Annotated in this window: 195 protein-coding genes, 1 tRNA gene, 2 pseudogenes and 2 riboswitches (2 of these 200 only partly in view); of the genes and pseudogenes, 85 read left to right on the top strand and 113 right to left on the bottom strand. The window is 69.4% G+C overall.

Annotated features, from left to right (window positions below; all coding sequences use genetic code 11):
- The 5 genes in view from IEY36_RS09930 to IEY36_RS09910 are tightly spaced (at most 1 nt apart) and all read right to left on the bottom strand, a layout consistent with a single transcriptional unit that may run on beyond the window.
- Positions 1-58, bottom strand: partial view of a monovalent cation/H(+) antiporter subunit G gene (locus IEY36_RS09930; RefSeq protein ID WP_188966891.1) — the 5' end (the start) only. 236 nt of this gene lie to the left of the window's left edge; 58 of the gene's 294 nt are visible here — the first part of the coding sequence; its start codon is at positions 56-58; the stop codon falls past the left edge of the window.
- Positions 55-333 carry a monovalent cation/H+ antiporter complex subunit F gene (locus IEY36_RS09925; RefSeq protein WP_188966890.1) on the bottom strand — a complete coding sequence of 93 codons (279 nt, stop codon included), beginning with the start codon at positions 331-333 and terminating at the stop codon, positions 55-57. The genes IEY36_RS09930 and IEY36_RS09925 overlap by 4 nt, the downstream gene beginning before the upstream one ends.
- Positions 326-799 carry a Na+/H+ antiporter subunit E gene (locus IEY36_RS09920; protein ID WP_188966889.1) on the bottom strand — a complete coding sequence of 158 codons (474 nt, stop codon included), beginning with the start codon at positions 797-799 and terminating at the stop codon, positions 326-328. Before IEY36_RS09920 ends, IEY36_RS09925 begins: the two co-directional genes overlap by 8 nt.
- Position 800: 1 nt before the next feature.
- The gene (locus tag IEY36_RS09915) at positions 801-3860 is read right to left on the bottom strand and encodes an efflux RND transporter permease subunit (RefSeq protein ID WP_188966888.1); all 3060 of its coding nucleotides are present in this window, start codon (positions 3858-3860) and stop codon (positions 801-803) included.
- Positions 3857-4915, bottom strand: coding sequence for an efflux RND transporter periplasmic adaptor subunit (locus IEY36_RS09910; RefSeq protein WP_188966887.1), 1059 nt, complete (start codon positions 4913-4915; stop codon positions 3857-3859). The genes IEY36_RS09915 and IEY36_RS09910 overlap by 4 nt, the downstream gene beginning before the upstream one ends.
- A gap of 514 nt (positions 4916-5429) precedes the next feature.
- Here IEY36_RS09910 and IEY36_RS09905 point away from each other — a divergent pair.
- The 7 genes from IEY36_RS09905 (at position 5430) to IEY36_RS09875 (ending at position 14428) form a co-directional block, all read left to right on the top strand.
- Complete coding sequence (locus IEY36_RS09905) at positions 5430-7178, top strand: porin (protein ID WP_229681232.1); 1749 nt, start codon at positions 5430-5432, stop codon at positions 7176-7178.
- Between the two features lie 192 nt (positions 7179-7370).
- Positions 7371-8753, top strand: coding sequence for a M20/M25/M40 family metallo-hydrolase (locus tag IEY36_RS09900; RefSeq protein ID WP_188966885.1), 1383 nt, complete (start codon positions 7371-7373; stop codon positions 8751-8753).
- Between the two features lie 10 nt (positions 8754-8763).
- Complete coding sequence (locus IEY36_RS09895) at positions 8764-10299, top strand: AbgT family transporter (RefSeq protein WP_188966884.1); 1536 nt, start codon at positions 8764-8766, stop codon at positions 10297-10299.
- A 192-nt stretch (positions 10300-10491) separates the two neighbouring features.
- Positions 10492-10917, top strand: coding sequence for a hypothetical protein (locus IEY36_RS09890; RefSeq protein WP_188966883.1), 426 nt, complete (start codon positions 10492-10494; stop codon positions 10915-10917).
- A 13-nt stretch (positions 10918-10930) separates the two neighbouring features.
- Positions 10931-11608, top strand: coding sequence for a MarC family protein (locus IEY36_RS09885; protein ID WP_188966882.1), 678 nt, complete (start codon positions 10931-10933; stop codon positions 11606-11608).
- 25 nt (positions 11609-11633) lie between these two features.
- Positions 11634-13463 (top strand): SLC13 family permease, encoded by a 1830-nt coding sequence (locus IEY36_RS09880; RefSeq protein WP_188966881.1) that lies wholly within the window; start codon positions 11634-11636, stop codon positions 13461-13463.
- A 98-nt stretch (positions 13464-13561) separates the two neighbouring features.
- Positions 13562-14428: an intradiol ring-cleavage dioxygenase gene (locus IEY36_RS09875; protein WP_188966880.1), complete on the top strand. Its 867-nt coding sequence runs from the start codon at positions 13562-13564 to the stop codon at positions 14426-14428.
- On the opposite strand, the gene IEY36_RS09870 is transcribed toward IEY36_RS09875, so the two are convergent.
- Genes IEY36_RS09870 through IEY36_RS09845 form a run of 6 tightly spaced genes read right to left on the bottom strand, consistent with a single transcriptional unit; the run spans position 14429 to position 21174 of the window.
- Positions 14429-15748, bottom strand: coding sequence for a TRAP transporter large permease (locus IEY36_RS09870; RefSeq protein WP_188966879.1), 1320 nt, complete (start codon positions 15746-15748; stop codon positions 14429-14431).
- Between the two features lie 5 nt (positions 15749-15753).
- The gene (locus tag IEY36_RS09865) at positions 15754-16311 is read right to left on the bottom strand and encodes a TRAP transporter small permease subunit (protein ID WP_188966878.1); all 558 of its coding nucleotides are present in this window, start codon (positions 16309-16311) and stop codon (positions 15754-15756) included.
- Between the two features lie 21 nt (positions 16312-16332).
- Entirely contained in the window at positions 16333-17397 is a 1065-nt protein-coding gene (locus IEY36_RS09860) for a C4-dicarboxylate TRAP transporter substrate-binding protein (protein ID WP_188966877.1), read from the bottom strand.
- A gap of 26 nt (positions 17398-17423) precedes the next feature.
- Positions 17424-19820: a xanthine dehydrogenase family protein molybdopterin-binding subunit gene (locus tag IEY36_RS09855; protein ID WP_188966876.1), complete on the bottom strand. Its 2397-nt coding sequence runs from the start codon at positions 19818-19820 to the stop codon at positions 17424-17426.
- Complete coding sequence (locus tag IEY36_RS09850; protein WP_188966875.1) at positions 19817-20302, bottom strand: (2Fe-2S)-binding protein; 486 nt, start codon at positions 20300-20302, stop codon at positions 19817-19819. Before IEY36_RS09850 ends, IEY36_RS09855 begins: the two co-directional genes overlap by 4 nt.
- On the bottom strand, positions 20299-21174 hold the full coding sequence (locus IEY36_RS09845) for an FAD binding domain-containing protein (RefSeq protein WP_188966874.1): 876 nt from the start codon (positions 21172-21174) through the stop codon (positions 20299-20301). The genes IEY36_RS09850 and IEY36_RS09845 overlap by 4 nt, the downstream gene beginning before the upstream one ends.
- A 108-nt stretch (positions 21175-21282) precedes the next feature.
- Between IEY36_RS09845 and IEY36_RS09840 the strand changes: the two genes are divergently transcribed.
- The gene (locus tag IEY36_RS09840; RefSeq protein WP_229681231.1) at positions 21283-21891 is read left to right on the top strand and encodes a TetR/AcrR family transcriptional regulator; all 609 of its coding nucleotides are present in this window, start codon (positions 21283-21285) and stop codon (positions 21889-21891) included.
- A gap of 94 nt (positions 21892-21985) precedes the next feature.
- On the opposite strand, the gene IEY36_RS09835 is transcribed toward IEY36_RS09840, so the two are convergent.
- The 8 genes and pseudogenes from IEY36_RS09835 to iolG form a co-directional block, all read right to left on the bottom strand.
- A complete protein-coding gene (locus IEY36_RS09835) occupies positions 21986-23053 on the bottom strand; it encodes an SDR family oxidoreductase (RefSeq protein ID WP_268238116.1) in 1068 nt (355 codons plus the stop codon).
- Between the two features lie 31 nt (positions 23054-23084).
- A pseudogene (locus IEY36_RS31315) lies at positions 23085-23153 on the bottom strand (hypothetical protein); the annotation flags it as partial.
- 555 nt (positions 23154-23708) lie between these two features.
- Entirely contained in the window at positions 23709-24746 is a 1038-nt protein-coding gene (locus IEY36_RS09820; RefSeq protein WP_188966872.1) for an ABC transporter ATP-binding protein, read from the bottom strand.
- Between the two features lie 457 nt (positions 24747-25203).
- Positions 25204-27336, bottom strand: a complete 2133-nt coding sequence (locus tag IEY36_RS09815) for an ABC transporter permease (RefSeq protein ID WP_229681230.1) — start codon at positions 27334-27336, stop codon at positions 25204-25206.
- Between the two features lie 18 nt (positions 27337-27354).
- Positions 27355-28383 carry an ABC transporter substrate-binding protein gene (locus IEY36_RS09810; protein ID WP_188966870.1) on the bottom strand — a complete coding sequence of 343 codons (1029 nt, stop codon included), beginning with the start codon at positions 28381-28383 and terminating at the stop codon, positions 27355-27357.
- Between the two features lie 80 nt (positions 28384-28463).
- Positions 28464-29240, bottom strand: coding sequence for an inositol monophosphatase family protein (locus tag IEY36_RS09805; RefSeq protein WP_188966869.1), 777 nt, complete (start codon positions 29238-29240; stop codon positions 28464-28466).
- A complete protein-coding gene (locus IEY36_RS09800; protein WP_188966868.1) occupies positions 29237-30019 on the bottom strand; it encodes an SDR family oxidoreductase in 783 nt (260 codons plus the stop codon). The genes IEY36_RS09805 and IEY36_RS09800 overlap by 4 nt, the downstream gene beginning before the upstream one ends.
- Positions 30016-31014: an inositol 2-dehydrogenase gene (iolG, locus tag IEY36_RS09795; protein ID WP_188966867.1), complete on the bottom strand. Its 999-nt coding sequence runs from the start codon at positions 31012-31014 to the stop codon at positions 30016-30018. The genes IEY36_RS09800 and iolG overlap by 4 nt, the downstream gene beginning before the upstream one ends.
- Positions 31015-31096: 82 nt before the next feature.
- Between iolG and iolD the strand changes: the two genes are divergently transcribed.
- Both iolD and iolE read left to right on the top strand, forming a co-directional pair.
- Complete coding sequence (gene iolD / locus IEY36_RS09790) at positions 31097-32929, top strand: 3D-(3,5/4)-trihydroxycyclohexane-1,2-dione acylhydrolase (decyclizing) (RefSeq protein WP_188966866.1); 1833 nt, start codon at positions 31097-31099, stop codon at positions 32927-32929.
- 1 nt (position 32930) lies between these two features.
- Positions 32931-33821 (top strand): myo-inosose-2 dehydratase, encoded by an 891-nt coding sequence (iolE, locus tag IEY36_RS09785; RefSeq protein WP_188966865.1) that lies wholly within the window; start codon positions 32931-32933, stop codon positions 33819-33821.
- Positions 33822-33855: 34 nt separating this feature from the next.
- Here the strand turns inward: iolE and IEY36_RS09780 are convergent, their stop codons facing one another.
- Together IEY36_RS09780 and IEY36_RS09775 are read right to left on the bottom strand one after the other, a co-directional pair.
- A complete protein-coding gene (locus IEY36_RS09780) occupies positions 33856-35106 on the bottom strand; it encodes an MFS transporter (RefSeq protein WP_188966864.1) in 1251 nt (416 codons plus the stop codon).
- Between the two features lie 152 nt (positions 35107-35258).
- Positions 35259-36011: an SDR family NAD(P)-dependent oxidoreductase gene (locus tag IEY36_RS09775; RefSeq protein ID WP_188966863.1), complete on the bottom strand. Its 753-nt coding sequence runs from the start codon at positions 36009-36011 to the stop codon at positions 35259-35261.
- A 179-nt stretch (positions 36012-36190) separates the two neighbouring features.
- Here IEY36_RS09775 and pehA point away from each other — a divergent pair, with 179 nt between their 5' ends.
- From pehA to IEY36_RS09740, 7 genes are all read left to right on the top strand, one after another.
- Positions 36191-37732 (top strand): phosphoric/sulfuric ester hydrolase PehA, encoded by a 1542-nt coding sequence (gene pehA, locus IEY36_RS09770; protein WP_188966862.1) that lies wholly within the window; start codon positions 36191-36193, stop codon positions 37730-37732.
- Between the two features lie 22 nt (positions 37733-37754).
- Positions 37755-39377, top strand: coding sequence for an ABC transporter substrate-binding protein (locus IEY36_RS09765; RefSeq protein ID WP_188966861.1), 1623 nt, complete (start codon positions 37755-37757; stop codon positions 39375-39377).
- 4 nt (positions 39378-39381) lie between these two features.
- The gene (locus tag IEY36_RS09760; RefSeq protein WP_188966860.1) at positions 39382-40998 is read left to right on the top strand and encodes an ABC transporter substrate-binding protein; all 1617 of its coding nucleotides are present in this window, start codon (positions 39382-39384) and stop codon (positions 40996-40998) included.
- Positions 40999-41081: 83 nt separating this feature from the next.
- Entirely contained in the window at positions 41082-42044 is a 963-nt protein-coding gene (locus IEY36_RS09755) for an ABC transporter ATP-binding protein (RefSeq protein WP_188966859.1), read from the top strand.
- On the top strand, positions 42041-43027 hold the full coding sequence (locus tag IEY36_RS09750; protein ID WP_188966858.1) for an ABC transporter ATP-binding protein: 987 nt from the start codon (positions 42041-42043) through the stop codon (positions 43025-43027). The genes IEY36_RS09755 and IEY36_RS09750 overlap by 4 nt, the downstream gene beginning before the upstream one ends.
- 2 nt (positions 43028-43029) lie before the next feature.
- Positions 43030-43965 carry an ABC transporter permease gene (locus IEY36_RS09745; protein ID WP_188966857.1) on the top strand — a complete coding sequence of 312 codons (936 nt, stop codon included), beginning with the start codon at positions 43030-43032 and terminating at the stop codon, positions 43963-43965.
- Positions 43965-44837, top strand: a complete 873-nt coding sequence (locus IEY36_RS09740; RefSeq protein ID WP_188966856.1) for an ABC transporter permease — start codon at positions 43965-43967, stop codon at positions 44835-44837. The genes IEY36_RS09745 and IEY36_RS09740 overlap by 1 nt, the downstream gene beginning before the upstream one ends.
- Here IEY36_RS09740 and IEY36_RS09735 read toward each other — a convergent pair.
- Positions 44834-46117, bottom strand: coding sequence for an NAD(P)/FAD-dependent oxidoreductase (locus IEY36_RS09735; RefSeq protein ID WP_188966855.1), 1284 nt, complete (start codon positions 46115-46117; stop codon positions 44834-44836). The two genes, IEY36_RS09740 and IEY36_RS09735, sit on opposite strands and share 4 nt — an antisense overlap.
- Before the next feature lie 206 nt (positions 46118-46323).
- Here IEY36_RS09735 and IEY36_RS09730 point away from each other — a divergent pair, with 206 nt between their 5' ends.
- The 4 genes from IEY36_RS09730 to IEY36_RS09715 are packed head-to-tail and all read left to right on the top strand — an operon-like array spanning position 46324 to position 52837.
- Positions 46324-47538 (top strand): efflux RND transporter periplasmic adaptor subunit, encoded by a 1215-nt coding sequence (locus tag IEY36_RS09730; protein WP_229681229.1) that lies wholly within the window; start codon positions 46324-46326, stop codon positions 47536-47538.
- Between the two features lie 12 nt (positions 47539-47550).
- Positions 47551-50706, top strand: a complete 3156-nt coding sequence (locus tag IEY36_RS09725) for an efflux RND transporter permease subunit (protein ID WP_188966854.1) — start codon at positions 47551-47553, stop codon at positions 50704-50706.
- A gap of 2 nt (positions 50707-50708) precedes the next feature.
- Positions 50709-52190: an efflux transporter outer membrane subunit gene (locus IEY36_RS09720; protein WP_188966853.1), complete on the top strand. Its 1482-nt coding sequence runs from the start codon at positions 50709-50711 to the stop codon at positions 52188-52190.
- Entirely contained in the window at positions 52187-52837 is a 651-nt protein-coding gene (locus tag IEY36_RS09715) for a TetR/AcrR family transcriptional regulator (RefSeq protein ID WP_188966852.1), read from the top strand. Before IEY36_RS09720 ends, IEY36_RS09715 begins: the two co-directional genes overlap by 4 nt.
- A gap of 178 nt (positions 52838-53015) precedes the next feature.
- Here IEY36_RS09715 and IEY36_RS09710 read toward each other — a convergent pair whose 3' ends face one another.
- From IEY36_RS09710 to IEY36_RS09695, 4 genes are all read right to left on the bottom strand, one after another.
- Positions 53016-55280, bottom strand: coding sequence for a penicillin acylase family protein (locus IEY36_RS09710; protein ID WP_188966851.1), 2265 nt, complete (start codon positions 55278-55280; stop codon positions 53016-53018).
- A gap of 185 nt (positions 55281-55465) precedes the next feature.
- On the bottom strand, positions 55466-56500 hold the full coding sequence (locus IEY36_RS09705) for an MBL fold metallo-hydrolase (RefSeq protein WP_188966850.1): 1035 nt from the start codon (positions 56498-56500) through the stop codon (positions 55466-55468).
- Between the two features lie 310 nt (positions 56501-56810).
- Positions 56811-59993 carry an efflux RND transporter permease subunit gene (locus IEY36_RS09700; protein WP_188966849.1) on the bottom strand — a complete coding sequence of 1061 codons (3183 nt, stop codon included), beginning with the start codon at positions 59991-59993 and terminating at the stop codon, positions 56811-56813.
- Positions 59994-60138: 145 nt separating this feature from the next.
- The gene (locus IEY36_RS09695) at positions 60139-61266 is read right to left on the bottom strand and encodes an efflux RND transporter periplasmic adaptor subunit (RefSeq protein WP_188966848.1); all 1128 of its coding nucleotides are present in this window, start codon (positions 61264-61266) and stop codon (positions 60139-60141) included.
- Between the two features lie 162 nt (positions 61267-61428).
- Between IEY36_RS09695 and IEY36_RS09690 the strand changes: the two genes are divergently transcribed.
- Entirely contained in the window at positions 61429-62013 is a 585-nt protein-coding gene (locus IEY36_RS09690; RefSeq protein WP_188966847.1) for a TetR/AcrR family transcriptional regulator, read from the top strand.
- Positions 62014-62035: 22 nt separating this feature from the next.
- Here IEY36_RS09690 and IEY36_RS30585 read toward each other — a convergent pair.
- From IEY36_RS30585 to IEY36_RS09665, 5 genes and pseudogenes are all read right to left on the bottom strand, one after another.
- A pseudogene (locus tag IEY36_RS30585) lies at positions 62036-62143 on the bottom strand (IS481 family transposase); the annotation flags it as partial.
- A gap of 186 nt (positions 62144-62329) precedes the next feature.
- Entirely contained in the window at positions 62330-66484 is a 4155-nt protein-coding gene (locus tag IEY36_RS09680) for a Calx-beta domain-containing protein (RefSeq protein ID WP_188966845.1), read from the bottom strand.
- Between the two features lie 203 nt (positions 66485-66687).
- On the bottom strand, positions 66688-67677 hold the full coding sequence (gene mbfA / locus IEY36_RS09675; RefSeq protein WP_188967028.1) for an iron exporter MbfA: 990 nt from the start codon (positions 67675-67677) through the stop codon (positions 66688-66690).
- An 80-nt stretch (positions 67678-67757) separates the two neighbouring features.
- Positions 67758-68327, bottom strand: coding sequence for a cytochrome b (locus IEY36_RS09670; protein ID WP_188966844.1), 570 nt, complete (start codon positions 68325-68327; stop codon positions 67758-67760).
- A 16-nt stretch (positions 68328-68343) separates the two neighbouring features.
- Positions 68344-68640 (bottom strand): PepSY domain-containing protein, encoded by a 297-nt coding sequence (locus IEY36_RS09665; protein WP_188966843.1) that lies wholly within the window; start codon positions 68638-68640, stop codon positions 68344-68346.
- A gap of 127 nt (positions 68641-68767) precedes the next feature.
- Between IEY36_RS09665 and IEY36_RS09660 the strand changes: the two genes are divergently transcribed.
- From IEY36_RS09660 to IEY36_RS09650, 3 genes are read left to right on the top strand one after another with little or no spacing between them, the layout of a single operon-like run.
- A complete protein-coding gene (locus IEY36_RS09660; protein WP_188966842.1) occupies positions 68768-69085 on the top strand; it encodes a PepSY domain-containing protein in 318 nt (105 codons plus the stop codon).
- Positions 69085-69744: a response regulator transcription factor gene (locus tag IEY36_RS09655; protein ID WP_188966841.1), complete on the top strand. Its 660-nt coding sequence runs from the start codon at positions 69085-69087 to the stop codon at positions 69742-69744. The genes IEY36_RS09660 and IEY36_RS09655 overlap by 1 nt, the downstream gene beginning before the upstream one ends.
- Positions 69741-71093: a sensor histidine kinase gene (locus IEY36_RS09650; RefSeq protein ID WP_188966840.1), complete on the top strand. Its 1353-nt coding sequence runs from the start codon at positions 69741-69743 to the stop codon at positions 71091-71093. The genes IEY36_RS09655 and IEY36_RS09650 overlap by 4 nt, the downstream gene beginning before the upstream one ends.
- 79 nt (positions 71094-71172) lie before the next feature.
- Here the strand turns inward: IEY36_RS09650 and IEY36_RS09645 are convergent, their stop codons facing one another.
- On the bottom strand, positions 71173-71598 hold the full coding sequence (locus tag IEY36_RS09645) for a hypothetical protein (RefSeq protein ID WP_188966839.1): 426 nt from the start codon (positions 71596-71598) through the stop codon (positions 71173-71175).
- A gap of 168 nt (positions 71599-71766) precedes the next feature.
- On the opposite strand from IEY36_RS09645, the gene IEY36_RS09640 reads away from it, so the two are divergent.
- The 8 genes from IEY36_RS09640 to IEY36_RS09605 all read left to right on the top strand — a co-directional run bounded on the left by IEY36_RS09640 (position 71767) and on the right by IEY36_RS09605 (position 79875).
- The gene (locus tag IEY36_RS09640) at positions 71767-72681 is read left to right on the top strand and encodes an ABC transporter permease subunit (RefSeq protein WP_188966838.1); all 915 of its coding nucleotides are present in this window, start codon (positions 71767-71769) and stop codon (positions 72679-72681) included.
- Complete coding sequence (gene livM / locus IEY36_RS09635; protein WP_188966837.1) at positions 72678-73955, top strand: high-affinity branched-chain amino acid ABC transporter permease LivM; 1278 nt, start codon at positions 72678-72680, stop codon at positions 73953-73955. Before IEY36_RS09640 ends, livM begins: the two co-directional genes overlap by 4 nt.
- 3 nt (positions 73956-73958) lie before the next feature.
- The gene (locus IEY36_RS09630) at positions 73959-74765 is read left to right on the top strand and encodes an ABC transporter ATP-binding protein (RefSeq protein WP_188966836.1); all 807 of its coding nucleotides are present in this window, start codon (positions 73959-73961) and stop codon (positions 74763-74765) included.
- Positions 74762-75712, top strand: a complete 951-nt coding sequence (locus IEY36_RS09625; RefSeq protein WP_188966835.1) for a hypothetical protein — start codon at positions 74762-74764, stop codon at positions 75710-75712. The genes IEY36_RS09630 and IEY36_RS09625 overlap by 4 nt, the downstream gene beginning before the upstream one ends.
- Positions 75709-76428: an ABC transporter ATP-binding protein gene (locus tag IEY36_RS09620; protein ID WP_188966834.1), complete on the top strand. Its 720-nt coding sequence runs from the start codon at positions 75709-75711 to the stop codon at positions 76426-76428. Before IEY36_RS09625 ends, IEY36_RS09620 begins: the two co-directional genes overlap by 4 nt.
- Before the next feature lie 202 nt (positions 76429-76630).
- Positions 76631-78277: an NAD(P)/FAD-dependent oxidoreductase gene (locus IEY36_RS09615; protein WP_188966833.1), complete on the top strand. Its 1647-nt coding sequence runs from the start codon at positions 76631-76633 to the stop codon at positions 78275-78277.
- On the top strand, positions 78274-79449 hold the full coding sequence (locus IEY36_RS09610; protein ID WP_188966832.1) for a BaiN/RdsA family NAD(P)/FAD-dependent oxidoreductase: 1176 nt from the start codon (positions 78274-78276) through the stop codon (positions 79447-79449). Before IEY36_RS09615 ends, IEY36_RS09610 begins: the two co-directional genes overlap by 4 nt.
- 33 nt (positions 79450-79482) lie before the next feature.
- On the top strand, positions 79483-79875 hold the full coding sequence (locus IEY36_RS09605; RefSeq protein ID WP_188966831.1) for a hypothetical protein: 393 nt from the start codon (positions 79483-79485) through the stop codon (positions 79873-79875).
- Between the two features lie 111 nt (positions 79876-79986).
- Here the strand turns inward: IEY36_RS09605 and IEY36_RS09600 are convergent, their stop codons facing one another.
- Positions 79987-83085, bottom strand: coding sequence for a caspase family protein (locus IEY36_RS09600; protein WP_188966830.1), 3099 nt, complete (start codon positions 83083-83085; stop codon positions 79987-79989).
- Between the two features lie 3 nt (positions 83086-83088).
- On the bottom strand, positions 83089-84105 hold the full coding sequence (locus IEY36_RS09595) for an SH3 domain-containing protein (protein WP_188966829.1): 1017 nt from the start codon (positions 84103-84105) through the stop codon (positions 83089-83091).
- 224 nt (positions 84106-84329) lie between these two features.
- Between IEY36_RS09595 and IEY36_RS09590 the strand changes: the two genes are divergently transcribed.
- Positions 84330-85451 carry a branched-chain amino acid ABC transporter substrate-binding protein gene (locus tag IEY36_RS09590; RefSeq protein ID WP_188966828.1) on the top strand — a complete coding sequence of 374 codons (1122 nt, stop codon included), beginning with the start codon at positions 84330-84332 and terminating at the stop codon, positions 85449-85451.
- Between the two features lie 299 nt (positions 85452-85750).
- Here IEY36_RS09590 and IEY36_RS09585 read toward each other — a convergent pair whose 3' ends face one another.
- Both IEY36_RS09585 and IEY36_RS09580 read right to left on the bottom strand, forming a co-directional pair.
- Complete coding sequence (locus IEY36_RS09585) at positions 85751-86044, bottom strand: DUF2218 domain-containing protein (protein ID WP_188966827.1); 294 nt, start codon at positions 86042-86044, stop codon at positions 85751-85753.
- Positions 86044-86628, bottom strand: coding sequence for a PadR family transcriptional regulator (locus IEY36_RS09580; protein WP_188966826.1), 585 nt, complete (start codon positions 86626-86628; stop codon positions 86044-86046). Before IEY36_RS09580 ends, IEY36_RS09585 begins: the two co-directional genes overlap by 1 nt.
- A gap of 297 nt (positions 86629-86925) precedes the next feature.
- On the opposite strand from IEY36_RS09580, the gene IEY36_RS09575 reads away from it, so the two are divergent.
- The gene (locus IEY36_RS09575; RefSeq protein WP_188966825.1) at positions 86926-88488 is read left to right on the top strand and encodes a sulfatase-like hydrolase/transferase; all 1563 of its coding nucleotides are present in this window, start codon (positions 86926-86928) and stop codon (positions 88486-88488) included.
- Between the two features lie 199 nt (positions 88489-88687).
- Here IEY36_RS09575 and IEY36_RS09570 read toward each other — a convergent pair whose 3' ends face one another.
- The 4 genes from IEY36_RS09570 to IEY36_RS09555 form a co-directional block, all read right to left on the bottom strand.
- Positions 88688-88858: a hypothetical protein gene (locus IEY36_RS09570; RefSeq protein WP_188966824.1), complete on the bottom strand. Its 171-nt coding sequence runs from the start codon at positions 88856-88858 to the stop codon at positions 88688-88690.
- Between the two features lie 311 nt (positions 88859-89169).
- Positions 89170-89667 carry a flavin reductase gene (locus IEY36_RS09565; protein ID WP_188966823.1) on the bottom strand — a complete coding sequence of 166 codons (498 nt, stop codon included), beginning with the start codon at positions 89665-89667 and terminating at the stop codon, positions 89170-89172.
- A 173-nt stretch (positions 89668-89840) separates the two neighbouring features.
- The gene (locus IEY36_RS09560; RefSeq protein ID WP_188966822.1) at positions 89841-90254 is read right to left on the bottom strand and encodes a hypothetical protein; all 414 of its coding nucleotides are present in this window, start codon (positions 90252-90254) and stop codon (positions 89841-89843) included.
- 38 nt (positions 90255-90292) lie between these two features.
- Positions 90293-90886, bottom strand: a complete 594-nt coding sequence (locus IEY36_RS09555) for a GNAT family N-acetyltransferase (protein WP_229681228.1) — start codon at positions 90884-90886, stop codon at positions 90293-90295.
- A gap of 14 nt (positions 90887-90900) precedes the next feature.
- On the opposite strand from IEY36_RS09555, the gene IEY36_RS09550 reads away from it, so the two are divergent.
- From IEY36_RS09550 to IEY36_RS09540, 3 genes are all read left to right on the top strand, one after another.
- The gene (locus IEY36_RS09550) at positions 90901-91731 is read left to right on the top strand and encodes a CoA transferase subunit A (protein ID WP_188966821.1); all 831 of its coding nucleotides are present in this window, start codon (positions 90901-90903) and stop codon (positions 91729-91731) included.
- The gene (locus IEY36_RS09545) at positions 91728-92519 is read left to right on the top strand and encodes a CoA-transferase (RefSeq protein WP_229681227.1); all 792 of its coding nucleotides are present in this window, start codon (positions 91728-91730) and stop codon (positions 92517-92519) included. Before IEY36_RS09550 ends, IEY36_RS09545 begins: the two co-directional genes overlap by 4 nt.
- A 78-nt stretch (positions 92520-92597) precedes the next feature.
- Positions 92598-93830 (top strand): CaiB/BaiF CoA transferase family protein, encoded by a 1233-nt coding sequence (locus IEY36_RS09540; protein WP_229681226.1) that lies wholly within the window; start codon positions 92598-92600, stop codon positions 93828-93830.
- Between the two features lie 376 nt (positions 93831-94206).
- Here the strand turns inward: IEY36_RS09540 and IEY36_RS09535 are convergent, their stop codons facing one another.
- Positions 94207-95154 carry a LysR family transcriptional regulator gene (locus IEY36_RS09535; protein ID WP_188966820.1) on the bottom strand — a complete coding sequence of 316 codons (948 nt, stop codon included), beginning with the start codon at positions 95152-95154 and terminating at the stop codon, positions 94207-94209.
- Positions 95155-95284: 130 nt separating this feature from the next.
- On the opposite strand from IEY36_RS09535, the gene IEY36_RS09530 reads away from it, so the two are divergent.
- Together IEY36_RS09530 and IEY36_RS09525 are read left to right on the top strand one after the other, a co-directional pair.
- Positions 95285-96286 carry a Bug family tripartite tricarboxylate transporter substrate binding protein gene (locus tag IEY36_RS09530; RefSeq protein ID WP_188966819.1) on the top strand — a complete coding sequence of 334 codons (1002 nt, stop codon included), beginning with the start codon at positions 95285-95287 and terminating at the stop codon, positions 96284-96286.
- 11 nt (positions 96287-96297) lie between these two features.
- Positions 96298-97182: a TauD/TfdA dioxygenase family protein gene (locus tag IEY36_RS09525; RefSeq protein WP_188966818.1), complete on the top strand. Its 885-nt coding sequence runs from the start codon at positions 96298-96300 to the stop codon at positions 97180-97182.
- Positions 97183-97453: 271 nt separating this feature from the next.
- Here IEY36_RS09525 and IEY36_RS09520 read toward each other — a convergent pair whose 3' ends face one another.
- From IEY36_RS09520 to IEY36_RS09505, 4 genes are all read right to left on the bottom strand, one after another.
- Positions 97454-97912 (bottom strand): protein-tyrosine phosphatase family protein, encoded by a 459-nt coding sequence (locus tag IEY36_RS09520; protein WP_188966817.1) that lies wholly within the window; start codon positions 97910-97912, stop codon positions 97454-97456.
- Positions 97909-98760, bottom strand: coding sequence for a cytochrome c (locus tag IEY36_RS09515; protein ID WP_188966816.1), 852 nt, complete (start codon positions 98758-98760; stop codon positions 97909-97911). The genes IEY36_RS09520 and IEY36_RS09515 overlap by 4 nt, the downstream gene beginning before the upstream one ends.
- 114 nt (positions 98761-98874) lie before the next feature.
- Entirely contained in the window at positions 98875-99759 is an 885-nt protein-coding gene (locus IEY36_RS09510; RefSeq protein ID WP_229681225.1) for a CDP-alcohol phosphatidyltransferase family protein, read from the bottom strand.
- A complete protein-coding gene (locus tag IEY36_RS09505) occupies positions 99756-100430 on the bottom strand; it encodes a phosphatidylserine decarboxylase (RefSeq protein WP_188966815.1) in 675 nt (224 codons plus the stop codon). The genes IEY36_RS09510 and IEY36_RS09505 overlap by 4 nt, the downstream gene beginning before the upstream one ends.
- Before the next feature lie 50 nt (positions 100431-100480).
- Between IEY36_RS09505 and IEY36_RS09500 the strand changes: the two genes are divergently transcribed.
- The gene (locus tag IEY36_RS09500) at positions 100481-100885 is read left to right on the top strand and encodes a hypothetical protein (protein WP_188966814.1); all 405 of its coding nucleotides are present in this window, start codon (positions 100481-100483) and stop codon (positions 100883-100885) included.
- On the opposite strand, the gene IEY36_RS09495 is transcribed toward IEY36_RS09500, so the two are convergent.
- Both IEY36_RS09495 and IEY36_RS09490 read right to left on the bottom strand, forming a co-directional pair.
- The gene (locus tag IEY36_RS09495) at positions 100849-102090 is read right to left on the bottom strand and encodes a LysM peptidoglycan-binding domain-containing protein (protein WP_188966813.1); all 1242 of its coding nucleotides are present in this window, start codon (positions 102088-102090) and stop codon (positions 100849-100851) included. The two genes, IEY36_RS09500 and IEY36_RS09495, sit on opposite strands and share 37 nt — an antisense overlap.
- Positions 102091-102319: 229 nt before the next feature.
- Positions 102320-103099, bottom strand: a complete 780-nt coding sequence (locus tag IEY36_RS09490) for a hypothetical protein (RefSeq protein ID WP_188966812.1) — start codon at positions 103097-103099, stop codon at positions 102320-102322.
- Positions 103100-103184: 85 nt separating this feature from the next.
- Between IEY36_RS09490 and IEY36_RS09485 the strand changes: the two genes are divergently transcribed.
- Complete coding sequence (locus tag IEY36_RS09485) at positions 103185-103871, top strand: cytochrome b/b6 domain-containing protein (protein WP_188966811.1); 687 nt, start codon at positions 103185-103187, stop codon at positions 103869-103871.
- Between the two features lie 39 nt (positions 103872-103910).
- Here the strand turns inward: IEY36_RS09485 and IEY36_RS09480 are convergent, their stop codons facing one another.
- Entirely contained in the window at positions 103911-104348 is a 438-nt protein-coding gene (locus IEY36_RS09480; RefSeq protein WP_188966810.1) for a c-type cytochrome, read from the bottom strand.
- A gap of 161 nt (positions 104349-104509) precedes the next feature.
- On the opposite strand from IEY36_RS09480, the gene IEY36_RS09475 reads away from it, so the two are divergent.
- Positions 104510-104586 (top strand) — tRNA-Pro (locus tag IEY36_RS09475).
- 76 nt (positions 104587-104662) lie between these two features.
- Here IEY36_RS09475 and IEY36_RS09470 read toward each other — a convergent pair.
- Entirely contained in the window at positions 104663-104863 is a 201-nt protein-coding gene (locus IEY36_RS09470; RefSeq protein WP_188966809.1) for a DUF2842 domain-containing protein, read from the bottom strand.
- A 277-nt stretch (positions 104864-105140) separates the two neighbouring features.
- Here IEY36_RS09470 and IEY36_RS09465 point away from each other — a divergent pair, with 277 nt between their 5' ends.
- Positions 105141-105656 (top strand): adenine phosphoribosyltransferase, encoded by a 516-nt coding sequence (locus tag IEY36_RS09465; protein ID WP_188967023.1) that lies wholly within the window; start codon positions 105141-105143, stop codon positions 105654-105656.
- Between the two features lie 141 nt (positions 105657-105797).
- Here the strand turns inward: IEY36_RS09465 and IEY36_RS09460 are convergent, their stop codons facing one another.
- Complete coding sequence (locus tag IEY36_RS09460; protein WP_188966808.1) at positions 105798-106850, bottom strand: AbrB family transcriptional regulator; 1053 nt, start codon at positions 106848-106850, stop codon at positions 105798-105800.
- A 127-nt stretch (positions 106851-106977) separates the two neighbouring features.
- On the opposite strand from IEY36_RS09460, the gene IEY36_RS09455 reads away from it, so the two are divergent.
- The gene (locus IEY36_RS09455; RefSeq protein ID WP_188966807.1) at positions 106978-107343 is read left to right on the top strand and encodes a hypothetical protein; all 366 of its coding nucleotides are present in this window, start codon (positions 106978-106980) and stop codon (positions 107341-107343) included.
- Between the two features lie 10 nt (positions 107344-107353).
- Here IEY36_RS09455 and IEY36_RS09450 read toward each other — a convergent pair whose 3' ends face one another.
- The 6 genes from IEY36_RS09450 to flgE form a co-directional block, all read right to left on the bottom strand.
- Entirely contained in the window at positions 107354-107698 is a 345-nt protein-coding gene (locus tag IEY36_RS09450) for a flagellar biosynthesis regulator FlaF (RefSeq protein ID WP_188966806.1), read from the bottom strand.
- Between the two features lie 6 nt (positions 107699-107704).
- The gene (locus IEY36_RS09445) at positions 107705-108115 is read right to left on the bottom strand and encodes a flagellar biosynthesis repressor FlbT (protein ID WP_229681224.1); all 411 of its coding nucleotides are present in this window, start codon (positions 108113-108115) and stop codon (positions 107705-107707) included.
- Positions 108116-108190: 75 nt separating this feature from the next.
- Entirely contained in the window at positions 108191-109021 is an 831-nt protein-coding gene (locus IEY36_RS09440) for a flagellin (RefSeq protein ID WP_188966804.1), read from the bottom strand.
- Positions 109022-109165: 144 nt separating this feature from the next.
- On the bottom strand, positions 109166-110227 hold the full coding sequence (locus IEY36_RS09435; protein WP_188966803.1) for a flagellin: 1062 nt from the start codon (positions 110225-110227) through the stop codon (positions 109166-109168).
- Positions 110228-110230: 3 nt separating this feature from the next.
- Positions 110231-111760, bottom strand: coding sequence for a flagellar hook-associated protein FlgK (locus IEY36_RS09430; RefSeq protein ID WP_188966802.1), 1530 nt, complete (start codon positions 111758-111760; stop codon positions 110231-110233).
- A gap of 137 nt (positions 111761-111897) precedes the next feature.
- A complete protein-coding gene (gene flgE, locus IEY36_RS09425; protein WP_188966801.1) occupies positions 111898-113190 on the bottom strand; it encodes a flagellar hook protein FlgE in 1293 nt (430 codons plus the stop codon).
- Between the two features lie 190 nt (positions 113191-113380).
- On the opposite strand from flgE, the gene IEY36_RS09420 reads away from it, so the two are divergent.
- The 12 genes from IEY36_RS09420 (at position 113381) to IEY36_RS09365 (ending at position 127040) form a co-directional block, all read left to right on the top strand.
- On the top strand, positions 113381-114835 hold the full coding sequence (locus IEY36_RS09420) for a flagellar hook-length control protein FliK (protein ID WP_188966800.1): 1455 nt from the start codon (positions 113381-113383) through the stop codon (positions 114833-114835).
- A gap of 14 nt (positions 114836-114849) precedes the next feature.
- The gene (locus tag IEY36_RS09415; protein WP_188966799.1) at positions 114850-115509 is read left to right on the top strand and encodes a flagellar hook assembly protein FlgD; all 660 of its coding nucleotides are present in this window, start codon (positions 114850-114852) and stop codon (positions 115507-115509) included.
- 308 nt (positions 115510-115817) lie between these two features.
- Positions 115818-117494 (top strand): flagellar basal-body MS-ring/collar protein FliF, encoded by a 1677-nt coding sequence (fliF, locus tag IEY36_RS09410; protein ID WP_188966798.1) that lies wholly within the window; start codon positions 115818-115820, stop codon positions 117492-117494.
- Between the two features lie 10 nt (positions 117495-117504).
- Positions 117505-118497, top strand: coding sequence for a flagellar motor switch protein FliG (gene fliG, locus IEY36_RS09405; protein ID WP_188966797.1), 993 nt, complete (start codon positions 117505-117507; stop codon positions 118495-118497).
- A 1-nt stretch (position 118498) separates the two neighbouring features.
- Complete coding sequence (locus IEY36_RS09400) at positions 118499-119140, top strand: FliH/SctL family protein (RefSeq protein ID WP_188966796.1); 642 nt, start codon at positions 118499-118501, stop codon at positions 119138-119140.
- A gap of 3 nt (positions 119141-119143) precedes the next feature.
- Positions 119144-119467 (top strand): flagellar motor switch protein FliN, encoded by a 324-nt coding sequence (fliN, locus tag IEY36_RS09395; RefSeq protein WP_229681223.1) that lies wholly within the window; start codon positions 119144-119146, stop codon positions 119465-119467.
- 2 nt (positions 119468-119469) lie between these two features.
- Positions 119470-120855, top strand: coding sequence for a sigma-54-dependent transcriptional regulator (locus IEY36_RS09390; protein ID WP_188966795.1), 1386 nt, complete (start codon positions 119470-119472; stop codon positions 120853-120855).
- Between the two features lie 57 nt (positions 120856-120912).
- The gene (flhA, locus tag IEY36_RS09385) at positions 120913-122919 is read left to right on the top strand and encodes a flagellar biosynthesis protein FlhA (protein ID WP_188967022.1); all 2007 of its coding nucleotides are present in this window, start codon (positions 120913-120915) and stop codon (positions 122917-122919) included.
- A gap of 277 nt (positions 122920-123196) precedes the next feature.
- Positions 123197-124120, top strand: a complete 924-nt coding sequence (locus IEY36_RS09380; RefSeq protein WP_188966794.1) for a flagellar biosynthesis protein FlhF — start codon at positions 123197-123199, stop codon at positions 124118-124120.
- Entirely contained in the window at positions 124117-124890 is a 774-nt protein-coding gene (locus tag IEY36_RS09375) for a nucleotide-binding protein (protein WP_188966793.1), read from the top strand. The genes IEY36_RS09380 and IEY36_RS09375 overlap by 4 nt, the downstream gene beginning before the upstream one ends.
- 207 nt (positions 124891-125097) lie before the next feature.
- Entirely contained in the window at positions 125098-126303 is a 1206-nt protein-coding gene (locus IEY36_RS09370; protein WP_188966792.1) for an OpgC family protein, read from the top strand.
- A 5-nt stretch (positions 126304-126308) separates the two neighbouring features.
- The gene (locus tag IEY36_RS09365; protein ID WP_188966791.1) at positions 126309-127040 is read left to right on the top strand and encodes an SGNH/GDSL hydrolase family protein; all 732 of its coding nucleotides are present in this window, start codon (positions 126309-126311) and stop codon (positions 127038-127040) included.
- Between the two features lie 311 nt (positions 127041-127351).
- Here the strand turns inward: IEY36_RS09365 and murA are convergent, their stop codons facing one another.
- Both murA and IEY36_RS09355 read right to left on the bottom strand, forming a co-directional pair.
- Positions 127352-128653, bottom strand: a complete 1302-nt coding sequence (gene murA / locus IEY36_RS09360; RefSeq protein WP_188966790.1) for a UDP-N-acetylglucosamine 1-carboxyvinyltransferase — start codon at positions 128651-128653, stop codon at positions 127352-127354.
- 23 nt (positions 128654-128676) lie between these two features.
- Positions 128677-130347, bottom strand: a complete 1671-nt coding sequence (locus IEY36_RS09355; protein ID WP_188966789.1) for a formate--tetrahydrofolate ligase — start codon at positions 130345-130347, stop codon at positions 128677-128679.
- Between the two features lie 184 nt (positions 130348-130531).
- Between IEY36_RS09355 and IEY36_RS09350 the strand changes: the two genes are divergently transcribed.
- The 3 genes from IEY36_RS09350 (at position 130532) to IEY36_RS09340 (ending at position 132678) form a co-directional block, all read left to right on the top strand.
- On the top strand, positions 130532-131197 hold the full coding sequence (locus tag IEY36_RS09350; RefSeq protein WP_188966788.1) for an OmpW/AlkL family protein: 666 nt from the start codon (positions 130532-130534) through the stop codon (positions 131195-131197).
- Positions 131198-131443: 246 nt separating this feature from the next.
- Positions 131444-131620 (top strand): hypothetical protein, encoded by a 177-nt coding sequence (locus IEY36_RS09345; protein WP_188966787.1) that lies wholly within the window; start codon positions 131444-131446, stop codon positions 131618-131620.
- 98 nt (positions 131621-131718) lie between these two features.
- Positions 131719-132678: an extracellular catalytic domain type 1 short-chain-length polyhydroxyalkanoate depolymerase gene (locus IEY36_RS09340; RefSeq protein ID WP_188966786.1), complete on the top strand. Its 960-nt coding sequence runs from the start codon at positions 131719-131721 to the stop codon at positions 132676-132678.
- An 85-nt stretch (positions 132679-132763) separates the two neighbouring features.
- On the opposite strand, the gene IEY36_RS09335 is transcribed toward IEY36_RS09340, so the two are convergent.
- From IEY36_RS09335 to IEY36_RS09325, 3 genes are all read right to left on the bottom strand, one after another.
- Positions 132764-133870 (bottom strand): 2-aminoethylphosphonate--pyruvate transaminase, encoded by a 1107-nt coding sequence (locus tag IEY36_RS09335; protein ID WP_188966785.1) that lies wholly within the window; start codon positions 133868-133870, stop codon positions 132764-132766.
- A 327-nt stretch (positions 133871-134197) separates the two neighbouring features.
- Entirely contained in the window at positions 134198-134491 is a 294-nt protein-coding gene (locus IEY36_RS09330; RefSeq protein ID WP_188966784.1) for a hypothetical protein, read from the bottom strand.
- A 39-nt stretch (positions 134492-134530) separates the two neighbouring features.
- Positions 134531-134637: riboswitch (SAM-I-IV-variant riboswitch) on the bottom strand.
- A gap of 181 nt (positions 134638-134818) precedes the next feature.
- A complete protein-coding gene (locus IEY36_RS09325) occupies positions 134819-135442 on the bottom strand; it encodes a DUF1194 domain-containing protein (protein WP_188966783.1) in 624 nt (207 codons plus the stop codon).
- 82 nt (positions 135443-135524) lie between these two features.
- Between IEY36_RS09325 and IEY36_RS09320 the strand changes: the two genes are divergently transcribed.
- From IEY36_RS09320 to IEY36_RS09310, 3 genes are all read left to right on the top strand, one after another.
- Entirely contained in the window at positions 135525-136490 is a 966-nt protein-coding gene (locus tag IEY36_RS09320) for a Bug family tripartite tricarboxylate transporter substrate binding protein (RefSeq protein WP_188966782.1), read from the top strand.
- A gap of 158 nt (positions 136491-136648) precedes the next feature.
- Positions 136649-137347, top strand: coding sequence for a sulfurtransferase (locus IEY36_RS09315; RefSeq protein WP_373290318.1), 699 nt, complete (start codon positions 136649-136651; stop codon positions 137345-137347).
- Positions 137348-137416: 69 nt separating this feature from the next.
- Entirely contained in the window at positions 137417-137839 is a 423-nt protein-coding gene (locus tag IEY36_RS09310; RefSeq protein WP_188966780.1) for a CBS domain-containing protein, read from the top strand.
- Here the strand turns inward: IEY36_RS09310 and IEY36_RS09305 are convergent.
- From IEY36_RS09305 to osmF, 4 genes are read right to left on the bottom strand one after another with little or no spacing between them, the layout of a single operon-like run.
- Positions 137820-138542: an ABC transporter permease gene (locus tag IEY36_RS09305; protein ID WP_188966779.1), complete on the bottom strand. Its 723-nt coding sequence runs from the start codon at positions 138540-138542 to the stop codon at positions 137820-137822. The two genes, IEY36_RS09310 and IEY36_RS09305, sit on opposite strands and share 20 nt — an antisense overlap.
- Complete coding sequence (locus IEY36_RS09300; RefSeq protein WP_188966778.1) at positions 138539-139471, bottom strand: ABC transporter ATP-binding protein; 933 nt, start codon at positions 139469-139471, stop codon at positions 138539-138541. The genes IEY36_RS09305 and IEY36_RS09300 overlap by 4 nt, the downstream gene beginning before the upstream one ends.
- Positions 139468-140562 carry an ABC transporter permease gene (locus IEY36_RS09295; RefSeq protein WP_188966777.1) on the bottom strand — a complete coding sequence of 365 codons (1095 nt, stop codon included), beginning with the start codon at positions 140560-140562 and terminating at the stop codon, positions 139468-139470. The genes IEY36_RS09300 and IEY36_RS09295 overlap by 4 nt, the downstream gene beginning before the upstream one ends.
- A gap of 32 nt (positions 140563-140594) precedes the next feature.
- Positions 140595-141524, bottom strand: coding sequence for a glycine betaine ABC transporter substrate-binding protein OsmF (gene osmF, locus IEY36_RS09290; protein ID WP_272873135.1), 930 nt, complete (start codon positions 141522-141524; stop codon positions 140595-140597).
- A 189-nt stretch (positions 141525-141713) separates the two neighbouring features.
- Between osmF and IEY36_RS09285 the strand changes: the two genes are divergently transcribed.
- The 8 genes from IEY36_RS09285 to IEY36_RS09250 all read left to right on the top strand — a co-directional run bounded on the left by IEY36_RS09285 (position 141714) and on the right by IEY36_RS09250 (position 153011).
- A complete protein-coding gene (locus tag IEY36_RS09285) occupies positions 141714-142139 on the top strand; it encodes a CBS domain-containing protein (RefSeq protein WP_188966776.1) in 426 nt (141 codons plus the stop codon).
- A gap of 66 nt (positions 142140-142205) precedes the next feature.
- A complete protein-coding gene (locus tag IEY36_RS09280; protein WP_188966775.1) occupies positions 142206-143423 on the top strand; it encodes a CaiB/BaiF CoA transferase family protein in 1218 nt (405 codons plus the stop codon).
- Positions 143424-143435: 12 nt separating this feature from the next.
- On the top strand, positions 143436-144230 hold the full coding sequence (locus IEY36_RS09275) for an enoyl-CoA hydratase (RefSeq protein WP_188966774.1): 795 nt from the start codon (positions 143436-143438) through the stop codon (positions 144228-144230).
- Between the two features lie 157 nt (positions 144231-144387).
- Entirely contained in the window at positions 144388-145062 is a 675-nt protein-coding gene (locus IEY36_RS09270) for an exopolysaccharide biosynthesis protein (protein WP_229681222.1), read from the top strand.
- Between the two features lie 147 nt (positions 145063-145209).
- A riboswitch (cobalamin riboswitch) is annotated at positions 145210-145428 on the top strand.
- Positions 145429-145580: 152 nt separating this feature from the next.
- Positions 145581-147575 (top strand): TonB-dependent receptor plug domain-containing protein, encoded by a 1995-nt coding sequence (locus IEY36_RS09265; protein ID WP_188966773.1) that lies wholly within the window; start codon positions 145581-145583, stop codon positions 147573-147575.
- A gap of 547 nt (positions 147576-148122) precedes the next feature.
- Positions 148123-149178 (top strand): HlyD family secretion protein, encoded by a 1056-nt coding sequence (locus IEY36_RS09260; RefSeq protein WP_188966772.1) that lies wholly within the window; start codon positions 148123-148125, stop codon positions 149176-149178.
- The gene (rbbA, locus tag IEY36_RS09255) at positions 149178-151886 is read left to right on the top strand and encodes a ribosome-associated ATPase/putative transporter RbbA (RefSeq protein WP_188966771.1); all 2709 of its coding nucleotides are present in this window, start codon (positions 149178-149180) and stop codon (positions 151884-151886) included. The genes IEY36_RS09260 and rbbA overlap by 1 nt, the downstream gene beginning before the upstream one ends.
- A 3-nt stretch (positions 151887-151889) precedes the next feature.
- The gene (locus IEY36_RS09250; RefSeq protein ID WP_188966770.1) at positions 151890-153011 is read left to right on the top strand and encodes an ABC transporter permease; all 1122 of its coding nucleotides are present in this window, start codon (positions 151890-151892) and stop codon (positions 153009-153011) included.
- A 422-nt stretch (positions 153012-153433) separates the two neighbouring features.
- Here the strand turns inward: IEY36_RS09250 and fdhF are convergent, their stop codons facing one another.
- The 10 genes from fdhF to IEY36_RS09200 all read right to left on the bottom strand — a co-directional run bounded on the left by fdhF (position 153434) and on the right by IEY36_RS09200 (position 169152).
- Positions 153434-156169 (bottom strand): formate dehydrogenase subunit alpha, encoded by a 2736-nt coding sequence (gene fdhF / locus IEY36_RS09245; RefSeq protein ID WP_188966769.1) that lies wholly within the window; start codon positions 156167-156169, stop codon positions 153434-153436.
- Positions 156166-157857, bottom strand: a complete 1692-nt coding sequence (locus IEY36_RS09240) for an NADH-ubiquinone oxidoreductase-F iron-sulfur binding region domain-containing protein (protein ID WP_188966768.1) — start codon at positions 157855-157857, stop codon at positions 156166-156168. The genes fdhF and IEY36_RS09240 overlap by 4 nt, the downstream gene beginning before the upstream one ends.
- A gap of 66 nt (positions 157858-157923) precedes the next feature.
- Entirely contained in the window at positions 157924-158454 is a 531-nt protein-coding gene (locus IEY36_RS09235; protein ID WP_188966767.1) for a hemerythrin domain-containing protein, read from the bottom strand.
- Positions 158441-158782, bottom strand: a complete 342-nt coding sequence (locus IEY36_RS09230) for a hypothetical protein (RefSeq protein WP_188966766.1) — start codon at positions 158780-158782, stop codon at positions 158441-158443. Before IEY36_RS09230 ends, IEY36_RS09235 begins: the two co-directional genes overlap by 14 nt.
- Positions 158783-158792: 10 nt before the next feature.
- Positions 158793-159635: a peptidylprolyl isomerase gene (locus tag IEY36_RS09225; protein WP_188966765.1), complete on the bottom strand. Its 843-nt coding sequence runs from the start codon at positions 159633-159635 to the stop codon at positions 158793-158795.
- 5 nt (positions 159636-159640) lie between these two features.
- Complete coding sequence (gene narI / locus IEY36_RS09220; RefSeq protein WP_188966764.1) at positions 159641-160366, bottom strand: respiratory nitrate reductase subunit gamma; 726 nt, start codon at positions 160364-160366, stop codon at positions 159641-159643.
- Positions 160367-160378: 12 nt separating this feature from the next.
- Complete coding sequence (narJ, locus tag IEY36_RS09215) at positions 160379-161101, bottom strand: nitrate reductase molybdenum cofactor assembly chaperone (protein WP_188966763.1); 723 nt, start codon at positions 161099-161101, stop codon at positions 160379-160381.
- Complete coding sequence (gene narH / locus IEY36_RS09210; protein WP_188966762.1) at positions 161101-162621, bottom strand: nitrate reductase subunit beta; 1521 nt, start codon at positions 162619-162621, stop codon at positions 161101-161103. The genes narJ and narH overlap by 1 nt, the downstream gene beginning before the upstream one ends.
- Complete coding sequence (locus IEY36_RS09205) at positions 162618-166346, bottom strand: nitrate reductase subunit alpha (RefSeq protein WP_188966761.1); 3729 nt, start codon at positions 166344-166346, stop codon at positions 162618-162620. Before IEY36_RS09205 ends, narH begins: the two co-directional genes overlap by 4 nt.
- Before the next feature lie 28 nt (positions 166347-166374).
- Entirely contained in the window at positions 166375-169152 is a 2778-nt protein-coding gene (locus IEY36_RS09200) for a nitrate/nitrite transporter (RefSeq protein WP_188966760.1), read from the bottom strand.
- 244 nt (positions 169153-169396) lie between these two features.
- Between IEY36_RS09200 and IEY36_RS09195 the strand changes: the two genes are divergently transcribed.
- Positions 169397-170095: a cyclic nucleotide-binding domain-containing protein gene (locus IEY36_RS09195; protein WP_188966759.1), complete on the top strand. Its 699-nt coding sequence runs from the start codon at positions 169397-169399 to the stop codon at positions 170093-170095.
- A gap of 57 nt (positions 170096-170152) precedes the next feature.
- Here IEY36_RS09195 and IEY36_RS09190 read toward each other — a convergent pair whose 3' ends face one another.
- The 5 genes from IEY36_RS09190 to IEY36_RS09170 are packed head-to-tail and all read right to left on the bottom strand — an operon-like array spanning position 170153 to position 177375.
- A complete protein-coding gene (locus IEY36_RS09190) occupies positions 170153-170719 on the bottom strand; it encodes a cob(I)yrinic acid a,c-diamide adenosyltransferase (RefSeq protein ID WP_188966758.1) in 567 nt (188 codons plus the stop codon).
- Between the two features lie 58 nt (positions 170720-170777).
- Positions 170778-171947, bottom strand: coding sequence for an energy transducer TonB (locus tag IEY36_RS09185; RefSeq protein WP_188966757.1), 1170 nt, complete (start codon positions 171945-171947; stop codon positions 170778-170780).
- A 38-nt stretch (positions 171948-171985) separates the two neighbouring features.
- Positions 171986-172873, bottom strand: coding sequence for a cation diffusion facilitator family transporter (locus IEY36_RS09180; RefSeq protein ID WP_188966756.1), 888 nt, complete (start codon positions 172871-172873; stop codon positions 171986-171988).
- A 39-nt stretch (positions 172874-172912) separates the two neighbouring features.
- Positions 172913-176425, bottom strand: coding sequence for a methionine synthase (gene metH, locus IEY36_RS09175; RefSeq protein ID WP_188966755.1), 3513 nt, complete (start codon positions 176423-176425; stop codon positions 172913-172915).
- 11 nt (positions 176426-176436) lie between these two features.
- Entirely contained in the window at positions 176437-177375 is a 939-nt protein-coding gene (locus tag IEY36_RS09170) for an ArsR/SmtB family transcription factor (protein WP_188966754.1), read from the bottom strand.
- A 44-nt stretch (positions 177376-177419) separates the two neighbouring features.
- Between IEY36_RS09170 and IEY36_RS09165 the strand changes: the two genes are divergently transcribed.
- Complete coding sequence (locus IEY36_RS09165) at positions 177420-177782, top strand: hypothetical protein (protein ID WP_188966753.1); 363 nt, start codon at positions 177420-177422, stop codon at positions 177780-177782.
- Positions 177783-177826: 44 nt separating this feature from the next.
- Here the strand turns inward: IEY36_RS09165 and IEY36_RS09160 are convergent, their stop codons facing one another.
- The 6 genes from IEY36_RS09160 to IEY36_RS09135 all read right to left on the bottom strand — a co-directional run bounded on the left by IEY36_RS09160 (position 177827) and on the right by IEY36_RS09135 (position 182483).
- Positions 177827-179113, bottom strand: a complete 1287-nt coding sequence (locus IEY36_RS09160; RefSeq protein ID WP_188966752.1) for a DUF2254 domain-containing protein — start codon at positions 179111-179113, stop codon at positions 177827-177829.
- Between the two features lie 25 nt (positions 179114-179138).
- Positions 179139-179459 carry a hypothetical protein gene (locus IEY36_RS09155; RefSeq protein ID WP_188966751.1) on the bottom strand — a complete coding sequence of 107 codons (321 nt, stop codon included), beginning with the start codon at positions 179457-179459 and terminating at the stop codon, positions 179139-179141.
- Positions 179460-179555: 96 nt separating this feature from the next.
- Positions 179556-180074 carry a GNAT family N-acetyltransferase gene (locus IEY36_RS09150; protein WP_373290317.1) on the bottom strand — a complete coding sequence of 173 codons (519 nt, stop codon included), beginning with the start codon at positions 180072-180074 and terminating at the stop codon, positions 179556-179558.
- A gap of 2 nt (positions 180075-180076) precedes the next feature.
- The gene (locus IEY36_RS09145; protein WP_188966749.1) at positions 180077-181264 is read right to left on the bottom strand and encodes an amidase; all 1188 of its coding nucleotides are present in this window, start codon (positions 181262-181264) and stop codon (positions 180077-180079) included.
- Positions 181265-181529: 265 nt separating this feature from the next.
- Complete coding sequence (locus tag IEY36_RS09140) at positions 181530-181685, bottom strand: hypothetical protein (protein ID WP_188966748.1); 156 nt, start codon at positions 181683-181685, stop codon at positions 181530-181532.
- Between the two features lie 78 nt (positions 181686-181763).
- Positions 181764-182483, bottom strand: coding sequence for a GNAT family N-acetyltransferase (locus IEY36_RS09135; RefSeq protein ID WP_188966747.1), 720 nt, complete (start codon positions 182481-182483; stop codon positions 181764-181766).
- A gap of 93 nt (positions 182484-182576) precedes the next feature.
- Between IEY36_RS09135 and IEY36_RS09130 the strand changes: the two genes are divergently transcribed.
- Entirely contained in the window at positions 182577-183386 is an 810-nt protein-coding gene (locus tag IEY36_RS09130) for a ferredoxin--NADP reductase (RefSeq protein WP_188966746.1), read from the top strand.
- A gap of 13 nt (positions 183387-183399) precedes the next feature.
- Here IEY36_RS09130 and IEY36_RS09125 read toward each other — a convergent pair whose 3' ends face one another.
- The 5 genes from IEY36_RS09125 to IEY36_RS09105 form a co-directional block, all read right to left on the bottom strand.
- Positions 183400-183795 carry a hypothetical protein gene (locus tag IEY36_RS09125; RefSeq protein ID WP_188966745.1) on the bottom strand — a complete coding sequence of 132 codons (396 nt, stop codon included), beginning with the start codon at positions 183793-183795 and terminating at the stop codon, positions 183400-183402.
- A 32-nt stretch (positions 183796-183827) separates the two neighbouring features.
- Positions 183828-184103: a hypothetical protein gene (locus IEY36_RS09120; protein WP_188966744.1), complete on the bottom strand. Its 276-nt coding sequence runs from the start codon at positions 184101-184103 to the stop codon at positions 183828-183830.
- Between the two features lie 28 nt (positions 184104-184131).
- Positions 184132-184449, bottom strand: coding sequence for a hypothetical protein (locus tag IEY36_RS09115; RefSeq protein WP_188966743.1), 318 nt, complete (start codon positions 184447-184449; stop codon positions 184132-184134).
- Between the two features lie 74 nt (positions 184450-184523).
- The gene (locus IEY36_RS09110; RefSeq protein WP_188966742.1) at positions 184524-186308 is read right to left on the bottom strand and encodes a sodium:solute symporter family protein; all 1785 of its coding nucleotides are present in this window, start codon (positions 186306-186308) and stop codon (positions 184524-184526) included.
- A 3-nt stretch (positions 186309-186311) separates the two neighbouring features.
- Positions 186312-186617 (bottom strand): DUF4212 domain-containing protein, encoded by a 306-nt coding sequence (locus tag IEY36_RS09105; protein ID WP_188966741.1) that lies wholly within the window; start codon positions 186615-186617, stop codon positions 186312-186314.
- 175 nt (positions 186618-186792) lie between these two features.
- Here IEY36_RS09105 and IEY36_RS09100 point away from each other — a divergent pair, with 175 nt between their 5' ends.
- Both IEY36_RS09100 and IEY36_RS09095 read left to right on the top strand, forming a co-directional pair.
- Entirely contained in the window at positions 186793-187413 is a 621-nt protein-coding gene (locus IEY36_RS09100; RefSeq protein WP_188966740.1) for a hypothetical protein, read from the top strand.
- A 123-nt stretch (positions 187414-187536) separates the two neighbouring features.
- Positions 187537-188976 (top strand): DUF294 nucleotidyltransferase-like domain-containing protein, encoded by a 1440-nt coding sequence (locus IEY36_RS09095; protein WP_229681242.1) that lies wholly within the window; start codon positions 187537-187539, stop codon positions 188974-188976.
- A 9-nt stretch (positions 188977-188985) separates the two neighbouring features.
- Here the strand turns inward: IEY36_RS09095 and IEY36_RS09090 are convergent, their stop codons facing one another.
- The 5 genes from IEY36_RS09090 to IEY36_RS09070 are packed head-to-tail and all read right to left on the bottom strand — an operon-like array spanning position 188986 to position 194269.
- Positions 188986-189693 carry a 3'-5' exonuclease gene (locus tag IEY36_RS09090; protein ID WP_188966738.1) on the bottom strand — a complete coding sequence of 236 codons (708 nt, stop codon included), beginning with the start codon at positions 189691-189693 and terminating at the stop codon, positions 188986-188988.
- A 33-nt stretch (positions 189694-189726) separates the two neighbouring features.
- On the bottom strand, positions 189727-190401 hold the full coding sequence (locus tag IEY36_RS09085) for a 3'-5' exonuclease (RefSeq protein ID WP_188966737.1): 675 nt from the start codon (positions 190399-190401) through the stop codon (positions 189727-189729).
- Positions 190401-192221 carry a DUF294 nucleotidyltransferase-like domain-containing protein gene (locus IEY36_RS09080; protein WP_188966736.1) on the bottom strand — a complete coding sequence of 607 codons (1821 nt, stop codon included), beginning with the start codon at positions 192219-192221 and terminating at the stop codon, positions 190401-190403. The genes IEY36_RS09085 and IEY36_RS09080 overlap by 1 nt, the downstream gene beginning before the upstream one ends.
- Positions 192222-192266: 45 nt before the next feature.
- The gene (locus tag IEY36_RS09075; RefSeq protein WP_188966735.1) at positions 192267-193964 is read right to left on the bottom strand and encodes a cation acetate symporter; all 1698 of its coding nucleotides are present in this window, start codon (positions 193962-193964) and stop codon (positions 192267-192269) included.
- Entirely contained in the window at positions 193961-194269 is a 309-nt protein-coding gene (locus IEY36_RS09070; protein WP_188966734.1) for a DUF485 domain-containing protein, read from the bottom strand. Before IEY36_RS09070 ends, IEY36_RS09075 begins: the two co-directional genes overlap by 4 nt.
- Positions 194270-194575: 306 nt before the next feature.
- Between IEY36_RS09070 and IEY36_RS09065 the strand changes: the two genes are divergently transcribed.
- Positions 194576-196471, top strand: a complete 1896-nt coding sequence (locus IEY36_RS09065) for an AMP-binding protein (RefSeq protein ID WP_188966733.1) — start codon at positions 194576-194578, stop codon at positions 196469-196471.
- Positions 196472-196568: 97 nt separating this feature from the next.
- Here the strand turns inward: IEY36_RS09065 and IEY36_RS09060 are convergent, their stop codons facing one another.
- The 3 genes from IEY36_RS09060 to IEY36_RS09050 all read right to left on the bottom strand — a co-directional run bounded on the left by IEY36_RS09060 (position 196569) and on the right by IEY36_RS09050 (position 202574).
- Positions 196569-199067 (bottom strand): glycosyltransferase, encoded by a 2499-nt coding sequence (locus IEY36_RS09060; protein ID WP_188966732.1) that lies wholly within the window; start codon positions 199065-199067, stop codon positions 196569-196571.
- A 14-nt stretch (positions 199068-199081) separates the two neighbouring features.
- Positions 199082-199642, bottom strand: coding sequence for a hypothetical protein (locus tag IEY36_RS09055; protein WP_188966731.1), 561 nt, complete (start codon positions 199640-199642; stop codon positions 199082-199084).
- Between the two features lie 400 nt (positions 199643-200042).
- The gene (locus IEY36_RS09050) at positions 200043-202574 is read right to left on the bottom strand and encodes a glycosyltransferase (RefSeq protein WP_188966730.1); all 2532 of its coding nucleotides are present in this window, start codon (positions 202572-202574) and stop codon (positions 200043-200045) included.
- A 260-nt stretch (positions 202575-202834) separates the two neighbouring features.
- Here IEY36_RS09050 and IEY36_RS09045 point away from each other — a divergent pair, with 260 nt between their 5' ends.
- Both IEY36_RS09045 and IEY36_RS09040 read left to right on the top strand, forming a co-directional pair.
- A complete protein-coding gene (locus IEY36_RS09045; protein WP_188966729.1) occupies positions 202835-203671 on the top strand; it encodes a hypothetical protein in 837 nt (278 codons plus the stop codon).
- Between the two features lie 96 nt (positions 203672-203767).
- On the top strand, positions 203768-204655 hold the full coding sequence (locus tag IEY36_RS09040; protein WP_188966728.1) for a hypothetical protein: 888 nt from the start codon (positions 203768-203770) through the stop codon (positions 204653-204655).
- A gap of 53 nt (positions 204656-204708) precedes the next feature.
- Here the strand turns inward: IEY36_RS09040 and IEY36_RS09035 are convergent, their stop codons facing one another.
- The 6 genes from IEY36_RS09035 to IEY36_RS09010 all read right to left on the bottom strand — a co-directional run bounded on the left by IEY36_RS09035 (position 204709) and on the right by IEY36_RS09010 (position 212153).
- The gene (locus tag IEY36_RS09035; protein WP_188966727.1) at positions 204709-205428 is read right to left on the bottom strand and encodes a hypothetical protein; all 720 of its coding nucleotides are present in this window, start codon (positions 205426-205428) and stop codon (positions 204709-204711) included.
- 113 nt (positions 205429-205541) lie between these two features.
- Positions 205542-206171 carry a sulfotransferase family protein gene (locus tag IEY36_RS09030; RefSeq protein ID WP_188966726.1) on the bottom strand — a complete coding sequence of 210 codons (630 nt, stop codon included), beginning with the start codon at positions 206169-206171 and terminating at the stop codon, positions 205542-205544.
- Positions 206168-207166 carry a glycosyltransferase family 61 protein gene (locus IEY36_RS09025; protein ID WP_188966725.1) on the bottom strand — a complete coding sequence of 333 codons (999 nt, stop codon included), beginning with the start codon at positions 207164-207166 and terminating at the stop codon, positions 206168-206170. The genes IEY36_RS09030 and IEY36_RS09025 overlap by 4 nt, the downstream gene beginning before the upstream one ends.
- Positions 207163-208294, bottom strand: a protein-coding gene (gene prfB, locus IEY36_RS09020; RefSeq protein WP_188966724.1) for a peptide chain release factor 2 whose coding sequence is annotated in 2 segments (ribosomal slippage) — positions 207163-208224 and positions 208226-208294 — 1131 coding nt in all. Because the reading frame shifts where the segments join, the coding sequence is not laid out codon by codon here. The genes IEY36_RS09025 and prfB overlap by 4 nt, the downstream gene beginning before the upstream one ends.
- Positions 208295-208303: 9 nt before the next feature.
- Positions 208304-210937, bottom strand: coding sequence for a penicillin-binding protein 1A (locus tag IEY36_RS09015; protein ID WP_188966723.1), 2634 nt, complete (start codon positions 210935-210937; stop codon positions 208304-208306).
- A 91-nt stretch (positions 210938-211028) separates the two neighbouring features.
- Positions 211029-212153, bottom strand: coding sequence for an N-acetylmuramoyl-L-alanine amidase family protein (locus IEY36_RS09010; RefSeq protein WP_188966722.1), 1125 nt, complete (start codon positions 212151-212153; stop codon positions 211029-211031).
- Between the two features lie 672 nt (positions 212154-212825).
- Here IEY36_RS09010 and IEY36_RS09005 point away from each other — a divergent pair.
- The 3 genes from IEY36_RS09005 to IEY36_RS08995 all read left to right on the top strand — a co-directional run bounded on the left by IEY36_RS09005 (position 212826) and on the right by IEY36_RS08995 (position 219619).
- Positions 212826-215825, top strand: a complete 3000-nt coding sequence (locus tag IEY36_RS09005; RefSeq protein ID WP_188966721.1) for an Rne/Rng family ribonuclease — start codon at positions 212826-212828, stop codon at positions 215823-215825.
- A 429-nt stretch (positions 215826-216254) separates the two neighbouring features.
- Positions 216255-219041, top strand: coding sequence for an ATP-dependent DNA helicase (locus IEY36_RS09000; RefSeq protein WP_188966720.1), 2787 nt, complete (start codon positions 216255-216257; stop codon positions 219039-219041).
- Between the two features lie 65 nt (positions 219042-219106).
- Complete coding sequence (locus IEY36_RS08995; RefSeq protein WP_188966719.1) at positions 219107-219619, top strand: cupin domain-containing protein; 513 nt, start codon at positions 219107-219109, stop codon at positions 219617-219619.
- 278 nt (positions 219620-219897) lie between these two features.
- Here the strand turns inward: IEY36_RS08995 and IEY36_RS08990 are convergent, their stop codons facing one another.
- The 7 genes from IEY36_RS08990 to groES form a co-directional block, all read right to left on the bottom strand.
- Positions 219898-220920 carry an LLM class flavin-dependent oxidoreductase gene (locus IEY36_RS08990; protein WP_188966718.1) on the bottom strand — a complete coding sequence of 341 codons (1023 nt, stop codon included), beginning with the start codon at positions 220918-220920 and terminating at the stop codon, positions 219898-219900.
- A gap of 254 nt (positions 220921-221174) precedes the next feature.
- Positions 221175-222356, bottom strand: coding sequence for an amidohydrolase family protein (locus IEY36_RS08985; RefSeq protein ID WP_188966717.1), 1182 nt, complete (start codon positions 222354-222356; stop codon positions 221175-221177).
- On the bottom strand, positions 222353-223306 hold the full coding sequence (locus IEY36_RS08980; RefSeq protein ID WP_188967019.1) for a threonine dehydratase: 954 nt from the start codon (positions 223304-223306) through the stop codon (positions 222353-222355). Before IEY36_RS08980 ends, IEY36_RS08985 begins: the two co-directional genes overlap by 4 nt.
- 24 nt (positions 223307-223330) lie before the next feature.
- A complete protein-coding gene (locus IEY36_RS08975) occupies positions 223331-223534 on the bottom strand; it encodes a cold-shock protein (RefSeq protein WP_188966716.1) in 204 nt (67 codons plus the stop codon).
- A 233-nt stretch (positions 223535-223767) separates the two neighbouring features.
- Positions 223768-224748: a Bug family tripartite tricarboxylate transporter substrate binding protein gene (locus IEY36_RS08970; protein ID WP_188966715.1), complete on the bottom strand. Its 981-nt coding sequence runs from the start codon at positions 224746-224748 to the stop codon at positions 223768-223770.
- Positions 224749-225019: 271 nt separating this feature from the next.
- Complete coding sequence (gene groL, locus IEY36_RS08965; RefSeq protein ID WP_188966714.1) at positions 225020-226663, bottom strand: chaperonin GroEL; 1644 nt, start codon at positions 226661-226663, stop codon at positions 225020-225022.
- Positions 226664-226715: 52 nt separating this feature from the next.
- Entirely contained in the window at positions 226716-227030 is a 315-nt protein-coding gene (gene groES / locus IEY36_RS08960) for a co-chaperone GroES (RefSeq protein WP_188966713.1), read from the bottom strand.
- Positions 227031-227338: 308 nt separating this feature from the next.
- On the opposite strand from groES, the gene IEY36_RS08955 reads away from it, so the two are divergent.
- The 3 genes from IEY36_RS08955 (at position 227339) to IEY36_RS08945 (ending at position 230393) form a co-directional block, all read left to right on the top strand.
- Complete coding sequence (locus IEY36_RS08955) at positions 227339-227611, top strand: usg protein (RefSeq protein WP_456307044.1); 273 nt, start codon at positions 227339-227341, stop codon at positions 227609-227611.
- A 104-nt stretch (positions 227612-227715) separates the two neighbouring features.
- Entirely contained in the window at positions 227716-229254 is a 1539-nt protein-coding gene (locus IEY36_RS08950) for an aspartate:alanine exchanger family transporter (protein ID WP_188966712.1), read from the top strand.
- A gap of 116 nt (positions 229255-229370) precedes the next feature.
- Positions 229371-230393, top strand: a complete 1023-nt coding sequence (locus IEY36_RS08945; RefSeq protein WP_188966711.1) for a 2-hydroxyacid dehydrogenase — start codon at positions 229371-229373, stop codon at positions 230391-230393.
- A 221-nt stretch (positions 230394-230614) separates the two neighbouring features.
- Here the strand turns inward: IEY36_RS08945 and IEY36_RS08940 are convergent, their stop codons facing one another.
- Positions 230615-230686, bottom strand: partial view of a peptidoglycan-binding domain-containing protein gene (locus IEY36_RS08940; protein WP_188966710.1) — the end only. Its footprint extends 495 nt past the window's final position; 72 of the gene's 567 nt are visible here — the last part of the coding sequence; its start codon lies beyond the right edge, outside the window; the stop codon is at positions 230615-230617.

Here is a 230686-nt window from a genome sequence, read left to right as displayed (position 1 = left end):
AGAACACCAGCCCGGCGAGCACCGCCAGGATGGTGAAGGCATCGACGAGCAGGGTCACGCGGGCGGCTCCTGTTCGTCCTCGCGCGACGGGGCGGTCCGCGCCATGGCCACGGAGGCGAAGGCGGCGAGCAGCGCGAGGATCAGCGCCACGTCGGTCAGCGCCGGCATCGCCGTCGCCTGGCCGACCAGCAGCAGCGTGGCGATGCCCCCGGTGCCCAACAATTGCGCCGCCATGATGCGGTCGGCTTCCGACGGGCCGCGCAGCACCCGCACCAGGCCCACGGCCACGGTGAGGAAGACCAGCAATGCGGCGGCCAGCAGGAACTCAGGCATCGAGACCGAAGGCGTGGGTGAAGCGTGCCTCCTCCATCGTCATGGCGGCGGCGATGTCCGTGCTGGCATCCAGCGCATGGATGGCGATAGCTCCATCCGCTATCTCGCCCGCTGGCAAGGTGCCGGGCAGCAGGCTGGCATAGGCCAGGAAGGCGTCGAGCGCGCCACCCGGCGGCAGGCGGGGCATCCAGGCGATGGTCGCGGGGGATGGCCGGCGGCGCGGATCGAGGGCGATCAGCGCAACCTCGGTCCCCGCCCGCAGCGCCTGCCAGGGGAAGCGCAGCAACAGCCGCGCCAGGGCGGCGGGGCGGGGCCAGTCGCGGGTGGGCGGCATCAGGTGAAGGCTGGCCCAGCTGGCCAGCAGCGCCGCCGCCGCGCCCACCGCCGCGCCGTCCGCCGTGACACCGGCCACGACGAACCAGAGCAGCAGCAGCAGCGCGAAGCGGAAGACGGCTGGTCCCGCCATGTCAGCCCGCCGGGGCCGGCGCCTCTGGCGGCTTCCTGTCGAAGACGGCGACGTAGAGCGTCGGCAGGAAGACCAGCGTCAGCAAGGTGGCGACCATCAGCCCGCCCATGATGGCGAAGGCCATCGGGCCCCAGAACACCGTGGGCGCGATCGGGATCAGGCCGAGCACGGTCGAGACCGCGGTCAGCAGCATCGGGCGCAGGCGCGAGGAGGCGGCGGTGACCACGGCGTCCCGGACGTTCTTGCCTTCGGCGCGGTCGGTGTCGATCTGGATGATCAGGATGATGGCGTTCTTCGCGATCATGCCGAGCAGCGACAGGATGCCGAGGATGGCGACGAAGCCGAGCGGCCGGTTGAACACCAGCAGCGCCAGCACCACGCCGATGATGCCGAGCGGCAGCAAGGCCAGCACCAGCCCGAGCCGCCGGAAGGACTTGAGCTGGAACATCAGCAGCGTGAGCATGATGAGTAGCATCATCGGCACCACGGCGATGACCGAGGCCTGGCTGTCGGCGCTTTCCTCAGCGATGCCGCCGAGGTCGACGCGATAGGGACGCGCCAGCGTGGCGTTCAGCGCGTCGATGCGCGGTTGCAGTGCGGCGACCACGGTATCCGGCAGCACGCCCTGATTGACGTCGGCGCGCACGGTCAGCGTCGGCACGCGGTCACGCCGCCAGATCAGCGGGAATTCCTGTGCATAGCCGAAGGTGGCGAGCTGCGTCAGCGCCACGGTGCGCCCGCCCGGCAGCGAGATCTGCAGGGAGCGCAGTGTGTCGAGCGACAGGCGCTCATCGGCGGTGGCGCGGGCAACGACGTCGATCAGGTAGATGTCGTCGCGCAGCTGGGTGACGGTGGAGCCGGTGAGCGAGGCGTTGATCGCCGCCGATACCTGGGCGGAGGACAGGCCAAGGCGTCGCGCCTCATCCTGGTCCACCTGCACGCGAAGCTGGCGGGCGGGTTCCATCCAGTCGAAGTGGACGTGGCGGGTGCCGGGCGTGTCCGCGAGCAGCTTGGCGACGTCCTGGGCGATTTCGCGCACGCGTTCGACGTCCGGTCCGTTCACCCGGTATTGCAGCGGCCAGCCGACCGGCGGGCCGAGTTCGAGCGGATAGACGCGCGAGACGGCGGCGGGGAATTCCTCCGCCAGCAGGGTTTCGAGGCGCCGATGCAGGCGCTCGCGGCCCGGCAGGTCCTTGGCGACCACGACCGCCTGGGAGAAGAAGGGCAGCGCCAGCTGCACATTGAGCGGCAGGTAGAAGCGGATCGCGCCACGGCCGACATAGGTGGACCAACGCTCGACATCCGGGTCGGCGGCCAGCGCGGCATCGAGGCGCCTGGCTGCCTCCTCGCTGGCGAAGATGGAGGCGTTCTGCGGCAATGATACCTCGACCAGCAATTCGGTGCGGTCGGAGGAGGGGAAGAACTGCCGCGGCACGAACTGCATGGCGAAGATCGCGACGCCGAACATGACGATCGTGAAGCCGATGGTGATCCACTTCGCACGCATCGCCATGGTCAGGAAGCGCGTGTAGGCGCGCAGGATGGCGCCTGGCTTGTCTGGTTCCGCCTGCGGCTTCGGCGCCTTGAGGATCGCCATGCCGAGCAGCGGTGCGAAGATCACCGCGACGAACCAGGACACGATCAGCGCGATGCCGACGACGGCGAAGATCGAGAAGGTGTATTCGCCGGCCGAGGAACGAGCGAAGCCGATCGGCACGAAGCCGGCGATGGTGACCAGCGTGCCGGTCAGCATGGAGGAGGCCAGGGAGGAATAGGCGAAGGTCGCCGCCTTGGGCTTGCTGTCGCCGGCGGCGAGACGGCGGATCATGGCGTCGATCGTCGTCATCGCGTCATCGACCAGCAACGTCAGGGCGATGATCAGCGCGCCGAGCGAGATGCGCTGGAGGTCGATGCCGAAGACCGACATCAGCGGGAAGACGATGGCGAGCGTCAGCGGGATGGACAGTGCCACCACCGAGCCGGCGCGCATGCCCAGGGCGACGAAGGACGCCGCCATGATGATCAGGATCGCTTGCCACAGGCTTTCGGTGAAGTCGCCGATCGCCTCATCGACCGTCACCGCCTGGTCGGCGACCAGGATGGGTTCGATGCCGATGGGCAGGCCTGCGCGGATCTCGTCCATCGCCGCCTTGATGTTGCGGCCGAGGGCGAGGATGTCGCCCGAGTCACGCATCGCGACGGCGAGGCCGATCGCTGGCTGGCCATTGACGCGGAACATCGGCTGCGGCGGGTCGGCGGTACCGCGGCGCACCTCGGCGATGTCGCCGAGGCGGAAGATGCGGTCCCCCACGATGAAATTGACGTTGCGGATGTCCTGTTCGTTCTCGAAGGCGCCGGAGACGCGCACCGCCAGGCGTTCCTGCCCGGTCTCGACCAGACCGGCCGGTCGCACCAGGTTCTGGGCCTGCAGGGCGGCGATCAGCGCGCCGCGATTGATGCCGAGGCCCGCCAGACGTTCGGTCGAGAACTCGATGTAGATGCGCTCATCCTGCGCGCCGAGGATCTCGACCTTCGAGACATCGGGCACCAGCAGCAGGCGTGATCGCGCTGCCTCGACGTAGTCGCGCAATTCGCGCTGGGAGAAGCCGTCGGCGGTGAAGCCGTAGATGATGCCGAAGGTGTCGCCGAAATCATCGTTGAAGAAGGGACCGACGACGCCCTGCGGCAGGGTGTGGCGCATGTCGGCGACGCGCCGGCGCACCTGGTACCACATGTCCGGCACCACGGCGGGCGGCGTCGCACCCTTCAGGTCGACGAAGATCGTCGTCTGGCCGGGCACGGTGTAGGAGCGCAGCCGTTCGAGATTCGGCGTCTCCTGCAGCGTGCGCTCCAGCCGTTCGGTCACCTGCTGGAGGGTTTCCTCGATCGTCGCCCCCGGCCAGACGGCGGAGACGATCATGGTGCGGAAGGTGAAGGCGGGGTCCTCGTTGCGGCCGAGCTTGAAGAAGACGAAGCCGCCGGCGAGCAGCGCGACGATCATGAAATAGATAACGAGCGAGCGCCGTCCGATCGCCCATTCCGACAGATTGGGCCCGATCATCGCGCGCCGCCGAGCAGACGCACCTTCTGGCCGGGCCGCAAGGCTTGCACGCCCGCCGTCACGACGATCTCACCATTCTCGAGCCCCGAGCCGATGACGACATGGCCGGGGTCGTGGCGCACCAGTTCGACGGTGCGCAGGGCGACCGTCTCGCTGCGCGGGTCGACCACCCAGACCGCTGGTTGGTGGTCGGCTCGCGTCAGCGCCGAGGCGGGAATCGAGAAGCCCGCGCTGGAGCCCAGCGTCAGCCGGCCGGTTACCGTCGAGCCGAGGCGCATCGCCGGGGGCGGATCGGCCAGGCCGACGCGCACCTGGAAGGTGCCGGTCACCGCGTCGGCGCGCGGTGCCACTTCGCGCACGCGCCCCGTGGTATGGACCGAGGTGTCCGTGGTCAGCACGATGTCGATGACGGGATTGGCCGGGGCCTGATCCTTGAGCGTGGCCGGCACGTCGAAGACGGCGTCGCGGCCTTCGTCACGCGCCACCTGCACGATCATGCGGCCGGGCTGCACCACCTCGCCGGGTTCGGCGCCGCGGGCGGTGACGCGGCCATTCACGTCGCTGACCAGTTCGGTGTAGCCGAGCCGCGTTTCGGCAAGACCGACCTGCGCCTCGGCGGCATCCACGGCCGATTGCGCCGTCTGGCGCGCCTGCGCCGCCTGGTCGTAGCGGACCCGGGTGGTCCAGCCATCGCGCAGCAATTCGGATTGGCGCCAGTAGTTGTTGGCGGCCTCGGTGAACTGGGCGCGGGCGGCGGCGAGCTGGGCGCGGGCCGCACGCAGGCCGTTTTCCTCATTCTCGGGATTGAGCCGCGCGACGATCTGGCCGGCATGCACCACGTCGCCGACATTGACCATGCGTTCGACCATCCGGCCGTCGATGCGGAAGGCGAGGTTCACCTCGGTCTCCGCCTGGACCGTGCCGGTCAGGGAGACGACCGCGCCGCCCGCCTGGCGCTCGACGGAGACGACACGGACCGGGCGGATTTCCGCCTGCGGGGCGGGCGTGCCGCCGTCGCAGCCGGCGACCAGCAGGGGCAGCAGCGCGACAAGCATGCCCCGGGCCGGCAACCGGAGCGATGAGAGCCTGAGCGGGCGAGGCGGCATGGCGGTATCCGAAAACTGTTGGCGGGAGACATGCGTCGAGCCGAAACGTGGAGCAGGCCGGACAGGATTGGAACCTGGAGCGGCAGTGTGCCCCGGATTGCCGATCCATGCATCGCGAAGGTTGCCGCGCGCGTGGCCACCTGGCGGCGCCGGCGCTGTGGCGACATGCGGTCGCGCCGGCTCCCGCAAGGCGGTACGGGTCGTCGTCGTTGCGGCCATGGTCACCCGGTCGGCAGGTCGAGCCTGATTCGGACCTGATCTAGTTCGGTTGCCGCACCCCGTCATTGGCCGCCCATCCCTGCCCTGCACCATGCGTCCCAGGCCGACGGCCGGCCGCCGGTGGCGAACGGAAGCGGTCCGGAAGGGACGCTGAGCACAGCTTCGGCATCGGTACCATCTTGTTGTCGCGGGAAGGCCACTCGTACCGTCATTGTATCGGAAAATGGGAGGAGAACGGCGGCTGATGGTGATCGGGGCGACAACTTTGCGCGAACGACATTGCCCGCATGCCGTGATGCGCGGCGGCCGACGCCTGGCGTTGATCGGCGCCTTTGGTATCTCGGTCTGCTCAGCGCCCGCCGCGGCACAGGTGTCGGCCAGCGACGCCGCCACGATTGCCGAGCTTCGCCGTCAGCTGGATGAGATGCGCCATCGGCTGGAACAGCTCGAAGCGCGCGCCGCGACGGCCGCGCGGCCGGTGGCCAGCCCGGCGCCGGCTCGCAGCGCGTCGGCCAGGGCCGCGGCGTCCGCGCCGGCAGCGACGACAGCGCAAGCCGAAGCCCGCGCCGCCGCCGCCGAAGCCCGGGCCGCGGCGGCCGAGGCTCGGGCGGCGCAACAGGCGCTCGCCGCCACCCCGGCGGCCGCATCGGCGCTCACCGCCAGCGTGCCGGGACTTGATCCGCCCGATCCGATGGGCCGCGACTTCGCGACCGAGGAGGCCTTGCGATCCGACCTGCCGGGGGTCGCCTTCCGGGTGCCGGGGACGGAGACACAGGTCCGCCTGTATGGCTTCGCGAAGCTGACCGGCTACTACGATCTCGGCCCACGCAACCAGACCGATGCGCCGCCACCGCAGACCATCCCGCTGAGCGACAGCCCGGCGGACCAGCAGGGCGGCGATTTCGCGATGACCGCGCGGTTCAGCCGTTTCGGCATCGACACGCGCTCGCTGACCGGCTGGGGTACGCTGGAGACGCGGCTCGAGGGCGATTTCGGCGGTGGTGCGGCGGGCAGCAGCAATGCCGTGTTCCGGTTGCGCCAGGCTTGGGGCGAGCTCGGCGACGAGCGGTTCCGCGTCCTGGCCGGCCAGGCCAACAGCCTGTGGAACGAGGGCGTCTTCGAGACGCTGATCGATGCCACCAACCTCAACCAATCCTTCGTGCGCCAGGCGCAGATCCGGCTAACCGCGCGGCTGGCCGAGGGGCTGACCGGCATGGTCTCGCTGGAGGCGCCGGAGACGACCTACACCTCGGCGGCCGGCGTGTTCACGCCGACGACGAATCTGCAGGGCGGCGCGAGCCCGGCCTTCAGTTCGGTGCCCGATCTGCTGGCGCGGCTGGCCTGGCGGCAGGATGGGGTGGAGGTCGGGTTGCGCGGGTTGTTGCGGCAGATCGAGATCCGCACCGCCGGTACGGCGGCGACGCCGACTGTCTCGGATACCACGCCGGCCTGGGGGTTCGCCGGCATGGTGCGGCTGCCGATGCGGCTGGCATCCGAGGCGTTCGGGCAGGATGACCTCGCGATCATGGCTTTCTACGGCCAGGGCATCGGGCGGTATTTCGCCGGCCAGACCTCGGGGCAGGATGCGCTGACCAATCTGGGGCTGCCGGGGGTCGATTCCCCCAGCCTCGACGCCATCGAATCCTATGGGGCGACGGTCGCCTATCGGCGCTTCTGGACGACACAGGTGCGCAGCAACTTCGCCTATTCCTATGCGCGCAACGACTATCCGTCCTACGCGCTGGGCTTCGCGCCGGGGTCGGCCTCGGCCACTTCGCTGAACCGTGACTACCAGCAGGTCTTCGCCAATCTGATCTGGAGCCCATTTGCCGAGGTCCGCAACGGCACCTTCGGCAGTGGCTGGCTCGACCTGGGGGTCGAATACCTGTTCACCCGGCGCGACCTGTATGGCGGGGCGAGCGCGGCCGGGTCGGCCGGCGCCGGCCATGGCATTGCGAACCGCGTCCTGTTCGCTGCGATTGCGCGCTTCTGATGAGCGGGACCGGCAGTCAAGGCGCGACGTATACGAGGGATGTCAAGCCCTTGGGACCTTGGCCGGGCCCGGACGCCCACGGAGCGCCGCGGGCTCAGCCGCAACGCGTCGGCGGCGCGGGCACCACGCCTCGCCAGCCGGACGTGTTGCTTCGCGCGGTACGATCACTGACCTCATACCCCCGGACATGCCATGAATGACCTGGACGCCGTCCTTGCCCGCATCGATGCGAATGCCGATGCGGCGCTTGATCGCCTCTTCGCGGTGCTGCGCATCAAGTCGATCTCGACCGATCCTGCCTATGCCGCCGAGTGCAAGACTTGCGCGGATTGGCATGCGGCGGATCTCGCCTCGATCGGCTTCACCGCCGAGGCCCGCACCACACCGGGTCACCCGATCGTGGTCGCGCATGACCGCAGCGCGACCGGGCCCTCGGCGCTGTTCTACGGGCATTATGACGTGCAGCCGGTCGACCCGCTGGCATTGTGGGAGCACGACCCCTTCGAGCCGCGCATCGAGACGCGTGCGGATGGCAGCAAGGTGATCCGCGGGCGCGGCGCCTCGGATGACAAGGGCCAGGTGATGACCTTCATCGAGGCGTGTCGCGCCTGGAAGGACGTGACCGGCAGCCTGCCCATCCCGGTGACCGTTCTGCTGGAGGGCGAGGAGGAATCGGGCGGCGTGAACCTGCCGCCCTTCCTGAAGGACAACGCCGCCGAGCTGAAGGCCGATATCGGCCTGATCTGCGACACCAACATGTGGGACGCGGCCACGCCCGCCATCCAGACCATGTTGCGCGGATTGTGCGGGGAGGAGATCATCATCACCGCCGCGGATCGCGACCTGCACTCGGGCTTCTATGGCTCGGCGGCGGCGAACCCGAACCATGTGCTGGCGCGCATCATCGCCGATCTGCGCGACGCCAATGGGCGCGTCACCCTGCCCGGCTTCTATGACGGCGTGCCGGAACTGCCCGAGGCGCTGAAGCAGCAATGGGACAGCCTGAATTTCGACGCGGGCGCCTTCCTGGGTGCGATCGGCCTGTCGGTGCCGGCCGGCGAGAAGGGCCGCTCGGTGCTGGAGATGACCTGGTCGCGCCCGACCTGCGAAGTGAACGGCATGGGCGGCGGGTATCAGGGTGCCGGGTTCAAGACGGTGATCCCGTCGGTGGCCTCGGCCAAGATCTCCTTCCGGTTGGTGTTCGACCAGGACCCGCACAAGGTCCGCGCCGCCTTCCGCGATTTCGTCCGCGCCCGCATCCCGGCCGACTGCAAGGTTGAGTTCATCGAGCACGGGTCGGGCAGCGCCATCCGCTTCCCGATCGAGGACGCCGCCTTCACCAAGTCACGCGACGCGCTGACCGCCGAATGGGGCAAGCCGGCGGTCTTCATCGGTGGCGGCGGGTCGATCCCGGTGACCGCCGAATTGAAGAAGGCACTTGGGATGGATGTGATGCTGACAGGCTTCGCGCTGGAGGATGACCGCATCCACAGCCCGAACGAGAAATACAACCTGCATTCCTTCCGCAAGGGCATGCGGTCCTGGGCGCGCATCCTGCACGCCTTGGCGCAGTGAGGCATCAGCCATGACCGTCATCGCCGAACCGTCGAAGACCGCGATGCAGAAGGTACTGGACGCGGTGGAGCGCGTGGGCAACCGCGTGCCGCATCCGGTGATGATCTTCGTCTATCTGATCGGCATCGTCATCGTGCTCTCGGCGGTGCTGGGGGCACTGGGGGCACATGTCACCTACCAGGCCTACAACCCCGTCACGCACGAGATCGAGACGGCCAGCACCGCTGCGCGCAGCCTGCTGACGGTCGACGGCATCCGGTTCATGTTCACCGGCCTCGTGCAGAACTTCATGAACTTCAACGCGGTCGGCGTGATCATCGTCGCCATGGTCGGCGTCGGCGTCGCCGAGGAAGCCGGGTTGGTCAAGGCGCTGATCCGCAAGCTGGTCGTCATCGCGCCGCCCAAGGCGCTGACCTATATCCTGGTGTTCGTCGGCATCCTCTCCTCCATCGCGGCCGATGCGGGCTACCTGGTGTTGATCCCGCTGGCGGCGGCGGCCTTCATCAGTGTCGGGCGGCACCCGCTGGCGGGGCTGGCGGCGGCCTTCGCGGCGGTGGCCTCGGCCTTCCTGGTCAATGTGCTGATCGTGCCGGTCGATGGCATCCTGACCGAGATCACCAATGACGCGATCCGGTTGGTGAACCCGAACCGGTCGATCGACCTGGCTGCCAATGTCTGGTTCTCGATGGGTTCGGTGGTGCTGCTGACCATCCTGATCAGCGTCATCACCGAGCGGGTCATCGAACCGCGCCTCGGCCCCTATACCGGCGACTACCAGGTGCCGGGGGAGACCGGGCTGTCGGATGAGGAGCATCGCGGGCTGCGCTATGCGCTGTTCGGCATGCTCGCGGTCTTCGCCTTTCTCGCCCTGCTGACGCTGCCGCCGGGGGCGCCGCTGCGCAATCCGGAGACCGGGGCGATCATCGGCGCCTCGCCCTTCATGAACAGCCTGATCGTGTCGATCGCGCTGATCTTCCTGGTCTGCGGCGCGGCCTATGGCATCGGCGCAGGGACGATGAAGGGGTCGAATGACGTCATCGGCGCTATGCAGAAGGCCATTGCCGGGCTGGCGGGGCTGATCCTGCTGTTGCTGGTGATCAGCCAGTTCATTGCCTATTTCAACTACACGAACATGGCGACGCTCGCCGCCGTTTCGCTTGCGCGCATCCTGCAGCAGATGAACCTCGATGCGCTGTGGCTGCTGGTCGGCTTCGTGGTGGTGGTCTTCGTGCTCGACCTGATCATCACGGCCGCCATCGCCAAATGGGCGATCTTCGCGCCGATCTTCGTGCCGCTGCTGATGCAGCTCGGCATCGAGCCGGAGGCGGTGCTGGCGGCCTATCGCGTCGGGGACAGCCCGATGAATTCGATCACGCCGCTCAACGCCTATTTCGCGATGATCGTGACCTTCGCCATCAAGTACCAGAAGGATGCCGGCGTCGGCACGGTCATCGCGCTGATGCTGCCCTATGTGCTGGTGATTTCGGTGGTCTGGACGGCCTTCCTGGCGGGATGGCATCTGCTCGCCCTGCCTTGGGGCCTGTAATGGCGGGCGGCGGCGCGCCCGGCCCCGCCCACACCCCGCCGCCACGCGCCAGGGGCGACGCGGGCGCGGCGATCGTGCATAAGCGACGAGCCTCGCCGGGCGCCCGTGCCCCCGCACCGGCCCGACGGCGGGGAATGTTGGGGGTGGAGTGGCGGTTTGACGAGACGTCGCCTGATCGTTGCATGGACTGCGATGGCCGCGCTTGGCGTGGCCGCGCCTGCTCATGCACAACGCAACCGGCCGGACCCCAACCCCGACGCCTCGGTCGAGATCGAGCAGGTGCGCGTCGGTGTGCTGGCGGTTGGCGCCTCGATCGGCGGCGGCCGGTTGCATTTCCGCGGCGAGGAGCATCGTTTCACCGTGCGCGGAATCGAATTCGGCAGCGTGGGCGTCGCCTCACTCTCGGCGCGCGGGGAGGTGTTCGGTCTACGCCGATTGCAGGATTTCGCCGGCCGCTACACCGAGGAAGTCACCTCGCGCCAGCGTGTCGAGGGGCAGACCGGCCCGGAGACGCGCTGGTTGCGCAATGCCGCCGGCGTGGAGTTGCGGCTGCGCACGGACCGCAGCGGCGGGCAGTTCCGCTTCAACGATGCCGGGGTGACCATCGAATTGCGCTGAGCGGCCGGCGTCGATGATCGACGGCTTCCTCATCGCCAAGCTGATCTCGCTGTGGTTGTTCGGCTTCTCGACGATGCTGAGCATCATCAACCCGTTCGGCATTGCCTTTGTCTTCCACGACATGACGCGCTGGCTGACGCAGCGCGAGCGTGCGCGGCTGGCACGGCAGATCGGCATCAATTCCTTCATCGTGCTGATCGTGGCGATGTTCCTCGGCTCGCGTGTGCTGTCCTTCTTCGGCATCTCGCTGGAGGCGCTGCGCATCGGGGGCGGGCTGGCCGTCGCCGCCGCGGGCTGGACCATGCTGCGCGCGGAGCCGACAAGCACGGCGGCGCCCACCGCGATGGACACGGCGCCGATCGAGCGCATGGCCTTCTTCCCGCTGACCCTGCCGCTGACCACCGGGCCGGGTTCCATCGCCGCGGCGATCGCCCTTGGCGCCGAACGATCCGGTGGGTCCCAGGACGTCCTGCTGGTCAGTGCCCTTTCCGCGCTGATGGTAGCCGCCTCGGTGGCCGCCTGCGTCTGGCTCGCCTATGCCTATGCCGAAGCCATCGCCCGGCGCATCGGCACACAGGGCACGCTGATCGCGACCAAGCTGACCGCCTTCCTGCTGCTGTGCATCGGCGTGCAGATCATCCTGACCGGGGCATCCGATGCGCTCCGCCCACTCCTCGCGGGGCGCAGCTGACGATGCCGCATCCGATGGTGCAGACATGACCACGCAACTCCTCCTCGTGCTCGGCCTGCTTGGCGCGGCGATCGCCATGTTCATCATGAACAGGCCGCGCATGGATGCCGTCGGGCTGCTGATGATGGTGCTGCTGCCTTTCACCGGCGTGCTGACCATCAATGAAGCGATCGCGGGCTTCGCCGACCCGTCCATCGTGCTGCTCGCCGCGCTGTTCGTCGTCGGCGAGGGCCTGGTGCGCACCGGCACGGCGCAGCGCCTCGGCGACATGCTGAACGCCAGGGCGGGCAACAGCGAGACCCGGATGCTGGTGCTGCTGATGATCACCGGCGCGGGGCTCGGCGCCTTCATGAGCTCGACGGCCGTCGTGGCAATCTTCATTCCCGTCGTGCTGCGCATCTGCCAGAACAATGGCGCGGCGCCGAGCCAGCTGATGATGCCGCTCTCCGTCTCGGCGCTGATCAGCGGCATGATGACCTTGGTGGCGACGGCGCCGAACCTGGTGGTCAGCGCGGAACTCGTTCGCCAGGGGCATGCCGGCTTCAACTTCTTTGCCTTCACGCCCTTCGGCGTGCCGATCCTGGTGCTGGCCATCGGCTATATGCTGTTCGCGCGCCGCCTTCTGCCGGACCGCCGTCCGCCCGGTACCGACAGCCACCGCGCGCCAAGCCTGCGCGACTGGGTGACGGCCTATGGCCTCAAGGACCGCGCCTTCCGCGTGCGCATCGGTGCTGACTCGCCACTGGTCGGTCAGCGCCTTGATCGGCTGTCGCTGCGCAAAGAAGGCGTGAACATCCTCGCCATCGAACGGCAGCGCCGCTTCGCCACCGATGTCATCCGCCCGAGCGCGACGACCGAACTGGGCTCCGGTGACGTGCTGCTGCTGGATGTGCGCGTCGCGCCCGAGCGCATGGAAGCGCTGCGGCAGGAATTCCGCGTCGCTGCCCTGCCACTGGTTGATGGCGACTATTTCCTCGATCGCTCGCAGGAGATCGGGATGATTGAGGCGATAGTCCCTCCCGACTCTCCCCTGGTGGGCACGACCGTGTTGGAGGCCCGCATCCGCGCAGAACACCGCCTGACGGTCATCGGCCTGCGTCATCGGCAGGAGGTCGTGGGCCTGGAGCTGCTGGAGGAGAAGCTCAAGGCTGGTGATACGCTGCTGCTGACGGGGTTCTGGTCGGATATCCGTAAATTGCAGGCAGATCATCGCCTGTTGGTTGTGCTGAACCTGCCGGCGGAACACGCCGATCTGCTGCCGGCAGCCGGACGCGTGCCGCAGGCCGTGGCGATCCTGGCGCTGACGGTCGGGCTGATGATCAGCGGCTGGGTCTCCAACGTCCATGCGGCGCTGATCGGCTGCCTGCTGATGGGCCTCGCGCGATGCGTCGATCTCGACAGCGCGTATCGCTCCATCTCCTGGAAGACGCTGGTGCTGATCGTGGGCATGTTGCCGTTCTCGATCGCGCTGCAGCGCACTGGCGGTGTGGACCTCGCCGCCGATGCCGTCCTGTCATTGGCCGGGGCGGCATCGCCGCGCGTGTTGCTGGGGGTGATCTTCGTCATTACGGCATTGCTGGGGCTTTTCATCTCGAACACGGCAACGGCGGTGTTGATGGCGCCGGTGGCGCTCGCCGTCGCCAAGGATGTCGGGTCGTCGCCCTACCCCTTCGCAATGATCGTGGCGCTGGCGGCGTCGGCGGCCTTCATGACGCCGGTATCGTCGCCGGTGAACACGCTGGTGGTTGGGCCAGGCAACTACAGCTTCAGCGACTTCATCAAGATCGGCGTTCCCTTCACCGTCGTCGCGATGCTCGTCTGCGTGCTGTTGGTTCCGATCATCCTGCCGCCATAGGCACAGCTGTGACCTGATGGTGGCACCCCGCGGACCCGCTTCCACTGCGGCGGGGACTGCGGCACATTTACCCCATAAACCCAGGTGGGGACGCCCGGATGCGCGAATTCGACGAGGCCAGCCTGACGGATGCCGTGGTGAAGCGATTCGGTGAAACGCCGGATCCGCGCCTGCGGCAAGTGATGCAGAGTTTGGTTCGCCACCTGCATGCCTTCATCCGCGACGTGGAGCCGAGCTTCGAGGAATGGCAGGCGGCGATCACCTTCCTGACGCGCACGGGCCACAAGTGCGACGATGTCAGGCAGGAGTTCATCCTGCTGTCCGACACGCTCGGCGTCTCGATGCTCGTCGACGCCATCAACCACCGCGTTGCCGGCGGCGCGACGCCGACGACGGTGCTCGGGCCGTTCTATGTCGACAATCCGCCAGAACTGCCGCTCGGGACCGAACTCGCCACGACTGCCAGCGGCGACCGCCTGCATGTATCGGGACGAGTGACCTCGGCCAACGGGGCGCCGCTGGCCAATGCCGTCGTGGATGTCTGGCAATCGGATGCGGAGGGTTTCTACGATGTGCAACGTCCGACCGGCGAAGCGCCGGAACTGCGCGCGCGCTTCCGTACCGATGCCGAAGGGCGCTACCATTTCTGGACGGTGACGCCCGCCGCCTATCCGGTGCCGACCGATGGCCCGGTCGGCGAGATGCTCAAGGCGACAGGCCGCCACCCGATGCGCCCGGCGCATGTGCATTTCATGATCGCGGCCCCGGGCTACGAAACGCTGGTGACGCATGTATTCGCCGATGGCGACCCGTACTTGGACAGCGACGCGGTGTTCGGGGTGAAGGAGGCGCTGGTACGGCCCTTCGTGCTCCGGCCGCCAGGCCCGGCGCCGGAAGGCCGCACCATGGCCGAACCCTGGCGGCAATTTACTTATGACTTCGCGTTGGCTCGCGCCGCCGGCTGATCAGCGCACCAGCGCCGTTGCCAATTCGGGCACCAGCGCGATCACCACAAGAGCGAGGCCCATCACAGCGACATAGGGCAGCGAGCCGGCGAAGACCGTCTCGATGCTGATGCGTGGGTCTGCCAGCGTCGCCTTCACGGTGAACACCGAGATGCCGAAGGGCGGCGTCAGCAGCCCCATCTCGACGGCGATGATGACAACAATGCCGAAATGGATCAGGTCGAAACCCATCGCCTGCGCGATGGGCGTGCCGATCGGCACCATGATCAGCAGGATCGAGGTGCTGTCGAGGATCATGCCCATCAGCAGCACGATCGCGACGAAGGACGCGAGAAATCCATAGGGGCCGAGGCCGAGATGCTCGACCATATCGCCTATCGCCTGCGGAATGCCGGCCATCGAGAGCATGCGCGAGTAGAGGCCGGCGGCGATCAGCAGGAAGAGGATGGAGGCCGAGACGAGGCCGGTTTCCTTCAGCACGCGCCAGAAGCGCGCCCAGCCGAGTTGCCGACGCATCAGCGCGATGACGAGCGCGCCTGCGGCACCGACGGCGCCCGCCTCCGTCGGCGTGAAGAAGCCACCGTAGAGTCCACCCAGGATCAACACGACCAGGGCCATGATCGGCACGGCCTTCGTGATCATTTCGCTGACCGGCATCACGCGTTCGCTGATCGCCTGTGCCGCGGCCGCGTCGTCATAGATCCAACGGGGGAAGAAGGTTGCCGCCACGAAGATCGTCACGGCGAAGCCGAGGGCGATGATGACGCCGGGGATGATGCCGGCGATGAACATCCGCCCGATCGAGACCTCCGCCAGCACGCCATAGACGATCATCAACAGCGAGGGCGGGATGAGCATGCCGAGGATGGACGAGCCCGCGACGGTGCCGGTTGCGAAGCGCGCTGTATAGCCGTGGCGCGTCATCTCGGGCACCGCGACCTTGGTGAAGACGGCGGCCGAGGCGATGGACACGCCCGTCACCGCGGCGAAGACCGCATTGGCACCGACGGTTGCCATGCCGAGGCCGCCGCGCACGCGCCGCGTCAGCACCTGCGCCACCTCGAAGGTGTCCTTGCCGACATTCGAGATGCTGACGAGCAGCCCCATCAGCACGAAGAGCGGAATGGTGGCGAACAGGTAGTCCTGGATGCCAGAATAGGTCGCCATCGCGGTAAAGCGGAAGGCGAGTGCCGGATTGTCGCGAATCAGCCAGACGCCGACGGCGGCCGAGGAGATCAGCGTGATGCCGATCGGCAGGCCGAGCAGGATCAGCCCCACCATGGCGCCGATCAGTGTGAAGCCGAGGGTGATATCATCCATGAAGGTCAGGCCACCCTTCCGGTAATCAACTGCCGCGCCTCGACCAACACGAGCATGGCATAGGCGAGCGCGCCCGTGGCACCGCCGAGCACGATCAACGCGCGGATCGGCCAGGTCGGGATGGTGAAGACGCCCTGCACGCCGAAGAACTCGTGCAGATCGATAGAGTTCCACAGGCCCGGCCAGCCCGCCTGCGCGACGAAGGCCATGGTCACGGCGCCGGTCAGCATGAAGAGCGCCTCCAGCAACCGACCAAGACCGGGCAGGCGGCGGGTGATGTGGTTGATCAGGAAATCGGCCCGCGTCATGCGACGATGGTAGATGGTCGCGCCGAGTTGCAGGAAGATGATGCCGACGACGGAATGCGCGGCAATCTCCGACACGCCGGTGATCGGCGCATTGAGGAAGGACCGCCCGATCACGTCGGCGCAGATCAGCAGCATCAGCGCGAAGGTCCAGATGGTGCCGATGGCGGCGAGGCCATCGAGCAGCATCCGAACCGGGTCAAATCCTTGCGGTGGCGCGTCGGCGTCGAGCGCCACCATGTCCACGTCATCGGTCATAGCGGCGCCCTCCCGCGGTCTTCAGACTTCCTGGTCCCAGTTGCGGCCCGGGGTCTGACCCGCGGCGCGGATCGCGGCGAAATAAGCACGCAGCACATCGGGCGCTGCCGGGCCGGAACTGTCGACCCAGGTCTTGGCGATGTTGGGCAGGCCGCTGATCCAGCGCGCACGGTCGGCCGCCGGCAGCGTGGAGATCACCGCGCCCTTCGATACCATCTCGCGTTCCGCGGCGGCGATGCGCTGGGAGACGTCCTCGATGTGGCGCTGCGTCGTGGTCTTGCCCGCCGTCACCATTGCCTGGCGCACCGGTTCCGGCCAACGGCTGTAGCGCTGGCGGTTGGCCGCGATGCCGCCGACATACATCGCACCGATATCCACCTTGGTGATGTACTTCGCGACTTCATAGACGCGCGTTGGCAGGATGCCTACGAAGAAGGACAGGGCGCCTTCCGACACGCCGGTCTGGATGTCGGTGTAGTAGGTGGTCAGTGCGCCATCGACCGGCGTCGCGCCGGTGCCCTGCAGCCAGTTGGCCGAGGTGCCCGGCGCGGAGATCTTCCGGTTGCGCAGGTCGGCCACCGAATTCACCGGAAAATTCGTCCACAGGTGGTAGCTGTCGGTGATGTAGGAGGTGAAGGGGATCATATTGAGCCCTTCCCAGTTCTGTCGGATGGCGGGGACAGTCTCGTTCATCCGTTCGAAGGTGTTCGCCACAAGGCCGTGGTCGCCGGTGGCGAAGGGCGTGAAATAGGTTACGTTCTGAAGCGGCATGGTGCTGCCTTCCCAGAGCGTGCCGACGTAGCCGATGTCGGTGATATTGTCGCGCACCGCCTCCATCGTGTCCTGGAAGCGGTAGAGTGTGCCGCCATAGGCTTCACGCCAATTGATCTTGTGCGTGTTGCCATTGTCGCGGAGCAGCTTGTCCACCTCCGGCTGGAACACGTTCTTCATCATGGCGACCCAAAACACCGCAACCGGGTGGCTGGAGGCGATGGTGATATTCAGCGTCGACTGCGCCTGCGCGCGGATCGAGAAAAGCGGCAGCGCGGAGGCACCAACCAGCAGGCTGCGGCGAGGTGTGATCATGTTGTTGTTCCTCCCAGGGATTCTATTCAGATCGCATCCAGCGCACGCAGAATGCGTGCCGGGGTGAAAGGCTGTTCCGTCACCACCGCGCCGAGCGGGCGCAGCGCGTCGTTGATCGCATTCATCAGCGCGCCCGGCGCGCCGGCCGTGCCAGCCTCGCCGGCCCCCTTGGCACCAAGCAGGCTTTCCTTGGTCGGCGTCTCGACGTGGCCGACATGGATCTCGGGCATCTCGGCCGCCATCGGCACCAGGTAGTCGGCCATGGTGGTGGTCAGCAGATTGCCCTGCTCGTCATAGACGCAGTGTTCGTAGAGCGCGCCGCCGAGCCCCTGCACGATGCCGCCACGGACCTGTTCATCCACCAGCATCGGGTTGATCACGCGACCGCAATCCTCGACGCACCAATGTTCGAGCACCTTCACCATGCCGGTCGCGGTATCCACCTCGACCCAGCAGGCCTGGATGCCGTTGGTGAAGGCGAAGGGGTATTCCTTGGTGATGTAGTGGCGCGTCTGGACGAATTCGCGCGGCAGGTCCTTGGGCAGCGTGTCGCCGCGGAAATAGACGACGCGGCCAATCTCGGCGAGGCTGATGCGGGGCGTGCCCGTCGTCTTGTCCACCACCTCGCCAAGCATGATGTCGAGCGTGGCTGGGCTCGCCTGCAGCATGGTGCCGGCGACGTGCAGGATCTGGTCCTTCAGCGCGATGGCCGATTGCAGCGCGGCCTCGCCGCCGATGCCGGCGCCGCGGCAGGCCCAGGTGCCGCCGCCATAAGGGGTGTTCTGCGTGTCGCCGGTGACGACGCGCACCTTGTTGACTGCGACGCCGACGCCGTGGGCGACGATCTGGGCGAGGATGGTCTCCGTCCCCTGCCCCTGCTCCGTCACGCCGGAGGCGACGACGACCGAGCCATCCGGGTCCATGCGCACCGTGGCGCCATCCTGCGCCGAGATGCGCGCGCCGCCGATGCCGTACATGAAGGGCGAGGGGTTGGTCAGCTCGATGAAGGCAGCGAAGCCCAGGCCGCGGTAGACGCCCTTGTGGCGCTTCGCGGTCTGGTCGGCGCGGATGCGGTCGACCGGCACCAACTCCAACAGCTTCGCGAGCGAGGCGTGATGCGACAGCCCCTCAAAACGCATGCCGGCCGGGGAGGTGTAGGGGTAGGCGTCGTCGCGCAACATATTGCGCCGGCGCATTTCGATCGGGTCCATGCCGATCGCATGCGCCGCCATGTCCACCAACCCTTCGGTCACCGCCGTGGCGATCGGGTGGCCGACCGCACGGTATTGGCAGGTCGGCACCTTGTTCTGCAGCACAACCGTGGTGCTGCAGCGGTAATTCGCGAAATCGTAGGGGCCGCCGCAAAGGTTGACGACCTGGTTGCCCTCGACCGCGCTGGTGCGCGGATAGACAGAATAGGGGCCGATCCCTGTCAGGTCGTCGATGTCGAATGCGAGGATCTTGCCCTGTGCATCCACGCCGATGCGTCCGGTGATGACGTGGTCGCGCGCATGGATGTCCGAGCCGAAGCTTTCGAAGCGGTCGGCGATGAACTTCACCGGTCGGCCGAGAATGCGCGAGATGGCAGCGACCGCGACTTCATCGGGATAGACATGCACCTTGATGCCGAAGGACCCGCCGACATCCTTGCAGATGACGCGCACCCTGCCCTCCTCCAGGTGCAGCTGCGTGGCGAGGACGCTCTGGATCATGTGCGGCGCCTGGGTGGCGAGATGCACGGTCAGCGTGTCATCGGCCCGGCTGAAATCGGCGATGATCGAGCGTGGTTCGAGTGTCACGCCGGTATGCCGCGCGCTGACGAAACGCGCCTCCACCACCTTATGCGCCGAGGCGAAGGCCGCCTCGACATCGCCCTGCACGGCGGTGCGCTGAAAGGCCAGGTTGTCGCCGAGTTCGGGATGGATCACCACCGCGCCTGGGGCCAGTGCGGTCGCCATATCCGTCTGCGCCGGCAAGGGGTCGAAGGTCACCTCCAGCGCGGCGACGCCGTCCTCGGCGGCCGCACGGCTGTCGGCGACGACGGCGACCAGCGCTTCGCCCTGCCAGGTCGCGCGATCGAGCGGCAGCGCGTATTGCGGCGCCGACTTCATGCCCTTCAGATGCGCCAGCACGGCGACCCACGGGTCGCAGACCTTGGCGATGTCTGCACCGGTGAAGACGCGCACAACGCCCGGCACCAGCATCGCCGCCGCGCTGTCGATGGAGAGGATGCGCGCATGCGCATGCGGGCTGCGATAGAAGGCCGCGTGCAGCATGCGCGGCAGCACCACGTCATCGGTGTAGGTCGCGCGGCCCTGCACCAGCTTGGGCAGGTTGGGCCGCGGCACCGAGCGGCCGATATAGGAATTCGGCAAATCCTCGCGCGAGAGGCCGAGACTGTCCGCGGTCCGGATCTCGTTCATCGCCTGTCCTCCCGTCGCGTCGCCAGCGTCTGCTCCACCGCGTCAACGATCGCCTGGTAGCCCGTGCAGCGACAGTAATTGCCGGAGAGATGCTCGCGGATCTCCTCCCGCGTCGCGGTGGGATGATGGCGCAGGATGTCGGCCGCCGCCATCACCATCCCGGGGGAACAGAAGCCGCATTGCGCAGCGTTGCAGGCGACGAAAGCATCCTGCAGATCGGCAACCTCGGCACTGTCGGTCAGGCCCTCGATCGTCGTCACCTCGGCACCATCGAGGCTTGCAGCCAGCACCAGGCAACCGCGGACGATCTCGCCATCCACCCGCACCGTGCAGGCGCCGCACACGCCATGCTCGCAGCCGGCATGCGAGCCGGTCAGGCCAAGGTCGAGCCGCAGGAAGTCGATCAGGTGCCGCCGCGCCTCGACGCTGCGCGACACGCGTTCCCCATTCACCATCAGGGTGATGTCGATGCGCGCACTCATTCCGCGACCTCCGAGGCCCGCAGGAGGGGTGACAAGGCGCGGAACGTAAGCACGCGCGCCAGATGGCGTTTCATCTCAGGCGGCCCGTGCATGTCGGCCGGTGGGTCGAGGTCCTCCGCCAGCGCGGCTTGTGCCGCGGCAATGGCGGCGGAATCCAGCACCCATCCATCCAATGCCGCGCCGGCACGCGCCGCCAGCACGGGGCCGCTGCCAACGCCAAAGAAGACGAGCCGAGGCGAGGTTACCCGCCCCTCGGCATTGAGAGACAAGCGCGCTGCCAGCCCCGCCATCGCATAATCGCCAGAGCGCCGCGCTACTTCGATGATCCTGCTGCGCGTCGTCGGTTGCGTGCCGGGGATTTCCACCGCGGCGATGATCTCGTCCGGCGCCAACGCGGTCTGCAGCAGGCCGGTGAAGAAGGCCTCGGCCGGGACCCGACGCTCCCCGCGCGGCGACACCGCGACGATGGTCGCACCAAGCGCCACGACACAGGCCGGCAGTTCCGCCGCCGGGTCGGCATAGGCCAGGCTACCGCCGATCGTGCCGCGATTGCGAATGGCGGGATGGGCGATCAGCGGCGCCGCCTCGGCCAGCAGCGGGGCGTGCTGCGCCACCAACGGATCGCGCCCCAGCTCGGCATGACGCGTCAGCGCGCCGATGCGCAGGACACCGTCCTGGACGGCGATTCCGCGCAGTGCCGCGATGCGCGTGATGTCCAGCAGGATCTTCGGGTCAGACAGCCGGAAGGCGAGTGTCGCGAGCAGCGTCTGGCCGCCGGCGAGCAGCTGCGCCGCGGCGCCGTGCTCGGCCTGGAGGCGCCACAGCTCGTCGAGGCTTGTCGCCCGCGCATAACCTATTGCCGGCCATTTCATCCGGAACGTCTCCCTGACGAAGCCTTCGAGCGGCGCCGTCGCTTGTTGATCGTTTGATCACCGAAGCCCATGATCGTGTCAAGCACGGTGATCGAAGGAAGGCTCGGCTTGGACGGAATCGCGCCACCAAAGCGGCGTCGCCTCGGCCCGGAGGCGCGGCGGGAGCAGATCCTGTGTGCCGCCGTCGCCTGGTTCGCTGAGGTCGGCTTCGCCGGCACGACCCGCGACCTGGCGCGCCGTGCCGGCGTGACGCAGGCGCTGCTCTACAAGTATTTCGCGAGCAAGGCGGAACTGACGGAAGCGGTGTTCGAGCGCATCTATCTCGGCCGCCTTGACCCGCGATGGCTCAAGGAACTGCGCGATCGTCGCGTGCCGCTGGCCGAGCGCATCTGCCGATTCTACCAGCAGTATACGGCGGCGATCTTCACCTATGAATGGATGCGCATCTTCATGTGGGCCGGGCTCGCGGGCGATGCGCTGAACCAGCGCTACCTCGGCCATGTGGGCGACAAGCTGCTCGCGCCCATGGCCGATGAGATCGCAGCGGCGCTGGGCGGGCATCGCCCGGCCATGGAGGATATGTGGAACCTCCATGGCGGCATCGTCTATATCGGCATCCGCCGCTTCATCTATCGCCTGCCCACGCCCGACGACCATCACCCGGTCATCGAGTCCGCGGTGGCGCGCTTTCTAGGCGGCTGTGCGGCCGCTTCGTGACGTTCGGCGGGCCACCGACAGCTGCGCACGGCACGCCGCCACCGGTGATGCCCGGGCACCCTGCGCGAGATGCCGTCGCGGCGGCGTATCGCCGTCAGGTCAGGAAGGCCCCGCCATTCACATGGATGGTCTGGCCGGTCACGTAGCCGCCCTCCGGGCCCGCCAGCAGGCGCACCACATCGGCAATCTCCTGCACGCTTGCCTTGCGGCGTTGCGGGATGCCCTGGTCGCGGCCGAGGGTCTGCGGCATCGCGCCGGCACTCGCCCCGCGCGTCGTGTCCACCGCGCCGGGTGCCACGCAATTGGCGCGGATGCCCTGTGGGCCGAGTTCCACCGCCAGCGCGCGCATCAGCCCCTCCAGCCCGGATTTGGACGCTGAGACATGCGCCCGGTTCGGCGTGCCGACATGCGTCGAGATGCCCGACAGCGCGACGATCGAGCCGCCGCCGCGCGCGATCATCTGCGGTGCGAAGGCGCGGGCAAGGATGAAGGCGCCGTCCAGCGCGACGGACAGGATTTCGCGCCACTCGGCCAACGACATGTCGAGGAATGAGGTCTGCCGCCGCAGTCCGGCATTGCAGACCAGGATGTCGATGCCGCTATGCCGGCGGACGATCTCGGCTGCCATGGCCACCACCGCGTCCTCCTGCGAGACATCGGCGAGCAGCGCGCTCGCCTGGCCGCCCGCCGCGCGGATCTCGTCGGCCACAGCCTCGATCGCCGCGGCGTCGGCGCGGCCGTTGACGACCACCGTCGCGCCGTCGCGCGCCAACGTCAGCGCGATGGCGCGCCCGATATTCTTGCCCGCGCCTGTCACCAGCGCGACCTTGCCTGCGAGTGTTCCGGCCATGCGTTCCTCCTGCGTCTGCCTGCGCGATACCACGCGGCGGGCTGAGGCGGCAGGCGGGGGCCGGCAATCGGCCAGGGTCGTCGCGTCGAGCCGCGCCAGGAACGCCTCGCGCGCCTGCCACAACATGCCCTTCAGCCGGCAATCGGGGGAGAGGCAGCAGGCGCCGCCATCGGGGCGAAAGCAGCCGACCAGGGCCTGGCCGGCCTCGAAGCGGCGCACCACCGCGCCGAGGCTGAGCGTCGCCGGCGCCATGGCCAGCGCGACACCGCCGCCGGCGCCGGCGCCGGGTCCGCACCAAGCCAGCCTCGGCAAGGTCCTGGATGATCTTCTGGACGTGGTTGCGCGGTACGCCGACCGCCTGGGCGAGGTTCTCGGTGCTGCGCCGTCGGTCGGGTTCGGCGCCGAGGCGCATCAGCATACGCAGGTCGATATCGGTGGCGGCGAGAAGGCGCAGGATCGTGGTTTCGCTGAATTGGTATTGACCACACCACAATTGCCGGGATACGGAACCGCCACCGGAGAATCCATGATGCAGCCGAGCGAGCCGATCCCCGAAGGCCCCGAACGACGCGCCGCCCTGACCGCCGAGGTGATGGCCCGCACTGGATTGAATCCGGCCCTCATCGAGGCCTTCCTGCGTGAATTCTACGGCGCGGCCCGCCATGACGCGCTGCTCGGCCCCGCCTTTGCCGCGGTGCCGGATTGGGAGGCGCATATCGCGACGATCCTGCGCTTCTGGTCCTCCGTCGCGCTGATGACCGGCAACTATCACGGCCAGCCGATGCAGGCGCATCGTCACCTGGCGCTGACGCCCGCGCATTTCACCCGTTGGCTGGCGCTGTTCACCGAGACGGCGCGCGCGCATTTCACCGCCGCGGGCGCGGCACACATGACCGAACGCGCGCAGCGCATTGCCCGCAGCCTGGAGATGGGGTTGATCCCGCTGACGCTGCCGGCGCGCGCCTGATCAGCCCCGCAGCGGGATCACCCGGTCCATCCGGCAGGCGACGGCGGCGCCTTCGCCCCAGGCCGAGGCCGCCGCGGGGGTGACGACAAACAGCATGCCGGCGGCGGTCTCCACCTCATATTCGCGCGTCTGGCCCAGGAAGGCGGCGCGCTGCACGCGACCGGGCAGGCCACCGGCCTCCTCCGGCGCGGTCAGGCGGATCGATTCCGGCCGCACGGCAAGGTTGGCGGCACCGGCAGGATGCGCGCGCATTGCCGTCTCCAGTACTGCGCCGCCGACCGCGATCCGGCCGGGAGCGAGGACCTCCCCGGCCAGCACATTCGCCTCCCCCATGAAGTCGGCGATGAAGGCGTCCGCCGGGTCTTCGTAGAGTTCGGTCGGCGTGCCCTTCTGCGCGATACGGCCATCGCGCATCACCACGACGAGGTCGGAGACGGCAAGCGCTTCCTGCTGGTCATGCGTGACGTAGACGACCGACAGGCCAAGGCGCTTCTGCAAGTCGCGGATATCTTCCCGCACGCGCCGGCGCAGACGTGCGTCCAGGTTGGACAGCGGTTCGTCGAACAGCAGCACCTGTGGACGCAGCACCAGCGCACGCGCGACGGCGACGCGCTGCTGCTGGCCGCCCGAGAGCTCCGCCGGCAGTCGCGCACCCAAGCCTTCCAGGCCAAGCGTCTTGAGCATCGCTGTCGCCTCCGTCTCCGCCGTCTGGCGCCGCGCGCCGCCGACGACGAGGCCGTAGGAGACGTTCTCCAGCACGTTCATATGCGGGAACAGCGCATAGGATTGGAACACCATGGCGATGCGCCGTTCCGCGGCGGCCAGGCGGGTGACGTCGCGACCCTCGATCTCGATCCGGCCGGCCGTTGGCAGTTCGAGGCCGGCGACAAGCCGCAGCGTCGTCGTCTTGCCGCAGCCGGAGGGACCGAGCAGCGTGACCAGGGCGCCCTGCGGCAGGTCGAAGGTGATGTCGTCGACCGCGCGGACCAGGCCGAAAGCCTTGGTGACGCCGGTGAAGCGGATGGCGGCGGCGGTCATGGGCGGGGCGTCCTGTGGCGGCGCGGGTGCGGAGAAGGCCGGAGGGGCGTCGCCCCATGCGCGCGAAGATCGTGCAGCGCGCTGGAACCGGAGAGGGCTTTGCCCCCTCCGGACCTCCCCCACCAAAGGCCTAAGGGCCTCTGGACACCAATACTTGGTGACGGGCGCGGCAGATTGTCGCCGAGAACAAAAGCCGCGTTGGGCTCCGATCCCGCCTGCAATGGCCCATAACAAGTACCGGCTTCCAAGGGCCTTGGGTCTTCCGCATGCCATTGATTGGCGCTGCGCCGCATTGTCAGCATCGACGCCGAAACCCGCTCCCGTGCCCGACACGCCAGATACGGGCCGGGATGCCTCACCTGCCCAACGCCAGGTCGAGGTGTCCAGAGGCCCTTAGGCCTTTGGCGGGGTGAGGTCCGGAGAGGGGCGGCGCCCCTCTCCGCGCGCTCGCCGCGGCTCATGCCCCCACCACCCGCCGCCCGATCTGCGCGCGCCCGACCAGTTTCTCGATGCCCAGCACCACCACCAGCATCACCACGATCAGCACGGTTGAATAGGCGATGGCGAGCGCCATCTCCCCTGCCTCCACCCGCCCGACGATGTAGACCGTGGCGAGGTTGTGCCGTGCCGAGACCAGGAAGATCACCGCCGAGACCGCTGTCATCGCATGCACGAAGCTGAAGGCCAGCGCGGCGACGATGGCCGGGCGCAGCAGCGGCAGCACGACGCGGCGCAGCGTCTGCAGGGCGCTGCCGCCCATGGTGGCCGAGGCCTCGTCGAGCGATTTGTCGATCTGCGCCAGCGCCGCGATGCCGCCGCGTACGCCGACCGGCAGGTTGCGGAACACGAAGCAGATGACGAGGATCAGCATGGTGCCGGTCAGTTCCACCGGCGGCAGGTTGAAGGCCATGATGTAGGAGACGCCGACCACCGTGCCGGGAATGGCGAAGGACAGCATGGTCATGAATTCCAGCGTCCGCCGCCCCGGGAAGGCCTGCCGCGCCAGCAGCCAGGCGAGCAGGATGCCGAGGCCCGCCGTCAGCGGCGCCGAGATCGCCGCGACCTCGATGGTGGTGAACAGGCTGTCCCAGGCCGACCCGCGGAAGGCCGGGCCGTCTAGCCATTCCACCTCGAAGCCGGTGAGGAAGTGGCGCCAGGTGAAGGACATGTCGCCGCGCCCGATGTCGCGCACGAAGCCACCGACCAGGATGATGCCGTAGACCGCTGCGGTGAAGATCATCCACGGCCAGGCGACGGCGCCACAGGCAAATTTCAGCCCGCGCGGCAACGGCGCCGCCACGCCGGAATCTCCCTTGCCGGTGACGGTCGTGTACTTCCGCCGCCCAAGCCACAAGGCCTGCAGCGCGAAGGCGCCGAAGGTCAGCGCCAGCAATAGCAAGGCGAGCGCCGCCGCCCGCCCCGGGTCGTTCCGCGCGCCGGCAATGGCGAAGAAGATGCGCGTCGACAACACGTCGAAGTCGCCGCCCAACACGAGCGGATTGCCGAAATCCGCGAGGCTCTCGACAAAGGCGAGCAGCAGGCAGGCAGCCAGCGCCGGGCGCAGCAGCGGCCAGGTCACGGTGCGGAACACGGTGAAGCGACGCGCGCCCATGGTCGAGGCGGCTTCCTCCAGCGACGGGCCGATGGCGCGGACGGCCCCTTCCAGCAGCACGAAGGCGATCGGCGCCTGCGCCAGCACCTGCGCCAGCAGCACGCCGGGCAGGCCATAGATCCAGCGGCTGCGCGGGATGTCGAACCAGTCCCACAAGGCCGTCGTCAACAGCCCGGTGCGGCCGAACAACACGATCAGCGCCAGCGAGACGACGAAGGGCGGCGTGATCAGCGGCAAAATCGTCATCGCCCGGAAGGCCGGCTGCGCCCGCACTTGGCCGCGCGTGGACAGCAGCGCGAAGGCGAGGCCGATCAGTGTGGACAGCGTCGCCGTCAAACTCGCCAGCAGCGTCGTGTTCCACACCACGCCGCAGCCCTGGTGAGTGCTGAGACAGGCGAGGCTCCAGGCTTCCGGCGCGCTCAGCCGACGGATCAGCGCGCCGGGGGCGAAGTGGCCTTCGTCCAACACGGCCGCCGCCAGGATGGTGGCGAGCGGGACGAAGACAAACAGCAGCAGCAGCCCCGCGCTGCCCGTCACCAGCAAGGCGATGAAGGCATCGCCGCCGAAGCGCCCCTGCGCCGCGAAGCCGGCGGCGAGCAGCCCGATGCCGCCACCCACGACCAAGGAGCCGCCCCAGCCCAGCGCCGCCTGCGGCGGCAGCGTGCCGAGCAGCGGCAACGCGGCGCCGTGAAGCCCAATGGCGTAGCCCTGCGCGAAGACCAGCGCCATGATCGCCAGGCCACACCAGGCGAGCAGTCGCCCCGGCGCTCGCCCGGCCAACAGTGCCGGTACAGGGAGCGCCACCAGCCCCACCACGGGCCAGAGCCACCAGCGATCGCCGCCGAGCAACAACGCCACCAGCGGCGCCGCCACGCCGGCGGGCCAAGACGCCAGGTCCTCGACGCCGTTCTCCAGCCCGTACCAGGGTGCCAGCAGCAGCCCGGCCAGCGCGGCGAGGAGCGCGCCGCGCCCGAGCATCAATGCCCCCATGGCCGGTCAGCGAGCGCCGGCGCGCACCTCACGGTCCCAACGTTGCAGCAGCTGGGTGCGGACCTCCGCAGAGCCCCAGCGGGCGAAGTCGTAGTCGATGAGGCGGACATCCTCGAAGCGCGGCGCCTGGGGCGGGATGGGCGAGGCGCGGTTCGACGGCAATTGGAAGGAATTGGCGGTGGCGGCGATCGCCTGCGCCTCGGGGCTCAGCGCCCAGTCGTAGAAGCGGCGGGCATTCTCCATGTTGCGCGCGCCGCGGATGATGGACATGGAGCCGATCTCGTAGCCGGTGCCTTCGCAAGGAGCGACGATCTCGACCGGCGCGCCGTTGACCTTCTGCGTCACCGCGTCATGCAGGAAGGTGATGCCGACCAGCGTTTCCCCTGTCGCCGCGGCCCGCGCGGGTGCCGCGCCCGAGCGCGTATACTGGTTGACGTTGCGGTGCAGCGCGGTGAGGTAGGTGAAGGCCGGCTCCTCACCCATGAGCTGCACCAATGTCGCGAGCATGGTGTAGGAGGTGCCTGAGGTGTTCGGGTCGGCGACCTGCACCTCGCCACGGAACTCCGGCTTCGTGAGATCCGCCCAGCAGCGCGGCGCGGCGATGCGGCGGCGCTGCAATTCGGTGGTGTTGTAGGAATAGCCGAGTGCACCGGCATAGATGCCGACGGTGCGGAACCGCGCCTGTTCGGCCTGCCGCACTGCCCAGGGCTGCAACTCGGCCAGGCGCGGGGAGCGGTATTCCTCGGTCAGGTTTTCCTGCCCGGCCTGCATGTGCGGGTCGCCGGTGCCACCCCACCAGACATCGCCGCGCGGGTTGGCGGCCTCGGCGCGGATCTGCGTCAGGGTTTCGCCGGAGGATTTGCGTGTCATGGCGACGCGGATGCCGGTGGCGCGTTCGAAGGCGGCCATCATGGGACGGCACCACTCCTCCTGCACCGAGCAATAGACGGTGAGGTTGCCCTGCGCGCGGGCCGCCCCGGGCAGCAGCGTGGAGAAGGCGACGGCAGCAAGCATGAAGGTACGACGGAGCGCCATGGCGGTAATCCTCCCACGGCCAGGGCTTGGTGCCCCGGTCCGATTATGATGTTCGATTACGCCCTGTCCGCGCCGTCGGTTCAAGCCTCCAGCAGGGCGGCGAGTTGCGCGGCGAGCGCCGGGGCGCCGACGCCGATCGGATTGCCGCGCGCCAGCCAGTCGCCGCTGTCGAAACCGTTGGTCCAACAGCCGGCCTCGCGGGCGATGACGATGGCCGCCGCCGCGTCCCAGGAATTGATGTGGCGTTCGAGATAGGCATCGAGGCGCCCGGCCGCGCTCTCCACCAGGCCGAGCGCGCCCGACCCGCCGGTGCGCACACCACCGCCGAGCGCGGTGACATCGGCCGCCATGCGATGAAACACCGCGATCGGCAGGCGCAGCGACCACCCGCATTCGATGATGGCGCGGCCGATATCGGTGGTCGGCGCGGCCTGGATCGGCGCGCCGTTCAACGTGGCGCCGAAGCCCTCGGCGGCGGCGAAGATCTCGGCCGGCGCGTGGCGGGCGATGGCACCGGCCACCGCGCGATTGCCGATGACCAGGCCGATCGAGACGCACCAGCGGTCGCCGCCGCGCGCAAAGTTCGAGGTGCCGTCGATCGGGTCGAGCACCCAGAGCGGGCCGGTGCCATCCACCGCACCGCCCATCTCCTCGCCGAGAATCGCTTCGCCCGGAAAATCCTGCTCCAGACGGGAACGGATGAAGCGCTCGGTGGCGCCATCGGCCTCGGTGATGAAGTCCTGCGCGCCCTTGAGGCTGGCGACGCCGCCGCCTTCGGACCGCAGGCGCGCGGCGAGGACGGCGGCCTCGATGGCGATGGCGGCGGCCGCGTCACGGCGGCGGGCGAGGTCATTCATCCATAGGCTCCCATCACGTTCTGGTCGAAGTCGATCAAGGCGCCGGTCATCATCGCCGCGGCGTCGGACAGCAGATAGACCGCCAGGCCCGCGACGTCGCGCGGTTCGATCAGCCGGCCGAAGGGTTGCGCGGGCGCGGCGCGCTCCAGCCAGTCGGACGGATTGCCGTCGCGCGCCTGGATCGCGTGCTCGCCCGGCGTATCCGCCCAGCCAAGATTGATGCCGTTCACCCGGATGCGGTCGGCGCGCAGGCCGTGGGCGGTGTTCTTCGTCAGCGTCGCCAACGCGCCCTTGGAGGCAGCATAGGCGGTCAGGAAGGGCTGGCCGCCATAGCTCGACATGGTGATGACATTGACGATGGCACCGGGCCGCCCGAGCGCCTTGAGCCGCCGCGCGACCGCCTGGGTCAGGATGAAGGGCGCGCGGGCATTCACCGCGAAGAGCCGGTCCCACAATTCGATAGGTGTGTCGGTGATGGTGCCGCGATCGGTCAGGCCCGCCGCGTTGACCAGCGCATCGACGGGGCCGAGGGCGGCTTCGGCCTGCTGGACGATGCGGGCGGTGGCCGTGGCATCGGCGAGGTCGGCGGCGATGAAGCACGCCTTTGCGCCAAGCGTGTTGGCGACACGCGCGCCACGCGCCGCGTCGCGCCCGGTGATGCAGATGCCCGCTGCTCCAGCCTCGGCGGCGGCACGGGCGATGCCCTCGCCGATACCCTGGGTGCCGCCGGTGACCAGCACCACGCGGCCTTCCAGCGACACCTTCGGCAGCGCGCTCATGCGACCTCGCTCACCTTGACGGGGCGGTTGTCGCGCAGGGAGCGCAGCGCGGCCTCGGCAAGCATCAGTGCCTGGCGGCCATCCTGCGCGCCGACCGGCACGGGCGTGCCGTGCGTCACCGCCTCGATGAAGGCGGCGAGCTCGAGGCGATAGGCATCGGCGTAGCGTTCGAGGAAGAAATGCAACGGCTTCTCGCGGCTGTCCGATTGCGCATCGGCCTGTTCGACGGTGGTGGGCACTCGGTTGCCGGCCATCAGGCGGCCGAGGCTGCCATGCACCTCGACCCGCTGGTCATAGCCGTAGGAGGCACGGCGGGAATTGTTGATATGCGCCATGCGGCCGGAGGCGGTGCGCAGCAGCACCATGCAGGAGTCGGTGTCGCCGACCGCGGCGACTGCGGGGTCCACGAGGGCCGCGCCATAGGCGAAGACCTCGACCGGCTCTTCCCCCAACATCCAGCGTGCCATGTCGAAGTCATGGATGGTCATGTCGCGGAACTGGCCGCCGGAGACCCGGAGGTATTCGACCGGCGGGAGGCCGGGGTCGCGGCTGGTGATGACCACCTGCTCCACCACGCCGATCGCGCCGGTGCGGATGCGGCGGTGCAATTCGGCGAAACTCGGGTCGAAGCGGCGGTTGAAGCCGACCAGCATCGGCACGCCGGCGGCCTGGACGGCGGCGATCGCCTGGTCCACCCGCGCCAGCGACAGGTCGATCGGCTTTTCGCAGAAGATCGCCTTGCCGGCCTTGGCGGCGGCGATGACGAGATCCGCATGGGTGTCGGTGGAGGAGGCGATGATCACCGCGCCCACCGCCGGGTCCCGCAGGGCAGTCAACGCATCCGAGGATTCGGCGCCGTGGCGGGCGGCGAGCGAGGCGGCCGCCGCTTCATGCACATCGACCACATGGGCGAGGCGCGCCCCGCCGCTGGCCGCCAGGTTGGCGGCGTGGATGGCCCCGATCCGGCCGGCACCGAATTGCGCGAAGACGAGCATGGCGTTCCCTCGAGGGGCCGCTTGTGGCCCTCTCCATCCATCCGTAACACTACGACGCCGTCAAATCCTCGGGGGAAACGTCATGGCGACCATCCGCCTCACCGCGGCCGAGGCGACGATCCGATTCCTGGCGGCCCAGGAGACCGAGATCGACGGAAACCGCCTGCCGCTGTTTGGCGGCGTCTTTGCCATTTTCGGGCATGGCAACGTCGCGGGGCTGGGACCGGCCTTGCAGGCCGCCGGCAAGCGGCTTCCGACCTTCCGCGCACATAACGAGCAGGCCATGGCACATGCCGCCATCGCCTATGCCAAGACCCATGCGCGGCGACGGATGATGGCCTGCACGTCCTCGGTTGGGCCGGGGGCGACGAATATGGTCACGGCGGCGGCGGTCGCGCATGTGAACCGACTGCCGGTGCTGTTTCTGCCAGGCGACGTGTTCGCCGACCGGCGGCCGGACCCGGTGTTGCAGCAGGTCGAATGCTTCGGCGATGCGACCGTGACGGCGAATGATTGCTTCCGCCCGGTCTCGCGCTTCTTCGACCGCATCATGCGGCCTGAGCAGCTGCTCGCCAGCCTGCCCGCCGCGCTGCGCGTGCTGACCGATCCGGCGGAATGCGGTCCCGCGACCATCGCCTTCCCGCAGGATGTGCAGACCGAGGCCTTCAATTGGCCGGCCGTATTCTTCCGCCCGCGCCTGCATCGCTTCCGCGCGCCGGAACCGGATGCGCGTGAATTGACCGAGGCCGCCGAGGCGATCCGCCGCGCGAAGCGCCCGCTGATCATCGCCGGGGGTGGCGTGAAATATGCCGGTGCCGAGGTGGCGCTCGCGCGTTTCGCCGATGCGCATGGCATTCCGGTCGCGGAAACCCAGGCCGGCAAGGGCAGTCTGGCCTGGGACCATGCGCACAATGCAGGCGCGATCGGCGTGACCGGATCGGCGGCGGCGAATGCGCTGGCGGCGAAGGCGGATCTCGTGCTCGCCATCGGCACGCGGTTGCAGGATTTCACCTCCGGGTCGCGGGCGCTGTTTGGACAGGCATGGCTGGTAGGGCTGAATGTCGCGGGCTTCGATGCGGCCAAGCATGGCGCATTGCCGCTGGTCGCCGATGCCGCGCGCGGGTTGGCGGCGCTCGGTGCCGCGCTGGAAGGCTGGACAGCGCCAGGTGGCTGGATGCAGCGCGCCGCGACGGCCACTGCGCGCTGGGCAAGTGTCGTCGACCGCATCACCGCCGCACCGAAGCCGGGCGTGGTGCCAAGCGATGCGCAGGTGTTGGGTGCGGTGAACCGCGCCATGCCGCGCGATGGCATCGTCGTCTGCGCTGCCGGCGGGCTGCCGGGGGAATTGCACAAGCTGTGGCGGGCCACCGATGCGGCGTCCTACCACCTCGAATATGGCTTCTCCTGCATGGGATACGAGATCGCCGGCGGGCTCGGCGCGAAGCTGGCCATGCCGAAGCGCGAGGTCGTCGTGATGGTCGGCGACGGATCGTATCTGATGATGAACAGCGAGATCGCGACCTCGGTGGCGATGGGGGCGAAGCTGACCATCGTGCTGCTCGACAATCGCGGCTTCGGCTGCATCAACCGGCTGCAACGCGGCACCGGCGGGGCGCCGTTCAACAACCTGCTGGCCGATGCCGCGCCGCCCATTGATTTCGCTGCCCATGCGGCAAGCCTCGGTGCGGACGCTGTCGCCGTGGACGGCATTGCCGGGCTCGAAGCCGCCCTGCCCCGCGCCTTGCGCGCGAGACGCACCACCGTGCTGGTGGTGGCAACCGACCCGCAATCCTCGACCCAGGAGGGCGGCGCCTGGTGGGACGTGCCGGTGACCGCCGCCCCGCGCGACGCCGCGCAGAAACGCGCCCGCGCCGAATACGAGACCAATCGCGCGCGCCAGCGCCTCGGAGCCTGAGATGAGCATCCGCCTCGCCATCAATCCGCTGACCTGGACCAATGACGACATGCCCGAACTGGGCGCGGAGACGCCGCTGGAGACGTGTCTCGCCGAGGCGAAGCAGGCCGGCTTCGCGGGGGTGGAACTGGGCAACAAATTCCCCCGCGACGCGGCGACGCTGGGGCCGATCCTCGCGCGGCACGGGCTGGCGCTGGCGTCGGGCTGGTATGGGTCGCGGCTGCTGGAACGCGATGTGGATGCCGAGATGTCGGCGGCCGAACCGCATCTCGCGCTGTTGCAGGCGATGGGCTGCGGCGCCTGCGTCTTTGCCGAGGTCTCGCGCGCCATCCATGGCGAGCGGACGACGCCGCTGTCGCACCGCCCGGTGCTGAGCGATGCCGATTGGGCGGTGCTGGCCCCGCGCATGACGGAGATGGCGCAGCGCATGTCCTCGCGCGGGCTGCGTCTCGCCTACCACCACCATATGGGCACCGTGGTTCAATCGGAGGCCGAGATCGACCGCTTGATGGCCGAGACCGGGCCGGAAGTCGGACTGCTGCTCGACACCGGGCACCTGGCCTATGCCGGCGGCGATCCGCTCCGGGCCGCGCGGCGCCATGTCGGGCGCGTCGCGCATGTGCATTGCAAGGATGTGCGGGCGGCAACGATGGCGGCGGCGCTGCGGCAGGACCTGCCCTTCCTGGCCGCCGTGCTGGAAGGCGTCTTCACCGTGCCCGGCGATGGCGCGGTGGATTTCGCCACGGTGTTCGGCGTGCTGGCGGAAGGTGGCTATGCCGGCTGGCTGGTAGTGGAGGCCGAACAGGACCCGGCGAAGGCGCACCCCCTCACCTATGCGCGGCTGGGCCATGACCACGCGGCGGCGCTGGCGGCGCGCGCCTTCACGCGGTAGCGGGTCGGAGCCCGCGCCTGCGAGGAGAGCCGGTTCAGGCCGTCGCGGCGGCCGGCCGCCTTTCCTGCACCCAGAGCCACCCGACCGCGCCCAACGCCACCACCAACAGCAGCACCGAGAACCAGTTCAGCGTGAACCAGCCCAGCCGCTCCTGCAGGAAGCCGGCCAGGAAGGACGCCGTCGCCGTGGTGCCGAATACGAGGAAGTCGTTCATCGCCTGGGACTTGCCGCGCTCATTCGGCCGGTAGCAGGTGGTCACCAGCGTCGTCGCGCCCACGAAGAGGAAGTTCCACCCCACCCCGTTCAGCATCAGCGCGATGCGGAAATTCCACGCATCCAGCCCGCCGAGGCCCGCCACCACGCCGAGGGCGAACAGCGCGATGCCCGCCAGCATCACCGGGGTGGTGCCGAAGCGCATGATCAGGCTGCCGGTGAAGAAGGCCGGCACGAACATGCCCATCACATGCAGGAAGATCACCCAATGCGCTTCCGCATGCGGCAGGCCGCAGGCGACGATGGCGAGCGGCGAGGCGCTCATCAGGAAGGACATCACGCCAAAGGCGACCATGGCGGCGATGACTGCGGCCATGAAGCGGGGCTGGGTGGCGATCTCGAACAGCGGGCGCGGCGGGGCGATATGGCCCGCGCCGGTGGTATTGCTGGCGGCCGGCGCGGTACCGACCGGCACGGCGGGGAAGCGGATGAAGGAGACGACGACGAAGACCGTTGCATGCACCGCGAACATCGCCGCATAGGTGGCGAGATAGATCGGCATCCATTGGTCATGGGTCACCCGCACCAGGGACGGACCGATCACGCCCGCGGCGACACCGCCCGCCGTCACCCAGGAGATCGCCTTGGCGCGCCAGGGTGCGGCCACCAATTCGACCGCGGCGAAGCGGTACTGATGCAGGCTGGCGACGGCATAGCCGAGCACCAGCCCGCCCAGACACATGATCCAGAAATTCGCGAGGTACAGGCCGGTGCCGATCACCACCGCGCCGGCCATGCCGAAGGCGGAGCCGGTGCGGAAGCCGACCCGCCGCCCGTGCCGCTGCATCAGCAGCGCGGCGGGGAAGACCGAGAGCATGACGCCGAGATGCTGCAGCGTGACAGGAAGCGTCGCCAGGTCGCGGTCCGGATAGAAGGTGACGATCGACAGCGCGGTCGCCGCGAACATCATCGTGTTGCAGGCCTGCCCGAGCGCCTGGCAGGCGGCGAGCAGGAACAGATTTGTCTGGGTGCGCCGGTCCAGGCGCTGAACCGTCTGTCCGGGCGAGGTCATGGAGAAATATTTCGCCTAACGCGCTGTGAGGGAAAAGGCCTCCCCGGCCCGGGTCTGGCATGCGCCGGGCGGGGGGCGGCGGTCAGAACCTGTTTGGCCAGGCCGGTGCCGGACACGGAAACGCGCCAGTTGGTGCGCTTCCAAACAACCTCTCAGTGGAAGACGCGGCCGGCGTCGATCACCACGGTCTGGCCGGTCATCGTGCCGGTGCGGCACATGGTGACGACCATGTCGGCGCAGTCATCCTTGTCCGCCGGCTTCTTCAGCAGGGCATTGCCCGCGGCGTTCTGAACCTGCTCGGGGCGGAGATTGGCGGTGGCGCGGGTGCCGTCGAGCAGCCCGGGCGCGACACAGTTGACCAGCGTCTCGGGGGCGAGGGCGACCGCCATGCAGCGCGTCAGGTGAATCAGCCCGGCCTTGGAGACCGCATAGGCGATGGACGACCCGGTCGGGGTCAGCCCGGCAACCGAGGCGATGTTGATGATGCGTCCCTGGCCCTGCGCCTTCATCACTGGGGCGACCGCCTTGGTCAGCCGCATCGGGCCGGTGAGGTTGACCGCCATGATCTTCTGCCAGACCTCCTCGGTCAGCGAATCGAGGTCGGGAAACGGGATCGCCTTGTTGAAGGCGGCGTCGTTCACCAGGATGTCGAGCCGGCCGAAATGGGCGGTGACACCAGCGACAAGCTGCGTGACCGCGGCGCCATCGGTGATGTCGCAGGCGAAGGCGGCGGCCTGCACGCCATGGGTGGCGGCGATGTCGCGCGCGACAGCCTCGGCCTGGTCGCGGCTCGCCGCGTACATCACGGCGATATGAGCGCCTTCGCGCGCCAGGGCATGACAGATGCGCTGCCCGAGTCCGCCATTGCCGCCCGTGACCAGGGCGACTGCGCCTTTGAGTTCCATGCGTTTCCTCCAGCCCTTCGGGCCCGGGCAGGGTGCGTCGGAAGCCGTTTACGGGCAAGCGTGGTGGTCATCCATACGCCGGCCGCCGCGCGGGCCCGCCATCACAGGATCGCAACACAGTCGTCATCGCATCGTCGCCAGCCTGGGTTAACCCGCCGCCACTGTTGGGGGCTGAAGGCATGGCGGGACGACGGAACGTATTGCTCATCGTGGTCGATCAGTGGCGGGCGGACTTCGTCCCGCATCTGGGCGCGACATGGCTGCGGACGCCCAATCTCGACAGGCTGTGCCGCGAGGGCGTGACCTTCCGCAACCATGTGACGACCGCGGTGCCCTGCGGGCCGGCGCGCGCCTCGCTCCTGACCGGCCAGTATCTGATGAACCATCGCGCCGTGCAGAACACGGTGCCACTCGATGCGCGGCACATGAATCTGGGCAAGGCGTTGCGCTTCACCGGCTATGACCCGGCATTGATCGGCTACACCACCTCCACGCCCGACCCGCGCACCACCGGGCCGCGCGACCCCCGCTTCACCACGCTGGGCGACCTGATGGATGGGTTCCGCAGCGTAGGGGCCTTCGAGCCTTCGATGGATGGGTATTTCGGCTGGCTCGCGCAGACAGGCTACCCCCTGCCGGATCGCCGCACCGATATCTGGCTGCCTGAAGGCGAGGACGCCGTGCCGGGTGCGACCGCCCTGCCCTGCCGCATTCCGGCAGCGCTGTCCGACAGCGCGTACTTCACGGAACGCGCGCTGACCTATCTGAAGGGCAAGGGTGACAAGCCCTGGTTCCTGCATCTGGGCTATTGGCGTCCGCATCCGCCTTTCGTCGCCTCCGCGCCCTACCACGCCATGTACAGGCCAGAGGACATGCCGGCGCCCATCCGCGCCGCCAGCGCCGAGGCGGAAGCGGCGCAGCATCCGTTGCTCGGCCACTATCTGGACGCCATCCGCCAGGCCTCCTTCTTCGAGCGCGCCGATGGGCGTGGCGCGGAACTCGACGCCGCCGAGATCGCGCAGATGCGCGCCACCTATGCCGGCATGATCAGCGAGGTCGATGACTGTCTTGGCCGCGTCTTCGACTACCTGGACGAGACCGGGCAGTGGGACGAGACGATGGTGATCTTCACCTCTGACCATGGCGAGCAGCTCGGCGACCATCACCTGCTCGGCAAGATCGGCTATTTCGACGAGAGCTTCCGCGTGCCGCTGGTGGTGAAGGACCCCGACGCGCCCGAAAACGCCGGGCGCATTGAGGCCGCCTTCACCGAGAGCGTCGACGTGATGCCGACCATCCTCGACTGGCTGGGCGGCGAGATTCCGCGCAGCTGCGACGGGCGCTCGATCCTGCCGGTGGTGCATGGCAGCCGGCCGGCCGATTGGCGGCGCTTCCTCACCTATGAATACGACTTCCGCGACGTCTACTACAGCCAGCCGGAGGGCGTGCTGGGCCTCGGCATGGACGAAGCATCGCTGATGGTGGTGCAGGATGAGCGGCGCAAATACGTGCATTTCGCCGCACTGCCGCCGCTGTTCTTCGACCTTGAGAAGGACCCGCACCAGTTCACCAACCTGGCGCAGGACCCCGCCCATGCCGCCGAGATACGCGACTACGCGCAGCTCGCGCTGTCGCATCGCATGAACCACGCCGAGCGGACGCTGACGCATCTGCGCGCCACGCCGCACGGCCTGGAAAATCGCCTCGCCCCCACCGCCTGACCGCGACGAAGGAACCCCCTCCATGCGCCTCGATCGTCGATCCCTACTTGCCGGCGGCGCCGGCCTGCTCACCCTGCCGCGCGTCGCCTTGGCCCAGGCCGACCAGCGGCCGTCCATCACCGTTGCGGTGCAGAAGGTGTCGAACTCCAACACGCTGGAGCCACTGCGCGAACAATCCAATGTCGGCGAGCGCGTGCTGCTCACCTCGATCTGGGAAGGGCTGCTCGGGCGCGACTACGGCAGCCGTCTAGAGACCGTCCCGGTGCTCGCCGTCGAGAACCGGCGCATCAGCGACAGCGTGGTCGAGTTCAAGCTCCGCCCGGGCGTGAAGTTCCACAATGGCGAGGAGCTGACGGCGGAGGATGTTGTCTTCTCCTTCGGCAATGACCGCATGTTCGGCCCGAATGGCCCGAACAGCGGCAGCACGATCCGCGTCGGCGAGGGCATGCCGACGCGCGGCGGCAAGGAACTGCCGATCGAAGTACCGGCGGTGGCCAATCGTTCCTTCCCCGGCTTCCAGCGCTTCGAGATCGTCGACCGCCATACGGTGCGTTGGATCAACCGCACGCCGGACGTCACGCTGGAAGGCCGCCTCGCGCGCTATGGCAGCGAGATCGGCAGCCAGCGTGGCTTCGAGGCGGCGCCGACCTGGCTCGACTGGTCGCGCCAGCCGGTCACCACCGGCCCGTACAAGGTCGCGGAATTCCGCGCCGACCATTCGCTGACGTTGGTCGCGCATGACGAGTATTGGGGCGGGCGTCCGCCGCTGCGCCAGATCCGCTTCGTCGAGGTGCCGGAAGTCGCCTCGCGCGTGAACGGGCTGCTGTCGGGCGAATACCAGTTCGCCTGCGACATCCCGCCCGACCAGATCAGCGGCATCGAGCGCAACGCCGCCTTCGAGGTGGTCGGCGGCACCATCCCGAACCATCGCCTGACGGTGTTCGACAAGAACCATGCGCAGCTGCGCAACCCGCTGGTGCGTCGCGCCTTCACCCATGCGATCGACCGGCAGGCGATCGTCGATAGCCTGTGGGCCGGGCGCACCGTGATCCCGAAGGGGCTGCAGTGGGAATTCTACGGCGACATGTTCATCGCCGACTGGTCGGTGCCGGCCTACGACCCGGCCGAGGCGCGGCGCCTGCTGCGCGAGGCGGGTTATCGCGGCGAGCCGATCCCGTACCGCCTGCTGAACAACTACTACACCGGCCAGGTCGGCACGGCGCAGATCCTGGTCGAGATGTGGCGCCAGGTCGGGCTCAACGTGCAGATCGAGATGAAGGAGAACTGGTCGCAGATCCTCGAGCGTTCGCCGACGCGCGCGGTGCGCGACTGGTCGAATTCGGGGCTGTTCAGCGATCCGGTTTCCTCACTGGTCAACCAGCACGGGCCGAACGGCCAGCAGCAGCAGGTTGGCGAATGGTCGAATGATGAGTTCAACCGCTTGTCGGTCGAACTCGAGACCAGCACCGATCGCGCGCGTCGCCGGGTCGTGTTCCAGCGCATGCTGGTGATCGCCGAGCGCGAGGACCCCGCCTACACCGTGCTGCACCAGAACGCGACCTTCACGGCGAAGCGCAAGGATATCCGCTGGAAGGTCGCGCCGGCCTTCGCGATGGACTTCCGCGCCAGCAATTGGGGCGCGTGAGGCCATGACCAAGCTGACCCGCCGGGCGGCGCTGGCAGGCGCCGCCGCGCTGACGCTGCCGCGCCCGGGCCTCGCCCAGGCGGATCAGCGACCTGCCATCACCATCGCCGTTCAGAAGGTGGTGAACAGCAATACGCTGGAGATGGCGCGCGAGCAGTCCAATGTCGGCAGCCGCGTCTTCGGCTGCTATGCCGAGATGCTGATCGACACGGATTGGATCGGCGACCTGTCGCTGCGGCCGGGCCTTGCCACCGCCTGGCGGCGCATCGACGACCGCACGGTGGAGCTCGACCTGCGGCAGGGCGTACGCTTCCACAATGGCGATGTGATGACGGCCGAGGATGTCGTCTTCTCCTTCGGGCCGGAACGGCTCTGGGGCGCGGGCGGGCAGCAGGCCGGTGCGACACTGTTCAGCAGCAGCGCCGCCGGTGCGGCCGGCAAGGCACCACCGCCCGAGGTGCCGGCGATCGCCCGGCGGACCTATCCGGGCTTCGAACGCATCGAGATTGTGAGACCTGGCGTTGTCCGCTTCGTTAACCGCACGCCGGATGTCACACTCGAAGGCCGCATTGCGCGTAATGTCGGCATGATCGGCTCGCAGCGCGGCTTCGCCGAGGCGGAGAGCTGGCTTGCCTGGGCACGCAAGCCGATCGGCACGGGGCCTTACCGTGTCGCCGAATTCCGCCCCGACCGCGACTTGGTGCTGGAAGCCTTCGACGAGTACTGGGGCGGCCGGCCACCGCTGCGGCGCATCCGCTTCGTCGAAGTGCCCGAGGCAGCGTCGCGCGTGAATGGCTTGCTGTCCGGCGAATACGACTTCGCCTGTGACGTGAACCCGGACCAGATCGTCGATATCGAACGCAACCTGCGTTTCGAAGTGGTGGGCAGCACCATCACCAATCACCGCCTGACCGTGTTCGACACCAACCATCCGCAGCTGCGCGATGCGCGTGTGCGCCGCGCCTTCACGCACTCGATCGATCGCCAGGTGATCGTCGACAGCCTGTGGGCCGGACGCACCGCGGTGCCGAAGGGGCTGCAATGGGAATATTATGGCGAGATGTTCCAGGCGGATTGGTCGGTGCCCGCCTTCGACCCCGCCGAGGCGCGCCGCCTGCTGGGCGAGGCCGGCTATCGCGGCGACCCGATCCCGTATCGCCTGCTGAACAACTACTACACCAACCAGACCGCCACGGCGCAGATCCTGGTCGAGATGTGGCGCCAGGTCGGTCTCAACGTGCAGATCGACATGAAGGAGAACTGGGGCCAGATCTTCGATCGCAACAGTCCGCGCGCCGTGCGCGACTGGTCGAACAGCGCGGTGTTCAGCGACCCGGTCTCCTCGATCTCCGCGTCCTTCGGACCGCAGGGGCAGAGCCAGCAGGTCGGCGAATCGCGCAACGAGGAATTCAACCGGCTTTCGGTGGAGCTCGAGACCAGCACCGATCGTCCGCGTCGTCGCGTGGTGTTCCGCCGCATGCTCGAGATCGCCGAGCGCGAGGACCCGCTCTACACGGTGCTGCACCAGACAGCGACCTTCACAGCCAAGCGGAAGGACATTCGCTGGCGTGCCGCGCAGGCATTCCTGATGGATTTCCGCGCCAGCAACTGGGGGGTCTGACCGATGACCAAGATGGTTCGAGGCGCCGGTTCTCGCCGCATGATCGAGGGCGCCGGGCGCGCCCACGCCCTGGTCCTGCCGATATGAGCTTGGTCACGATCCGCGACCTCGCCGTCAGTTTCGACGGTGTGCCGGCATTGCGCGGTGTCGATCTGAATATCCCGCCAGGCGGCGCGCTCGGCATGGTTGGCGAATCCGGCTGCGGCAAGTCGGTGACATGGCTTGCAGCGCTCGGCTTGCTGCCGGGGCGCGCGCGGGTCACCGGTTCGGTCCGGCTGGCGGGCGACGAGATCCTGGCGGCCCCGCCGGCGACGCTCGATCGCGTGCGCGGCGGCCGCGTCGCCATGATCTTCCAGGACCCGGCGAGCAGCCTGAATCCGGTGCATCGTCTCGGCACGCAGGTCGTCGAGGCGTTGCGCCTGCATCGCGGCATCACTGGCGGCGCCGCGCGCGCCGAGGCGAAGCGACTGTTCGACCTGGTCGGCATTCCCGATGCGGCGCGCCGGCTCGACGCCTATCCGCATGAACTCTCGGGCGGGCAGAACCAGCGCGTGATGATCGCGATGGCGCTGGCCGGCCAGCCCGAATTGCTGGTGGCGGATGAACCGACCACGGCACTCGACGTCACCATCCAGGCGCAGATCCTTGATCTGCTGAACCGTCTGCGGCGTGAGATGGGCATGGCGCTGGTGCTGATCTCCCATGATCTCGGCGTTGTCGCCGAGACCTGCGACGAAGTCGCCGTGATGTATGCCGGGCGCATCGTCGAACAGGCGGCGGCTGCCTCGTTGTTCGCCCGCCCGACGCATCCCTACACGCAGGGCCTGCTCGCCGCGCTGCCGCCGATCGACGGGCCGCGCAAGCCGCTCGCCGCGATTCCCGGCGGCGTGCCGGAGCCTTGGGCGATGCCGCCCGGCTGCGCCTTCGCGCCGCGCTGCCCCCATGCGAGCGCCGCCTGTCAGGCGCGCATTCCGGCCCATGTCGCGGTCGGCGACGCGCATAGTGCCGCCTGCATCCTCGCCGTCCGCGAGATGGTGCCGGCATGAGGAACACCCCGTTGCTCCAGGCGCGCGACCTGGTGCGCCGCTATGGCATGCGTCGCGGCCTGCTCGGCCGCTCAGTGGACATCACCGCGGTGGCCGGTGTCTCGCTCACCCTCGAACGCGGCCGTACGCTCGGCCTGGTTGGGGAATCGGGCTGCGGCAAATCCACCACCGGGCGCATGGTGCTCGGCCTTGAGACCCCTGATGCCGGCAGCGTCGAATTCGAGGGGCGCATCATGCCGCCGCCCGGCACCGCCGCCTGGCGGGCGATGCGCGCGCGCATGCAGATGGTGTTCCAGGACCCGCTCGGCGCGCTCGACCGTCGCATGAATGTCGCCGCGCAGATTGCCGAGCCGCTTGAGATCCACGGTATCGGTGATGCCGCTGCGCGTGCCGCCCGGGTCGAGGCGCTGCTGCGCAATGTCGGCCTGCGGCCCGACCAGGCGCTGCGTTATCCGCATGAACTCTCGGGCGGGCAGCGGCAACGTGTGGTGATGGCGCGCGCACTCGCCACCGAGCCCGCCTTGCTAGTCTGTGATGAACCGATCAGCGCGCTCGATGTCTCGATCCAGGCGCAGGTGATGAACCTGCTGGTGGAGTTGCAGGCCGAACACGGCATGGCGGTGCTGTTCATCAGCCACGATCTGCGCGCGGTACGCCAGGTGAGCGAACGCGTCGCCGTGATGTATCTCGGCACGATCGTCGAGGAAGGAACGCCCGACGCGCTGCTGCATGACGCCCAGCACCCCTATACGCGGGCGCTGGTCTCGGCGATCCCGCATCCCGGCCGTGGCGGCAATCGTATCGTGCTGCAGGGCGATCCGCCGAACCCGGCGGCGCGCCCGAGCGGCTGCCCCTTCCATCCGCGCTGTCCGGTCGCGGTCGCCCGTTGTTCGACCGAAGCGCCGAGCCTGCGCGACCATCCCGACGGTCGCCGCGTCGCCTGCCACCTGGCCGAGCCGGCCGCCATCGCGAAGGCTGCATAGACATGCTGCGCTACCTTGCCACGCGGCTGCTTCGCGCGCTGCTGACCATCGCCATGGTGGTGACCTTCGCCTTCGTGGTGCTGCGCCTGTCGGGCGACCCCGCGCTGCTGATCATGAGCGTCGATGCGCCGCCCGAGGCGGTCGAGGCGTTCCGCACCGCCTGGGGGCTCGATGAGTCGCTCTGGGTACAATATGTGAAGTACTTCAACGCCATCCTGCACGGCGATCTCGGCCGCTCGATGCGCGATGGACGCGATGCCATCCAGCTTGTCGCGGAACGCATCCCGGCGACATTGGCGCTGACGCTGCCGGCGCTCGCCATCAAGATCGGCATCGGCGTGCCGGCCGGCATCTACGCCGCGCTGCACCGCAATTCGCTGACCGACCGGGTGGTGATGACGCTGGCGGTGATGGGCTTCACCGTGCCGTCCTTCGTGCTTGGCCTGCTGCTGGTGCTGGTGTTCGCCGTGCAACTTGGCTGGCTGCCTTCGGGCGGTGACGGGACTTGGCGGCATGCGGTGCTGCCGGTCGTGACGCTCGGCGTCGGCGGCGCGGCGGTGCTGGCGCGCTTCACCCGCTCGGCGATGCTGGAAGTGCTCGGCCAGCCCTATATCCGCACGGCGAGTGCCAAGGGCGTGCCGTGGCACGCCGTGGTGCGCGGCCATGCGCTGCCCAACGCCGCCATCCCGACCGTGACCATCGTCGGCTTCATGGTGGGCAGCCTGATCGCCGGCGCGGTGGTGGTGGAGAGCGTGTTTTCCTGGCCGGGCGTCGGGCGGCTGCTGGTGGTGGCGGTGGCCAATCGCGACCTCGCCGTCGTGCAGTGCATCCTGTTGCTAGTGGCGATCACCATGGTGAGCTCGAACTTCGTAGTCGATCTGCTCTACGGCGCGCTCGACCCGAGACTGCGCCAATCGCGCGCCGGGGGGGCGGGCTGATGTCGGATCTCGCCATCGCCGCGCCGGTCGCGGCCCCCGCCAAGGCGCGGCTGCACATCCCGCCCGGTGTCGCCATCGGGCTCGGCTGGATCTTGCTGATGCTGGCGGTCGCCTTTCTTGCCGACATCATCAGCCCCTATGGCTATACCGCGCTCGACCTGCGCAACCGGCTGTCGCCGCCGATCGGGTTCGGTGGCGTCTGGGCGCATCCGCTTGGTACCGACGAGTTGGGCCGCGACGTGTTGTCGCGTCTCATCCATTCCATTCGCATGAGCCTGCTGATCGCCTTCGGCGCCACCATCATCGGCGCCGCCTTCGGCACCACCATGGGCTTCCTCGCGGCGCATTTCCGCGGGTTGGTGGAACAGGCGGTGCTGGCGTTGGTGGATTTCTCGGCCGCCCTCCCCTTCCTCATCCTGGCGCTGGCGGTGCTCGCCTTCTTCGGCAATTCATTGTGGCTGTTCATCGTGCTGCTCGGCTTCCACGCCTGGGAACGCTACGCCCGCATTGCGCGCGGGCTGGCGATCAGCGCCGGCGCGCAGGGTTATGCGGCGGCGGTGCGGCAGCTCGGCGCGCGGCCGCTGCGCGTCTATGCGCGGCATATCCTGCCGAACATCGCCTCGACGCTCATCATCTCGATGACGCTCGCCTTCCCCGAGGTGATCCTGCTGGAAAGCGGGCTGTCCTTCCTCGGCCTCGGCGTGCAGCCGCCGGCGACCTCGCTGGGCAACATGGTCGGCTATGGGCGCGAGTATCTGACGCGGGCGCCGTGGATCCTGCTCGCCCCCGCCTTCACCATCATCCTGACGACGCTGGCCATTTCCATTGTCGGCGACTGGCTGCGAGATAAGCTCGACCCGACGTTGCGCTAAAGGCCGAAGCGGTCCCGCAGCCGCCCTTCCATGACCTTCGCATTGACGCCGAGGCGCCAGAAGGCGTGGAAGGGGATCGGCTTGATCGAGGTGACCGGCATCGCGATGTCGCGTGCCGCCGTGCCGGTGGCGAGCTTGGCGATTTCGCCGCCCATCGCCGTCGCGAGTGCGACACCGCGGCCATTGTAGCCGAGGCAGGCGATCAGCCCCGGCGCTGGTTCATGGATGTGCGGGTAGTGGTCCTGGGTGATGGCAACCTGGCCATTCCAGCCATAACTCCAGCGCGCGCCGGCGAGTTGCGGCCAGAGGCTCTCCGCATAGCGGATCATGAACTGCACCGGACCGGGGTCGTTCATTGGCCGCTGCGGCCCGCGGCCACCGATCAACAGCCGCCCCGCCTGGTCAACCCGCAGATAGACCGTGATGTGCCCGGTCTCATACAGCGATCCGCGATGCGGCATGATGCCGGCCACCACCTCCGGCGCGAGCGGCTCGGTGGCAGCGATGGAACTGAAGGCCGGCACGACGGTTTGCCGCAGGCCGGGCCACAAATCATCTGAGTAGCCATTGGTACCGAGCACGACCTTCTCGGCGCGCACCGTGCCGTTGGGGGTCGTCGCCCGCCACAGGCCGCCCTCGCGGCTCAGTGCGGTGACACGCGTGCCGCCATGCACCACCGCCCCCGCGCGCTGCGCCGCAGCGGCCAGGCCGCGTGCGTAGTCGAAAGGCTGCACGTCGCCGCCGCTCGCATCCAGCATCACCGCGAGGTAGCGCTCATGGCCGGTGGCCTGCCGCGCCGCGTCGCGTTCCAGCAGCCTGACTGGCAGGCCGCGGCGCATCCCCTGCTCGGCCGAGCGGCGGACGGCATCGGCATGGCGCGGCCGATAGGCGGCGCGCATCGTGCCACCCTGCCGCGCGTCGCATTCGATCTGCCATCGACGGATCAACCCGAAAGTCGTCTCCGGCGCCCCCCAAGCGAAGCGCACCATGCGGCCACCGAGTTCGGGGCCGAAGTCCCGCTCCACCTCATCTGGGTCCGGCTTCAGGCCGGGATTCACCTGACCGCCATTGCGCCCCGAGGCGCCCCAACCCGGTTCGGCCGAATCCAGCACGATCACCCGCACGCCGCCTTCGGCCAGGTGCAGCGCGGTGGACAGGCCGGTGAAGCCGGCACCGATCACCAGGACATCCGCCTGCGCGTCGCCATCCAGCGGCGGCGTCGGCGGCATCGGCCGCGCGGTGGCGACATAGAGGCTGGGTGGCAGAGCGGGTGCGGTCATCGGGCGGCCTTCAACGCATCCGGCGAATGGTATGGGGCCATCGCGTGGACGTCACCCCGTCCCAGCGAGCCATTCGACAGGCAGGGCCCCACGGCTCGGTGGCGCAGTAGCCAGCATGCTGCGTTGCAACATGTCACTTGACCCACGTCATGAAACTTGCCAGTTTCCATTTTAGAAAACTCGTCAGTTTCGTCACAGGGTCACATATGCCTTCCATCGACTCGCACCACCACCTCGCCGAACGCCACCGCATGGGTCGCCGGCGCGCGGCAGCCGTCCTGACGTTACTCATTGTCGCGGCCTGTGACGGCAAGCCAGGCGCCGGCGCCGCCAACGCCGCCCCCGCCGCGCCTCCACCGCCCCAGGTCTCGGTCGTCACCCTGCGTCAGCAGGCCGCGCCGGTGACCACGGTGCTGCCGGGGCGCACGGCGGCCTATCGTGTCGCCGAGGTCCGCCCGCAGGTCGGCGGCGTGCTGCGCGAAAGGCTGTTCACCGAAGGCCAGGAGGTGACCGCCGGCCAGCCGCTGTTCCGCATCGACCCCGCCCCCTTCCAGGCATCGCTGGAAACCGCCGAGGCCGCCCTTGCCCGCGCCCAGGCAACCGCGCAATCGGCCGAAGTCACCGTCAACCGCTATCGCCCGCTGGTGCGCGCGCGCGCCGTCAGCCAGCAGGATTTCGACCTCGCCGAGGCCGCGCTGCACCAGGCCCAGGCGGATGTCTCCTCGGCCCAGGCATCGGTGGATACGGCGCGGATCAACCTCGGCTACACGGTGGTGAACTCGCCGATCGACGGTCGCACCGGGCGGTCCTCGGTCACCGTCGGCGCGCTGGTCACGGCGAGCCAGGCGAGTGCGCTGGTCACCGTCACCCAGCTCAATCCGATCTATGTCGACATGACGCAGCCGAGCGCGGCCCTGCTGCGCCAGCGCCGCGACATCGCCGAAGGCGTGCTGCGTCGTGACGTCGCGGACCGCGCCGCAGCGGTGCTGATCCTCGAGGACGGCACTGAATATGCCCATCGCGGCGAGATCCAGTTCTCGGAGGTCATCGTCGACCAGGGCACCGGCTCGGTGACGCTGCGCGCGGTCTTCCCCAACCCGGACGGGTTGTTGATGCCGGGCATGTTCGTGCGCGCCCGCGTCGAGGAAGGCACCATCGACCAGGCACTGCTGGTGCCGCAGCAGGCGGTGCTGCGCACCCCGCGCGGCGAGCCGATGGCCTATGTCGTGAACGCCCAGGATGTGGTCGAGCAGCGCATCCTCAAGACGAGCCGCGCGATCGGCACCAACTGGCTGGTGACTGACGGCCTCGCCGCCGGCGACCGCGTGGTGATGGAAGGCGTCCAGCGCATCCGTCCCGGCGCCAAGGTCGCCGTCACCGAGGCGCCCCCCCGCCCCGGCCAGGTCGCGGCGGCGGATTGAGGGACACCCATCATGGCCCGCTTCTTCATCGACCGCCCGGTCTTCGCCTGGGTGCTCGCCATCGCCATCATGCTGGCCGGTGCGCTGGCGCTGCGCAGCCTGCCGGTCGCGCAGTATCCGTCGATCGCGCCGCCGGCGATCTCGATCTCCGTCACCTATCCGGGCGCCTCGGCCGAGACGGTGCAGAGCACGGTCGTGCAGGTGATCGAACAGCAGCTCACCGGCATCGACAACCTGCTCTACTTCTCCTCGAACGCGTCGAAGGATGGCAGCGCGACCATCACGCTGACCTTCGCCCAGGGCACCGACCCGGACACCGCGCAGGTGCAGGTGCAGAACAAGGTGCAGCTCGCCGTGCCGCGCCTGCCGCAGACGGTGCAGCAGCAGGGCATCCGGGTCGCCAAGGCGACCAGCAACTTCCTGCTGGTGGTTGGCTTCGTCTCGACCGATGGGCGGATGACGAATGCCGACATCTCCGACTTCCTGACCAGCAATGTGCAGGACCCGCTCAGCCGCACGCCGGGTGTCGGCGACTACCAGGTGTTCGGCTCGCAATATGCCATGCGCATCTGGCTCGACCCGGCGAAGCTGCTGAATTACGGCCTGACGCCGGGCGATGTCGCGACCGCCATCCGCGCGCAGAACGTGCAGGTCGCCAGCGGCGAGATGGGCGGCCTGCCCGCGGTCCAGGGTCAGCAGCTCAACGCCACGGTGATCGGCCCGTCCTATCTGCGTTCGCCGGAGGATTTCGGCTCCATCCTGCTGCGCGTGCAGACCGACGGCGCCCAGGTGCGGCTGCGTGACGTCGCGCGCATCGAGGTCGGCAGCGAGAGCTATGCCATCGGTTCGCTCTACAACGGCCAGCCGGCCGCCGGCATCGGCGTGAAGCTGGCGAGCGGGGCCAATGCACTCGACACCGCCGCCGCCGTGCGCGCCACCATCGACCGGCTGCGCCCGCTGCTGCCGGCGGGGCTGGAGGTGGTCTATCCCTACGACACGACGCCCTTCGTCGTGCTGTCGATCACCAGCGTGGTGCACACGCTGATCGAGGCGGTTGTCCTCGTCTTCCTGGTGATGTTCCTGTTCCTGCAGAACTTCAGGGCGACGCTGATCCCGACCATCGCCGTGCCGGTCGTGCTGCTGGGCACTTTCGCCGTGCTGCAGGCGGCGGGCTTCACCATCAACACGCTGACCATGTTCGGCATGGTGCTGGCCATCGGCCTGTTGGTCGATGACGCCATCGTCGTGGTCGAGAATGTCGAACGCGTGATGGCGGAGGAGCACCTTTCGCCGCTCGAAGCCACGCGCAAATCGATGGACCAGATCACCGGCGCGCTGGTCGGCATCGCCATGGTGCTCGCCGCGGTGTTCCTGCCGATGGCCTTCTTCGGCGGATCGACCGGCGTGATCTACCGGCAGTTCTCCATCACCATCGCCACCGCGATGGGGCTCTCGGTGCTGACCGCGATCTTCTTCACCCCCGCGCTCTGCGCAACGCTGCTGAAGCCGCACAAGCCGGTCCAGGGGACGCGCGGCTTCTTCGGCTGGTTCAACCGTGGCTTCGTCCGCACCAACCGCGTCTATACGCGCGGCATCGGCGCCAGCCTGCGGCGACCCTTCCGCATGCTGGTGATCTATGCGGCGCTGCTGGCCGGCCTCGGCGTGATGTTCCTGCGCCTCCCTGGTGGCTTCCTGCCGGATGAGGACCAGGGTATCGCCTTCGTGCAGGTCGTCGCGCCACCCGGTGCCACGGCCGACCGCACCCAGCGCGCGCTCGATGAAGTCACGCGCTATCTGCGGGAAGACGAGACCGGCGTCGTCGCTTCGGTCTTCGCCATCAATGGCTTCAACTTCAGTGGCCGCGGGCAGAATTCCGGCATGGCCTTCGTCAAGCTGCGCGACTGGTCCGAACGGCCCGGTGCCGCCAACAGCGTGCAGGCGCTGACCGGGCGCATCATGCGGCGATTCGGCGGGTATCGGGACGCGATGATCTTCGCCTTCGCGCCGCCAGCGATCACCGAGCTTGGCAATGCGACGGGCTTCACTTTCCAGCTGCTCGATCAGGGCGGCCAGGGGCATGACGCGCTGATGGCCGCGCGCAACCAGCTGCTCGGCGCCGCGGCGCAAAGCCCCGTCCTGATGGCGGTGCGCCCGAACGGCCTGAATGACGAGGCGCAGTTCCGCCTGGACATCGACTGGGAACGCGCCAGCGCGCTCGGCCTGTCCGTGTCGGACATCAACACCACGCTGTCGACCGCCTGGGGCGCGACCTACGTCAACGACTTCATGGATCGCGGCCGGGTCAAGCGCGTCTATCTGCAGGGCGAGGCGAATGCCCGCATGCTGCCGGGCGACCTCGACCGCTGGTTCGTGCGCAATGCCTCGGGGCAAATGGTGCCGTTCTCCGCCTTCGGGCACACCGAATGGGTCTATGGCTCGCCGCGGCTGGAACGCTTCAACGGTATCGCCTCGCGCGAGATCGCCGGCATGCCGGCACCGGGTCATACCTCGGGCGAGGCGATGGCGGAGATGGAGCGCCTCGCCGCGCAATTGCCGCCGGGCTTCGGCCATGCCTGGAGCGGGTTGTCCTATGAGGAGAACCAATCCTCCGGCCAGGCGCCGGCACTCTATGCGTTGTCGCTGCTGGTGGTCTTCCTGTGCCTGGCGGCATTGTATGAAAGCTGGTCGATCCCGGCCGCGGTGATGATGGTGGTGCCGCTCGGCGTGCTGGGCGCCGTCGCCGCCTCGCTGCTACGCGGGCTGTCCAACGACATCTACTTCCAGGTCGGCCTGCTCACCACCATCGGGTTGTCGGCCAAGAACGCCATCCTGATCGTCGAATTCGCCAAGGAGAACTTCGACCGCGGCATGGGGCTGCTGGAAGCGGCGGTGGATGCCGCGCGGCAGCGCCTGCGGCCGATCATCATGACCTCGCTCGCCTTCGGGCTCGGCGTGGTGCCGCTGGCGATTGCCACCGGCGCGGGGGCCGGCGGGCAGAACGCCATCGGCATCGGCGTGCTGGGCGGCGTGATCGCTGGCACGCTGCTCGCCATCACCTTCGTGCCGGTCTTCTTCCTGGTGGTGCTGCGGCTGTTCCGCACCAGGCGGAAGTCCGAAACGCCTACCGAGACCAAGGCCCCCGCGGCACTGCCGGCGGCCGGAGAGTGACCATGCCGCGTCTTCCCGTCCTGACCTTCGCGCTGCTGTTGAATGCCGGCTGCAGCCTGATCCCCGACCGGCCCGCGACCGACGCCTCGGTCACCGCGGGGTGGCCGGAGGGGCCGGCCTATCGCCGTGTCGCCGCTGCCGCCGCGCCGGTCGACCCACTGCGCTCCGCCGACGCGATCGGCTGGCGCGACGTCTTCACCGATGCGCGGCTGAACCGCGCCATCGAGACGGCGCTCGCCAACAACCGTGACCTGCGCATCGCCGTGCTCAATGCGGCGGAGGCCTCCGCCCAGTTCCGTGTCCAGCGCGCCGACCTGTTCCCGCAATTCGGCGCGACGGGCAGCTTCACGACCAGCCGGACACCGCTCGGCCTCGCCTCCACCGCTGTGCCGGTCGACAGCACGGCGGGCGTCAACCGCCGCGTCTACGAGGCGAGTGTCGGCCTCAGCGCCTATGAGATCGACCTGTTCGGCCGCATCCGCAGCCTCAGCACCGCCGCCTTCGAGCGCTATCTCGGCTATGAGGAGACGCGGCGCAGCGCGCAGATCACCCTCGTTGGGCAGGTGGCGAGCGGCTGGCTCGCCATCGCCGCCGACCAGGAACTGATCGACCTGACGCGGCAGACGCTGGCCAACCAGCAGGAAGCCTACGACATCACCCGTGCCGCCTACCAGGGCGGCACGGCGACCGAGCTCGCGCTGCGCCAGGCGCAGACTTCGGTGGAGACGGCGCGCGCCAGCCTCGAACGCTACAGCCGCGCCAAGGCGCAGGATGTGAACGCGCTGGCGCTGCTGCTCGGCACGCCGGTGCCCGAGAACCTCCTGCCTTCCTCGCTCTCGGCCCGCGACCCGGCCGTGGCGGTGGTCTCCCCCGGCGTCAGCTCGGACATCCTGCTGCGCCGGCCGGATGTGCTGGCAGCGGAACGAAACCTCGCCGCCGCCAATGCCGAGGTCGGTGCCGCACGCGCCGCCTTCTTCCCCTCCATCACCCTGACCGGCAGCGCGGGGACCGGCAGCGCCGCGCTGTCGACGCTGTTCGGCGCGGGCAGTGGGGTCTGGTCCTTCGCACCGCAGATCAACATCCCGATCTTCTCCGGCGGCGCGCTGGAAGGCAGCCTCGATGCGGCGAAGATCCGCACCGACATCCAGGTCGCGACCTATGAGCGGACGGTGCAGACCGCCTTCCGCGAAGTCGCCGACGCGCTGGCGGCCACCGGCACCTACGACCGGCAGATCGCCGCGCAGCGTGCCCTCGTCGCCTCCTACCAGGCGGCCTACAATCTGGCGTTGCTGCGCTTCCGCAGCGGGCTCGACAACTACCAGGCGCCGCTCGATTCCCAGCGGCAGCTCTTCACCGCGCAGCAGGAACTCATCGGGCTCGAATTGCTTCGGTTACAAAACCGCGTATCCCTGTATCGTGCCCTCGGGGGCGGATGGCAGGAGAGGAGCGGCGCCATGACGCAGGGCAGCAGCGGCGCATCATGAGCGAGACGGTCGAACCCGTCGCGCGGCGACGCCTGTCGGAGGCCGATCGTGCTCGCCTGCTGCGCGAGGCGGCGGCCGATGTCTTCCTGCGCGACGGCTATGCCGCGGCGCGGATGGACGATGTCGCGCGCGGTGCCGGCATGTCCAAGCGCACCCTGTATCAGCACTACCCGTCCAAGGCGGCGCTGTTCGAAGTGGTGATGGAGGATTGCTTCGCCCCCTGCGTGATGGACATGGCGATGGAGCACCATCCGGACCTGTCCACAGCGCTGCGCGGCATGCTGGAACCGGTGATCAGGCACCTGCTCGAGCCGCGCCAGATCGAGGTCGTGCGCGTGGTCATCGCCGAGGTGGGCCGGTCGCCGGAACTGGCTGGCGCCTTCTACCGGGCGGGGCCCGGGCGCGGTGCGGGGCCGCTGGAACGGCGCCTGGCGGCCGAGATCGAGCAGGGCCGGCTGCGTCTGACCGATGCCTCTGCGGCGTCCGACATGCTGTTCGGCATGGCGATCGGCGTGGTGCACATGTTCCTGCTGCTTGGCCTGCGGGGGCCGCCGGACGATGCGGAGGTGGCCCGCCTGGTTGCCGATGCGGTCGAGACCTTCCTGCGCGGCGCGCTGGCGACCGATACTGCCCAGGAGACCGGCTGATACCAGCGGCCCGTATTCGTGACCGCTGGTATTCGCCTTTTCGAACCCTCAGACGCCGGGCGCAAACCTCCGGTTCGCCAGGCTTTCGCCGGACTGCCGGCGGGCCGCATCCGCGGATCCGGTCCGAGTCAGGTGCTCGGGCCGCTGGTATGAGACGCCAGGCGCTGACCGTTCGGGCCTACCCGGCCCGAAGCAGGATCCGCGCCTCCGCCGCTGCATCGACCGCCGCCTCGCTGAACAGCATCGGGACATATTCATCGCGCGCCCAGAGCGGGAACAGGTCGCGGTAATGCGGGCTGTCCGGGTCGCCCGACTGGCCCGGGCTGTTGATGGTGACGCTGGCGTCCCAATTGCCGACATCCAGCACCATCCGCCACGACACGCCCGAGATCACCCGGAAATCCTTCGTCCGCCAGCCATTGTTGTTGATGGTGAGGTTGGATCCGCCCTTCGGCGCCGGCCCGACATCCAGCCGCGCCGCCAGCTCCGGGGCGAAGCGCGACAGTGGGTGTTCGAAATAGCCCTGGTGCAGCGTGCCCCAGGCCCAACCGGCCGGGTCCGGGCCGAGCAGGGTCGTGGCCTCGCCCCAGGCGGCGGACAGCGTCTCGCGCAGCAGGGCATCGCGACGGGCGGCGTGCTCCTCGCCTTCCAGCAAGGTCAGGGTCAGTTGCGTGTCGGGCACGGCGACCATGGCGGGCAGGCCCTCCGGCGCCAGGGCCAGCATCACGCCAGGCACGAGATGCTTGGCGAACCAGATTTCGAAGAGCGCGGCCGGGCCGCTTTCGGCGAGCAGGCGGTGATCCCAGCCGGCCAGCAACGCCCAGGCCGGATGGGCGTCGTCCATGCGGGCCAGCAAGGCGCAAAGCCGCCGCGCCGGCACGCAGGTCACGTCCGACTGCAGGGCCAGCGTCTCGGCGACGGACCAGCGATGATCGCCCGCCAGCGCGCCGGACAGCCGGGCGAAGCGGGCGCCGTCGGTCCATTCGAAGCCGGTCTTCTTCGCGGCATGATCGTAATCGGCTGGCAGGTTCATCTGGTTGGCGGTGCCGAGCCAGCCCGATGCCGGGTTGGTCGCACGCGGCAGGCCGGAGGACCGCATGATGCCGGCCCATTCATGCCGCCCATCGCCGGGGACCGGTAGCAGCCCGTCCCAGCTCGGGCGGATCGGCACCATGCCGGCGGCGGCCCAGCCGATATTGCCGTCCACATCGGCGACGACGTGGTTGGTCGAGGGGGCGCCCCAGCCTTCCAGCGCCTTCGCGTAATCCTCGAAGTTGCGCGCCTTCAGGTAGTTGAGGCTCGCCAGATAGGCGGCGGTGCCGGGCAGTTGCCAGACGCTGCGCAGCGCATAGGCACGCTTACCCGCCGGATCGTGGTACAGCACCGGGCCATGGCGGGTGAAGCGCAGGGTGACGGCGCGCGGCGCCTCGCCTCGCACCGGGATGTGTTCCTCCACCAGGCGCATCCGTTCCCAGCCCTCGCCATAGCGGTAGAGCTCGGCATCCTCGGGATGCAGTTCGTAGACGTAGAGGTCTTCCTGGTCGGTCGGATGGATGGTCAGCGAGAAGGCCAGCACGTCATTGTGGCCGAGGCTGACGCCCGGCACCGCCGGCTCGCCGGCGCCGATCACGTTCAACCCCGGCGCGGTCAGATGCGTGATGTAGCGCAGCGAGGGCTGTTCATGCACGCGATGCGGGTCGCTCGCCAGGATGGCGCGGCCCGTCGTGGTACGCGAGGGCGCCAGCGCCCAGTTGTTGCTGCCCTGGTTGTCGAGCGCGACTGGGTCGCTCGGCGTGCCGCTGCCGATGGCGTTCGGCTCGGTGGCGAGCAGATAGGTCCGCATTACCTCGGGCGGGATCGGTTCGGCCTGCCAGCCTTCGGGCGCCACCACGGTCCAGGCGGGTTCGAGCAGCTTGTGGAAGCGGTCGGCCTCGATGCCGAAGCGCGCGGCGATGTTGTTGCGGGTGATTTCAGCGTCGAGGTTGCGCACGCGGGCATGGGTGCGGCAGCGCACGACATCCTCGGGCGACCAATGGGCCGGCTGCGTATCGAGCAGTTTGAATTCCAGCGGGAGGCGCGCCGGTTCGCGTGCCACCAGGTCGACATAGGCGTTGATTCCGGCGGCGAAGGCAGTTGTCCAGGCCTCGGCGTCCGGGCCGTATTCGGCCCATTCGGCGGCCATTTCGCCGCGATAGAGCAGCAGCCGGGCGGCCTGGTCTCGCTCGACATAGGCCGCGCCGAGATCGCCGGCCAGCAGGCCGAGGCCACGCTTGCGCCAGGTGTCCATCTGCCACAGCCGGTCGCGCGCGGCGTTGAAGCCCTGGGCGAAGAAGGCGCCGGCCTCGGTCGAGGAACGGATATGCGGGATGCCCCAGCGGTCGATCACGATCTCTGCCTCGGCGGGCAGGTTGGGGACAGTGATGGTCTCGGTGGGGATGGTCATGCGGCGAGTCGGTCCTGAATGGCGCGGCGCGCATCTTGGGCCGTGAGCTCAGGACTTGTCACGGGACCGGCGGCGCAGAGGCGGTCGCCGCCATCGGCACACTGGTCCGCGCACCCGCCCCGAGCTTCCTTATTGGCTGGGCTGGATAAGGATGCGGGTCGAATGCCGGGGGGCTCGGCAGGCCTTCAGGCCAGCGGCCCGCCGGCCTTCTTCCAGGCGCCCATGCCGCCTTCGATATGCACGGCACCGGTCAGGCCGGCATCCTGCGCCGCCTGCACCGCCATGGCGGAGCGCTCGCCGAAGGCGCAGAAGAACAGCAGCCGCTTGCCGGTCGCCTGCGCCAATTCGTGCAACATGCCGCCCGGCCCGATATTCTCGGCCAGGTGCGGATAGGCGGCGTGCAGCGCGCCGGGGATGCAGCCATGGCGCTCGCGCTCGGCGCCTTCGCGCAGGTCGATCATGATGGTGTCGGCGCGGCCAAGCAGCGTCGTTGCCGTCGCCGCATCGACCGCCCATCCACGCCTGGCGACTTCCTCCTGATGCAGCCCCTGGCGCATGTTCGCCGGCACCGCGACATCCATCATCTTCGGATTGGCCAGCTTCAGCCCGGCCATCAGCACCTCGTATTCCTCGACCGACTTCACCTGCAGGCGCGGATTGTGGGCGCGCTCCTCGGCGATGGTGCTGACATTGTCGCCCTTGTAGTCATGGGCGGGGTAGACCAGCGTCTCGTCAGGCAGCTTCAGCAGGCGGTTAAAGATACTCTCATACTGCGCGCGGGAACTGCCGTTTTGGAAATCGGTGCGGCCGGTGCCGCGGATCAGCAGCGTGTCGCCGGTGAAGACGCGGTCGGCCAGGGTGAAGCAGTAGCTGTCATCGGTATGGCCCGGCGTGTAGATGACGCCGAGGCTCAGCCCTTCGATCGAGAGCCTGTCGCCATCGGCGACGCGCATCGAGACGACATCGACACCGCTCTGTTCGCCCATGACGGTGATGCATTTCGTGTGGTCGCGCAGCGCGCCGAGCCCGGTGATGTGGTCGGCATGCAGATGGGTGTCCACAGCCTTGACCAGTTTGAGGTCGAGTTCCTCGATCAGCTTCAGGTAGCGGTCCACGCGCTCGAGGACCGGATCGATGATCAGCGCCTCACCGCCGTGACGGCTGGCGAGCAGGTAGGTGTAGGTGCTCGAGACGGAGTCGAAGAGTTGCCGGAAAATCATCGATCGGTACTCCTGTACCATGGGCCTCAGCAGGGCCGGCTGACGGCGCGGAGCTGCGGCCAGGGCACGGTATAGCGTGCCGACAGGCTCGGCGCATCCTTCCAACTGGGCTGGAGGGTGATGGCCTGGCGCCGTCAGGATGGGTCTGGGTCATCGGAGGGCGCCTTCGGTGTCCGCCGCCGACCGACGCGGCGCTTGATGAGAACACGAAGGCGACGGCACCCAATCCATGCGTGGTTGGGGGGCGATTGCCCCATGTGGACCGGTCGGGATCGCGAGACCGACCGGCCAACAAGGTGAACATGGAGATTCAGGGTCGGGTTGCGAACGCCTCTGTCGCGGCATCGGCCGGCGCCGGCGCCACCCGCCGTCGCGCCATCGCACGGGCGACCACGTAGAAGACCGGCGTGAAGAGCAGACCGAATACCGTGACGCCCACCATGCCGTAGAAAACCGCGACACCCAGGCTCTGCCGCATCTCCGCTCCCGCCCCTGTCGCGATGGTCAGGGGAAGCACGCCGAGGATGAAGGCGAGGCTTGTCATCAGGATCGGCCGCAGGCGGGTGCGCGCGGCGGCGACCGCGGCATCCCAGCGCGTTGCCCCGCTCTGCTCCGCGGCGCGGGCGAATTCGACAATCAGGATCGCGTTCTTCGCCGCGAGGCCAACCAGCACGACCAGGCCGACCTGCACCAGCACGTTGTTGTCGAGCCCGGCATGGCGCACGCCCAACAGGGCCGCCAGCACCGACATCGGTGCGATCAGCACGATGGCGAGCGGCAGCAGCCAGCTTTCGTACATTGCCGCCAGCACCAGGAAGACGAAGATGACAGCGAGGCCGAAGGCAATCGGCGCGGTGTTGCCGACCATCTTCTCCTGCAGCGCGATCTCGGTCCATTCATAGCCGAAGCCTTCCGGCAGGTTCTCGGCCAATACGCGTTCCATGATGGCGATCGCCTGGCCGGTCGACACTCCCGGCAGCGCCCCGCCCTGCAATTCGACCGCGGGAAACAGGTTGTAGCGTGGCATGCGATAAGGGCCGGACGTCTCGTGGAAAGTCGCGAGGCTGCCGAGCGGCACCATCGCCCCGGCGTCGCTGCGCGTGCGCAGCCGTGCGATATCCTCCGCCCCCGTGCGGTACTGCGCATCGGCCTGCGCGGTGACGCGCCAGGTGCGCCCCAGCAGGTTGAAGTCGTTCACGAAGGCCGAGCCGAGATAGACGCCCATGGCCTCATGCACCCGGCTGACCGGCACGCCGAGCATCTCCGCGCGCGCCCGGTCGATATCCGTGCGGATCTGGGGCGTTGCAGTGTTGAACAGGCTAAAGGCGAAGGCGATGCCCGGCGTCTGGTTCGCCGCGCCCATCACCGCATGCAGAGCGGCCTCCATGGCGCGTGGGCCGTGGCCCGCGCGGTCCTGGATCATCAGCTTGAAGCCGCCGCCGGTGCCGATGCCAGGCACCGAGGGCGGTGCGAGCACGAATACCATCGCGTCCGGGTCGCTCATCAACCGCCCCTGAAGGTTGGCGAGGATACCGCCAGCCGTGAGACCATGCGCGGCGCGATCCTCGAAGGGCTTGAGCGTCGCGAAGACCACGCCGGCATTGGGCGCGTTGGTGAAGGTCGCGCCGTCGAAACCGACGAAGGCAACCGCGCTCTCCACGCCCGGCGTCGCCAGGATGGTGTCGGAGGCGCGGCGGATCACCGCATCCGTGCGGGCGAGATTCGCCCCCGGCGGCAATTGGAAGGCGGCGATGAAATACCCGCGGTCGAGCGGCGGGATCAGCCCCGTCGGCGTCGAGGTCACGGTCCAACCTGTCGCCGCCAGCAGCCCTCCGTAGATCAACATCAGCAACACCGGGATGCGCACCAGCCGCCGCGTCAGGCCGCCGTAGCCGATCGACATGCGGTCGAACAACCAGTTGAAGCCGCGCGCAAAGGCACCGAAGGGCCGCAGCAGCCATGGGCGCGGGCCGTCGTGATGGACGTGCGGCTTCAGCAGGATTGCCGCCAGCGCTGGCGACAGGGTGAGTGAGACAAGCGCCGAGAGCAGCGTCGCGACCGAGATCGTCACCGCGAACTGCTTGTAGAAGGCGCCCGAGATGCCGGGAATGAAGGCAGTCGGCACGAAGACCGCCACCAGCACCAGAGCGATGGCGATGAGCGCGAAACCGACCTCGTCCATCGTCTTGCGCGCGGCTTCCAGCGGCGACAGGCCATCGGCCATGTGCCGCTCGGCGTTCTCCACCACCACGATGGCGTCGTCCACCACGATGCCGATGGCGAGGATCAAGCCGAACATGGTGAGCGTGTTCAACGTGAAGCCGAGTGCCAGCAGGATCGCGAAGGTGCCGATGATCGACACCGGGATGGCCAGCAGCGGGATGACCGCTGCGCGCCAGTTCTGCAGGAACAGGATGACCACGAGCACGACCAGCAGGATCGCCTCGATGAAGGTGTGCAGGACCGCTTCCATGCTCTGCGCGATGAAGCGCGTCGGGTCATAGACGATGCTGTAGCCGATGCCGGGTGGGAAGCTGCGCGCCGCCTCCTCCATTGCCTGGCGGACGGCGGCCGCGGTCTGCAGGGCGTTGCTGCCCGGCCGCTGGAACACCGCGATGGCGGTGGCGAGCTGGTTGTTCAGCAGCGCATTCACCGTGTAGTCGGCGGCGCCGATCTCGATGCGCGCGATCTCCCGCAGGCGCAGCGGCGCACCGCCTTCGCCGGTCGCGATGATCTGTTCGCCGAACTCCTCGGGCGTGACGAGGCGACCCTGCGTCAGGACGGAGAATTCGAAGGCGCCCGCATTCGCGCTGCGCGGCGCCTGGCCGAGCGCACCGGCAGCGACCTGCACATTGGCGCGGCGCAGAGCCTCCACCACCTCGCCGGCGGTCAGGCCGCGCGCGGCGATGCGGTCCGGGTCGAGCCAGACACGCATCGCATAGTCGCGCGCGCCGAACATCTGCGCGTCGCCGACACCGTCGATGCGCGCGAGCAGATCCTTGATGTTCAGCGTCGCGTAGTTGGAGATGTATTCATGATCACGGCTGCCGTCCGGCGAGGTCACGTGGACCACCATCAGGAAGTCCGGGCTCGCCTTGCGCACGGTGATGCCGAGGCGGCGGACTTCTTCCGGCAGGCGTGGCTCGGCGACCGCGACGCGGTTCTGTACCAGCACCTGCGCCTGGTCGCCGTTGACGCCCTGGCGGAAGACGACGGTGACGGTCAGCCGCCCGTCGCCTGTCGATTGGGAGGTGACGTAGAGCATGCCGTCCACGCCATTCACCTCCTGCTCGATCGGGCCGGCGACGGTCTCGGCGATCGTCTCGGCCGAGGCGCCGGGATAGCTCGCGGTGATCGTCACGCTCGGCGGCGCGATCTCCGGGTATTCCGAGATCGGCAGGCGGAAGGCGGTGATCGCGCCGACCAGGGTGATCGCGATGGAAATGACCGCGGCGAAGACCGGGCGGTCAATGAAGAAGCGGGCGAGACGCATCGTTGGCATGCCTTGGGCGTGGCCACGTGCGATGCGCGCGGCCCTGGGGCGGGATGGGCGGTGGGGGTCGGGCGACGATGCAGACGCGCAGCATCGCCCCGGTTCGGTGTGGCGGCGCCGCGGCAAGCCCCGACGCCATCATGCGCTATTCGACGGAGGCGAGCGGGCTGGGTCCGATGCGACCCTGCTCGGCCGTGACGCGCATCCCCGGCCTGGCCCGTTGCAGGCCACCGATGATGACGCGATCCTCCGCCGCCAATCCGCTGCGCACGACGCGCAGCCCATCGCTGAGCGGGCCGAGCCGCACCTGGCGCGGCGTCACGGTGCCGTCGGCGGCGACCGTCAGCACGACGCGCCCGGTCTGGTCCGCCATCACGGATGCATCAGGCACCAGCAGCGAGGGCTCCTCCCCGGTCGAAAGCCGGAGGCGGGCGAAACTGCCGGGGGTCAGGAACAGGTCCGGATTCGGCACGACGGCGCGGACCCGGATGGTGCCGCTGCGCGCGTCGAAGGCGCTGTCCACGAAGTCGACATGTCCTTCGCGGCTGAATTCGCTCTCATCCAGCAAGCGAAGCTGCACCGGTAGGCTGGCGCCGCGCAGCCCGGCGCGCGCCGATCGTGCCTGGCGGAGGTACTCCGCTTCGCTGGGGTCGAAAGTGACATAGACCGGGTCGAGGGCGAGCAGCGTCGTCATCACGGTCTGGCCCTGCTGGACCAGGTTGCCGGCATCGACCCGGCGGTCGCTGACGCGGCCCGGGCGCGGGGCGCGGATCTCGGTGAACTCCAGGTCGAGCGCCGCCTGACGCTCAGCGGCCCGGACCGCGGCGAGGCCGGCCTGGGCCTCCCGAAGCGCCGCGCGGCGGGAATCGATCTCGGCCTGCGGGGCGATCCGGCTGGCGGCGAGCGGCTCGTATCGCGCCACCTGCTGTTCCGCGAGCAACAGCCGCGCCTCATTGCGCGCCACCTCGGCCTGCGCATTGTCGAGCGCAATCTGGAAGGGACGCTGATCCAGCGTGAACAGCAGGTCACCCGCCCGCACGATGGCACCATCGGTGAAATGCACCTGGTCCACCTGGCCGGAGACGCGGGGCCGGATCTCGACGCGGGCGGAGGGTTCGATCCGCGCCGTGTGTTCCTGCCATTCGGTGACGGGGCGCGACAGCGGGGCCGCCACCGTCACCGGCGGCGGCGTAGGCTGCGCGAGGGCCATGGGCGCCGCAGCCGTCATCGCGACGCCGACAGCCGCGCCCTGGAAGCGGGCCAGCCAAGACATCCATAGGCTTTCGTTGGGTTCAGGGGCCTTGCGCAAAGGGGAGGTCATGGCCTATCTCCAAATGATACCGACCGGTTCGTCCCCAAATAGAGCGACCGGTCGGTATCATCAAGTGTCTTTTTTGTGCGCCGCCACAGGCGACGCCAAGGAGGGATGAGCACCATGGCTGGCACCGCTGCCGCCAAACCGAAGGCGGCCGAACGCATCCAGGACGCGGCGCGCGCCCTGTTCGAGCGCCAGGGCATCCGCGCCACCGGCGTGGAGGAAGTCTGCCGCGTGGCCGAAGCCACGAAGATGAGCCTCTATCGCACCTTTCCGAGCAAGGATGCGCTGGTGGCCGCCATCCTTGCCGAGGACGCGGCCGAGCACGATGCCTGGCTCGATGAATCGCTGGCCCAGGCGAAGGATGCGGCGGGGCGCCTGCGCGCCCTGATCGAGGCGACCGCGGTCGAGGTCGCTGAGCCGGGCGTCTGCGGCTGCCCGATGCTGCTGGCCCAGGCGGAATTCCGCGACCCGGGCCACCCGACCTACCAGGTCGTCGCCGACTTCAAACGGGGTTGCCACGAGCGCATCCGGCGTCTCGCCGAACAAGCGGGCGCGACGGATCCGGCGGCGCTGGCTGACCAGCTCTCGGTCGTCATCGAGGGCGCCATCGCGTCGCGAAGCTACCTCGGTGAAGCGCGCGCGGCGGATACGTTGCGCCAATGCGGGTCCCTGTTGATTAAGGCGGGCCTGCCGCCGGCGTAACCGGTCAGCCGATACGGGGGCCTGGGCGGCGCGCCTTGGCGGGGGTGTGGTCGATGTCCTGCACGGCGAAGTAGCGCTCATGCTCGTGCCGGTCGCGGGCGCCGCAATACTCGGTGCCGCACTCCTTCAATGCACTGGACGCGCGGGCCTGACCGCAGGCCGGCTCATCGATCGCTATCGCCACCAGCGCGGCATCGAACGCTACGCGACCAAGGTGATCCCGCTGGTACGCAAGATGCTCGCCTGACGCGGCATCCGTTTGGGTGGGAGGCAGCTTGCGCGCCCGCCGCCTCCAGACCCTTCAACGCCAAGCCGATCAGCCGAACAGGAAGTCGTTCGCCGAGAGCTGGCCCGCCTTGGTCAGCCCGGTCAACGCCACCGAGATATCGGCGGCCCCGTCGCCATTGACGTCGATCAGCACCGTGCTGCCCGACACGCGCGCCTCGCTGTTGTCACTGCCGCCGGTGAATGCCGTGCTGCCACGATAGACGAAATCGCCAACCATCGGCGCGTTGATGACGAGCCTGTCGCCTTCCGCGGCCCCACCATCCAGCGCGTTGAAATCGGTGATCCGGTCCGTGCCAAGATCGCCCACAGCGAAGACGAAATGATCGGCCCCGATGCCGCCCGTCAGCGTATCGGCACCAGCGCCACCATAGAGGATATCGTCCCCGGCCCCGCCGACGAGGACGTCCTTGCCGCCAAGACCGGTCAGCGTGTCGGCGCCCAGCCCGCCGGTCATCGTATCGGCGATCCCGGTGCCCTGTAGGATGCGGCCAGCCTCCGCGCCGAGCGCGGCCGCGTCAGCGGCGGTCGGATCATCGTCGATGATCGTGGCCACACCCTTGCCGTCGGCGATCGTCGCCCGTACCGGGTTGCCCAGGACGATGCTGAAGGCCTCATTCGCCTCATCGACCGTGTCGCCAATGATGGCGATCTTGATGATCTTGGAGGTCTCACCGGCAGCGAAGGTCACCGTGCCGGTCGCCGCGGTGAAATCCGCCGCAGAGGCCGAACCCGAGGCGGTATGGTAATCCACCGTCACCGCCGTCACCGCCGCGGCCGAGAGCTTCACCTCGAAGGTTGCATAGGCCGTTGTGCCGCCGGTGGCCTCGTCCGGCAGGTCGAACTCGATGGGCCGCAGATAGACCATCTTGTTCTCATTCACCGTGCGCCAGTCATCCTGCAGGATGCCGCCGGTATCGCCGGAATTCGGGTTCCACGACCAGTAGGTCCAGCTCACACCAAGGTCGCCGCCGGCCAGATCGTGGGTTCCATTGTTGTCGAGATCCCCCGACAGGTAGGAGGTGATCGCCTCGAACCAGGCGACATCCTTGGGATCGGTCAGCTTGGTGCCGAACTCGCCGAGATAAACCGGCGCGATGCCTTCCTTGTAGATGTAGCCCCACATCTGGTCGAATTTAGCCGGCAGATTGGCCGGGAAATCCGCCCCCTGGAACCACGGCTGCGCATAGACCGAATTCGGGTAGTCATGCGCCGAATAGACCAGCTTGTTGCCGACATCGAGCTCGATTGGCCGGTCGCGCACCCCCATCAGGTTGCCGCCCCACCAGTAGCTCTGACCCTGGTAGTTCGCGATGCCCTCGACGAAGATCAGCCAATTGGGATTGACGTCGCCGATCGCATTGCCCGCGATCTCGGCTGCCGCCGCCCAATCATTCGCCCCGCCGCCGCCCCACGTGCCGTTGTACGGCTCATTGTGCAGGTCGGCGCCGATCACCGCCGTGTTGTCGGCATAGCGTTCGGCCAGCATCTGCCAGTCGGAGACCCAATCGGCCTGCGAGTGGCTTGAGTCGAACCACAACCCGTTCGACGAGGTGCCATCCCCGGCCGAACTGCGATGATGGTCGAGGATGATCTTGATGCCGACCTGTTCGGCATAGGCGACGATCCTGTCCATCACCTGCAGCGGCGTCAGGCCCCTGAGGTCGGGATTCTGGTTGAAGTCGATGCCGAGCGCCTGGCTCGTCGCATGCAGCATGTCGGAGGAGAAGGGCAGGCGGATGGTGTTGAACCCCTCGTCCACCATCTGCTGCATCATCTCCTTGTAGGAGCGCGCCCACAGCCCGTTCGGGGACATGTTGTTGCCCTCGAAGCCGAACCAGTTCACGCCGGCAATCTGCACGTTGTTGCCGGCAGAATCGATGATCTGGTTGCCCGAGGTGCTGAACCAGCCGGTGGTGCCGGCGGCGTCGCCCTCGGCAATCGACGTATCGGTGATGGTGATCCGGGGCAGGTCGTCATTGGTGATGGTGCCGGTGCCCGTGCCGGTCGCGATGGTCGCGCCGGAGGGTGCGGACAGCGTCAGCTTCAGCGTCTCATTCGCCTCGACCACCGTATCGCCGGTCACCGCCACATGCACGATCTTCGAGGTCTCGCCCGCGGCGAAGGTCAACGACCCGGCCGTCGCGGTGTAGTCCGACCCCGCAGTCGCCGTGCCATCGGCCGTGGTGTAGCTGACCGTCACCGGGCCGCTGCTGGCGGCCGAGAGCGTCACGGTGAAGGCCAGGTCGGCATTCCCGCTCACCCCCTCGGTGACCGAGGCATTGCCCACCGACAGCTTCGGCGTGGCTGTATCGTCATTGACGATGGTCCCGATCGCAGCCCCGTCGTTGATCGTCGCACCCGACGCCGCGGAGAGGTTGAGCTTCACCGTCTCATTCGCCTCGACCGCCATGTCGCCGGTCACCGCGACATGAACGATCTTGGAGGTCTCGCCTGCGGCGAAGGTCAGCGTCCCGGTCTTGGCCGTATAGTCCGACCCGGCCGTGGCGGTGCCGTTCGCGGTCGCATAGGCCACCGTGACCGCACTGCTGCTGGCGGCAGAGAGCGTCACCACGAAGGCGAGATCGCTGCTGCCGCTGTTGACTTCGGTGACGGTGGCATCCGCGACCGAGATGGCCGGCGTCACCGCCGCCGCGTCACCATTGAGCGCCAGGCCCGAGACGGCAGTGCTGCCCGCCGATGTCGCCTGGAAGCCGAAGCTGGTCTCACCACCGGCCGCGACCGAGGCATTGTAGCTCTGGTTGCGGATCACATAGTGGTTGCCGACATGGCTGACGATCAAAGCGTTCCAGATATTGGTGATCGTGAAGGTCGCGTCGAATTCCGCCGTCCAGCCGTTGAGCGCGGTGCTGCCGGCATCCACCGTCATCGTCGCGGTGAAGCCGGCGCCCCAATCGCTGGTGACGGCGTATTCGAGGGCACCGCTGCTCGTCGCGACATCGCCAGTGGTAATGGTCGCGACCGCCGTATCGCCGGGGATGCTGACCTGGGTAGTCTTGCTCGTCTCGCCCGCCGCGAAGGTCAGCGTGTCTGTCTTCGGCGCGTTGTCCGATCCCGCCGTAACCGCATCACTGGCGGTCGCATAGTCCACCGTCACCGCGCCCGCCGCCGCCTTCGACTGCGTGTCGGTCAACTTCGTCAACTTCGTGCCGGCAATATTCTCGACGATGGCGGCATGCCCATCGCTGATCGAAATGGAGGGCCGCGCGGCTGGTGCCGGCGCGGCATCCAGCACCGCCTGCCATTCCGCCCGCGCCCCGCTGTCGAGCGCCACGATGTTGCTCATCTCGAGCTGACCAAGCCCGACGCCGGTCAGCGTGTAGGTCTGCCTGTTGCCGTCGATGACGATGACTGTCGAACCATTCACTTCCGTCTGCGAGAATTCGGCCGCCTTGAACCAGCCAAAGTCGAGCTTGTCCGTCGCTGGGTCGAAATCGAGCACCGGGCTGGTGCCATAGAGCCAGGCAATGCTGAAGGTGGTTCCGGCCACGCCCGAGGGAGCCTCGCCGCTGCCGACACCAGTCGGCCAATCATTCGTCCCGGCGAGTAGCACGCCCTGCGCCAGCACCTGGCTGTCCGGGACAATGGTGAAGCCGAGTTGGAGGTGGATGCGATCCTCGCGTACCTCGGCCGCGTAAAAGACGAAATTGTCGACCGTAAGCTCGGCCTTGGTGACGCCGAGCAGGATCAGCGCCTGACCGGTGCTGGCATTGGAGATCACCACCCCTTCCGCGCTGTCGGTCATGTAGATCTGTTCGCGCATGCCGAAATAGCGGAAATCCACCACATCGGTCGCCGGGTCGAACGCGACCTTGTCGATCTGGCCGAGTTCATGGGACCGCGCATAGACGGTGTTCGGCGCCTTGACGATGCCCTGCTCCCAGGCGAGCGCGCCGCTCAGGCATTGGCGCAGATGGTCGTTGATGACCGGCACGAAGCTGTCGATGGTCAACTGCCCGAGAGCGACGCCCTGCACGACGATCATCTCGCCCGACCAGGGGTTCAGGAAACCCACCCCGGCCAGCGTATCGACGACGATGATATTGTGGCCCGAGACATCACCCAGATCGAGTTTGTCATGCGCCGGTTCGAAACCGACAATGTCGGCGGCGGCGGTATCGACGGCGACGATGCGCCCTGCGGTCGTGGTGATGCCCTCAGACACGATCGTCGTTCCCCTAAAGGATGCTGTGGTGCGCGAAACCGTCAGGCATCTATATCAGCAGATTTTCTACTCATGATTGCTTGGCGTATACAAATCGGTGAAGACGGCCGGCGAGACGCCGGGCGCCTGAGCGTCTGCTTGCAACCGCGCGATGCGGCGCGTTTTCACATCCGGTAAAGGCCCCGGACTCTCCAAACGGACTCTCAAGACCCGCCGATCAGGATGCCGGTCGCGAGCACCAGCCCGCCGCCCAGCAGGATCTGGAACATGGCACGGCCGACCGGAGTCTCCATGAAGCGGTGCTGGATCCAGACGATCGCCCACAATTCGAAGAACACCACCACCAGCGCGATCGCCGTCGCGGTCCAGAAATGCGGGATCAGATAAGGCAACGCATGGCCAAGCCCGCCCAGCGCCGTCATCACCCCCGATGCCACCCCGCGTTTCCACGGCGAGCCGCGCCCGGACAGCTTGCCGTCGTCATGCGCAGCCTCGGTAAAGCCCATCGAGATGCCGGCGCCGAGCGAGGCCGACAGCCCCACCAGGAAGGTCGTCGAGGGGTTCTGCGTGGCGAAGGCGGTCGCGAATATCGGCGCCAGGGTCGAGACCGAACCATCCATCAGCCCGGCCAGGCCCGGCTGCACCCAGGTCAGCAGGAATTGCCGCTTGGCGACCGAAACCTCTTCCTCGCCCTCGGCGCCACCGAGCCGGTCGGCGACCAGGTGGTCCGCTCGCTCCTCATGCTGCGCCTCGGCGGCTTCGAGGTCGCCGAGCAGCTTGCGCACCTCTGCATCCGTCGTTCGGGCGGCCGCGGCGGCATAAAACGCCTGGGCATCGCGCTCCATGGCGGCCGCTTCCTCGCGGATCCGCTCCAGCCCGAGATTCTCGACCAGCCAGACCGGCTTGCGGCCGTAGAAATCGGCCACATGCTCGCGCCGGATCGGCAGGATCAAATCGCCATACCGGGCGCGATACAGGTCGATCAGCCGGCGGCGATGCCCGTTCTCCTCCTCCGCCATGCCGTCGAACACATCGGCGGAAGCAGGGTATTGCTCACGCAGGCGGCTCGCATACAGCGCGTAGATCCGGCTGTCCTCCTCCTCGGAGGAGATGGCCAGCGCCAGGATTTCCTGGGCCGAGAGGCTGTCGAACCGGCGGCGGGACCCACCGAAACCAGGCAGTAGAGATCGCATCGGGTCAATCCAGTCATGCCGCGCCGCGCGCACCGTCTCGATGCGCGCGGCCACGGCCAGGGTTGGCAAGGCTTAGCCTATCAGGCCGGCGGAGGCACGATCCTCTCGCGCTGCAACATCGGAAGCATGCGTGACAATGTGCCATCGCGCACCGCGAACTGGTGCCACAGCGCGGCGGCCACATGCAGCCCGATCGCCACCAGCAGCAGGTTGCCGAACACTCCGTGCACCTCGCCCCACAGCCGGTCGCCCGGCACGGCAAAGGGCGCGGGCAGCGGGATGCCGCCGAAGATCGCGACGGGCCGCCCGCGCGCCCAGCGGTCCAGCAGCCCGGTCAGCGGCAGGCCGATGGTCAGCAGGATCAGCCCGACATGCATGCCGGTCGCCGCCAGCCGCTGCCACGCCGGCCCCGGCGCCGGCGCCGGCGGCACGGGCGACACCAACCGCCAGGCCACCCGCAGCGCGGTCAGGCCAAGCACCAGCACGCCCAGGCTGTAATGCAGTTGCATCGCCTCCTCGCGCCCGCCACCGCGAGGAAATTCTTCCATCGTGGTGCCGACCGCCCAGGCCGACAGCACCAGCAAGGCCGCGCCCCAATGGATGGCGCGGGTCATCGCGCCATGGGGTTGGATTTCGAGATCCGTCGCCATCCTCGGGGCCCTCCGCTCAGCGGTCGCGGCGGGTGACGGCGCCGGTCGCGGCGTCGACGCGCAATTCGACGCGCCGGCCCTCGGCATCGAGCGCCTTCACCTCCCAGGCGGTGCGCTCCCATTCGACGCTGCGCACCGGCCCATAGCCGGCTGTGCGGACGGCGGTGGCGGCAGCGGCGGCATCGACGGCGGCGCGGGATAGCGTCTCGGCCGACGCGCGGCGGCTGTCATCGGAGGACGCCATGGCCGGCGCCAGCGGCAGCGCGGCGGCGATGGCCAGCGCCAGGGCGCTGGCGGGAAGAATACGGGTCATCGTGTCTCACCTCGGTCTGTGCGTTGCGGTCCATCCGCAATGCGGCGCATCCTGTGTGACGGAAGCTGAACCGGCGCTGAGCAGCCCGTTCAGCCTGGGTTCAGCTTGCACCGGCGAGCTTGTCCCGATGCGTGGAGCCCTGCTGCTGCTGCTGTCCCTGTTGATGCTCGCCGCCGCGCCGGCCTGGGCGGATGACCGGCGCGACCATGAACGTGCGCGCGCCGCCCTCGCCGCCGGCGAGATCCGCCCGCTGGCTGACCTCCTGGCCGAGGTCGAACGCCGCTACATCGGCCGTGTCATCGAAACCGAGCTCGAACGCGAGAACGGCCGCTGGGTCTATGAGTTCAAGGTCCTGCCGCCCTCCGGCCGGGTGTTCGAACTCAAGCTCGATGCCGCAACCGGCGCCCTGCTGCGCGCCCGCGGGCCGGTCCAGGAACGCGACTGATGCGCATCCTGGTCGTCGAGGACCACGCGGCGCTCGCGCGGCAGCTGATGGAAGCGCTGGCCGAAGCCGGCTTCGTCGCCGACCACGCCGCCGATGGCGAGGAAGGCCTGTTCCTCGGTGAGACCGAACCCTATGACGCCGTGGTGCTGGATCTCGGCCTGCCACGGCTCGATGGGCTGTCGGTGCTCAAGCGTTGGCGCGCCGCCGGGCGCGACTTGCCCGTGCTGATCCTGACGGCGCGCGACGGCTGGTCGGAAAAGGTCGCCGGGCTGAATGCCGGCGCCGATGACTACCTGGCCAAGCCCTTCGTCATGGCAGAACTCATCGCCCGGCTGCAGGCCCTGGTGCGCCGCGCCCATGGCCGCAGCCAGCCGCAGATCAGCCTTGGCAGGCTGGTGATCGATACCGGGACGCAGCGCGTGCTGCTCGACGGTGCCACGACACGGCTGACCGGGCTGGAATACCGCCTGCTCGCCTATCTGGCGCTGCATGCCGGCCAGGTGGTGTCCAAGACCGAACTCACCGAACACCTATACGCGCAGGATTTCGATCGCGACAGCAACACGCTCGAGGTCATGGTCGGCCGACTGCGCCGCAAGCTCGGCGAAGGCTTTATCGAGACCGTGCGCGGCCAGGGCTACCGGCTGGCGGCGGCATGAGGGCGCCGCGCTCGCTGGCGCTGCGCCTCGCCCTGGCGGCGGGACTGTGGGTGGCGGCCGGGCTCGGTGCCGCCGGCTGGTTCATCACCGGGGTGGTGGTGCGCCAGGTCGAGGCCGCCTTCGACGCGCGGCTTTCCGGCCTGCTCGATGCCGCGGTGGCGGCGGTGACGACCGATACGCATGGCCATATCGTGGTCGGGCGCGCCCCGGCCGGCGCCGATTTCGACCGCGCCCTCAGCGGCGCCTACTGGCAGGTGACGGGCCCTGATGGCGCGGTAACCACGTCCCGCTCGCTCTGGGACCAGACCTTGCCGGCCGCGCAATCCGGCCATGAAGGCATTGCCTGGCGCGACATCATCGGTCCGCGCGGCGAACCCTTGCGTCTGGCCGAGCGCGACCTGCTGCTGCCCGATGCTGCCGGCGAGGCGCATGTCGCCGTCGCCCTCTCCCGTGCCGAGACGCTGGCCGAGATCGCCAGGCTGCGCACCGTCCTGCTCGCGGTCTTCGTGCTGCTCGGCATCGGTCTCGTCGGCGGCGTCGTGACGACGGTCGTGGTCGGCCTGGCGCCGCTGCGCCGCGTGCGGCGCGCCCTGGCCGAGATACGCCAGGGGCGACGGGACACGCTGGACCTGGACGCGCCGGGCGAGGTCGCCCCGTTGGTCGCCGAGGTGAATGCGCTGATTGCCACCAACCGCGCGACCGTCGAGCGGGCGCGCACGCATGTGGGCAATCTCGCCCATGCGCTGAAGACGCCACTCGCCGTGCTGCGCAATGCGCTGGAACCATCACACCCCGACCTGCCATCGGCGCGTGCCGAGGCCGAGGCCCTGCAAGGCTTGGTGCAGCATCACCTGGCGCGGGCACGGACGGCGGCGCGCGCCACCTCGGTCGCTGCCGCCGCCGTTTCGCCCCTGGCGGTCGCGCAGGACATCGCACCCGCCTTGCGTCGCCTGTTTGCCGATCGGGGCCTGCTGATCGAGGTGACCGGTGCATCGACGGCGCGCGTGCGCGTCGACGCGCAGGACCTGACCGAAATGCTCGGCAACCTGATGGAGAATGCGTGCAAATGGGCGCGCGGGCAGGTCAGCCTGTCGGTCGCCGATGTGCCCGGCAGCGTCGTCATCACGGTGGCCGATGACGGCCCCGGCCTACCGGAACAGGTGCGCGAGGCCGCCCTCGCACGCGGCGTGCGGTTCGATGAGGGCACAGCCGGCGCTGGCCTGGGCCTCGCCATCGTTGCGGATCTCGCCACGCTGTATGGTGGGGCGCTCGACCTCGCGCGCTCCGATCTCGGTGGACTGCGCGCGACCCTGTCGCTGCCGGGGGTCGCGCTGCCGCCGGTCGGCTGATCGCCGACCGACGAGACCGTATCGTCAACGCGACAACCCAGGCGCCGGGCCGTGGCCGGCGCCTGGATTGCCGAACACGTTACACGCTGCCGACCGGCGGCTGCGGCCCGGTCGGCGTGGCGCGGAACGCCATCGGCGTCGCCTGCTGGCCATTCACCGTGACCAGGCAGTCGAACTGGCGGTCGGCATGGCCGATCTCACGCGACTGGCAGTCGGCGGTCACCGGCATGGAGCCGGCACGGCCCTGCAACGTTGTGGCGCCATAGGTCACCAGCGTGCCCTGGATGGCCGGCTGGCCGTTCACGCGGATCGTCAGATCGTGGCGCGGTTCGGTGTTCGTGCCCACCGGGATGCGGGTCGTTGTCATCTCCCCCGACAGCATCAGCTGCTGGCTGGTGGCGGGGAGGACGAGGGTCTGGTCCGGGGCTCGCGAGACGCCGGGGGCCGTCATCGCGCAACCCGAGGCCACGAGCAGGGACAGGCAAGCCAAAACACGCGGTCGCATCGTCATTCTCCGTTTTCCATGTCACGGCAACAACGCCGGAACCGGTACGAAGTTGCCTCGCTCTGGCCGGGCGCCCCCCGGTCCCGCGGCCGACCGCATGCCGAATCCGCTTCCGGCCACCCCCTCCGTGCCCTAGCGTCTGGTCGGGAGACTGCACTTGGGGGGCTCGTGGCCTATGCGCTGCAACAGCTGATCAACGGGATCAGCCTCGGGATGATCTACGGCCTGATCGCGGTCGGCTACACGATGGTCTACGGCATCATCGGCATGATCAACTTCGCCCATGGCGACATCTTCATGGTCGGCGCCTTCGTGGCGTTGATCTCGGTGGTGATGCTGGTCTCGGGCGGCATCATGGATGGGCCGGCGGCGATCCTGATCGTGCTGCTGGTGTCGATGTGTGTCACCGCGCTGTATGGCTGGACGGTGGAACGCATCGCCTATCGGCCCTTGCGCGGATCATTCCGCCTGGCGCCGCTGATCTCGGCGATCGGCATGTCCATCGTGCTGCAGAACTACGTGCAGGTGGCTCAGGGCGCGCGGGTGAAGCCGATCGACGCGGTGCTGCCCGGCGGCATCACGGTGATCGACAGCGAGGCCTTCATCGTCCAGTTCTCCTACATGCAGATGCTGATCATCGCGGTGACGCTCGGCGTGCTCGCCATCTTCACCTGGCTGGTCACGCGCACGCCGCTCGGCCGCGCCATGCGCGCCTGCGAGCAGGACCGCAGGATGGCCTCCCTGCTCGGCATCGACACCGACCGCACCATCAGCCTGACCTTCGTCATCGGCGCCTCGCTCGCTGCGGTGGCCGGCACGTTGTACCTGCTTCGCTATGGCGTGATCGACTTCTACATCGGCTTCCTCGCCGGGGTGAAAGCCTTCACCGCCGCCGTGCTGGGCGGCATCGGCTCGCTGCCCGGCGCGGTGCTGGGCGGGCTGCTGATCGGACTGATCGAGACCTTCTGGTCGGCCTATTTCTCCGTCCAGTACAAGGATGTCGCGGCCTTCTCGATCCTGGTGCTGGTGCTGATCTTCATGCCCACCGGACTGCTCGGCCGGGCCGAGGTCGAGAAGGTATGACATTGCGGGCACTGAAGGACGCGGCCATCACCGCGCTGGTGGCGCTCGGGCTGTTCGTGCCGCTGGTCGGGCTGCGCACCGATGTCGGGCCGAGTGGCGAACTCGTGCTGCGCCAACGCTGGGGCGACGTGGTGATCCTCGTCGCCCTGGCCTTTGTCGGGCGGCTTGCATTGCTCGGCTGGCGCGGCTGGCGTGGCGACCCGAAGCCGGCTTCCGCCGCGCGCACCGAGGCGTTGCGCAAGGCCGGGCTATTCGTCGCCCCCGTGCTGCTCGGCCTCGCCGTGCTGCTGCCCTTCATCCCCGGCACCGGGCGGTATGAGCTCGACCTCGGCATCCTGGTGCTGACCTATGTGATGCTCGGCTGGGGGCTCAACATCGTGGTCGGGCTCGCCGGCCTGCTCGACCTCGGCTACGTCGCCTTCTACGCGGTTGGCGCCTATTCCTATGCGCTGCTGGCGACCACCTTCGGCCTGTCCTTCTGGATCTGCCTGCCGCTCGCCGGGCTGCTCGCCGCCTTCTGGGGCGTTCTGCTAGGCTTCCCGGTGCTGCGGTTGCGCGGGGACTACCTCGCCATCGTCACGCTGGCCTTCGGCGAGATCATCCGCGTCGTGCTGCTCAACTGGGTCAGCCTGACCAACGGGCCGAACGGCATCAGCGGCATCCCGCGCCCAACCTTCTTCGGCCTCACCTTCTCGATGTCCGGCGAACCGGACACCTTCGCCGGCTTCTTCGGCATCGAGCCATCGCCGGTCCATCGCGTGATCTTCCTGTACTACCTGATCCTCGGCCTCGCCCTGCTGACCAACTGGGTCAGCATCCGGCTGCGCCGCCAGCCGCTCGGCCGCGCCTGGGAAGCCCTGCGCGAGGATGAGATCGCCTGCCGCGCCCTCGGCATCAACGTCACCACCACCAAGCTCACCGCCTTTGCGCTGGGCGCTATGTTCGCCGGTATCGCCGGGTCCTTCTTCGCCACGCGGCAGGGCTTCATCAGCCCGGAATCCTTCACCTTCATCGAGAGCGCCATCATTCTCGCCATCGTCGTGCTCGGCGGCATGGGCAGCCAGATCGGCATCGCCATCGCCGCCCTGGTGATGATCGGCGGCTTCGAGGTGTTCCGCGACCTCGACGAATGGCGGATGCTGGTCTTCGGCGGCGCCATGGTGCTGATCATGGTCGCCCGCCCGCGTGGGCTGGTCGGGCACCGCACACCCTCGGTCGTGCTGCGCGAAAGACGCGCCATCGGCGCCGAACACGTCGCCGAGGGGCATGGCTGACCCATGGCGACACCGATCCTCGAAACCGACACACTGACCATGCGCTTCGGTGGCCTGGTCGCCGTCGATGCCGTGACCTTCACCGCGCAGCGCGACGACATCACCGCCATCATCGGCCCGAACGGCGCGGGCAAGACCACGCTGTTCAACTGCATCACCGGCTTCTACCGCCCGACCGGCGGCGCGCTGCGGCTGTTTCGCGATGGCGCGCCGGTAGAGCTGCACCACCTCGCCGGCCACCGTATCGCCCGCGCCGGCGTGGCGCGCACCTTCCAGAACATCCGTCTTTTCCCCGGCATGACGGCGCTCGAGAACCTGCTGGTGGCGCAGCACAACACGCTGATGGCGTCGACCGGCTTCGGCATCGGCGCGCTGCTCGGCGCGCCGCGCTACCGCCGCGCGCAGAAGGCCGCCATCGCCAAGGCCGTGCACTGGCTTGAAGTGACCGACCTGCTCGCCCGTGCCGACGACCCTGCCGGTGCCCTGCCCTACGGCCAACAGCGCCGCCTCGAGATCGCGCGCGCGATGTGCACCGATCCGCTACTGCTTTGCCTGGATGAGCCCGCCGCCGGCCTAAACCCGCGCGAATCCGAGGAGCTTTCCGCCCTGCTGCGCATGATCCGCGACGGCGGCTGTTCCATCCTGCTGATCGAGCACGACATGGGCGTGGTGATGGGCATCTCCGACCGCATCGTGGTGCTCGACCATGGCCGCAAGATCGCCGACGGCACGCCGGGCGAGGTGCGCGCCGACCCCCGCGTCATCGCCGCCTATCTCGGCGAGGGCGATGAGGGCGAGGACGCGGCATGAGCACCGCTCCCGTGCTGATCCAGACGATGTGGCGCACCGGCGGCACCTACCTCGCCTTCCGCCTGCGTGAGACGAACCCCGTCTCGCTGTTCTACGAGCCGCTGCACGAGGATTTTTCGCGCCATCCGCGCAGCAGCTGGGAGCGCTGGGCGAGCAACGGCATGCAGCGCGAACTCGGCCATCCGGAAGCCGCTTTCCACTACCTGACCGACTTCCCGACCGACGCCGTGGGCATGGTGCCCGGCCACCAGGAGGACTTCGCCTGGCAGCCCTTCATCCTCGCTCCGGGCGAGCCGGCCCCCGCCCTCGCCGCCTATCTGACCGAACTGGTCCGCACCGCGCCGCGACGGCCGCTGTTCAAATTCTGCCGCGCCACGCTGCGCAGCCGCTGGGTCGAGACGCTGCTCGGCGGCACCACGATCTATCTGCTGCGCGACCCTGCCGAGATGATCGCGGCCTACCGTGCCCGCGGTGACTACTTCTTCTCGGGCCTGCTGCGCATCGTGCTGCTGAATGCGACGGCACCGATGTTCGCTCCGGCGGCGTCACTGCTCGCGGCACGTTACCCGGCGCTCGCCACGCTCAATGACGCAGCGCTACGCGACAACGCGCTCTGCCACGCCATCACGATGGAAGACCGCATCGCCCTGGCCGCCCATGTCTGGCTGCTCTCGCTCGCCGCGCATTGCCGGCCGGGCGTGCTCGTCATCGACGCCGCCGACCTCGGGCAGGACGAGGTGCAGCACGCTGTCACAGCGGCCACGGGTCTGGCCTGCGACCTCGCCGATGCCCGGCCGCTGCCCGCGCGCGGCGATGTGGCGGTGGACTTCGAAGCCCCTGCCTGGCGCGACGCGGCGGTGCAGGCACTCGCCGCACTCGGCGATATCGGGCCGCTGCCCGAAGGTGCGGCGCGATATGCCAGGCTGGTCGAGGGCCTCCTGGCATGACCGCCCCGCTCCTCGAACTCGACACCGTCTCCAGCGGCTACGGCGCGGTGCAGGCGCTGCGCGAGGTCTCGATCACCGTCGCCCCCGGCGAGATCGTCACGCTGATCGGCGCCAATGGTGCCGGCAAATCCACCCTGCTGATGACCATCTGCGGCGACCCGCGCGCCCGTAACGGCCGCGTGGTCTTCGAAGGCCGCGACATCACCCAGATGCCGACTCACCAGATCATGCGCCTCGGCCTCGCCCAGGTACCGGAAGGCCGGCGCGTCTTCCCGCGCATGTCGGTGATGGAAAACCTGCTGATGGGCGCGCAGGTCGCCGGCCACGATCCCGCCCCGCTGCTCGACCAGGTCTTCGCCCTGTTCCCCCGCCTGAAGGAACGCGAGACCCAGCGTGGCGGCACGCTTTCGGGCGGCGAACAACAGATGCTCGCGATCGGCCGCGCGCTGATGTCGAAGCCGCGGCTGTTGCTGCTGGATGAGCCATCGCTCGGCCTCGCGCCGCTGATCGTGCGGCAGATCTTCGCCGCCATCCGCGACCTGAACGAGAAGGAAGGCCTTACCGTGCTGCTGGTGGAACAGAATGCCAACCTGGCGCTGCGTCTCGCCCATCGCGGATACGTCCTGGTCAATGGGCGGATCACCCTGGCCGGGCCGGGGCGCGACCTGCTGGCGATGCCGGAAGTACGCGACGCCTATCTCGGCGGCGGCCACTGATCGGGGTGAGTCTTTTTTTGTCCTCAGGCGCCGGCGCGGCCATCCGGCCGCTTGGCTTACGCGCCATGCACTGGACTGCCGGCCGTTACGGTCGGTCTGGGCGCGGTCGCGCTGTGCGCGCGCGGCCCGATGCAACGCATCGGACCGAGGGCTCCCGAACTCGGCCGTCTGCACCGTCGGCCGCGCATGCTATAGGGCGCCGATGCTACGTTTGACGGAACTGAAACTGCCCCTCGACCATGCCGAAGGGGCGATCGAGGCGGCGGTGCGCGCGCGGCTCGACCTGCGCGGCGACGAGCTGCGCGCCCTGCATGTCGCCCGCCGCGCCTGGGATGCGCGCAAGCGGTCCGACATTTTCCTGGTCTATTCCGTGGACATCGAGGTGGCCGACGAGGCCGCCCTGCTGCGCCGCGCCGCGCGGGACAAGGTGCTGGCGCGCACCCTCGCCCCGACGCCCGACACGCGCTACCGCCAGGCCGCCCACGCACCGGGTGCGGGCTGGAAGCGCCCGGTCGTGATCGGCACCGGCCCCTGCGGCATCTTTGCCGCGCTGATTCTCGCCGAGATGGGCTACCGCCCGATCATCCTCGACCGCGGCACGGTGGTGCGCCAGCGCACCAAGGACACCTGGGGCCTGTGGCGCCGCCGCGTGCTGATCCCCGAGAGCAACGTGCAATTCGGCGAGGGCGGTGCGGGCACCTTCTCCGACGGCAAGCTCTATTCCGGCATCAAGGCGCCCGAGGCCGTCTCCCGCAAGGTGCTGACCGAATTCGTCGCCGCCGGCGCGCCGGAGGAGATCCTCTTCGTCGCCAAGCCGCATATCGGCACCTTCCGCCTGGTGACGATGGTGGAATCCCTGCGCGCCAAGATCGAAGCTCTCGGCGGCGAATACCGCTTCGGCACCAAGGTCGCCGACATCCTTGTCGAGACCGGCCGCGATGGGTCGCGCCGCATGCGCGGTGTCGTCACCGAGGCCGGCGAGGCGATCGAGACCGACCACGTCGTCCTCGCCATCGGCCATTCGGCGCGCGACACCTTCCAGATGCTGTTTGACCGCGGCGTGCATATCGAGGCCAAGCCGTTCTCCATCGGCGTGCGCATCGAGCACCCGCAATCGATCATCGACCGCGCCCGCTTCGGCGACTTCGCCGGCAACAAGATCCTTGGCGCGGCCGACTACAAGCTGGTGCATCACGCCGCCAACGGACGGTCGGTCTATTCCTTCTGCATGTGCCCCGGCGGCACGGTGGTCGCCGCCACCTCCGAGGCCGGCCGCGTCGTCACCAACGGCATGAGCCAGTATTCGCGCGCCGAGCGGAACGCCAATGCCGGCATCGTCGTCGGCATCACGCCCGAACAGGACTACCCAGGCCATCCGCTCGCCGGCGTCGCCCTGCAGCGGCATTGGGAGGAACAGGCCTTCATCGCCGGCGGCGGCGACTACAACGCGCCCGCGCAGCGCCTCGGCGATTTCCTGGCCGACCGGCCATCGACCGAGCTAGGCACCGTGGTGCCCTCCTACAAGCCCGGCGTGACACCAACCGACCTCGCCCGCTGCCTGCCCGACTTCGCCGTCGCCGCCATGCGCGAAGCCCTGCCCGCCTTCGGCCGCCAGATCCGCGGCTTCGACATGGAAGATGCCCTGATGACAGGGGTCGAGACACGTACCTCCTCGCCGGTGCGCATCCGGCGCGATGCCGCGTTCCGCTCGGTGAACACCATCGGCCTCTACCCGGCCGGCGAAGGCGCAGGCTATGCCGGCGGCATCTTCTCGGCCGGGGTGGACGGCATCCGCGTCGCCGAAGCGGTCGGGCGCGACATGGCCGGCATCAGCGCGGCCGCGGCGTGACCGACTTCGATGTGGTGGTGCTCGGCGCCGGCGCGGCCGGGCTGTTCGCCGCCATGCGCGCGGGCCAGCGCGGGCGGCGCGTGCTGCTGCTCGACCACGCCGACGAAGCGGGCAAGAAAATCCTGATCTCCGGCGGTGGGCGCTGCAACTTCACCAATACCGGCTGCGTGCCGGACCGCTTCATCTCGGCCAACAGGCACTTCGCCCGATCCGCGCTGGCGCGCTACACGCAGCACGATTTCATCGCCCTGGTGCAGAAGCACCGCATCGCCTTCCACGAGAAGACGCTCGGCCAGTTGTTCTGCGACGGCTCGGCGCGGCAGATCGTGCAGATGCTCCTCGCGGAATGCGAGGCGGCAGGCGTCGACCTCCGCCTGCGCCACCGCGTCATCGACATCACGCGCGGCGACCGCTTCACCATCGCGACCGACCATGGCGCCTTCACCACTGACTCCCTGGTGTTGGCGACCGGCGGCCTCTCCATCCCGAAAATGGGCGCGACCGGCTTCGCCCATGACGTGGCGCGGCGCTTTGGCCTGCCGCTCATCACACCCCGCCCCGGCCTGGTGCCGCTGACCTTCGACGGTCCGACGCTGGAACTGATGCGCCCACTGGCCGGCGTCGCCCTGCCGGTGATCGCGGCCGCCGGCACCGCCGCCTTCCCCGAGGCGATGTTGTTCACCCATCGCGGCCTGTCCGGTCCCGCGGTGCTGCAGGCCTCCTCCTACTGGTGCACGGGCGAGGCCGTGACCTTCGACCTGCTGCCCAACCAGGACCCGACGGCATTGCTGCTGGCCGCCAAGCGCGCCCGCCCCAAGGCGGAACCGCGCACCATCCTCGCCGACATGCTGCCGCAGCGCCTGGCCCAGGCGATGGCGGCGATCCACCTGCCGCCCCGCATCATGGGTGAACTCGGCGACGCGCCGCTCAAGGCGCTGGGCGCACTGATCAAGGCCTGGCGGCTCGAACCTGCCGGCACCGAAGGCTACGCCAAGGCCGAGGTGACGCTGGGCGGCATCGACACCGCCGCGCTGTCCTCCAAGACCATGGCGGCCAAGGACGTCCCCGGCCTGTTCGTGATCGGCGAAGCGGTGGACGTCACCGGCTGGCTTGGCGGCTACAACTTCCAATGGGCCTGGTCGAGCGGCTGGGCCGCCGGCGAGGCCGCCTAGAAACCGCCGCAGTTGCAACCCATTCTCAACGCCATGCGCCGTTTGATCCTTCTCGCCGGACTGACCCTGGCCGCCTGCGCCACCCAGGCTGGCTTCGACGCCCGTATGCAGAGCCTGGTCGGCCTGCCGGTGGGCGACCTAGTGCAGCGCGTCGGCGTGCCGGACAGTGACTTCACCACGCCCGAGGGCCGGCGGTTCCTGCAATATGAACGGCTCGGCACCTCCACCCCGACGCCAATGCCGGTGATCGGTCTCGGCGTCGGCGGTTTCGGCTGGCGCGGCGGGTGGGGCGGCGCCTGGGGGGCCGGCTATCCGGCATACGCCCCGCCGCCACCCTGCCGCGTGACCTTCGAGATCCGTGACGCGCGGGTCGCCTCCTTCACACAGAGCGGCGCAGGCTGCGTGGCGACGGCCCCGGACAGTTGAGGCACGAGGGGAAGGGCTTCGCCCCTCTCCGGACACAGGCCGGCAGGTGATTGGACGCCAATGGTGTGACGCGGCCAACACGGTACCGCCTCGACGTCGGCGATGTGCGCTCTACCGGTGCACCGCCGCCAGGGGGAAGGACCGCAGGTCCCGCTGCGCCGCCCGGAACACCGCGTTCTGCTGATGCCCCTTCTCGCGCGCCAACTGCGGCACACGGCGCATCACCCATTCGCCCAAGGCCAGCGCCGTCACCCGCCCTTCCGCATCGACCGCCGCACGCCCGCGCAGCCCCTCCATCAGGGCATAGGCAAACACGCCATTGCGGTCGTCGTAGGAATCGAGCGCCTCCTGCACCGAGGACGACGCCGCGAGCAGGAAGCGCCCGGTGTCATTGCCGATCGCGGCCAGCTGGTCGATGTCGATCTGCCCGGCATAGCAGGTGTCGATCAGGATAAAGGCGTCGCGCGCGCGAATGCGGGCCAGCGCCGCGACCAGCGTCGTATCGTCCAGCGCCTGCTGCCGCAGCACGGGGAAGCTGCTGGTGTCACGCACATCAGAGGGCAGGAACAGGAAGTGGTTGCCCGGCTGTGACACGATGCCATGCCCGGCGATGTAGAGAATGAAGGTATCCGCAGGCCCGGTGTCGCGCGCCACCGCCGCCAGCGCCTCGAGCACGCCTTGGCGCGTCGCGCGCGCACTCGGCAGGAAGCGCAGATCCACGTCGCGGAACAGCCCAGCTCCGCTGGCACGCAACGCCTCGCCCACCGACCGCGCGTCGGGTTCGGCAAAGCGCAGGTTGAGGTCCGGCTTCGCATATTCGTTCACGCCGATCGCCAGCACCACCAGCCGCCCCGCGCCGGCCGGTGGTTCCGGCTCGCCAGGCCGGCGCAGTGTCAGCGCCGGGCCTTCGGCGAACAGGGTGCCGTCACTGGCATAAAGCCGCGTCGAGATGCGATTGCTGCCGGGGTCGAGCGGCACCTCGACACTGGCCTGGCCCACCCCCGGTTCGGCGCGTGCCGCGATGCGGTCATTCACCAGCACGTCGAGCGGCCCGAAGCCGAGCCCACGGTCGGTTGCCGTGAAGCCCATGCGCAACGCCGTCGACCCCTCCGGCAAGGCGCGCGCATCCCAGGCGATCGCCTGGCATTCCGCCCCCACCACGGCACAGAGCGAGGCCGGCGCCAGCGTCGGCAGCCGCCCGATCCGGTTGCGCACCTCGCCCAGTTGCACGAGGCGTTCCTGCGCCGGTGCGAAATCCCCGGCGATGCGCGACCGCACCGCCCGCGGCGCATAAAGCGCGCGATAGGCCTGCTGGAAGGACGCCCATTCCGGCGTCTGGTTGCGCCGGCCATTCAGGTGGACGCCAACCAGTTCCTGCCCGCCATTCGCGGCATGGTCGAACAGGCCCTCGGGCGACCACAGCACCCAGCGCAGCGTCTCGGCATGGACGAACAGCGCAGCCTGTTCGCGCAGCGCCCCGGCCTCGAAGCGATACCAGCGGATCGTGCCATCACCCAGCGCCGCGACCCCCATGTCGCCGGCCACCGTCAGTCCCCAGACCGCGCCCGGCGTGGCGATCGAATCGACCAGCCTGCCCTGCGCATCGAACAGCCGCAGATGCGTGTCGGTGCCGAGCAGGAAGCCATCCTCCCGTACCAGGATCGCCAGGGAGCGGGCGAACTCGCCCTCGCCCAGGCGCAGCGGCACGTTGTTCAGCCGCGGGCGGTTGGAGTTGCGCCAGTCGACCACGCGGATGCGCGGCGTCTCGGTCCGCGCGGTGGCGAAGCCGGCCTCTCCGCCCCAGGCGCTGAGGTTGCCGGTCAGCGGATCGAAGATGACCGGCGAGCCGCCCGCCCGCAGCGAGAACAGTACCTGCGTTCCGTCCGCGGAAACGGCCAGCGTCACGCCGGTATTGCGGAAATCCGCGCTTGGCGGCCGTGGCGCCGCCGCCAGGGTGCCATCGGGCGCGATGCGCCCCCATCCTGGATCCGCCGCGGCATAGACCAGGCCGCCCTGCGGCAGCGGCACCATCTGCGCGATGGCGTCGCGTGAAGCCGGGATGTCGGAGGCCGCCCCGAAGCCGAAATCGGCCCAGCGACGAATCATGAATTCGCGCTGCGCATCGGGCGGCGAGACGAGGGCCGGGTCCAGTAGCGCGCCAGGAGCCGGTTGCTGCTGCCGCACCACCAGGCCGCGGCTGCCGCCGCTCGCGGACGGTGCGGCATCTGGCACAGCCGGCTTGCCACCCCGCGTCGCCCCGGCGGCCGGCACCCGGTTTGGTGCCGTCCCCTGCGGGCCGGGAGCGCGGTTGTGACGGGCATAGCCGCTGGCATAGAGCTGCAGCCCGCCACGCTCATCATGCGCCCAGGCAACCGCCGGCAGCCCTTCCCCGGCAAGGCCGGAAACATCGGGCACGAACACTGTGCGCAGATCGGCGGTCGACAGCACCTCGACCCGCAGCCGGTCCTCGTAGCCCAGCACCAACAGCGCGCCTTCCGGCGAGAAGGCCAAGCCATAGGGCCGCGCGCCCTGGACCGGCGTGCGCTGCGCGATGCGCCGGCCATCCGGCGCGTAAAGCCGTACCGACCCATCGGCGGAACTGGCGGCGAGCCGCCCAGCGCCATCGAAGGCAACCATGCGCGTCGGGCCGGCGAAGGCGGTGTCCTCGAATTGCACCCGGCCGTTGCGCGCGTCCCAGACTTTGATGCCCGCCCGCCCGCCGAGAGCCGCCGCGAGCCGCGTGCCATCGGCCGAAAACGCCAGGTGCTGGACCGGCGCCGCGAGGCCCGGCAGCCGCGCCAGCAGCCGTCCCGTCGCGACATCGAAGATATAAAGGGCGAAGTTGCCGTCCCAGGATTGCGCGGTGTAACCGGCGGCCGCCACCCGCGCCCCATCCGGCGTCAGCGCCACGGCGTAGAGTTCGCCCTCCGCCTCTGTCCCCATCGGCGGACGGATGACCATGCGCTGGGTGCCTTCGGGCAGGTTCCACAATCGCAGGGTCTTGTCGTCGGAAACCGTCGCCAGCAGCCCGCCCGCCGCATCGACGGCGAGGCGGGCGACCGGGGCGATATGGGCCCCGGCCTCGATCCGCAGGAAAGGTTGCTGTGGCGGCTCATTCGGCGCCTGGGCCAGCGCCGGGCCGGACAGCCCCAGAGTCGCCACGAGTGTCGCCGCGAGCCACAGGCTCGGCAGCAGGCGACGACACATCATGGCTTAGCTGCTGGCCAGCTCGAAGCCCTGGCCCTGCGCCAGCCGGTCGGCGTTCTCGACGCTTTCCGAGAAATTGTCGCGCCGCGCGATGTTCGAGGCCGCGAGCTGGCGGAACTCGCCATCCGCCCCTCGCCCGCCGACACTCGCCTCCGGCGTGCCCAGGCCACGCACGCCGACCGCGCTGGCCGGCACATAGCCGACGACGCCCGAGGAGGTCTCGACGCGGGCGAAGTTGCCCTCGGCCGGCGTCACGGTGACTGCCTGGTTGCGGTCGAGCTTGCCGATCTCCGCCGCGCCGGCATCGGGGCGGATGCGGATGGGGGCGGAAACGCGCGCAGTGGTCGGCCGTGCCGTCACCGCGCGGCGCGCCTGCACGGTGCCCTTGACGCCCGGGGAGATCGTCTCGATCGCGGTGTCGAACTCGGCGCCGCGCGTGCCGATCTTCTGGTTGATCTGCTGGGCGAGGGCGACGTCGCGGCGCATCAGGTCGCGCTGGTAGGACATCAGCGCCAGGCCCTGGTCGCGCGACATGCGGCCGGATTGCACGGCGGAGCGGATGCTGTTCGCGGCATTCACGCGGCAATCGACCAGCTGGTTGAAGGCGACCTGCGTCGCGGCAAGCTGGCGGTTCTCGTTCTGCAGGTCGCCACCCACCGCCTGGACCAGGGCGCCCTGGTCCTGCGACTGGCGTTGGCGGGCCTGGATATAACCGGCGGTACCGCCGATGACACCACCGGCGAGCGCGCCGATCGCCGCCCCAGCGAGGATGTCGCTGCCGCGCCGTCCCGTTGCGGCGGCAAGGAGACCGCCGGCGATCGCCCCGGTGCCGGCACCGATCGCCGCGCCGCGCAGGATGTCCTCGCCGTAGAAGTCGCCTGTCGAATCAAGCTGCACCACATAGGCACGGCAGGCGTCACGCCCGTCATCCGTCCCGATACGGCCAGCCTGCGTCGATACGCAGCCCGCGAGCATGACGGCCGCGGTGATGCTGGCCACCGGGCGGCGAAGGGAGGAACGCATCAAAAATACTCCCGGAGAAGGACGGTGAGACAGCGTAACAGGCCGACACATCTTCTGCCAGTACGACGCATCACATTGCGTGCACCGGGTCACCGGCCACGCCGCGAAGGTCGTACTCGTCAGCGTAATTCCCTCCCGGTCGGGAAGTGATCTAACCTTGCCCCACAAAGGACCGCGCAGGCCATGGGGGCAGGAGCGGCCGGCTTCAACGAAGGGACAACAACATGGTCACGACACGCAGGCTGGTGCTCGGCGCTGGCCTCGGCACCCTGACGATCGGGCGGGACGCCTTCGCGCAGGGCGCTTCGGGCCCGATCCGCATCGCTACCGCCGGGCCGATGACAGGGCAGAACGCGTCCTTCGGCACCCAGATGCGTGAAGGCGCCACCCAGGCGGTCACCGACATCAACGCCGCCGGCGGCGTGCTCGGCCGCCAGCTTGCGCTCGAGGTCGGCGACGATGCCTGCGACCCGCGCCAGGCGGTCTCTGTCGCGAACCAGCTCGCCGGGCGGCGGGTGGTGTTCGTCGCCGGGCATTTCTGCTCGGGTTCATCCATCCCGGCGCGCGATGTCTATGCCGAGGAAGGCGTGCTGCAGATGTCGCCGGCCTCGACCAATCCGCGCTTCACCGACGAAGGCAAGTGGAACACCTTCCGCGTCTGCGGTCGCGACGACCAGCAGGGCATGGTGGCCGGCGCCTATATCCTGGCGAACATGCGCAACAAGAAGGTGGCGATCCTTCATGACAACTCCGCCTACGGCAAAGGCCTGGCGGATGAGACAAAGAAGGCGATGAACGCCGGCGGCATGCAGGAGACGATGTACGCCGCCTACACGCCCGGTGAGCGCGACTACAGCGCCATCGTGTCGCGCATGAAGGCGGCGAACATCGATGTCATTTATCTTGGGGGCTACCATACCGAAGCGGGGCTGATCGTCCGGCAGGCCAAGGAACAGGGGATGAATGTCACCCTGATCGGCGGCGACGCGCTGGTGACCAATGAGTTCTGGCAGATCAGCGGCGCGGCCGGCGAAGGCACGCTGATGACCTTCAGTTCCGACCCCCGCCGGCGCCCGACCGCGGCCGAGGTGGTGGCACGCTTCCGGGCCCGCAACGTCGATCCGGAGGGCTATGTCCTCTACACCTATGCCGCGATCCAGATCTTCGCGGAGGCTGCGAAGAAGGCGAACACCACGGATGCGCGGCGTCTTGCGGCGGTGCTCAAGGCCGAAGGGCCGTGGCAGACGGTGCTCGGCCCGATCTCCTTCACGCCGAAGGGCGATGTGACAGTGCCGGACTACGTCTTCTATGTGTGGCGCAACGGGGCCTACGCCGAGGTTTCGTGACGCGGGGCACGTCGAAACGCTTGCTTGCTGCGGTGGCGAAGGCGCAGACTTCGCGCAGTCGTCAACAACCGAAAGGAGGTGATCCGGTGTCTCATCGCATTATTCGGGCTGTCGCGCCCGTGGCCCGGATCACCGCGGGGGTCTGAGCCGTCGATGCGCAGCGGGCCGCGAGGTCCGCAGGCATTCATCGAACGGCTCGGACGACACCTCGCGGGTCACCAGGGCTTCGCGGGCCGCGTACCGGCCACGCGATGGGAAGGCTCCGGCGGGACACCGCCGGGGCCTTCTGCGTATTCGCGTCATGACCGGACCCATTGCACCGCCGGCGCCTCACGGAAGGCGAAGCGTTCGAGGTGGCGGCCGACCACCTCCTCCAGTCTGCCCAACGCCGTCTCATCCGCCGCCGCGGCGCGCATCAGCAGCGTACCGGGCAGCGCTGCCGCATCGAGCGTGCAGACGCCCATCGGGAATGCGATGCGCCCCTGTGTTTCGGTCAGTTCCACCGGCAGCTTGTGCTGGAAGTGCTTGCAGAGCTGGCCGAGGTAGCGGCGCGGCACATCGGTCGCAACGCGCGCTTCCGAGATGACGTGCATCAGCTGCGCTCCACGCCGGTCGCCGCGGCGTCGAGGGCGGCGGCGACGGCATCGGCCTGCTCCGTGGTGAGCGGACCGCGCGCCATGCGCATGCGCAGCGCCAGTTTCAGGTTTTCCATGGCGCGGACGACCTGCGGGGCGGGGCCGCCGCCCTGGGCGCGACCGGCTTCGTCCATGCGGGCGAGCAGGGCGTCGAGGGTCGGACGATTCGCCTCGAGGAAGGCGCGACCCTGGTCGGTGACCTCATGCAACTTGCGGCCGCCTTCGGCCGGGGTGGCGACGGTGACGTAGCCGAGTTCCTCGAGCAGGGTCAGCGTCGGGTAGATGACGCCGGGCGATGGGCTGTAGCTGCCGCCGACGCGTTCCTCGATGGCCTTGATGATCTCGTAGCCGTGGCGCGGCTTCTCGGCGATCAGGGCGAGGATGACCAGGCGGAGGTCGCCATGGGCGAAGAAGCGACCGAGGCCGGAGCGGCCGCCGCCGTGGCGGCCACGGCCGCCATGATGGCCGTCCTCGGGCCGGTCGGGGCGGGCGAAGCGACAGCCATGGCCGTGTTCGCGATGCCCGTGGTGGGCGTGTCTCATGGGGTTTGGTACCTGTTCTGAACGCGTATATCGACCGTATTTCGATATAGCGATTTCTTAGATATATCGAAATACAGTCTGAATCCAGCGCCTCATTATCACGTTCCCGCGAGTCTTCGGATTGGGTGCCAGGTCATTGTTTCCAAAGGCCTCGGGCCTTTGGCGGGTCCAGTGCAGCGCCCTGGCCGAAGGGGTTTGGGGAGGGTGGAGCTCTCCCCAACGAACACCGCGCCCTCCCCCATCCCGCGCAATCCCCCTACCCTGGCGCGTTGGGGAAACCGGGGATCGCGACCGCGCATGACGATACGCAACGTGCTCTACATCATGTGCGACCAGCTGCGCTGGGATCACCTCGGCTGTGCCGGCCATCCCTTCCTCCGCACGCCGAACATTGATGCGCTGGCCGCGCGCGGCGTCCGCTTCGCGCAGGCCTATGTGCAGTCGGGCATCTGCGGGCCGTCGCGGATGAGCGCCTATACCGGCCGCTACGTCTCCTCCCATGGTGCCACGCATAACCGCGTGCCTCTGTCGGTCGGCGAGGTCACGCTGGGCTGGCATCTGCGCGAGAGCGGGCGGACGCTCGCGCTGGCCGGCAAGACGCACATGCTCCCCGATGCGCGCGGCATGAAGCGGCTGCTGCTCGATGGCCAGGACGAACTCGCGGTGCTGCTGCGCGAGGGCTGGTTCACCCTGGTCGATCGCCATGACGGCCACCATGCGGAGACGCACAGCGCCTATGCCGACTGGCTACGCGCCCAGGGCTATGACAGCCGCGACCCATGGACCGACTACGTCATCGCCGTGACCGACGAGAATGGCGAAACGCGGAATGGCTGGATGATGCGCAACGCGCGCTATCCGGCGCGGGTGCGCGACGAGCACAGCGAGACCGCCTACACCACCGACCGCGCCATCGACTTCATGGAGCAGCAGGGCGACCAGCCCTGGGTGCTGCACCTGTCCTATGTGAAGCCGCATTGGCCGTATATCGCGCCGGCGCCGTGGCACGCGATGTTCAGAGCCGAGCAATGCCTGCCGGTGTCACGCGACGCAGGCGAGCGCGGCGAGGCGGCGCATTCGGTGCTGCGTGAGTTCCAGAATGAGGAGGTCGCGCAATCCTTCCAGAACGACGAGTGCATCGCAACGGTCCGCCCGGCCTATCAGGGGCTGATCGCGCAGCTCGACCATCATCTGGGCCGGGTGATGGAGACGCTGGACCGGCTCGGGCGGTGGGAGGACACGCTGGTCGTCTTCACCTCCGACCATGGCGATTATCTCGGTGACCACTGGCTCGGCGAGAAGGAGCTGTTCCACGATTGCATCCAGCGCGTGCCCTTCCTGCTGGTCGATCCTTCCTCGGCGGCGGACGGCACGCGCGGCACGGTCGATGACCGCTTCGTCGAGGCGATCGATGTGGTGCCGACCATTCTCGACGCGCTCGGCCTCGATCCGGCGGAGCATGTGGTGGAGGGACGCTCCCTGCTGCCGCTGACCCGCGGCGATGCGCCGGCATGGCGCGATGCCGTGTTCAGCGAGCTGGACTGGACCTTCCGCGGCGCGCGGCGGCGGCTCGGCCTCAAAACCGGGCAGCATCACGCCTGGATGGTGCGCACCGATCGCTGGAAATACGTCCATTGGACGGATGGGCTGCGGCCGATGCTGTTCGACCTGTTGGCCGACCCCCAGGAATTCCACGACCTCGGCGCCGACCCGTTGCTCGAAGGCGTGCGCGAGGCAATGCGCGAGCGGCTGCTGGCCTGGTTCACCGGGCTGAAACGCCGGACCACGCTAACCTGGGCGGAAGCCGAACTGCGTACCGACCGACATAAGGCGGCCGGCGTCCACTACGGCGAGTGGTGATGCTTGGAGCAGATCCCAGACAGGTGGAATCACCTGATCGGGTGAAAATGCTCGAGAAAGCAGCAGGCCAGAGAGGGTTTCGTGAGCCGGAGCGATCGGAAGCCGCTCCAGCGCAAGCTGCCTTCACGCCGCCTGCCCCAGCCCATCGTTGACGGGCATCGTCACGCGTTCGGATGAGGTCATCCGAACGCGAACTGCTTCAGCGGGCGATCCAGCTATCCGGCCCGTCGACGGTCTCCTCAGGTAGGTCGGCGGCAACGTCCAGCAGCACGGCCGACACCCACTCCTCGGCGGTGGTGCCGAGCGCCGCGGCACGGCGGGCGATCTCCGCGGCCAGGCTATCAGGCAATTCCACCTTCACTTCAGTCATCAACGGGCTCCTCGGTTGCACCTGCGAAGAAGATAGAGTGCAAACCGTTTACGGCGCCTTTGCGACCTTCGCATGGGTGGAATGCGTACTCGATTTCTGATTCACCGAGGCCGGCCGGGCCGCATCTGGGGCCCTTGGCACCGCGCCCATGGTGCGACCGATTGCGGGCGTCGAACCGATTGCCGGATGCCGGCTGATCGGCACCATCTGCCGGGGCCGCCATCGATGCATCGCGCATGCCTCGGGCCGCGAGCGCTGCGGCCAGCGCAACCGTGCATGGCGCGCAAGCCAAGTCGGCGGACGAGGCCCGATTACGACCCCACGCCGATCGCGTGATAGTCCCGGCTGAACCAGATCAGCCCGCGCGAGGCCGCGCCCTGCCGCACCGCCTCGACCTCGGCGAAGATCACGCTGTGGGTGCCGCGCTCGATCACCTCGGCAATCCGGCAATCGAACGAGACGGCGGCGCCATCGAGCACCGGCGAGCCGGTCTCGAGCAACCCCCAGCTCGCATGGGAAAAGCGTTCGGTCATGTCGGCCTCGGCGGAACGACCGGCGAATCGCCCTGACAGCTCCTCCTGCCCCGGCGCCAGGCTGTTCACGCAGAGCACCCCGTTATCCTTGAACAACCGGTTTTGCGGGCTGCCGCGATTGAGGCAGACCAGCAAGGTCGGCGGATCATCGGTGACCGAGCAGACGGCGCTCACGGTCAGACCGCCGAGACCGGCCGGCCCATCGGTGGTGACGATGTTCACAGCGGCCCCGAGACGCGCCATGGCATCGCGGAATTCCTGACGTGTCACGGACATTGCGGAAAGCCCCTCGCCGACCGGGATCCCGGCCCCTGAATGATGAAACAACCCGCCCAAGACGTGCGCGTGACACGGCCATCGCGCAACCCTTCGATCGTCGCGCGGGGCCGTGATTCTGCATGCCGCAGGCCCGTGGCGGGCCACGCTGCCCGCGTTGGCAGCGGCGCTGCTCAGCGCTTCACCACGCCGCCGCCGCCGGTCAGGTTGCCGCCTCCGCCGCCACCGGTGAGGTTGCCGCCACGCGGTGCCTGGCGGACGCGATAGGCCTGGGCGACGGCCTCGACCAGTTGGGCGCTGTCATTGGACTGGTCGGTCACCCAGGCGAAGATCGCGGCGACGCGCTGGGCGCCGATGCAGCGCACGGTCAGCGCTTCATCGCCACGCCAGCCGAAGATGCTCTGACGATCACGCGAGACATTGGTCTGGAAGCCGGCCGCCGCGACGGCACGCTCACCGGTCGCGATGCAGTCATCCTGGTTGGTCGAGGCCAGCTGGACCCAGGCGGTGGACACCATCGCCGCTGTGGCGGGCAGCGCCGCCATGCCCAGCAGCGTAGCGAGGGCGAAATGCTTGAAGCGGGACACGGTATCCTCCTGCCGGCTCGCGATGTTGTGCAACGATCCTACCGTCCCGGCGCCGCCAGGCGATAGAGCAGGTGTTGGCGCATCGGATGACCCTCCGGCAGGCGAGGATGCTCGAAACGCCCATCTGCGGTCATGCCGAGCCGTTCCATCAACCGCCAAGACGGTTCGTTGGCCGGGATGGTGAAGGCGACGATCTCGGCCAGCCCCAGCGTGGCGAAGCCGAAGTCGAGCGCGGCGCGCGCCGCTTCCTCGGCGAAGCCGCGCCGCCGATGGTTCGCGCCAATGCGCCAGCCGACTTCGACCGCCGGCGTGAAGCGCGCCTGCCAGGGAATGGTCATCAGCCCGACCACGCCAACGAAGAGCGCGCCGCCGCGTTCCTCCACCACCCAGAAGCCCCAGCCATGGGCGTCGATATGGGCCTGCAGCCGCGCCGCCCAGGCGTCGCTCTCGGCCCGGGTCAGCACCGCGGGGAAGTGCCGCATGCTGTCCGCGTCGCCATTGAGAGCGAAGAGCGGGTCGAGATCCTGCGTGCGCCAGGGGCGCAGGGTCAGGCGCGGCGTATGCAATGTGACCGGTGTCATGCCGCGCAAATCTAGCCGGGCGCGGCCCGGCGGCGTAGTAGCATGGGTCACGGAGGAACCACCCCATGATGCTGCCCTCAGCAGACGCCCTTGCCGCCCTGGTGCCCGATGGGGCGCTGCTGGCCATGCCGCCGGACAATTCCCTGCCATCGGTCGCCATCGCCAAGGCGCTGATCCGCCGGGGGGCGCGCAACCTGCGCCTGCTCGGCGTGCCGGTTTCGGGCTTCGCGACCGACATCCTGATCGGCGCCGGCTGCGTGGCGGAGCTGGAAACCTCCGCCGTGTCGCTCGGCGAAGCGGGCTTCGCTCCGCGCTTCTCGGCGGCGCTGCGCGAGGGGCGCCTCATCCTGCGCGACGCCACCTGCCCGGCCATCCATTCCATGTTGCAGGCCTCCGAGAAGGGCATCCCCTTCATGGCGCTGCGCGGCATCATTGGCTCCGACATCCTGGCCAACCGGCCGGATTGGAAGGTGGTCCCGAACCCCTTTGCCGAGGATGGCGAGGACCCGATCGTCCTGTTGCCCGCGCGGCAACCCGACTTCGCCATCTTCCACGCCGCCATGGCCGACAGCGAGGGCAATGTCTGGCTCGGCCGCCGGCGCGAATGCGCGACCATCGCGCATGCGTCGAAGGCCGCGTTGGTGACGGTGGAACGCTTCGTCGAGGGCAATTTCCTCGAGAATGAGAAGCTGGCGCCGGGCGCCATCAGCAGCACGTACATCACTGCGACGGCGATCGCCGAACGCGGCGCGCATCCGGTCGCGTTGCTCGACGAATACGGCTTCGATGCCGCCTATGTCGCCGACTACGCGCGCGCGGCGAAGACCGAGGAGGGCTTCCGCGCCTGGCTCGACCGCGAAGTCTTCGGTGCCGCGCAGAAGGTCGCGGCGGAATGAGCGCGTCCGATCATCAGGGCCGCGCCGCGATGCACCCGGCCATCGCCCCGGAAGAACGACTGATCGCCACCTTGGCGCGGCTGATCATGGACCCCTCGGCCCCGCCGGCGCGCCACATCGCCGTCGGTGCAGCCTCGCCCATGCCGGCGGCCGCCTGCTGGCTGGTGAAACTGATGGGCCATCCGGTGAAGCTCTCCCTGCTGCACAAGCGCAGCGGCAATCCTTTCACCGAAGGCACGCGCGAATTGTTCGACCTGACCGGCCAGGGGCGGATCGACCTGTTCTTCCTCGGCGGCGGCCAGATCGACGGGCAAGCGAACCTCAACCTGGTTGGCACCGGGGAATGGCCGGGGATGGGCGTGCGGTTTCCGGGGTCGTTCGGTTCGGCCTTCATGTACTTCATGACGCCGCGCACCATCCTGTTCCGCGAGGAACATTCGCCGCGCGTGCTGGTCGAGAAGGTGGACAACATCTCCGCCCCCGGCGTCTCCGCCCCCGGCGTGTTCCGCCGCGGCACGGCGCAGGCGCTGGTGACCGGGAAGTGCGTGTTCCGCTTCCATCCGGACCGCGCGCGCTTTTCGCTGGAAAGCCTGCACCCCGGCGAGACGGTCGACAGCGTGCGCGAGGCCACCGGCTTCCCCTTCGACGTGGAGGGCGAGGTCCCCGCCACGCCCGACCCGAGCGAGGCGGAACTCGCCTTGCTGCGCGGGACGGTGTGCGACGAGATGGTCGAGACCTACCCGGAATTCTGCGCCCGAATCTGGGGCCGCCGCGCCGAGGCGGCCTGATTTCCACCGCGCGCGGGCGGTTCGACAAACGCCGCCCGCTGACGCATCTTCCGCCCGTATTCGAAGGGAAAATCGTTCATGGACGACAACGCGGCGATCGCAAGCGGGATGACACTCTCCCCCGGCGCGCTGGCGGGGCTGCGCGTGGTGGACCTCACCCGCGTGCTCGGTGGGCCCTACTGCACCATGGTGCTGTCCGACCACGGCGCCGAAGTCATCAAGCTCGAACCGCCGCAGGGTGACGAAGTCCGCGACTGGGGCCCTCCCTTCAACGCCGATGGCGATGCCTCCTATTTCGTCGGCGTGAACCGCAACAAGCGGTCGGTTGGGCTCGACCTGTCCAAGCCGGCGGGGCGCGAGGTGCTGATGCGCCTGCTCGACGGCGCCGATGTGCTCATTGAGAACTTCAAGCCAGGCTCAATGGAAAGGTGGGGCCTCGGCTATGAGGAGGTGCTGTCCAAGAAGTTCCCGCGCCTGATCCATTGCCGCGTTTCCGGCTTCGGCGGCGAGGGTCCGCTCGGCGGCTTCCCAGGCTATGACGCCGTGCTGCAGGCGATGGTCGGGCTGATGTCGATCAACGGGACGGAGACTTCCGGGCCGACGCGCCTCGGCAATCCGATCGTGGACATCGCGACCGGGCTGTTCAGCACCATCGCCATCCTGATGGCGCTGCATGAACGCACCGCCTCCGGCCGCGGCCAGTATTGCGACATGACGCTGCATGATTGCGGCATGGCGCTGCTGCATCCACACGCGGCGAATTTCTTCCTCTCGGGCAAGCGGCCGATGGCGACGGGCAACCCGCACCCGAACCTCGCGCCCTATTCCAAGTTCAAGACCAAGACCTGCGAGATCTTCGTCGCCGCCGGCAACGATCCCGCCTTCCGCAAGTTCTGTGCGTTCCTCGAGATTCCCGAGGTCGCGAAGGACCCACGCTTCGCCACCAATGGCGAGCGCGTCGTCAACAAGGCGGCGCTGACCGAGGTGTTGAATGCCCGCTTCGCCGATGAGGATGGGCATGAGCTGACGCGGCGGATGCTCGCCGCCGGGCTGCCGGCCGGGCCGGTGCTGCATGTCGACGAAGCAATGGCCGCCGAACACACCGCCTTCCGCAACATGGTGGCGCAGATCGGCGACTTCCGGGCGCTGAATACGCCGATCAAGCTGTCGCGCACGCCCGGCGGGGCGCGGACGGCACCACCGCGGTTCAATCAGCACGGGCGGGATGTGCTGCTCGGGCGGGGATTTACCGCCGAGGAAATCGCCGGGCTGGAGAATGACGGGGTGATCGTCGGCACACGACGGAAGTAAGAAAAAGGCCGGAGGGGCTTTGCCCCTCCGGACTACCCCACCAAAGGCCTAAGGGCCTCTGGACACCTTGACTTGGTGCCGGCTGGTGGGTGTGGAGCTTTGAAGGCCCAGGGTATCGATATTGCGCACTCTAAGATTTTAGGATTTTAAACCCTTAAGCCGTTTTGGCAGTTGGATGGCCGCAAGAGGAGCGGCGTCGGTTGATAATTGGAACATATCAAGAACATTGGTGGGATGCCAGGGGATTCAGGGGGGCGAGCCATTCTGGTGGCCTGGGTGTCGCGGTGCCGTATGGCGCGCGGGACTGCCGTGGCGGCTACCCGTGGCGGGGTGAGGTTTGGAGAGGGGCAGAGCCCCTCTCCAAGGACGCGCGCCGTCACCCGAACCCCATCCGCCGCAATTCCTCCGGTACGGCCAACGCCTCGATCGTCTCATCCGCCAGCAGCGCCACCTGGTCCAACAGCAGCGCGACCAGGGCCGAAGTCGCCGGGGTGGGCGAGCGCCCCTGCCGCCGGGCGAGATAGACGGTGCGGTAGACGGCGGGTGCGAGCGGGCGGAAGCCCAACCCGTCCTCGCGCATCGGCAGGGCGGCGAGGGCCGGCAGGGCGGCGACGCCGATGCCCTGGCGGATCAGGCTGCGCAGCCCGCCGACGCTCGAGACCTCGTGCCGCGCGCGAGGGTGGGCGAGCCAGGATGGCGCCTGGCGTTCCAGCAGGGCGCGGATGCCGCTTTCGCTGCCGAGGCTGAGCAGCGGCTGGTCGCGCAGGGCGGACCAGTCGAGCGGTCCCGCGCCGGCAAGCAGCTTGTGGCCGGGGGCGCAGGCGACGCCGAAGCGGTCGCGCAGCAGCGGCACGGCGTCCATCGCCGGGTCGGGTTCGAGCAGGGTGGTCAGGATGATGTCGGCCTCGCCCGAAAGCAGGCGGCGGGTGGCCTCGCCGGTATTGGCTTCAAGGATGCGGACAAGGATGCCGGGGTGGCGGCGGTTCAGCACGCCGAGGGCTGGGGCCAAGGCGTGGCTGACGAGGGAGGCGGTGGCGGCGACGACGACCAGGCCGCGTTCGCGCCGGGCGTGAGCCTGCAGGTCGTCGAGCGCCTGTTCCATTTCCTCGAGCATGCGCTCGGCGAGGGTGAGGAAGCGTTCGCCATGCAGAGTCGGCGTGACGGAGCGGGTGCTGCGGTCGAGCAGTTTCAGGCCGAGTTCCGCCTCCAGGGATTTGATGCTGACGGTCAGGGCGCTTTGAGTGACGTGCAGTTGGGCGGCGGCGCGGGTGAAGCTGCGTTCGCGCGCGACGGTGAGGAAGGCGCGGAGTTGGCGGAGCGTCACGTTGCAGCTCATGAGCCAATCTTATCAATCATCAAGATAAATGAAATGGACGCGAGGCTGCGTCTGGGCTCGGGTGTCGGGGCGATGGGCAACGACCCAGCGGCGGAACAGCCTTCGGAGGAAACACACCATGAGGCAGGAGGAAACCAACCCCAGCGCTGCCGTGCGGCGCCGGCGCCTGCTGGGCGGCCTGTCGGGCCTGCTGGCGATGCCGGCGATCGGCGCGCGGGCAGGGGCCTGGCCGGAGGACCGGGTGACCATCATCACCTCCCTGCCCGCCGGGTCCACGGTGGATCTGACCACGCGGGTCTATGCCGACCAGCTCGCCCGCATGTGGGGCAAGGCGGTGGTGGTGGACAATCGCGGCGGCGGCAATGGCGTGCTGGCCTGCCAGATGGTGGCGCGGGCGCGGCCGGATGGGCTGACGCTGCTGGCGACCTCGGCAATGACGCATGCGGCCAACCCGTCGCTCTATGCGCGGCCGCCTTATGACGCGGTGGCGGATTTTGATGCGGTGGCGCGGTATGGCGCCTCGCCCTTCGTGGTGATGGCCTACAAGGGGCTGGGTACGCATTCGCTCGCGGCGCTGACGCGGAAGCTGCGGGACCGGCCGGGCGACCTCAGCTTCGGGGCGGGGTCGGTGCCCTCGCGCCTGGCCAGCGAGCTGTATCGGCAGTTGATCGACGCCGATGCGGTCCATGTCGGCTATCGCGGCAACCAGGCGGGTTATCCCGACCTGTTGAATGGACGCATCGCCTTCATGGCCGTGGATGTGGTCGGCGCCAAGCCGCTGGTCGACCGGGGCGAGGTGGATGCCATCGCGCTGAGCGACGATGAGCGCCACCCCGCGGTGCCCGAGGTGCCGACGAGCGCCGAGGCCGGGCTGCCCGATTATCGCTTCACCACCTGGTCGGGGATGTATGCGCCGAAGAACACGCCGCGCGAGATCGTCGCCCGCATCCATGCCGACATGACCGAGGCCTATGCCCTGCCGGAGGTGCGCGCGCGCATCCTCGGCATGGGCGGGTCGCAGGTGCCGCCGATGGGGCCGGACGCGTTCCAGGCCTTCACCATCCAGCAGATCGCCGCCTGGGGCCGGATCATCCGGCAGGCGGGCATCACCATCGAATAGGAGGAACCGCCATGAACCAGATCCCGAATCCGCGCTGGACCGGCCCGCGCATCAAGCATGAATCAACCACTGCGGCGCCCTACGGCGCGATCACGGTGGAGAAGGTGACGCCGATCATCGGCGCCGAGATTTCCGGCGTGGATCTCGGCAATCCGACCGAGGCGCAGATGGCGGAGATCCATCGCGCCTTGGCCGAGAATTTGGTGATCTTCTTCCGCGAGCAGCACATGACGCCGGAACAGCACCTGGCCTTCGGCGAGCGGTTCGGGACGTTGCACATCCACCCGGCGGCGCCGACCGAGGGCGGGCATGCGGGACTGATGATCATCAAGGCGGATCGCGACAGCCCGCGGGCCAATGGTGAGGGCTGGCATTCGGACGTCTCCTGCGACGAGGAGCCGCCGATGGGCAGCATCCTCTACATCAAGCAATGCCCGCCGGTGGGTGGCGACACGCTGTTCGCCAACATGTACGCCGCCTATGACGCGCTGTCGGAGCGGATGAAGGCGTATATCGACGGGTTGACCGCCGTGCATGACGGCGAGGAGAACTACCGCGGCACCTATGCGAATTTCGGCGTGAAGGACCGGCCGGCCTATCCGCGGGCGGTGCATCCGGTGGTGCGGACGCATCCGGTGACGGGGAAGAAGGCGCTGTTCGTGAACAAGGGGTTCACCAGGCGCATCCTGGATATTCCGCTCGATGAGAGCACCGGGGTGCTGGCCTATCTGTTCGAGCACATGGCCAATCCGCTGTTCCAGTGCCGCTTCCGCTGGCGGGAGAATTCGGTGGCGTTCTGGGACAATCGCTGCGCGCAGCACCGGGCGATGTGGGATTACTGGCCGGCGACGCGGTACGGGAACCGGGTGACGGTGAAGGGCGATCGGCCGGTGTGAGGGGGGAAGACCAGAGAGGGGCGACGCCCCTCTCCGGACCACTCCCCACCACGGGTACCCATTCGCGTTGCTTTTCAACGTGAATGGGCGCCCGCTTCGGCCCGAGGCCTTTGGAAACCGATACTTATTGTTGGGCGGTGGGGGTTTTCGCAGAGGCGGGAGGCCCGTCGTGCCCGGCGCCAGGAATCTCGCGGGGAACTTTGCCCGGGACAATCTTTTCGTCTTCGCACGGCGGTCGGGCCCGGCACCAATTCAAGGTGTCCAGAGGCCCTTAGGCCTTTGGCGGGGAGAGGTTCGGAGAGGGGCAGTGCCCCTCTCTGACGCGCCACCCCCGCACAAATTCCTCCTGCGCCGCCGTCTCGATCGCCTCCGCGACATAGCACGCGCGCAGCCACGCCACGGCGTCGCCCTCCACCGCCCCGGCCATCTGCGCCAGGCAGGCCAGCGCGACGCCGCTGCGTCCCACCCCGGCCTTGCAGCCGATGTGGAAGACGTCGCCCGGGCGTTCGCGCATTGCCGCGAGCATCTCACCAAGGACTGCGCACAGGGCCGCGGCGTCCGGCACGCCGAAATCCGGCACGTCGAGCCGCCATTCGGCTTCCGCCACGCGCGCCGAACCCGCTTCCAGGCACAGCCCGCGGGCGCCATCGGGCAGGGCGTCGAAGGGCCCGCCCGTGACGCGCACCGGGTGGCCGTCCACCAGCAGGGTGATGGTGCCGCGCGGTGTCACGGGATGGGGCGGAGGGACCGCAGATAGGCGATCAGGTCGCGCAGGTCCGCCGGGCTGATGCGCGCGTAATAGGAAAAGCCCATGGGCGGGAAGAGCGGCCTGCCATCGGCCGAGACGCCCTCGGCCACCGCGCGGATGATCTGGGCATCGCTCCAGGCGCCGATGCCGTGCTCGTGGTCGGGCGTGATGTTGCGCGCGACGGAGGTGCCCCAGGGACCGGGAAACGGCTGCCCGCCGGCGCCGGTGCGCGACCAGTCGCGACGCCCGCCCTCGACCATCGGGGTGTGGCATTCGATGCAGTGGCCAACCGGGCCGGCGAGGTAGGCGCCGCGCGCCACCGGGTCGTTGGCCGGCGGGTCGGGCACATGGGCGACCGGCGGGCCGTAGGCGGGCGGCAGCGGCATGCGATATTCGCTGGCCGGCACGGCGTGGCGGACGGGCGGCACGCTGCGCAGATAGGCGACCATGGCGGCGAGGTCGTTGTCCGAGATGCCACGGTAGAGTTCGATCGGCATGGGCGGGCCAATGATGCGGCCATCGGGCCGGATTCCCTCGCGGATGGCGCGGGCGATCTGGGCGTCGGTCCAGCGGCCGATGCCGGTGTCGGGGTCGGGGGTGATGTTGGAGGCGACGGCGCGGAAGGGCTGTTCGTCGAAGACCTGGCCGCCGGCGAGCGCCAAGCCGGGCAAGTCGCCCTGCGGGCCTTTCGGGGTGTGGCAATTGCCGCAGCCGGCGATGGATTCAACCAGGTAGCGGCCGCGCGCCAGTGGGTCGGCCGGCTGAGCCTGCGCCGGCCAGGCCGCAAGCAGCAACAGCGCGCCAAGCAGCGCCTTTCTGATGTCGTTCATGTCGAAGGTCCCCACGCGTCTGGCCGCCTCGCGCAGCCGTGACAATCATGCGATGGCCCATGGCGCGGCGCCAAGTGCGCTCGCGCACAGAATGGTGGGCGTGGGTAGGAGTTCTCAGCCGGCGCCGTTGCGGGTGTTGTCGGCCACCACCACGGGTTCGATCAGGCTTTCCGCCTCGCGCTTCAGCCGCAGGTAGGAACGGACCGAGAAGGGCAGCATGGCAAGGTAGCCGAGGCTCGCGAAGGCCAGCGCCGCCCAGGGTTCGGCCAGCAGCACGGCGACGAACATGCCGGTGCCGAGCAGCAGCGGCAGCACATAGTCCCGCGGCACGCGGAAATTCTTGAACGACCAGGTCGGCAGGGTGCTGACAAGCAGCCCCGCCACCAGCACCATCACCGGGCCGACGAAGGCCGGGTGACGCACCATACTCGCCAGCGTCGTCCATCCCATCTGGTCGAGCCACAGCCAGAGGAACATCGGAAACAGCACGCAGCCGGCGCCGGCCGGAGCTGGCACGCCGGTGAAGAAGCTCGCAGTATAGGCCGGCTTCACGGCCGGCCCGACATCGAGCGCCGCGTTGAAGCGCGCAAGGCGCAGCGCCATGCACACCGCGAACAGCAGACAGGGCGCGAAGCCGAGCGAGCGGAAGTCGTGCATGGTCCAGAGATACAGCAGCATGGCGGGGGCGACGCCGAAGCACAGGAAGTCCGACAGGCTGTCGAATTCCGCGCCGAAGCGGGAGGTCGCCTTGAGCAGGCGGGCCAGCCGCCCGTCCAGCCCGTCGATCACGCCGGCGACCAGGATGAGGGTGGCGGCGAGGTCGAAACGGCCTTCGAAGCCGAAGCGGATGGCGACCAGGCCGCAGCACAGGCCGAGCATGGTCATGATGTTGGGGATCAGCCGGTTGAAGGACTGCCCCTGCACGCGTGGCCGCGTCCGCGGCCGGAAGCGCCGGCGCAGACGCCGCACCCGGTCGGCGGCGCCGCCATCATGGTTCACGCCGCGAGTTCCGCGATCACCGTCTCGCCACCAATCATGGTCTGGCCCACCCTGGCTGCCGGCAGCACGCCCAGCGGCAGATAGACGTCGGTGCGGCTGCCGAAGCGGATGATACCGAAACGCTCGCCGGCCTGCACGGAATCACCGGGCTTGGCATCGCACAGGATGCGCCGCGCCACCATGCCGGCGATCTGCACCACCGCGAGGTCCCGCCCATCGGGCAGCGCGATGGCGAGCGCGTTGCGCTCATTCTCGTCCGACGCCTTGTCGACATTGGCCGAGAGGAACTTGCCGTGGTGGTAGGCGACGCGGGTCACGGTGCCGTCCACCGGCATGCGGTTCACATGCACGTCGAGCACCGAGAGAAAGATCGCGACGCGCCAGCGCGGCGCCTCGCCCAGGCCGAGTTCGATCGGCGGCGGGGCCTGCATGACCGAGACGACATGGCCATCGGCCGGGGCAAGCACCAGGCCGGGCCTGTCTGGTGGGATGCGTTCGGGGTCACGGAAGAAGTACAGGCAGAAGGCGACGAAGATCGCGCCAAGCCAGAACAGCCAGCTGCCAAGAAGGATCAGGCCGAGGAGCGCGGCGACGCCTCCGCCGATGAGGAAGGGTCGCGCGGCCGGATGCGGCGGCGCGAGCACCATGCGGAGGCTTTGTTCGAGGGCCATGTCCGGCCGGTTATGGTGTGTTCATCCCTTTGGGACAACCCTAGTGCACCATGGAAACCATCGAACTCGGCCCCTTTGCCGTCGCCGCCGACGGCGCCCTGACCCCGCGGAACATGCCGGAGCCCCCGGCGCTGCGCTTCGCCTGGCGCGGACGAACCTGCCAGGCGCATTTCGACCCGGGGTGGATTCGGCTCGAGACGGATGCCGCGCGCATCCCCTCCACCGCCGACCGGCCGTTCGACCGGCCGCGCGCCTTCGCCGCGGTGGCGGGGCTGCCCGACAACCTGCCGGAGGGCTGGCATGCGCGGCTGATGCCCGACCACCGCATCCGCATTGAGGCCGAAGCGCCCATGGATTGCCCGTCCAATGTCATCGAACTGGTGAGCGCCATGGTGCGCTTCGCGCTGGCGCTCGACCCCTACCTCGACACGCTGGAGGCGGAAGGCGCCGCCTGAGCCTCGGGCAGGTCGAAGATCTGGCCCGGGAAAATCAGCCGCGGGTCGCGGATCTGGTCGCGATTGGCTTGGTAGATGGTGGTGAAACGGGTGCCGCGCCCATAGGTGGCACGCGCGATGCGCCACAGGTTGGTGCCCGGCTGCACCACCACGCGATGGGTGTCGAAGGCATTGGCGGGCAAGGCGTCGCGCTGGAAGGGCACCTCGACGCGCGCGGCCACGGCGCCCGAGGCGGCGACCTGGTCGACGCGGAGAGAATTGCGCCCGACCGGGGGCTGTTCGTCGGGGGCGAGGGTCCATCGGCCGGCGGCGTCGGCCACCGCGTCGCCGGCGTGGCGCGAGCCCACATACACCCGCACCGCGGCGCCGGGCGGCGCCGAACCGGCGAAGCGGATCGTGCCGCCTTCCTCGTAATCGACCGAATCCATGCCCAGGCTGGGGGCGGCCGCGCGCGCGTGGCCGACCGGCGCGGCGACCTGCGGCCCCTGTAGGATGCGCGGCGGCGCCGCCGCCGCGGCTGACGGGATCAACACCGCGATCGGGCCGGAACCGGCCTCGGCGGCAGTATCGGCCGGGCGGGTGGATTCGGCGGCGGCGGTGACGCCGCGGCCGGCCTGGCTGGGGGCGGCCTCGGGTACCACCACCACGACGGCGTCGGGGCCGGCGGTCTCCTCCCCCGCAATGCGCGAGCGCAGGGACAATTCCCAGGCGCCGGAAGGCAGCGGGTCGGCCGGCAAGATCACCCATTCGCCGCGACCATCGGCGCGGGCGCGGCCGAGTTCCCGCCCGCCATCGACGATCAGCAGGACCTCGGCCCCCGGCGCGGCGCGGCCGGCGACGACCGCCGACCCGCGCGCCCCGACCCGCACCACGTCGAACCGCGGCACCGGCGCGGCGGCGGCCGGCGCCGCGGCCGGGCTGGTCGCGGCGGTGGTGGTGGCGGTTGCGGCGATTGGCGCGGCGGCGGCGGGGACGGGTGCTGTGGCCGCGTGCGGCGGTGTGGCCGATTGATCGGCGGCGCTGGCAGGGGCCGGCGCGACGGTCGCTGGCGGCGTGATCGTCCGGGCCGAGTCAGGCGTTGCGGCGGGCGGCGGCGCGACAGCGACGGACGACGCCGGCGGCACCTCCACCGAGGGCCACAAGCCGTAAATGAGGGCCGCCAGCAGGGCAAACCCGCCAAGGCCGAGTAGCGCAGTGGGCCGCATTGCGGAATCCGCCGGTTTCACATGATCTCTACAGCCGAACCGACCCGGCTGTGCAGACGTAAAACACTCATTAACAAGCCTTTCGGCGCTGCCGGCATGGGTTTTCGTCCTCGGCATCCGTCTGACGCGATCTCGCGTGGGGTGGCGGGCCGCCCGCTCATCCGGCCACCCAGGTCAGTATCCTGGAATGGGTGGTCCGGTGGCGGTGCAGGGATGGTCAACTGGACACTCAGTGACGCAGCAGCAGTGCCACCCCGACGGCCGGCGCGGCGGCGAGCACCGGGGCGACCCAGGCAGCCAGGCGCGGACCAAGCCAGCGCGCCACCGGCCCGGCCAGCGCCGGCCCCGCCAGCAGGGCCAGCGCCGGTGCTGCCGCTGCAGCGATATCGGCCGGCGCGGCCCGGGCCAGCAGCGGCACCGCGGCGACACCCACCATCCCGAGCGCCAGCGGCAGCCGCGAGGCCATTCCCGTCATCGCCCCCAGCACGCCAGCGCCGAGTACCGCGCCAGCCCCCGCCAGGGCGAAGGCCAGGTAAGGCCCGAACGCCCCGGCCGCGGTCACCCCGGCGGCCAGCGCCGCCCAGCCAATTGCCTGCCCGGGAAAGGCGGGATCGGCGCGCAGCACCAGCGCCATGGCGGCGGCGATCGCCAGCCCCTGGGGCGCGGCGCGCAACAGGTCGGGCGGGTGGAGCGACGCGCCCGTCATCCACCACGCCCCGAGAAGCAGGCCCGCCGCGACGCCGGCGATGCGCAGCACCGGCCGCGGCAGGCCGGCGAGCAACCCCGCCAGCAGCCCCAGCAGCACCAGCGCCGGCAGGCGCTCCACGAGATGGCGTGGCGAACCGGTGATCACGCCGAGCACGGCGACGAAGCCGACCACCAGACCGAGACCGGCCGCGACGCCGCCCCATCGAGGGCGCCGCAGCAGCCGGCTGGCGCCGGCCACGGCAATGGCGGCGGGCAATGCCAGGGCGAAACCCCGCCACTCGGCGGGCAGGTCGAAGGTCATCGCACCATCATGCCACGGCGCCCGGTGGGCCGTCGCCTCGCGCCACGCGCCGTGGCAGGCTCGCCCGGCGCATGGAGAGAACCGAATGACGCAGCAGACAGTGCCGGTGAAGGTCTGGGACGGCTGGGTGCGGCTGTTCCACTGGGGCGCGGTGGCCTGCCTGGTCGTGTCCTATCTCAGCGCGCGGCTGGATGTCTGGAGGGTCCATTACGTCTCCGGCTACACCATGCTGACGCTGGTGCTGTTCCGCATCGGCTGGGGGCTCGTGGGCTCGGAGAATGCGCGCTTCACCGCCTTCATCCGCTCGCCGCTCGCGGCGCTGCGCGAATTGGCGCGCTTCGGCCGGCGCGGGCCGGACCTGGAGACGACGCATAATCCGGCGGGGGGATGGATGGTCGTGCTGCTGCTGGCGCTGCTGCTGGGCCAGGCGGTTACCGGGCTGTTCACCAACCATGATGTCGGCTTCACTTATTCGCAGCACGGGCCGCTGGCGAACTGGGTCAGCGAGGCGACCTCCGAGCGGATGTCGGGGCTGCATCTGCGCATCATCGACCTGCTGCTGATCGCGGTGGCGGTGCATGTGCTGGCGGTGGTCGCCTATCGGCTGCTGAAGGGGCAGGACCTGGTGCGGCCGATGGTGACGGGGGTGAAGCGCCTGCCCGACTCGGCGGCGCGCGCACCGCGGCACGGGCCGGCGGTGCTGGCGGTGGCGCTGCTCGCCGTGGCGGCGGTGGCGGTATGGACCGTCACGCGGCTCGGCGGTGCCGGGTAGCACCGGTGGATGCGCCACCCGGTGCATCCCGGCCGTCGCTCAGCGGGCGGGGCCGCGATAGGTGCGGTGGCAGGCGACGCAGGTCGCGCCAACCTGGCCGTAGGCCGCCGTCGTCGCCGCGACATCCCCCGCGGCGGCCGCGGCGCGCAGGACACCCAGCTGGGTGACCATGGTCGCATCCATCTGTTCGAAGCCGGCCCGGTCGGACCAGATTGCCGGCAGGGCGCGCGTCTCGCCGGTGCCGCTGCCTGCCGGGAACAGAGCCGGCAGGCCGGTGTACAGGGCCAGCATGGTGTCGATGCGCTCGACCAGCGGGCGCGTGTCGCCGCGGGCGTCGGTCACGGCTTTGATGGCTTCCATCTGCCGGCCCATGTTCTTCATGCCGTCGCGGCGCTGCGTGATCACGTCCTGCGCCACCGCCGCGCCCGCCGTGGCGCACAGCACAACCGCGATGCCCGTCACCAACCCAGACTTCATTTGACTTCCCCTGGTTCCGCCGCCCCCTCGGGCGCGCCGCCAGCAAAGGGTGCGGGTACCTGCCGGTTCACGCAATGGGGGGTGGCGAGGTCTCGCGTCGACGCCGTCTTGCGGTGCCGATAAGGGGCCGCTATACCGCCGCACCGCGGCAGACCCGGCACCGGAGTGTAGCTCAGCCTGGTAGAGCACTGTGTTCGGGACGCAGGGGCCGGAGGTTCGAATCCTCTCACTCCGACCATTCCCGGTCCGCCGTGGCAGAAGGCCCTCCGAGCAATCGGGGGGCCTTGCTGATTCTGGGGCGCGGTGCCGGCGTATCAGGCCGCGCCGTCGCCCCTCACCACCCAGGTGATCAGCCATTTCGCCGGCCACACCCACAGCATGCCGGCGGCGGCGAAGAACAGGAATTCAAGCGTCCAGTGCAGGTTGCGGACATGATCCGCGAGCAGCAGCACGACCACGACATAGGCGATGAAGCCGCCAATACCGGCGAGCGAGGCGATCAGGGTGCGCGACATGCCCTGCACTTGACGCCTTCGCGCCGGTTTGAGAAGCCCGGCCGCGTCGTAAGAGACCGTTTGAAATGCCCGGCACCGGCCCGCACCCTCGCCCGGCCACCCATTCCAGGATACTGACGTGGGTGGCCGGGTGGGGGTGCGGGCCGGTGCCGGACCTCAAAATGCGCCCCTGGCGCATTTTCAAACGGGCTCTAAGACAGCGCGAAAGGCCATCGGCCATTCTCAGCCCCGGCAATCCCACAGCATGATCGGCACCGATGACGTGACGAGCGACAGCATCGACCTCAAATCCCATATCCGCGGCATTCCGGATTTTCCGAAGCCTGGCATCCTGTTCTACGACATCTCGACCCTGCTGCGGCACGGGCCGGCGTGGAAGGTGGCCATGGCGCGACTCGCCGAGATCATCCGGCCGCACAAGCCGGACCTGCTGGCGGGGATCGAGAGCCGCGGCTTCCTGGTGGCGGCGCCACTGGCGCTGGAACTCGGCCTGGGCTTCGTGATGCTGCGCAAGCCGCGCAAGCTCCCGGGGCTGACCATCGGGCTGAACTACGCGCTGGAATACGGCACCGACCGGATCGAGATGCAGGCCGATGCGGTGGAGAAGGGGCAGAAGGTCGTGCTGCTCGACGACCTGCTGGCGACCGGCGGGACGATGGCGGCGGGGATCAGCCTGCTGCGCCAGGCCGGCGCCGAGGTGCCCTGCGCGGCGGCGCTGATCGAACTGACCTTCCTTGAGGGACGCAAGCGGATCGATGCGCCGTTCGAGGCGCTGGTCGCCTACGACTCGTAGCGTCGGCGCTGCGGCTGTCGCGAGGGGCAGGCCCGGCTTCGCGGCAGCCGCCCCGCGCGGCGCGGCGCCAGCGGATGGCACGCCACATGGTTCGGCCTCCAGTGGGGCGGCAGGCACGGCCTTTCGCAGAGGCCCCCTCGCCTACCGCAGCAGCCCGATGGCGACCGCCACGCGCCACAGCGGGCCGACCAGCAGGTTGCACATCACCATCCGCAGCAGATGGAAGCCGAGCACCAGCGGCACGGCGAGGTGCAGCGCCTGCGCCGTCACGACCATCTCCGGCATGCCCCCCGGGGCGAGGCCCAGCACGACGGCCGGCAATGGCAGGCCAGCGGCCCAGCCGAGCGCAAGCCCCGCCACCATCAGCAGGGCCAGCAGGCCGGCAGCACAGACGAACGCGGCCAGCGCCAGCCGCCGCAGCGTGTTGCCCAGCCCTTCGCTCGCCAGGTGCAATCCGAGGCTCGCCCCCATGACAAGTTGCGCCACATCCACCAGCGAGCGCGGCACCGATGATGGCAGCGTCCCGCTGGCCGACAGCCCCATCGCCAGCAGGCACGGTGCGAACATCGCCGCATTGGCGAGGCCGATCCGGCTGCCCAGCACGGCCACCGCGGCCCCGCCAGCCAGCAGCAACAGCAATCCGCCCGCCTGTTCGGCCGGCAGCGCCGCGTTGAAGACGGAGTGCCCGCCCCGCCTGGCGAGCAACGCCAGCATCGCCGGGTAGATCAGCACCACCAGCATTGTGCGGATCGATTGCGCGGCGGTGACTGCCGACACCGAGCCGCCGGCCTGCCTGGCGAGCACCGCCATGTTCACCACCCCGCCCGGTATGCAGGCAAAGAAGGCCGTGCGGCCGTCACTGCCCGACAGGCGGCGGAACAGCGGGGCCACAGCGACCCCGGCCAGCAGCGCGACCAGCCCCCCCAGCAGCATGGCCGGCAGCGCGGCCGCCACCGCTTCCATCACCGGTGGCGTGAAGCCCTGCCCCAGGGCCAGGCCCAGCACCACGAGCCCGGCCGGGCGCGCCAGCACCGGCACCGCCGCCGCGCCGCGCATGGCCAGGTAGCCGGTCGCCACCAATGACCCGATCATCCAGCCGAGCGGGAGGCCGAGCGCCGTCAGCAGGCCGCCGGCCAGCAGGCAGAGCAGCAACGTGCGCAGATAGGCGTCGGCCGGCGGGGCTGGTTCGGTCACGGTCACGGTCGGGCAGAGCTACGCCGCCGCGCCGCGCCCCGTCAAAGGACGCCGGTCGCCGTTTTCGCCCCGCTGTTTACCAAGACTTCAGGAAGAGGCCCGCAATATGGACACGGAGTAAGATGTCATGCCGAGCGATCTCGTCCTTCGTGCCGTATCCTCCGCTGAACCGGCCCGCGCCGCGCCGCGCGCCACGGGCCAGGCCGTCGCGGCGCCCGCGCTGCCGGCGGTCACCGCGCCGGTGACGCCGAATCCGCGTTTGCGACTGGATGGCAGTCTGGGGATGGTGGTGCTGGAATTTCGCGGCTCGGGCGGAGAGGTCGCGAACAGCATCCCCTCCCCGCGCGAGATCGCGGCCTATCGCGCGGCGGCGATCTCCGACGCGCCGGTGCCAATCGGCGTGCAGCCGCTCGGCGCGGCGGCACCCAACGCGGCGCCGGAATTCGTGCCGGCGCCTGAGCCCGCGCCGGCGCCGGCGCCGGCGCCCGGCTGAAACAGCCGGATCAGCCGCCGCCGACAAGGCCAGTGGCGACCTGTTCGTTCACTTCGATGAGGAAGTTGATGTCGGGCGAAGGCCCGTCGATCTCCCGCAGCACCGCGCGGCCGAGGGAGACGAGGCCGGCGCGCATCTGCGTCGGTAGCTGGTTGGACGGGTCCAGCAGCGCGGTTTCCATGGCGAGCCACAGCCGGCGATTGTCGGCCACCGCGCGCATCAGCGCCGGCCCGTCATCATGCTGCGCGGCGCGCAGGCCATAGGTGACACGGCGGATGACATCCGCCTCCTGTTCGCGCGGGTCACGCGCGGCGCTGCTCGCGCCATAGGCGCGAACGATGTCGGCAAGCGTCATTGCGGCTCAATCCTCTGTCACGCCGCCGGTGGCGGGGGCGATACCAAGCACGACCTCCTCATGCCGCATGACGCGCCGTACCAGCTTCAGCGCCTGGTAGCATTCATCCGCTTCGGCCGCCGCAAGGGCGCGGTCGAGCAGGTCGCGTGCGAGGGTGGAGGTCGTGGCGGACTGGAAATCACCGATCAGACGTCGCGCGACGGTGAGACCCGCTTCGCGTTCATCCTCGTCGCCGATATAGGCGGTCTGAAGGGCGAAATAGATCCGGCGCGCGGGGCTGGACGCGGTTTCAGGCGTCATCAGCTGCTTGCCGAAGAGGAACCGCGCCTTGGCGGTCAGCTCGATACGGGCGCGATTGCGGAAGCGGATCGGCGCGCCGTTGACGACCATCAGGTCGCCCTGTCTCAGTTCAAGCACTAGCGTGGACATCCTGTCCTCCCGGCCTTGATGGTGAAGGCGCGGCCCCCGCCGACACGGAGGCCGCCGCCGGGATCAGCGGAACAGGCTCAGCAAGGTCTGCGGCGCCTGGTTGGCGATGGACAATGCCTGGGTGCCCAGCTGCTGGCGGATCTGCAGCGACTGCAGTCGCGCCGATTCCTTCGCAAGGTCGGCGTCGATCAGCGCGCCGAGGCCCGATTCCAGCGAATCCACCTTGTCTTTGTTGTAGGCGACCTGGGCATCAATGTAGCGCGAGTCCGAGCCGAACTGGTTCAGCGCGTCGCTGATCGACGACTGCACCGTCTCGAAGTCACCGCCGGCGCCCAGCGCCGCCTGCGCCCCCGCCGCGTCGGTCGGCGCGGCAGCGACGATCAGCGTACCCGCGCCATCCACCGCCGTCAGCGTATAGGTCGTGCCGGTTTCGTTCCGCGTGGAGGTGATGTCGCCACCCTCCGGCGCCGTCGTCGAGAGCAGCGTGCGACCGTTATAGGTCGCATCGGTGACGAAGTTGGTGATCTGCGTCTGCAGCGCGGTGTACTGCGCTTCATACTGCGCGCGCTGGTCGGTGTTCAGCGTGTCGTCGGCCAGGCGGACCAGCGTCTCGCGCACCTTCACCATGGTCTCGGAGACCTTGGTCAGGCCCGACAGCGCGGTGTCGAGAATGCCCTTCACGCCGCCGAGCTGTTCATTCGCCGCGGTCAGGCCCGCGACATCGGCCCGCACGGACTGGGCCACGGCGAAGGCCGCCCCGTCATCCTTCGCGTCGTTGACGCGATAGCCGGTCGAGATGCGCTTCTGCGTGACGTTCAACCCTTCATTCGTGCGGTTGAGCGACTGCAGCGCGACCATGGCGCCGGCATTGGTGTTAACGGAATTGAGCGACATCGGGGTCTTCCCCTGGATCCGATGGCCACTGCCCGTACGACGGATCAGGGGCCGGGTTGCGCGCCGCTTCTTGCGGTGTCGAGCAGATCATGCCTTGGCGCTCGTTAAGGGAGCCTGAATCCAGCCCACCTTTCGCCACAACCATCACAGGAAGTTCGTCAGCGACAGGCCCTGCACCATCGCGATCGCGCGGTAGGAGGCTTCGAGCTGCGTCTTGGTGGCGTTGAGCTGGCTAATCGTGTCGGCCATGTCGACTTCCTGGATCGCGGCGAGCTGGGTGGTCAGCGTCACCGTCACCTCGCTGTGGCGCTGCGAGATCGCGCCCAGCCGTTCCTCCGTGGCGCCCAGCGCGCCGCGTTCCTCACCCAGCGCATCGACGGCGCTGCGCAGCCCGTCGCGCGCGGTGGCGACGATGTCGGTGAAGTCGGTGCCGAGCACGGTCTGCGAGGGGTCGAGTGCCGCGAGCGTCGCCAGCCCGCGCAGCAGGTCGCGCGCCCAGGAGCCGGTGGTCTCGCCCTCGCTGGTGGCCGCGGCGTTTCGGTTGGCCAGGATGCCGTAGTCGACGCGCTGGCCCTCGGCCGCCGGCACCGAGCGTCGTGCTTCCGCGAGCCCGGTGGCCGGGTCGGACAAGAAAGCCGAGAAGGGCGTGGTGCCCGCCGTATCCGAGGTGGCGGCCGCCAGCGTCGCCGCCGCGACCGTCGCTGCATTGCCGGTGGTGAGCGAGGCAACCGCGGCGGCGATGTCGGTCGCCATGCCCGAACTGGCGATGCCCTGCGCATCGGGCACCGGCGGGTTCGCGGTGTCGGTGCCGCCGAACACGTATTCGCCGCCATAGCGTTCGTTGAGCAGGTTCGCCACTTCCTGCATCGCGGCGCGCGCCTGGGTGGCGATGGAGGCGACCAGCACGCCGTTGGTGCCGTCGATGGTGATCGACTGCTCGTAGAAGTTCGTCGCGATGTCCGACAGCCGGCCGAGCGCGTTCTGCGTGACCGAGGTGCGCGCCAGGGTGCGGTCGATGGTGCCCTGCCAGACCTCGCGGCGCGCGACGTCGGCGCGCAGGTCGATGGCGCGGTGGGCATCGGGGGCGATGTCGCCATAGGCGGGGCCCTTGAAGCCGTCCGATTGCTGGCGCGTCAGCACGTCGAGCCGCAGGCGCAGCGCCTGCGCGCCGGCATCGAGGCGGGAGACGGAATTGATCGCGGTCATGGCCTAGCGCACCGAGTTCATCAGCGTGTCCCACATCGACTGCACGGTGGAGAGGATGCGCGCATTGGCGGCATAGGCGTTCTGCAGCGTCACCATAGCGGCCATCTCGGTGTCCACGTCCACGCCCGAGCGCTGGTTGAAGCGCGTCTCGAGCCCATCCACCAGCGATGTCGTGCTCGCCAGCGACGCCTTGGCCGAGGCGCTGTCGGCGGTCTGCGTCGCGGTGACCAGCGCGGCGTAGCCTTCGAGCGTGGGCGGCGCGCCGAAGGGGCTCGTCAGCGTGCCGTCGGGGCCGAGCCCACTGGTCGCGATCGAACTCCAGCCGACGCCCGACTGCGCCTGGCTGCCGAAGGTGTAGTCGAGGACGCGGTCGATCAGCGCGACGAAGGCGGCCGGCCCGCCGGTCGGGTTGGGCGTGGAATCGGCGGCCCCCAGCGCGCTGCCGGTCACCGCATGGGTGCCGTCGCGCAGCAGGGCCGGAGTGCCCGAGACCGCGGTGTTGACTCGGATGGCGGCGGCGAAGCCGAGCGCGGTGCCGGTGGCGTAGGGCTGCGTCACGTCGGGCACCGCGCCGGAGGCATCGGTGAACAGCGCAAGGCCCTGCGCCTCGAAGCGGCCGGCGAGGTTGGCCGCGGCCAGGTCCACTTCCGCCTGGTAGCGCGGCAGCGTCTGGTCGCGCAGCGCGATCGCCTCGGCGAGCCGCCCGCCCAGCAGTGACGAGGTCACATCGACCCCGCCCAGCGTCACATCGGGGATGGTGCCGCCGCTGCCGTGGAAGGCGGCGGGGGTGAGCGTCGCATCGGCGGTCGCGAAGGCGTCCTGGCGGGCATTGAGCGGCAGCATCAGGCCGTTGCGTGCCACCAGCACGAGGCCGCCATCGTCGCGCTTGAGGGCCCGGACCTCGATGGATTCCGAGAGGGTGGAGATCGCGGCGTCGCGCTCATCCTCGAGGGCGGCGGCGTCGCCGGTCAGGGCGATCTGCTCGCGGATGCGGTCGGTCAGGCTGCCGATGTCGCGCAGCCCGGCATTGATCCTGGCGACCTCGCTGACCACCGTGTCCTGCACCTGCTGGCGGGAATCGCCGATCGCGCTCGACACCTCGTTGAAGCGGGTGGCGAGTTCATCGGCGGCGAGCACCAGCGCGGTCTGCCGGCCGGCCTCGGAAGGGTCGGCGCGCAGATCCTCGAAGCCGGACCGCAGCCCGGCGACGAGGTCGCCGAGGCTGTCGCCGACCTCGGGGCTGCCATGGGCAGTCTCGATCCCGGCCAGCAGGTCGGCGCGCAGCGCGGCACCTGCGGCGGCGGCGCGGCGGCTGTCGAGTTCGGTGAGCAGCGCCTCGTCGACATCGCGGCTGGGGGCGAGGGAGCGCACGCCCGCGGCCTCGCCGCCGGCCACCATGGCCTTGCCGTCGACGGTCTTGCGCGTGTAGCCGACGGTGTCCGCATTGGCGACGTTGCTGGCCGCGGCGGCCAGCGCGCGCTGCGTGTGCAGCAGGCCCGATCGGGCGGCAAGCAGGGCGGTGTCGAGGCTCATGGCGGGCGTTCCCCAGGGGCGGCGCGGCGGTGTCGGCGCGCGGTGCGGCGCGATGCAGCGGCGCCGTGCCGCATGGCGGTGCGGGCTGCCGGCGCGGCGCCGGCGGCGGGCTTGTGGCGCATGGCTCGGACCGACCCTCAGCGGCGCATGTTGATGGTGTCCTGCAACATCTCGTCAGTCGCGGTGACGATCTTAGTGTTCGCCGTATAGGCGCGCTGCGCGACGATCAGCTTCGAGAATTCCGAGGCGATATCGACGTTGGATCCCTCGATGGAACTGATGGCGAGGCGGCCGGCGCCGTTCGAGGCGACGTCCGAGGTGCGTGCCTCGCCGCTTTCCACGGTGCGCATGAAGGCCTGACCGTCGAGGCGCTGGAGCATGTCGGGCGCGTTGAAGGTGGTGATCGGCACGCGGGCGATGACGCGCGACTGGCCGTTGTCGTAGTTGATGGCGACATCGCCGTTCTCGCGGATGCCGACCGAGGAGTAGGAGCCGAGCGGCACGCCGTTCTGCTCGAAGTTGCGCACGGTGTATTCCTCCTCGTTGTATTGGGTGAGGCCACGCGCCTCGCCGAAGGCGCCGAGGTTGAGCGTCATCGCCTGCGCACCCTGCCCGAAATCCGCGCTGAAGGAGAGGATGGCCGGGTCGCCCGCGACGGAAGCCGCGCCGGCGAAGGAGCCGGTGGCGTTGGCGAAGCCGCCGATGGTGCCATCGGCGACGACCGGCGAGGCGGCCTGGCCGAACAGCACGTCGACGGTGCCGAGCGAGCCGCCGCCATTGGGTGCCGTGATGTCGAGCGTCCAGGTGTTGGCGCCGTTGGGGGTCCAGGTGAAGGTCATCTCCTGCAGAGTGCCGAGCGAGTCATAGACGTCGCGCGGCGTGCTCACCGCCTCGGTGCCGCCGGCGGGCAGATTGGCGGACAGGTCGATGTTGCTGGTGGCGATCGGGTTGAACACCAGGTCGCTGACGCGGATGGGTTCGATCTGGGTGCGATCCGGCTCACCGGTCGCATCCGAGCTCCAGCCCTGCAGCGCATAGCCCGCGCTGTTCACCATGTAGCCGTTGAGGTCGAGCTGGAAGTCGCCGGTGCGGGTGTAGAATTGCCGCTCGTCGAAGCTGACCTGGCCGTTCGCCGAGCCGGTCGGCAGCGCGACCGAGAAGAAGCCCTGGCCCGAGATCGCCAACGAGAGCGGGTTCTCCGACTGCGCGATCGGACCGGAGATGGAGTTGGTATAGTCCGGTCGCGCCACCACCGAGCCGGAACGGTGCACCGACTGGGTGCTCTCAGTGAGATAGGAGACGAAGCTGGTGTCGACGCGCTTGAAGCCGGCGGTCTGGCTGTTGGCGACGTTGTCCGACACATGGCCGAGGGCGCGTGCCTGCGCGCTCAGGCCGGTAATGGCGGTGGTCATGGCACCGAACAAGGACATCGCATTCTCCGCGGCGGGCGAGATTGGTCTGCCGGGTTCACCGCAACCGGCGTGCCAGGGAGGACGGCGGTGCGGTGCGGCGCGCCCTGCCGTGTGGCGGCAGAAGCTGCCGCTGGGCCGGCAGCCGATGCCCGGCACGGTGGCGTGATGGACTGGCCCGCGGCTTGCCATGACCGGCCGAGGCGCACCGATGCGCCGGAAAGTCACGCCCTCGATGGACAGCATCGCCAGCCTCGCCATGCCGACAATGGCCCCGCCGCCGCCCGGCGCGGCCTCGCCCCCTGGCGCGCCGGGGTGTGCCTTCGCGGCGGCGCTCGCGCAGATCGTCGCGACCGGGTCCGCCAAGCCGGCGGCGAGCACCGTCGCCGGGGACGCATCGGCCGAAGCGATATTGGCCGAGGCTGCGCCCGGGACGACGGCGCCATCCCTGCCCGGGATGGTGCCGTTCGTCCCAGCGGCGACGCCGGGTGTGGATGCGGCCCCCGCAGCGCCGCCGGGCGCCGTGGTCGTGCCGCCACCCGTCGTCCCGGTGCCGCCGGCCGCCGCCACCCCGACGGACGCCACGACCGAGCCGGCGGCTGACGCAGCCGAGGCAGTGGCGACGTCGCCCACTCTGCCGGCGCCGGTCGTCCCGACGGGTGCGAAGCCGCCGCCCCGCCCGGTCGCGGGCACGCCGCCGGCCGAGACGGCGGTGCCCGTCGGTGCCGCCCTCGCCAGGGGCCTGGCCGGCGAGAGCGAGCCGGCCCCGCCAGCCGTGTCGGAGGCCGAGGTGACGGAAGCGGGCATCCAGCCGCAGCTCAGCCGGACGGCCGCCGAACGGGCGCGCGCGGCGACCACCGACGCCCCGCCCGATGTCGCGGTGGCTGTCAGCCTCGTCACGCCCGCCGTCGCGGCGTTGGTCGCGCCACCCGTCGCGCCCCGCCAGGTGACGCATGATGGCGAGGCGCCCTCGACCGCCGCCGTTTCGCCGTCACGCTCGCAGCCGGCCGAGGCGGCCCCGGCCGTCCCGGCCTTCCCGCCGACTGACCCTGCCGCGACGCCGCAGCCCTCGGCGAAGCCCGTGGCGGTCGAGGATCCGTCCCGCGGCATGGCACCGCCGCGCCCCGTTGCTGAGACGCCGACCGCGCCGACGACGACCGAGGCGCCGCCGCTGGTCGCGCCGCCGGCCAACGCCGCCGCGCATGCCGCCCACGCGCCCGAGCCGCCCGCCGCGCCACCGACCGCCACGCCGGCACGGCAGCTCGCGCCGGTGCTGGTCTCGGTGGCGATCGCTGGCGGCACGGCGCGGTTGTCGGTCACGCTCGAACCGGCGGAGCTTGGCCGGGTCGAGATCAGCGTCGAGCGGACGGGCGACACCGCCGAGGTGCGCGTGATCGCCGAACGGCCCGAGACGCTGATGCTGTTGCAACGCGACCAGCGCGAACTCGACCGCGCGCTGACCCAGGCGGGCATCGGCACGGATGGGCGCAGCCTGTCCTTCTCGCTGTCGGATGGTGGTGCGGGGGGCTTCGGTGCCGGCCGCAACGGCGATGGGGAACGCATGGCACGCGGCATGCGCGGCGGCTCGGGCTCGGCCGAGAGTGCCGCCCTGGCCGAGGCGCCGCCGCCGCGCCGGCTGCTGTCATTGATCGACCTCGCTGTCTGAGAAGGACCACATCGATGTCCGGTTCCATCACCTCCGCCGCCACGGCTTCCAACAATGCGGCCACGGCCAGCACGCGGCTGGGCGGCGACCTCAACACCTTCCTCACGCTCCTGACGACGCAGTTGCAGAACCAGGATCCGACCGACCCGCTCGACACCAACCAGATGACGAACCAGCTCGTTCAGTTCGCCTCGGTCGAGCAGCAGATCGCGATGAACCAGAACCTGGGTTCGCTGCTCTCGTTGCAGCAATCGGCGCAGCTGACGGCGGCGGCGCCGATGATCGGGCGGCGCATCGAGGTGACGTCCGACCATGTCGCGCTGCAGAACGGCAGCGCCGAGATCCGCCTGCCGGCGGCCGGCACCGCGACCACCGCCGACATCACGGTGATGGATGCGAATGGCCGCACGATACGAACGCAAAGCGTGCCGTTGGGCAGCACCGCGACCAGCTGGACCTGGGACGGGAAGAACCAGACGGGCACGCGCCAGAACGATGGGTCCTACAGCGTGGCGGTGGCCGGGCGGACGGCGAATGGCGAGGCGGCGACGGTGTCCTACACCGTGCGCGGCACGCTGACCGGGGCGGAACGGACCGGTAGCGGGCTGACGCTGAACATGGGCGCGGTCACGCTCGGCTTCGACAGCCTGCGCAGCATCCTGCCGGAGAGCTGACGCCCCGCCTTTGCGACAACGGACCGAGGCCCAGCCTTCATCCGCGAGCGCGAAGCGCGACAGCGCCCAACCTGCCAGCGGCCGCCGGTGCGGCAGTGCCCGGCGCGAAGCGAAGCCGGCCGGATGGCCGGCGCCCGGCGTCTGAAGGACGCACGAAGACTCAAGCGATGGCCGCTTGGCGGCCATCGCGCACGCCCCGTTAACCAGCGCGCAACCAGGACCCGGCAAAGTCTGCCGCAGGCGGCAGGAGGCGGCCTCGGCATGCGGCAGGCGCGTCAGGATTCGGACACCCTATCGGGACGGGCTGCATGGGCGAAGGCCTGATCGCGCAGCTGCGCGGCCTCGGGATGCTGCGCCTCGGGCTACTGGGCGGCGCGGGGCTTGCCGTGCTTGCGCTGGTGGCCTGGTTCGCGCTGCGGGCGGGCCAGCCGCCGATGGGGCTGCTGTATGGGGAACTCGACCAGCGCGATGCCGGGCAGGTGATCGCCGCGCTGGATCGGGCGCGGGTGCCGTATCGCATCGAGGCGGGTGGCACGCGCATCCTCGCCCCGGAGGACCAGGTGCCGCGGCTGCGGCTGACGCTGGCGCGCGAGGGCCTGCCGCAGGGCGGGTCGGTCGGCTACGAGATTTTCGACCGTGGTGAATCGCTGACCACCACGCCGTTCCAGCAGGATGTGAACCGGCTGCGCGCGCTCGAAGGCGAGATCGGGCGCTCGATCCGGCAACTTTCCGGCGTGCGCGGGGCGCGGGTGCATCTGGTGCTGCCACGGCGTGACGCCTTCTCGCGCGAGCGGGGGGAGGCGCGGGCCTCGGTCGTGCTGACCATGCAAGGTGCGCAGCGGCTCGACCGCGAGGGCGTGCAGGCGGTGCTGCATCTCGTTGCCACCGCGGTACCGGGGCTGTCGGCGCAGAACGTCTCGATCGTGGACAGCCGTGGCGCGCTGCTCGCGCGCGGCGGCCAGGCGCTGGCCGGCCCCGGCACCGCCACCACGCAGGAGGAGATGCGCCACGCGCAGGAACTGCGCATCGGGCGCGCGGTGGAGGAAATGCTCGAACGCATCCTCGGCCCCGGGCGGGTGCGCGCCGAAGCGAGTGTCGAGATGGATTTCGACCGCGTCCAGACTACCGAGGAGCGCTTCGACCCCGACAACCAGGTGCCGCGCAGCCAGCAGAGCAGCCAGGAATCCTCGACCGGTTCGGAAGCCGGCACGACCTCGGTGCAGAACAACGTGCCGAACGCGAACGCGAACGCGAATGGCGGCGGCAATTCCACCCAGGAGAGCCGCCAGGAGGAGACCACCAATTTCGAGATCGGCCGCACCACCCGAAACACGGTGCGCGAACATCCGGTGGTCAAGCGCCTGTCCGTCGCCGTGCTGGTCGACGGCGTGTGGGAGACGCCGGCCGGTGGCGCGGCCAGCTTCCGCGAACGCACGGCCGAGGAGCTCGCGCGCATCACAACGCTGGTGCAGGGCGCGGTCGGCTTCGACGAGCGGCGGGGCGACCAGGTGCAGGTGGTCTCGCTGCGCTTCGCCGAGCCGCCGGCGCCCGACACATCCGTGCCGGGGATGTTCGACCTCAACTTCAGCAGCACCACCATCGCCCGGCTGGCCGAGAGCGGGATCTTCGCGTTGGTCGCGCTGCTCGCGATCCTGCTGGTGGGCCGTCCGGCGGTGGGCCGGCTGGTGACGCTGGCGGCATGGCCGGCCATCGCCGGGGCCGGGGGGGCCGGGGGTGCCGCGGGCGGCACGGCGATCGCCGGCACGACGGCGCCGGATGGCACGCCGGCGCTGCCGGGCCAGGCCGGCGGCGAGCATTCCGCGCTTGCCGGCACGTCGGAGGAGGAAGCAGCGATGATCTCGCTCGCCATGGTCGAGGGGCAGATGCGTGCCTCCTCGATCGCCAGGCTGCAGGACCTCGTTGAACGCCATCCGGACGACGCGCTCACCGTTGTGCGGCGTTGGATGATTCCGGAAGGAGCCTGAGGGAACGACAATGGCACTGAGTGGCGCCCAGAAGGCTGCGACCTTCATGCTCGCGATCGGCGAGGACCATGCCTCGCGGCTCTTCTCCAAGATGCATGAGGATGAGATCCGCGACATCTCCCAGGCGATGGCCACGCTCGGTTCCGTGCCGGCCTCCTCGGTCGAGGAGCTGTGCCGCGAATTCGCCGATAATCTCGGCCAGACCGGCAATCTCGTCGGCTCGTGGGAGACCACGGAGCGGATGCTGCTCAAGACGCTGCCGCGCGAACGCGTCGCGCAGATCATGGAGGAGATCCGCGGCCCGGCCGGGCGCACCATGTGGGACAAGCTCGGCAACGTGAACGAGGGGGTGCTCGCGAACTACCTCAAGAACGAATACCCGCAGACCGTCGCGGTGGTGCTGACCAAGGTGAAGGCCGACCACGCCGCTCGCGTGTTGTCGCTGTTGCCGGAAGGATTCTCGATGGAAGTCATCATGCGCATGCTGCGCATGGAGACGGTCCAGAAGGAGGCGCTGGACGGTGTCGAGCGCACGCTGAAGGCGGAGTTCATGTCGAACCTCGCCCGCGCCCAGCGCCGCGATGCTCATGAGATGATGGCCGAGATCTTCAACAACCTAGATCGCCAGTCGGAGACGCGCATCCTCGCCGCGCTGGAGGAACGCAACCGCGACGCGGCCGAGCGCATCCGCGGGCTGATGTTCACCTTCGACGACCTCGGCCGCATGGATGGCACCGGCGCGCAGGTGCTGCTGCGCGCCGTGCCGAAGGACCAGCTCACCCTCGCGCTCAAGGGTGCGTCGGAGACGCTGCGCGACCTGTTCATCAAGAACATGAGCGAACGCGCGGCGAAGATGCTGAAGGACGACATCGCCAATCTCGGGCCGGTCAAGCTGCGCGACGTGGACGACGCGCAGGCGGCGATCGTCATCCTCGCCAAGGACCTCGCCGCCCAGGGGCAGATCCAGATGCAGGACAGCCGCGAGGAGGAGATGGTCTACTGACATGCCGGATACCTTCACGCCCCATGCCGTCGAGCCCGGGCCGCGTCCCTTCATGCCGACGCTGCTGGTCGCCGCCCTCGATGCCGCACGGCGCGAGGCGGAGGCCCCGCCGCCACCACCTGCCGCGCCGCCGATCGAACCGCTGCTTGCCCAGGCGCGTCGCGACGGTTTCGCGGATGGCCTGGCCGAGGGCCTGCGCCGTGCGGCCGAATCACGCGAGACCGCGGCCACGCGCGCCATCGAAGGCGCGGTCGAGGCGCTGCGCCTGGGCCATGGCGCGGCACGCGCGGCGGCCGAAGCGGTGGCGCAGGATCTCGCGCGGCTGGTGCTTTCGATGCTCGATGCCGCGCTGCCCGGTCTGACCTCGGAGCATGGTGCGCCGCTCGCCGCCGCCTTCGCCCGCCGCGTCGCCCCGGTGCTCGAGAGCGTGCCCGAGGCGCGGTTGCTGGTGCCGCAGGGCCTCGGCGATGCGGTGCGCGCGCTGCTGGGCGCCAGCACGATCACGGTCGAGGAGGACGCCACCCTGCCGCCGGGCGATGCGCGCGCCACCTGGCGCGGTGGCGGCGCGACGCTTGAGCTTGCAGCGCGCCGGCGGGAGATTCACCGCGTGCTCGAATCATCCGGCCTTGGGCCGAAGGAGTAGACCATGTCTGGATCAAGCGGCTTCGAACCGGTCTCCGCCGCCTCGGATGAAGCGCGCCAGGCTGCGACAGCGCCGGTACGGGAGTTGGAGGCGGTGTACGACATTCCCGTGCAGATCTCGGCCGTGCTGGGGCGCGCGACGATGCAGGTCTCGCAGTTGCTCAAGCTCGGGCGCGGCGCGGTGGTGGAACTTGACCGCAAGCTCGGTGAGGCGGTCGACATCTATGTCAACAACCGGCTGGTCGCGCGTGGCGAGGTGGTGATGGTGGACGACAACCGTCTCGGCGTGACGATGACCGAGATCGTGAAGTCCGATCGGGGCGTCTGACCATGGCGCGCATTCTCATCATCGGTTCCCTGGAAGCCGAACTCGGCATCGCGGCACGCATCGCCACCGCGCGCGGAGCGCGGCTGTCGGTCGCCGAGGGGGCAGCGGCGGGGCTGGCGCGGCTGCGCAGCGATGGGGCGGACCTCGTGCTGTGCGACGTGGTGCATGATGTGGGCTGGCTGATCGGGCAGATGGTGGCCGAGCGCTTCGCGTGCCCGGTGATTGCCTGCGGCCGGCCCGACGATGCCGATGGCGCGGTGCGTGCGATCCAGGCCGGGGCCAAGGAATACCTGCCGCTGCCGCCCGACCCGGACCTGATCGCCGCGATGCTGCAGGCGGTCGTCGGCGACCCGGAGAAGCCCGTGGTGCGCGACCCGGGGATGGGTGCGCTGCTTGCCCGTGCTGAGCAAGTCGCGCGCGCCGAGGCCTCGGTGCTGATCATGGGCGAGAGCGGCACCGGCAAGGAGGTGCTGGCGCGTCACATCCATGCGGCGTCGCGCCGCGCGCGCGGGCCGTTCGTCGCGCTGAACTGCGCGGCGCTGCCCGAGGCGCTGCTGGAATCGGAACTGTTCGGGCATGAGAAGGGCGCCTTCACCGGCGCCGTCGCGGCACGGCGCGGCAAGTTCGAACAGGCCGAGGGCGGCACGCTGCTGCTCGACGAGATCGGCGAGATGGACCCGCGCCTGCAGGCGAAGATCCTGCGTGCGATCCAGGAACGCGAGATCGACCGGCTCGGCGGCAATGCGCCAGCGAAGATCGATGTGCGCATCCTCGCCGCGACACATCGCGACCTCGCCACCGAGGTCGCGCGCGGGCGCTTCCGCGAGGATCTGTATTTCCGGCTGGCGGTGGTGCGGCTGCGCATTCCGGCGTTGCGCGAAAGGCCGGGCGACATCCTGCCCTTGGCGCGGCATTTCGCCGAACGCTATGCGCGCGCCAATGGGCTGCCGCTGCGCCTGCTGACGCCGGCCGCCGAGGCGGTGCTGATGGCGCATGCCTGGCCCGGCAATGTGCGCGAGATCGAGAACACGCTGCATCGCGCCGTGTTGCTCGCGGAAGGGCACAGCATCGGGCCGGAGGCGATCGACCTGCTGGAACACATGCCGGTGATGGCGACGGACCAGCCCGCGGTGTCGGTCATCGCGCCCGTCCCCGTGCCGGTCGCGACGCCGACGGTCGCCGCCCTGGTCGGACGGCGCATGGATGAGGTTGAGCGCGACCTGATCCTCGAGACGCTGTCGCATTGCCTGGGCAACCGCACGCGGGCAGCGGAGATGCTCGGCATTTCCATCCGCACGCTGCGCAACAAGCTGCACGAATACCGCGCCGCCGGCGCCGCGGTGCCGCCGGTGCCCGGCCAAGCGCCGATGCCCCTGCCGGTCGGCTAGCGAGTGGGCTCGATCGTTCTGCCGGGCTGGCTGCGCCGCGCGCAGCCGGGCAATGACATGACGCTGGCGCTCGGCGTCGGCGCCTTGCTCGTGGTGCTCGTCGTGCCGCTGCCGACGGTGCTGCTCGATGCGTCGCTGGCGATTTCCATCACCGTCTCGGTGCTAGTGCTGATGGTGGCGCTGTTCCTGCGCCGGCCGCTCGACTTCACCTCCTTCCCGACGCTGCTGCTGCTGACCACGTTGCTGCGTCTCGCGCTCAACGTCGCCACCACGCGCACCATCCTGACGCATGGGCATGAGGGGGAAGGCGCGGCCGGGCATGTCGTCTCAGCCTTCGGCGGCTTCCTGATGGGTGGGGATGTCGTTGTCGGGCTGATCGTCTTCGCCATCCTGCTGGTGGTGAATTTCATGGTCATCACGAAGGGTTCGGGGCGCATCGCCGAGGTCGCGGCGCGGTTCAGCCTCGATGCCCTGCCCGGCAAGCAGATGGCGATCGATGCCGACCTGTCCGCCGGGCTGGTGACCGAGGCCGATGCCCGGCGGCGTCGCAGGGAACTGGAGGAGGAGACCGGCTTCTATGGCGCGATGGACGGTGCCGCGAAATTCGTTCGTGGCGATGCGCTGGCCGGGCTGATCATCACCGGCATCAACCTGATAGGTGGCATGGCGATCGGCGTGGCGCGCAACGGCATGTCGGTCGCCGAGGCGGCGCAGACCTTCTCGGTGCTGACGGTTGGCGACGGGTTGGTCAGCCAGATCCCGTCGCTACTCGTCTCGGTCGCCGCTGGCATCGTGGTGACCAAGGGCAGCACCGAGGGCACGGCAGATGAGGTGATGCTCGGGCAACTTGGCGCCGGGGCGAAGCCGCTCGGCATCGCCGCGGGGGCGGCGGTGATGCTGGCGCTGCTGCCGGGCATGCCGATGATCCCGTTCCTGGCCCTGGCCGGTGGCGCGGGGGCGGCGGCCTGGGCGACGCATAAGCGCGCCATGGCGCCGCCACCGGCCGAGGCGACGCCCACCGTTGCCGGCGAGCCGCCGATCGCCGAGACGCTGCGCATCGACATGCTGCGGCTGGAACTGGGCTATGGGTTGCTGTCGCTCGCCGCCGGCGACGCGCCACGGCTGACCGAGCAGATCAAGGGGCTGCGCCGGTCGATCGCGCAGGAGATGGGCTTCGTGCTGCCGTCGGTGCGCATCCAGGACAACCTGGCGCTCTCGCCCGACACCTATGCGATCCGGGTGAAGGAGATCGAGGCCGGGCGCGGCCGGTTGCGGCCGCCGCTGATCCTGGCGATCGACCCGACCGGCGGCGTGCCAAACCTGCCCGGCGAGCGCTGCCAGGAGCCGACCTTCGGGCTGCCCGCCATCTGGATCGAGGAAGCGCAGCGCGAGGAAGCGCTCGCGCGCAATTGCACCGTGGTCGATGCCGCCGGCGTCGTCGCCACGCACCTCACCGAGCTGGTGCGCGAGAACATGGCGGAACTGCTCTCCTTCGCCGAGACGCAGAAGCTGGTCGACGAATTGCCGGCGGAGCACCGCAAGCTGGTGAGCGACCTGGTGCCGTCGCAGATCGGCATGGGCGGCATCCAGCGCGTGTTGCAGGCGTTGCTCGCCGAGCGCGTCTCGATCCGCGACCTGCCGACCATCCTCGAAGGCATCCAGGAAGCCTGCGCGGCGGCGGCGCGCTCGGTGCCCACCATCCTCGCCATCGTGCGGGCGCGGCTGGCGCGGCAGCTTTCCGACGCGGCGCGCGGGCCGCAGGGCTATGTGCCGATGATCACCCTGTCCGCCGATTGGGAAGTGGCCTTCACCGAGGCGCTGATCGGGCCGCCGGAGGAACGCCAGCTCGCCATGGCGCCGTCGCGGCTGTCGGAATTCATGGAGCGGCTGCGCGCGGCCTTCGATGCGGCGACGGCGGCGGGGGAACAGCCGGCGCTGATCTGCTCGGCACCGATCCGGCCGCATGTGCGGGCGATCGTCGAACGCTTCAGGCCGGCGACCATGGTGCTGGCGCATACCGAGATTCATCCGCGGGCGCGCATTCGCACGGTGGGGACGCTGTGAGGGGCGCGACAAGGTTGGAGGGGCTTTGCCCCTCCAAGCCACCCCACCAAAGGCCTAAGGGCCTTTGGAAACCGATACTTGGTGCTTGGCATCGCCGCGGGGATCGGTGCCTGGATTCGTTCCTGGGCCCGACGCGACCTTTGGTCTCGGCGACGCGCCCTCAGCCCAATGCCAGGTATTGGTGTCCAGAGGCCCTTAGGCCTTTGGTGGGGGAGGTCCGGAGGGGGCAAAGCCCTCTCCGGTTTCGCCGCGCGACTGCACCACCAGGAACCCATCCATGCGGCTGAAGATCTTCCGGGCCGCCCGCATGCCGGAAGCGATGGCGCAGCTGCGCGAGGAACTCGGCGCCGATGCGGTCATTCTCTCGACCCGGCGGACCGCGCAGGGCATCGAGATCACTGCGGCACTCGAGCCCGAGGAACCCTGGCTGATCCCGCCTGCCGGCATGGCTCCGCCGGCGGTGCCGAGCGGCCCCCTCGCCTTCCACAACCCGCCGGCCACCCTCGCCGCGGCGCTGGCGCGCGGTCCGCTCGACCAGGCGCTGGCCGGGGCGCTCGGCTTCGCGCCTCTACCCGAGGGACGCGACCGGCCGCTGATGCTGGTCGGCCCGCCAGGCGCGGGCAAGACGCTGACCTGCGCGAAGCTCGCCGCGCGCATGGTGCTGGCCGGCGCGCCGCCGGTCGTCGCCACCACCGACGGACAGCGCGCCGGCGCCACCGCGCAGCTCGCCGCCTTCACCGGCGTGCTCGGCCTGACGCTGGCGGTGGCGCAATCGCCGGCGGCGCTGGGCAAGGCGCTGGCACGACGGGGACCGGGCCAGCCCGCCTTGGTGGATAGCGCCGGCTGCGACCCCTTCGACGCCCGCCAGGTGGTCGCCCTGCACGCGCTGGCCGCCGTCGCCCAGGCCGACCTCGTGCTCGTGCTGCCGGCCGGGCTCGACCCACAGGAGGCCGCCGACCTCGCCCGCGCCTTCGCCGCCCTCGGCGCGCGGCACCTGCTGCCGACGCGCCTCGATGCCGCGCGCCGCCTCGGCGCGGTGCTCGCCGCCGCCGAGGCCGGGCCGCTGCTGCTCACCGAGGGCGGCACCAGCCCCGAGGTGGTGGATGGCCTGGAACCCCTCACCCCGGCGCGGCTGGCCGCCCGGCTTGCCGCCGCGCCCCGCCGCGGTGCCCTTGTCCCGGCCGAGGAGGCCGCCCCATGACCCATCCCGCCAGCCTGCCGTCACCGGTCGCGGGCCGCATTCTCGCCGTCGCCTCGGGCAAGGGGGGGGTGGGCAAGACGTGGTTCGCCATCACGCTCTCTCAGGCGTTGGCACAACAGGGGCTGCGCGTGCTGCTGGTCGATGCCGATCTCGGCCTCGCCAATGTCGATGTGCAGCTGGGCTTCCAGCCGGCGCGCGACCTCTCGGCGGTGATCGCCGGGCAGGTCGGGCCGGAGGAGGCGGCGGTCTCCCATCCAGCGGGATTCGACATCCTGGCCGGGCGGTCCGGTTCGGGGTCGCTGGCGATGCTGGATTCGGCGGGGCTGGGGGCTGTGCTCGCCATGCTGCCGCGCGCGGCGTCGCGCTGGAACCGGGTGGTGGTCGACCTCGGCGCCGGGTTGGAGGCGCCGCAGCGGCGCATCGCGGCGCTGGCCGACACGCTGCTGGTGCTCGCCACCGAGGAGCCGACCAGCCTGACCGACGCCTACGCCGTGTTGAAGCTGCATGGGCGGGACCGGCCGGGTGGCGATGCGCGCATCGTCGTCAACCTGGCCTCCGACGCCGCCGCCGGGGCGCGCACCCATGCGGCGCTGGCGCGGGCGGCGGCGACCTTTCTGAAGCGGGAAGTGCCGCTGGCCGGCACGGTGCGGCGCGATGCCAAGGTGCGCGACGCGATCCGCCACCAGTCGCCGCTGCTGACGCGCCACCCCGGCAGCCCGGCGGCGCAGGATGTCGAGGCGATCGCGCGCGGCCTGCTCGCCTGCCCCTGAGCGACCGCGTGAACGCGGGTCCCGGCTTCCCGCCTGGAACGGGATGCGTTGCCGCGGCATCGCCGAAAGCGGTGAAGCCCGCGAGGGAACAAGGCGCAGGGCATCCTCCATGAGCGAAGGTGAACGCGTCATGCTCCAGGGTCCAGACCGCTGCCTCACGACGGCGTGTGACGGATAGGAGATTCCTGATGGGGCCCGGACGAGTCGGTGCTTGCGACGGCGGCGCATCCGGTGTTCACCCACGTCATGGCCGCGCTCGTTCGTCTCGACCGGGATCTGCGCGTGGACTTCGTCCGCGGCCTGTCCCTGTGGGTGATCTTCGTCAACCACACGCCGGGCAACGTCATCGGCTACCTGACGCCGCGCAACTATACCCTCGCCGATGCCTCCGAGGCCTTCGTGCTGCTCGCCGGCTATGCCGCCGGGCTCGCCTATGGCGGGGTGATGGATCGGCAGGGCTGGTTCTTTGCCGCCTCGCGCGTGCTGGGGCGGGTGTTCACGCTATATGTCGCGCACATCTTCCTGCTGGTGGTCTTCACCGCGCAGGTCGGGCTGTCGGCGGCAAGGCTCGATGCCGCGGCTTATCTGGACGAGCTGCATCTCGACCCATTCGCCACCGATCCGTATCGGGCGTTGTTCGAGGCGCTGCTGCTGCGCTACCAGCCATCCTTCCTCAACATCCTGCCCATGTATATCGCGGTGCTGGCGATGTTCGCGGTCGCCATGCCGCTGATCCGCCGGCCGTGGCTGATGCTGGCGCTTTCCGCCACGCTGTGGCTGGCGGCACGGGTCTTCGACATCACCCTGCCGTCCTGGCGTGGGGAGGACTGGTTCTTCAACCCGCTGGCCTGGCAGCTGCTGTTCTTCATCGGCTGTGCGCTGGGCTACCGGCCGCCGGGCGGGCAGCCGCTCAGCCTGCCGTGGCGGCGCTGGGCGGGGGTGCTGTGCGGGGTGGTGCTCGGCTGCGGCGCCGTGATGACGGTGCTGATGTATGCCCAGTGGGAATTCACCCAGGCGCGGTTGCCGGCCTTCGCGCCCTTCATCGCCGCGGTCGACAAGGCCTCGCTGCACCCGACGCGGCTGATGACGATCCTCGCCCTGACTTACCTGATCGCCAATCTGGTGCCGAAGGATGCGGCGTGGCTGCGCGGGCGCTTCGCCTGGCCGTTCAACCTGATGGGCCAGCAGTCGCTGCCGGTGTTCTGTGCCGGCATCGCGCTGTCCTTCCTTGGCCGCGTTGCGCTGGAGGAGTCGGATGGTTGGGCCATGCAGGTCGCGGTCAATGTCCTGGGGACGGCGGCGCTGGTCGGGCTCGCGCTGCTGACAGCCTGGTACGGCGCCGAGAAACGCAACGGCGGCCGGCGCGGCGCAACGGCGGGCTTGCCGACCGTCACCGCGACCGATAGGGGTTAGCAACGATGCGTGGCCTCCTCGCCCTGCTGTTCGGCATGATCCTCTCGCTGCCGGCGGTAGCGGAGGGGGCGGGATGCGGCGCGCCGGAGGAATACCTGCAATCCCCACCGCTGCACGCCACCGCCACCGGCATCACGACGGGCCGGTTGAGCGTCCTTGCCGTCGGCTCGGCCTCGGTGACCGGGCCGGGCACCGGCAGCCCTGCCGCCGCTTGGCCGGCGCGGCTCGAGGCGCTGCTGCGCGAACGCCGGCCCGACCTGCAATTGCGCTTCGAGGTGCGCGGCGCGCGCGGCAGCACCGTTACCGACCAGTGGCGGCAGATCGAGGCAGCGATGCGCGCCGGACCGCTCGACCTGGTGATCTGGCAGGCGGGCATGACGGAAGCGCTGCGCAGCCAACCGATCGACGACATGGTGGCGACCCTGACCGAGGGGCTGGACCGGCTGCATGCGCGCGGCATCGACGCGGTGGTAATGGGCATCCAGTTCAGCCGCTTCCTGCGCGCCAATGCGGATGTAGACCCGTATCGCGACGCGTTGCGGGTGGCGGCGGGGGCGACGCATGCGGGGTTCTTTTCCCGCTATGACATCATGCGCGCCTGGGCGGATGCCGGCACCGTCGATGTCGAGCACGCCGCGCCCGGCCGCCGCACCGCGGAGATTGACAAGCTCAATGACTGCCTGGCCCGGGCGCTCGGGGCCTTCATCCGCGACGGTGTGGAGGAAGCGCGGCGCTAGAGCGGATCGCGCCGGACTGGAATCGGTCAGGCCTGTGAAGATGCTCAATCAACCAAGGACTTATAGTAGCGGCACGAGGCTTTGACCCATGCCGTGGCCGCGAATGCGGCCCGGCGAAAGCCAGGCAAGCCGGAGGTTTGCGCGCTACGTCGAAGGCGTGCAGCGGGACACGTCGCGTTGAGGGCCTGTTGAAGCGGATACCAGCGGTCGGAGCATTCGGCCGTTGGTATTGGAGCGGGATGCGCGAGCGCAGTCGAACGCAAGCCGCGCCAAGGGGGTGAAGCCGCAGGGGCACCCCTCCCGGGCCGCCGCTACCGACGTTCCACCGCCGCCCCGCAGGCCAGCAGCCGCGCCACCATCGCCTCATGCCCGCGGTCGAGATGGTCGAGCCCGCGCAGCTCAGTCACCCCGGCGGCGCCGAGCCCGGCCAGCAGCAGCGCCGCGGCGGCACGCACATCCGTCCCGGTGACCGGCGCGCCGGCCAGGCGCGGCACCCCGCGCAGCCAGGCGGTGCGGCCATGCAGGGTGATCTCGGCGCCCATGCGGCGCAGTTCATCCACATGGCGGAAGCGCTGTTCGAAGATGGTCTCGGTGATGGCGCTGGCGCCGGTCGCCGTGGCCAGCAGCGCCATGGCGGGTGATTGCAGGTCGGTCGCGAAGCCGGGGAACGGCGCGGTGCGCAGGTCCACGCCAACCAGCCCGCCCGGCGCCCGGCGCGCGACCAGCCCCTCGGCCACCGGCGTCAGCGCGACGCCCGCCTCGGCGAGGATCGGTCCCGCCGCGCCGAGCAGCGCGGCATCGGCGCCCTGCAGCAGCAGGTCGCCATCGGTCAACGCGGCGGCGCAGGCCATGGTGCCGATCTCGATGCGGTCGGGCAACACGGCGTGTTGAGCGCCGCGCAGCGGGCGGTCGCCCTCGATCACCAGCACCGGACCGCCAATGCCCTCGATCACCGCGCCCATCGCCACCAGGCATTGCGCGAGGTCGGTCACTTCCGGCTCGCGCGCGGCGTTGCGGATTTCGGTGGTGCCGCGCGCCAGCACGGCGGCGATCAACAGGTTCTCGGTGGCGCCGACCGAGGGCATCGGCAGGTCGATCGCCGCGCCATGCAGGCCCCGCGGGGCGTGCGCCTCGATCACCCCGCCGATGAGGTCGATCGTCGCGCCCATGGCGCGCAGCCCGGCCAGGTGGAAATCCACCCCGCGCAGGCCGATGGCATCGCCGCCGGGCATCGGCAGCCGCGCTTCCCCACATCGTGCCAGCAAGGCGCCCAGCAGCAGCACGGAGGCCCGCATGCGGGCGACCAGCTCGGCATCGACGTCGCGCGGGCGGACGGTGTCGGCGCAAATGGTGAGCGACAGGCCGGCGGCATCCTGCGACCAGGCCAGCCCGGCGCCGAGCCGCCGCAGCAGCCCCGACAGCACCGCGACATCGAGGATCGCCGGCACGCGGCGCAGCGTGACGAGATGCGGCGTCAGTAGGGCGGCGACCATCAGCGGCAGCACCGCGTTCTTCGCGCCCCCGACGCGCCAGGCGCCGGAGAGGCGATGGCCGCCTTCGATGCACAGGCTCTCGCCCGGGTCGGGGCGCCACCAGGGGGCGGCGTCGCGCATGCGCGCCTCGGCCGGCGCCACGCTCAGAACAGCCCTTCGATTCGACCCTCGGCATCGAGGTGGATGTTCTCGGCCGCCGGCACGCGGGGCAGGCCGGGCATGGTCATGATCTCCCCGCAGACCGCGACGACGAAGCCGGCGCCGGCCGACAGCCGCACCTCGCGCACCGGCAGCACATGGCCGACCGGCGCACCGAGCAGTGTGGGGTCGGCCGAGAAGGAATACTGCGTCTTGGCGATGCAGACCGGCAGGTCGCGGAAACCATCCTCCTCGAAGCGCTTCAGCTTCGCGGCGACGGGTGCGGGGATGGAGATGGCGGCGGCGCGATAGACCTCGCGCGCCACCGTCTCGATCTTGCCGGCGAGGGAGACGTGGTCGGTGTAGAGTGGTGCGAAATCCGCGGTGCCGCCGTCGATCAGCCGCTTCACGGCGTGGGCCAGCGCCTCGGCACCCTTCGCGCCGTCGCCCCAATGGGTGCAGAGGATGGCTTCGGTGCCGAGGGCGCGCATCGCCTCCTGCACCGCGGCGATCTCGGCCTCGGTATCGCCGGTGAAGCGGTTGAGGCCGACCACCACCGGGATGCCGAACTTGCCGACATTCTCGACATGGCGACTGAGGTTCACCACGCCGCGCTTGACCGCCGCGATATCCTCGCGCCCGAGGTCGGCCTTGGCGACGCCGCCATGCATCTTCAGTGCGCGCACCGTCGCGACCACCACGCAGGCGGCGGGCTTCAGCCCGGCTTGGCGGCACTTGATGTCGAGGAACTTCTCGGCGCCGAGGTCGGCGCCGAAGCCGGCTTCCGTCACCACCACATCGGCGAGCTTGAGCGCGAGGCGCGTCGCCATCACCGAATTGCAGCCATGGGCGATGTTGGCGAAGGGGCCGCCATGGACCAGCGCCGGCGAGCCCTCGATGGTCTGCACCAGGTTGGGCGCGAAGGCGTCGCGCAGCAGCACCGCCATCGCGCCATCGGCCTTGATGTCCTTCGCGGTGACGGAGGTGCCGTCGCGCCGCTGGCCGACGATCATGCGCCCGAGCCGCTTCTGCAGATCGGCGAGGTCGCGCGCCAGGCAGAACACCGCCATCACTTCCGAGGCGACGGTAATGTCGAAGCCATCCTCGCGCGGGTAGCCGTTGCGCATCCCGCCGAGCGAGGAGACCACGGAGCGCAGCGCGCGGTCGTTCATGTCGAGCGAACGCCGCCAGGAGATGCGTCGTGAATCCAGGCCCGAGCCGTTGCCCCAGTACAGATGATTGTCGACCATCGCGGCGAGCAGGTTGTTGGCGCTGGTGATGGCGTGGAAGTCGCCGGTGAAATGGAGGTTGATGTCCTCCATCGGCAGCACCTGGGCGTAGCCGCCGCCGGTGGCGCCGCCCTTCACGCCGAAGCAGGGGCCAAGCGAGGGCTCGCGCAGCGCGATCATCGCCTTGGTGCCGATGGCGTTCAGCGCGTCGCCGAGGCCGACGGTCGTGGTGGTCTTGCCTTCGCCGGCCGGGGTCGGGCTGATGCCGGTGACCAGCACCAGCGCACCGTCGGGGCGGTCCTGCTGGGCGGCGATGAAGTCGAGGCCGATCTTGGCCTTGTACTTGCCGTAGGGCTCCAGCGCCTCGGCGGGGATCCCGGCCTTGTCCGCGATCTCGCCGATCGGCTTCAGCGTCGCGGCGCGCGCGATGTCGAGGTCCGTCGCCATGCCCTGTCTTCCCCCTCGGAAACTGCCCCAGCGCGCTTACGGGCAGTGTTGCAAGCTTGCAAGGGCGGGCGCGCATTTTGCGGCGGCACTGCTGCGCGACGGGGAAGGTTGCGGTGCATCAAAGATCACGGGCCGGATGCCTCCTACGCGGGTCAGGTCGGACAAACGCAAAGGATTCCCGACCATGATCCGCAAGAACATCCTGCTCGCCGGCGTGGCGGCCTTCGGGCTGCTCGCCCAGCCGCTTTGCGCGCAGGAAGCGACTACGCCCATCCGCGGCAAACTCGCTGGGGATTTCGTCATCGGCGCCAGCATCATCGGCGTGGTGCCGATGAATGGCGGCAGCGTCGACGTCATCGGCGGCACGCCCGATGTGTCGAACTCCGTCACCGCTCAGCTCGACTTCAGCTACTTCTTCACGCCGAATTTCGCGGTGAACCTTATCGCGGCAACCACCCGCCACGACGCGGAAGTTTCGGGCAGCGCGCTCGGTGTCGTCGATCTGGGCCATGTCTGGGCACTGCCGCCGACGCTCACCTTCCAGTATCACCCGCTGCCGCAGGAACGCTTCAGCCCCTATGTCGGCGTCGGCGTGAACTACACCGTCTTCTACGGCGAAGGCGGCGGGTATTCGGCGCCGGTCACCAGCGTCGATGTGCGGAATGCCTGGGGCTTCGCGCTCAATGCCGGCCTCGATGTCGAGATCGCGCCGAACTGGGCGCTGAACCTCGATGTGAAGTGGATCTATCTGCGCCCGGATGTCGCGGTCGAGACCACCGTCGGGCGGATCAATGCGACGGCGAATATCGATCCGTGGATTTTCGGCATCGGCGTGCGCTACCGCTTCTGACCGGCGCGGCGCGGCGGGAGCACCGCCGCGCCCTCGCCTGCTTCGGGCCGCCGGTTTAATGCCCGGCGGGTGCTTGGCGCGCCGGACGATCGGTGTGCCCGACCGCGCGATCTGTGCGGCGGACGCCCTTGTCGGCGAATTCGATCGGAAACGTGATACGGGCGGGGGGAAACATTCGCCGGGGCGCATCGTTCAGCACCCGCACGCCGAACGAAGGACCGATCCACCATGGCGCGAAATCCCTTCATGAGCCTCTGGCTCAGCGCGGCGAACCGTGCCGCCAATACGGGGCGCGGCCTGGCGATGTCGGCGACGCGTCGCCAACGCGCGGCCGCCGCCGCCGCGGTCGCCAAGGAGGCCACGACCTTCTGGACACGCGCCTGGCGCGGCGCGACGACGCCGCGTCGCTCGAAGAACCGATGATGGCCACGGCCCCGGGCGGTCAGCGACCGCGGGCACCGCGCGCAGTGTCGTGGCATACGGCCGGACTTTTCCGCAGCCTGGCCCGGGCGGCGACGGGCATGGCCGCCATCGCCTGGTCGGCGGCGCGTCCGGCCGCCGGGGCCGGCGATGCGCGGGGGCGCATCACCGAGGTGGACGCCTTCGGCACCAATCCCGGTGCGCTGCGCATGCTGGTGTTCGAGCCGCCGCGGCGGCCGCGCGCCGGCGCGCCGCTCATCGTCGTGCTGCATGGATGTCGCCAGAACGCAGCCAGCTTCGCCACCGATGCCGGCTGGCTGGATGTGGCCAAGCGCCTCGGCATCCCGCTGGTGATGCCGGAGCAGGTGATGGCGAACAACCGCAGCCGCTGCTTCAACTGGTACCGGCCGGACGATGTAAGCCGTACCCGCGGCGAGGCGATGTCGATCCGGCAGATGATCCGCACCGCGGTCACGCGGTTCGGCTGCGATCGTCGCCGCGTCTTCATCGTCGGGCTGTCGGCCGGTGGGGCGATGACGGCGGCGATGCTCGCCGCCTATCCGGCGGTGTTCGCGGCGGGCGCGGTCGTCGCCGGCATGCCGGTCGGCGCCGCCAGCACCTCGCCCATGGCGCTGATCAGGATGTTTCGCGCCGACCCGCATCGCACGCGCGCGGGCCTGGCTGCCGCGGTCCGGGCGCGGGCGCCGTCGCGCGGGCGGCAACCCTGGCCGCGCCTGTCGATCTGGCAGGGTGGGCGCGACCGGACGGTGGACCCCGCCAATGCCGAGGTCCTGGCCGCGCAGTGGAGCGCGCTGCACGGGTTCGATGAAGCGCCCTCAGCCGACACGGCACCGCTGCCCGGCACACGGCGGCGGCAGTGGGGACGCGACGCGCGCCCCGCCGTCGAGCTCTGGACCATCCCGGCGCTGGCGCATGGCTTCCCGATCGATGCCGGCCGGGACGGGGTGGGCGAGGTCGGGCCGTGGGTGCTCGATGGCGGAATCGCCGCCGCCCGACACATCACCGCCTTCTGGGGGCTGGAGCCGGTCGGGCGGGCGTAGAGCCGCCTCCAGGCCATTGTCCTGGCGCGCATCTTCACCCGACCACGTGATTCCGCCCGATCGGGATTGGCGCCGGACGCGGCGGTCAGGCCGCCTTGGTCAGCACCTCATTGAGCGTCGCGCCGATCGCGTCGACGGCGCGGCGCATGTCGTCGGGCGTGATGGCGCCGATCGCACCGATGCGCATGGTCGGCGCTGCGGTGTTGTAGAAATTGCTGATCAGCACGCCGCGACGCTTCAGCGCCTCGACGAAGGACATCAGGTCGAATCGCGGGTCGGCCGGCTGATGCACCGTGACGATCACCGGCCCCTGATGCTCGCGCGCCAGATAGGGCCGCAGGCCGAGGCCGATGATGCCGTCGTACAGCGCGTCGGTGTTGGCGCGGTAACGCGCGAGCCGCGCGGCCTGGCCACCCTCGGCGTCATACAGGTCGAGGGCGACGTCGAAGGCGGCGATCGCCTGCACGGGCGGGGTGAAGCGGATCGACCCCCAGCCGGCGCGCTTGGCATGCGCTAGCACGTCGGACAAGTCGAGCGACCACGACCCGGCCTGGCCGGCGCAGGCTTCCGTGCGGTCGATGCGCGCCACGGCGAAGCCAATGCCCGGCATCCCTTCCAGGCATTTGCCGGAGGTGAAGACCAACGCATCGCATTCCGGATGCGCGGCAAGGCTGAAGGGCAGCGCGCCAAAGGCCGAGACGGCGTCGAGGATCATCCGGCGGCCAGCGCCACGCAGCGCGGCGCCGATGCCCTCGGCGTCGTTGACGATGCCGCTGCCGGTCTCGTGGAACACCATGGCGACGGTGCCGATGTCCGGGTCGGCGGCCAGCGCGGGCATGATGTCGGCGGCGGTGGCGCCGCGCGTGTCGGTCAGCTTCAGTTCGACGACGACGCGCCCGGCCTCGCGCGCGAGGCGCGCCATGCGCTGGGCATAGGCGCCGTTCATCGGGACCAGCACCTTGGCGCCGGGGGCGACGAAGGTGCGGATGGTGGCCTCGGTGACGAAATGGCCGGCGCCCTGCAGGGGCAGCGTCGCGTGTTCGCCCGGCGTGCCGCCGGCGATGACGAGGACACGCTCGCGGATACGGGCATAGACGCGCTGGAAATCGACATCCCAGGGGGCGATGTCCTGAGCCATGGCGGCGCGGACCTCGGGGCGGGTCTGCACGGGGCCGGGGATGAGAAGGAGCATGGGATCGCCATTCCGCGCGATGTGGGGGGGTTGGTTCTGCCTCCGCGGCGATGGGCGCGCAAGCACACGTCGTCGCGCGCGCGGTGGGCCTCGTCGTAAGGCTGGAGGGGCGTTGCCCCTCCAAGCCACCCCACCAAATGCCCGGGGCATTTGGAATGCCGTTGTTTGGCCCCGGGCAACAGGGCTGGATGAATGGTGACGGGCGACCCCTGCCCCGCGCGCCGCCAATGGGGCCTGGTTTTTGCTTCGATTGCGGATCAATCATCCGAAGGTGCAGTAACCTTCGTTCCCTGCCGGAGTGCTCAAGGGGCAGCGCCCTTCGACCTCCTACCGTCGCCCGTCAGCCGCCGCCGCGCGTTCGCGCAGCCAATCGGCCAGCGCTGCCCGCCGATCGCCAGCCTCGGCACGTTCAAGGAACACGGCGAGGTGTCCCGGCCGACGGTCCGGCACAACGCGATAGGCATGCGTCCAGGGCCCATGCCCCTGATGCAGCACGACATAGAGCCAGGACCGCTCGATGCGGCCGAGCCGCGTGGTCCAGGCACACAGGGCGACGAATTCGGCCTGGTCGCCCGGGGCGAGCAGCAGGTCGAGATCGGGGGCGGGGGTGGCGTCGAGCATGGCGTCCTCGGTGTCTCTGGACCGGACAAGACGCGGCGACGCTTCCCGTTTGGTTGCCGGAGCGGCCGCATCCCCCCTCGCGGAGGCGCCACCTTGCCCGGGAAGGCAGGTTGGCGTTGGGCACGGCCCAACTCTTGATGCGCGCGCAGGAAGCCATGCGCGGCGGGGGAAGGCAAGGGTGTTCTCAGAGTCTGTCTTGAAAGTCCGGCACCGGCCCGCACCCCCACCGGGCCACCCAACGACAGTATCCTGGATGGGTGCCTGGTGGGGGTGCGGACCGGTGCTGGACTGCGAAAGTCGCCTTGAGGCGACTTTCGAGACAGCCTCTCAGGCGATCGCGGCGCCGCCCATGATCTCCCGCAGCAGCTTCTGCCGGATCGCCTCGGCGAAGCCGGCGTAGTCGGGCGTGTGCATGGCGAAGGCGCCGGGCCCGCCGATCACCTCGGCCTGGTAGTGGTCGAGCAGGTCGGGCTCCTCGTTCAGGATGGCGAGGGCATTGATCGTGATGCCCGCCGCCACGCCGATGTCACGCACCGGCCCTGGCGGGCGTCCCTGGTTGTGGCGGCCATCGCCGGAGACATCCATCACCAGGCGCGTCGCCTCGGTGGGCACGGTGCCCAGCAGCGCGAGGCCGGCGGCCATGCCCTCCCCGAGGGCGGTCGCACCCGCCGGCACCAGTCGGGGCGCGTTCTCGACGGCCTCGGCGAAGGCCGCCGCCGCCACCGGGCCATCCAGTCGCGCCCAGGGCACGGCGACCGCCTGCGCCCCCTGCCCCGACCACATCAGCAGACAGATCGCCACCGCCCCGCGTCGCCCGCCCGTGATGGCGGCCTGCACCGATTCGTCGCGGAACGCCGCGCCGTAGCCACCGAGCATGAGGCCGAACTCGTCGAAGTCCACGGAAGAAGAAGCATCCACGGCGAGACAGAGGGCGAGGTCGACCTTCTCCATGCTTGTTTCTTGCATGGCTGGCGGTTGGCTGCACGCCCGGTTGATGGGCATGCTGGCCGCAACCGAACCGGGAGACTTGACGATGCAACGGAGAACTCTGCTCACCGGCGCCGCCGGCGCATTGCTTGCCCGACCGACCCTGGCGCAGGGCGCCTGGCCGAGCCGCACCATCCGCATGATCGTGCCCTATACGCCAGGCGCGGCGACCGATGCGATGGCGCGGCTGGCGGCGCAGAAGCTGCAGGAGAAGCTCGGCGTCACCGTGGTGGTGGAGAACCGCCCCGGAGCGAATGGCGCAATCGGCAGCCAGGCGGTGCTGCAGGCGCCGGCGGATGGCTACACCATCATGGCCTCGGCCTCGATCCACCCGATGGCGCGCTATGTCATGAAGGCCGCGCCCTATGACCCGGTGACGGATTTCATTCCCGTCGCGCGGACCGCGCGCGGGCCGCTGGTGCTGGTGATGAACCCGCGCCTGCCGCAGACCACCATCCCGCAGGTGGTGGAAGCGGCGAAGCGCGAGCCAGACAAATGGACTTTCGCGACCTCCTCGCTGGGCGCGGCGGGGCATCTCGGGTCGATCGAGTTCAACCGCATGACCGGGGCGAATATCGAGATCGTCGGCTATCGCGGCTCCGCCCCGGCGCTGACCGATGTGGCGGCAGGCAATGCCCAGTTGATGTTCGACCCGGTGCTGGCGACGCTACCGATGATCCGCGGCGGGCAGTTGCGCGGCCTCGGCATCGCAACGGCGCAGCGCTCGCCGCTGGCGCCGGACCTGCCGACCATGGCCGAGGCCGGGCTGCCGGGCTTCGAATTCTATTCCTGGTACGGCGTCTGGGCCGCGCGGGCCGTACCGCGCGAGATCGTGGACCGGCTGAATGCCGCGATCACCGAGGCGATGCGCGAGCCGGCGGTGGTCGAACGCCTGACCAGCCTCGGCTTCGAGCCGGTGGCCGAGACGGTCCCGGAGCTGGAACGCTTCATCGTCGCGGATGTAGCGCGGAATGCCGAGTTGCTGCGCATCGCGAATTTCCAGCCCGAATGAGCCTGACGATCACGCCGGCCGCGCTGGCGGCCGAACTCGGGGCGCCGAGGCTGGTGGTGCTGGATGGCAGCGTCTTCCAGCGGCCGGCGCCGGACCTGTCCACCATGTTGCAGGACAGCGCGCGGGCGTCGTTCGAGAAGTCGCGCATTCCCGGTTCGGTGCATCTCGATGCGTTGGACTGGTTGTGGGACCGCGAGAGGCCGTTCCGCTTCGCGCTGCCGGCGCCGGACATCGCGGCGGCCGCCTTCGCCGCGCATGGCGTGGGGGAAGGCAGCCGCGTGGTGTTGTATGACCGCGTCGGCGGCAATTGGGCGACGCGGACGTTCTGGACCCTGCATTGGCTCGGCTTCGAGGATGTGCGGGTGCTGGAAGGCGGCCTCGCGGCGTGGAAGGCAGCGGGGCTGCCGGTGGAGAGCGGCCCGGTGGCGGTCCCGGTGCCGGCGGCGCGGCCCTTCACGCCCCGGCCGCGCGGCGGGGCGATCGCCGACCGGGACGCGGTGCTGGCGGCGCTCGGCACGCCGGGCGTGGTGGTGGTGAATGCGCTCTCGGCCGAACAGCATGCCGGCACGGGCGGGCTGCCCTATCACCGGCCGGGACGGATCGCCGGCAGCCGGAACCTGCCGGCGCCGCTGCTTGCCGATGGCACGCTGACAGCCGAGGCGGTGACGGCGCTGGCCGAGCATGCCGGTATCCGGCGCGACGATCGCGTCATCGCCTATTGCGGCGGCGGGATCGCGGCGTCGAACCTGGCGTTCAACTTGTTGCGCGCGGGTTGGACCGACCTCGCCGTCTATGACGGCAGCCTGGATGAATGGGGCCGCGACCCTGCTTTGCCGATGGAGACCGGGCCGGGCTGATTGCGTTGGGTCAAGCGGCCGGCCCGCCTGACGCGCTATGTGACAGGAACAGGACGGAGGAACCGCGCCATGCCCCAGCGCACCATGGGTGAGATCATCCGCGACCAGAAGCCGTTGACCCTGCCGCCCGCGGCGACGGTCTCGCAGGCCTGCGCGGCGATGTATGCCCGCAAGGTCGGCGCCGTGCTGGTGGTGGATGGCGAACACCACTTGCTCGGCATCTTCACCGGCCGCGACGCGGTGCGGCTGCTGGCCGAAGGCGCGGATGCGAAGAAGACGCCGGTCGAGGCGGTGATGACAAAGAACCCGACGACCCTCGGCCCGAAGGCGACGGCGATGGACGCGCTGCTGCTGCTGAACGATGCCGGCTTCAGGCATCTGCCGGTGGTCGAGGGCGGGCGCGTCGTCGGCATCGTCTCGCGCTACGATTTCCGCGCCAGGGAGCAGGCGCGCTTCGACGACGAGACCGGCTTCATGGAGATGATGCGCTGACAGGCCGCACCAGCGCGCCGAGCAGCCCATCCACCGCGAAGGCCATCAGCCCGGTCAGCACGGCGCCCTGGACCACCCAGGCCGGGTTGCCATTCACCAGCCCGGCGATGATGGGCGTCCCGAGGCAACTCGCCCCCGCCACCGCACCCACCGCCGCCGTCGCCACCGCCAGCACGGCGGCGACGCGCAGCCCGGCGAGGATCGGTGGCGCGGCCAGTGGCAACTCAACCTGGAACAGCATCTGGCGCGGCGTCATGCCCGACCCGCGCGCGGCGTCGAGCACATCGGTCGGCACGGTGGCGAGCGCGCCGGTCGTCGCTCGCAGCACCGGCAGGGTCGCGTAGCAGACCAGCGCGATCAGCGACGGCGTCACGCCGAAACCGACCACCGGTACGGCGATGGCGATGATGGCGACCGGCGGCACCGCCTGCGCGAAACCGACCAGCGCATCGGCGATGACGCGCATCTCCCGCGCGCCGGGGCGCGTCGCGGCGACGCCGAGGCCGATGCCGGTCACCGCCGCCGGCACCAGCGAGGCGAGCACCAGCCAGGCATGGCTGAGCGTCAGCGCGATGAAGGATTCGCGCCGGTACAGCGGCTCCGCCACATCGGGGAACAGCGCGCCGAAGGTCGGGCCGGCGAGCGGCAGCGCCAGCAGCGCGGCGAGGAATAGCGCGGCCGGCAGCAGGGGCGCGAGCCTCATGCCCGCAGCAGGTCCCGCAGCGCCACCAGGCCGGCCGGCGCACCCGCCGCGTCGAGCAGCACCACCGCCTCGGCGCGCGCGGCGAGCATGGCTTCCAGCGCGTCCCGCCCGGTCGCGGCGGCGGGGATGTGCGGCAGGGCGGCGGGCGCCTCGCCCGTTGGGCCGGCGAGCGAGGCGGCGGTGACCAGCGACAGCCGCCGCATGCCGATCGCGCCGCCATCGAGCAGGTCGCGCACGCGCGGGTCGGCCGGCGCGTCGAGCAGGTCGCGCGGCGCACCTTCCTGCAACAGCCTGCCATCGGCCATGACGGCGAGGCGCGTGGCGAGCGACAAGGCTTCCTCGACATCATGCGTCACCAGCAGGATGGTCTTGCCGGTGGCGGCGTGCAGCCGAGCCATTTCCTGTTGCAGCGCTTGGCGCGTCACCGCGTCGAGCGCGCCGAAGGGTTCGTCCATCAGCAAGATATCGGGGTCGGCGGCGAGCGCACGGGCGACGCCGATGCGCTGCGCCTGGCCGCCCGAAAGCTGCGCCGGCATGCGGTCGCGATAGGCCGCCGGGTCGAGCCGCAGCAGCGTGAGGAGTTCATCGACCCGCGCGGCGATGCGTTTCTCGTCCCAGCCGAGCAGGCGCGGCACCGCACCAATGTTGCGCGCCACGGTCCAGTGCGGGAACAGGCCGATGCCCTGGATGACGTAGCCGATGCGCCGCCGCAGCGCCGGCGCAGCCTCAGCCGCCACGTCGCGCCCGCGCAGCAGCACGCGCCCGGCATCAGGGTCGATCAACCGGTTGATCATGCGCAGCGCGGTGGATTTGCCCGCGCCGGAGCCGCCGAGCAGCACGGCGAAGGCGCCTTCCGGCACGACCAAGTCAAGCCCGGCCAGCGCCGTCGCGCCGCCGAATGATTTGCGCACGCCCTCGAAGCGGATCATTGCGCCAGCCCGTCCTCGACCGCGCGCAGCGCCGCGTCCAGCACCAGCGCCAACGCCGCGACCGGCAGCGCGCCGAGCAGGATCAGGTCCGGCGCGAATTGGCCAAGCCCCTGGAACATCAGCACGCCGAAACCGCCGGCGCCGACCAGCGCGCCGAGCGTCACCAGCCCGACCGCCTGCACCGTCGCGGTGCGCAGCCCGCCGAGAAACACCGGCGCGCCAAGCGGCAGGCGCACCCGCCGCAGCACCTGCCCCGGTGCGAAGCCGAGCCCGCGCGCCGCATCGACCGCCGCGGCTGGGGCCGCACCGAGGGCGGCGCGTGTCGCTGCCGCGATGGGCAGCAGCAAATAGAGAAACACGCCGATCACCGCCGGCGCCGCGCCGATGCCGCGCAGCCCGGCCTCACGCAGCAGCGGCACCGCGCGGCCGAGGGCGGCGAGCGGTTCGATCAGCAGCGCGAAGAGCGCCATGGCCGGGATCACCTGCAGGGCAGCCAGCAGGCCCATCACGGCACCCCCGATCCGCCGCATGGTGAAAGCGAAGGCGCCGGCCGCCGCGCCGGCCGCCAGCGCCGGCAGCAAGGCCGCGGCTACCAGCTCCAGATGCCCGGCGAGGGCGGCGCGCAGTTCCGGCCCGCGCGCCGTGGCCTCCCGCACCAGACCGAGGTCGCCCAACAGGCCGAGGGCGAGCATCGCCGCGATCGCCACCACGAAGCCGGCCGCCGCGGCCGCGCGACCGGCCGCGCCCGTCCCTGCCCGGCCAAGTGCCAACCGCGCCGCCAGCAGCAGCGCCCCGCAGGCGATCCAGGACCCGGCCGCCGGGCCGAGCCGTGCCGCCGACAACGATGCGGTCAGCCGCCCCGCGACATCGTCCAGCCCGCCGAGCAATCCGCAGAGCGCGACGCCACAGGCGATGGCCGCCATCCGTCCGGGCAGCATCGCTGCGGCCAGCGCCGCGAGGGCGGCGGGGGCGAGAAACCCCCAGACGTGCACATCGCCCACCGCGATGCCGCGCGGCGGCACGATGCGGTTCGGCGCCAGCACCGCGAAGCCGAGCAGCAGCGGCGCCAGCACGGCCACCAGCAACAGCACCGCCTCCAGCGGCCCGGCGCGGCGCGGCGCCGTCAGCGGAGCAGCCCCGCGCCGGCCAGATGCGTCTGCGCCACCTGGCGTGCCGGCTTGCCCTCCACAGCGATCTGCGCGTTCAGCCGCTGCAGCACCATTAGTTCCAGCGTGCGGAAGGCGGGGGCGAGGATTTCGGCGATGCGCGGGTTAGCGCGCAGCACGTCGCCGCGAATGGTGGGTGCGGGCGCATAAACGGGCTGTACGCCCTTGGTGTCGTCCAGCACCACCAGGTCGAGCGCGGCGATGCCACCATCGGTGCCGTAGACCATCGCGGCATTCACGCCGTTGAGCTGTTGCGCGGCGGCACGCATCGTCACCGCCGTATCGCCGCCCGGCAGCACCAGCAGCCGGTCCGGCGGCAGGGTGAAGCCATAGGCGCGCTGGAAAGCCGGCAGCGCGGCGGGGCTTTCGACGAATTCCGCCGAAGCCGCCAGCTTGAAGGGCCGCCCGGCCGAGACCTGGCCGGCGATATCCTCCAGCGTGCGCAGATTGTTGGCGCGGGCGACGTCGGCGCGGATCGCGATCGCCCAGGTGTTGTTTGCCGGCGCGGGTTGCAGCCAGACGATGTTGTTGCGCTGGGCATCGAGGTCGCGGACCTTCTCATAGCCTGCCTGCGCATTCTTCCAGGCGGGGTCGGTTTCCATCTGGAAGAAGAAGGCGCCGTTGCCGGTGTATTCGGGATAGAGGTCGATCTCGCCGGCGAGGATCGCGCTGCGCACGATGCGCGTCGGGCCGAGCGGCACGCGGTTCTCCACGCGCATACCATTGGCTTCGAGCAGCAGCACGATCATCTGGCCTAGCAGCCCGCCCTCGGTGTCGATCTTGCTGGCGACGACGATGGGCCGTGATTGCGCGAGGGCCGGCGTCGCCAGCAGCGCGGCACTGCCGGCCAGCAGGTGGCGGCGGGACATGCCGTTCATCCAGGTCATCACAATTCTCCCCGATACGAGATGGATCCGAGACTGCCATGCGCAACGCGCATCGCGCGACCACAACAGCCGGCGCCGGTGTGAATTCTGCGGCCGGACCGCTCGCCCGACGCTATAGTGCATCATAGCGGTCGCGACCGCTGCCCGTGCCGCGTGCCGCCTGCAACCGCCACGCCGGAGCCCCAGCCCATGAAGGATCGCCCCCTCATCGAGGTCGCGCCACATCGCGACACCATCTGCCTGCCCCCGGATGCCACCGTGCAGCAAGCCTGCGCGCGGATGCGCGAGGCCAAGGCCTCAGCCGTACTGGTGACGGATGCACAAGGTCACCTCCTGGGCATCTTCACTGGCCGCGACGCCATCTGCCGCATGCTTGCCGACTGCCGCGACGCGGGTAAGACGACGCTCGACGCGGTGATGACGAAGAAGGTCGAGGCGCTCAGCCCACGCGACCGCGCCATTGATGCGCTGCATCTGATGCACGATGGCGGCTTCCGCCATGTGCCGGTGGTCGAGGGCGGCCGCGTGCGCGCTCTCGTGTTGCGCAGCGATTTCCGAGCACTGGAACGCGCGCAGATCGAGGCCGAGGAGGCGATCTTCGCCACCATCCGGTAGCGAAATCCCCACCGCCCTAGGCACCTCCGCCCCCGCGTCCTAGGCTCGGGCGACGGAGGACGAACCATGCCGGAAAGCCATATCGACCCGAAGCTCGCGCAGGAGGCGACACTGCCGCTCGCCGGCATTCGCGTACTGGACCTGACGCTGGCGCGCGCCGGCCCGACCTGCGTGCGCCACCTGGCCGATTGGGGGGCCGAGGTGATCCGCGTCGAACCGCCCTCCTTCAACGATGGGTTGGGCGGGTCGCGCGAGGGTTATGACTTCCAGAACCTGCACCGCAACAAGCGGTCCATCGCGCTCGACCTGAAGACGGAGGAAGGCAAGAAGGCCTTCTTCAAGCTGGCCGAGACCGCCGATGTGCTGGTCGAGAACATGCGCGTGCGGGTCAAGCACCGCCTCGGCATCGCGCCCGAGCAGGTGCAGGCGGTCAATCCGCGGTTGATCTACGCCTCGATCTCCGGCTTCGGACAGACCGGGCCGTATTCCGAACGCGCCGGCGTCGACCAGATCGCCCAGGGCATGGGCGGGATGATGACGATCACCGGCGAGCCGGGGCGCGGGCCGATGCGCGCGGGCATTCCCTTCGTCGACCTGACCGCCGGCAACCTGCTGGCGCTCGCGGTGATGATGGCGCTGTGGGAACGGCAGAAGACCGGCAAGGGCCGCTACGTCCATACCTCGCTGCTTGAGTCGATGGTGTTCATGCTGGACCTGCAGGCGGCGCGCTACCTGATGGATGGCGAGGTGCCCGGCCAGGCCGGCAACGACCATCCGGTGAACATCCCGATGGGCGCCTTCCCGACCGCCGACAAGCCGGTGAACATCGCAGCGTCCAGCCCGAAGATGTGGGCGCAGTTCGCCGAGGCTGTTGGGCACCCGGAATGGCTCGAGGTCGAGAAGTGGAAGACGCTGAAGGGCCGCAGCGACGATCGCGCGGCTCTGAACGCGGTGATCGCCGAGGCGTTCAAGCAGAAGCCGTCGGAGTATTGGATCGACCTGCTGGAACGCATCGGCATTCCTTGTGGCCCCATCAACAAGGTTGACCAGGTCTTCGCCGACCCGCAGGTGCAGCATCTGCGCATGGCGATGCCGATCAAGCACCCGACGCGCGGCGAAACGCACCTCGTCTCCTCCGCCATCAACATCGAGGGCGTGGAGAGCGAGGTGCGGATGATCCCGCCGCGGCTGGGCGAACATTCGGCCGAGATCCTCAGGGAAGCCGGCTACAGCGATGACGATGTGGCGCGACTGCGCGGCCTCGGCGTCATCAGCGAAGGGTAGGAAGCAAAGACCATGGAATTCGCGGACGGCAAGATTCTCGCCGAGATCAAGGACGGCGTCGGGCGCATCACCTTCAACCAGCCCGAGAAACGCAACGCCATGTCGGTGACGATGTGGGGCGGCATGGGCGCGGCGCTCGACCTGTTCGAGAAGGACGAGACGGTGCGCTGCGTCGTGCTGACCGGCGCGGGCGACAAGGCCTTCGTCTCCGGCGCCGATATCAGCCAGTTCGACAAGCTGCGCTCGGACGCCGATGCGCAGCGCGAATACAGCAAGCAGACGGCGGGCGGGCGGCTGAAGCTGGCGTCGTTCCCCAAGCCGGTGATCGCCGAGATCCGCGGTTTCTGCATGGGCGGCGGGCTCGGCATCGCGATGTCATGCGACATCCGCATCGCCGCCGAGGGCAGCCAGTTCGGCATTCCGGCGGCGAAGCTCGGCATCGCCTATGGCTTCGACATGGTGCGGCATCTGGTGGACCTGGTGGGACCCGCCCACGCCCACATGATCCTGATGACCGGCGAACGCTTCGACGCGCAGGAAGCCTCGCGCGTCGGGCTGATCAACAAGGTGGTGGCGGCCGATGCGCTGGCCGGCGAGATCGCCAGGCTGACCGCGACGCTCGCCGTCAACGCGCCGCTGTCGCTGTACGCGAACAAGCGCACGGTGCAGGCGGTGCTGCAGGACCGTGCCGATCGCGACATGGCCGGCATCAACGCCGCCATGGCCGCCTGTTTCGACAGCGCCGACTACCAGGAAGGCCGCAAGGCGTTCATGGCCAAGCGCAAGCCCGCCTTCCAGGGGCGCTGACCGCCGCCACGCCGCGCCGGGTGCGATACCGCCAGACGCGGCGATTGCCGAAATGACATGTGGCGCGACGTTCCGCCGCCCCCATCCGGCGTGCTACGCCCTCCTCGGCTGGCGGGGCCCTCCCCGGCGAACCGGCCGACAGGGGACGTGACAGGGCGTGGACTCACAGCACGAACACAACCGGCTGGCTGATGACGAGGCGGGACCCGGCCTTGCCGCGGAGCATCCCGGCGCGCCCATCTCTCGTCTGGTGGCCGAGGTCGCGGCGCAGTGCAATGGCGAACGCATCACGCTAGGCGAGATGGGCGAGGCCTTCGGCGACCGCGCCTTCGGCCTGCTGATCCTGCTGTTGTGCCTGCCGGGGCTGTTGCCCGGCATGGCCAGCGTGTTCGGCACGCCGATGCTCATTCTCGGCGTGCAGATGGGCCTCGGCTTCCGCAAGCCGAAGCTGCCGGCCTTCATCGCCCGGCAGTCGCTGAAGCGGACCGACCTGCTGCGGCTCGCGCCTGGGTCGACCACCCGCGTCTCGCGCGCCATCGCCAAGGTCGAACGCTGGGTGCGGCCGCGCCCCGGACCCTTCACCAACGCCACCGCCGACAAGGTGGTCGGGTGGCTGACCGCCTATGCCGCGCTGATGCTGATCCTGCCCGGCCCTGGCACCAATGGGCCGCCGGCCTTCGGCACCATCGTCATGGCGCTCGGCGTGGTGGAGAATGACAGCAAGGTGGTGGGCATCGGCATGGCGTTGACCATGCTGGGTAACGTGTTTGCCACCGCAGTGCTCGGCGCCCTGCTGTGGTTCGGCATGGAAGCACTGCATTACTTTTACTGAGCCCTCAAACGGCAGGCGGCGACGGGTGGTCTGGGCGCGGTCGCGCTGCGCGCTCCAGCCTCGATCCGTTCTCGGCGCTCACAAAGCGTCGCCTGGCGTCGTCAGGAAACGCTTTGTCACCCTGGACGCGACGCGGCCGCTCGGCATAGCTTCCGCCCATGCGCCGGTGGCCCGAAAGGGCTGAAACGGGAACGCGCGACGCGGTGACCCTCACCGCCCATCCGCGGCTGCCCCCGCAACTGTAGGCGACGAAACCGGCCCCTGACGCCATTGCGCCCTTCGGCGCGAGAAGGCGGGGCCGGCGGTGGAGGCACCTCGCCCCGCCACGTCGCGAGCCAGGAGACCGGCCGGCGCAGAGTTGTCTCGCGCGTGCCGGGCGGGGAGCACCGGCGCAACGGACCCAGGGTACGACCGTTGGAATGCGGCCGTCCTTCCGTCATGCGAGCACGACGCCAGCCCGTCCCGGCGCCCCACGGCACCGGGGCGAAACGCGGACCGTGCAACGGAGGGACCCCCGGATGAAACACCGGATCCTTGCTTTATTCGCCCTCGCCCCCCTCGCCCCCGCCTGGGCGCAGGACCCGGCCACCCCAGCCGCGACCGCGGTGCCCGACATGATCGTGACGGCCACCCGCATCCCGACCCCGCGCGACCGTATCCCCGCCCCGGTCACCGTGATCGACCGCCAGACCATCGAGGAGAACGGCTACGTCACCCTTGCCGATGCGCTGGCGGCAGTGCCGGGCTTCCGCCTGGTGCAGGCCGGCGGTATCGGCCAGCAGGCCTCCGGCTTCGCCCGCGGCGCCAATTCACGCCAGGTGCTGGTGCTGCTGAACGGCGTGCCGGTGAACGACCCGTCGGAGCCCAATGGCGCCTTCAATTTCGGCAATGAACTGCTTGGCGACATCGAGCGCATCGAGGTGGTGCGCGGGCCAGTCTCCTCGCTCTATGGCTCGGCGGCGATCGGCGGGGTGGTCAATCTCATCACCCGCTCCGCCCCGGCCGACCGCGTCGCCGCGCCGTATTTCGAGGCTGGCGCGGGCAGCAACTCAACCGTGCGCGGCTATGCCGGCATGGGGGGAACCATCGGCCAGGTGGATTACCAGGTGACCGGCCAGAGCCTGTCGACCCGTGGGTCCAACGCCCTGGCGTCGCGCTTCTACCAGAGCCTCGGCGAGGAGGACGGCTTCCGCTCGGCGATCGTGACCGCCCGGCTCGGGCTGACGCTCGGCGAGACAGTCCCTGGCGAGGTGTTCGGCCGCACCCGCGTCGAAGGGCTGGTGCGCGGTCGGGAAAACACCGTCGGCCTGGACGACGTACCGCTCGATGACCCGAACTATACCGGGCAGGACCGCTCCTGGTTCGGCTATGGCCGCAGCACGACCGATCTGTTCGGTGGCGTCTGGACCACCGGCTTCACCCTGTCGGGCAGCCAGAACCGGCGGCGCTATACCAACCTGCCCGACCCGACCAACCCGGCGACGGCCGACGACCTCTATCGCGCCAGCCGCCAGGCGATCTCCTGGGACAACACGCTGCGCCTGCCCGATGCCGGCGTGGCGACCGACTTCACCGTCATCTTCGGCGCGCAGTGGGAGAAGGAGACCGCGGACAGCGCCAATGGCTCGGAATTCTTCCGCACCATCGTCGATGCGTCGCAGCGTTCGGGCGCGGGCTATGCCTCGCTGCAGGGGCGGCTGTTCGAGCGGCTCGATGTGACGGCGGGTATTCGCTACGACGGGCCGGAGGGGTATGACGGCTTCACCAGTTGGCGCCTTGGCGCGGTGTTGGCGCTGCCGGAGGTCTCTTCCCGCCTACGCGTTTCGGGTGGGACGTCCTTCAAGGCACCGTCGCTGTTCCAGCGCTACGGCACCATCACCGGCTACTTCCAGGGCAACCCCAATCTGCGGCCGGAGGATGGCTTCGCCTGGGAAGCGGGCGTTGAGACCGACATCGCCTCCTGGGCCACCGTCTCGGCGTTGTATTTCGACAGCCGCATCCGCAACCTGATCAACTACGACCAGACCTTCAGCACGCTGGAGAATGTCGATCGGGCGCGCATCCGTGGCGGCGAATTCGCCCTCACGCTGCGGCCGACGGATTGGTTTTCGATGACCGGGTCCTGGACCGTGCAGGAAGCGACGGACACGACGAACGACACGCCGCTGGCGCGCCGGCCGCGCAACATCGCTGCGCTGACCATGCGCTTCGCCGCGCCGCTTCCCTGGGACGGGCCGCGCAATGCGCGCATCGTGGTGGTGCCCGAGATCCTCTATACCGGGCCGTCGCCGGAAGGCGCCTTTGCCCGCTACAACGACGACGGGTCGTCGATCACCACGGCGGGCAAGAACGATGGCGGGACGGTGTTCAACCTGACCGCCACGGTGCCGATCCTCGAACAGCTCGCAGGCTTCGTGGAGTTCCGCAACCTCGGCAACACGCAGTACGAGCCGGCGAATGGCTTCGTCATTCCGGGACGGACCGCAGTGGCGGGGGTGCGCGGGACGTTCTGACGGGGGCGGCCGTTGGAAGGGCCTCGGCCCTTGCGCGCGAAGATGGTGCTGTCACACGGTGGTACCGGAGAGGGCTTTGCCCCCTCCGGGCCTCCCCCACCAAAGGCCTAAGGGCCTTTGGAAACCGTCACTTGGTGGCGAGCGCGACAGATTGTACCGAGAAACGAAAGTCGCGTTGGGCAAGGGAGTGAGTCTTCGTACCGATCCCGGCCATAATGCACAGTGCCAGATATCGATTTCCAAAGGCCCGGTGGCCTTTGGTGGGGTGGTTTGGGGGGGGCAAGGCCCCTCCCAATCTTCGCGTCTTTGGGGCAGAGCCCCTCCGTGCCACCCATTGGCGCGGCACCAGACCGGCCCGCCCTTACCCTGCCGACCATCGGCCGGTGTCGCGGCGCCGCGGTCGCCTTGCGATGAGGTTGTGCGGAAGTCCCCGCCATGCTCCCACGATCTTGCGCTGCCGCAAGGCGTGCTGCGGTGCAATAAGTCGGTATACGCAGCCAATTCGCCGCTTCCGGGCAAACGAACGATGATGATGCGACGCGGACCCATGAGGTCGGCTTTCTTCCTGCTTCTGTTGCTGCTGGCGGCCGGAGGCGCCTGGTTCGCCTGGCAGACGATCCGGCCGGCCGGCCTGCCGCCCGGCTTCGCCCGCGGCAATGGCCGGGTCGAGGCGGTCGAGATCGACGTCGCTACCAAGATCGCCGGGCGCATCAGCGATGTACTGGTCAATGAAGGCGACTTCGTCACCGCTGGCCAGGTGGTGGCGCTGATGGACACCGCCTCGCTGGAAGCCCAGCTGCGCGAGGCGCAGGCGCAGCTCAACCGCGCCGTCATCGCCATCGAGACCGCCGGCAGCCTGGTCACCCAACGCGAGGCAGAGAAGACGGCCGCCGAGGCCACCGCCGCCCAGCGCGACGCGCAGGTCACGGCCGCGCAACGCCGCCTGGCGCGCACCGAGGAGCTCGCCGCGCGCGGCAATGCGCCGCAGCAGACGCTGGATGACGACCGCGCCAGTTTCGAAGGCATGCGTGCGGCGCAGAGTGCCGCGCGGGCGCAGATTGCCGCGGCCGACGCGGCGATCAGCTCGGCGCGGTCACAGGTCGTCGGCGCGCAGGCCGCCGCCGAGGCCGCCCGCGCGACGATCCAGCGCATCCAGGTGGATATCGACGACAGCGCGCTGAAGGCGCCGCGCGCCGGGCGCGTGCAGTTCCGGATCGCCCAGCCGGGCGAGGTCGTCGCCGCCGGTGGGCGGGTGATTAATATGGTGGACCTCACCGATGTCTACATGACCTTCTTCCTGCCCACCCCCGATGCGGGGCGGATCGCGCTGGGGGCGGAGGCGCGGCTGGTGCTCGATGCCGCGCCCGAATTGGTGATCCCGGCACAGGTCTCGCTCGTCTCCGACGTCGCACAATTCACGCCGCGCACGGTGGAGACGGCGGAGGAGCGGCTGAAGCTGGTGTTCCGCATCCGGGCACGCATCGATGCCGACCTGCTGCGCGAGCACATCACCCAGGTGAAGACCGGGCTGCCGGGCGTCGCCTATGTGCGGCTCGACCCTGCTGCCGCTTGGCCGGCGAACCTGCAGGTCAGGCTGCCGTAATGAATGGCGTGATCGGTCGCCTGGACGCGGTCGGGCTGCGCTACGGCAAGGCTGTCGCGCTGGATGACGTGACGCTCGACCTGCCGGCGGGCTGCATGGCAGGGGTGATCGGGCCGGATGGCGTGGGGAAATCCAGCCTGCTGGCGCTGGTGTCCGGCGCGCGCGCGGTGCAGGCCGGGCGCGTCACGGTGCTGGGCGGCGACATGGGCGATGCGCTGCACCGCGACGCGGTCGGGCCGCGCATCGCCTACATGCCGCAAGGCTTGGGCAGGAACCTCTATCCGACACTGTCGGTGTTCGAGAACATCGACTTCTTCGGCCGGCTGTTCGGGCAGGACCGCGCGGAACGCGAGGCGCGCATCGCCTCGCTTGTCGCGGCGACCGGCCTCGCCCCCTTTGTCGATCGTCCGGCCGGCAAATTGTCGGGTGGGATGAAGCAGAAGCTCAGCCTGTGCTGCGCGCTGGTCCACGACCCGGAACTGTTGATCCTGGATGAGCCGACGACCGGCGTGGATCCGCTCTCGCGCCGGCAGTTCTGGGAGTTGATCGCGCGCATCCGCGCCGGGCGGCCGGGAATGAGCGTGCTGGTCGCCACCGCCTATATGGAGGAAGCGGCGCGCTTCGACTGGCTCGCCGCGATGGATGGCGGAAAGGTGTTGGCCACCGGCAGCCCGGCCGAGATCCTGGCGCGCACCGGCACGACGACGCTGGAAGCCGCCTTCGTTGCGCTGCTGCCCGAGGCGAGGCGCGCCGGCCACCACCCAGTGCACATCCAGCCCTTTGAGGATGGTCAAGGCGAGGCGGCGATCGAGGCGCGCGGCCTGACCATGCGCTTCGGCGACTTCACCGCGGTCGATCACGTCAGCTTCCGTATCCGGCGCGGCGAGATCTTCGGCTTCCTCGGCTCCAATGGCTGCGGCAAGACGACGACGATGAAGATGCTGACGGGGCTGTTGCCGGCCAGCGAGGGCGAGGCCTTCCTGTTCGGCTCGCCGGTCGATGCGACGGATATCGAGACGCGCCGGCGCGTCGGCTACATGTCGCAAGGCTTTTCGCTCTATGGTGAATTGACCGTGCACCAGAATCTTGACCTGCATGCGCGGCTGTTCGGCCTGCCGTCGGCGACGATCCCCGGGCGTGTCGCGGAGATGGCGCGACGCTTCGACCTCACCGCGATCATGGATGCGTTGCCGGATGCCTTACCGCTCGGGCAGCGGCAGCGGCTGTCGCTCGCCGTGGCGATGATCCATGGGCCGGAGATGCTGATCCTCGATGAACCCACCTCGGGCGTCGATCCGGTGGCGCGCGACGATTTCTGGCGCATCCTGATCGAGTTGGCGCGGCGCGACAGGGTGACGATCTTCATCTCCACCCATTTTATGAACGAGGCGGAGCGCTGCGACCGCATTTCGCTGATGCATGCCGGCCGCGTGCTGGTCAGCGACACGCCGGCGGCGCTGGTGGCAAGGCGTGGCGTCGCGACACTGGAGGATGCCTTCATCCGCTACCTCGAGGATGCGACGGCGCAGCAGGCCTCAGTGGCCACACCGCCCCCGATCGTGGCCGGCCACGCGCCGCGGCGCGGCTTCGACCCACGCCGCATGCTGTCGTATTCGCGGCGTGAGGCGATCGAATTGGCCCGCGACCCGGTACGCGCAACGCTCGCGCTACTGGGCAGCCTGATCCTCATGGTCATCATGGGCTATGGCATCACGCTCGATGTCGAGAATCTGACCTTCGCCGTGCTCGACCGCGACCAGACGACGGTCAGCCGCGACTACACGCTCAACGTCGCCGGGTCGCGATACTTCACCGAGCGCGCGCCGATCACCGATCATGCCGATCTCGACCGCCGCATGCAGTCGGGCGAGATCACCCTGGCCATCGAGATCCCGCCGGGCTTCGGTGCCGATGTGGCGCGCGGCCGGCCGACCGCGATCGGCGCCTGGATCGACGGCGCGATGCCATCGCGCGCGCAGACCATCCGCGGCTATGTCCAGGCGATGCACGCGCAATGGCTGGAACAGCGCGCCGCGCGCAGTTCGACGCCAAGCGCCTCGGCGCTGTTCAGCATCGAGACCCGCTACCGGTACAACCCCGATGTGCGCAGCCTGGTGGCGATGGTCCCGGCGGTCATCCCCATCCTGCTCATGCTGATCCCCGCGATGCTGACGGCGCTGTCCGTGGTGCGGGAGAAGGAGTTGGGCTCGATCGTCAACTTCTACGTCACGCCGGTGACGCGGCTGGAATTCCTGCTGGGCAAGCAACTGCCCTATCTCGTGCTCGGTATGGTGAATTTCCTGCTGATGGTGGGCCTCGCGCTGACGCTGTTCGACGTGCCGCTGAAAGGCAGTTTCTGGACGCTGGCGGCGGCGACGCTGCTGTATCTCGGCGCGGCGACGGCGCTCGGGCTGCTCGCCTCGACCTTCCTGAAAAGCCAGGTGGCGGCGACCTTCGGCACGGCGGTGATGACCATCCTGCCGGCGGTGCAGTTCTCCGGCGTGATCAACCCGGTCTCGTCCATTGAGGGCGTCGGTGCGCTGATCGGGCGCATCTACCCGACCGCGCATTACGTCACCATCGCGCGCGGCACATTCTCCAAGGCGCTGAACTTCGCCGACCTGCATACGCCCTTCCTGGCGCTGGCGCTCGCCGGGCCGGTGCTGATCGCGCTGAGCGCGATGCTGCTGCGCAAACAGGAGCGCTGAGCGATGCGTCTCGCCAATGTCGGCAATCTCGGCGTGAAGGAATTGCGCAGCCTGCTTCGCGACCCGATCATGCTGGTGCTGATCGCCTATTCCTTCACCGTGGCGATCTACGCCGCCGCCACCGCTGTGCCGGAAACGCTGACCCGCGCGGCCATCGCCATCGTCGATGAGGACCGCTCACCGCTCTCGGCGCGCATCGCTGGGGCCTTCTACCCGCCCTATTTCCTGCCGCCCGTGATGATCACGGCGGCGGAGATGGATGCGCGCATGGATGCCGGGCACGACACCTTCGCCATCGACATCCCGCCCGATTTCCAGCGCGACATGCTGGCCGGGCGCCAGCCCGCCATCCAGTTGAACGTCGATGCCACGCGCATGAGCCAGGCCTTCACCGGCAGCGGCTATATCCAGACCATCATCAGCGACGAGGTGACCGCCTTCGCGCAACGCTACCGCGCGGTGGCGACGCCGGCGGTCGACCTCGCGCTGCGCGCGCGCTTCAACCCGGTGCTGGAGGAAGCCTGGTTTGGCGCGGTGATGGAGGTGATCAACCAGATCACCATGCTCTCGATCGTGCTCGCCGGCGCGGCGCTGATCCGCGAGCGCGAACACGGCACCATCGAACACCTGCTGGTGATGCCGGTGACGCCGCTCGAGATCATGCTCGCCAAGGTCTGGGCGATGGCGCTGGTGGTGATCGTGGCGACCGCCGTCGCCATCACCGTCGTCGTGCAGGGGCTGCTCGGCGTGCCGATCCAGGGGTCGGTGCCGCTGTTCCTTGCTGGCGCGGCGGTGCATGTCTTCGCCACCACGGCGATGGGCATCTTCCTCGGCACCGTCGCGCGGTCGATGCCGCAATTCGCGCTGCTGCTGATCCTGGTGCTGCTGCCGCTCGAAATGCTCTCGGGCGGCACCACGCCGCGCGAGAGCATGCCGGTCTTTGTCCAGGTGGTGATGCTCGCCGCGCCAACCACGCATTTCGTCATGCTGGCGCAGGGCATCCTGTATCGCGGCGCCGGCTTCTCGGTGGTGTGGCCGCAATTCGTCGCGCTGGCGGGGATCGGCGCGGTGCTGTTCGGAGTCGCCCTGGCGCGCTTTCGCGCGACGATCGGGCAGATGGCGTGACGTCGGTGCCCTTGCGGCGTCATGCTGACGGTCCTGCTTGACGACCAGGACAGGAAGGTTGGAGCGGCGCTGCCCCTCCAAGCTACCCCGCCAAATGCCAGGGCATTTGGAACGCCGTCTTCTGGCACCGTGCGGCAGACGCATCCTACACCTGCCTGCCCCCGCTTCGTGCGCAGCGGCGGATCTGAGTGCCGATGCTGACCGCGGTGCAGGGGCCAGGTATCGGTTTCCAAAGGCCTCGGGCCTTTGGTGGGGTGAGGTTCGGAGTGGGGCAAAGCCCCTCTCCGGCTCCCCCGCTCAGAAGTTGAGCGGCTTCCGTTCGCCCCGGCTCACGAAACCCTCCCCAGTCCATTGTCTTCGCGAGCATCTTCACCCGATCAGATAATTCCATCCGATCGGGATCGACTCCATCAGCCTCGGCGTCAGCCGGGCTCCACGCGCGCCGCGCACAGCTTGAAGCCCGGGATCCTGCCCTCCGGGTCCAGCCGCGGATCGGTCAGCAGGTTCGCCGCTGCCTCGCGAAAGGCGAAGGGCAGGAAGACGACACCTTCCGGCAGGCCCGGATCCTCGCGCGAGGCGCATTGCACCGTGCCGCGCCGCGTCGTCACGCGAATCCAGCCACCGGGCAGGATGCCGAGCCGCCGCAAATCGCCCGGCGCCAGGGAGACCGTCGCCGAGGGTTCAATGGCGTCAAGCACGCCGGCGCGGCGCGTCATGGTGCCGGTGTGCCAGTGTTCGAGTTCGCGCCCCGTCGTCAGCACGAAGGGATAGGCCGCGTCCGGCATTTCAGCGGGGTCGGACGGGCCGGCGGGGACCAGCAGCGCGCGCCCGTCGCGGGTCGGGAAATGGTCGTGGAAGACGATGTCTTCGCCGGGCGCATCGGGCGCCGCGCAGGGATAGGTGACGCTGTTCTCGCGCAGCAGGCGGTCCCAGGTGATGTTGGCGAGGCTGGGCATGGCCTGCGCCATCTCGGCGAAGACCTCGCGCGGATGGGCGTAGGTCCAGTCGAGGCCGAGGCGGCGCGCCATTGCGACGATGATGGCGAGGTCCTGCCGCACCTCCCCCGGTGGCGCGACGGCGGCGCGGCCCATCTGCACCTGGCGGTTGCTATTGGTGACGGTGCCGTCCTTTTCCGGCCAGGCCGAGGCCGGCAGCACGACATCGGCGAGGGCGGCCGTCTCGGTCAGGAACAGGTCCTGCACCACGAGGTGGTCGAGCCGCGCGAGGGCGGCGCGCGCATGGGCGAGGTCGGGGTCCGACATTGCCGGGTTCTCGCCCATCACATACATGCCGCGGATGTCGCCGCGCCCGGCGGCGGCGATGATCTCCACCACTGTCAGGCCCGGCTTCGGGTCGATCGTGGCACCCCACAGCGCCTCGATTGTCGCGCGCGCAGCGGCATCGTCGATGCGGTGGTAGTCCGGCAGCATCATCGGGATAAGCCCGGCATCCGAGGCGCCCTGGACGTTGTTCTGCCCACGCAGGGGGTGCAGCCCGGTGCCGCGCCGGCCGACCTGCCCGCAGACGAGCGAAAGCGCGATCAGCGCGCGCGCATTGTCGGTGCCGTGCACGGATTGCGAGATGCCCATGCCCCACAGCGTCAGCGCTGCGGGGCTGCGCGCATACAGCCGCGCGACGCGGCGGATCGGTTCGGCCGGCACGCCGCATTGCACCTCGACGGCTTCGGGCGCGTAGGCGGCGACATGGGCGCGCAAGCCGTCCAGGCCATCGACGCGCGCCGCCACGAAGGCGGGGTCGTGGAGGTTCTCCGACAGGATGACATGCAGCATGGCGTTGAGCAGCGCCACATCCTCACCCGGCCTGAAGCGCAGAATTTCAGTCGCGATGCGATCGAGCTCGCTGCCGCGCGGGTCGGCCACCACCAGCGTCGCGCCACGGGCGACCGCCTGCTTGATGAAGGTGGCGGCGACCGGATGGTTCTCGGTCGGGCGGGCGCCGATCACGAAGATCAGGTCAGCGTCTTCCACGGCGGTGAAGGGCGCCGTCACGGCGCCGCTGCCGATGCCTTCGAGCAGCGCCGTGACCGAGGCGGCGTGGCACAGCCGCGTGCAGTGGTCGACATTGTTGGTGCCGAAGCCGGTGCGGACGAGTTTCTGGAACAGATAGGCTTCCTCATTCGAGCCCTTGGCGCTGCCGAAACCCGCCAGGGCCTGCGGTCCAATGCCGTCGCGGATGACGCGCAGGCCGTCACCGGCACGCGCGAGCGCTTCCCCCCACGACGCCTCGCGGAACTTCCCGCGTGCGCGGGAAGGGTCGGTACAGTCGGCGGGGTCCTTCGCGGCGCCGTCAATGCGGATGAGCGGGCGCGCCAGCCGGTCGGGATGGGTCAGGAAGTCGAAGCCAAAGCGCCCCTTCACGCAGAGCCGGCCGTGGTTGGATGGTCCGTCGCGGCCGACCACTTCCTCGATGCGGCCGTCGCGCACGCGGTAGCCGAGCTGGCAGCCGACGCCGCAATAGGGGCAGACGCTCGCCACCTCGCGCGCCGGCGGTGCGGCGCGGTGGCCGCGTTCGTCGAGCACGCCCTTGGGCAGCAGCGCGCCGGTCGGGCAGGCCTGCACACATTCGCCGCAGCCGACGCAGGAGGAAGCGCCCATCGGGTCGAGCAGGTCGAAGGCGACCGTCACCGCCGCGCCGCGACGCGCCAGGCCGATGACGTCGTTGTGCTGGACCTCGCGGCAGGCGCGCTCGCACAGGCCGCAGGCGATGCAGGCGTCGAGGGCGACGGCCATCGCCGGGTGGGAATGGTCCGGCACCGGACGCGCATCCGGCGCGAAGCGGGAGCGCGTGACGCCGAGCCGCGCGGCCCAGCGCGCGAAGGGTGCGGTGGCGTCGCGGCCCTCTGGTCCGGGCATGTCGGCGAGCAGCAATTCGAACACCATCCGCCGCGCCGTCTCGGCTCGCGTGGAGGCGCTGCGCACCACCATGCCCTCGCGCGGCGCGCGGATGCAGGAAGCGACGAGGGTGCGTTCGCCCTCCACCTCCACCAGACAGGCGCGGCAATTGCCGTCCGGGCGGTAGCCGGGCTTGGGCAAATGGCACAGATGCGGGATATCGGTGCCTTCGCGCTGGGCGACGGTCCAGATCGTCTCGCCCGGCGCGGCCTCGACGTCGCGGCCATCCAGCGTGAAGCGCGTCATGGCAGGGCCTCCGCGGGGAAGTGGCGCAGGAGGGAGAGCACCGGGTTCATCGCGGCCTGGCCGAGGCCGCAGATGGAACCGTCGGCCATGGCCTGGGCGAGTTCGTGCAGCAGGGCGCGATCCCAATGCGGCGCGTCGAGAAGGCGCGCCGCCTTCTGCGTGCCGACACGGCAGGGCGTGCATTGGCCGCAGGATTCATCATGGAAGAAGCGCACGAGGTTGCGGGCGGCGTCGGCGAGGTCGTCCTGGTCCGACAGCACCACCACGCCGCCGGAGCCGACGAAGCAGCCGAGGTGGTCGAGCGTGCCGAAGGCGAGCGGCAGATCCGCCATGGCGGCGGGCAGGATGCCGCCGGAGGCGCCGCCCGGCAGGTAGGCCGCGAGGCGATGGCCGTCCTGCATGCCGCCGCCGCATTCCTCGATGAGTTCCAGCGCGGTGATGCCGGCCGGCGCATCATGCACGCCGGGTTTGCGCACGCGGCCCGACAGGCTGACGAGGCGTCGCCCGGACTGGCCCCGGCGGCCGGCAGCGGCGTAGCGCGCGGCGGCCTCGGGCGCGGCGAAGAGTTCCGGCAGCCACCACAGCGTCTCGACATTGTGGATCAGAGTCGGGCGGCCGAAGAGGCCCACCTCGCCCGGGTAGGGCGGCTTGTGGCGCGGATAGCCACGGCGGCCTTCGAGGCTTTCGAGAAGCGCGGTTTCCTCGCCGCAGATATAGGCGCCGGCGCCACGCCGCAGATGGATCGGCCGCTGCGCGACGCCCGTCTCGCACAGCGCGGCGCTGGCGGTGGCCAGCGCGTGGCGCGCCTCGGGATATTCGTCGCGCAGATAGATCCAGCACGCCTCGGCGTCGATCGCCTGTGCCGCGAGCAGCATGCCTTCGAGCACGCGGTGAAGATGATGGTGCAGGCACCAGCGGTCCTTGAAGGTGCCGGGTTCGCCTTCATCGGCATTGACCACGAGGTGGCGGGGGCCGGGTTGCGCCATGACGGCGCGCCATTTTCGCGCGGCGGGGAAGCCGGCGCCGCCGAGGCCGCGCAGGCCCGCGGCGTCCAGTGCCGCGAGCATCGCCTCGCGCGTCAGCAGGCCGTCCCGGGCGGCGGCAAGGACCGGCATCGGCGGCAAGGGGTGGGGCGGTGCCGGCGGAACCAGGCGGACACCATGCAGCCAGGCGGCGGCGACGCGGCCGGGCGTGGCCGCGGTGACAAGGCCATCGGCACCGCCCTGCTCGGCGGCGCAGACCGGGGCCTGGTCACAGGCGCCCATGCAGGGTGCGGACAGGATGCGCGCGCCGCCGGGTGGTGCGGCGCGCAGTGCGTCGAGCAGGCGATGCGCACCGGCCATGGCGCAGGGCAGGCTCTCGCAGACGCGGATCGTCACCGGCGGCGGCGCGGGCGCGCCATCCGCCAGCACGTCGAAATGGGCGTAGAAGGTGGCGACCTCGAAGACCTCGACGGGGGCGACGTGCAGCGCCTCCGCCAGGGCGACCAGATGGTCCGGCTGCAAGGCACCGTGGCGATCCTGCAGGGTATGGAGATACTCGATCAGCAGGCCCCGCTGCGGCGGCGTCGTGCCCAGCGCCGCAGCAACCGCCTCCCTGGCGGCCGGCGTCGCCGTCCGGCCGCGCGGGCCGAAACGCGGCCGCCGCGCCGTCGATTCCGCTTCGCGTTCCGATCGTGATGGAGCCATGCCTTTGCGGCCTCCGTTTCCTCGCGACCATTAGATAGTGGATGGTCGCGAAGCGCGAGGGGCCGATCAGGCGTCGACCACGCCGCGCCGGGCCTTCATCGCGCGACTGATCGCCCGCTGATCGGGCCGCGTCAGCCTGATGGGGGCAAGCGCCAGGACGACGCCATTCTCCAGCGCGATACGGCGCAGCTCGTTCGCCACATAGGCCTGCATCACCTCGCTGGTCCGGACGTCGACAGGCACGACGGCATCGGCCGGCCTGGACGACAAAGCCTCGACGATGATCTCCGCCATCGCGGCACTGCGGCGGTGTTGAGCATCGAGACAGGCGAGAGTGACGCCCAGCTCATCGGCCGGCAGCGCGCGGCGCCGCAGGCTGGGAAAAAGATCGAGACCCTCATCCTCGCGATGCAGCGGCCATTCAATCGTCAGGCAGGCGATGATCCTGTCAGCCTCGAGACGGGACGCGATCCGCTCCGTCGCGATGCGGCGCAACATGGCGCAGAGGGCACGATGCCGCATATTCGCAGCCAGGATGTAGGCGAGCGGATCGTCCAGCAGGGCAAATGGGAGTGGCGCCTCCTCATCTGGGAACATCGCCGGGTCCGCCATCGCGGCAATTGCAGCCGCTCGCCGCCGGTCCCGCTCCGTCGCGCGTCAGCGACCACCGCACCATGCGCTCGAGCACCGCGCGGGCCGGATCGTCGTTTCGCTCGATGGCGGTCATCAGGGCCAGCCAATCTTCGCTGGCGGCATCGGCGGCGAAGCGACGGGCGGCGCCGGACACATATTCCCCCACGGTCTCGTCATACGCCGCGGCCATGGCGGCGACCTCGGTCAGCAGCACGATGTCGCCGATGGCTTCGAGGGCGACGGCCGCATCGCCATCGTCGTCGAGGCGCTTCAGGATGGTTCCGAGCAGCATGGCGGCGCCTTCACTGCACGAGGGGCGACGGGCTGGCGGCGATGTCGAAGCCGACGATCTCCGCGCGTCCGGCGAGGATCGCGACATATTGTTGGATGGCGGTGCGGCGCACCTTCTCGTCAAGCCATTCGGCGATGCGATCGCGCACCATGTCAAACGGCAGGTCACGCCCTTCGATGCGACGGTCGAGAGCCACGACGTGGAGGCCGTAGCGGGTTTCGACGGGTTCGGGATGCACCACGCCGACCGTCATCGCCGCGAGCGCGGATTCGAATTCCGGGACGGTCTGGCCTGGCCCGATCTGGCCGAGATTGCCGCCGGTCCTGCCAGAAGGGCAGGCCGAATGCACTTCGGCCAGGGCACCGAAGGTGGCGGGGCTTTCCGCCAGCTGCGCGATCAATGCTCGCGCCACTGTGGCGGCCTCATGGCGCGCCATGGCGTCCCCGGGGGCGGCCGGCAGCAGGATATGGCGAAGCTCGCACAGTGCCGCCGTCCGAAAGCGACGAGGGTTTTGCGTGAAGTACCGGCGACAGGCCGCCTCATCGGCGCGTGGCGTCACCACCTCGCGTTCGACGAGTTCCCTGATCATGGCCTCCTCCTCAGTCTCGCGGCGTCCTTCGCCATCGCTGATCGGCGTGGCCGCCACGCCCTGCCGGCGCGCCTCCTGCAACAGCAACTCGCGCACCACCAGCGCGGTGCTAGCGGCCTTCATCGCATCGAGCGGCTTCGATGCCGGGTGATTCTGCGTCTCCTGCGCGATGGCGGCGCGGGTGATCGGCACGCCATTCACGCTGATCGTCCGTCGCGGACCCATCGGGGCAGGCTTGGCGGCGCATGCGGTTGTGCTGCTCATCGCACTCACTCCGCCGCAGCCGGCGTTTTCGGGCCGGGCGCGCCCAGGGGCCGCCGCGAGCGCACGACCTGGTAGCCTCGGCGGCCGAGATACCAGACCGGAGCTGACCAGATGTGCACCAGGCGGGAGAAGGGGAAGAGCAGGAAGATCGTCATGCCCAGCACGAGATGCGCGAGGTAGGGCAGGCTGAGGCTTTGCAGCGTCTCGGCATGGATCGGCTGCAGCGTCACGATCCCCTGCGCCCAATGCGACAGGATCAGCATCACCGAGCCATCCGAATGCGCGAGCGAGAAGGGCAGCGTGAGCAGGCCGAGCGACAACTGCACCCACAGAATGCCGAGAATGGCGATGTCCATCACCGTCGAGGTGGCGCGGATGCGCGGGTCGAACAGCCGGCGATGCAGCAGCAGCGACAGGCCGATGAAGCAGATGAGCCCCGCCACGCCACCGGCGCTGACCGCGATCAACTGCTTCTGCTCGACCGTGATGAACAGCGTGTAGAGGGAGGTCGGCGTCAGCAGCCCCACCGCGTGGCCGAAGAACAGGAAGAGCACACCGATGTGAAACAGGTTCGAGCCCCATCGGAACTGCCGCTTGCGCAGGATCTGGCTGGAACCGGCGCGCCATGTGTAGGGCTCGCGATCGTACCGGATCAGGCTGCCAAGCAGGAACACGGTGAGGCACACATAGGGGTACCAGACGAACAGGATGTGGAAGACGGCGTCGCGCATGGTCGCTGCTCCTCAGGCCTGGCGATTGGTGATGATGGTGCGGGGGCCGGCGCTCGGAGGCGGCTGCATCCCCGGCGCGGGGCGCGTGGCCTGGCGCATCTTCGCACCGAGGCCGCCGGGGCCGGGGCCGAAGGTCACTTCCTCCTCCTCCCAGGCGGCATCGAGCGCTTCGAGATCCTCTGGCTCGGGGTCGGGTTCCGCGCGCAGAGCCGCAAGCGCCGCCTCGTCCAACCTGGCGCGAGACAGCGCGGCAAGGGCGGCGAAGATGCCCGCATAGGCCGAGTCACGCTTGGCGAGCCGTTCGCGAAGCGCGGCGAAGACGTGACCCGGCTGCCCCAGAAGTTCGATGGCCGCGGGCGGTGCGAGGGTCGAGGCGTATTCCAGGAACAGCGGCAGGAAATCCGGCAGCTCGCTGGCGGTGGGCGTGTAGCCGCCTTCCTCGTAAAGCCGGATCAGATCGACCATCGCCTGGCCCCGGTCGCGGCTCTCGCCATGGACGTGTTCGAACAGGTGCAGCGAGAGCGAGCGGGTGCGGTCGAACAGCAGGATGTAGCGTTCCTGTGCGTCGTACAGGTCGTGCGCGGCGAGGTCGTCGATCAGGCGGGCCACGGCGGCGCGTTCACGAGCGGGCAGGATCGCCTCGCGGTCGAGTGCGAGGATCATCTCCGGCCCGGCGGCGATCAGCGCCGGCGTCGGATAGGTCAGCAGCGCCGAGAGAACCTTGAGCGTGCGCATTAGAGAACCCCCGCCTTGACGTTCTTGAGCTTCGTGCCGCCGAACAGGTTCACCGACTGGTCGGAGGGCGCGCAGCCATCACCGAAGGAGAAGCCGCACTGGCCGCGCATTTCATAGGCGTCCTCGGTGATCTCGCGATGCGCCGTGGGGATGACGAAGCGGTCCTCGTAGTTGGCGATCGCCATGATGTGGTACATCTGCTCGATCTGTGCGCCGGTGAGGCTGACGCGCTTGGCGATTGCTTCGTCGATGACGCCGTCGACGGTCTTCGCGCGCATATAAGCGCGCATCGCCAGCATGCGTTCGAGGCCGGTGGCGATCGGCGCCTCATCCCCGGCGGTCAGCAGGTTGGCGAGGTAGCGCAGCGGAATGCGCAGGGAGCGCACGTCCGGCATGCCGCCATCGGTGCCCATCTGCCCGGCCTGCGCGGCGGCGGTGATCGGTGAGAGCGGCGGCACGTACCAGACCATGGGCAAGGTGCGGTATTCGGGATGCAGCGGGAAGGCGACCTTCCATTCCATCGCCATCTTCCATACCGGCGAATGGCGCGCGGCATCCAGCCAGTTCTCCGGCACGCCATCGGCCCGAGCCTGCGCGATCACCGCCGGGTCGTTCGGGTCGCAGAAGATGCTCATCTGGGAATGATACAGGGACTTCTCATCCGCGACGCTGGCGGCTTCCTCGATGCGGTCCGCGTCGTAGAGCATGACGCCGAGATAGCGGATGCGACCGACGCAGGTTTCCGAACACACGGTCGGCTGCCCGGCCTCGATGCGCGGGTAGCAGAAAATGCACTTCTCCGATTTGCCCGATGACCAGTTGAAGTAGATCTTCTTGTAGGGGCAGGCCGAGACGCACATGCGCCAGCCGCGGCACTTGTCCTGGTCGATCAGGACGATGCCGTCCTCCTCGCGCTTGTAGATCGCGCCCGAGGGGCAGGCCGCGGCGCAGGCCGGATTCAGGCAATGCTCGCACAGCCTGGGCAGGTACATCATGAAGGTGTTTTCGAACTGGCCGTACATCTCCTTCTGGACGCCTTCGAAGTTGACGTCCTTCGCCCGCTTGGCGAATTCGCCGCCGAGGATCTCCTCCCAGTTTGGCCCCCACTCGATCTTCTCCATCCGCTCGCCGGTGATCAGCGAGCGCGGGCGCGCGGTAGGGAAGGCTTCGAGCTCCGGTGCCTTCTGCAGATGCTCGTAGTCGAAGGTGAAGGGCTCGTAGTAGTCGTCGATCTCCGGCATGTCGGGGTTGGCGAAGATGTTCGCCAGCACGCGCCACTTGCCACCGATGCGCGGTTCGATCCTGCCGTTGCGACGGCGCTTCCAGCCGCCGCGCCACTTGTCCTGGTCTTCCCAGTTCTTCGGGTAGCCGATGCCGGGCTTGGTCTCGACGTTGTTGAACCAGGCGTATTCCATGCCCTCGCGGTTGGTCCACACGTTCTTGCAGGTCACGGAACAGGTGTGGCAACCAATGCACTTGTCCAGGTTCAGCACCATGGCAACCTGTGCGCGGATCTTCATGTCACGTCTCCTGTCACCAGAGGCCGTTCCAGCCAATCGACGGTTGTCATCTTGCGCACCACGACGAACTCGTCGCGATTGGTTCCGATGGTGCCGTAGTAGTTGAAGTCATAGGCGAGCTGCGCGTAGCCGCCGATCATGTGCGTCGGGTTCAACACGATGCGCGTGACCGAGTTGTGGATACCACCGCGATTGCCGGTCATCTGCGAGCCGGGCATGTTCACGATCTTCTCCTGCGCGTGGTACATCATGACCATGCCTTCCTTGACGCGCTGGGAGACGACGGCGCGGGCGACGAGTGCGCCGTTGCTGTTGAAGGCCTCGACCCAGTCATTGTCGACCAGGCCCGCACGCTTCGCATCGGCTTCGCTGATCCAGATGCAGGGGCCGCCGCGTGAGAGCGTCAGCATCAGCAGGTTGTCGGTATAGGTGGAGTGGATGCCCCACTTCTGGTGCGGGGTGATGAAGTTCAGCACCACCTGCTTCTCGCCATTCGGCTTCAGGTCCAGCACCGGCTTGATGGCGCGCAGGTCGAGCGGCGGGCGGTAGACACACAAGCCCGCTCCGAAGGCGCGCATCCACAGGTGATCCTGATAGAGCTGCTGGCGTCCGGTCAGGGTGCGCCAGGGGATCAGCTCGTGCACGTTGGTGTAGCCGGCATTGTAGCACACCTTCTCGCTCTCCAGCCCCGACCAGGTGGGCGCCGAGATGATCTTGCGCGGCTGCGCGACGACGTCGCGGAAGCGGATCTTCTCATCCTCCTTGGCCAGAGCCAGATGCGCGTGATGCAGGCCGGTAGTCTTACCCAGCGCCTCCCAGGCGCGCACGGCGACCTCGCCATTGGTCTCCGGTGCCATCATCAGGATCGCCTCGGCGGCATCGATATCGGTGACGATGCGCGCCAAGCCCTTGTTGGCGCCTTCGGCATGCACGCCGTTCAGCGCCTTCAGGTGCTGGACCTCCAGCCCGGTCTTCCAGGCCATGCCTTTGACGCCGTTGCCGATGCTGTCCATCAACGGACCCAGCGCAGTGAAGCGGGCATAGGTGGCCGGATAGTCGCGCTCCACCTCGACCACCAGTGGCATCGTCTTGCCCGGGATCGGCTCGCACTCGCCCTTCTTCCAGTCCTTCGGTTCGAAGGGCTGGGCAATCTCATTGGCACTGTCGTGCTTGATCGGGTTCAGCACGACATCCTTCTCGACGCCGAGCACTTCCGGGGCGACTTCGGAGAACGCCTTGGCGATCGCCTTGTAGATCTCCCAGTCGCTGCGGGCTTCCCAACCCGGATCCACCGCGCCGGTCAACGGGTGGATGAAGGGATGCATGTCCGAGGTGTTGAGGTCGTTCTTCTCGTACCAGGTGGCGGTGGGCAGCACGATGTCGGAATAGACGCAGGTCGTCGACATGCGGAAGTCGAGCGTGACCAGCAGGTCGAGCTTTCCCTCCGGCGCCTGTTCGTGCCAGACGGCCTCGGCCGATTTCGCGCGGCCCTCCTCGCCCAGATCCTTGCCCAGCACGCCATGCGTCGTGCCAAGCAGGTGCTTGAGGAAATACTCGTGGCCCTTGCCGGAGGAGCCGAGCAGGTTCGACCGCCAGACGAACATGTTGCGCGGCCAGTTCCTCGGATTATCGGGATCCTCGCAGGAGAGTTTGAGCGTGCCGTCCTTCAGCGAGCGCGCGACATAGTCCTTCGCCGGCAGCCCGGCGGCGGCGGCGTCTTTGGCCACCTGCAACGGGTTCGTTTGCAGCTGCGGCGCGGAAGGCAGCCAGCCCATCCGTTCGGCACGGATGTTGTAGTCGATGATCGCGCCATCCCACGGGCCCGGGGGCGCCGTCGGCGAGACCAGGTCGCCGACATTCATCGTCTCGTAGCGCCACTGGTCGGTATGCGCGTAGAAGGCCGAGGTCGAGTTCTGCTGCCGCGGCGGGCGGCCCCAATCAAGCGCGAACGCCAGCGGCAGCCAGCCTGATTGTGGGCGCAGCTTCTCCTGCCCGACGTAATGCGCCCAGCCGCCACCCGACTGCCCGACGCAACCGCACATCACCAGCATGTTGATGACGCCGCGATAATTCATGTCGGCGTGGAACCAATGGTTCATGGCGGCGCCGATGATGATCATCGAGCGGCCCTTGGTCTTTTCCGCGTTGGTGGCGAATTCGCGCGCTACCTGGATGATCTTGTCGCGCGAGACACCGGTGATCCTCTCCGCCCATGCGGGGGTGTAGGGGACGTCGTCATCCAGGCTCCTGGCGACGTTGTCGCCGCCATAGCCGCGGTCGACACCGTAGTTCGCGAGGAACAGGTCGTGTACCGAAGCGACCAGCGTCTCTCCTTCGGCCAACATCAGCCGTTTGATCGGCACTCGGCGATGCAGCACGCTGGCGTGGCTGGTCGAGGCGAAATGCTCGTGTTCGATGTTGCCGAAATACGGGAAGGCGATCTCGGCCAGTTCGTCGTGGATGCCATCCAGTGACAGGCGCAGTTGCGTGGCCTCACCGTCGGACTTCTTCTCCTCGAGGTTCCATTTGCCGCTCTCGCCCCAACGGAAGCCAATGGTGCCGCGAGGTGCGACGATGGCCCCGCTGGTCTCGTCGAAGGCGACGGTCTTCCAATCCGGGTTGTTGGCTTCGCCGAGGGATTGGTCGAAATCGCTGGCGCGCAGGAAGCGCTCCGGCACCAGCTGGTCACCCTGGCGCGTCAGCCTCACCAGCATGGGCATGTCGGTGTATTGCCGCACATAGTCGCGGAAGTACGGCACCTGCCGGTTGACGTGGTATTCCTTCAGGATGACGTGGCCCATCGCCATCGCGAGTGCCGAATCCGTTCCCTGCTTCACCGACAGCCAGATGTCGCCGAACTTCGAGGCTTCCGAGTAATCGGGGCAGATCACCGCGCTCTTCATGCCGCGATAGCGCGCCTCGGTGTAGAAATGCGCGTCCGGCGTGCGGGTCTGCGGTACGTTCGAGCCCCACAGGATGATGAAGCCCGCATTGTACCAATCCGCCGATTCCGGCACGTCGGTCTGCTCGCCCCAGGTCTGCGGGGATGCCGGCGGCAGGTCGCAGTACCAGTCGTAGAACGACATGCAGACGCCACCGAGCAACGACAGATAGCGCGAGCCGGCGGCGTAGGAGACCATCGACATGGCCGGGATCGGCGAGAAGCCGAAGATGCGGTCCGGCCCATAGGTCTTCGCAGTATAGGCATTGGCGGCGGCGATGATCTCCGTCACCTCGTCCCACGCGGCACGGACAAAGCCACCATGCCCGCGCTTCTTCACATAGGCTGCGCGCTTGTCGGGATCCTCGACGATCGAGGCCCAGGCGGCGACCGGGGACATGGTCGCACGCGCCTCGCGCCAAAGCTTTACCAGGCGCGAGCGCACCAGCGGATACTTCACCCGGTTCCCGGAATAGAGATACCAACTGTATGAGGCGCCGCGCGAACATCCGCGCGGTTCATGGTTGGGCAGGTCCGGCCTGGTGCGTGGATAATCCGTCTGTTGCGTCTCCCAGGTGACGATCCCGCCCTTCACATAGATCTTCCACGAGCAGGAGCCGGTGCAGTTCGCGCCATGAGTGGAGCGGACGATCTTGTCGTGCTGCCAACGCTTGCGATAGCCGTCCTCCCAGCGACGGTCCTCGTTGGTCGTGATGCCATGGCCGTCGGCGAAGGGCTCCTGCAGCTTCTTGAAGAAGGTGAGACGGTCGAGGAAGTGGCTCATGATGTGGGGCCTCGGCTGACGGTGCGGATCATTGAGCGGGCGTGGGGCGAGCGTCGGCGGGCGGCCTGCCGCCGCCGCGCTCGACGTCGTGCAGCAGCCCGCCGCGGCGCGTGTAGAACCACCAGGTGACGGCCACGCAGCTCACATAGAAGGCGAGGAAACCGTACAGCGCGGTCTCCGCGCCGCCGGTCATGGCAATGGAGGTGCCGAAGCTCTTCGGGATGAAGAAGGCGCCATAGGCCGCCACGGCGGAGGTGAAGCCGATGATCGCCGCGGCCTCCTTGTCGGATTGCTTGACGCGCTCCGCGGCGGACATGCCGGGTTCCAGGCGCGTCACCTCCTTACGCATGATCGCGGGGATCATCTGGAAGGTTGAGGCATTGCCGACTCCTGTCGCGGTGAACAGGAACAGGAAGCTGGCGAAGAACACCGGGAAGGCTGTCGGATCACCCTTCATGCCGATCGCGTAGAGCACGCCGCCGACACCGGCCGACATCGCAACGAACACCCACAGGGTGATGCGCCCGCCGCCGATCCGGTCGCAGGCCTTGCCCGAGGCGGCGCGCGCCAGCGCCCCCACGAGCGGCCCGAGGAAGGCGTAGGCCAGCGCGTTCACCTCGGGGAACAGTATGCGCGTTAGCAGCGGGAAGGCCGCGGAGAAGCCGATGAACGACCCGAAGGTGCCGGTGTAGAGCCAGCACATGATCCAGTTGTGGGTGCGCCGGAAGATGATGGCCTGGTCGGCGAAGGAGGATTTCATCGTGGCGATGTCATTCATCCCGAACCAGGCAGCGAAGGCCGAGGCGACGATGAAGGGCACGAAGACGAAGCCGGCATTTTGCAGCCACAGCGTAGTGGTCACGCCGGCCACCGTGGCCGTCTGCGGCGCGCCGCCGAGCCAGCCGAAGACGCCGGTGGTGATCGCCAGCGGCACGACGAACTGCACGACGCTGACACCGAGATTGCCGAGCCCCGCATTGATCGCGAGCGCGTTACCCTTCTCGCTCTTGGGGAAGAAGAAGGAGATGTTCGCCATCGAGGAGGCGAAGTTGCCGCCGCCGAAGCCGCAGAGCAGCGCGAGGAGGAGGAAGATCCAGTATGGCGTCGAGGGGTCCTGCACCGCGAAGCCCATGCCGAGGGCCGGGATGATCAGCGACCAAGTGGAGAGCGTCGTCCACAACCTGCCGCCAAAGATCGCCGGCATGAAGCTGTAGATGATGCGCAACGTCGCACCCGACAGGCCGGGCAGCGAGGCCAGCCAGAACAACTGCTCATTGCTGAAGGCGAAGCCGACGCTCGGCAACTTCGCCACCACGACCGACCAGACCATCCAGACCGCGAAGGACAGCAGCAGGCACGGGACCGATATCCACAGGTTGCGCCGGGCGATGGCTCGGCCGCCGCCGGCCCAGAAGGCCGGGTCCTCGGGGCGCCAGTCCTTAATGGCGCCGGTGGCCGCGAGCGCGCCCTGCTGCGCCTCGCCATGGATCGGCTGCATCTCCGGAAGTTCGGGCAGCGTGGCCGGCGCGGCGCCGCGCTCGGCGGCCTCGCGTTCCATCTGACGGATCGCGACATGCATCCATGCGAGCGAGACGGCGACGACCAGGAACAGCAGCCAGAAGCAGCTCTGCCACACGCCGGTCAGGTCGTTCAGCGCGCCGAAGGCGATCGGCAGCACAAACCCGCCGAGGCCGCCGACCAGTCCGACGATGCCGCCCACGGCGCCGACCCGGCCCGGGTAGTAGACCGGGATGTGCTTGTACACCGCGGCCTTGCCCAGGCTCATGAAGAAGCCAAGCGTGAAGATCGTGACCATGAAGCCGGGCAGGCCCATGGAGAGGCTGAAGTGCATCGGCCCGCGGATGCCCTGCACGATGTATTCCGCCGGCGGGTAGGACAGGATGAAGGTGCAGACCGCGGCGACCGACAGGGTCCAGTACATGATGCGGCGGGCGCCGACCTTGTCGGACAGATGGCCGCCATAGGCGCGGAAGATCGAGGCAGGGATGGAGTAGGCGGCGCCGACCATGCCGGCGGTCACGATGTCCAGCCCATAAACGCCGATCAGGTAGCGCGGCAGCCACAGCGCCAGCGCGACGAAGCCGCCGAAGACGAAGAAGTAGTAGAGCGAGAAACGCCAGACCTGAAGGTTCTTCAGCGGCTCCAGCATCGCCGAGAGCGGCTCCGGCTTCTCGCCGGCGCTGCGGCGGCGGGCGAGGTCAGGGTCGTCCTTGGTGCACAGGAAGAAGACGATAGCGGTGACCAGCAGCGCCGCCGCCCAGGTCAGCGCGACCGCCTTCCAGCCGAAGGCGACCATGATGACGGGGGCGACGAACTTGGTGACCGCGGCGCCGACATTGCCTGCGCCGAAGATGCCGAGCGCGGTGCCCTGCTTCTCCTTCGGGAACCACTTGGCGACATAGGCGACACCCACCGAGAAGGAGCCGCCGGCAATGCCCACGCCAAGCGCCGCGAGCAGAAAAGTCGGATAGTCATAGGCCAGCGCCAGCAGCGCAGTCATCACCGCCGCCGACACCATGGTGAAGGTGAAGACCATCCGGCCGCCATACTGGTCGGACCAGATGCCGAGCATCAGCCGTATCAGCGAGCCCGTCAGGATCGGCGTGCCGACCAGCAAGCCGAACTGGGTATCGGTCAGCCCCAGCTCTTGTTTGATCTGGATGCCGATGATGGCGAAGATCGTCCAAACGGCGAAGCATACGGTGAAGGCAATGGTTGAGAGCCAAAGGGCTCTTGCCTGATCAGACCCGCTTGGAGCGGTGGTCGATGCAGTGACGATGGACATTCATGCCCCCTCGGAACGACGCCTGGCGTCTGGATGGGGCAAGCACTGGTCCGCGGCAGGGGAAGATATGTTGATTGAAATCAAGCCCGGCGCCCGGGGCACATGTTTCAAGTGTCATGGCGATTTCGGGCATGAACCCTGCCGAACGATGTCGAACTTCAAAATGATATATGTGACGAACTGACCTGATTAATATCAAGCCGACTGCCGGCTGGTTGGGAGGGCGTCATTCGGGAGGTGGACCATGCGGACGCAGGATATTGATGAGATGCGGCGCCTGCCGTTCTTCCGCGATGTCGAGGCAGGCAATGTCGATGCCATGCTGCGCAGTGCGTTCCTGCAGCGGTTCCCGGCCCATGTCGAATTGGTCCGCGATGGCGAACCGGCCGACTTCCTACACGTCATCATCGAGGGGACGGTGGAGATGTTCTCCGGCCACCGCGACCGCGAAACCACCCTGGGCGTGTCGGGGCCAGGCGAAAGCTTCATCCTGGCCGCCGTCCTGCTCGACCGCCCCTACCTGCAATCCGCGCGGGCGCTTTCGGCCGCCCGCATCCTCATGTTGCCCGCCGATGCCGTCCGCCAGGCATTCGCGGCCGATGCGGGATTTGCGCGCGCCCTCGCCGCGGGTACGGCCCAGGCCTATCGCGGCGTCGTCAGGGAGTTGAAGAACCAGAAGCTGCGATCGGGGCTGGAGCGCTTGGCCAATTGGCTGCTGACGCATGATGTCGAATGCGGCTCGCGCGGGCGGTTCGATTTTCCGTTCGACAAGAAGGTGCTCGCGGCACGCCTGGGCATGGCGCCGGAGGTGCTCTCGCGTTCCTTCGCGGCGCTGGCCGCTTACGATGTCGTCGTCCGCGGGCCATCGGTCTGCATTAATGACGTCGATGCGCTGCGCAAGCTGGCGCGCCCGTCGCCCACCATTGACGGCACGAATATCTGACGCGAGGACGAGACTGCCGGGCGCCGTCGCGCGATCCTACGTGCGGCGGGTCGTTCGTCAGCGCCCTCGCGTCGCGCCGGGAACCCACACGACATCGCCGCCCGCCGCGGCATTCAGGTGGCGCGATAGCACGAACAGATGGTCCGACAGCCGGTTCAGGTAGCGGATCACCGCCGCATTCACCTCCTCCTGCGCCGCCAGCGCGACCGCCAGGCGTTCGGCCCGCCGCACGATGGTGCGCGCCAGATGCGCGTGCGCCGCCGCCGGGCAGCCCGCCGGCAGCACGAAGGAACGCAGCGGCGGCAGGGCGGCGTTCATCGTGGCGATCTCGGCTTCCAGCCGCAGGGACTGCGTATCCGCCACGCGCAGCCGCGCACCCGCCTCGCCCGGCACGCAGAGATCGGCGCCGACATCGAACAACTCGTTCTGGATGCGCGAGAGCATCGCATCCACCGCCACATCCGCGCCGGTATGCAGCCGCACCAGGCCAAGCGCGGCATTGGCTTCATCCACCGTGCCATAGGCCTCGACGCGCAGCGCGTCCTTGCGCAGCCGCGTGCCGTCGCCGAGCGAGGTCTCCCCGCCGTCGCCGCCGCGTGTCGTGATGACGTCGAGCTTCACCATGTCGCACCCCCGTTCTGCCGCTTCGTTATGGCCTGGCACGGCGTGGCGGCAAGGCGCGTCATCGCCGCCCCGCCTCCGACAGGCGGAAATGCAGCGCGGTCGTCAGCGTCGCGGCGACCGGCACGCCGGCACGCATGGCCGGGCGGAAGCGCCAGCCGCGGGCCGCCTCGATCGCCGCGCGATCAAGCGCCGCATAGCCGGAGGAAGTCGTCACCTCCGCCGCTACCACCCGGCCATCCGGGGCGACCCGCAGATTGAGCCGCACGACACCTTCCTCGCCCCGCCGCCGCGCCGCTTCGGGGTAGTCGGGCGGGTTGTTGCGAAAGCCCGGATCGGTGCTCGGCGGCACAACGGCGCCGAGCGCGAAGGACCCCATCGAGGGTTCCGGCAGGGTGCCGGCGCCGGCATCGAGCCGCATCGTTCCCTGGTCGGCCGGCGTCGGCGCCTGGCGGCGTGGCGGGGTGGGCTGGGATGGCTGGGCGGCGGCTTGTTGCGGCGGCGGGGGGGGCGGCAGCGGCATCGGTTCGGCCTCGGCCTGGCGGGCCTCCGGCGGTGCGGGCTCGGATGGCGGCGCGGCTGCGTCCTGGACGGGCGGTTCGGGCTGCGGTGGCGGCGGCACGGGGGCCGGGGCGGCCGGTTCGGGAACCGGCTCGGCCGGACGCGGTGCCGGGCTAACCGCTTCGGGTGTCGGCTCGGCGGGCGGTGGCGGGACTGGCACGTCGCCGGCTGGGTCCGGCGCCAGGGCTGCGATGTCGCGCGGCGCCTCGGGGGCGGCCGGTGCCGTTGGCGCGGCCGGCGGCGCGGCGGCCTGCGGCTGCGCGGGCACTGGCGGCGCGGCCTGCGGCTGGGACGGCGGCGCCGGCGGCGGCGGGGCGGCGAGTTGTGGCTGCGCCGGCGGCGCGGGAGGTTGCGGTGCCGTGGGCGGGGCGGGCGGCGTGGGTGGCGGGGCCTGCTCCGCGGCGCTGCCACCGGCCTGCGCGGCGGTATCGGCAAAGACCAGGGCCACAGTGCCGACCTGACCTGCATCCTCGACCGGCTCGCGCACCGGCCAGAACAGCAGCGCGGCGATCAGCGCCGCATGGATCAGGCCGGAACCGACCAGCGCCAGCAGCAGCACGCGTCCGGCCCAGCGCCAGGCGCTCGCGGCCGGGGCGCGCGGCGGGGCCGACAGCGGGGGCGTGCTCGCGCCGCGTGTGCCGGCCGGCGCGGCGCGGGGGCGGTCCAGCACCGGTTCATCGGATCGTTGGATCGACCGGCGAGCGGCCGTCACAGCACCGGGACGCCCTTCTGCTTGGCCTTGGCCTCGGGCTCGACATGGATGGTGATGATGGCGCTGTCGAGTTCAGCCTTCAGCGCGGCCTCGACGCGGTCGCAGATGTCGTGGGCCTCCTGCACCGTCATCGAACCCGGCACCACCAGGTGGAACTCCAGGAAGGTGTAGCGACCGGCATGGCGGGACCGCAGGTCATGCGCCTCGATCGCGCCTTCCGCCTCGGCGGCGACGATGCGGCGGATGCGTTCGAGCGTGGCCGGCGGCACGGACTCATCCATCAGCCCGCCGACGCTTTCGCGCAGCAGGCGAAAGCCGGAGAACAGGATGTTGCCGGCGGTCAGCGCCGCCAGCAGCGGGTCGAGCCACAGCGTGCCGGTCAGCGCCACCAGCCCGACGCCGGCGATCACCCCGGCCGAGGTCACTACATCCGACCACAAATGATGCGCATCGGCGATCAGCGCCGGAGAGCGCAACGCGCGCCCGCGCCGCATCAGCGTCAAGGCCCAGGCGGCATTGACCGCCGTTGCCACCGCCGAGATGGCGAGGCCGAGCTTCGCCTGCTCCGGCGCGCGCGGGGCCAGGAAGGCGCCCCAGGATTGATGCAGGATGAGCATCGCCGCGACGATGATCAGCGCGCCTTCCAGCACCGCCGAGAAATATTCCGCCTTGGCATGGCCATAGGGATGGTTGGCGTCGGCCGGGCGGGCGGAGAAGCTGATGGCGGCCAGCGCCGCGGCGGCGGCCGCGACATTGACAATGCTCTCCAAGGCGTCGGCCAGCAGCGCGACCGAGCCGGTCAGCCACCAGGCGACCGCCTTCAGCCCCAACACCGCCATCGCCACCACGACGCTGCCGATCGCAAGCATCGTGGCGCGGTTCATCCTGCTCTCCGTCATGGCGCGGGGTTTAGCCCCCGGGGGCTAGACGGAGAAGTACTTCGCGCGGGGGTGGTGCAGCACGATCGCGCTGGTCGACTGTTCCGGGTGCAGCTGCCACTCGTCGCTGATCGTCACGCCGATGCGTTCCGCCCCCAGCAGGCGCAGCAGTGGGACCTGGTCCTCCAGCCGCGGACAGGCCGGGTAGCCGAAGGAGTACCGGCCGCCCCGGTAGGATTGTTGCAACATCTTGTCCATGTCGCGGTCATCCTCGCCGGCGAAGCCCCATTCGGCGCGGATGCGCTTGTGGGCGTATTCGGCCATCGCCTCGGCCATCTCGACCGAGAGGCCATGCAGATAGAGGTAGTCCTGGTAACGGTTGTCCTCGAACCATTCCCGCGCGATGTCTGACGCCTTCTGGCCGACGGTGACCACCTGCAGGCCGATCACGTCGCGATGGTCCGGCCCGTCGCCGATATCGCGCACGAAATCGGCGATGCACTCGCCATCATCCTTGGGCTGGCGCGGCAGGGTGAAGCGCGTCGCCTCGGTGATGCCGTCCTCTTCGAACAGGATGAGGTCGTTGCCCTGGCCGGCGCATTTCCAATATCCGTAGATCGCCTGCGGCTTGAGAATGTTCTGCTCGCCGGTGATGCGGAGCATGCGCTGGAGTACCGGGCGCAGCTCCTGCTTCGCCCAGCCGAGGAAGTCCTCCAGCGAGCGGCCCTGTTTCCGGAAGCCCCATTGGAACTGGTACAGGCTGCGCTCGTTGATGAAGGGCACGATCGCCTTGGGCGAGGCCTCGATCGTCCGCGCGCCCCAGAAGGGTGGCACGGGCGTCGTCGATTCCGCGGACACACGACGGCGGCGCTGCTCCGCATAGGCCACGTCGACCGGGGCGAAGCCGCGCGGATCGGCCTGGCCCAGGGTGCGCTTCTCGTTGCGCGCCTTGCCGACACGCTTGGCTTGCACGGCGGCGAGATAGTCGTCGAAGCCGTTGCCGACCACCTTGTCCATCAAATGCAGCCCGTCGAAGGCATCGCGCGCATAGGCGACGCGGCCGGTCGTGCCGTCCTTCGCATAGGCGCGCACGCAGTCATCCTCGACGTAGTTGCGCGTCAGCGCGGCACCGCCGAGCATCACCGGGATGTCGAGCTCCTGGCGCGCCATCTCCTCGAGGTTCTCACGCATCACCACGGTGGATTTCACCAGCAGGCCGGACATGCCGATGGCATGGGCGCGGTGTTCCTTCGCCGCCGTGACCATGTCCGCGAGCGGCACCTTGATGCCGAGATTGATGACCTTGTAGCCGTTGTTGGTCAGGATGATGTCGACCAGGTTCTTGCCGATGTCATGAACGTCGCCCTTCACGGTGGCGAGCACGATGATGCCCTTCTCCTGCCCCGCCACGCGTTCCATGTGGGGTTCGAGATAGGCGACGGCGGCCTTCATCGTCTCCGCGCTCTGGAGCACGAAGGGCAGCTGCATCTTGCCCGAGCCGAACAGCTCGCCCACCACCTTCATGCCGTCGAGCAGCACGTCGTTGATGATGGACAGCGGTGCGAGGCCCTGGGCCAGGGCATCGGCCAGTTCGTCATCCAGACCCTTACGGTCGCCATCGACGATACGGTCCTTGAGGCGTCCCTCGACCGTCTCGGCGCGCACCTTCTTGACGCTGTCGGCGGCCTTACGGCCGGAGAAGATCTCCAGCACCTTCTGCAGCGGGTCATAGCCTTCGCGACGGCGGTCGAAGATGAGGTCCTCGACGACGGCGACTTCCTCGGGCGGGATCAGGTGCAGCGGCTTGATCTTCGACACATGCACGATCGCGCCGGTCATCCCGGCCTTCACCGCATGGTCGAGGAACACGCTGTTCAGCACATGCCGCGCGGCCGGGTTCAGACCGAAGGAGATGTTGGACAGGCCGAGGATGATCTGGATGTCCGGGAACTTGTCCCGGATCATGCGAATGCCCTCCAGCGTCCATTGGCCGAGCTTGCGGTCGTCCTCATTGCCGGTGGCGATGGTGAAGGTCAGCGGATCGATCATCAGGTCCGACTGCGGCAGGCCGTATTTGTCACAGGCGAACTCAACCAGGCGCGTGGCGATGCGCAGCTTGTCCTCGGCGGTCTTGGCCATGCCGACTTCGTCGATGGTCAGGGCGATGACGGCGGCGCCGAACTTCTTGGCAAGCTTCAGCCGGTCGATCGCGGCCTGCTCACCATCCTCGAAATTGATCGAGTTGATGATCGGCTTGCCGCCATGCAGCTTCAGCGCGGATTCGATCACGGGCGTCTCGGTGGAATCGATCACCAGCGGCGCGTTCACCGAGGAGGTGAAGCGGCGGATCACCTCATTCATCTCGGCGATCTCGTTTCGGCCGACGAAGGCGGTGCAGATGTCGAGGGAATTCGACCCCTCCCCCACCTGCTCGCGCCCGATGGCGACGCAACCGTCCCAATCGCCGGCGGCCTGACGCTCGCGCCATGCCTTGGAGCCGTTGGCGTTGCAGCGCTCGCCGATGGAGAAATACGCATTCTCCTGCCGCAGCGGCACGGCGTTGTAGAGCGAGGCGACCGACGGCACCCAGAAGAATTTGCGCGCGACCGGCGCAGGCCGATAGGCGGACCCGCCGACCTTGCGCAGCATCGCGTCCAGCGCCTGGATATGCGGCGTCGAGGTGCCGCAGCAGCCGCCGATCAGGTTCACGCCATCCTCGGTGACGAAGCGTTCCATCCACGATGCAAGCTCAGCCGCACCCAACGGATAATGCGTCTTGCCATCGACCAGTTCCGGCAGGCCGGCATTGGGCTGGCAGGAGATCAGGCCGGGCCAGTTCTGCGCCAGGAAGCGGACATGCTCGGCCATTTCCTGCGGGCCGGTGGCGCAGTTCAACCCCATGAGCGGCACGTCGAGCGAATGGATCACCGCCGCCGCCGCGCCGATATCGGGGCCGACCAGCAGCGTGCCGGTGGTCTCGACCGTCACCTGCACGAAGACGGGGATGTCTGACTTCGCCTCGGCGCGGGCGATCTTCGCCGCGTTGACGGCAGCCTTGATGAACAGCGTGTCCTGGTTGGTCTCGGTCAGCAGCGCATCGGCACCGCCGGCAATCAGGCCACGGCATTGCACGAGCAACGCCGCTTCCAGCGCGTCATAGGTGATGTTGCCGAGCGTCGGCAGCTTGGTGCCCGGGCCGATATCGCCGATCACCCAGCGGTGGCGGCCATCAGCGAAGCTCTCCGCCGCCTCGCGCGCGATCTCGACGGCGTTCTTGTTGAGCTCGAAGGCGCGGTCTTCCAGTTCGAACTCGGCAAGGGTGACCGGCGAGCCGCCGAAGGTGTTGGTCAGCACCATGTCGGCGCCGGCCTCGTAGTAGCCGCGATGGATTTCGCGCACGACATCGGGGCGCGAGAGCACCAGCACGTCGGTGCAGTTCTCCTTGCCCCAAAAGTCGCGATCGACGTCGAGGTCCATCACCTGCACGCGGCTGCCCATCCCGCCGTCACATAGGAGAACGCGGTCGCGCAGGGCATCGAGCAGATGGGGACGGGACATCGGGGGCAACCTCAGACGGACAGGACAGCTTCAGGATGGGTCTTACGTTCCGCGACCCAGAGGCGGACGGGCAAGGCGCCCGCAATGGTCAGGCTGTTGGCCGGCACACAGCCGGTCGCACCGAGCCAGCCGGCAATTTCAGCATCGTCAAAGCCGGGCCAGCGATGCGCATGCGCACCGAGCAGGTCGCCGCGTTCATGCGGCGCCAGGTCGACGATCAGCAGCACGCCGCCGGGCTTGAGCACACGGCCGGCCTCGGCGAGCGCGGCGGCGGGGTCCTCGGCGTAGTGCAGCACCATTTGTAGCGTTACGGCATCGAAAGCCGCATCGGCCAGCGGCAAGCGGTACATATCCGCCTGGCGCACGGCGATGTTGGACAGCCCGTGTTCGGCCAGCCGGGTCCGCGCCAGCGCGAGCATGTCGCGCGAGGCATCGACGCCAAGCCCTTCCTCGATGCGCAGGGCGAGGCGCTCCAGCAACCCGCCGGTGCCGCAGCCGATGTCGAGCAGCCGCCCGACGCGCGCCGGCAGCGCCGCGAGCAGGGCGGCCTCGATTGCCGCGCCGGGCAGGTCGAGCGCGCGCATCTCGTCCCAATCGGCACCGTGGCGGCGGAAGGATTCGGAGGCCGTCCTGGCGCGTTCGGCCGCCAGCCGGGCCGCCGCGCGCCGGTCGGCGGCGAGCAGCAGATCGTCCTCCGGCAGGCGGGCGAGGATCTGGCGCGCGAGGTCCGCCTCGGGCGGCACCTGGAACCAAGCATTGGCGCCTTCCGGCGTGCGGGCGAGAAGCCCGGCCTCGACCAGCAGCTTCAGGTGGCGCGACAGGCGCGGCTGGGACTGGCCGAGGATCGCCACTAGGTCCGACACGCACCAGGACCCGCGGGCGCATAGCGCGAGCAGGCGCAGGCGCGTCGGCTCAGCCGCGGCGCGGAGTTGCGTGAGGAGCTCATCCATGGGGCTGGACATAGTCATAAAGATATCCTTATGTCCAGTATCTCATGGACAAGAACCCCGACAGCCGCGTCCCGATCACCTGTTTTCCCGACGCCGAGGCCTTGGCGGCGTGGCTTGGCGCGGGTGGGCCGGCGGCGGTGCTGACCGATATGCCGGGCATCGCCAGTGGCGCGGTGGCGACGGAACGCTTCGATGCACGACCGGTACACCGCTTCGGCTGCGGCTGTTGCGCGGGACGGTCGGCCGCGGCGGTAGCGCTCGACCGGCTGTTCCAGGGCCGTGCGCGAGGGCGCAGCCCGTGGTTCGACCGGGTCGCGGTGGTGGCCGCCAGCCCGGCCGCGCAGGCCCAGGTCGCGACGGCTCTGCGCGAGGATGCGCTGACCTTGGCGCGGTTTCGGGCGGGGTAGGAGAAGGTTGGAGGGGCGCCGCCCATCGACCTTCCGGCACAACATCACCCGTCGCCGGTCCGCCTCAGCGTCTCCGTCGCCCGTGCCTCCAGGTCCGCCAGCCCCTTTGCATCCGCTATCCCCGCCTGCGCGGCACCGAGGGCAAGCCGCACATGGTAAAATAGACGATCGCGCCGGGCGCGGTCGGTTTCGACGTCCAGCGCGTCGTCAATCACCTCGACCAGGCGGATCAGCACGGCGGCCTGTCCGGCGCCCGCCTGGCGGATCATGTGGAACATGGCGTCGCACAGCCCGTGATAGGTGGTCCGGCGCCGGTACAGCACCACCACCTCGTCACGCAGCAGGACGGCACTGGGCAGGTATCGCCCCGCCAGGCCGGACAATGCCGCGCCCAGCCGGTCCAGCACCGCGATCGCGGTGAACGGGTCGTTGATGCCAGGGGACAAGGCGCGCACTGCGACCTCGACCAACTGACGCACCGCGAATTCCAGATCCTGCGCCGCGGCCGGGCGCGGGCCGAGTGTCATGGCTTCGCGCACCGCCTCGGCGGCCTCGGGCGCCAGGTGGGAGGGGCGTATCTCGGCGATGCGTGTGGCGGAATGCAGAAAGTCTCCCGGCCGCGCCAGTATCGACAGGACGGCGCCCTTCCCTGCCGCCCAATCGGCCAACTCGTCATGGTCGATCGCGCGCAGATACCCGGTGCCGGCACAGCGCACCGGCGCACCGGGCGGTGGTGGCTCAGCGAGACGCAACCCGGCCGGTGGCGCTTCATCCGTGGTCAGCCGGTCGCAGGCCGCCAGCAGTTCATCCTGCACCAGGGTGATGACGGTCTCGACATTGATGCCGCCGGCAACGTGGTGGACGAACCAGGCGAGCAGCCCGGTACAGAGGAGCGCCAGCGCCACCGCCAAAGCGAGGCCGAGATGCGGGATCGAGGCGTTATCGGGCGCGCCCATGCCGCGCTGCAATTCGATGCAATAGGCGAAGGTCATCAGGAACAGGCCGAGCGCCAATTTGTTCCCGGTATCGCGCAGGAAGTTGCGCAGCAGGCGCGGCCCCATCTGGCCGGACGTCAACGACAGCGCCGCGATGGTGATGGAGAAGATGGTGCCCGCCACGCCGATCGCCGAACCGGCAATGGTGCCGAGCAGGCTACGCGCGCCGGCCGCGCTGTCGGCGAAGATCAGCGCCTGCGGCAGCAGTGCGTTGCCAGGGGCCTCCAGCCGCAGCGCCACCTCGGCAAGCAGCACGCCGCTCAGCGAAAGCAACGCCGGGATTACCCAGAAGACGTCGCCGAACCATTCGATGAAGGCGTTGAGGCGGTTCCTCATCGAGGTGGCCGCTGGCGCCGCTGCATCACCCGCCGGGCTTCACCGCGCCGCGCGCCATACCGTGCTGCTTGCTTGGCCCAGCCTGGTCGAGGTCGAGCGGGCCGGCCAATAGCTGCAGGGCGAGGGTGATGCGGCGCAGCAGCACTTCCTCCGCGCCGGGCATGCCTTCCTCGACCGCCACGGCGATATCCGCGGCATCGTAGGCCCAGCGCTTCAGGATCTCGATCTTCTCCGCCGTTGCCAGGGCGGGATGGGCCACCACAGCCTCCGGCGTCGCGAAGACCGATGGCGGATCGAGCAGGGCCCGATCGAGGTCGGGCCGGGCCGTCGGATCGATTGCGGTCATCAATCCCTCTCCCCTCGGTTCCCGGCGGCCCGGGCTGGGCCACCGATGGTCGATAGAAGGGGAGATGGGGCGGCACGGCGAGGCGTGCAACGCGCCTCATGCCGGCAGGGTCTTCTCCCCCTCGCCCAGCGCCTTTTGCATCTGCACCACATCGACCCAGCGGCCGAACTTCATGCCCACCGCCTTCAGCAGCCCGACCTGGCGGAAGCCGAGCGAGATGTGCAGGCCGATCGAGCCGGTATTCTCGGAATCGCCGATCACCGCGATCATCTGGCGGAAGCCGCTCGCCTCGGCCCGCGGCAGCAGGGCGGCGACCAGCGCCTTGCCGACGCCCTGGCCTCGGATGTCGTCGCGCACATAGACGGAATCCTCGGCGGTGAATCGATAGGCCGAGCGTTCCCGGAACGGCGCGAAATAGCCGTAGCCGAGGACCATGCCGTCCTCCTCCGCCACCAGCCAGGCGCAGCCCTTGGCCTGCACCGCCGCCATGCGGGCGGCGAGGTCGGCCTCGGCCGGGGGGTTCTCCTCGAAGGTGCCGGTGCCGTGCAGGACGTGATGGGCATAGATCGCGGTCATGGCCGGCACATCGACCGCCGTCGCGTCGCGGATGCTGATCGTCATGCCGGCAGCCCGGTGGCCTGCGCAACCGCCTCCGCCAGGCCGAGCAAGGCGCGGTCGCTGCCCGGCGCCCCCACCAGGGAGAGCCCGACCGGGGCACCATCGACGCGCCCGGCCGGGATTGTGACTTCCGGCAGGCCGCACAGCCCGGCGATGGCGGTCACGCCCATGGTCCTCTCGCGAACCGCATTCTGTTCCGCCTGGCTAGCGCTGAGCAGCGGCGCCGGCGCCGGAGAAGTCGGATAGACCAGCACGGCGCCACCGCCCAGCAACGCCCGGATGCGCGCGTGCACAACGCGGCGAAAGGCGCGCCCGGCGGCGGCCTTGGCTGGGTCCATCGCCTTGGCCGCGGCGAAGCGTTCCTTCACGCCGGGGCCGAAGGTCGGATTGGTCGCCTCGATCCACGGGCCGAGGCTTGCCCAGGCCTCCACCGCCTGGGCGCAGCGGAAGGCCTCGTAAAAGGCTCCGAGCCCCTCCGGAGCGAGCCGGATGGACAGGGCGGCACCGAGCACGCGTTCGGCGGCCTCCAGCGCCGGGGCCAGGGCGCGGGCGGTGGCGGGGTCGGCATTTACCCAGGCTTCCTGGATCTTGAGCAGCGGCCCGGTCGCGGCCGCCCCGGCCGGGGCGAGCAGCACCTCGCCGACGCTGCGCAGCAGCCCGGCATCGGCGGTGAACCACCCGGCGGTGTCATAGGCCGGCCCGAGTGGGCAGGCGCCGGTCAGGCTGACCGCGCCCCAGGACGGGCGGATGCCATAGATGCCGCAATAGGAAGCCGGGATGCGCACCGACCCGCCGGTATCCGAGCCCATCGCGATGTCGACGATGCCCGCCGCCACCGCCGCCGCCGACCCACAGGAGGACCCGCCGGGAAAACGGTCGGGCGCGGCGGGATTGGTCGGCGTGCCATGCCAGACATTCTCGCCGGTCAGGCCATAGGCGAGTTCCACGGTCTTGGTCTTGCCCACCAGCCGCGCGCCGGCCTCGAGCAGCGCCGTGACGACGGCGGCATCGACGGTCGCCGGGGCATGGGTGCGGGCCCAGTCGGGATTGCCGTAGCCGGTGACGTCGCCGGCGGTGTCGTAGAGATCCTTGACGGCGAAGGTGAGCCCGGCGAGCGGGCCTTCGCTCGCGCCCGCGCGTTGCGTCCTCGGGCCCGGAACGAAGGCACCTACGGGATCATCGACCATGCAGCGTACTCCAGCCCAGTTGGGCGGAAGGGTGGATCAGCGGCCGCTCGCTGACAACCGACGGCCGATGCCGCGCGCGCCGAACGCCGGAATGGCCCGGATGGCCACGTGAACCGATTCCGACAATGACGTGGGTGGTTGCGCGAGGACGGCTAGCCGGGCCGCTAAAGGCCCTTCAGGGGCGCCGCGTTCGCCCTGCTTGCCGCATTCTGCGGCGAGACGGCCTTGAGCCGGTGTTAGCCTCCCCGCCGCCGGGCCTGCCGCCTCAGCCGAAGTTGAGCAGCGCGGCCTTGGTGCCCAGGGCGGCCAGCGTCGCCGCCACCAGCGCGGGTCCGGCGCCGAGGCGCCGCGCCGCGACAAAGGCGAAGGTGCCGAGAATGAAGGCCCAGCTCACGATCTCACCGAGGGACGGGTCGGCCATGGCGGATGCTCCTGACGCGAACATTTCCTGATTGTCATTTAGCGGAAATGTTGCGCGAATGCCAGGGAATCGCGCCGGTCAGACGCGGAATGCCGAAAGGCTCTGCTTCGGCCGCCCATCCGCGCCCCAATTGGCCGCATCCAGCCAGCCGGCGGTGGCCTCGCGGCGCGATGGCCATTCATCGTCCAGCATCGAGAACCAGGCGGTGTCGCGACGGCGGCCCTTGACCACCAGTACGTTGCGCAGCGTGCCCTCATAGGTGAAGCCGAGCCGCTCGGCGGCGCGGCGCGAGGGCATGTTCAGCGCATTGCACTTCCAGGTCAGGCGCCGGTAGCCGAGGTCGTCCATCGCATGGCGCATCAGCAGGAACATCGCCTCGGTCGCCGCGCGGCTGCGCTGCATGCGCGGGGAGAACCAGATGTTGCCGAGTTCGATATGCGCATGGCCCGGGAACATCTCCATGAGCGTCAGCCATCCATCGGCGGTGCCGGTGCGATGTGGGCGCACCGCCCAGGCCATCGGGTCATGGGTCGCGGCCATGGCACCGACATGGGCGCGCATCGCCGCCTCGGTGGCGAAGGGGCCATAGCCGAGATAGGCCCAGGACCCCTCGGCCGGTTCGCCCTGCGCGGCGTGGAACAGTTCGGTCGCGTGGCGGACATGCAGCGGTTCGAGGTCCACCGAGGCGCCGCGATGGGGCATGCGCGGCGGCAGGGGTCGGGGGGTAGCGTCAACCTTCGGGCCGACGGGCGGGTTGGTGTCGGGGTCGACGGGGATACCGGGCGGAAGGTCCTGCATGGCGGGCAGCAAAGCCCCGCGCCGACGCTAACACAAGGACGATGCAGCATTCCTGTTGCGTCCGCTGCCGCAGCGCAGCACAAGACCCCCGCCATGAACGACGCCCCAACCCCCGCCGCCCCCGTGATCCCCGCCGCCTATTTCGGTGAGCGGGTGACCTGGGTCCATCACTGGACGGACCGCCTGTTCTCCTTCCGCTGCACGCGGGACACGGCGTTCCGCTTCCGCGCCGGCGAATTCGCCATGATCGGGCTGATGGTGAACGGCAAGCCGCTGGTGCGCGCCTATTCGGTGGCGAGCCCGACCTGGGACGAGGAGCTCGAATTCCTCTCCATCAAGGTTCAGGCCGGCCCCCTAACCTCGCGGCTGCAGCACATCGCGGTGGGGGATACGGTGCTGATCGGCAGGAAGCCGACCGGCACGCTGGTGACCGACAACCTGCTGCCCGGGCGCACCCTGTGGCTGCTGGCGACCGGAACCGGTCTCGCGCCCTTCCTCTCCCTGGCGCGCGAGCCGGATGTCTATGAACGCTACGAGACGGTCGTCGTCGCCCACACGGTGCGCGAGGTGGCCGAACTCGCGCATCGCGACCTGTTCGAGCGCGAACTGCCGGCCCATGAATTCCTCGGCGAGATGGTCGCCGGCAAGCTGTTGTACTACCCCTCGGTGACGCGCGAGCCGTTCCGCCACCAGGGCCGCATCACGGATCTGATCGAATCGGGGCGCATCTTCGCCGATCTCGGCCTGCCGGTGCTCAACCCCGAACACGACCGGGTGATGCTGTGCGGGTCGGAAGCGATGAACCGCGACATGAAGGCGATGCTCGAGGCGCGCGGCTTCGAGGAAGGGTCGAACAACGCGCCGGGCAGCTACGTGGTCGAGAAGGCCTTCGTGACGAAGTAAATCTGGTCCGTCCTCAATCGCCGAGGACCAGGCGCGCGGCGACCGCGATCCCCGTGCAGATCCACAACGCCATCGCCGCGAAGGCGACCCGCTGACCATGCCAGACGAGCCGCTCATGCAGGATCCGCCCGGCCAACGCCCGGATGCGCGGCGCCTCGGGCCCGCGCGTCAGGTACAGGCGTTCACTCGCGAGCATCGACCAGAGCTCGGTCTCGCGAACGTCGCGCCGGGGCGATCGCCAAGCCAGGAGCCAGATCACGATGCAGGCAATGGAGGTGAGAATGGCGCCCGACCTGAAGGCGAGTTCCAGGTCGTAGGACAGCGCCAGCATCACCGTGCCGATGCCCAGCGCCGCGAAGCCGCAGGCCCGGCGGATCGAGATGTCGGCAAGGGTCTGAAGGATGTCCATCGTCCCTTCCCCTCTGGTGTACCGCGGCCCCGTCAGAAACGAGCAAGAATGCCCAGGCCGGTCAGCAACGCCGCGGCGACCAGCCAGACGCGCATCGCGGCCTCGGGGCCCGCGCCCATCCGCTCCGCAACGGCAGCCGGAATCGCAGAGGCGAGCAGCGTGCCCGTCGCGACGATCAGGCTCGCCCCATAGAATACCACCTCGGTCGTGCGCGGAAAGATCTCCGGCAGCCAGATCGGATAGAGAGCGAAGGCCACCGCCAGGGCCGGGCTCGAAATCCCGGCCAGCAGGCTGACCGCGACGGTCATCACGAAAAGAGTCTGGGGTGTCACGCCTTCACCCCCCCACCGGGGTCACGCGCGGGGCGAGCCCGGCCGCAAGCATCGCCAGGCCGAAGGCGACCCGCAGGACGAAGATCCAGAAGGTGGCCACCAGGGGCAGGAACAGCGGCCCGACATAGGACGGGACCAGCAGCCGCGCGGCCGCGACAGGCCAGGCCGACAGCGTGCGGAAGGCGCGCCAGATGTAGTTGGTGCTCTCCGGCGGCACGACGAACTGCATCATGAAGCGGCCGATGCAACTCCATCCCGCCACCGCCAGCGCATAGGTGACGATCCAGAACGGCAGGTAGGAGAGCAGGAAGTCATCACCCATCGGCGTCCTCATGAAAGAAGGGCGGAACCCTTGAAAGGGTTCCGCCCTGTCGAATGCAGGCTGGAAGGCAGCGGTCAGTCGAGCACCTTCTCCCCCGCCACCAGCCGCACGCCGCCACGTGGCGTGCGGATGCTCTCGACGAAGTCCTGCATGTCCTTGGACGGCGCCGTCGTGATCAGGCTGACCACCCAGGTCGTGACGAACGCCGCCGGGATGCCGAACAGCCCACAGGAGATGTTGCGCACCCCGAACCAGAGCGGCATCGCGTAGTACTGCGTGCCGATCAGGTAGAACAGGCAGACGCCGTAGCCGACGATCATGCCGGCGACGGCACCGGCCGAGGTGGTGCGCTTCCACCACACGCCCATCACCAGCGCCGGGAACAGCCCGGAGGCGGCGATGGAGAAGGCCCAGGCCACCATGGCCAGGATCCCGGCCGGGCGCGTGCTGGCGACGTAGGCCGCGACGAGCGCGACCACGACGAGCAGCGCGCGAGCCACCGTCAGGCGCCGCTTCGTATTCGCGCCCGGGTCGATCATCCGGTAGTAGACGTCGTGGCTGAGCGCATTGGCGATGGCGAGCAGCAGCCCATCCGCGGTGGAGAGCGCGGCGGCGAGGCCACCCGCCGCCACCAGGCCGGCAATGACGTAGGGCAGGCCCGCGATCTCCGGCGTCGCCAGCACGATGGCGTCGGCGTTGATGGTGAATTCGCGGAACTGGAGGATGCCATCGCTGTTCGCGTCGCGGACACTCACCAGGCCGATATCGGACCAGATCCGCACCCAGTCCGGCAGGCTCGCGATCGGGGAACCGATCACGTTCTGGAAGACTTCCAGCTTGGCGAAGGCCGCATAGGCCGGCGCGGTGAAGTAGAGCAGAAAGATGAAGAACAGAGACCAAGCCACGGATTGCCGCGCATCGCGCACGGACGGCGTGGTGAAGTAGCGCATCAGGATGTGCGGCAGGGACGCGGTGCCGACCATCAGGCAGAAGATGAGCCCGAAGAAGTTGAGCATGTCATAGGTTTGGAACGGCGTGATGTGGGATGGCGCGCCGGCCAGGGCCTCCTTGGTCACGCGCAGCATCTCGATCTGTTCGATCGCCTGCCCGTACATCAGCTGCGGGATCGGCACGCCCGTCACCTTGGCCGAGAGCAGTACCACCGGGATCAGGTAGGCGATGATCAGGATGATGTACTGCGCCACCTGGGTCCAGGTGACCGCCCGCATCCCGCCCAGCATCGAACAGACCAGAATGCCTGCGAGGCCGACGAACACCGCCAGTTCGAAGGAGATGCCGAGGAAGCGGGAGGCGATGATGCCGGTGCCGAAGATCTGTGCCACCACATAGGTGAAGGAGGCCGACATCAGCACGATCACGCCGCAGAAGCGGGCGAAGTTGCCGCCGTAGCGCGCGCCAAGGAAGTCCGGCACGGTGTAGGCGCCGAACTTTCGCAGGTAGGGCGCGAGCAGGATCGCCACCAGCACGAAACCGCCGGTCCACCCCAGTACGAAGGCGAGGCCGTCATAGCCGAGCAGGTAAAGCGTGCCCGCCATGCCGATGAAGGAGGCGGCCGACATCCAGTCCGAACCCGTCGCCATGCCGTTGTAGAAGGCCGGCACGCGGCGTCCCGCGACGTAGTATTCGGAGACCTGCGCCGTGCGCGAAAGGTATCCGATCAGCGCGTATACGCCGATCGTCAGGAAGACGAAGAGGTAGCCGATAATCCGGTTCGGCACCCCCACCTGCTCGAGCACGGCGAGGAACAACACGAAGCCGACAAAGCCACCCGTGTAGTAGCCGTAGACCTTCCCGAGATTCGAGAGGAAGTCACCTTTCTGGGTCGAGGGATCCGACATGGCTTAGTCCTCCGACACGCCGAATTCGGCGTCGATGGCGTTCTGCCGGCGGGCGAACCAGAACAGCATGACGACGAAGATGATGAGGCTGCCCTGCGCGGCCATGTAGAAGCCGAACGGGAAACCCAGGAATTTGTATTGATTGAGAAATCCGACAAAGAAATGGATGCCGAAGCTGGCAATGGCCCAAATGATCAACATCAACCACATTAGGCCCGATGTTTTCGACCAATAGGCCTTGGCGGTTGCAGCATCCACCGCGTCCCCGGCATTCGCCGCGCGCGTGAAATTCGGTTCAGCAGCTGGCATTTACTGTATCCCCCCATATGCTTTCGCCAAATTCGGGATCGCCCGTCTCGGCTTGTTGCGGCATATCAGGTCGCGGAACAGCGCAGGCGGCGGATTCGCAGACCCTTGATTGTGACGGTGGCACGCGTCGACGTCGCCGCGCAACAAGGTTGCAAGCCAACAGGGGCCTTTCGACATGACGTTCAGCCTTCGCGGATTCCTCAGGCACCTCACGGCGGGAACACGCTCCGACGCCCCAGGACGTCTGGGAGAGTTCCTGCGCGCCCAGGGCGCCTATGTCGCCCAGAAGTCAGTGCTCGATTACTGCCGTGTGAAGGCCGGGCGACACGAACAGAAGCTGTTCGCCGAACCCGACTTCCAGGCTGCCTTGAAGCACTGTCGCTGGCAGGTCTATTTCGGCGCGCTGGCTGATGTGACGGCCCTGGCGGAGGCATGGCTCCGCCCCCATGCGGTCGAGCGGGAGGCCGCGCTGGCCGAGGCGCTGGCCCGGCTCCACGACGCGGCACTGGCCAGCGAAACGCCGCCACCCGAGGAGGCCGGGACGGCCGCCACCTTCTCGATCCGCAGCCATCTGGCGGCGCTGCAACTCGCTCCCCCGCATCGGTCCCACGAGATGCCCCTGCTGGCGGAGGCGCCGCTTTTCGCCACCTTGCCCATCCATCCCGAGAACCGCACCGGGGAATCCGCCTCGATCCGCGGCGCGCTGCGGTTCCTTATCGTGTCGACCCAGCAGGAGATGGAACGCCGCTTCGCGGCCGCTCCCCTGGCGGCGGCGCTGTCGGACCACTCTTCATAACGGCCGGGCTGCCATCCCCACCCGCCGACCGGACCGCCCGGCGCCACTTGGGCCTCGTCCCCCGAACGGTGCGCCGCCATACTCACTCAACGTCGGAACACCAGGACGCGGGCGCAATTGACCGTGGCGCACAACTCTCCGATCTCCCCCGCCGCCGCCCTCACCGGCGGCGTTCGGGACGCGATGGCGCCGGCGCCGCCTGTCTTCGCGCCCGAAGCGCCGCTCTCCGAGGTGGTCGCGGCGATGCGGTCGGCGCGCATCTCCGCCGTGCTGGCCGTGGACGTGCAAAGCCGGCCCGTCGGGATACTGACGGAACAGGATGTCGCGCGCCGCGTGGTGTTCCGCCTGCCGCCCGATGCGCCGCTCTCGGCGGCCATGTCCGCCCCGGTCATCGCCTGCACCGAGGATGCCGGGCTATGGCGCGCCATCGCCCTGCTGCGCGCGCGCAGCCTGCGGCACCTGCCGGTGCTCGGGCCTGACGGCCGCTGCCGTGGCATGCTGCATCGCACGGACGTGCTCGCCGCCGTCTCCGGGCGCCTGCTGGGCCATCTCGATGCGCTGGCCGGCGACGACGCCGCGGTGAAGCAGGCCCAGGCGGGCGTCGCCGCGGCGCTGCTCGCCGAAGGCGTCGCCGCGCCGGACGTGGTCGGCCTTGTCAGTGGCATCAATCTCGAACTGCATCGCCGCGTGCTCGACCGCGCCATGGCCGACCGCGGGCCGCCGCCCGTGCCCTTCACGCTGCTGGTCATGGGCAGCGTCGGCCGCGGCGAAAGCCTGCTGCGCCCCGACCAGGACAACGGCCTCATCCTCGCGGACTATCCGGATGAGGAGCACGGGCCGGTCGATGCCTGGTTTCGCGACTTCTCGGTGGATTTCAACGAGCGGCTGGACCGGGCGGGTTTCCCGCTCTGCCCGGGCGGGATCATGGCCATGAACCCGCTATGGCGGAAGACGCTGCCGCAATGGCGGCGACAGTTCGAATACTGGGCCCATCGCCGCGCCGGGGCGGCGCTGCTGTTCGCCGATATCGCGTTCGATTTCCGTGCGGCGGCCGGCGATCCAGGCTCGGCCGAGGCGCTGCGCGCGCATCTCGGGCAGGTGCTGCGGCGCGCGCCGGCGCTGCTTGCCGCCATGGCGGCGCAGAATGCCGGGCTGACCGTGGGCCTGACCCTCTGGGGCGGCTTCGCCGATGACGAGCCCGGTCCCGGCATGCGGACCGATCTCAAGCTGCACGGCCTGATGCCGCTGGTGGCGGCGACACGGCTGCTCGCCCTCCGCGACGGGGTGGCCGCCACCGGCACCGCCGAACGGCTCGCCGTGCTCGCTGCGCGCCGCGCGGTCGCGGCAGCCGAAGCCGCCAGCCTGACCGATGCCTTCTGCCTGCTGCTCGACACCGTGCTGCGGCAGCAGCTTGCCGATCATGCGGCCGGACGCGTGCCCGGCAACCTGGTCGATGCGGCGGGCATGCCGCGGGCGGCGCGCACGCAGCTGCGGGATGCGCTGCGGGCCGTGCGCAGCTTCAGCCGCGGCACCTTCGGCGACTTCACCGGGCACTACTGGTAAGGCGGGGCATCAGAAGTATTCCGCGGTCTGCGCCATGGCGGGCAGCATGCGGCTGCGTCGGATCAGCTCCTGCAGGTCCTCGACGCCAAGCGCCGCGGCACGCGCCAGGAGGTGCGCCCAGAGCACGGCTGTCGCCTCGGCATCGCCCAGCGCCTGATGCCGCCCCTCGATGAGGATCCCGGCGCGACCGCAAAGGCCATCGAGCGAATGGTCCGGCTCCTCCGGATCCAGCCAGCGGGAGACGGCCAGGCTGCACAGGAAGGGGTTCGGCACGGCAGGGGCGCCGCGGTGCTCCTCCATGAACAGCAGCGAACGGTCGAAGGCGGCATTGTGCGCGACCAGTACCGCGCCCTGCGCGAATTCCATGAAGGACGCGATCGCCTCGGGAGCGGATGGGGCGCCGCGCACATGCGCGTCGGTGATGCCGTGATAGGCGATCGATCCTGGCGGGATCGGTCGCCCGGGATCGACGAGGGTCTCGAAGCGCTCGACCGGCTCCATGTCGCGCAGCCGCACCGCGCCGATGGCGAGCAGGCCGTCGCCGCCGCTCGGGTTCAGCCCGGTCGCCTCGAGGTCGAAGACGACATAGTGCTGGAAGGGCAGCGGCCCCGGCGGCAGTGGCGCGTGGAAATGCGCCCGCGCGCGGAGGAATTCGCGTGTCGTCGGGCCAAGACCCCTGCCCACGGCCCCGACCATCCGGCGGATGAACCCACTCATGACCCCGACCCTGCCATGGCGACCGCCGGCATGCTACGCGCCAAGTGGTGCGGCCGTCGCCTCCCGGCCGCGGCCCCTGCGCAGGCGCTGTCCCCGCGCCTGCAGGTCGCGCAGCTGCAGCCACATCATGGCCGCCATCACCGCATCCGCCAGCGCATCGTGCTGGCCGAGGTCGGGAATGCCGAGATCGGCGCGGATGCTCGCGAAGCGCAGGTCCACCGCGGTGCCGGGCGGCGCCTTGCCGTATTTGCGGTCGTAGTAGAGCGAGGACACCTCGATGCGCCGGTTCGGCAGGCGCTCCCCGATCTGGTGCAGCGCGTAGCGGTTCACCATCGCCACGTCGAAATCGATATAGTAGCCGACCAGCGGCCGCGATCCGATGAACCGCAGCAGCTCCGGCAGCACCTCGGCCATCGGTCGCCCGCCCGCGACATCGCGCCGGCGCAACCCATGTACCTTGATCGAACCGGCCTCCGGCATGCGGGTCGGGCGGACCACCGCCTCGAAGCGGCTGCTGGTCAGGATGCGGCTGCCTGCCACCCGCACGGCGGCGACGGCGATGATCTCGTCCACCCAAGGGTCGAGACCCGTCGTCTCGCAATCGAGCGAGACGGCCTCGCCCTCCGGCGGCGGGTCGAGCAGGAACATGAACGCGCGATCCGCGAGTGCAGCGCGCCACAGCCGATGGCGCAGCCAGGCGGGCAGCATCAGAACACCGATGTCTTGAACCGGGTGGATATGACCTCCCGGAAATGGCGAACCACGCGCAAGGAGTCGCGCAGGATGTCGCGGTCCGCCGCGGTCATCCGGCTCGGGCGGACCAGCGATTCCTGCTCCACATTGCCGCGCCGTACCGCCTCGATCTGGGAGGTGATGCGGTAGGCCATGAAAACGCGCAGCGCCCCGAGCAGGTCTCGCCCGAGTTCCGCCTGCAATGCGTTCATGGCGACCAACGCCTCGATCCGCTCCGCGGTCGCCGTGGCGGCGATGCCGCGCTCGAGCGCCATGGCGCGGATGCCGTGCACGATCGGGAAGATGCCTGCCTTCTTGATATCGATCGCGTCCTCGCCGACGCCGACGGTCGTCATCAGCGTGTTGAGCACACCGAGGCTCGGCGTGGCGAAACTCTCGATCAGATGCGCGAAATGCGCCATCAGTGCCGCCTCCCCCCGCATCATGGCGAATAGCGCCGATTTCGCTTGTTCCAGCAGCGTCGCGCGGCCGGTCACCGCCACCGCATCGAGGAAAATCGCGATGTTCATCGCCGCCTCCGGCGTGCGGTCCTGGATCCAGCGTCGCAACTGCCGGACCATGCCGTCCAGCGTCTGCGACCAGACCGGATTGCGGACCATGACGTTGCCCGGGCAGGGCGGGAAGCCGAACCTGTCCAGCGCGCCCGAAAAGGCCTCCCGGAAGGCGGCGAGCTCCGGGTCCGGCACCGGTGCCGCCAGCAGCAGGCCGTTGTCCTGGTCGGTCCGCACGGTCTGCTCGCCGCGCCCCTCGCTGCCCATGAGGATCAGGCAGCCCTGATCGCGGATGGAGGGCGGCGCGACCAGGTCGAACAGGCGGACAAGGAGCCGGCGATTGAGATCGGAGGTGATCTCGGCAATCGCCTCCACCTTGACGCCCTGGCGCCAGAGCCGCTCCACCTGGTCCTGGATCGCGCGGGCGGGCGCCGCGAGCTCGGCCACGCTGCGGGCGCCAGCGATACGCCCGGGAATGAGCTGCGAGTTCCCGGCGAACTGGCCGAGCAGGTCGATATCCTCGAGGAAGCCGACCCAGGCCTCGCCGTCGCGCACGGCGAGGCGGCGCTTGGCGGATCGTGTCATGGCGAGCAGCGCGTCAAACAGGAAGTCGTCCGCTTCGACGGAGATGACGTCGAAATGCGTCACCTCGCGCACCGGCGTATTCAGCGGCAACTCGCGCAGCACCGCCGCCTTGGCGAGGTTCATGCCGGTGACGACCCCGATGCGCCCGTCCGCGCGGACGAACAGCGCATTCACGTCGGCATCGCGCATGGCGGCACCGGCCTCGGCGATGGTCGCGGAGCCCTCGATCGTCTCGGCGCGATGGCGCATGGCGTCGCGCACCCGGGTGCGCAACACCGCCTCCATGCCGCCTTCCGGCCGGCGGGCCTCCGCGAAGGCTTCGAGCTTGCGCGAGACATCGGCATAGAAGAACGCCGCGAAGGCCGCATTGCGGGCGATCAGGCCGCGGATGGTGGCGCGCGGAATGAGGTAGCAGAGCGTCTCCTCGGCGGCGACGAAATCCTCGCCGGCGGCGCCATGCACCAGGGCGCGGCTGTCGAAGCTGTCGCGCGGGCCGAACACGGCCTGCAGGGCCTCGCCGTCGCGCGCTTCCACGGCGCCCTTGATGACGACATGCAGGAAATCGGTGGGACGCCCGCGGGCGATGATCGTCTCCCCGGGGCTGAAATAGCCGATGTCGGCCGCGGCGCGCAGTTCCTCCGCCTCCTGTTGCGTCAGGCGGTCGAAGGGCGTGTTCTGAGCGTCGAAGCCCGTGTTCATGGCGGAGGCTGCGGCGCGGCCCCGGTAAGGGCCGCGCCTTGCGCTTCAGTGGGTATGGGCAGTTGCGGCACCGATACCGGTCTCCGAGCGCACGTATTGCGCATCGAAGGCGGCCTGCTCGGCTCTCGCCTGCACGCTGCTGTCCATCTTCGAGAACAGCCAGATGCCGACGAAGGCAATGGTCATCGAGAACAGCGCCGGATTGTCGTAGGGGAAGATCGCCTGCGAATAGCCCAGCGTCTGCACCCAGACCGCCTTCGACAGAATCACCATGGCGACCGCACTGGTCAGGCCGAGGAAGCCGCCGATCAGCGAACCGCGCGTCGTCGTGCCTTTCCAGAACACCGACATCAGCAGCACCGGGAAGTTGCAGGATGCAGCGACCGCGAAGGCCAGGCCCACCATGAAGGCGACGTTCTGGTTCTCGAACACGTAGCCGAGCACAATGGCAACGATGCCGATCACCACCGCCGAGAGCTTCGAGATGCGCACCTCCTTCTGCTCGTTGGAATGTCCGCGGGCGATGACCTCGGCATAGAGGTCGTGCGACACGGCCGAGGCGCCGGCGAGCGTCAGCCCCGCCACCACCGCGAGGATGGTCGCGAAGGCCACCGCCGAGATGAAGCCGAGGAAGAACGAGCCGCCCACCGCATTGGCCAGGTGGATCGCCGCCATGTTGGTGCCGCCGATCAGGCCGCCAACGCGGTTGATCACCCCGCCCGCACCAGCGGTGTAGAAGCTGTCGTCGGTCATCAGGAAGGTGATGGCGCCGAAGCCGATGATGAAGGTCAGGATGTAGAAATACGCGATGAAGCCCGTCGCGTAGAACACCGACTTCCGTGCCGCCCTGGCGTCGGCGACGGTGAAGAAGCGCATCAGGATGTGCGGCAACCCCGCCGTGCCGAACATCAGCGCGAGGCCGAGCGAGATCGCCGATACGGGGTCCGACACCAGCGCCCCCGGCGCCATGATGGCATCGTGGCGCGGATGGATGCGGACGGCGTCGGCGAACATCGCCTCGGGGCTGAAGCCGTAGCGCTGCATCACCATGAAGGCCATGAAGGTCGCACCGGCGAGCAGCAGGCAGGCCTTGATGATCTGCACCCAGGTCGTCGCCTTCATGCCGCCGAAGGCGACATAGACGATCATCAGCACGCCGACGATCACCACGGCGTAGAGGTATTCCATCCCGAACAGCAACTGGATCAGCTTCCCCGCCCCGACCATCTGGGCGATCAGGTAGAAGGCGACCACGACCAGCGTGCCGGTCGCCGACAGGATGCGGATCGAGGTCGGCTCCAATCGGAAGGAGGCGACGTCGGCGAAGGTGAACTTGCCGAGATTGCGCAGGCGCTCGGCGATCAGGAACAGGATCACCGGCCAACCGACCAGGAAGCCGATGGAATAGATCAGCCCGTCGAAGCCGGAGCTGAAGACGAGGCCGGAGATGCCCAGGAACGATGCCGCCGACATGTAGTCCCCGGCGATGGCAAGACCGTTCTGGAAGCCGGTGATGCCGCCGCCCGCGGCATAGAAATCGGCCGCCGAGCGCGTCTGCATCGCGGCGCGATAAGTGATGCCGAGCGTGCCGAGGACGAACAGGAAGAACATGATGATGGCGGCCCAGTTCAGGGCCTGGCGGTCAACCGCACCCTCGAGCGCGCCAGCGGCGTGGGCGAGCCCAAAATGGGCCAGCGTGCCGATTGCCGCCGCCAGCGCGGAGACCCAAAGGAAGCGCCTCATGGCTGCAGCTCCGCATTGAGGCGGGCGGTCAACGCGTCGAACTCGCTGTTGGCCCGGCGGACATAGATGCCTGTCAGGAGAAAGGCGGCGATGATCACCGCCAGACCCAGCACGATGCCGAGGGAGGTGACGCCGGCTCCGATCTTCATGGCCAACAGGGGCTTGTCGAAAGCCACCAGGGCGATGAAGCCGAAATAGATCACGAGCATCAGGACCGCGAGGGTCCAGGCAAACCGGGATCTCCGTCGGACCAGGTCCTGAAACTGTGCATTCCGCAGGATCCGCAGATGCGGTTCGTCGGTCATCGGCCACCCTCCTGATTTGTGCGGGCCCCGTTCCGGCAAGGAGCCTTGCTGCCCCATAGGTGTTGGCAGCAGCCCTCATGTTGATCTGGCGCAAGCCGGAACAGCGCCAGGCAAACCCGGCAGTGGCCCCGACGCGGTGTTCGCGATACGGGAGCGTAGCCCTCCGGCCGGGTGGTCCGGAGGACGGCACCCGGCGTGGCTGATCCATGCCAACGCGCCGGGTGGCGCCCTTCGTCACTTGCCTGCGCTGCGGCCGGCGGTCCAGGCTCCGGCCACAGGGACGATGAACGGCAGGGAAACCCAGGAATGACCGGCGCAACAGGCTATGACGCGACCCATGCGGCGTGGCGCCGCGACCCGCAGGCCTTCTGGGCTGAGGCGGCCGGCGGCATCGCCTGGGACAAGCCGCCCGAACGGACCTTCGACCCCGCGCTCGGCGTCTATGGCCGCTGGTTTCCCGGCGGCTGGCTGAACACCTGCCACAACGCCGTGGACCGCCACGTCGCCGCCGGCCACGGGGCGCGCCCTGCCATCATCTGGGACAGCCCGATGACCGGCCAGGTCGAGACCATCACCTATGCCGACCTGCTCGACCGCGTCGCCCGGCTGGCCGGCGCGCTGGCCGAACGCGGCGTGACCAAGGGCGAGCGCGTCATCATCTACATGCCGATGGTCCCCGAAGCCGCCATCGCCATGCTGGCCTGCGCGCGGCTCGGCGCGGTGCATTCGGTGGTGTTCGGCGGCTTCGCGGCGGCGGAACTCGCTACCCGCATCGCCGATGCGAAACCGCGCGCCATCGTCACCGCCTCCTGCGGGCTCGAACCCGGCCGCATCGTCAAATACAAGCCGCTGATCGATGCCGCGATCGGCCTGTCCCCGCACAAGCCGACGGCGGTGCTCATCCTGCAACGCCCGGAATGCCTCTGCGAGCTGACGCCGGGGCGCGACGCGGACCTGCTCGACGCCATGGCGGCCGCCACGCCCCACCCCTGCGTCAGCGTCGAGGCGACCGACCCGCTCTATATCCTCTACACATCTGGGACGACCGGCGCGCCCAAGGGCATCCTGCGCGACAATGGCGGTCACGCCGTCGCGCTGCGGCATTCGATGGCGATGGTCTATGGCGTCGGCGCCGGCGACGTGTTCTGGGCGGCCTCAGATGTCGGCTGGGTGGTCGGCCATTCCTATATCGTCTACGCGCCTCTGCTGGCCGGCTGCACCACCGTGCTGTTCGAGGGCAAGCCGGTCGGCACGCCGGATGCCGGCACCTTTTGGCGGGTCTGCGAACAGCATGGCGTCAAGGTGCTGTTCACCGCACCGACCGCGATCCGCGCCATCAAGAAGGAAGACCCGGACGGCACGCTGCTGAAACGCTACGACCTGTCGAAGCTCGACGCCCTGTTTCTCGCCGGCGAGCGCTGCGATCCCGACACCATCACCTGGTCGGAAGGCCTGTTGCACAAGCCCGTGGTGGACCATTGGTGGCAGACGGAGACGGGCTGGACCATCACCGGCAATTTCCGCGGCCTGGGCCTGTTCCCCACCCGCCCCGGCTCCGGCGGCAAGCCTGCGCCAGGCTACGATGTGGTGGTGCTGGACGAGGCGCATCAGGAAGTGCCGCAGGGGCAGATCGGCTCGCTGGCGATCCGCCTGCCGCTGCCGCCCTCGGCCCTGCCCACCCTCTTCAACGCCGATGACCGCTTCCGCGAAGCCTATCTCTCCGCCTTCCCCGGCTTCTACTCGACCGCCGATGCCGGGATGATCGATGCCGAGGGCTATGTCTGGGTGATGTCGCGCACCGACGACATCATCAACGTCGCCGGGCATCGCCTCTCGACCGGCGCGATGGAGGAGGTGCTGGCGGCGCACCCCGATGTCGCCGAATGCGCCGTGGTCGGCGTGCGCGACACGCTGAAGGGCCAGGTGCCGCTGGGCCTGGTGGTGCTCAAGCACGGCGTGACCAAGACCGAGGCCGAGATCGGCCGCGAACTGATCGCCATGGTGCGCGACCGCATCGGCCCAGTCGCCGCCTTCAAGGAGGCGCGCGTCGTCGCGCGGCTGCCCAAGACGCGCTCAGGCAAGATCCTGCGCGCGACCTTGCGCAAGATTGCCGATGGCGACGACTACGTGGTGCCGCCGACGATCGACGACCCGATGATCCTCGATGAGGTGGGCGAGGTGCTGAAGGGGGCGATGCGCTGACAGCATCGGGCGCGCGCCGGGGCACCGCCGGGCGCCGCGACACGCCCCCTGCGGCGTGGCCGCGCGCAGGCCCTGAGCAGGCGGTCGACAGCCGTCCTCAGGCGAAGCCGGCCTGCTCCAGCAGCAGCACCAGCTCGCGCCCGGTCCCCGGCTCGCGCACCCCGCCCGAGAAGGCGAGCGCCACGTCGTTTGCCCCGGGCCGCAGCATCAGGTCGAGCACGATCTCGCCGGACTGGCGCAGCCCCGCGCCCTCAATCTCCACCTGGATGGGCGTGCCGCCCTCCAGCGTCACGCGCATGCCCTGGCGCGGCAGCAGGCAGCGGTAGCGCAGGACCAGCTGCGCTGGCCCCGCCGCACTGGCCTCCACCACCAGCCGCGCCTCGCGCGCCACCACCCAGCGCACATCCGCCGGCACGTCGAGATCCGGGAAGGGTCCCTCCGATGGCCCGATCCCTTGCGACAGGTCCCAGCGCAGCCGTGGCGCGCCGAACGGCAACGCGGCGGGCGGCGGCTCGCTGGGCGACGGTGCCGGTGCCGGTGCCGGCGGCGCGATCTCGGCGGCAACGAGCGGGCGCGTCGTACCGGCCAGGCGGCTCGCCGTGGCCGACAGCAGCGTCACCGCCTGGCCCTCGGCCGGTTCGCACACCAGTTCCCACGCGGCCCGATCGCCCCCGGCGCGCAGCAGCGCCGGCGGCAGCATCGCGGTGCCGAGCCAGACCCCCTCCCCCTCCGGCGCCAGATGCAGCCGGGCCGCGGCCCCCGCCAATTCCAGCATGACAGCCGGTGGTGGCGCCGGCGGGTCGCAGCGCAGCCGGAACGCCACGGCGCAGGGCCGGTCCGCGGCGGCGTGCAGCACTCCGCCGATCGCTGGGGCCAGCGGCCATCCACCGCCCGCCACCTCGGCACCGGTGACCCGCAGCACCGGCGCCAGCGACGGGTCGGTCGCGGCGCTGGCGGCTGCACCGGCACTCGCCGCCAGGCCGACCTGCATGGCGCCGACCAGCACGCCGAGGTCCCGCGAATCATTGGGCGGCCGGTAGGTGTAGGGCAGCCGCAAGCGCAATTCGATGCGCGGCTTCGCCCGTCCCGGCCCCGGCCCGCGCACTGCCAGCCGGGCGCCGCGCCCGTCGCGCTGCCAGCTCATCGTCACCGGCAACTCGGTGCCCTGCAGTTCGATCCGGTCGAGCTGCTCCTCCCCGAAGAAGGACAGCAGCGAGATGTCGAGCTGCCACGCCTCGTCGAAGGGCCAGTCGAAGGCGATGGCCGGTTCCTGCATCGCCCAGCGCACGGTGCGCCCGTCCAGCGGTTCCGGCCGGTGCCAGCCGCCATCCAGCCGCGTGAGGTCGATCGCCAGGCTGCCCGGTCGTGCCACCAGGCTCGCCGCCGCCTTGTGCCGCACCCACAGCCCGGCGATCTGGTCGATCAGCGCCGGGGCGCCATTGGCCGCGCGATACCGCCGTGCCGCGGCGGCGGAGGCGGCGGCCAGCTCATCGATGCGCGGCAGGGCGGCGGCAAAGGCGGCGGCGATGCCGGCGGCACTGTGCTCGGCATAGGCGACATGGCCGGCGCCCCAATACCGCGCCTCATTCTCCAGCCAGGTCCCGGCCGGCACCACCACCGGCGTGCCGAGGCTGATCGCCTCCCACAACACGCCCGAGGATTTCCGCCGGTACAGTACCGGGTCATAGGGAAACAGCGCGATGCCGACACCCCGCGCCAAGGCGAGGTAGTCTTCGGGCAACAGCCTGCCGCCGGCGAGTTCGAGGTTCGGCACCGTGGCCGGCAGCGCCTGCAGCGCCTCGACCGCCGCGCGGGCCTCGCCCCAGGCGGTATGGCCATTCACATGCGCGACCAGCGTCCAATCCGGATGCGCCGTGGCGAGCTGGGGCACCAGCGCCGGCAGCAGCCCCACGCCCTTGTCGATCCGCGCATCGCCGGCGAACAGCAGCACGCGACGCGGCCGCTCGGCCGGCGCCGGCCCGGGCTCCGGGCGGATCGGCAGCGGATGCGCGGCGACGGGGCGGCGGAACAGGGCGCTGAACTCGGTCGCGTGCTGGCCGCCGCTGGCGAACAGATGCACCGGCGGGCCTTCCTCCTGCGCGGCGCGGTCGGCCAAGCGGTAGAACAGCGCGCGCAGCGGGTCCTCGACCACCTCCTGCCCCGCCGCATCGACCGTGATGCCGGAGGGGAACATCAGGTGCAGCAGGAAAAGCGGCGCCTCCAGCGGGTCGAAGGTCTTCATCCAGCCGATATAGCCGGCGAGGTGGTTCTCGGTGGTGGTCGGCACCAGCACCGCATCGGTCGGGCGGAACTCCGGGCGCGGCAGCAAGGCCAGTTCGGATTGCAGCAGGTCGTTGAAGGCGCGCCAGTCATCCATCGCGCCGGTGACCGGGTCCTTGTGCATCGTGGCGTAAGTGCTGGCGGAGAAATGCGGCAGGATGCGCACGCCATCGATCCCGCTGCCGGCGTAGCGGCGATGGGCGATGATCGTCACCGCCTCCCCGCGCGCCCGCGCCTCCCGCGCGATCGCCATGTCATAGGCCAGGTGGTGACCGGCCTCGCCTTCGAGATTGGGGTCGAGAATGACGAGAGCCATGGGCGTCCTGGGGCCTATTCGGTCAGGGCGGCGACAAAGGCGCCAAGGGAGGGGCTGCGCGCGAGCGGGTAGCGGGCAAGATGGCCCAGCACCGCCGTGACGGCGCCACGGGTGGCTGCGGCCGAGCGCGCGGCGGCCAGCATTTCTGCCGCCACACCGAGCGCCGCGTCCAGTTCCTGCGCCGCCAGCGACGCGGTGACCCGCTCACGCCCGGCCTCGAGGTCATAGGCCGGACGTCGCGCCGGGCTGCGGATCGCCCGCGGGGCGAACAGCGCGAGTGACGGCGAGGTGGCGGGGTGCGCCAGGAACCGGACCTGGCAGCTCAGCGGCCGGCTCGGCGCCTCGATGGTGAAACGGGTGCCGCGCTCGGCGGTCACGGCGACGAAGGCGCTGTCACTGAGCGCCAGGAAGGCGATGGCGGCCCCTTGCGCCGGCACCAGCCGCACCGCGCCGGGATCGGCCCACCCCTCGGCCAGGATGGCGAGGCCGCCCGCGCCGGGCGCCGCGATCTCGACGACAAAGCCCTCGGTGGCGGCACGCCAGGCCGATGCGGGGATGGAATGGCGGGCCGTCATGGGGTGCCGAGGGCGGGCGCCGGGCGGGGCCCGCGATGATGTGGCAAGGGGCCGACCGGAGATGGGCTTTGCCCCTCTCGGGACCTCACCCCACCAAAGGCCGGGGGGCCTTTGGAAACCGATACCTGGTGCCGGGCCGGGCGGGATTCACACAGGGCCGACGACAGTGTTGCGCCCGAAGCAGGGGAAGCATCCATGGTGCCGAGCCCAACGTGGCGTTGACTGATGGACCCACCCCTCCCGCCCAACGCCAAATATTGGTGTCCAGAGGCCCTTAGGCCTTTCGTGGGGGAGGTCCGGAGGGGACAAAGCCCTCTCCGTTTGTCACTGTTTGGCCGCGCGACCTTCTCGTCCATGGACCGGCGCCACCTCATCACATCGCCGCGCCTCGCCCCCATCATCACGCCCGCCCCTCCGCCAGCGCGGCATAGAGCGCGCCATGCAGCGTCGCGATGCGCCGCCAGTCCAGCGCCTCCGCCCTCACCCGCGCCGCGCGCCCCAGCGCCTCGGCCGCCGCCGGATCAGCGGCGAGGCCCAGCACCACGTCGGCCAGCGCCCGCGCATGCCCCCGCGGCACCAGCCGCGCCGCGCCCGCCGTCATCTCGGCCACGCCGCCGACATCGGTGCTGACGACCGGGCGGCCGCAGGCCATCGCCTCCAGGATCGCGTTGTTCGCCGTGGCGTTCTCCAGCGGCAGCAGCAGGGCATCGGCGTTGCGATAGGCCTGGCGCAGCGCCTCGTCGGTCAGCCCGGCCTCGATGATGGTGCCGGGTGGCGCGCCGGCGGGCGGGTTCGGGGAGATCACCCGCAGGCTGACATCGAGCCCGGCCTGCCGCAGCAGGGTGAGCGCCGCGAAGACCGCCGGATAGTCGCGCAGCCAATGACCGACCGCGAGCAGGCGGAAGCCCGGCCCGGCGGCGCGCGGCCCGGGGGTGAAGAAATCGGCGTCGATGCCATGCGGCAGGACATGGATGCGGGCGGGGTCGATCGCCGCCGGAATGGCTGTGCGCTGCGCCTCGCACAGCAGGATGACGGCATCGAGCCGGCCGAGCAGATGCCGGTTGACCATGCCCGACAGCAGCGCCGCCGGCTGGTGGAAGGTCGCCGCCATCGCCGGCCGCCGCCCGCCGGCGAACAGCGTGGCCGGCAGGCGCGGCAGCAGCCACAGCGCGAGTTCGCCATCCACCGCATGGACGACATCGGCCGGCACGGCGGCGCAGGCGGCGAGCAGCTCGGCCTCGGCGAGCCAGGCATTGCCCTGCTGGCCGAACGGCACGGCGCCGAGCAGCTTGCCCCAGGCCTGGTACTCGGCGGCCCGGACACCGGCCAGCCCGGCGCCGAGCGGCGTGGCGCGGATATCGGCGGTGATGTCCTCGGGCAGATGGCGCAGGAACTGGTAGGGGCCCGACCGCGCGCCGTGATGGATATGCCGCGCATGCAGGGCCAGCAGCCGGGTGCCCGGCACCGGTGCATCGACCGGCGGCGCCTCGATGGTGGCAACCGCCGGCCCGCCTTCCTGGCGCAGCAGCAGATTGGTTGGGAAGCGCAGGAAGGGCGCGGCCGGCCGGGCGGAGACAGCGACCGGCGCCTGGCCGAAGGCACGCAGCGCGCGGGCATGCGCCGTGGCATCCGGCGCGGTCACGTGCGGCGGCGGGGCGATGCTCTCATACAGCGCGGCGAGCTGGGCGCCGATTACCGGCAGAGCGTTCTCCGCCTCCACCTGGGCGCGGGCGGTCGCGCGCAGGTCGGCATCGCCGTGATGGCGCGCAACGAAGCGCAGCAGCGCCTCGGCCAAAGCCCCGGCATCCGCGGCGGCGGCGACGACGCCGCTGGTGCCTTCGCGCACCATCTCGACCAGCCCGCCGACCGGGGTGACCAGGCAGGGCGTGCCGCAGGCCAGCGCTTCGAGCGCGATATTGGGGTAGTTGTCTTCCAACGACGGAATGCAGGCGAGATCGGCGGCGCCGAGGATATCGGCCAGCACCGCATCGTCGCTGACCTCGCCGAAGGCCAGGGTGGACAGCCCGTCCCAGCCCGGCAGGGACGATTTGCCGAAGCCGGCCAACGCCACCCGCGCGCCGGCCGGCAGCGCGGCGGCGAGGCGGCCATCCTCGTGCAGCCGGCGCAGTGCGTCGATCAGCACGGCGCCGCCCTTGCGCCGCTCGCGGTTGTCATAGGCGCCGAGCACCAGCAGCAGGTCGTCCGGGCCGATGCCGAAGGCAGCGCGCAGGGCGGCGCGATCGGCGCGCGGCGCGAACGCCGTGATATCGATCGGGTTGGGGATGACCGTGATGCGGCAGCCGCCGAGGATGGCACTCTCGGCCGCGCGGGCAGCCATCCAGCGCGACGGCGCGACGATCAACGGCCCGGGGCCGGACCAGGCGGCGCGCTTCTCGGCGAAGGCATTGGGCACCAGCGACCAGGCATCGCGCAGCTGCGGGCATTGCAGGCAGGTGGTGCGATATTGGTCGCAGCCGCCGGGGTAATGGCAGCCGCCGGTCATCGGCCACAAATCGTGCAGCGTCCAGACCACCGCGCGGCCCTGCGCCAGCCAGCGCTGCATCACGGCCGGCGGCACCAGCCACGATGTCCAGTGCAGATGCAGGATGTCGGCCGCCGCGACCAGCGCCTGGCGGTCGAGCGCCAGCCCCGGATGGGCGATCGAGAACAGCGTATTGGTCGCATCGCTGCGCGCGGTCTGCAGCACGCCCCATTGCACGCGGTCGCGCAGCACGGTGGCGAGGGCCGCCTCGGCCGGGTCCTCGGCCGCGATCGGGTGCAGCAGGACGTCGTCGGGCGCCTCGGCCTCGCCATCGGCAAAGGCGAAGGCCGACAGCAGCCCGGCCTCGCGCGCCGCGAGATGGGCGCGCCGCCCCGCGCGGCCCGCGCCGCCTGCGGCCCCCGTGCAGAGATGGACGACGCTCCTTGCCAAATCAGCCGCCCCGCTTTCCCCGACCCCGCGGTCCGTGACGCACCGCACAATAATCGGAATATGCGGGATGCACCGGCCCACGCATACCCCCCGCGGCCCGGCGATGCAGGCGGCTTCCGTCACGGCGCCGCCCATGCGATCTTGGCTGATTAGTCTCGGCGCCGGCCCGCGCTTCCATCGGGCCGTCCCCGGGCCCGGACCCGATGGGGGAACGGGCCTGCGCCGGCGTCATTGACTGTGTCACGTCAGGAGTAGTCGCGTTGAAGCTGCCGGAGCACCTCGCCGCGCGGACCATCGTCACCATCGCAACCCAGCGCAGCGGCACCAAGGCCTTCGCCCAGTCGCTGAACAGCGGCGAGGTGGTCCGTTCGGCCTATGAGATCTTCCTGCCAAACAATCCGGTGGCGAGCCTCACGCGCGCCTGGGCGGCGCATCTCGGCGCGCATCCGGATTTCGGATTCTCGCAGGATGAACTGACCGCCTTCCTCGATGAATTCCTCATCAAGCTGCATGAATCGATCGACCGCGACTACCTGCATTTCGACGTGATGTACGACAACCTCGGCGTGCTCAACACGCTGTGGACCTACCCGATCGGACTGCCCTGGCGGAACTTCCTGATGGGCTACATGCGCAGCCGTGGCCTTCTGGTGGTGCATCTGATCCGCGACGACATCCTCGAATGCTTCGCCAGCAACATCATCGCCCAGACGCGCAACCTCTATCACACCGACAAGGACATCTCGCAGCGCGAGGAGGAGCCGATCACGCTCGACCTCGACCGTGCGCTGCACTACGTGCTGCCGGTCGCGCGCACGCGTGGGCTGGTGCGCGAGGCGTTTCGCGACCAGCGCCGCTATATCGAGCTGACCTATCCCGACTTCATCGCCGGCGACCACATCGCGCCGGCCGCGGTTGACGCCCTGGCGCAGGCGCTGTCGCTGTCGCCCGAGGCCGCCCGCGGGTTGTTCGGCCCGATCCGCATGCGCCCGACCGCCCCCGACAAGCGTCGCCTGATCGCCAATTACGACGAGGTCGCCGCCCATATCGCGCCGGCGCTGGCACAACTCGCCGAACCGCGCCTGCAGCGCTGGTAACGGCGCGGCGGCATCCTTGTCCGGCCCATCGACGGGCGCCTACCATCACACCCAGGATGCGCGCCGCATCCTGGACCCAGCGTTCAAGGAAGACCCATGGCGGTGATCGCGTCTCCGGCGCCCGAGGACTGTTCGATCCTCGTCGCCATCACCTTCCATCATGTGCCCAAGCGCGTGATCTACCTGCTGGATGTCGTCCGCGCCCTGGCGGATTTCCCGGTCCGCCGGATGGACATCCGGGTGATGATCAACGATGTGCCGGATGCCGACATCGATGCCCTGCGCGAGGTCCTGGACGGCACGCTGTCGCGCAATGCCACGGTCACCTTCATCCGTTGCCGCGACCTCGGTCATCCCTTCGAACTCGCCTGGGCGCATAAGCGGCTCATTCCCGACGAGTTCCTGGCGCCGGATTCCACCCACACGCACTTCGTCTATCTCGAGGACGACATGCGGTTCGGCTACCGCAATTTCCGCTACTTCCTGGAGCACCGGCCCTTCCTCGCCCCGCATGGGCTGATCCCGTCCTTCCTGCGCGTCGAATACAGCGCCGAGGGGCAGGAGGTGCGCTGCACCGACGTCCAGAACAGTATGCCCTTCGACAAGCTCAGGAAGATCGAGCGCGGGCCGCATGTGTTCGTCGCCCACACCAATCCCTATTGCGCGGTCTATGTGCTCGATCGCGACCTTGCGCAGGAATATGTCGCCTCGGCCTCCTTCGGCCTCGAGACCAGCGCCGGCATCCGCAATATCGGCACGCGGGAACGTTCGGCGATGGGGCTGTGCTGGGAAAATGTGCCGCGCGGCTTCCGCTCGCGCTACGCGATCCCGATCGACCCGCGGCGGGCGATCGCGGCAGGCGAATGCTGGGTGCCGCATCTGCCGAACAACTACACCACCCGCAGCTCGTCGGCCTCGGGCAAACTGCCCATGCGCGACCTCATCAAGCAGGCCGCGCCGGCGTCAGAACCCGCGCCGGGCTGAACCGCGGCGGCCCTTGGCAAGGCCGGCGCCGTGATGCCGCCGGGCGGGCCGGCTCAATCCGCGCTCTCACTCGGGTCAGGGCCGGCCAGCCGTCGCACCACCGTATCGGCCCGCCGCACGCGCCGCGCCACTTCCTGCAGGATCGGCCCGGCGACATCGTCCAGCGTGGCGACCTGCACGAGGCGGCGGAACAGATTGTCCACCATGTCCCCGCCCGGCCGGAAGGTCGTCATGCCGTCGAACAGATCCCCCGTCGGCGGACGCGGGCGCGGCGGCTCGGCGTCATCCTCCACCAGGCGCGAACGCAGCCGCTCGGTCTCGGCAAGCTTCATGCTGTTGGCGAGCAGCGACCCGCTCAGCGCGACGGCGCGCTGCACCGGCGTCTCGCCCCGATCGACCAGCGTGTCGCAGGCCGAGACCAGCCAGCGCAGCGACAATTCGCGCAGCAGGAACGCCTTCTCCTCCCGCCACAGACGCAGGTAGAGCGGCAGGAAGTGATCGACCGCCAGGCGCCGACGCAGCGCGACGACGCAGCCGGCATGGATGAACAGCAATTCGCTGCGGTCGAGGAATTCGCTGCGCACCTCGTTCATGTGCTCAAAGAAATCCGGCCGGCGGGCGCCGAACACCTTGCCGCGACGCTCGCCGCGGGTGAAGGCGTTCACCACCTCGCGCACCGGCGTCTCGCGCAGCGCGGCGAAATCCTGGTCGAGCGGCAGGAATTCGCGCGGGTCGCGCTTCGCCCGTGGCGTGCCGTCAGATCTGCCCGACACGAGGCCGCTCCCTAGAGCGAATTGCGGTCGGATGGAGCCATCCGAACGCGCGAGGATGCTCGGCAGGGATCACCTGGAGTAGGCGGCATGGGGGCATGTGAACGCAGCATGCCCTAGCCCTGCAGCGGCGGGATGGCGCGATGCAAGGCGAGATCTTCCGCATAGACGGCCTCGACCGCCGCCCGCGCCGCGGCTGAGACCTCCACCGGCGCGTCGCGCGACGCGTTGCGATGGCCAAGCGTCGCCTCGATGCCGAGCCGCGCGGACACTTCGGCCCAAGCCTGCGTCAGATCCTCGAAGCGATACAACCGCGTCACGGCGATCCGCCCATCCGCCGCCTTCACATGCGCCGCCTGGGTCGGGAAATGGTCGCGTGCCAGGCGCACGAAGTCGCCGAAGTCGAGCGCGAGGGCCGGCGCATGCAGCGGATGTGAGCTTTTCGGTGAGCCGCGCAGCCAGCGGTACAGCGACGTCATGCGATCGACCGGATGGCGCAGCAGCGCGAAGCTGAAGGCCGCGGCGAAGGCCTCCGGCCCGGCGGCGGACATTACCGCGCGCGCGCCGGAATGCTTGTGCACGCCGAAGCGGTCCCGGTAGCGCGACTGCAGCGCCTCACCGAGCAGCGTGCCGCCCAGCACCACATCATCGAACAGCATGTGCGGCTCATAGGCCGCGGTCACGGTCGTGCCGCCGGTCTTGGGAATGTGGATGAAGCAGAAGCCGCGACGGGACGACCAGATCATGCCGCGGATCCGTGCGACAAGGTGGCGGCGCGCAGCGCCTCGGTCACGTCTTCGGGCCTCGTCAGGCGGATGCCGGCGCGCGCACTGCCATCGCCCGCCGGTTCGTGTTCCAGCCGTACGATCCGCTGATCAAGACCCTTGGCCGCCGCGATCATCTCGTAATTGACCTCGACCTTCGGATGGCGGCTGAAGATGACGATGCGCGCCTGCACATCCCGGCCCAGCATCAATCCATGAAACGCGGAACCGGCGAAGCCGGCGATCATCTCGGCGGTGTCGAGTGCCGCGAGTTGCCCGGCCACGCTCACCGTCTCCGGCCGCAGGATGGTCCAGCCCTCGGCGCGCAGCAACGCCTCGACCTCGACCTCGCCCTCGATCCGGGCGAGCCCCGCCGGCAGACCGCTGCGCGACAGCCACACCCGCCGCCCGGCGGCCGGCGACCGGAACGGATGCGCCGCGAGCCGCGCCTCCTGCCGGGGATGCAGGTAGCGCCACATGACCAAGCCCTGTTCCGGCACGGCGAGGCGGTCCACGCGCGTCGGCCGCGTCACCACGCGATGCTCCCGATCGCCGAGCCCGAGCAGGTCCAGGATTTCGCGCTGCCAGCCACGCAGTTCCTGTTGCGGGGATTTTCGCAGCCAGAGGATCGGCCCGTCGTTGTCGGCGAAGGCCCAGGCACGGGCCAAGCTCTCCACCAGGAAATGGCCGAAATGATCCCACAGCACGCCGCCATAGACGAAGCTGCCGGGCCATGTCTCCTCGGCCGGCGCCGCGGGCAATGGCTCGCTGCGATGGCGGCCGCGACGATGCAGCGCCGTCTCGATCACCTCGCCCTGCGCGCCGAATACGCCCACCCGCAGGCGGACCGGCGCCGCGCCCAGGGGCAGCGAGTCGAGCGGCAGCAGGGTCACATCGTCATGGGTTTCGACATTCAGCTGTGCCGGAGGCCGCCACAGCGAAGGCAAGGAGGCCAGTTCCGCCCGAATGGCGTTCATCGCGCCGCGGCACTCGCCTCGGATCGCGTTGCACCGACGCGCTGGGCGAGGGCTGCCGCCATGAATTCATCGAGGTCGCCATCCAGCACGGCGTCCGGGTTGCCCTTCTCCACGCTGGTCCGCAAATCCTTCACCATCTGATACGGCTGCAAAACATAAGACCGTATCTGGTGGCCCCAGCCAATATCCGTCTTGCCGGCCTCGACCGCGTCGGAGATGGCCTCGCGCTTGCGCAGTTCGAGTTCGTAGAGCCGCGCCTTCAGCATTTCCATGGCGATGGCGCGGTTGCGGTGCTGGCTGCGGTCCTGGGTGGAGGCGGCGACGATGCCTGTCGGGATATGGGTGAAGCGCACCCCCGATTCGGTCTTGTTGACGTGCTGCCCGCCGGCGCCCGAGGCGCGGAAGGTGTCGGTCTTGAGGTCGGCCGGGTTGACCTCGATCTCGATCTTGTCGTCGATCACCGGATAGACATAGACGCTGGCGAAGCTGGTCTGCCGGCGCGCGGCGGCGTCGAAGGGGCTGATGCGCACCAGCCGGTGCACGCCCGTCTCGGTCTTCAACCAGCCAAAAGCGTTGGGTCCACTGACCTGGATGGTGGCCGACTTGATGCCGGCCTGCTCGCCTTCGGACTGTTCGGTCAGCGTCACTTTGTAGCCGCGCCGCTCGGCCCAGCGCATGTACATGCGCAGCAGCATCTGCGCCCAGTCCTGCGCCTCGGTGCCGCCGGCCCCCGCATTGACTTCCAGATAGGCGTCGTTGGGGTCGGCCTCGCCCGAGAGCAGGCTCTCGATCTCGTGGCGCTTGGCCTCGGCGGCATAGCCCTCGAGGTCGGCAAGCGCGGCCTTGATGGTCGGCTCGTCGCCCTCGGCCTCGGCCAGTTCGATCAGTTCGAGCGTGTCCGCGACGTCACGTTCAAGCTTCTGGACCCCCTCCACCTGGCCGGCGAGCCGCCCGCGTTCGCGCATCACGCGCCCCGCTTCGGCGGCATCGTTCCATAGGGTCGGGTCCTCGGCGCGAGCGTTCAGCTCCTCGAGGCGACGGGTGGCGGCATCCCAGTCAAAGATGCCTCCTCAGCAGGGACACCGAGGCGGTGATCTGCTCATTCAGGGATTCTGCTTCAGCGCGCATGGGACGCGCTCAATAGAGCCCACCCAGGTTGCTGTCGAGGCCGGTCGCGGTGCCGCCCCCGCCACCTGCCGAGCCGGCATCGCCCCAGCGCCGGGCATTGTTCTCGGTGCCGGGCCGAAACGCCTCCAGGATCGAGCCATTGCCGACCTGCAGCCGCACCAGCGCGACGCCTGGCGGGGCGCGGAACGGCACGGCCGGGCTGTCGCGCAGCGCGGCGGCGAGCACATTGTGGAAGATCGGCGCCGCATTGCCGCCGCCGGTCTCGCCATTGCCCAGGGTGCGCGGGTCGTCATAGCCCATCCACACCGCGATCACGATGTCAGGCGTGAAGCCGACGAACCAGTTGTCCTTGTAGTCGTCGGTGGTGCCGGTCTTGCCTGCGATCGGGCGGTTCAACCCGGCGCCGGCGCGGGTGCCGGTGCCACGCTCGACCACGCCACGCAGCAGCGAGACCATCTGGTAGGCCGAGATCGGGTCGGTCGCCTGGTGGCGTATCCGGTCGGCGGCGGCCCCATCAGGCGGCGGCGCATCGGCCGGGAAGACCAGCGTTGGCGGCCCGCCCTCGGGCGAGGTGGCGGCGCAGGTCGCGCAGGTCCGGTGGTCGGCGCGCCAGATCACCCGGCCGCGACGGTCCTGCACGGAATCGATCAGCGTCGGCGGGTTCCAGATGCCGCCATTGGCGAAGGCGGCATAGCCGGCGGCCATGCGCATCACCGTCGTCTCGCCGGCGCCCAGCGACATGGCGAGGTAGCGCGGCATGTTGTCGATCACGCCGAAGCGGCGGGCGGAATCGGCCACCGCATCCATGCCGACCTGCTGGGCCACACGCACGGTCACGAGGTTGAGGCTGCGCTCCAGCGCCTGGCGCATCGTCACCCAGCCATTGGCCTGGCCGGCGGTGTAGTTCTGCGGTCGCCACAGCCGCCCGCCCGACATCACCTCGATCGGTTCGTCGAGCAGTTGGGTATTAGGTGGCACGCCCTGTTCCAGCGCGTTGATGTAGACAAAGGGCTTGAAGGACGAGCCCGGCTGGCGCTGCGCCTGGGTGGCGCGGTTGAACCAGGACCGCTCGAAGGACCAGCCGCCGGCCATGGCCAGCACGCGGCCTGTCTGCGGGTCCATGGCGACGACCGCGCCCTCGACCTGCGGCATCTGGCGCAGTTCGACACGCTCTGGCCGTGCCGCGCGGCCCTGCGCCGGCAACTGGGTCGCCTTCTGCTCGACGAACACCACGTCGCCGACATTGACGACCTGGTTCATGCGGGAGGGCTGCCCGCCCATCCGACCGTCACGCACCGGCCGCGCCCAGGCCATGTCCTGCAGATACATCAGCCCGGTCTGCGGCTGCGCCGCGCCGCGCCCATCCTCGCCGCGCTCGATCCAGCCGAGCCGCGCATCGGTGGCGCGTACCTCGAGCACCACCGCCAGCTTCCACTCCGCCGGGCCGCCGGGCGGGCGCTGATAGGCCTGCAGCGCCGGCAGCCATTCGGTCGGGCCGGCGGCGATCGACCCGAAGGCGCCACGCCAGCCGCCGCGGCGGCGGTCGTAATTCATCAGCCCGTCGCGTAGCGCTTCCTCGGCCGCGGTCTGCAGCACGGGCTCGAGGCTGGTGCGCACCACCAAGCCACCCATCGTGGTCTGCTCGGCGCCGAAACGCTGGATCAGCTCGCGACGGACTTCCTCGGTGAAGTACTGGCCGACGGGGACGACCTCCGGCCGGCGCGAGGGGCGCGGCACCAGGGGCTCGGCCTTGGCGTAGCGCGCTTCCTCCCGCGTGATGTAGCCATCCTCGGCCATGCGGTCGATCACCCAGTCGCGACGGGCGCGTGCGGCTTCGGGGAAGCGGATCGGGTTGTAATTGTTGGGCGCTTTGGGCAGGGCGGCGAGGAAGGCGGCCTCGGCAATGGTCAGGTCATCAAGGCCCTTGTTGAAATAGGCCTGCGCCGCCGCCGCCACGCCATAGGCGGACTGGCCGAGGAAAATCTCGTTCAGGTAGATTTCGAGGATGCGGTCCTTTGACAGCGCCTGTTCGAGGCGCAGTGCGAGGATCGCCTCGCGCACCTTGCGCATCAGCGACCGTTCGGACCCCACCAGCATGTTCTTGGCGACCTGCTGGGTGATAGTGGAGGCACCACCCATCCGCCGGCCGGAGCCGTAATTCTCCGCCGCCGTCACCAGCGAGCGCGCGATGCCGAGCGGGTCGACGCCGCCATGGTCCCAGAAGCGCTGGTCCTCGGCCGAGACGAAGGCCTGCTGGATGCGCGCCGGGATCGCCTCGATCGGCACGAAGACACGCCGTTCGGTGGCGAGTTCGGCGGTCAGCCGACTGTCGGCGGCGTAGATGCGGCTCATCTGCGGCGGGTCGTAGTCGGCCAGCCAGCGATAATCCGGCAGATCCTCCGAGATCTGGCGGTACAGCCCATAGGCGGCGACCGACCCGACCAGGCCGCCGATGACCAGGATCATGAACAACAGGCGGAACAGGCCGAGGCCGCGGCGGCGGCGCTTGGTGCGGGCCGACTTCTCCTTCTTCGGTGGCGCCGCCGCGCCATCCGGCGGCGGGGCGGCATCGGCAGCCGCGCCCCGCCGCGCGGTGCGGCGGGGGTCGAGCGGCTCATCGGCACGGAGATCGGGGGGGGTCATCGCGGCACAGATACACTGACATGGCGGTAACGGCGATATTTGGCGCGCCGAACCGAATTGCGAGGGGCCATCGCCGGCTGCGCTGCCTGCCTCATCCGGTCGACGCCGATTCGAGCCATTGCTTCACCGCCCGCGACAGCGCCAGGGACAACCGCGCCCGATGGGCCGGTTGCTGCAAGGCCGCCTCATCGCGCGGGTCCGACAGGAAACCGAGTTCCACCAGGGCCGAGGGCACTTCGGGCGACTTCAGCACGACGAAGGCGGCCTCGCGGTGGGTATTGGGCAACAGCTGCACTTCCTCACCCAGTTCGCGCACCGCGAGCCGCGCCAGCCGGTTGGAACCGACCCGCGTCTCCTGCCGCATCAGGCTGAGCAGGATGCGCTGCACATCGGGGCTGACCGAGGGCAGGCTCAACCCGCCGGCAAGGTCGGCGCGATTCTCGCGCTGCGCCAGCGCCGCGCTCATCGCATCGGAGGCGGTCTCCGACAGGGTATAGACCGAGGCACCGCGCGCCCCCGGCGCGGAATCGGCATGCAGAGAAACGAACAGCGCGGCATCGCGCCGCTGGGCGATCTCGACCCGCTCCGCCAGCGGGATGAACACGTCGCGCGAGCGCGTCAGGACCACGCGGCAGATGCGCGCTGCCTCGAGCCGGCGCTTCAGTTCCAGCGCGGCCTGCAGGACGATGCGCTTTTCATGGACGCCGGTGGTGCCGATCGCCCCCGGGTCGCGCCCGCCATGGCCGGGGTCGAGCACCACCAACGGCAGCGCGCGCTCACCGCGCACTGTCCCGGCCAGCACGTTGCGCCCGGCGCGCACCACGGCATCGAACCGCGCGGCCGCCACACGGGTGATGTCGATAACGATATGGCCCGCCCGCGCCGGCCCGGCCATCGGCAGGGCCGGGCTGGCGAGGTCGAGTACCAGTTCGTCCTCGGCGGCGTTGAAGCGGCCGGCGCGCACTGGGCCGCGGCCGGCCAGCGTGGCCGTCCCGCGCCAGGCCGCGCCGGGCAGTTGGATGACTAGGCGCATGGGGTCCGCCTGGGCGCGGACCGACCAGCGTTGCTCGCCCTCGACCGCCAGCGTCAGGCGCGTGCGTGTGCGTGCCGGGTCCAGGCTGGCACCCGTCAGTGTAGCCGCCCGGGCCAGCGATGGCGCGGCGAAGGTGGCGAGCAGGCCGAGCCCCAGCAGGGGCCGCCGGCCGAGGCGCGGCATTGTCGTGTTCCCTGTACCCCGTCCCCTGGCCCGACCCCCGGGGGCAATCGGGAATATGCCATTTTTATCAGATGCTTGTCATCGTTGAATTGAAGTGATGTCTGATCTGGAGGGCCCTCGGGGCACGAACTGCGTCCGGCCGGTTACACGGCCTTGTGGTGCCCCCCCGTGCCGACTATGGTGGCCTGCCCCGGCGGCAACCGCTGCGGGCGGATTCCCGGGCAGGATCGCCCGGTGCGCGACCCCAGGGCTCAAGGCAGGGCGCGTGACCGGTGCGAGGATGCAGGGACCCGGCCTGGAGCCGGGGTGGCACGCTTGCCCCCCGAGACCTCCGTGGTTCAGCCGGGTGCCTTCCTGCCGGATCCGCCAGCGCGGAGACGGGTGCGCGTATGGTCCGAACTGCCCCCAGCCGGCAAGCGGACCGCCGCACAGCGTCGCCGGCCCGCCCGTGCCTGGGACCACCGCGAAGCCGCGGCCGTTCAAGGGTTACCGGGGCAGAGACCAGGCGCGCCCACCCCGGGCCTGCATCGCCGTGTGCGCGATGCGCGGCCCACCGAGCGAGGACTATCGCCGCCGCATGCCTAAGGACGCATCGCCGCGAATCCGTCTTCGCCCGGGCCTCGCCATCCCCTTGTGCCGCCGGCCTCGCCGCGGCGCGGAGCATTGCTTCCCATGACCAAGCGCATGCTGATCGATGCATCACACCCCGAAGAGACACGGGTGGTGGTGCTGGACGGCAACCGGGTCGAGGAATTCGACCTCGAGACCGCCACCCGCCGCCCGTTGAAGGGCAATATCTACCTGGCCAAGGTGGTGCGGGTGGAACCCAGCCTGCAGGCCGCCTTCGTCGAATATGGCGGCAATCGCCACGGCTTCCTGGCCTTCGGCGAAATCCACCCGGATTACTACCAGATCCCCGTCGCCGACCGGCAGCGCCTGATCGAGATGCAGGCCGAGGACGCCCGCGCCGAGGATGAGGACGACCTGCCGCCGGAATCGGCGATGGACCGCGCCGCCTGGAACGGCGAAGGCGGCGAGAACTGGTCCAATGGCGAGGAGCCCCCCGCCGAGGAGGCCGCGACCACTGCCCAGCCGCTCGACATGGCCGATGACCGCATCACCGGCACGCCGGATGCGGGCCTGCCGGTCGAGCCCGAAGGCGAGGCCGTGCAGGAGGCGCCCCTCGAGGCCGCCGCGCCCGAGGCCGACACCGTCCCTGGCGACGCGCCCGACGCCGCCGCGCCGGCGAGCGTCGAGCCCGCCACAGGCGATGCCGAGCACAACGGCCACGCCGCCGAGGAAGCCGCCCCGCCGCCCGAGACAATCGGCGGCGAGGACATCCCCGCCGAGGGCGAAGGTGAGGAAGACCGCCGCGAGCGCCGCATCCCGCCGCGCTTCCTGCGCCATTATAAGATCCAGGAAGTGATCAAGCGCCGGCAGATCATGCTGGTGCAGGTCGTGAAGGAGGAACGCGGCGGCAAGGGTGCCGCGCTGACCACCTACATCTCGCTGGCCGGCCGCTTCTCCGTGCTGATGCCCAACAGCCCGCGCGGCGGTGGTGTCTCCCGCAAGATCACCTCGGCGGCCGACCGCAAGCGCCTGCGCGAGGCGGTCGAGGAGATGAACATGCCCGACGGCATGTCGCTCATCGTCCGCACCGCCGGCGCCCAGCGCCCCAAGCCCGAGATCAAGCGCGACTGCGAATACCTGCTGCGGCTGTGGGACAGCATCCGCGAACGCACCATGTCCTCGACCGCGCCGGCGCTGATCTATGAGGAAGCCGACCTCATCAAGCGCTCGATCCGCGACGTCTTCGGCCGCGACATCGAGGAAGTGCTGGTCGAGGGCGAGGACGCCTACAGCCAGGTGCGCGAGTTCATGCGCATGCTGATGCCGGCAAGCTCCGGCCGCATTCGCATGCATCGCGAGGCCGTGCCGCTGTTTGCCCGCCACAATGTCGATGCGCAGCTCGACGCGATGCACTCGCCGATCGTGCAGCTGAAGTCCGGCGGCTACATCGTCATCAACCAGACCGAGGCGCTGGTCGCCATCGACGTGAATTCGGGCCGCGCCACGCGCGACCGGCACATCGAGGACACCGCGCTGCGCACCAACCTCGAAGCCTCGGACGAGATCGCCCGGCAGCTTCGCTTGCGCGACCTCGCCGGCCTCATCGTCATCGACTTCATCGACATGGAATCGACCAAGCACGACGCCATGGTCGAGCGCCGGATGAAGGATGCGCTGAAGCAGGACCGCGCCCGCATCCAGGTGGGTCGCATCAGCCATTTCGGCCTGCTCGAGATGTCGCGCCAGCGGCTGCGCCCCTCGATCGCCGAACAGACCTTCGTCACCTGCCCGCATTGCCAGGGCCGTGGCACCGTCCGCTCGGTCGAGAGCAGCGCCCTGCAGGTGCTGCGCGCGATCGAGGAGGAAGGGGCCAAGCGCCGCGCCGCCGAGATCTGCGTGCATGTGTGCTCGGCCGTTGCGCTGTGGCTGCTCAACCGCAAGCGCGACAAGCTCGCCGAGATCGAGGCGCGCTTCGGCATGAGCGTGCTGTTCGAGCCCGATGACACGCTGATGGGCCCGGCGGTCAGGATCGAACGCCTGCGCGCCGCCGAACCCGTCGCCATCGCCGCCGGGCCATCCGCCCTGCGCATGGACTACGCACCCGAGCCGGTCGAGGCCGAGGAGGAAGCGGACGACACCGAGGAAGGCGACACCGCCGAGGAGGGCGACGGCGCCCCCCGCCGCGCGGATGAGACCGCCGAGGAAGGTGAGCGTCGCCGTCGGCGCCGTCGTCGCCGGCGCGGAGGTCGGCGCGAGGATGGCCGCGAGGGCGGCGATGACGCCCAGCCCGCCGAGGCGCAGGCCGCCGGCGAGGCCGAGGGCGAGATCGACGCCGAGGCCGCGCCCGCCATGCCGGTCGAGGCTGGCGAGGTGGTCGAGGTCAGCGAGACCGCCGAACTTCCGGTTCTCGACGCCGATGCCGCCGCCGCCGCGGAGGCCGAGGCCGAGAAGGGCCGTCGCCGCCGTGGTCGCCGTGGTGGCCGTCGCCGGCGCGAGGATGGCACCACCGCCGAGGCCGGCGCGATGACCGAGGAGGGCGAAGAGGCCGCCCCGGCACCGCCCCCCGCGCCGACGCCGCGCGCCCCGCGCGCACCGCGCTACAGCGGCCCGACCCCGGCGGACCCCTTCGCCGGGCAGATCGACGACATCTTCGACGTCATGGAGGCCGCCGAGGCGGCGGCGGAACGCGCGGCCGTGACCTCGCGCGCGGCCCGCAACGCGGCCCCGGCGCCGGTGAGCGAGGCGCCTGCCGTCGAAGCGCCGGCCGAAACGCCGGCAGCGGCCGCCGCGCCGGCTGTCGAGGCCGCGGCGCCGATCGTCGAGACGCCGGCTGTGGCTCACGTCCCGGCAGTGGCCGAACCGGTTGTCGAGGCCCCGGCCGTCGAAGCGCCACGCGCCGAGGCAGCCCCCATCCCCGTGGCCGCGGAACCGGTGCCGGAAGCTGTCGCCCCCCCGGCGCCGGCACCCGAACCCGAGCCCGTCGCCGCCGCGCCGGAACCCGTTTCGACCGAGCCCGTCGTCGGCGCTCCGGTCCAGCCGGTGGTGCTGGGCACCGGTGCCGAGGCCGAGCGACCGAAGCGGCAGGGTTGGTGGCGTCGTTGACGAACGGCCAAGTGGTCCGGTGAGCATTGGAGGGGCTTTGCCCCTCCAAACCACCCCACCAAATGACAGTGTCATTTGGAATGCCGTCTGTTGGTGCCGGGCAGTACGCGCCGCGTGAGCCGATGACGCGCGTACCGTGCACAGAGGCGGGCCTCGGCGCTGATCCTGCCCTGGGTGCCTGGCGCCAGGTATTGCCTTCGGCCCGGGAGGCCGCCATTGCCGTTGCCATGCGACGGCAAGGCCTCCCCGTGGTGAGGCGTGTCCGGGAGGGGCAATGTCCCTCTCGCCTCATCCAGCGCCGATCAGCTTCGTTCGCAAACGACGTGCCGCGACATGACGCACATCCCCGACAGTGTCGCGCAGCCTGCGATCCGTGCCCCCAGCGCCACATGGGCTAAGCACCGGCGCCCCGCACTGCTACCCTGACCCATGGTCTCTGCCCCGCGACTCCTGCTCCCGGACGTGCCGTCCCTCGTCGCGGGCTTCGGCCGGGCCGTGCTGGTCAGCACCGATGGCGAGGTCGAGACGCTCTCCGCCGCCACCGCCGCCGCCCGGCTGCGCGATGCCGCGCCACTGCTGGTCCACGCCCCGGCGACCGCGCGCCGGCTTGGCATTCCGGCGTTCGAGGCGGCGCATGACCTGCTGGAACTCTTCGCCTTCTGCCGCCCGGCGGAACCCTGCGCACCGACGCCGCGCGGCCTGGCGCTCGCGCTCGACCTACCGCAACCAGCCGATGAGGAAGCCGCCGCCGCGCTGCTGCCCGAGATCGCGACGCACCTGCTGCGCCACCTCGCCGACACGCGCGACACCGCCCGCAACCGCGACGCGGCCGGCCTCGCCGCCCGCATGGGCGAGGCCGGCTGGCCCTGGGCGCCCTCGGTGCTCGCCGCCCTCGGCGACCCGGCCGCCAAGCCCACGCCGCATGCCTACAAGGTCTGGCGCCGCCTGCCGGAATGGGAGGACACCGCCCCTGCCCCGCCCGCCGCCTCCTTCGGTGTCGAACCGGCCGAGGCGCGGCGGCGGCTGGCCGAGATCCTCGGCGCCGGCGCCGAACAACGGCCGCAACAGGCCGACTACGCCTCGGCCGCCGCCGGCGCCTTCGTCCCGCGCGAACATCCCGGCGCGCCGGCCGTGGTGCTCGCCGAGGCCGGCACCGGCACCGGCAAGACGCTCGGCTACATCGCGCCCGCCAGCCTCTGGGCCGAGAAGAACGGCGCGCCGGTGTGGATTTCCACCTTCACCCGCAACCTGCAACGGCAGATTGACCAGGAAACCGCGCGGCTCTACCCCGACCCGGAGGAGCGCCGCCGCCGCGTGGTGCTGCGCAAGGGGCGCGAGAACTACCTCTGCCTGCTGAACCTCGATGACCAGACCTCGGGCGGGCCGCCGCCCTATTACGCGGTGCCGCTCGGCCTGGTGGCGCGCTGGGCGCTGGCGACGCGCGATGGGGACCTGCTGGGCGGCGACTTCCCCGGCTGGATCACCGAATTGTTCGGCTCTGGCGCGGTGCTGCCGCTGGCCGACCGGCGCGGCGAATGCATCCATTCCGCCTGCTCGCACTACAAGACCTGCTTCGTCGAACACTCCATCCGCCGGGCCAAATCGGCGCAGATCGTCATCGCCAACCATGCGCTGGTGATGATCCAGGCGGCGTTGGGCGGCGGCGAGGACGGGCCGCCGCTTCGCCTCGTGTTCGACGAGGGCCACCACCTGTTCGACGCCGCCGACAGCGCCTTCTCCGCCGAATTGTCCGGTGCCGAGATGGCCGAGCTGCGCCGCTGGCTGTTGGGTGCGGAGGGGGGCCGCTCCCGCGCCCGCGGCCTGCGCCGGCGGCTGGAAGAGTTGATCGGTGATCGGCCGGAACTGCATGCCCAACTCGATGCCGCTCTCCTCGCGGCACGCGCGCTGCCGGTGCCGGGCTGGCCCACGCGCCTGCCGGCGGAAGGCGGCACCCGGCCGGACGAGACGCCCAATGCCGGCGAGGTCTTCCTGCGCGCCGCCCGCGAACAGGTACTGGCCCGTACACAGGATGCGCGCGACGCCGGGCTGTATGATTCCGAATGCGACCTGTTCCCGGTGACCGAGGCACTGCCCGGCGCGGCGGAATCCCTCGCCCGCGCGATGCGGCGCATCGAGGAACCGCTGGTCGCACTGCGCGACCGCCTCGCCGCCCGGCTGGAGGATGAGGCGGAGGACCTCGAGGTCGGCGACCGCATCCGCATCGAATCCGCCTGCCGGGCGCTGGAGAACCGCGCGCTGCGGCCGCTGCGCGCCTGGACGCAGATGCTCGCCACCGTCCAGGCCGACCCACCCGAGCCCGGCCAGCGGCCCGCCTTCGTCGATTGGCTGACGCTGGAACGCCGCGGCGGCGCCGATACCGATGCCGGGATGCATCGCCATCACCTCGACCCCACCGAGCCCTTCGCGCGGGCCGTCGCCGCGCCGGCGCATGGGCTGCTGATCACCTCCGCCACCCTGCGCGACGAGGCCGAGGCGGAAGACGACGACCCCGAGGCCACCTGGCGCGATGCCGAGGCGCGCACGGGGGCCTCGCACCTGCCCAACCCGGCGATCCGCGCGGCGATGGCCTCGCCCTTCGACTATGCCGCGCGCACCCGCTGCCTCGTCGTTACCGATGTCGCCAAGGAGAATACCGGCCAGGTCGCCGCCGCGTTCCAGGCGCTGTTCCTGGCGGCCGGTGGTGGCGGGCTGGGCCTGTTCACCGCCATCCGCCGGCTGCGCGACGTGCAGGCGCGCATCGCCCGGCCGCTCGAGGAAGCCGGCATCCCGCTCTACGCCCAGCATGTCGATGCGATGGACAATGCCACGCTGGTCGATGTGTTCCGTGCCGAGGAACACGCCTGCCTGCTCGGCACCGATGCGATGCGCGACGGGGTGGACGTGCCCGGCCGCGCGCTGCGGCTGCTGGTGTTCGACCGGGTGCCCTGGCCGCGGCCGACCATCCTGCACCGAGAACGCCGGCTGCATCTATCGGGCGGGCGGCCCAAGGATTACGACGATCGCGTCGCCCGCCACCGGCTGCGCCAGGCCTTCGGCCGGCTGATCCGCCGTGCCGACGACAAGGGCGTTTTCGTGCTGTTGGATCGGTCCTGCCCGTCGCGGCTGCTGCACGGGTTGCCGCCGGGGGTGCTGATCCGCCGCTTGGGGCTCGCCCAGGCGGTGGCGGATACTCGGGAATTCCTGACCGAGCCGTGACCCCTTCCGTCGCGCGCCCGGCGGGAGCATCTTCTGCTCCAGTTCCCAGCGGGAGGAGAAATCCCATGCCCATGACGCTCGACACTTTCGTCGCAGGCGCGCGCGAAGCGCTCAAGAGCCACCCCGGCCTGGAAGGCCGCATCATGGTCTGCGACCTGGTGCGCGAGGCCCTGAAGGACGCCGACTTCGTCGGCACCTACATCAACGACAAGACGCCCGAGCGGCAGGTGCTCTACGAGGACCCGGAACTCGGCTTCACCGTGCTCGCGCATGCCTACAAGGATGCCAAGACCTCGGGCCCGCATGACCATGGCCCGTCCTGGGCGATCTATGGCCAGGCGAAGGGCGAGACGGTCATGACGGACTGGGAATGCCTGGCTCGCCCGACCGAGGCGACCCCGGGCAAGGCGCGTCGCATCAAGGACTACGCGATGAAGCCCGGCGATGCGTATCTGTACGAGCCCGGCATCCTGCATTCCCCGCGCCGCGACGGGCCGACACGCCTGCTGCGCATCGAGGGGCTGAACATGGACCGGGTGAAGCGGCTTCCCTACGAGCCGGTGGACGCGGCGGCGTAGGGTTGATTGGAGAGGGGCGCCGCCCCTCTCCAAGCCTCACCCCGCCAGGGTGCCGGGCACCCTGGACCGCCGGGTTTTGGTGCCGGGCATGCGGGTTCGCCCGGATGGGCAGCGCGCTTCAGGCACACACCCATGGAGAATTCCGGGCTCCGGGCGCCGCGCACCCTGCGGCCCCCCGACATCCAGCCCTGCCCAACACCAAATCAAGGTGTCCAGAGGCCCTTAGGCCTTTGGTGGGGTGAGGTCCGGAGAGGGGCGACGCCCCTTTCCGGTCCCGGTCAGCGCCAGCCCAATGCCGGCGCGACCTGCGTCAGGATGCCCTCGATGACATGGGCGCAGTACTCGACCCCAAGCTGGTTCGGGATCGTCAGCAGCAGCGTATCGGCCTCGGCGATCCCTTCATCGGCGCGGAGCTGCGCGACCAGGGCCTCGGGCTCGGCGGCGTAGCCGCGGCCGAAGATGGCGCGCGTCTTCTCGTCGATGAAGCCGACCTGGTCTTCCTCCTTGCCGCCGCGCCCGAAATACTCCCGGTCGCGATCGTCGAGCAGCGGGAAGATGCTGCGGCTGACCGAGACGCGCGGCGTGCGGGTGTGGCCGGCCTCCGCCCAGGCCTCGCGATAGGCGCGGATCTGCCGGGCCTGCTGCACGTGGAAAGGCTCGCCGGTCTCATCGTCCTTCAGCGTCGAGCTTTGCAGATTCATCCCCTGCCGCGCCGCCCAGACCGCCGTAGCGTTGGACCCGGACCCCCACCAGATGCGCTCGCGCAGCCCCTCCGCATGGGGTTCGAGGCGCAGCAGCCCCGGCGGGTTGGGGAACATCGGGCGCGGGTTGGGCTTGGCGAAGCCCTCGCCCTTCAGCACCTGCAGGAACACCTCGGCATGGCGGCGGCCCATATCGGCGTCGGTCTCGCCCTCCGCCGGCGCGTAGCCGAAGTGGCGCCAGCCATCGATCACCTGCTCGGGCGAACCGCGGCTCAACCCGAGCTGGAGCCGGCCGCCGGCGATGAGGTCGGCCGCGCCGGCATCCTCGGCCATGTAGAGCGGGTTCTCGTAGCGCATGTCGATGACGGCGGTGCCGAGCTCGATCGACGTCGTCTTCGCCCCCATCGCGGCGAGCAGCGGAAAAGGCGAGGCCAATTGCCGCGCGAAATGATGCACGCGGACATAGGCGCCATCCGCCCCGAGTTGCTCGGCGGCGACGGCGAGGTCGATGGATTGCAGCAGGGCATCGGCGGCGGAACGCGTGCCGGAATGCGGCGACGGCGACCAATGGCCGAAGGAGAGGAAACCGATCTTCTTCATGGCGGGTTCTGGTCCGGAGGGGCGGGGCATGGCCCGCCCGCAGGGTGGTGGCGGCCGCGCCGGAATCGACGGGCCTGGATGCCATCGCATGTAGTCCCTGTCACGCCGACAATCCCATCATCGGTACGGATGATGGTCATGCCTCGGGGGCGGTTGCGGTCCCTCGGCCAAGCCGGCGCTGAACTGGCCTCACCAGAACCGGGAAAGACGCCCGCTCGAACAACGCGAGCGTGGTTCCACTCGCGGGCGCTGTCCTAAACCAGCAATTCGCCGTCCCGCGCCACCACGCGCCCGCCTGTGACCACCAGCTTGCGCGTCGGGCGCGCCACCACGGCTTCCGCCAGGCTGCGCGCCTCAACCAACACGAGGTCTGCTCGCGCCCCGGCATCGAGCCCATAGGCCGTGAAGCCGCACCCCGCCGCACCGGCGGCGCTGACGCAGTCGAAGGCGAGCGCGATCTCGTCGTCGCGGCGGAAATTGTTGCGCAGCCCCACCAGCATGGCGCGCTCGAGCATGTCGGGCGAACCATAGGGCGTCCAGGTGTCGCGGATGCCGTCATTGCCGCCGAAGATCGTCAACCCCGCCGCGAGGCAGGGCGCCACCAGCGGCACCGGGCGCGAGGGCGGCGCCGTCGTCGCGATCGCCACGCCCAGCGCGGCCATCTGGACGAGCAGCGCGTCGCGCTCGCGCTCGGGGATGTCGCCGAGGCAGAAGGCGTGGCTGACCACCACCTTGCCCTGCATGCCGAGGGCGCGGGTGCGTTCGAGGATCAGTTCCAGCGAGAAGGCGCCCATCGAGCCCTGCTCGTGCAGGTGGATATCGACGGGCTTGGCGTGCTTCTCGGCGAGGCCAAAGACGATGTCGAGATGGCGCACCGGGTCGCGTTCGATCGCGCAGGGGTCGAGCCCGCCGACTATGTCCGCGCCCATCGCCAGCGCAGCATCGAGCGCCGCCTCGGTCCCTTGCCGGCCGAGAACGCCCGATTGCGGGAAGGCGACGATCTGGATTTCCTGCACGCCCTGCATCGCCGCGCGGGTTTCCAGCACACGCTCGACATGGCGCGTGCCGGCCTCAGTATCCACATCGACATGGCTGCGGATGCGCGTGGTGCCGGCGGCGAGGAAGGCGCGCGCCATCGCGAGCGACGCCGCCCCGGCATCATGGCCGGTGCGCGCGCGCCATTCGCGTTCATGGTCGATCTTGTCGATGATGCGCGGGCCGACGGTGTTCACCAGCCAGTCCGCTTCATGGAAAGTGGTCTTGTCGAGATGCGTGTGCCCCTCGACGAAGCCGGGCAGCAGCAGCATGCCCTGCCCGTCCTCGACCGGGATGCCGGCGGGTGCCGGCCCTGGCGCGGCGATGCGTCCATCCAGCACGAGGATATCGGTCGCCGGCCCACCCATCGGGCGGACATTGCGCAGCAGAAGATCGGTCATGCGGCCACCCAGTCGCGGAACAGGTCGAGGTCGATATTGCCGCCGCACAGCACCAGACCAACGCGCTTGCCGCGCATCGCCTCGCGTTCCTGCAGCAGCGCGGCGAGCGGCGCGGCACCGGCCCCTTCGGCGAGGTTGTGCGTGTCCTGCCAATAGGCGCGGATGGCGGCGGCGACCTCGTCATCCGTCACGGTGACGATGCGCGCCGCGCCGGCGCGGATGATGGCGAGTGCGCCGGCATCGGGCACGCGTGTGGCCATGCCATCGGCCAGCGTCTCGGCGCGCGGCGTCGTCACCACATGGCCGGCGGCGAAGGACAAGGCATACGATGGCGCGCCAGTCGACTGCACGCCGATGATCTGCGTGGTCAGCCCAAGCAGGTCGCGCGCCATGATACACCCGCAGATGCCCGAACCCATCCCGATCGGCACGTAGAGAGCATCGAGCGGCGGCGCGTCGCGGAAGAATTCCAACGCATAGGTTGCCACGCCCTTCACCAGGTCGGGCGCGAAGGAAGGCGCGAATTCCAGCCCCTCGGCGACAGCGAGGCGCATGGCTTCTTCCCGCGCCGCGTCGAAATCCTCGCCATGTTCGATCAGACGGGCGCCGAAGGCGCGCATCGCGGCGTTCTTCTCGGCACTGTTGCCACGCGGGACGAGGATGGTGACCTCCACGCCATGGCGCTGCCCGGCATAGGCGAGCGCCTGGCCGTGATTGCCGCGCGTCGCGCTGACCACGCCCACCACGTCGGGGCGTTCGCGCTGCAGCCGCTCCATGTAGACGAGCCCACCGCGCAGCTTGAAGGCACCGGTGGGGGTGTGGTTCTCGTGCTTGACATGCACATCCACCCCGCAGCGCGCCGCGAGCAGCGGCCAGGCGATCTGCGGGGTGGGTGGAAAAGCCTGATGGACGAGGCGCGCCGCCGCTTCAAGTTCCGCGAGCGTGAACATCACAGCCGTGGCGCGCCGCGCGCCTTACAGTGGCTTCAGGTTGACGGCGGCGGCCTTGCCGCGCTCGTTCTCGACGTCGTAGCTGACCTTCTGGTTTTCATCGAGGCCGGTCAGCCCGGCCTTCTGAACGGCGGTGATATGGACGAAGACGTCCTTGCCACCATCTTGCGGAACGATGAAGCCGAAGCCCTTCGTCGCGTTGAACCACTTCACGGTGCCCGTCGCCATGCGACCTGTCTCCTTACCTCGCCGTCCCGCGGCCTCGTGCCGGGGTTGTTTTCCAGCCGTCCCCCGGATCGGCTTGGGGGCGACCGGGTGTCCGGAGGCACGGCAAGGCGAGACGAGACACGAATGGACGCAAATGACGCGCAGATCGGAAAGGCGCCGTCAACAAAAGCTGAGCAGCGCGTCCTTCGCATGACGGCCGCGGAACGCGCCAGGAGCGCATTCCGCCGCCGCCATCATTCCACGCGAATGCCGAGTTCCGGGATGGTGCGGCCCCAGAAGGCGTGTTCGTCACGCACCTGCGCCGCGAAGGCCTCGATGCTGACCGGGGCGGCGAGCGGCTCCAGCCCATCACGGCCGAGCTTGTCATGGAAGGCCGGCAGCGCGGCGATCTCGGCCACCGCGGTGCGCAGCGCGGTGAGCGGCTCGGCCGAGGTGCCCGCCGGGTAGAACACGCCATGCCAGCCGGTGACGTTGTAGCCGGGCAGGCCCTGCTCGGCGACGGTCGGCACATCGGGGAAGGTCGGCGAACGGCGCGCGCCGGTCACCGCGATGGCGCGCAGCTGGCCCTCGCGCACCAGCGGGATCGCCGGCGGCGGGGAGGAGATGTTGAACTGCACCGTGCCGTTCACCGCATCCATCAGCGCCGGCGAGGTGCCGCGATAGGCGACGTCGCCGATGTCGATGCCCGCCATGCGCGCGAGCAGCTTGCCGGCCAGGTGGTTGTTCCCGCCATTGCCCGAATGGCTGAAGGTGATCTCGCCGGGCTGCGCCTTCGCCAGCGCGATCAGTTCCTGCAGGTTGGTCGCCGGGAAGCGCGGATTGCCCACCAGGATGTACTGGTAGTTGGCGACGATCCCGGCGGGCAGCAGCACGCGCGCGGGGTCGTCGCGCTCGGGCGTGCGATAGACATGCGGGTTGATGACGATGTTCGAGGAAACGGCATAGAGGAAGGTGTAACCATCCGGCCGCGACCGCACCGCCTGGAGCGTGCCGATCGAGCCGCCGGCGCCGCCACGATTATCCACCACCACCGGCTGGCCGAGCTTCTGCGACAGGATCTGCGCGAATTCGCGCCCGACGATGTCGGTGCCTCCGCCGGCGGCGTAGGGGACGATCATCGTCACCGGGCGACTGGGCCGCCAGGCGCTGTCCTGCGCGAGGGCGAGACCCGGGACGAATAACGTCGGGGTGAGAAGCAGGCTGCGGCGTTTCATCGGACGGTCCCTGGTAGCGTTGGCCGGTCCTTAGCACCTTCGCATCCGCGCGCCATAGGGGATCGTGGGCATACGGCCCGTCGGCGGCGCACACAAAAAAACGGATCGAGGCCAAGCCTCGATCCGCGAGCACAAAGCGCGACCGCGCCCATACGGCATGTCGTCGCCAATGCGGCAGTGCAGGGCGCGAAAGCCAAGCACGCGAATGCGTGCGCCGGCGATTGAGGCAGGGAAAAGGAAGGGGCGGTCCCGCAAGACCGCCCCGACCCGATCAGAAGTCCATGCCGCCCATGCCGCCCATGTCGCCGCCGCCGCCGGCCGGAGCCGACGCCTTCGCGGGACGCTCGGCGACCATCGCTTCGGTGGTGATCAGCAGCGAGGAGACCGAGGCCGCATCCTGCAGCGCCGTGCGCACGACCTTGGTCGGGTCGATGATGCCGGCTTCCACCAGGTTCTTGTACTCGTCCGACTGCGCGTCGTAGCCGTATTCGTAGGTGTCGGTGCGCAGCACCTCACCAGCGACCACGGCGCCGTCCTTGCCGGCGTTCTCGGCGATCTGGCGGATCGGCGCCTGGATCGCGCGACGCACGATCTCGATGCCGACCTGCTGGTCCGCATTGTCGGCCTTCAGGCCGGCAAGCTTCACCGAGGCGCGCAGCAGCGCCACGCCGCCGCCCGGGACGATGCCTTCCTCGACCGCGGCGCGGGTCGCATGCAGCGCGTCATCGACGCGATCCTTGCGCTCCTTCACCTCGACCTCGGTCGAGCCGCCGACGCGAATGACGGCAACGCCACCGGCCAGCTTCGCCAGGCGCTCCTGCAGCTTCTCGCGGTCGTAGTCCGAGGTGGTCTCCTCGATCTGCGCCTTGATCTGCTCGCAGCGGCCGGTGATCGCGGCCTTCTCGCCGGCACCGTCGACGATCGTGGTGTTTTCCTTCTCGATCTTCACGAACTTCGCGCGACCGAGCATCGCCAGCGTGACCGTCTCGAGCTTGATGCCGAGGTCTTCGGAGATGACCTCGCCGCCCGTCAGGATCGCGATGTCTTCCAGCATCGCCTTGCGGCGATCACCGAAGCCCGGCGCCTTCACGGCGGCGATCTTCAGGCCACCACGCAGCTTGTTCACGACCAGGGTCGCCAGGGCCTCGCCCTCGACGTCCTCGGCGACGATCACCAGCGGACGGCCCGACTGCACCACGGATTCGAGAAGCGGCAGCATCGGCTGCAGCTGCGAGAGCTTCTTCTCGAAGATCAGGATGTAGGGGTTTTCCATCTCGGCGATCATCTTCTCCGCATTCGTGATGAAATACGGGGAGACGTAGCCGCGATCGAACTGCATGCCCTCGACGACGTCGAGTTCGGTCTGGATCGACTTGGCTTCCTCGACGGTGATGACACCCTCGTTGCCAACCTTCTCCATCGCCTTGGCGATCATCTCGCCGATCTCGGTCTCGCCATTGGCGGAGATCGAGCCGACCTGCGCCACTTCGGCCGAGGTCGTGATCTTCTTCGTCTTGGACTCGAGGTCCTTCACGACGGCGGCGACGGCCTTGTCGATGCCGCGCTTCAGGTCCATCGGGTTCATGCCGGCGGCCACGGCCTTGGCACCTTCGCGGATGATGGCCTGGGCCAGCACGGTCGCGGTGGTGGTGCCGTCACCGGCCAGGTCGTTGGTCTTCGAGGCCACTTCGCGCACCATCTGGGCGCCCATGTTCTCGAACTTGTCGGCCAGCTCGATTTCCTTGGCGACGGTTACGCCGTCCTTCGTGATGCGCGGGGCACCGAAGGACTTGTCGAGCACGACGTTGCGGCCCTTCGGGCCCAGCGTCACCTTCACGGCGTCGGCCAGGATGTCGACGCCCCGGATCATACGTTCGCGCGCCGAAGCGCCGAACTTCACGTCCTTAGCAGCCATGTGTCTCTACCTCTGAATTCTGTGTTGCGTCGGATGGTCGCGAAGCGGCGCCTCAGGCGGCCTTCTTCGCGGCGGACACGCCCTCGAGGATGCCCATGATGTCGGACTCCTTCATGATCAGGAGCTCCTCGCCATCGAGCTTCACCTCGGTGCCGGACCACTTGCCGAACAGGATGCGGTCGCCGGCCTTCACGTCGAGCGGGCGGATCTCGCCCTTCTCGTTGATGATGCCCGCGCCGACAGAGACGACTTCGCCTTCCTGCGGCTTTTCCTTGGCGGTGTCGGGGATGATGATGCCGCCGGCAGTCTTTTCTTCCGCGGTGACGCGGCGAACGAGAACGCGGTCGTGCAGGGGACGGAAGGTCATGAGTGTCCTCTCCTGAGAGCCTCGGGTTGATGACGGCTCGCCCTGGGAAGCCTGGCCAGCCACCGAAGCGCACCGGCCGTTAGCACTCCCCCCAGAGGAGTGCCAGCGATGTAGCCTTCGGGTCATGGCACGTCAAGCGTTCGGCAGCACTCGTCGTGCATGAGTGCTAATGATTTGATTATACAAGATTTTTCTTGCCATCCGCTGCGCCGCACATGTCATCCTGATTACAGCAAGGCACCGGCACAGGGTGCTAGCGATATGGGAACCGCACGGCTCACCACCCTCAAGGGAAAGGAAAGACCACGGTGCTGCAGGGACTGGAACCGATCCTCCGTATCCCCGACTGGCGCGTCACGACGGCCGAGGTGCTCTACCACATGCCCGACCACCCGCATGTCCTGCAGACCTTCGTCTGGCAGAAGGTGGATCTGGCGCCCGAATTCCCGGAGCTGACCCGCTTCCTCGATTTCTGGAAGCGCGAGATCGAAGGCCCGCTGCATTCGGTGCGCGTCGCCTCCGCCGCGCTGACCCGCCCGGCGGAACTCCGTTACGCGAATGGCGTCTTCACGTTGCATTAGGGGCTCCGAACGCGCGAGCATTCCGCCCGCCGGTCGCGCCGTAGAACACGACCGCGGGAGACGCCAAGGTGGATCTGCTTGCTGGCATTCTGGAGGGCTCGCCCATGCTGGCCCTCTTCATGGCGATCGGCCTCGGATATGCGCTCGGCCAGGTCCCTGTGCTCGGCGTCACCTTCGGTGCCGGCGCGGTGCTGTTCTCGGGCCTCGCCATCGGCGCGATAGCCCCGCGCTCCGCCCCACCCGGCCTCGTCGGCACGCTCGGCCTGCTGATGTTCCTGTATGGCACCGGCATCCAGTACGGGCCGCAATGCGTCGCCGGGCTCAAGGGGCCGGGGCTGCGCTGGATTCTCCTCGCCCTCGTCGCCGTCGTCGCGGCGCTGTTCGCCGCGCAGGCGGTCGGCGGCCTGCTCGGCCTGCCGGCCGCGACCCAGGCAGGCATGTTCGCCGGCGCGGGCACCAGCACCTCGGCCCTGCAGGCGGCGATCACGGCCGCCGGCGGCGGGCCGGAACCGACCATCGGCTATGCCGTGGCCTATCCGATCGGCGTCATCGGCCCGATCCTGCTGATGAGCTTCATGCTGCGCCTGTTCCGCCCGACGATCCCGGTCGCCGCCCCGGCCCTGCGCCATGCGGAGGTGACGCTGCGGCCCGGCCGCGCCCCGTGCACCGTCGCCGAGATCACGGCCGGCCTGCCGGCGGGCGTCACGGTCGTCGCCATGCGGCGCGAGCATCAGAACGCACCCGCCGAGCCCGGCGCGCGCCTCGCCGGCGGTGACGGCCTGTTGATCCTTGGCCCGCCCGCCGCCATCGACCAGGCCGTCGCCCTGCTCGGCGAGGAGGAGGAAGGCCGGCTCGGCAAGGATCGCGCCGCCTACGACATGGTCCGCGTCATAGTCTCGAAGCCCGCCTTTCGCGGCCGCACCCTGGCGACCATGCCGATGCCGCCATTCCCGATCCGCGTTGCGCAGGTGCGCCGCGGCGATTCGGTGATGCCGGCTGGCCCGGAGCTCGAGCTGGAATACGGCGATGTCCTGGTGCTGCTGGCCGAGAGCGGACGCCGGCCCGAGGTTGCCGCCCATTTCGGCGACAGCGTGAAGGGAAATGCGGAACTCTCCTTCGTCTCGATCGGCATCGGCATGGCGCTGGGATTGCTGGTCGGCATGATCAGCATCCCGCTGCCGGGCGGGGGCGGCTTCAGCCTTGGCGTCGCCGGCGGGCCGTTGGTGGTCGCCCTCATCCTCGGCTGGCGCGGCAGCAGCTTTGGCATCGGTTGGCGGATGCCGGTCGCGGCCAACATGGTGCTGCGCAATTTCGGCCTGTCGATCTTCCTCGGCCAGGTGGCGATCGCCTCCGGCCGGCCCTTCGTGGATACGGTCGCCGCGCAGGGACCGGCGGTGCTGGCAGGCGCGGCGCTGGTGCTCGCGACGATCGTGCTGACCGTGCTGCTCATCGGCCATCTGCTGCTGCGCATCAGCATCGACGACCTGTTCGGCGTCTGCGCCGGGGCCACCGGCAACCCGGCGATCCTGGCGGGCGCGAACCGGCTGCTCGGTTCGGACCGCGCCGATATCGGTTACGCCATCGTGTTCCCCACCATGACCATCGCCAAGATCGTCGCTGTGCAACTCATGCTCGGCCAGTAGAGCATGCTGTGTTCACCTGCGTTCACACCGCCTGCCCCTGGCATTCTTCGACGAGCCTCTTCGCGCGTTCGGTTGAACCCACCCGAACGCGATCTGCAATAGGTGCGGAGATCCCGATGCGCATCACCATGTTCAGCACCAAGGCCTATGACCGCCGCAGCTTCGAAGCGGACCCGACGGCGGCGGGGCACGAGATTACCTACCTCGAACCGCGCCTTGCCGTGGAAACTGCGCCGCTCGCGGCGGGGGCCGATGCGGTTTGCGCCTTCGTGAATGACAACCTGTCGGCAGCGGTGCTGGAACGGCTCGCCGCGGGGGGCACCAAGGTCGTGCTGCTTCGCTGCGCCGGCTTCAACAATGTGGACCTGGCGGCGGCACGCCGGCTCGGTTTCACGGTCGCGCGCGTGCCGGCCTATTCACCTCATGCGGTTGCCGAATTCACGATCGGGCTGATGCTTGCCCTGATACGCGGCATCCACCGTGCGTATCAGCGCACGCGGGACGGCAATTTCGCGTTGGAAGGGCTGCTCGGCTTCGACCTGCACGGCAAGACTGTGGGCGTGATCGGCACCGGCAAGATCGGCGCCATCGTCGCGCGCATCCTGAGCGCCGGCTTCGGCTGCCGCGTGCTTGCCCATGATGTGCATCCGGATCCCGCCCTGCAGGCGATCGGCGTCGTCTATGCCGAACCACGCGCCATCGCCGCCGAGGCCGATATCCTGACGCTGCACTGCCCGCTGACGCCCGAGACGCACCATGTCGTCCGCGCCGAGACCCTCGCCATCGCCCGGCGCGGGCTGATCCTCGTCAATACCAGCCGCGGCGGGCTGCTGGACGCGGAAGCGGCGATCGATGCCCTGAAATCGGGCCAGCTCGGCGGCCTTGCGATGGATGTCTACGAACAGGAGGCCGATCTGTTCTTCGAGGATCTGTCGAATGAGATCCTGGCCGATGACGTCATCGCGCGGCTGCTGACCTTCCCCAATGTGCTGGTCACCGGCCATCAGGCCTTCTTCACGGTCGAGGCGCTTGGTGCCATCGCCGCGGTCACCCTCGGCAACGCCGCGCGCATCGCGGCAGGCGAACCGCTCGGCGTGGCACAGGTGGCGGCGCCAGAGGATGCCCCGCGCGCGGCCTGACGACCCCTGCTCATCTGGCCCCGCTGATGCCGGGCGCCGCGCGGGCGGGTTGCCTTGCCGCGCGTAGTGACGTGGCCGGCCGCAACGGTTGGCGCCTTCGGCACGGTCGCGCCATGCGCGCCTGGCTCGTTGCAGCGTGTCGTGCCGAATCGCTTCGGCCGTTGGCGGCGCCGGAGCGTGATTCAGACCTTCGGTGCGTTCGCACCTGCGGTCATCACCCTTTATCGCGCGGGTGCCTCGAGGTTGCTCGGGTTTAACCCCAGCGCCTGGGCGGTGGTCGGGTTGATCTGCCC

It is taken from the genome of Neoroseomonas lacus (genome assembly GCF_014644535.1).
In the GTDB taxonomy this organism is placed as follows: Bacteria; Pseudomonadota; Alphaproteobacteria; order Acetobacterales; family Acetobacteraceae; genus Neoroseomonas; species Neoroseomonas lacus.
This window is presented reverse-complemented; position numbering and strand designations above follow the sequence as displayed.

What these genes read in the sequence shown, in the direction of transcription:
- IEY36_RS09105 (WP_188966741.1), bottom strand. Translation starts at nt 186,617, where the DNA reads ATGCCAGCTGCTGAACCGAATTTCACGCGCGCGGCGAATGCCGGGGAC.
- fliG (WP_188966797.1), top strand. Translation starts at nt 117,505, where the DNA reads ATGGCACTGAGTGGCGCCCAGAAGGCTGCGACCTTCATGCTCGCGATC.
- rbbA (WP_188966771.1), top strand. Translation starts at nt 149,178, where the DNA reads ATGAATGGCGTGATCGGTCGCCTGGACGCGGTCGGGCTGCGCTACGGC.
- IEY36_RS09390 (WP_188966795.1), top strand. Translation starts at nt 119,470, where the DNA reads ATGGCGCGCATTCTCATCATCGGTTCCCTGGAAGCCGAACTCGGCATC.
- IEY36_RS09200 (WP_188966760.1), bottom strand. Translation starts at nt 169,152, where the DNA reads ATGTCCATCGTCACTGCATCGACCACCGCTCCAAGCGGGTCTGATCAG.
- IEY36_RS09875 (WP_188966880.1), top strand. Translation starts at nt 13,562, where the DNA reads ATGCGCGAATTCGACGAGGCCAGCCTGACGGATGCCGTGGTGAAGCGA.
- IEY36_RS09715 (WP_188966852.1), top strand. Translation starts at nt 52,187, where the DNA reads ATGAGCGAGACGGTCGAACCCGTCGCGCGGCGACGCCTGTCGGAGGCC.
- IEY36_RS09145 (WP_188966749.1), bottom strand. Translation starts at nt 181,264, where the DNA reads ATGGTCGATGATCCCGTAGGTGCCTTCGTTCCGGGCCCGAGGACGCAA.
- IEY36_RS09180 (WP_188966756.1), bottom strand. Translation starts at nt 172,873, where the DNA reads ATGAACCGCGCCACGATGCTTGCGATCGGCAGCGTCGTGGTGGCGATG.
- IEY36_RS09130 (WP_188966746.1), top strand. Translation starts at nt 182,577, where the DNA reads ATGAACGACGCCCCAACCCCCGCCGCCCCCGTGATCCCCGCCGCCTAT.
- IEY36_RS09925 (WP_188966890.1), bottom strand. Translation starts at nt 333, where the DNA reads ATGCCTGAGTTCCTGCTGGCCGCCGCATTGCTGGTCTTCCTCACCGTG.
- IEY36_RS09540 (WP_229681226.1), top strand. Translation starts at nt 92,598, where the DNA reads ATGGACGACAACGCGGCGATCGCAAGCGGGATGACACTCTCCCCCGGC.
- IEY36_RS09120 (WP_188966744.1), bottom strand. Translation starts at nt 184,103, where the DNA reads ATGACCGTCGCGGTCAGCCTGCTGGCCGGGATTTCGAGCCCGGCCCTG.
- IEY36_RS09550 (WP_188966821.1), top strand. Translation starts at nt 90,901, where the DNA reads ATGATGCTGCCCTCAGCAGACGCCCTTGCCGCCCTGGTGCCCGATGGG.
- IEY36_RS09015 (WP_188966723.1), bottom strand. Translation starts at nt 210,937, where the DNA reads ATGACCCCCCCCGATCTCCGTGCCGATGAGCCGCTCGACCCCCGCCGC.
- IEY36_RS09620 (WP_188966834.1), top strand. Translation starts at nt 75,709, where the DNA reads ATGACCGCCCCGCTCCTCGAACTCGACACCGTCTCCAGCGGCTACGGC.
- IEY36_RS09570 (WP_188966824.1), bottom strand. Translation starts at nt 88,858, where the DNA reads ATGACTGAAGTGAAGGTGGAATTGCCTGATAGCCTGGCCGCGGAGATC.
- IEY36_RS09660 (WP_188966842.1), top strand. Translation starts at nt 68,768, where the DNA reads ATGCGTGGAGCCCTGCTGCTGCTGCTGTCCCTGTTGATGCTCGCCGCC.
- IEY36_RS09080 (WP_188966736.1), bottom strand. Translation starts at nt 192,221, where the DNA reads ATGAACACGGGCTTCGACGCTCAGAACACGCCCTTCGACCGCCTGACG.
- IEY36_RS09125 (WP_188966745.1), bottom strand. Translation starts at nt 183,795, where the DNA reads ATGGACATCCTTCAGACCCTTGCCGACATCTCGATCCGCCGGGCCTGC.
- IEY36_RS09060 (WP_188966732.1), bottom strand. Translation starts at nt 199,067, where the DNA reads ATGGCTCTCGTCATTCTCGACCCCAATCTCGAAGGCGAGGCCGGTCAC.
- IEY36_RS09480 (WP_188966810.1), bottom strand. Translation starts at nt 104,348, where the DNA reads ATGAAGTCTGGGTTGGTGACGGGCATCGCGGTTGTGCTGTGCGCCACG.
- IEY36_RS09545 (WP_229681227.1), top strand. Translation starts at nt 91,728, where the DNA reads ATGAGCGCGTCCGATCATCAGGGCCGCGCCGCGATGCACCCGGCCATC.
- IEY36_RS09155 (WP_188966751.1), bottom strand. Translation starts at nt 179,459, where the DNA reads ATGACCGCAATCGATCCGACGGCCCGGCCCGACCTCGATCGGGCCCTG.
- IEY36_RS09090 (WP_188966738.1), bottom strand. Translation starts at nt 189,693, where the DNA reads ATGAGTGGGTTCATCCGCCGGATGGTCGGGGCCGTGGGCAGGGGTCTT.
- IEY36_RS09805 (WP_188966869.1), bottom strand. Translation starts at nt 29,240, where the DNA reads ATGAATGACCTCGCCCGCCGCCGTGACGCGGCCGCCGCCATCGCCATC.
- IEY36_RS09720 (WP_188966853.1), top strand. Translation starts at nt 50,709, where the DNA reads ATGCCGCGTCTTCCCGTCCTGACCTTCGCGCTGCTGTTGAATGCCGGC.
- IEY36_RS09500 (WP_188966814.1), top strand. Translation starts at nt 100,481, where the DNA reads ATGGAAACCATCGAACTCGGCCCCTTTGCCGTCGCCGCCGACGGCGCC.
- fdhF (WP_188966769.1), bottom strand. Translation starts at nt 156,169, where the DNA reads ATGACGCGCTTCACGCTGGATGGCCGCGACGTCGAGGCCGCGCCGGGC.
- IEY36_RS09810 (WP_188966870.1), bottom strand. Translation starts at nt 28,383, where the DNA reads ATGGCGCTCCGTCGTACCTTCATGCTTGCTGCCGTCGCCTTCTCCACG.
- IEY36_RS09855 (WP_188966876.1), bottom strand. Translation starts at nt 19,820, where the DNA reads ATGAACGAGATCCGGACCGCGGACAGTCTCGGCCTCTCGCGCGAGGAT.
- IEY36_RS09630 (WP_188966836.1), top strand. Translation starts at nt 73,959, where the DNA reads ATGGCGACACCGATCCTCGAAACCGACACACTGACCATGCGCTTCGGT.
- IEY36_RS09890 (WP_188966883.1), top strand. Translation starts at nt 10,492, where the DNA reads ATGGCCGCGCTTGGCGTGGCCGCGCCTGCTCATGCACAACGCAACCGG.
- osmF (WP_272873135.1), bottom strand. Translation starts at nt 141,524, where the DNA reads ATGACCTGGATGAACGGCATGTCCCGCCGCCACCTGCTGGCCGGCAGT.
- IEY36_RS09065 (WP_188966733.1), top strand. Translation starts at nt 194,576, where the DNA reads ATGACCGGCGCAACAGGCTATGACGCGACCCATGCGGCGTGGCGCCGC.
- IEY36_RS09880 (WP_188966881.1), top strand. Translation starts at nt 11,634, where the DNA reads ATGACCACGCAACTCCTCCTCGTGCTCGGCCTGCTTGGCGCGGCGATC.
- IEY36_RS09495 (WP_188966813.1), bottom strand. Translation starts at nt 102,090, where the DNA reads ATGCGGCCCACTGCGCTACTCGGCCTTGGCGGGTTTGCCCTGCTGGCG.
- IEY36_RS09505 (WP_188966815.1), bottom strand. Translation starts at nt 100,430, where the DNA reads ATGGCCCTCGAACAAAGCCTCCGCATGGTGCTCGCGCCGCCGCATCCG.
- IEY36_RS09030 (WP_188966726.1), bottom strand. Translation starts at nt 206,171, where the DNA reads ATGATCTGGTCGTCCCGTCGCGGCTTCTGCTTCATCCACATTCCCAAG.
- pehA (WP_188966862.1), top strand. Translation starts at nt 36,191, where the DNA reads ATGGCGGGACGACGGAACGTATTGCTCATCGTGGTCGATCAGTGGCGG.
- narJ (WP_188966763.1), bottom strand. Translation starts at nt 161,101, where the DNA reads ATGCGCACGCTCAAGGTTCTCTCGGCGCTGCTGACCTATCCGACGCCG.
- IEY36_RS09310 (WP_188966780.1), top strand. Translation starts at nt 137,417, where the DNA reads ATGCCCCAGCGCACCATGGGTGAGATCATCCGCGACCAGAAGCCGTTG.
- IEY36_RS09375 (WP_188966793.1), top strand. Translation starts at nt 124,117, where the DNA reads ATGACCCATCCCGCCAGCCTGCCGTCACCGGTCGCGGGCCGCATTCTC.
- IEY36_RS08970 (WP_188966715.1), bottom strand. Translation starts at nt 224,748, where the DNA reads ATGAAACGCCGCAGCCTGCTTCTCACCCCGACGTTATTCGTCCCGGGT.
- IEY36_RS09735 (WP_188966855.1), bottom strand. Translation starts at nt 46,117, where the DNA reads ATGACCGCACCCGCTCTGCCACCCAGCCTCTATGTCGCCACCGCGCGG.
- IEY36_RS09345 (WP_188966787.1), top strand. Translation starts at nt 131,444, where the DNA reads ATGAGCCTCTGGCTCAGCGCGGCGAACCGTGCCGCCAATACGGGGCGC.
- IEY36_RS09590 (WP_188966828.1), top strand. Translation starts at nt 84,330, where the DNA reads ATGGTCACGACACGCAGGCTGGTGCTCGGCGCTGGCCTCGGCACCCTG.
- IEY36_RS09650 (WP_188966840.1), top strand. Translation starts at nt 69,741, where the DNA reads ATGAGGGCGCCGCGCTCGCTGGCGCTGCGCCTCGCCCTGGCGGCGGGA.
- IEY36_RS09485 (WP_188966811.1), top strand. Translation starts at nt 103,185, where the DNA reads ATGACGCAGCAGACAGTGCCGGTGAAGGTCTGGGACGGCTGGGTGCGG.
- IEY36_RS09740 (WP_188966856.1), top strand. Translation starts at nt 43,965, where the DNA reads ATGTCGGATCTCGCCATCGCCGCGCCGGTCGCGGCCCCCGCCAAGGCG.
- IEY36_RS09865 (WP_188966878.1), bottom strand. Translation starts at nt 16,311, where the DNA reads ATGACCGATGACGTGGACATGGTGGCGCTCGACGCCGACGCGCCACCG.
- IEY36_RS09900 (WP_188966885.1), top strand. Translation starts at nt 7,371, where the DNA reads ATGAATGACCTGGACGCCGTCCTTGCCCGCATCGATGCGAATGCCGAT.
- IEY36_RS09755 (WP_188966859.1), top strand. Translation starts at nt 41,082, where the DNA reads ATGAGCTTGGTCACGATCCGCGACCTCGCCGTCAGTTTCGACGGTGTG.
- IEY36_RS09350 (WP_188966788.1), top strand. Translation starts at nt 130,532, where the DNA reads ATGATCCGCAAGAACATCCTGCTCGCCGGCGTGGCGGCCTTCGGGCTG.
- IEY36_RS09320 (WP_188966782.1), top strand. Translation starts at nt 135,525, where the DNA reads ATGCAACGGAGAACTCTGCTCACCGGCGCCGCCGGCGCATTGCTTGCC.
- IEY36_RS09280 (WP_188966775.1), top strand. Translation starts at nt 142,206, where the DNA reads ATGCCGGAAAGCCATATCGACCCGAAGCTCGCGCAGGAGGCGACACTG.
- IEY36_RS09115 (WP_188966743.1), bottom strand. Translation starts at nt 184,449, where the DNA reads ATGGGTGATGACTTCCTGCTCTCCTACCTGCCGTTCTGGATCGTCACC.
- IEY36_RS09710 (WP_188966851.1), bottom strand. Translation starts at nt 55,280, where the DNA reads ATGACCATCCCCACCGAGACCATCACTGTCCCCAACCTGCCCGCCGAG.
- IEY36_RS09235 (WP_188966767.1), bottom strand. Translation starts at nt 158,454, where the DNA reads ATGTTCCCAGATGAGGAGGCGCCACTCCCATTTGCCCTGCTGGACGAT.
- IEY36_RS09205 (WP_188966761.1), bottom strand. Translation starts at nt 166,346, where the DNA reads ATGAGCCACTTCCTCGACCGTCTCACCTTCTTCAAGAAGCTGCAGGAG.
- IEY36_RS09695 (WP_188966848.1), bottom strand. Translation starts at nt 61,266, where the DNA reads ATGTCTTGGCTGGCCCGCTTCCAGGGCGCGGCTGTCGGCGTCGCGATG.
- IEY36_RS09725 (WP_188966854.1), top strand. Translation starts at nt 47,551, where the DNA reads ATGGCCCGCTTCTTCATCGACCGCCCGGTCTTCGCCTGGGTGCTCGCC.
- IEY36_RS09230 (WP_188966766.1), bottom strand. Translation starts at nt 158,782, where the DNA reads ATGCTGCTCGGAACCATCCTGAAGCGCCTCGACGACGATGGCGATGCG.
- IEY36_RS08980 (WP_188967019.1), bottom strand. Translation starts at nt 223,306, where the DNA reads ATGTTCACGCTCGCGGAACTTGAAGCGGCGGCGCGCCTCGTCCATCAG.
- IEY36_RS09670 (WP_188966844.1), bottom strand. Translation starts at nt 68,327, where the DNA reads ATGGCGACGGATCTCGAAATCCAACCCCATGGCGCGATGACCCGCGCC.
- IEY36_RS09905 (WP_229681232.1), top strand. Translation starts at nt 5,430, where the DNA reads ATGGTGATCGGGGCGACAACTTTGCGCGAACGACATTGCCCGCATGCC.
- IEY36_RS09885 (WP_188966882.1), top strand. Translation starts at nt 10,931, where the DNA reads ATGATCGACGGCTTCCTCATCGCCAAGCTGATCTCGCTGTGGTTGTTC.
- IEY36_RS09730 (WP_229681229.1), top strand. Translation starts at nt 46,324, where the DNA reads ATGCCTTCCATCGACTCGCACCACCACCTCGCCGAACGCCACCGCATG.
- IEY36_RS09745 (WP_188966857.1), top strand. Translation starts at nt 43,030, where the DNA reads ATGCTGCGCTACCTTGCCACGCGGCTGCTTCGCGCGCTGCTGACCATC.
- IEY36_RS09600 (WP_188966830.1), bottom strand. Translation starts at nt 83,085, where the DNA reads ATGATGTGTCGTCGCCTGCTGCCGAGCCTGTGGCTCGCGGCGACACTC.
- IEY36_RS09305 (WP_188966779.1), bottom strand. Translation starts at nt 138,542, where the DNA reads ATGAGGCTCGCGCCCCTGCTGCCGGCCGCGCTATTCCTCGCCGCGCTG.
- IEY36_RS09605 (WP_188966831.1), top strand. Translation starts at nt 79,483, where the DNA reads ATGCGCCGTTTGATCCTTCTCGCCGGACTGACCCTGGCCGCCTGCGCC.
- IEY36_RS09135 (WP_188966747.1), bottom strand. Translation starts at nt 182,483, where the DNA reads ATGCAGGACCTTCCGCCCGGTATCCCCGTCGACCCCGACACCAACCCG.
- IEY36_RS09470 (WP_188966809.1), bottom strand. Translation starts at nt 104,863, where the DNA reads ATGTCGCGCACCCTGATCGCCTCGCTCGCCGGTATTGGCGGCTTCATC.
- IEY36_RS09895 (WP_188966884.1), top strand. Translation starts at nt 8,764, where the DNA reads ATGACCGTCATCGCCGAACCGTCGAAGACCGCGATGCAGAAGGTACTG.
- IEY36_RS08995 (WP_188966719.1), top strand. Translation starts at nt 219,107, where the DNA reads ATGCCCATGACGCTCGACACTTTCGTCGCAGGCGCGCGCGAAGCGCTC.
- IEY36_RS09340 (WP_188966786.1), top strand. Translation starts at nt 131,719, where the DNA reads ATGGCCGCCATCGCCTGGTCGGCGGCGCGTCCGGCCGCCGGGGCCGGC.
- IEY36_RS09240 (WP_188966768.1), bottom strand. Translation starts at nt 157,857, where the DNA reads ATGGCTCCATCACGATCGGAACGCGAAGCGGAATCGACGGCGCGGCGG.
- IEY36_RS09330 (WP_188966784.1), bottom strand. Translation starts at nt 134,491, where the DNA reads ATGCTCGACGCCACCCCCGCCCCCGATCTCGACCTGCTGCTCGCCCCG.
- IEY36_RS09075 (WP_188966735.1), bottom strand. Translation starts at nt 193,964, where the DNA reads ATGAGGCGCTTCCTTTGGGTCTCCGCGCTGGCGGCGGCAATCGGCACG.
- IEY36_RS09705 (WP_188966850.1), bottom strand. Translation starts at nt 56,500, where the DNA reads ATGATTTTCCGGCAACTCTTCGACTCCGTCTCGAGCACCTACACCTAC.
- IEY36_RS09365 (WP_188966791.1), top strand. Translation starts at nt 126,309, where the DNA reads ATGCGTGGCCTCCTCGCCCTGCTGTTCGGCATGATCCTCTCGCTGCCG.
- IEY36_RS09430 (WP_188966802.1), bottom strand. Translation starts at nt 111,760, where the DNA reads ATGAGCCTCGACACCGCCCTGCTTGCCGCCCGATCGGGCCTGCTGCAC.
- IEY36_RS09250 (WP_188966770.1), top strand. Translation starts at nt 151,890, where the DNA reads ATGCGTCTCGCCAATGTCGGCAATCTCGGCGTGAAGGAATTGCGCAGC.
- iolD (WP_188966866.1), top strand. Translation starts at nt 31,097, where the DNA reads ATGGCGACCATCCGCCTCACCGCGGCCGAGGCGACGATCCGATTCCTG.
- fliN (WP_229681223.1), top strand. Translation starts at nt 119,144, where the DNA reads ATGTCTGGATCAAGCGGCTTCGAACCGGTCTCCGCCGCCTCGGATGAA.
- IEY36_RS09025 (WP_188966725.1), bottom strand. Translation starts at nt 207,166, where the DNA reads ATGAACGCCATTCGGGCGGAACTGGCCTCCTTGCCTTCGCTGTGGCGG.
- IEY36_RS09490 (WP_188966812.1), bottom strand. Translation starts at nt 103,099, where the DNA reads ATGACCTTCGACCTGCCCGCCGAGTGGCGGGGTTTCGCCCTGGCATTG.
- IEY36_RS09440 (WP_188966804.1), bottom strand. Translation starts at nt 109,021, where the DNA reads ATGTCGCTCAATTCCGTTAACACCAATGCCGGCGCCATGGTCGCGCTG.
- iolG (WP_188966867.1), bottom strand. Translation starts at nt 31,014, where the DNA reads ATGCTCGTCTTCGCGCAATTCGGTGCCGGCCGGATCGGGGCCATCCAC.
- IEY36_RS09595 (WP_188966829.1), bottom strand. Translation starts at nt 84,105, where the DNA reads ATGCGTTCCTCCCTTCGCCGCCCGGTGGCCAGCATCACCGCGGCCGTC.
- IEY36_RS09300 (WP_188966778.1), bottom strand. Translation starts at nt 139,471, where the DNA reads ATGATCCGCTTCGAGGGCGTGCGCAAATCATTCGGCGGCGCGACGGCG.
- IEY36_RS09915 (WP_188966888.1), bottom strand. Translation starts at nt 3,860, where the DNA reads ATGATCGGGCCCAATCTGTCGGAATGGGCGATCGGACGGCGCTCGCTC.
- mbfA (WP_188967028.1), bottom strand. Translation starts at nt 67,677, where the DNA reads ATGCGATCTCTACTGCCTGGTTTCGGTGGGTCCCGCCGCCGGTTCGAC.
- IEY36_RS09700 (WP_188966849.1), bottom strand. Translation starts at nt 59,993, where the DNA reads ATGCGTCTCGCCCGCTTCTTCATTGACCGCCCGGTCTTCGCCGCGGTC.
- IEY36_RS09815 (WP_229681230.1), bottom strand. Translation starts at nt 27,336, where the DNA reads ATGCTCGGGCGCGGCGCGCTCCTCGCCGCGCTGGCCGGGCTGCTGCTG.
- IEY36_RS09400 (WP_188966796.1), top strand. Translation starts at nt 118,499, where the DNA reads ATGCCGGATACCTTCACGCCCCATGCCGTCGAGCCCGGGCCGCGTCCC.
- IEY36_RS09575 (WP_188966825.1), top strand. Translation starts at nt 86,926, where the DNA reads ATGACGATACGCAACGTGCTCTACATCATGTGCGACCAGCTGCGCTGG.
- IEY36_RS09335 (WP_188966785.1), bottom strand. Translation starts at nt 133,870, where the DNA reads ATGCTCCTTCTCATCCCCGGCCCCGTGCAGACCCGCCCCGAGGTCCGC.
- IEY36_RS09615 (WP_188966833.1), top strand. Translation starts at nt 76,631, where the DNA reads ATGCTACGTTTGACGGAACTGAAACTGCCCCTCGACCATGCCGAAGGG.
- IEY36_RS09415 (WP_188966799.1), top strand. Translation starts at nt 114,850, where the DNA reads ATGTCCGGTTCCATCACCTCCGCCGCCACGGCTTCCAACAATGCGGCC.
- IEY36_RS08975 (WP_188966716.1), bottom strand. Translation starts at nt 223,534, where the DNA reads ATGGCGACGGGCACCGTGAAGTGGTTCAACGCGACGAAGGGCTTCGGC.
- IEY36_RS08950 (WP_188966712.1), top strand. Translation starts at nt 227,716, where the DNA reads ATGCTGGCCCTCTTCATGGCGATCGGCCTCGGATATGCGCTCGGCCAG.
- narI (WP_188966764.1), bottom strand. Translation starts at nt 160,366, where the DNA reads ATGCGCGACGCCGTCTTCCACATCCTGTTCGTCTGGTACCCCTATGTG.
- IEY36_RS09005 (WP_188966721.1), top strand. Translation starts at nt 212,826, where the DNA reads ATGACCAAGCGCATGCTGATCGATGCATCACACCCCGAAGAGACACGG.
- IEY36_RS09225 (WP_188966765.1), bottom strand. Translation starts at nt 159,635, where the DNA reads ATGAGCAGCACAACCGCATGCGCCGCCAAGCCTGCCCCGATGGGTCCG.
- IEY36_RS09515 (WP_188966816.1), bottom strand. Translation starts at nt 98,760, where the DNA reads ATGAACGACATCAGAAAGGCGCTGCTTGGCGCGCTGTTGCTGCTTGCG.
- IEY36_RS09380 (WP_188966794.1), top strand. Translation starts at nt 123,197, where the DNA reads ATGCGGCTGAAGATCTTCCGGGCCGCCCGCATGCCGGAAGCGATGGCG.
- IEY36_RS09070 (WP_188966734.1), bottom strand. Translation starts at nt 194,269, where the DNA reads ATGACCGACGAACCGCATCTGCGGATCCTGCGGAATGCACAGTTTCAG.
- IEY36_RS09110 (WP_188966742.1), bottom strand. Translation starts at nt 186,308, where the DNA reads ATGTCGGATCCCTCGACCCAGAAAGGTGACTTCCTCTCGAATCTCGGG.
- IEY36_RS09765 (WP_188966861.1), top strand. Translation starts at nt 37,755, where the DNA reads ATGCGCCTCGATCGTCGATCCCTACTTGCCGGCGGCGCCGGCCTGCTC.
- iolE (WP_188966865.1), top strand. Translation starts at nt 32,931, where the DNA reads ATGAGCATCCGCCTCGCCATCAATCCGCTGACCTGGACCAATGACGAC.
- IEY36_RS09625 (WP_188966835.1), top strand. Translation starts at nt 74,762, where the DNA reads ATGAGCACCGCTCCCGTGCTGATCCAGACGATGTGGCGCACCGGCGGC.
- IEY36_RS08945 (WP_188966711.1), top strand. Translation starts at nt 229,371, where the DNA reads ATGCGCATCACCATGTTCAGCACCAAGGCCTATGACCGCCGCAGCTTC.
- IEY36_RS09455 (WP_188966807.1), top strand. Translation starts at nt 106,978, where the DNA reads ATGCCGAGCGATCTCGTCCTTCGTGCCGTATCCTCCGCTGAACCGGCC.
- IEY36_RS09260 (WP_188966772.1), top strand. Translation starts at nt 148,123, where the DNA reads ATGAGGTCGGCTTTCTTCCTGCTTCTGTTGCTGCTGGCGGCCGGAGGC.
- IEY36_RS09845 (WP_188966874.1), bottom strand. Translation starts at nt 21,174, where the DNA reads ATGAAATGGCCGGCAATAGGTTATGCGCGGGCGACAAGCCTCGACGAG.
- IEY36_RS09645 (WP_188966839.1), bottom strand. Translation starts at nt 71,598, where the DNA reads ATGCGACCGCGTGTTTTGGCTTGCCTGTCCCTGCTCGTGGCCTCGGGT.
- IEY36_RS09565 (WP_188966823.1), bottom strand. Translation starts at nt 89,667, where the DNA reads ATGTCCGTGACACGTCAGGAATTCCGCGATGCCATGGCGCGTCTCGGG.
- IEY36_RS09585 (WP_188966827.1), bottom strand. Translation starts at nt 86,044, where the DNA reads ATGCACGTCATCTCGGAAGCGCGCGTTGCGACCGATGTGCCGCGCCGC.
- IEY36_RS09870 (WP_188966879.1), bottom strand. Translation starts at nt 15,748, where the DNA reads ATGGATGATATCACCCTCGGCTTCACACTGATCGGCGCCATGGTGGGG.
- groES (WP_188966713.1), bottom strand. Translation starts at nt 227,030, where the DNA reads ATGACCTTCCGTCCCCTGCACGACCGCGTTCTCGTTCGCCGCGTCACC.
- IEY36_RS09265 (WP_188966773.1), top strand. Translation starts at nt 145,581, where the DNA reads ATGAAACACCGGATCCTTGCTTTATTCGCCCTCGCCCCCCTCGCCCCC.
- IEY36_RS09275 (WP_188966774.1), top strand. Translation starts at nt 143,436, where the DNA reads ATGGAATTCGCGGACGGCAAGATTCTCGCCGAGATCAAGGACGGCGTC.
- IEY36_RS09010 (WP_188966722.1), bottom strand. Translation starts at nt 212,153, where the DNA reads ATGCCGCGCCTCGGCCGGCGGCCCCTGCTGGGGCTCGGCCTGCTCGCC.
- IEY36_RS09760 (WP_188966860.1), top strand. Translation starts at nt 39,382, where the DNA reads ATGACCAAGCTGACCCGCCGGGCGGCGCTGGCAGGCGCCGCCGCGCTG.
- IEY36_RS09750 (WP_188966858.1), top strand. Translation starts at nt 42,041, where the DNA reads ATGAGGAACACCCCGTTGCTCCAGGCGCGCGACCTGGTGCGCCGCTAT.
- IEY36_RS09165 (WP_188966753.1), top strand. Translation starts at nt 177,420, where the DNA reads ATGGACAAGAACCCCGACAGCCGCGTCCCGATCACCTGTTTTCCCGAC.
- IEY36_RS09850 (WP_188966875.1), bottom strand. Translation starts at nt 20,302, where the DNA reads ATGAGTGCGCGCATCGACATCACCCTGATGGTGAATGGGGAACGCGTG.
- IEY36_RS09170 (WP_188966754.1), bottom strand. Translation starts at nt 177,375, where the DNA reads ATGGATGAGCTCCTCACGCAACTCCGCGCCGCGGCTGAGCCGACGCGC.
- IEY36_RS09140 (WP_188966748.1), bottom strand. Translation starts at nt 181,685, where the DNA reads ATGGCCGACCCGTCCCTCGGTGAGATCGTGAGCTGGGCCTTCATTCTC.
- IEY36_RS08990 (WP_188966718.1), bottom strand. Translation starts at nt 220,920, where the DNA reads ATGAAGAAGATCGGTTTCCTCTCCTTCGGCCATTGGTCGCCGTCGCCG.
- IEY36_RS09450 (WP_188966806.1), bottom strand. Translation starts at nt 107,698, where the DNA reads ATGACGCTTGCCGACATCGTTCGCGCCTATGGCGCGAGCAGCGCCGCG.
- livM (WP_188966837.1), top strand. Translation starts at nt 72,678, where the DNA reads ATGACATTGCGGGCACTGAAGGACGCGGCCATCACCGCGCTGGTGGCG.
- IEY36_RS09530 (WP_188966819.1), top strand. Translation starts at nt 95,285, where the DNA reads ATGAGGCAGGAGGAAACCAACCCCAGCGCTGCCGTGCGGCGCCGGCGC.
- IEY36_RS09655 (WP_188966841.1), top strand. Translation starts at nt 69,085, where the DNA reads ATGCGCATCCTGGTCGTCGAGGACCACGCGGCGCTCGCGCGGCAGCTG.
- IEY36_RS09325 (WP_188966783.1), bottom strand. Translation starts at nt 135,442, where the DNA reads ATGGAGAAGGTCGACCTCGCCCTCTGTCTCGCCGTGGATGCTTCTTCT.
- IEY36_RS09195 (WP_188966759.1), top strand. Translation starts at nt 169,397, where the DNA reads ATGCGGACGCAGGATATTGATGAGATGCGGCGCCTGCCGTTCTTCCGC.
- IEY36_RS09820 (WP_188966872.1), bottom strand. Translation starts at nt 24,746, where the DNA reads ATGACCGCCGCCGCCATCCGCTTCACCGGCGTCACCAAGGCTTTCGGC.
- IEY36_RS09040 (WP_188966728.1), top strand. Translation starts at nt 203,768, where the DNA reads ATGGCGGTGATCGCGTCTCCGGCGCCCGAGGACTGTTCGATCCTCGTC.
- IEY36_RS09085 (WP_188966737.1), bottom strand. Translation starts at nt 190,401, where the DNA reads ATGCTGCCCGCCTGGCTGCGCCATCGGCTGTGGCGCGCTGCACTCGCG.
- IEY36_RS09580 (WP_188966826.1), bottom strand. Translation starts at nt 86,628, where the DNA reads ATGAGACACGCCCACCACGGGCATCGCGAACACGGCCATGGCTGTCGC.
- flhA (WP_188967022.1), top strand. Translation starts at nt 120,913, where the DNA reads ATGACGCTGGCGCTCGGCGTCGGCGCCTTGCTCGTGGTGCTCGTCGTG.
- IEY36_RS09665 (WP_188966843.1), bottom strand. Translation starts at nt 68,640, where the DNA reads ATGACCCGTATTCTTCCCGCCAGCGCCCTGGCGCTGGCCATCGCCGCC.
- IEY36_RS09780 (WP_188966864.1), bottom strand. Translation starts at nt 35,106, where the DNA reads ATGACCTCGCCCGGACAGACGGTTCAGCGCCTGGACCGGCGCACCCAG.
- IEY36_RS09525 (WP_188966818.1), top strand. Translation starts at nt 96,298, where the DNA reads ATGAACCAGATCCCGAATCCGCGCTGGACCGGCCCGCGCATCAAGCAT.
- IEY36_RS09860 (WP_188966877.1), bottom strand. Translation starts at nt 17,397, where the DNA reads ATGATCACACCTCGCCGCAGCCTGCTGGTTGGTGCCTCCGCGCTGCCG.
- IEY36_RS09910 (WP_188966887.1), bottom strand. Translation starts at nt 4,915, where the DNA reads ATGCTTGTCGCGCTGCTGCCCCTGCTGGTCGCCGGCTGCGACGGCGGC.
- IEY36_RS09435 (WP_188966803.1), bottom strand. Translation starts at nt 110,227, where the DNA reads ATGACCGCGATCAATTCCGTCTCCCGCCTCGATGCCGGCGCGCAGGCG.
- murA (WP_188966790.1), bottom strand. Translation starts at nt 128,653, where the DNA reads ATGCGCGACGCCGCCCCCTGGTGGCGCCCCGACCCGGGCGAGAGCCTG.
- IEY36_RS09000 (WP_188966720.1), top strand. Translation starts at nt 216,255, where the DNA reads ATGGTCTCTGCCCCGCGACTCCTGCTCCCGGACGTGCCGTCCCTCGTC.
- IEY36_RS09420 (WP_188966800.1), top strand. Translation starts at nt 113,381, where the DNA reads ATGCGCCGGAAAGTCACGCCCTCGATGGACAGCATCGCCAGCCTCGCC.
- groL (WP_188966714.1), bottom strand. Translation starts at nt 226,663, where the DNA reads ATGGCTGCTAAGGACGTGAAGTTCGGCGCTTCGGCGCGCGAACGTATG.
- IEY36_RS08985 (WP_188966717.1), bottom strand. Translation starts at nt 222,356, where the DNA reads ATGACCGATCTTCTGCTGCGCAATGTCCGCCCGATGGGTGGGCCGGCG.
- fliF (WP_188966798.1), top strand. Translation starts at nt 115,818, where the DNA reads ATGGGCGAAGGCCTGATCGCGCAGCTGCGCGGCCTCGGGATGCTGCGC.
- IEY36_RS09690 (WP_188966847.1), top strand. Translation starts at nt 61,429, where the DNA reads ATGGCTGGCACCGCTGCCGCCAAACCGAAGGCGGCCGAACGCATCCAG.
- IEY36_RS09920 (WP_188966889.1), bottom strand. Translation starts at nt 799, where the DNA reads ATGGCGGGACCAGCCGTCTTCCGCTTCGCGCTGCTGCTGCTGCTCTGG.
- IEY36_RS09775 (WP_188966863.1), bottom strand. Translation starts at nt 36,011, where the DNA reads ATGGAACTCAAAGGCGCAGTCGCCCTGGTCACGGGCGGCAATGGCGGA.
- flgE (WP_188966801.1), bottom strand. Translation starts at nt 113,190, where the DNA reads ATGTCCTTGTTCGGTGCCATGACCACCGCCATTACCGGCCTGAGCGCG.
- IEY36_RS09055 (WP_188966731.1), bottom strand. Translation starts at nt 199,642, where the DNA reads ATGACGGCCCGCCATTCCATCCCCGCATCGGCCTGGCGTGCCGCCACC.
- IEY36_RS09160 (WP_188966752.1), bottom strand. Translation starts at nt 179,113, where the DNA reads ATGAGGAACCGCCTCAACGCCTTCATCGAATGGTTCGGCGACGTCTTC.
- IEY36_RS09285 (WP_188966776.1), top strand. Translation starts at nt 141,714, where the DNA reads ATGAAGGATCGCCCCCTCATCGAGGTCGCGCCACATCGCGACACCATC.
- IEY36_RS09355 (WP_188966789.1), bottom strand. Translation starts at nt 130,347, where the DNA reads ATGGCGACGGACCTCGACATCGCGCGCGCCGCGACGCTGAAGCCGATC.
- metH (WP_188966755.1), bottom strand. Translation starts at nt 176,425, where the DNA reads ATGTCCCGTCCCCATCTGCTCGATGCCCTGCGCGACCGCGTTCTCCTA.
- narH (WP_188966762.1), bottom strand. Translation starts at nt 162,621, where the DNA reads ATGAAGATCCGCGCACAGGTTGCCATGGTGCTGAACCTGGACAAGTGC.
- IEY36_RS09190 (WP_188966758.1), bottom strand. Translation starts at nt 170,719, where the DNA reads ATGGTGAAGCTCGACGTCATCACGACACGCGGCGGCGACGGCGGGGAG.
- IEY36_RS09800 (WP_188966868.1), bottom strand. Translation starts at nt 30,019, where the DNA reads ATGAGCGCGCTGCCGAAGGTGTCGCTGGAAGGCCGCGTGGTGCTGGTC.
- IEY36_RS09100 (WP_188966740.1), top strand. Translation starts at nt 186,793, where the DNA reads ATGACGTTCAGCCTTCGCGGATTCCTCAGGCACCTCACGGCGGGAACA.